Below are 205,256 nucleotides of genomic sequence, written 5' to 3'. Positions count from 1 at the left end.
TTTCAGGCAGGGTCTCTACCCACCCGCGGAGCAGCGCTTTCCAACACACCACACCCCTTCGCCCCCCCTCGCAGGGGGGGGGGCGAGGGTGCGGTCGCACCCTCGCCCGCCCGTCGACGCGGTGGGGCGAGGGTGCGGTCGCACCCTCGCCACGGTTCCCTCCTCACCCGGAGGCCTGGTCGCTGTCCTTCATCTCGCCCCAGCCGTGCCAGCGCTCGACCTCGATCCAGGCGCTCACGCGACCCCGGACCCGGTTCGGGTAGGGACGGCCGCCGTAGTGCGTGGAGAGGCGGTCGATGTCGGCGAGGTCCTTGGCCTCGTACGTCTCGGTCACGCGGCCGATGAGCGTGATGTGCGTGTACCAGTTGTCGCCGTCCAGGACGGTGAGGGTGACGCGGGGGTCGCGGCGCAGGTGCTTCAGCCGGACCCGGCCCTCGTCCAGGTTGATCAGGACACGGCCGTCCTCCCAGAGGTACCAGGTGGCGGCCGACACCGGTGTGCCGTCGGAGCGAAGAGTCGCCATCACACAGGGGTTGGGACGCCGGAGCAGTTCGACGGCCTCGGGCGGCAGCGGGGGCTTGGACACGAAGGGGTCCTCCTCGGGATCCTCGGGTTCAGGCGTTCTCGTCGAAGCTCGCATAGTAGGCGGCGGCCATGTCCTCGTCACCGTGCCCCTGGGCGGCGGCGCGTTCGAAGCGCTCGGCGCTCGCGGCGGCCACGTCCAGGCGGACTCCGCCCCGCTCACCGGCCTCGACGATCAGCCGGGCGTCCTTGGCGGCGGTGGAGACCGCGAACTGGGCCGGTGACAACCGGCCGTCCAGGACCATGCCCGCCTTGGCCCGCAGGTAGCCCATGTCGAGGGGGCCGCCGTCGATGGCGTCGAAGAAGCCCTGCGGGTCCACGCCGAGGGCCTTCGCGAGGGCGAGAACCTCGCCGGCCGCGTTGGTCACCGCGAGCACCCAGCTGTTGGCGACCAGCTTCAGCCGGGTCGCGCTGCCCTCGGCGCCGTCCTCGCCGGTCCACACCGTGCGGGCGCCGACCGCCTCGAAGACGGGAGTCACCGCCCCGCGGCCGTCGACCGGTCCGGCCGCGAGGACCAGCAGCTGACCGGCCTCGGCGGGCTGCCGGGTGCCGAGGACGGGCGCGTCGAAGAAGACCAGCCGGTGCTCGCGGGCGAAGGCCGCCAGCTCGGCGATCGCCTCGATGCCGACGGTGGTCGACTGCACCCAGGCGGCGCCCGGGCGGAGCCCCTCGGTGGCCTGGCGCATGACGTCCAGGGCCGCGGGGCCGTCGTACAGCATGGTCAGGACGACATCGGCGCCGCGCACGGCTTCGGCGGGGCTACCGGCGATCTCGACACCGTCGGCGGCCAGCGGCTGGGCCTTGCTCGCGCTGCGGTTCCAGGCGCGGACGGTGTGTCCGGCGCGGGCGAGGTTGCGGGCCATCGCGGCACCCATGATGCCGGTGCCCAGGACGCTCACGGTGAGCTTGTCGGTCATGACGTCAACTCCATGCGGGGATACGGATGTCTGTCAGGAACCGAGCTTGCCGGAAGCGGCGCGGATCGGCCCGTCCAGCCACGCCTGGCGGCCGTCGAGCCTCGGGTTCGGATGCTCCTGGGCCGACGCGGCGGCGGGCTTGCGGGCTACGTCCCGGTCGCGGCCCCCTGACAGACGGTCACCGCGTGGCTGGGAGGGGTTCCACCGTGACGAATCCCTGGGTGTTCACGGCCGGGAGCGGTGCGTTCGGGCCGTAGAGGAAGCCGGCGAGGGCCGGGGTGTCGAGGAGGAAGGGGAGCTCGGTGTCCAAGTACTCGGTGCCTGCGGTCAGTTGGTCGGCGGTCGGGGTCCAGTCGACGGGCATGGTGGTGCGCAGGACTCCGGTGACCATGCGGGTGCAGGTGACGTGGAACGCGGGCTGCTCCTGGTGGGCCCGGGTGACGCGTTCGAGGGTGGTGCGGTAGGCCGGGGTGTCGTAGAAGTCGGCGAACTCCGCGACTTGCAACCGGGCCGGGTCGATCCGCGTGGTGGCCACGGCGCGGGAGATCCGGTTGGCCGTCTGGCGTACGTCGCGGTGCGCACGGGCGCGGGCGTGCCGGGGTTCGTAGCCGCGGCCGAGGTAGGTGCAGGCGACGGTGTCCGGGCCGGGGTGGGCGATGAGAAGTAGCCGTTGCCGGCGCAGATCCCGAGGAAGACGTGGTGACCGGCGTCGACGAGGCCCGCGCAGCGCTCGGAGAAGGGGGTGGCGAGGAAGCCGTCCCCGCGGCGGGCCACGGTCGAGGGTGCCCAGGTCGTCGGGATCGCCCAGTCGTCCATCGCGGGTTCCCCCGTCTTCACATCGCCCGCGCGGGCGGTGCGCCGCTGGTTCTCCGGTCGCCGCTGTCGAGAGGAGAAGCAGCCGGCGGCACCGTAGGTTCGCCGCGCACCGCACCGCATCGCACCGGCGACTAGCCGAGCGGCTTCTCCAGGATCGCCTTGCGGTGGCTGAAGGTCTCGATGGAGTAGCGGCCGTGGTAGTTGCCCATGCCGCTCTCGCCGACCCCGCCGAACGGCAGGTCGGAGACGGTGAGATGGGCGAGGGGCAGGCCGTAGCCGAGGCCACCGGAGGAGGTCTCGTCGGCGATGCGGCGCCGGGTCGTGTCGGAGTCGGTGAACACGTACAGCGCGAGGGGCTTGTCCCGGTCGTTGATGAAGTCGATGGCCTCGTCGAGGCCGGGGACGGTGACGATCGGCAGGATCGGGCCGAAGATCTCCTCCTGCATCACCGGGGACTTGGGGTCCACGTCGGCGAGGACGGTGGGCGCGATGTACTTGCTCGTGCGGTCGCTCGTGCCGCCGACGACCGTGCGGCCCGAGTCCAGCAGTCCGGTGAGCCGGTCGAAGTGCCGTTCGTTGATGATGCGGCCGTACTCGCCGGAGTCGGCGGGGTCGCTGCCGTACAGCTTCTCGACGGCGCTCGCGAGCAGCGGCTCCAGGGCGGCCGCGGTGTCCGGGTCGGTCAGGACGTAGTCGGGGGCGACGCAGGTCTGCCCGGCGTTGAGGAACTTGCCGCGGGCCAGGCGGTCGGCGACGACGGTGAGGTCGGCGTCGCTGTCGACGAACGCCGGGGACTTGCCGCCCAGTTCGAGGGTGACCGGGGTCAGGTGCTCGGCGGCGGCGCGCAGGACGACACGGCCGACCGTGCCGTTGCCGGTGTAGAAGATGTGGTCGAAGCGCTCGGCCAGCAGGGCCGTGGTCTCCGGGATGCCGCCCTCGACGACGGCGACGGCGTCCGTGTCCAGATAGGCGGGAAGCAGCCGGGCCACGGCGGCGGAGGTGGCCGGGGCCAGCTCGCTGGGCTTGGCGACCACCGCGTTGCCGGCGGCGAGGGCGCCGACCACCGGGGCGAGCAGCAGCTGAGCCGGGTAGTTCCAGGGCGCGATGACGAGGACGACGCCGAGCGGGTCGTACTGCGTCCGGGCGCTCGCGTCGGCGCCGAGGTGGGCCGGGACCGGGGCGGACTCGGGGCGCAGCCAGTCGGCGAGGTGGTCGAGGGTGTGGTCGATCTCGCGGATCGTGAAGTCGATCTCGGTGCGGAAGGCCTCGGTGGAGCTCTTGCCCAGGTCGGCGTGGAGGGCGGCGGCCAGCTCCGTGCCCTTCTCCGTGAGCATCTCGCGCAGGCGGCGCAGCTGCGTCGTACGCCATTCGACGGGCTTGGTGCGGCCGCTGCGGAAGGTGGCGCGCAGTCGGGCGACGACGTCGGCGGGCTGCTCGGGGGCGGGGTGGTTCACGGTTGCCTCGCTGGGGTGCGCGGGCCTTGCGGCCTCGTCTCGACGGTCAGATGTATATTGCAACCTTTTCCCCTCCGGGCGCATTCCAGGCCACCGCCCATACTTCTCGTGAGGGGGGTCACAGCGCGCGGCGGCGGCGTTCGAGATACGTGCGCTCCGCCGGGTTCTCGGTGAGTTCCGCGGCCTTGGCGTAGGCGTCCGCGGCTTCCTTGTCGCGTCCGAGGCGGCGCAGCAGGTCGGCCCGGACGGCGTGCAGGACGTGGTAGCCGTCGAGGTCCAGCGCGTCCACCAGGACGAGGGCCCGGGCGGGTCCCTCGGTCTCGGCCACGGCGACCGCCCGGTTCAGGGCCACGACAGGGCTCGGCGCGACCGCCATGAGCTGGTCGTACAGCCGGCGGACCTGGTCCCAGTCGGTGGGCGCGTCGCTGTGGACGGCCTGGATGGCGGCCTGGATCTGGTACGGCCCCGGTTGGTTCCGGCGCAGACACCGCCGTACGAGCGACTGGCCCTCGGCGACGAGCGCGTGGTCCCAGCGGTCGGGGTCCTGCTCGGACAGCGGTACGCGTGCGCCGTCGGCGTCGGTGCGGGTGGCCCGGCGGGACTCGATGAGCAGCATCAGTGCGAGGAGCCCGGTGACCTCGGGCTCGTCCGGCATCAGCTCGGCGAGCAGACGGCCCAGGCGTACGGCTTCGGCGCACAGTTCGGGGGTGCCGCCGTAACCCTCGTTGAAGATGAGGTAGACGACGGCGAGCACTGCCTCGATCCGGTCGGGGAGGTCGGCGTCGCGGGGGACGCGGTAGGGGATGCGGGCGTCGCGGATCTTGGCCTTGGCGCGGACGAGGCGCTGGGCCATGGTCGGTTCGGGGACCAGGAAGGCGCGGGCGATCTGCGCGGTGGTGAGGCCGCCGAGCAGACGCAGGGTGAGGGCGACCCGGGCCTGCGGGGCGAGCGCGGGGTGGCAGCAGGTGAAGACGAGGCGGAGCCGTTCGTCGCGCACGGGGCCCTCCTCGGGCGGTGCGTCGGGGGCGTGCAGCAGGGCGGCCTCGGCCTGGCGGGTCTGCCTGGTGGACTCGCGGCGCAGCCGGTCGATCGCGCGGTTGCGGGCGGTGGTGATGATCCAGCCGGCCGGACCGGGCGGCACACCCGTCTCCGGCCAGCGCCGGAGAGCCGTGGTGAAGGCGTCCTGGACCGCTTCCTCGGCGAGGTCGATGTCGCCGAGGAAGCGGACGAGGACGGCGACCGCGCGGCCGTACTCCTCGCGGAAGACGCCCTCGATGTCCGGGGTCATCAGTCCGGTCATCAGTCCTCGGACTCGTGCTGGAAGGGGCGCACCTCGATGGGCAGGGTGGTGGCCAGGGCCGCCTTGCGCCCCCACTCCAGGGCCGCGTCCAGGTCGGGTGCCTTCACGATGCACAGGCCGCCGAGCTGTTCCTTGCCCTCGGCGTAGGGCCCGTCGGTGATCAGCACGTCGCCGTCGCGGGGCCGCAGCACGGTCGAGGAGTCGGGGCTGTGCAGTCCCCCGGCGAAGACCCAGGCACCGGCCTCGCGGAGCTCCTGGTGGAAGGTGTCGAGCCGCTTGCCGATCTCGGCCAGCACCTCGGGGGCGGGCACCTCGTCCCAGCCGGGCTGCATGACGTTGAGCAGGTAGTACTGCATGTCGTTCTCCTCCTGTGAGTCTGTCTCACCTCCTACACGAACGGCAGACCCCCGGATCGACACCGCGCGCGGCGGGATCGGGAGAATCTGCCCATGACCACCGCACCGCATCCGCTCCTCGCCACGGCCCGCGCCCTCGCCGACGGCCTCCTCGCCCCGCAAGCCGCCCGGGTCGACCAGGAGGGGGTGCCCGTGGGGCACCTCGACGCGATCGGACGCTCGGGGCTTCTCGGGGTGTGCGCGCCGAGGGAGTACGGCGGTGCGGGCGCCCCGGACGCGGTGGCGCGGGAGGTCCAGGAGATCCTCGCCGGGGCGTGCTGTTCCACCTGGTTCGTGCAGACGCAGCACCACTCGCCGGTGCGGATGCTCGCGCAGTCCGCCCTGCCGGCGCGGGAGCGGCTGCTCGGGCCGCTGGCGACCGGCGAGTTGCTGGCCGGGATCGCGTTCGCGCACGTCCGCGCGTTTCCGCGGGTGCCGGTGCGGGCGACGGCCGAGCGGGGCGGCTGGCGGTTCGACGGGAGGGTGCCCTGGTACACGGGCTGGGGTCTGAACGACGTGATGCTGCTGGCCGGGGTGAGCGAGGCGGACGAAGTAGTGATCGCGTTCACGGCTGCTCGCGAGCAGCCGGGACTGCGGGCGTCGGAGCCGATGCGGCTCGCGGCGCTCACCGCGGCCCGGACGGTCTCCCTGGAACTGGACGGCCTGTGGCTGCCCGAGGACGCCGTGGTGCTGCGCACCCCGCAGGAGAAGTTCGCGCTGGTGGACCAGCCGCGCAACACCAACGCCTCCCCCGCCGTCTTCGGCGTGACCTACGCGGCGCTCCACCTCCTGGAGGAGGCCGGGGAGTCGAGGACCGCGGGTGCCCTGCGCGGCCGTCTCGACGAGGTGCGCGGGCAGGTGTACGAGCTGGCCGAGCATCCCGTCCCGTACGAGCGCGTCCCGGAACGGCTGGCGCTCAAGATGCGGTCCTACGACCTGATGCGGACCGCCACGACCGCGGCCGTGGTGGCGGGGGGCGGCCGGGCCATGGACCTCGGCGGTACGGCCCAACGGCTGTTCCGGGAGGGGATGTTCCTCCTCGTGCAGGGGCAGACGGCCGAGGTGCGGCGGGCGCATCTGGACGCGCTCGCGGAGATCTAGCCGAGGAGGACCTCGATGAGTTCGGCGGGTGCGTCCTCCTGGACGAGGTGACCGGCGCCGGGGATGAGTTCGAGGCGCGCTCCCGGGATGCGGGTCACCAGTTCGCGCCCCTTGTCCGCAGGGATCCAGGTGTCGTCCTCGCCCCAGCACACCAGCGTCGGGATCGCGATCTCGCCGTACCGGTCCTGCACCTCGTCGGTGTGGCGCTGGTCGGCCTGGGCGATCTGGCGCTAGAAGGCGGCCTGGCCGGTGTCGCCGAGCCAGGGTTCGACGAGCCGGTCGTGGACGGCGGGGTGCAGGCCGGGGCTGCTGGCCGAGCTGACGTACTCGCGGACGAGGGCCCGGTGCAGGGCGGGCGGGAGTTGGTCGAAGACCTCGGAGTGCCCGCCGACGAGCCGGAAGAACGGTGTTCCCCAGGGGGCCAGTGCGACCGGGTCGACGAGGGTGAGCGAGTGGTAGCGGGCGCCGTGCAGCAGATGGGCCCGCAGGGACACGGCACCGCCGAAGTCGTGGGCCACGACCCGGGGCCGGTCCAGGTCCCAGTGCGCCAGGAGTTCGGTGAAGACCCTGCCCTGGGCCGCCAGGGAGACGTCCTGGCCGGCGGACTTCTCCGAGGCCCCGTAGCCGGGCATGTCCCACACGAACACGTGGTGGCGGCGGGAGAGGGCGCGGGCCACGGCACGCCACACGTACGAGGAGAAGGGCGTGCCGTGCAGGAGGACGACCGGGTCACGGCCGGGGTCTCCGAGGCTGTCCCAGCGGACCTCACCGGAGCTGCTGCGGAAGGTCCTGGTCAACGTCCAGTCGCCCACGGGCTGTTCCTCTCGACGGATGCGCAGGTCGAACCCGTGAGCGTACGTCGTGACGGCCCTAGCTCGCGAACGGTACCTGTGCCGAGGGCGCGGCCCGCTCCCCGGCCGGGTGCTGCCACAGTCCCTGCGCGGCGAGGCGCGGCAGGACGCCCTCGCCGAACCAGTAGGCCTCCTCCAGGTGCGGGTAGCCGGAGAGCACGAACTCGTCGATGCCCAGGGCGTGGTACTCCTTGATCCGCTCGGCGACCTCGACGTGGCTGCCGACCAGCGCGGTGCCCGCGCCGCCGCGCACCAGGCCGATGCCGGCCCACAGGTTGGGGTGGATCTCCAGGCCGTTCCGGTCGCCGCCGCCGTGCAGGGCGAGCATCCGCTGCTGCCCCTCCGACTCGCTGCGGGCGAGCCCGGCCTGCACCGACCTGACGGTCTCCGGGTCGAAGCCGTCGAGCAGCCGGTTCGCCTCGGCCCAGGCCTGCTCGGAGGTGTCCCGGGTGATGACGTGCAGCCGGATCCCGAAGCGCAGGGTGCGGCCCTCCTTGGCCGCGAGCCCCCGGATCCAGGCGATCTTCTCGGCGACCTGCGCGGGCGGCTCGCCCCAGGTGAGGTACACGTCGACGTACTTGGCGGCGACCTCCCCGGCGATGGGCGAGGACCCGCCGAAGTACACCTCGGGCACCGGGTCGGGCACGCGCGCCAGCTTCGCGTCCTCGACGTGCAGGTGCTCGCCGTGCAGGTCGACGGTCTTGCCCTCCCACAACCTCCGCACGACGTCCAGGAATTCGCCGGTACGACGGTAGCGGGCGTCCTTGTCGAGGAAGTCCCCGTAGGCCCGCTGCTCGTGGCTCTCCCCGCCGGTGACCACGTTGAGCAGGAGCCGGCCGCCGGTCTGCCGCTGGAAGGTGGAGGCCATCTGCGCGGCGAGGGTCGGCGAGACGAAGCCGGGCCGGAAGGCGACCAGGAACTTCAGCCGCTCGGTGTTCTGGCTGACCATCGCGGTGGTGAGCCACGCGTCCTCGCACCAGGCGCCGGTGGGCGTGAGCGCCCCCATGAAGCCCAGGTCCTCGGCCGCCCGGGCGATCTGGCTCAGGTAGGCGACCGTCGGCGGCCGGTCCCGTCCGGAGACGGTGGCGGGTGTGCCGTGACCACCGCCCACGACATGACGGCTGTCGCCGTTGGTCGGCAGGAACCAGTGGAAGGTGAGGGACATGGGGGTCTCCGATCGGGAAGGTCCGCTGTTCGCTACAGGAGGCCGTGCCGGGGCGGCCTGGTGCCGCTGAGCACGTACCTGCCGATGTGCTGGATCTTCCAGCGGGCCGGGTCGTGCAGGGTGTGGGTCCGGGCGTCTCGCCAATGCCGGTGCAGGTTCAGGGAGTTGAGGGCCGATCGGGTGCCGGCCACCTCGAAGAGGGCGCTCGCCACCTCCACCGCGGCCTGGGCCGCCTGCACCTTGGCGGCGGCGACCGCGATGGACGCCTCGGCCGCCGAGTCGTCGGTGAGGTCGGCCCGGGCGGCTTCCACGGCCCGGGCGGCCTCCCGCAGCAGGGCCTCGGACGCCCTTGTCTGCAGGGCCAGTTCGCCGAAGCGTTGGATCAGCAGCGGGTCCTCGGCGGCCGTGTCGACACCGCTCTCGAACCACGGGCGGCTCTTCGTCCGGACGAACTCCGCCGCCTCAGCGAGCGCACCCCCGGCGATCCCGGTGTCGATGGCGGCGTGCAGCAACTGGGCTACGGCTCCGTGGAGTTGGGGTCCTTCGAAGGTGAGGTGGTGGGGCAGGACCCGGTCGGCGGGGACTTCGACGCCGTCGAGACGGACGGTGCCGCTGGCCGTCGTACGCTGGCCGAGACCGTCCCAGTCGTCGATCACCGTGAGGCCGGGGGCGTCCGCGGGCACGTAGGCGACGTACAGCTTGTCGTCCTCGGCGCGGGCCAGCACGGGGATCCAGTCGGCGAACAGGGCGCCGGTGGAGTAGTGCTTGACGCCGTCGAGGCGGTACGAGCCGTCCGGCTGCGGGTGCAGTCGGGTGCGGATGTCCTGGACGTGCTTGGTTCCGGCCTCGGACTGCGCGTTGCCGAGGCGGCGCCCGGCGAGCAGTTCGGCGAAGAAGAACTTCCGCTGCTCCTCGGTGCCCTGACGGTGGATCACGTTGGCGTAGACGAAATGGCTCTGCGGGATCTGGGAGAGGCTCGCGTCGGCGGAGGCGAGCAGCCGGAAGATCTCGGCGAGGGTCGTTGCGCTCACATCCGCTCCCCCGTGCTCGGCGGGGACGGTGACGGCGAGCAGCCCGGAGGCGGAGAGCCGGTCCAACTCCTCGCGGGGCAGCCTGCGTTCGGCGTCCCGGGCCGAGGCGCCGGCGCGGAACTCCGCGGCGAGCGACGCGGCGACCGCCACGGCCTCCACGTCGTCGGCGATCACGTGGGCCGGCCCGTGGGCTGTCCTGTGGCCTGTCATGGGGGATCAGCCCGCCGCCGCCAGCACCGGCCGCCGTCCCAGCGCGGTCGAGAACTCGTCCACGACCAGGGTGAGCGCCTCGGTCGCGGTGGGCGCGATGCTCAGCGTGCCGTCGTCCTGCACGCTGATCTCCTTGTCCAGGGTGAACCAGCCCTGCACGATGTGGGCCGCGCCCATGGAGCTGAGGACCGGCCGCAGCGCGTAGTCGATGGCCAGGACATGGGCGGTGGAGCCGCCGGTGGCCAGGGGCAGCACGGTCTTGCCGGCGAGGGCGTACTGCGGGAGCAGGTCCAGCAGGGCCTTGAGGACTCCGGAGTACGAGGCCTTGTAGACGGGTGTGCCGACGACGACCCCGTCGGCCCGCGCGAACAGTTCGGTGGCCGCGACGATCGCCGGATGCTGGAAGTCGGCGCCGAGCAGCGCCTCGGCGGGGATGGTGCGCACGTCGAGGGGGATCACCTCGTGGCCCTGCGCGGTCAGGCGCCGGTCGAGGTGGCGCAGCAGCCGGTTGGTGCGGGAGGAGGCGGAGGGGCTGCCGGAGACGGACAGGACGGTGGCCATGGGGTCCTCTTTCGGGGCGGGGAGGCGGGGCGCCCCCGTTCAGGAGGGGGCGCCCCGGGGAAGCGGTCAGGAGTACCAGGTGGGTTCGGGCAGTTCGCCCTCGATGACCCAGCGGCCGACCTCGCGCCGCTTGTAGGCGACGGGGTCGTGGAGGGTGTGGGTGCGCACGTTGCGCCAGAAGCGGTCGAGGCCTTCGGCGGTGGCGGTGGAGCGGGCGCCGGTCACCTCGAAGATCCGGCTGGAGATCTCCAGGGCGACGTCGGTGGCGCGGGCCTTCACGGCGGCGACCCGCACCTCGAAGTCGCCGCGGGCCTGCTCGGTGACGGCGTCGGGGTCGTCGTGCAGTTTCTGGCCCTCGGCGGCGACGGCGTCGGCGAGGGCCTCGGCCGCCCAGAGCTTCGCGGTGAGGTCGCCGTAGCTGTCGATGACGTACGGCTCGTCGACCGCGCGCTCGAAGCCGCCGTGCAGCCAGGAGCGGGACTTCTCGCGGGTGTAGGTGGCGGCCGTCTCCAGCGCGCCGCCCGCGATGCCGAGGTAGAAGTTGACGAAGACCAGCTGGATGGTGGGGACGTTGAGGGTGTTGTAGACGCGCGGCTGGAACACCTTGTCGACGTATCCGGCCGCGCTCGACCACGGGCTGCGTACGCCGTCGATGGTGACGCCACCGCTCTCGGTCAGGCGCTGGCCGATGTTGTCCCAGTCGTCGTGGAAGGTCAGGCCCGCGGAGTCGGAGGGCACGATGGCGAAGATGTGCTGATCGGTGCCTTCCAGGACGCCTTCCAGGACGGTGACGTCGGAGACCTTGCTGCCGGTGGAGAACGACTTGCGGCCGGTGTAGACGAGGTCGTCGCCGTCCTCGGTCACGACGACGTCCTTGTCGCGCGGGTTGACCGCGCCGCCGAAGAACCAGCGGTTGCTGGACGCCTCCGCCTCCACGTGCTCCCACTGCTCGCGGGTGCCGACCAGGCGGACGGCCCAGAACCACAGGTAGTGGTAGCCGAGGAGCTGGCCGATGGAGCCGTCGGCCTTGGCGATCTCGCGGACGACCCGGTACGCGGTGGGCCAGTCCTGGCCTCCGCCGCCGTGCTCGGTGGGGCCGAGGAGGGTGACGAGGCCGGCGTCCTTGAGGAGCTGCACCTCGGCGTACGGGGTGGCGCCCGCCCGGTCCCGGGCGGCGGCGTCGGTGGCGAGGACGGCGGCGACCTCGGCGGCGCGGGCGATCCAGCCCTGCGCGGTCTCGGGGGCGGGGCGGTGCTGCCAGTCGGTGTTCGTGACGGTGCTCATCTCGGTGACCTCCTCAGACCTGGGCGGGGGTGGACTCGGGAAGCTGGGCCTCCAGCTCACGCACGAGCGGCAGTACGCGCTTGCCGAAGTACTCGACCTCCTCGTGGTAGTGCAGGAAGCCCAGCAGGAGGAGGTCGACTCCGAGGTTCTTGTAGGCGACGATCCGCTCGGCGATCTGCTCCGGCGTGCCGATGAGGCCGGTGCGGAAGCCGTCGTTGTACTGGACGAGGTCCTCGAAGGTGGAGTCCTGCCACATGCCCTTCTTGTCGCCGGTGGACTGTCCGGCCTGCTTCACGGCGGCACCGAATCCCTCGACGGCCTCGCTGTCGGCCTTGGCGACGATCTCGCGGAGGGTGTCGCGGGCCTCGGCCTCGGTGTCCCGGGCGATGAGGAAGCCGTTGAGGCCGAACTTCGGTGCGGTGCGCCCGACTTCGGCGGCGGCCTTGCGGACGTCGGTGAGCTGCTCGACCACCCCGTCGAAGTCCTTGCCGTTGGAGAAGTACCAGTCGGAGACCCGGCCGGCCATCTGACGTGCGGCGGTGGAGTTGCCGCCCTGGAAGATCTCCGGGTGCGGCCGCTCCTCGGTGTTGAGGGGCTTCGGCTTCAGGGAGAAGTCACGCAACCGGTAGAAGTCACCGGCGAGTTCGGCGTGGTCCTCCGTCCAGATCTTCCGCAGGGCGGTGATGAACTCCTCGGAGCGGCGGTAGCGCTCGTCGTGCTCCAGCCAGGGCTCGCCGAGGGCGGTGAACTCGCCCTTGAACCAGCCCGACACGACGTTCACGGCGAAGCGGCCCTTGGAGAGGTGGTCGGCGGTGGCGCCGAGCTTGGCGAGGACGCCGGGGTGCCACAGCCCGGGGTGAACGGCGGCGATGACCTTCAGGCGCTGGGTGGCGAGCAGCAGGGCGAGGCTGAAGCTGGTCGACTCGTGCTGGTACTCGGCGCCGTAGCTGGCCATGTAGCGGACCTGGCTGAGGGCGTACTCGAAGCCGTTGTTCTCGGCGAGGACGGCGAGTTCGCGGTTGTAGTCGTAGCCCCAGTCGGTGCGCTGCTCGATCTTGCTGGTGACGAGTCCCCCGCTGACATTGGGGACCCAGTAGGCGAATTTCACGGGCGCGGCAGGCATGCGTGACTCCTGTTGCGGAATGTTTTCGGGCACGCCGAATTCAAGGGGTGCGCGAGCGCACGGAATTCAGGCGTGGAAACTCTCGAAAGAGCTCTCGCTGGAACTCTCGAAAGAGGGGGAGGCGCGGCGGATCGGAGGGAGGTTGATCAGGCCGCGGCGCAACAGGAGGCGCTGGAGACGCGCGCGAGGTCGACATGGCGTCGCCGCGTGAGGTCCAGTCGCATCTTCATGCCGTCGATCGTGACAGCCGGTGGCGAGAGGCGTCAAGGAAAACCCGACCGGTCTCGTATCGCGGACCATTGAATTTCACGAACGTGTGACAGGGAAACCCTTGAACCGGGCGGGAAATGGCCCGCATTCTTCGGGGCATGCGGACGGAACAACTGGAATACATCGCCGCGGTGACCCGGCTCGGCTCACTGCGCCGGGCGGCGGAGGAACTGCGCCTGTCGCAGCCCGCGCTGAGCGAGACCGTGCGGAACCTTGAGCGCGAGCTCGGGGTGGACCTGCTGGAGCGCAAGCGGTCCGGGGCGACGATGAGCGCGGAGGGCCGGGAGCTGCTGCCGCACATCGTCGGCGTGCTGGAGGCGGTGGACCGGCTGCGGTCGGCGGCGGGGGAACAGCACCGCATCAGCCGTATGGTCCGCGTCGGCACGGTGAACGCGGCGACCGTGCCGCTGCTCATCCCGGCGGTCGAGGACTTCCGGGCCGCGCATCCGGTCACCCAGGTCGAGGTGGTCGGCGCCCAGCAGAGCGACATCCACCGGGCCCTGTCGGAGGGCGGATTCGATCTCGGGCTGGTCAATCATCTCGACGGCGACGACACCCCGGCCGGCTTCGAGTCGACACAGCTCCTGCACGGGCGGCCGGTGGTGTGCCTGCGCCCGGACAGTCCGCTGGCCGCGCGGACGTGTGTACCGGTGGACGATCTGCTCTCCCAGCCGTTGATCGCCATGCGCACCGGCTATGTCATGCACCGCTTCGTGCACCGGCTGCTGGACGGGCGTGACGCGTCCTTCGCGTACTCCACCGACGGGGCGGAGATGGGAAAGCTGATGGTGGCAGAGGGGCTGGGGGTGACTGTGCTTCCCGACTTCAGCGTGGTCGGGGATCCGCTGGAACGCCAGGGCACGGTCACCCACCGGCCGATCGAGGGCGACACGACCCGGGTGCTGCTGATGCTTCAGCGCCGCAGGGCCGAGTCCGTGCCGCGGGCGGCGCGGGACCTGCACGAGGTGTTCGTGCGCCGGGCCCGGCAGCTGGGCGGGACGCTGACCCTCTGAGGCCGGGTTTCAGTCCTCGTCGCGGCTCGGGACGACCACGAGGAACGCGTCGGACTGGATGTCCATCACCACGGTCGCAGGTTCACCCTGCGCACGCCTTTGCGCCGCGTACTCCTCTGCCGGCCACGATCCGCGCGGAGCTCCTGCAGGGAACCGCTCCAACACCTTCGCGCTCATAGCGGCAGACACCTCCAACATCGCTGACGAACCGTCTCGTACCAGTCCGCTTGCCCGGGATTCCGGCGCACATGTGCACGCCCCGGTGTTTTCCCTCCGGTCGCCTGGCCCGCTCCCGCATCCGAACGAGGTCCGGCGGGGGAAGTGATCACAGGGGGCGACAGGAAGGGCCGGCAAGCGATGCACGAGGACGACACGCGCGAGGGACCGCGCTGTCTGGTGACCGGTGCGACGGGATACATCGGCGGGCGTCTGGTTCCCGAGCTGCTCGACGCGGGGTACCGCGTACGGTGTCTGGCCCGTTCCCCCGACCGGCTGCGCGACCATCCCTGGGCCGGCCGGGCCGAGGTGGTGCGCGGTGACGTGACGGACGCCGCGTCCGTGGCCCGGGCCCTGGACGGGGTGGACGTGGCGTACTACCTGGTGCACGCGATGAGTTCCGGCAGCCATTTCGAGGACACCGACCGCAAGGCTGCCCGGATCTTCGCCGAGCAGGCCCGGATGGCGGGCGTGCGGCGGATCGTGCACCTCAGCGGCCTCACCCCGGCGGGGGTGCCCGAGGACGAGCTCTCCCCACACCTGCGTTCCCGCGCCGAGGTGGCCCGCATCCTGCTGGACTCCGGGGTCCCGACCACGGTCCTGCGGGCGGCCGTCGTCATCGGCTCGGGCTCGGCCTCCTTCGAGATGCTGCGGTACCTGACCGAACGCCTTCCCGTGATGATCACCCCGAGCTGGGTGCACACCCGCATCCAGCCGGTGGCGGTCCGCGATGTGCTGCGGGCCCTCGTCGGCAGCGCCCGTATGCCGTCGGACGTGAGCCGGGCCTTCGACCTCGGCGGGCCGGAGGTCCTCACCTACCGGCAGATGATGCTCAGATACGCGGCCGTCGCCGGGCTCCCCCGCAGGATCATCCTCCCGGTGCCGGTGCTCACCCCCGGGCTGTCCAGTCACTGGGTGGGCCTGGTGACGCCGGTGCCCGCCTCGATCGCCCGGCCGCTCACCGAGTCGCTGCGGCACGAGGTGGTCTGCCACGAGCACGACATCGCCCGCCACCTCGCCGGCCCGCCCGCCCCTGCGATCGGCTTCGACGACGCCGTACGACTGGCTCTGCAAAGGGTGCGGGAGGCGCGCGTCACCACCCGGTGGTCGTCGGCGTCCGTGCCAGGAGCCCCGAGCGATCCGCTGCCCACCGATCCCGACTGGGCCGGCGGAAGCCTCTACCGCGACGACCGGGAGTTGCGGGTCGACGCCCCGTCCGAGGCGCTGTGGCGGGTCGTCGAGGGCATCGGCGGTGAGAACGGCTGGTACTCCTTCCCCCTGGCGTGGGCGGTACGGGGCCTGCTGGACCGGCTGGTGGGCGGGGTCGGACTGCGCCGGGGGCGCCGGGACGCGGCACGGCTGCGGGTCGGCGACTCGCTGGACTTCTGGCGGGTGGAGGCCATCGAGCCCGGCCGGCTGCTGCGGCTGCGGGCCGAGATGCGGCTGCCGGGCCTTGCCTGGCTGGAGATGGGAGTCACGACCGGCGAGGACGGCGGCACCCGCTACCGGCAGCGTGCCCTGTTCCATCCGCACGGTCTGCTCGGCCACGCCTACTGGTGGAGCGTCTCGCCCTTCCACGCGGTCGTCTTCGGCGGCATGGCCCGCAACATCGCCCGGACCGCGGCGGTTTCGGCGGCCCGCGATCCGAAGCACGTCCCGGCCCCCTGACCTCCCGGCTCCCTTCCGCACCCCCGGAGTACGCACCATGAGCATCTCGGTCGTCCTGTTCACCTGCGACCTGCGTCTGCACGACCACCCTCCCCTCACGGCGGCGCTCGACGGCACCGAGCGGGTCGTCCCGCTCTTCGTGCGGGACCGGGCCGTGGACGCCGCCGGATTCGCCGCGCCCAACCGGCTGGCGTTCCTCGCCGACTGTCTGCGCGACCTCGACGCCGGTCTGCGCGAGCGGGGCGGCCGGCTGGTCGTGCGCTCCGGTGACCTCCTCGACCAGGTGCGCAAGGTCGCCGCCGAGGCGGACGCCGACGAGGTGCACATGGCGTCCGACGTCAGCGCGCACGCCCACCGGCGGGAGGAGCGGCTGCGCCGGGTCCTGGAGGCGGAGGGCGTGCGGCTGCACGTCCACGACACGGTGACCACGGCCGTCGCCCCCGGTGTGGTGGTCCCGGCCGTCTCGGACCACTTCGCCGTCTTCACGCCCTACTTCCGGCGCTGGTCCCAGGAGCGGCTGCGGGACCCGCTCACCGCCCCGCGGACCGTGCGGGTCCCCGACGGCGTGGTATCCGAACCGCTGCCGTCCCGGGACGGCCTGACCGGGCTCTCGGAAGGCCTCGCCGAGGGCGGTGAGACGCAGGGCCGCAAGCGGCTCGCCACCTGGCTGCGGGTCGGGCTCGCCGGGTACGAGGACCGTCACGAGGACCTGGCCGGCGACGCGACCTCCCGGCTCTCCCCGCACCTCCACTTCGGCACCCTCTCCCCCGTGGAGCTCGTCCACCGGGCGCGCCGGGCGGGCGGTCCGGGCGCGGAAGCCTTCGTACGGCAGCTCGCCTGGCGCGACTTCCACCGGCAGGTGCTCGCGGCCCGCCCTGCCGCGGCCGCCGCCGACTACCGCACGCAGCACGACAGTTGGCGCTCCGAGCGGACCGCCGGGGACGACATCGCGGCGTGGAAGGAGGGCCGCACCGGCTACCCGGTCGTCGACGCCGCGATGCGCCAGCTGCGACACGAAGGGTGGATGCACAACCGTGGCCGCCTGCTGACCGCGAGCTTCCTCACCAAGACGCTGTACGTGGACTGGCGGATCGGTGCCCGGCACTTCCTGGACCTGCTGGTGGACGGGGACCTCGCCAACAACCAGCTCAACTGGCAGTGGATGGCGGGCACGGGCACCGACACCCGCCCCAACCGGGTCCTCAACCCGGTCGCCCAGGCCAAGCGGTACGACCCGGACGGCACGTACGTCCGCCGCTGGGTGCCCGAACTGGCCGCACTGGCGGGGCCGTTGGTGCACGAGCCGTGGAAACTGCGAGGTCTGGACCGCGCCGCGCCGGACTACCCGGATCCGATCGTGGACCTGTCCGAGGGACTGGCCCGCTTCAAGCGGGCGCGCGGCCGAGACTGAGGCCGACGGGGCGCCGGAGACGGCCTGCACGCCACTGAGGTCAGCCGGATGTCGGAGGCGCTTCGGCCGTGTACAGGCGGGCCAGGGCGTCAAGGGCGTCCTCGAAGGCCGTCGGCCGCAGCATTCCCGGGGCGGAGCGGCCGAGCCAGCCGGACCCGCCCAGCATCACCACCGGCCTTCTGCGGGCGCCCTTCACCCCCCACTGGGCGTCGGCGATGTGCCGGGCCAGCGGCAGGCTCGCCGTGGAGCGGGCCTGCGCCCACAGGACGACGGCCGCCGGGCCGAGCCGGTCCACCGCGGCAGTCAGCGCCTCCGCGGGTACGGCGGCCCCCAACATCCTGGTGGGCACGCCCAGTTCACCCAGGCCGGCGTTGAGTGCCTCCAGTGCCAGTGTGTGCTGCTCACCGGGGACGCAGGCCAGCACGACCGGCCCGGGGCCGAGCGGGTCGCCCTGTCGGGCCGGGGGACGGGTGCGGCGGCGCAGCGCGGTGGACATGTGCCAGGACAGCAGGTGCTCGACCTCGACGTAACGGTCCCCGGACGAGGCCCACTTGCGGCCCACCGCGTGCAGCGTGGGCACCATCACCTCCTGCCAGGCGACGGCGAGGCCGTGGATCTCGACCGCCGCGGTCAACTGCTCCTCCACGGCGGGCGCGTCCAGGCGTACGGCTGCGCGGGCGAGACCACGGCACTCCTGGCGCACATCGCCCAGGGGGAGCGGGCCGGCCGCCCGGGACCGTGCGCCGGCCGCGGGATCCGGTGTCCTCGGCGCGACCGCGCCGCCGCCTTGCTCCTTGGCCGCGCGGGCCGCCTCGGCGGGCGGCACACCCGCGGCGGTGAGCCGGCACATCGCCTCCAGCACGGCGACGTCCCGCGGCGTCCAGCGGCGGTGCCTGCCGTCGGTGCGGACGACAGGGCCGATGCCGTAGCGGCGGTCCCAGGAGCGCAGCGTGGTGGGCGACACCCCCAGCCGCCGGGCGAGGGCACCTGTGGTGAGGCTGGTCCCACTCATGGAGCGACTATACGACGCAGAACCGACGCAAGTCCCTGACCTTGCTCAGCCACCGCACCGGCCGCGATCGGGCGCCAGAAGTCGAAGGAGACGAATCATGGCCTACCTCTCACACAGCCGAGGTGACATCGCGAACCACCCCGACGCTCCGGAAATGCGGGAACGCCAGGCCCGCATGCTCGGTCTGCTGGCGCTCGGATTCACCCAGCCCCCTGAGCGCATGTACGGCCTCAGCTGGGCCTGCTCCTGGGGCTGATGTGCACCGTCACGGCGGCGAAGAGCGCCCCCAGGCCGTAGCGGATCCCTCGGCACAGGAGACGGCACTCACCCCAGGCAGGCGCCGAGTTCACGCCGGTGACCCGCCACCCACTCCATCGCGGCCCGCACCTCGTCCACGGCTCCCTGCTCGCGCAGCCGGATCATGGCCCGCTCTCCCCGGAACGCGCCCGCCTCGATCCCCCGCAGGCACCGGTCCTGCCACCACAGCACCCTGTCCAGCAACCCGTCCCGCCGGTCGAGGCCGTAGGCATCACAGATCAGCCGGATACGGCGGGCGGTCTCCCCTACCTCCGCCACGTCCGGCCCCAGGTCGAGGTACTGCCAGCACACGTGGGCGAGGTCGTGCATCCGCTCGCCCGGAGCGGCAAGGTCCCAGTCGATGAACGCGGCGGGCCGCCCCGCGGCGTACACGGTGTTCTTCGGTGCGAGGTCGTTGTGGCAGACGACGTCACGGTCCCCGGCGAGCGCTGTCCCGTGGGTCAGGTCATGGAAGACGCGGACGAGTCGGGCAACCTCCGCGAGGGCCTCGTCGGTTCGGACCGCGGCGCGCTCGCGCGGGCTCACGGCGGCCCGCCCCTCGATATGACCGAAGGTCTCCCGGCCGAGTTCGTCGACGCCGAGGAACCGCGGCGCCCCCGGCCAGCCCGCCCTCTCGAACAGGGCGAGCAACTCCCGCACGAAGCAAGACCGTTCGGACGGCGGGCGCCGCACGGTGTCCCCGACCCGGACGACCAGGTTGACCGCGCCGCCGCCGAGCACCGACTCCTCCATCTCCGGCCGCCTCCCCGGGCATCGCACCCCTTTGGTGCGCTTTCCAAGGCTACGGCGTCCAGTGTCGCGCCGAGGGACGGAAGGGGCGAACGGGTCACTGCTCGACGATGGGCGCACGGTGATCGACATCGCGGCCGAGGTAGCAGCCCGGCCGGGATCAACTGACGTTCAGTGCCGTGTCGTCGATGACGAACGACGTCTGGAGCGTGGAGCCCTCCGTGCCGGTGAACTTGAGGGTGACGTTCTGGCCCGCGTAGGCCGCCAGGTTGAAACTGCGCTGGGTGTAGCCGGAGGCCGCGTTGAGGTTCGAGTACGTGGCCAGGGTGCTCAGTACCGTGCCCGAGTTGTTGAGGACCTGCACCTTGAGGGTGTCGTAGGCGGTGCTGGTGGAGGTCTCGGCGGTGTCGACGTGCAGGTAGAAGCTGAGCGTGGCCGTGGTGCACGCGGAGGGGACGGTCACCGACTGGGACAGGGTGTCGGTGCGCGCGGAGCCGTAGCCGTCGAGCCAGGCGTAGTAGGAGCCGGTGCGGGCGGACTCGCTGCCGGAGTTGGTGATCACACCGCTGCTCGCGGTCCAGGTCGAACTGCCCGACTCGAAGCCGTTGTTGCCCAGAAGCTGTGCCGACGTGCAGGTGGAACCGCCGCCGCCGTCCCCGCCGCCGCTGCCGCTTCCGCTCCCGCCGGACAGCCACTCGGTGGCGTTGAGGGCGAGGGCCGCGTTGGTGGCGCCGGAGTCGTTCCAGCCGTCGTAGAGGGTGTTGCCGGACTGGCCGGTGCCGTCGTCGATGGGTGAGCTGTCGCCCCAGAAGGCGACGCGTCCGCTGCCGAAGGTGCTCGTCGCGAAGAAGGCACCGGTGTTGCCGGAGTAACCGGTGCGGTAGAGCAGGCCCTTGACGTTCGCGTTGTCGGCGGGCTTGAGGGTGGCCGTGGTGCCGCTGGCGATGAGGCTCTTGGTGACCGTGCCGAAGGAGCCGTGCAGGACGGGGTTGCTGCTGTCGCTGATGGCCGACGGATAGTCGGAGCTGATGCTCAGGGAGTCGATGGAGAAGCCGAACGGGTCGGTGGAGTCGACGCTGTTGTTGCTCATCAGGTCGTTGAGGATCTCGAGCGCGTCCTCGCCGTCGTTGTTGCGGTCGGCGCCGGTGTGGTCGGAGATCATGAACAGCCCGCCGCCGTTCTTCACGAAGGTCATGATCGCCGTCTTCTCGGCGGTCGTGAACAGCGTGTTGGGTTCGGGCAGCACCAGGGTGTCGAAGTTCGACAGGTCGGTGGCGGAGGAGCCGCCGTAGGTGAGGGCGCTCGTCGCGGTCTTGAGGCTGTAGTCGCCGGTCTTCTGCAGGGCGACGCCCCAGGAGGAGAGGGCGCCGGTCCAGTCGGTCTCGGCGGAGGGCGAGGAGTCCTGCCCGAGGGGGTCGGGCTGGCTGGTGGAGACGATCCAGTCCGCGTTTCCGGCCGTCTCGGCGTGGGCGTTGTCGAAGAGGATCCGGTGCGGGGTGGCAGCGGCGGCGGGGGTGGCCTGTACGGCGACACCTGCGGCGAGGAGGGTGACTCCGGCGAGGACCGCGCCGAGTCTGTGGCGGGGAAGGGTGAGTCCGGGCATCCGGCATACCTCCGTGAGGAGTTGGGGAAGGGAGATGCGGGACGGGAACTACGCGCATAGACACACGATCGATTTGGACCGTACATGACATCCAAGGGGCTGCACAGAACCGTCCGGCGCTCCTGCCGAGGATTGACCGGGTGTTGACCGACGGTTGGGACACCACCTGACTGCCGACGCCGCCGGCGGGCATCCGGAGGGCATCGTTGCTCATCGGAAAAGGGGCGGAGATGGAAGTCAGCGGCATCATCAGTGCCATCGTGATCGGCATCGTCATCGGTGTCCTGGGCCGGCTCGTGGTGCCCGGCCGTCAGCGCATCGGAATTCTGTTGACCATCCTCGTCGGCATCGTGGCCGCACTGATCGGCTCGGCGATCGCCGCGGCCTTCGGCGTGGCCGACACCAACGGCGTCGACTGGGTCGAGTGGCTCATCCAGATCGCCCTCGCCGCGCTCGGAGTGGCGGCGCTGGACCGGTCGAAGGCGCGCCGCTGACGGCCTCACGGGACGAAGCAAGCGCCCCAGCACGTGCGAGAGTGCGGCGCGCCGGAGCCTCCGGCGCGCCGCCGTGCGTGTGGGTCCCCCGGCGGCAAATCCTGTTGCGGACGCCGGGGCCCGACGGCAGGCTTCAAGCGCCCGCCGCCCCTCCCTCGTGACGGAGACCCGCTTGTCCTTCGACATCATCCCGCTCGCCGATCCCCGGCCCACCCCCGCCAGTCGCCGTCTCGCCTGGCTGGCCGCCGGGGACGACGGTGTGCCGCTCGGGTCCGCCTTCCTGCGGCTGTGCACCAAGGAGGGGCAGGAGCACCTCGCCGAACTGCAGCTCGCGGTGCACGGCGCCGAGCGGCGGCAGGGCATCGGAACCCGGCTTCTGCAGGCCACCGTGGAAGCGGCGAAGGCGGAGCGACGGCGGTCGGTCGTCGCCCAGGCCGTACAGGGCTCCCCCGCCGATCTGTTCCTGCCCGCACGGGGCTTCAGGCAGGTCCTGGCGCTCACGTACGCCCGGCTCACGCTGGCCGACGTCGATCGTGCCGCGATCGACGCGCTCCTCGAACTGCCCCACCCCGGCTACCGATTGATCGAGTGGGAGGGCACCGTGCCCGACGCGCTGGCGCGGTCGTTCGCCGACTCGCGGCGGGCGATGGACGACATGCCGATGGAGGGCGCCGACTTCGGCAGGGTCGTCTGGGACGTGGAGCGCGTGGTCGCGGCCGCGGAGGCCGTCGCGCGGCGCGGCGAGCTGCTGCACACCGTCGCCGTCGTGGACGCGGCGGACGGAAGCGTGGTCGGGTTCTCCGAACTGGTCGTGCCCGGCGACGGGTTGGGCGACGGTCAGCACTACGGCACCGCTGTGCTCCCCGAACACCGCGGGCATGGCCTCGCCCGCTGGATGAAAGCGGCGGCCGTCCGCCACACCCTCGAACGGCACCCGGCGCTGTCCGGGCTGTGCACCGACACCGCGGACAGCAACAAGCCGATGCTCGCCGTCAACGACTCCCTCGGATACCTGCCGACCCACCGGGCCGTGGAGTACCAGCTCGACCTGTGATCACCGGATCGTGGCGGCCCGCAGTGCGGCCAGGCCCTCGCGGCCGGAGGGGTACACCGGCGTCCACCCCAGTTCCCGCTCGGCCTTGCGCGCCGAGACCCGCATGCTCGTCGAGAACATGGTGTGCGCGTACGACATCGGCCTGGTCAGCCACCGGGGCACGGACATCGGCTTCGGCAGCCCGAACTCCTCGGCCACGGACAGCAGATGGGCGCGGAAGCCCATGGGCGTGCGGTCCGCGATGTTGTACGCCTGTCCGGGGCGCCCGTGTTCGACCGCGGCGGCCACCGCGCGGGCGGCGTCGGTGAGTTCCACCCAGGGCAGGACCCGGCCGTGGTCGGCGGGGGCGGGCAGGCTGCGCCTGCGCAGCAGGGGCAGGAGGGCTTCGGTGCCGCCGGGGCCGTAGAAGAGGCCGAAGCGGAGTGCGATGCCCTCCAACCCGGCTGCCCCGAAAGTGAGTTCCTCCTTGGTGCGCATACCGGCGAGGTGCCGCTCCAGCTCCGGGTCGGTGCCGCGCGGGCCGAATTCGTCGTCCTCGGTGATCAGATGGTCGCCGAAGTCGCCGTAGCCGTATCCGAAGACCATCGACTCGGTGACGAAGCGGCGTGCTCCGGTGGCCCGGGCCGCCTCGATCAGGTGGGCGGTGCCCTGGATGCGCAGGGCGTCGGTGGCGTACATGTCGCGGTGGCGCATGGGCGCCTTGCGCAGGGCGGTCGCAGCGTGCACCACCGTGTCGAAGTGCTGTCCGTCCACCGCGCGCAGCAGGGCGTCGCGGTCCATGAGGTCGGCGCGGACGCCGTTGCCCGCGCTCCGGCCGAGTCCGGTGACCTTGTGACCCGCGTCGGTCAGGGCCCTGGCGATGTGGCGGCCGAGGACCCCGCTCGCCCCTGCGAGAAGGATGCTCTGGCTCTGGTTCGTCGTCATACCGGTGCGACGGATCGGGCGGGGCCGGATGTGACATCCCGGCCGCCGCCGGGCACTACGGCTGGTACACGTGCGGCTGCGTGATCGTCAGCGGGGTGAACCCGAGGCGTTCGAGGATGGGGCGGCTCGTGGCCATCGCGTCGACCTGGAGGTAGCGGTAGCCACGCTCCACGGCGGCGCGGGCGCGGTGGGCGACCAGGGCGCGGTAGATGCCGCGGCCGCGCCAGCCCTCCACGGTGCCGCCGCCCCACAGGCCGGCAAAACGGGTGCCGGGCACCAGCTCCATGCGGGCCGCGCTGACCGGCTCGTCACCGGCGAGCGCGACGGTCGCGATCACGGTGTCGGGGTCGTCCCGGAGCCGGGCCAGCAACTGGTGCCGCAGCCGGGAGCTGTCGGTGCCGAAGGCCTTCTCGTGCACGTCCGCCACGAGATCGACGCCCGCCCGGTCGGTGACCGGGAGGAAGCGGATCCCCTCGGGCGGTTCCGCGTCCAGGACGAGATCGGCGACCTCGGCGATCATCAGCGTCTCCTCTGGCTCGGGGGTGAACCCGGCCGCCCTGAGCCGCTCTCCCAGATCCACGGGCAGGTCGTGCCCGTACAGCTTCCACTCGAACTCCAGGCCGAGCCCGGTGTAGTACGCGATCTGCTCGGCGATCGCCTTGTCGACACTCGCCTCGTCCAGGTCGGACCAGACCACGCCGTTCCAGCCGTGCTCGGCGGCGACCTGGCGAACCACCCTGCCGACCCGCTCGACACGGGCACCGGGACCGTCCGGTTGGGCGCCTTCGCGCATGTTCCGGTCGAAGAGGGCGAGTACCGCAACATGATCCATGTGCCCACTTCATCACCCGGAGGCCCACGCGGCAATGGCGTTTAAGGCCGCACGTCCGCCGCGCGCACCGACGCCAGGTAGGCGCTGAGCCGGTCACGGTTGCGGGCCAGGCAGTCGATCCGGGCCTGGATGCGGTCGACGTGGGCCTCCAGGAGGGCGGCCGTCTCCGGTGTCAGGTGCTCGGGCGGCAGCAGGATCTCCTCCGGTCCCGACAGATACGGCAGGATCGTGCGGATCATCTCCGTGGTCAGGCCGGAGTCCAGCAGCCCGCGGATCTGCTGGACGTCCCGGACCGCCGCCTCGCCGAAAGCGCGGTAGCCGTTGTCGGCCCGCTCGGGGTGGAGCAAATCCTGTTCCTCGTAGTAGCGCAGCAGTCTGGTGGGGACTCCCGTACGGCGGGACAGTTCACCGATCCTCATGACGCGCTCCCGGGTCGCCCTTGCCTTCACACTGATGTGAAGGTCCGAGCATGGTCGCATGTCCACCATCTCCCCGGCCAAGGGCACGGCCCTGCCCGCGTCCGCTCCGCTGCCGTGGTCCGGGCTCCTCGCCCTGTCCACGGCCGCCTTCACCGCGGTGCTGACCGAGCTGCTGCCCGCGGGACTGCTGCCCCGCATGGCCCCGGCTCTGGGTGTCCCGGAGGCCCGGATCGGCTTCCTCGTCACCGGGTACGCGGCCGCGTCCTTCGCCGCCGCGATCCCGCTGACCGCACTGCTGCGCGGGCTGCCGCGCCGACGGGTGCTCGTCGGGGCGCTGCTCTGCTTCGCGGTGAGCAACGCGGTCGTGGCGCTGTCCTCGTCGTACCCCCTGACGTTCGCCGCCCGGCTGGTGGCCGGGTGCGCGGGCGGAACACTGTGGGCGATGCTCGCCGGGTACGCGGCACGGATGGTGCCGGCCGCGCGGCGCGGCCGGGCCATCGCGATCGTGCTCGCCGGGATCACTCTCGCTCTGTCCCTGGGCGTCCCGGCCGGCACGGCGCTGGCCGGGGCGGTGGGCTGGCGCACGGCGTTCGGGCTGCTGTCCGGGCTCGCGGTGCTGCTGGTGGGCTGGGTGCGGTGGCGGGTGCCCGGTTTCCCCGGCGAGGCGCGGCACACGCGCGTGCCACTGGTCCGGGTCGCCGCGCTGCCGGGCGTCCCGGCCGTCCTGTCCGTCACGCTGTTCCTCCTGGTGGGGCACCAGGTGATGTACACGTACGTCGCCCCGTTCGCGGCGCACGCCGGCTTCGGCCGTACGGGAGTGGTCCTGCTGGTGTTCGGGGCGGCGACGGTGGCGGGCATCTGGCTCACCGGGCTGCTGGTGGACCGGCATCCGCGGCCGACGCTCCTCGGGGCGCTGGGGCTGTGCGCGGCCGTGATGCTGGTGCTGGGGCTCGCCGCCGGGGTGCCGGGTGTACTGCTGGTCTCGGTTGCCGCGTGGGGCGTCGCCTTCGGGGGCGCGCCGACGCTGATCCAGACGGCGCTGGTCGACGCCTCGGGCCCGGAGCGCGCGGACGCGGCCACGTCGTTGCAGACCACGGTGTACAACGCCGGGATCGCGATGGGTTCGCTGACCGGCGGAATGGTCTTGGAGGGCCTGGGTGCGGGCGCCCTGCCCTGGACGGCTCTGCCGCTGGTGCTGGTCGCGCTCGGGGTGGTCGCCGTGGGCCGGCGAAACGCGTTTCCGCCGAAGCGGCGATGATCCTAGGCTCATGTCATGGTCGTGAAGGACATAGAACTGCCGTATCTGCGCCGCTGCGTCGAGCTGGCCGCCGAGGCGCTGGAGGCCGGGGACGAACCGTTCGGATCGGTCCTGGTGAGCGCCGCCGGTGAGATCCTGGCCGAGGACCACAACCGCGTGGCCTCCGGTGACCGCACCCGGCACCCCGAGTTCGAGCTGGCCCGCTGGTCGGCGGCGCACCTGACCCCCGGGGAGCGGGCTGCGGCCACCGTGTACACCTCCGGCGAGCACTGCCCTATGTGCGCCGCCGCGCACGCCTGGGTCGGCCTCGGGCGCATCGTGTACGTCGCCTCGTCCGCACAACTCGCCGAGTGGCTGGGCGAGTTGGGCGTGCCGGCGCCACCGGTGCGGACCCTGCCGGTCAACGAGGTGGCCCCTCAGGTGGTCGTCGAGGGCCCGGTGCCCGAGCTGACGGAGCGTGTACGGCTCCTGCACCGCCGGTTCCACCAGGGCTGACGCAGCGAGCCCAGCGAATCGCTCGTCGAACTTCTGGCACACCAGGCCCATGGGCATCACGCCGGCACAGGCCAGGGCGCATTCCATGATCCCTCTCGCCCGGAGGCGGGCCGCCGGAGGGCCCCTTATCGTGATCGGAGGGCGCCGATGGGCGTCCTTGGAGGCATGGATGCTCGCCAAGGTGACGAGGCGGCGATGCGCTCTGTCCGGAGCCGTGGGGCTGGTCCTGCTCGGCGCCGGACTGCCGGCCGTGGCCGCGGACGGCTCCGGACCGGACCTGTCGCCCTTCTACCGCCAGAAGATCAAGTGGTCGAAGTGCGTGGGCATGGAGACCCCCGACGACCTGCAGTGCGGAAAGGTCACTGTTCCCCTCGACTACGCGAAGCCCCGCGCGGGCACCCTCGACCTGGCACTCGCCCGCTACCGGTCCACGGCCGAGCACAAGCGGGGTTCGGTGCTGCTGAACTTCGGTGGCCCCGGCGGCGCCGGCGTGCCCGGACTCGCGGCCGGCGGTGACGACTTCATGGGCCTCACGGACGAGTACGACGTGGTGTCCTTCGATCCGCGCGGCGTGGGCAGGTCCTCGCCGGTCAGCTGCGGCGCCGGCACCGACGAGGCGCTTGCGGCCACCGACGACGAGACGGCCGTCGCCCAGGATCCGCGGACCGTGCTCGGGCGGTTGCGGAAGGCCGCCGCCCAGTGCGCCGAGCACTCCGGACCGGTGCTCCGCCACATCGGCACGGTGAACGCCTCCCGCGACCTGGACATCATGCGCCAGGCCGTCGGTGACAAGAAGCTCAACTATCTCGGCTTCTCCTACGGAAGCCGGCTCGGGGCGGTGTACGCGGCCCAGTTCCCGGACAAGGTGGGCCGGCTGGTGCTGGACGGTGTGGACACCCTCACCGAGCCGCTGTCCGAGCAGGGTGTGGCGGGCGCCGCGGGGCAGCAGACGGCGCTGGAGGACTTCGTCGACTGGTGCGTCAAGGACATCGGCTGTCCGTTCGGCACCGACGCGCGCGGCGCCCGGGAGCAGGTCGTACGACTGGTGGCGTCACTGGACGAGGACCCGGTGCCGACGGATTTCGGCCCCGCCTTCACCGGCCAGGACCTCGTGGGCGCCATCAGCCAGGCCCTCTACAGCGAGGATCTGTGGCCCTCACTGGAGCGGGCGCTCGCCGAACTGGTCGAGGACGGCGACACCACGGGAGTGCTCGCCTTCGCGGGCAGCGGCTCCGGTTTCCTCACCCGCGCCCGCCCGCCCTCCGACGACCCGACCCACAGCACCCTCTCCGACGTGGAGGACGTACCGCTCGACAATCTTCCGGCGGCTCTGATGGCGGTCAACTGCGCGGACGATCCCGACCGCCCCGGAGCCGACCGGATCACCAAGGATCTGCCCCGGCTGCGGGCCGCCTACGAGAAGGCGTCCCCGGTCTTCGGCCGCTACCGGCTCACCGAGTACCTCATGTGCTACGGCCGCCCGAAGGGCACCGACTTCATCCGCGAGAAGGTGCGTGACGTCGGCACGCCGAAGATGCTGCTCGTCGGCACCCGCGGCGACCCGGCGACGCCGTACCGCTGGGTCGTGGAGACCGCGAAGCGCCTCGGCGACTCGGCCGTGGTCCTCGACAACAAGGGCGAGGGCCACACCGGTTACGGCTCCTCCAAGTGCGTGCACCGCAAGGTCGACGACTTCCTGCTGTACGGCAGCCTGCCGCCGAACGGCAGCTCGTGCGGGGCCGAACGCGACGACTGAGGCGAACGGGAGACCGGGGGTCCGGGGGTCCGCCTCAGGACCCCCAGTACGCGAGCCGGTGCATGGCCGTCGCCGCCCCGGTGAAGCCGTCGTCGCCCAGCACCTCGCGCAGTTCCGCGTTGAAGCGGTCGATCTCCGGCTGGGCGGCGCGCAGGGCCTCGGCCCCTGTGCCGGTCAACTCCAGTACGACGGCCCGGTGTTCACTCGGGTGCGCTTCCTTGGCCACGAGACCCGCCGCCGTCAGCCGTCCGACCAGTCCGGTCACCGCCGACTCGCGCAGTCCGAGCGTGCGGGCGAGCCCCTGCTGGGTGATGCCCGGCTCGTCGCGCACGGCGAACAGGGCGCCCAGCTGGGCCGTGGTGACACCCGCGGCGGCCAGGCAGCGCCGGTCGGCGGCGGTGCGCAGGCGGTGTGCGGCCTGCTGGAGCAGGAAGTAGAGACGCTGGTCGTCGGGGTCGGACATGGGCCGATGTTGACAGACGCGCCCGGTCCGCGCCAGTCTCACTTCACTAGCGAAGTGAGGTGTGGGCATGCATCGGACCCTGGACTTGGAGCTCGCCCGGAAGGTTCTGGCGGCACAGCCCTTCAGCAGGCTGGTCGGCGCCCGGCTGACGGCCTTCGAGGAGGGAGAGGCGACCCTCGAGTTCGACATCCGCGGCGACCTGCTCCAGCAGCACGGCACCCTGCACGGCGGAGTGCTCGGCTACGCGGCGGACAACGCCCTCACGTTCGCGGCGGGCTCGGTGGCCGGCTCGGCGGTGACCACCGCCGGTTTCTCCATCGACTTCCTGCGACCTGCCCGCGGCGAGCTGCTGCGCGCCCGCGCCCGGGTCGTACGGGCCGGCCGTACCCGTGTGGTGTGCCGCTGCGACCTGAGCACCGTGGACGCCGGCGGCGCCGAGACCCTGTGCGCGGTGGCGCAGGGCTCGATCGCCGTCCTCGCACCGCTCACGGCGTGAGCCGTCGGGTGCCGACGCCGTATCAGCGAAATGCCCTGTACGCGCGATCAAGTTGCCCCGAATGCCTGATCGGCCGATCGGTCCTATGGTGCTGTTATGGAGCACGCACTCAGCCCTGCGACCCTCTCCGAACTGCGCCGTCCGCGCGCCTATCCGGCGGTGTCCGTGCTGACGCCGACCCACCGCCGTGAACCCGAGAACGCCCAGGATCCGGTCCGGCTGCGCAATGTGGTGGCCGAGGCCAAGAAGCAGCTGGAGGCCGATCCGGCGATCCCCAGGTTGCGGCGCATCGACGTCTCCCGGCAGCTCGACCAGGCCTTCGCCGAGATCGATCTGACGCACACCGCGGACGGACTGGTGATCTTCGCCGCGCCGGGTGAGCACCAGGTGTGGTCCCTGGCCCGTGCCGTGCCGGAGCGCGTGGTGCTCTCGGACACCTTCCTGACCCGCAACCTCGTCTCCGCACAGGCCTCCGAGCGGCCGTTCTGGGTGCTGTCGGTCTCCGCCGACCGCGCCACACTCTGGAACGGCGGTGTCGACCGGGTCGCCGAGCATCGCGCCGGCGGCTTCCCGCTGACCCGGACCCGCGAGAACTTCGACGCCGAGCGCCTGGAGCGGATCGGTGACCTGCCGAGCACCTACCGGGACGAAGACACGCGGCACTTCCTGCGGGACGCCGACTCGGTGATGACCAAGGTGCTGCGCGAGGACCCGCGCCCGCTGTACATCACCGGCGAGACCGCGGCGCTGTCCGCCCTGCACGAGGTCGGCGGCGTCACCAGGGACGCGGTGCACGTCCCGCACGGCGGGCTCGCGCACGGCACCCCGGAGGCGGTGTGGCAGGCGGTCCGGCCGCAGGTCGCCGAGGATGCCCGCAAGAGCACCGACGCGGTGACCCGCGAGCTCGAATCGGCGCGCGGACGGCGGGCGTTCGCGGCCGGCGTCGACGAGATCTGGCAGAGCGCCCGGGAGGGCCGACTGCGGCTGCTGGCCGTCGAGGAGAACTACCGGGTGACGGTCCGCGACGAGGACGGCGATCATCTGGTCCCGGCCGAGAGCGGCGACCTCGACGCCCGCGAGGACATCGTGGACGAGATCGTCGAACAGTGCCTGGACACCGGCGCCGACGTCCGCTTCGTACCGGACGGCACGCTGGGCGGCGCCGACGGCATCGCGGGTGTGCTGCGGTTCTGACGCACGGCTCACACGGTCCCGAAGAGTTCGCCGAGCCCCCGCTCGACGGCCTGGTCGAGGTCCTCCTGCCCGGCGCCGACCACCGCGTAGGTCCGCAGCAGGAAGCCGCGCAGGGCGGGCGTCGGGAACTGGAGGAGGGCGAGGCCGTACGGCGAGTGGAACTCCACGACCGTGGTGTCCCGGCCGCACGGCCAGATGTGCACGTCCCCGGCGCCGGCCGGTCCACTCAACCCCTCCTCCAGCAGGGCACGGGCGAAGGTCCAGGTCACCCCCTGCCCGTCCAGGGTGACCTCGGGCGGGAAGTCGACGCACACCGCAAGTGGATCGGTGGAGCCGTAGCGCAGGGTGGCAGGGATGGGCAGTTCCTGGTTCTCCGCGGTGATCAGGCGGGCAGGAGCGGGCTGCTGGAAGGTCGTGTCCATGTTCTTAGGAGCACGCAGACCCCCTTTGCATTACGCCTGAACGTGGGCGAATTATTGTGACCTGCATCACATGCGAGTGATCACACCGAGTCTCCTAGACTCTTTAGAACACAGGACCGTCGAACACATAAATGAACACCCGCCCAACCACCCCGGCGACGCATCAAGTCACGTACGTCACCTACGACTTGAGGCACCGAACGGCGTAGACAATACGTCCGGTACGACCGCTCCGTGAAGACTGTGGCATATGCCAGAAGCACCACCGGATCGTGTGTTGCCAAATCTCTTACAGCGCGTCGCGGCCTGTGCAACAGTCGTAACGGTCCTTCCGTCCCGCGTTGGTCGAACCGTCCCCGCATCGGAGTGCGTCATGTCGTCCCACCTCTCCGCGGACCGCCCCGCCGCCCAGCCCCCAGGACGCGGCTCGGTCGACGCGCTCATATCGCAGGCGCGGCGGCTCAAGGGCGACGTGGACGCCGTACGACGGGACGCACCGAGCGACGATTCGGACCCCGCGGAGCGCTGGCAGCGCGCGCTGTACGACCTCGCACTGCACCAACTCAACGACCTCGACGAGCACTTGGCGCAACTGCGGGACGGCCCGCCGCCCGTGCCCTCGGCACCCGCGGCACAGTCCGCAGCGCGAACCGCGCCGCCCGCTCCCCGGCGCGGCTCGTTGCTCAGCCGGGTCGGCAGCGCGGAGTGGAACCTGCTGACGGACGAGGCCAGTTGGTCCGGGGAGCTGTACGAGATCCTGGGCCGCGACCGCACCGCTCCCCCGCTCACCCTCGACGAGCTCCCTTCCCTGGTGCTCGACGAGGACCGGCCCAAGCTGACCGTTATGGTCACGGACTGTCTGGTCGACGGCCAACGCATAGACGGCGAGTTCCGTGTCGTGCGCCCGGACGGCGAGGTGCGCACCGTCCACATGATGGGCGAGCCCGTGCTCGCCGCCGACGGCAGCACCGCCTCGATGTGGGCGGTGCTGCGGGACGTCAGCGAACTGCGCCGCAGTGAACGGGTGGTGAGCGAGACCCGTGACTCGTTACAACGCCACCGGCAGCGCGCGCAGAGCGAACACCGGCTCGCGGTCGAGCTGCAGGAGGCCGTGCTGCCGCCGTGGCGTGGCTCCCTGCGGCTCCCGCACCGGGGCACCGAGACCCTGGACCTGGCCGCCCACTATCTCCCCTCGTCGTCCAGCGCCCTGATCGGCGGCGACTGGTATGACGCACTCGAACTGGCCGACGGGGAAACGCTGTTGAGCGTCGGGGACCTCACCGGGCACGGCGTTGCCGTGGCATCCGGCATGGCGACCCTGCTCGGCGCCGTGCGCGGCATGGCGATGGCGGGCACTCAGCCCGGCCCGCTGATGTCCCTGCTCAACCAGTTGCTCGACGCCACCGTGCAGCCGGCCCTCGGCAGCGCGGTCTGCTGCCGCTACCGCCCCGAGACCCGCACCCTGGTCTGGGCACAGGCCGGGCACCCCGCCCCACTGCTGTTCCGGGGCGGGACGGGGCGCAGGCTGGACTCCCCCGACGGCGTGCTCCTCGGCGCGACCTCCGGAGCCGTCTACGCGCAGGCCGAGGAGACCCTCGAACCGGGCGACCTGCTCCTGCTGCACACAGACGGACTGGTGCCCGGACGCGGCAACGCGGACGCCGTGAACCGACTCCTGGACCTCGCCCCCCGGTTCGGCGGGGCGCGCACCGCGCAGGACGGAGTGCGGATGGTCATGGAGGAGTTCGGTGAGACCGAGCGCGAGGACGACGCCTGCGTGCTCATCGCCAAGGTGACTTCATAGCAACCTCATGCCCGTGTGCTGTTGCCACCCCTTCCCTTCTGCTTCGGCAGCGCCAGCCTGATCTCCTCGCGCAGTTCGCTGATCTTGGGGTAGCTGGAGTACTCGGCGGTGAGCCGGTACATCTGGCGCAGCCGGTCCCAGGTGCGATGGGAGGAGTTGGAGCCCATCGACACCAGCGCCAACCGCGCGTACCGGTCGGCCTGTTCGGGGTCGTCGGCGATGAAGCAGGCCGAGGCCATCGACAGGAAGTCGAAGATCTTCGACCGCTGACGTCCGTCGACCCGCAGGGCGAGCGCCTTCTCCGCGTAGTGCTGGGCGAGCGCGGCCGCGCTCGGGTCGTGCTCGGCCAGGGTGCGGTAGGCCAGGGCCTGCATGCCGTACAGGTCCTCCTCCTTGAAGGTCTGCATCCAACTCGGCGGTGGCACGTCGCTCTTGTCGGAGACGAAGAGGTCCTCCGCCTGTCCCAGGGTGCGGCGCATGGCCTGGCCCTTGCCCATGGATGCCTGTGCCCAGGCCTCGATGGTGTAGAGCATCGCCTTGGTGCGGGGCAGCACCTCTTCGCCGGAGCCTGACCGGGCGAGCTTCATCAGGTCGAGCGCGTCGTCGGGCCGACCCAGGTGCACCATCTGGCGGGCCGCGCGGGAGAGCGCCTCGCCGGCCCGGGGCCGGTCACCGCCCTCTCGCGCGGCATGGGCCGCGATGACGAAGTACTTCTGGGCGGTGGGTTCGAGGCCGACGTCGTGGGACATCCAGCCCGCGAGGACGGCCAGGTTGGCGGCGACGCCCCACAGACGCCGCTGGAGATGGTCGGGGTGCCGGTAGGCGAGCATGCCACCCACCTCGTTGAGCTGGCCCACGACCGCCTTGCGCTGGAGGCCGCCGCCACGGGCCGCGTCCCAGGCCCGGAACACTTCGACGGAGCGCTCCAGCTCCTCGATCTCCTGCGACCCGATGGGGGCGGCCTCGTAACGGTCGAACCCGGCGGGGTCGGCGTGCAGAGGGTCGTCGAACTGGGGGGCATCGGCGGTGAGGGACGGATCGGTGTGCAGCCAGTCGTGCATGGCGCTGCTGAGTACGGATCCCGCGGTGAGCGCGGCACCCGCGCCCACCAAGCCGCGTCGGTTGAGCATGAGGTCCATTCCCGTGAATTCGGTGAGGACCGCGGCGGTTCGGTCGGGCGCCCACGGCATGCCGTCGGGATGTTCCGCGCTCCCGTCGCCCTGTCGTTTCCCCGTACGCCCGTGCCGGACCAGACCGAGGTCCTCAATGGTCACGACACGGCCGAGACGCTCGGTGAACAGAGCTGCCAGCACCCGCGGCACCGGATCGCGCGGGATCTCTCCCATGTCGATCCACCGCCGCACCCGCGAGGTGTCGGTCGAGAGCTGGGGATGGCCCATGGCCGCCGCCTGCCGGTTGACCAGCCTCGCGAGTTCACCCTTGGACCAGCCGGCCAGGCCGAACAGGTCCGAAAGTCGGGCGTTGGGTTGTCCGCTCACGTCAAGCCCCCAGGTTCTCGGCTGAGTTGACAGTAGCCCCGGGTCAGTTGCTCCGGGACTATTCGCCAGGGTTCGCCAGGGTGCGCCAGATGGTGTGCCACGGGGCATATGCGCTGAGGTAGGAACGCGCCACCCCGACCCGGACCGCACAGGGACATTCCCCAGGGTGCACCCGGTGGTCCGGATCGGGCGGCGCACTGCTTCTCCAGGCACAGCAGGCACACGAAGGGATCTGTCTCTCCCATGTACGCAGCATCGTCCTCCGTGTCCGCCCCGCCCAGGTCGCCGCATCTCCGCCCGGCGGGCGGTGGCCCCTACCTCGACCCCGCGCGGCCGACCGCCCCCGTACCGGGTACGGGCAGGGCACGACGCGTTCCGGGGCTCGGCACCCAACCGCTCAGCGGGAGACTCGACTTGTCCGGCCCCCAGGGCGCCCAGCTGCGCACGGCGATCGCGTCGGTGCACCGGATCTGCCCGGAGTTCGCCCCGGTGCAGGTGCTGCGCCGCAGCGGACGCTCCGTGCTCCTGGTCGGTACGACGGGACGCAGCACGGCCGTCGCCAAGTGTTTACTCGACCACTCCCCCGTATGGGCCGAGCGCATCCGGCACGAAATAGCCGCATACCGTTCGTTCGTCCGGCACCGGCCCCCGGTGCGCGTCCCGCGGCTGATCGCGGCGGACCCGGACAACTGCACCCTGGTCATCGAGCGGATGCCCGGCAGGGCGGCGGCGCTGCACCGGCATCCCGCGGAGTCCCCGCCCCGCGCGGACATCAGGGCGGCGCTCGGCGCGGTCTGCCGGCTCAACGCCTGGCGTCCGCCCGCGGGCACCTTCGACGCCCCGCTCGACTACGCGGCCCGCATCTCCCGCTACCACGAGCTGGGGCTGCTGACCGACCGCGACCTGGGCGACCTGCAAAAACTGCTGCACGGCATCGCGCACTCGGCGGGCCGGCAGGGCATGGGCCAGTTCTGCCACGGCGACGCACTGCTCTCGAACATCCTGCTCTCACCGGCCGGTCCAGTGCTGGTGGACTGGGAGCACGCGGGCTGGTATCTGCCGGGCTACGACCTGGCGACGCTGTGGTCGGTCCTCGGCGACGCCCCGGTGGCGCGTCGTCAGATCAGCCAGATCGCCCAGTCGGTGGGCCCTGCCTCGCGGGACGCGTTCCTGGTGAACCTGATGCTCGTGCTGACCCGTGAGATCCGTACCTACGAGACGGCCGTGCAGCGTTCGATGCACGACGCGACCCCGGCGGCATCGGGCCCCGCCCACCCGGGTGCCGCGCCGTCCGGCGAGACACAGCGGCTGCTGCTGAGGCGGCTGCACGACGACTGCCAGCTGGCCCGTCGGGCCGTGCGCGCGGCGGTCGGCACTCGCTGACGGGGACGACGGTCCGCAGTGCGCCCTGTGAAGCGGCGCGCTGCGGACCGTCGTATGTCCGCGGCGTCTTTCGCGAGTGGCGGTCAATGGTGTACGCCACTGACGCCCCGCAGGCCCGCGGGGCCTGCGCCACGAAACTCCCGTGAACCCGGATTGACATGGGAAATTCCCTGCATCTGGGCATGATTGACGGATCGTCGACAAGCCGGTAGCACTGACGCACGCCCGGCCCCGCTCGGCTCATCGCGCTCGATCGTCCCTGGAGGCTGCATTGCGAGGATCCGCCACCGACCCCAACAGAGCCACCCGGAGGGTGCTCGGCACGCTGGCCGGCACCGCCCTGCTGCTGCCCCTGCTCGGCGCGGCCCCGTCGTCGGCCGAGGACTCGGCGGCCGGCCTCCAGCGGGCCTTCGCCGCGGCGGCCGCCGAGTACCACGTGCCGCAGAGCGTCCTGCTGGGTGTCTCGTATCTCCAGTCCCGCTGGGACACGCACGCCGGCGCGCCGAGCGTGACGGGGGGCTACGGGCCGATGCACCTGACCGACGCCCACACCGCGCTCGCCTCGGCGCCGCACCACAGCGAGGGCACCGAGGACGCGCGCGGCGACAGCGCCCGCGCCGCCCTGCTGCCCGCCACGAAGATCACGGCGCCCACCGAGCTCCCCGCCCGCCTCGAAACCCTGCCGAAGGCCGCCGAGCTGACCGGCCGGAGCGCCGAGGACCTGCGCACCGACCCCGCGGCCAACGTCGCCGGCGGCGCCGCGCTGCTGGCCGCCGCCCAGCGGGACCTGGGCGAACCGCTGAGCCAGGACCCGGCCGACTGGTACGGCGCGGTGGCCCGCTTCTCCGGCGCGGACGACAGCGCGACCGCCGCGGCGTACGCGAACGACGTCTTCGACGTGCTGCGCACCGGCGAGGAACGCACCACGGACGCCGGCCAGCGGGTCGCGCTGGCCGCCCGCCCGAAGCTCGCCCCGGACACCGCGCAGCTGGCCCGGGCGGGCCTCAGGAAGCCCAAGTCGGGAAGCACCGAGTGCCCCAGGACAGTGTCCTGCGAGTGGATCCCGGCGCCGTACGAGGAGTTCGGGGACAACGACTACGGCAACCACGACCTGGGCGACCGTCCGGCCTCGCAGAGCATCAAGTACATCGTCATCCATGACACCGAGGGCACCTGGGAGGGCGTCCTCAATCTGGTGCAGGACCCGACCTATGTGTCGTGGAACTACACCCTGCGCTCGACCGATGGTCACATCGCCCAGCATGTGAAGGCGAAGGACGTGGCCTGGCACGCGGGCAACTGGTACATCAACGCCAAGTCGATCGGTCTGGAGCACGAGGGCTTCCTGGCCAATCCGGACGCCTGGTACACGGAGGCGATGTACCGGTCCTCGGCGCGGCTGGTGAAGTACCTCTCCGCGAAGTACGGCATCCCGCTGGACCGGCAGCACATCCTCGGCCACGACAACGTGCCCGGCCCGACGACCTCGACCGTCGCGGGCATGCACACCGACCCCGGCCCCTATTGGGACTGGCGGCATTACTTCGAGCTGCTGGGCCACCCGTTCAGGGCCACCGCCCCCAAGCAGGGCGGCCTGGTGACGATCCGCCCGGACTACGCCACCAACCAGCCGCGGTACACGGGTTGCGTCACCAAGGGCGAGCCCTGCGCGTCCCACGGTTCGAGCGAGGTGCGGCTCTACTCGGCCCCCGACGAGAACTCCGCCCTGATCACGGACATCGGTCTGGGCGGCAGGGCCCCGACGACCGACGTCAACGACCTGTCGTCACGGGTCTCGACCGGCCAGCAGTACGCGGTCGCCGGGCGCGACGGCGACTGGACGGCGATCTGGTACCTGGGCCAGAAGGCCTGGTTCAAGAACCCCAAGGGCGACCCGACGGCAGTGAGTGCCGCCGGTCTCGTCGTGACCCCCAAGGAGGGCGTCGACAGCGTCCCGGTGTACGGCCGCGCCTACCCCGAGGCCACCGCCTATCCGACAGGGGTGCCCGCGCAGGCGGTGTCGCCACTGCCGTACAAGGTGCTCAAGGGCCAGACGTACGTGATCGGTGACAAGGTGCCCGGCGAGTACTACTACGCGGTCACCTTCACGACGGACTCGCACAAGGTCGTGGTCGGCAAGGACCTGTACTACGAGATCCAGTACGGCCACCGGGTGGCGTTCGTGCGGGCGGCGGACGTCGACGTGAAGCCCTCGGTGCGGCGCTAGCGGGAAGGGGCGGGGGACTCCGTCCGGGACGGTGTCCCCCCACCTGCCGGCCGTCAGCCCTGCTGGAAGAGCTCCGCCGGCAGGGGCTTGAGGAGGGCGTACAGGTCGTCCGTGATCGGGCGGTCCCAGGCGGCGATGGTCACCTGGACGTTGTCGCTGCGGTCGAACTGGACGCAGGAGATCCGGCTCTCGGAGAGCTTGAGGCGGCGCACGATCAGGAGGTTGTCGCCCTGCATCACCGGCATGTCCTCGGTGTCGGTGACGGTCACCTCCTCGTCGTTCTCCAGCGCGAGCAGCAGCTGGGCCACCTCGAAGGGGACCTGCCCCTCGGGGACCTCGCGGGCCGGTGAGCCCTCGGGGAGGTTGCCGATGATCATCGCGGGGCCACGGCCGCCGAAGAGGTCGTAGCGAAGGAAGACGCCCTGGCAGGTGCCGTCGGGAGCGGGCAGGAGCCCCGCGCCGAGGTTGCCGGGCCAGTCGCCCGGGTCCATGGCCAGTACGTCGAAGTCTGGACCGGCGGGGGTTGCGCTGCGGCGGCGGAGGAACGACATGCGCCCATGGTAATGGGCAGTCACGTGGTCGTGCGGGCGCAGGTACGTGGGGGCCGGTCGCGAGGTTCCCGCACCCCCGCGCGGCACCGCTCACCGTTCGCGTGTTCGTACAGCACGTCGAGGCGGTGGCCACCGTGCCGATTCCGACGTCGAGGACGGCGAGCCCCTCACCATGAGGGCCGCCTGAAACCGAGCGTTTCGAACCGGCGGGCGTTCCGCGGGACATGGCGCAAGAAGCAGTGGCTGCTTCGGACCGATGCTCGCGGTTGCCGTGGGACCGTCCGGGACCGCAGCCGTTCTGCCTTCTTGAGCCGCCGCCTGCGACGTCACTGCTTCCGGTGACGCTCATGGTGGCGTGCCACCCGGGCGCGGTTGCCGCAGGAGGGCTTGCACCACTCCTGCCGCGGATGATCCTTCAGGAAGTAGCGCACGCAGCGCGGGGCATGGCAGGCGCGCAGCCGCCGCCGGTCGGCTCCGGCGAGAAACGCGATCGCGGCCTGCGCGAGCACGGCCGTGAGATCGGCTCCCCGGGGCGACGGCTGCCGGTGTACGACGGGTTCGGCGTCGTCGGTCCAGTGCAGGACGGGGACGGTCGGAGTGCGGGCGGCGGCCGCATTGAGGCGGGCGACGGCCTCGGGCACCGGCAGGAGGCGGGCCGCGTCGGCGGGGCTGGGCGCGTCGGGGCGCACGGCGCGGGCGAACAGGGCGCGGACGGCGGCCCTCAGGTCACGCACCGCGGCGAGGGTCTCCTCGTCGACGACGAGATCCGAGGCCTCCGGCAACGTCCCGGCATGTTCCCGGACCCAGGCGGTGAGACCCGCGAGGTCGCTCAGGTCGTCGGCGACACCGCCGTGTCCGTCGTGCCGGATGGTGAGGGCCAGGTCCAGGGCGAGACGGGTGTCGCTGGGGATCGTGTCCTGCATGCGGCTAATGCTAGATGTCGCAGCACCCATTAGTGCACAGTCATGGCGGTGCGTGATCCAGTGGGAAGGCCCGGGCGGCCGTCAGTCCTCCGGGAGGTCCTGCGGCTCCACCGCCCCGGGCGGTACCACCGCCACCGGGCTCGCGGCGTGCAACAGGACGGCCTGTGTGACGGACCCCATCAGGCGGGCCGGTGCCAGCAGGCGGCGCCGGTGCCGGCCGACCACGACCAGGTCGGCGCCCTGGGAGGTCGCGACCAGATGTCCGGCCGCGCCGCCTGCGGGCACGTACGGCTCGGCGACAACCCCGGGGTGGCGGGCGATGTGCGGGGCGAGGAAGCCCTCGGCGAGGGCGCGGGTCTCGTTCTCCACGGCATTCTGGTCGATCTTCGGCGGGATCATCTCGCCCAGTGCCGCCCAGCTCTGCAAGGGCCACTGGTAGGCGGAGACCACCTGGAGGCGGGCGCCGCGCAGACCGGCCTCGCCGAACGCGAAGTCGAGGGCGGCGTCGTCGGGGCTGTCGACGTGCAGGCCGACGACCACCCGCGGGCCCGGCCCGGTGGGCGCCTCGCCGTCGACCTCGCGCCCGGGGCGGGGCACCACGACCACGGGGCACTCGGCGTCACGGGCGGCGGCCATGCCGTTGGAGCCGAGCAACAGGCCGGCGAAACCACCCCGGCCACGGGAGCCGAGCACGAGGAGCTGGGCGGTGGAGCCCAGTTCAGGCAGCACGGCACCGGGTGCGCCCTCGACACCGAGGTACTCGGTCGGCGGCTGGTCGGGCCGGTCCCCCAGACGGGTCCGTACCCGGTCGAGGACGGGATCGTCGTCCGGGTCCGGCGCGCCGGCGACCAGGACGTCGGGCTGGGCCCAGACGGCGTACTGCCGTACATGCACCACCCGCAGCGGCGCTCCGCGCCGGCGGGCCGCGTCGAGCGCCCAGTCCAGGGCGCGCAGGCTGTCGTCCGAACCGTCGACCGCGGCGATCACCGGCAGGGTGCTCATGTGTTCCTCACTTCCGGAAGGACGACCCTCCCCTTCCTGGGGTCAGCCTCGCTCAGGCGTCGGCCCCGGGAAGGTGCTCAAGGTCGCGTGTCCGGAAAAAGGGCAGGAACACCGACTGCTCAGGTGAGGTCGAACTCTCCTTCCCGCGCCCCTGACACGAACGCGCCCCACTCCGCGGGGGTGAAGATCAAGGAAGGGCTCTCCGGGCGGCCGCTGTTGCGCATCGCGATGAACCCCTCGACGAAGGCGATCTGGACATCCCCCCGACCGCGGCTGCTCGAGTGCCAATCGGCGTTGCTCAGGTCCAGCTCCGGCTTCTCCCAGCCCATGAGCGGCTGCTGCTGGATGGTGGTCTCGGCCACGTCCGTGCTCCTCCCGATTGCGTCGTCCGCGGCCAGCCTAGCGATCGACCCGGACCGCCGACAGGCCACGTGAGGGGGACCTTTCAGGAGTCAATTCACGCATCGGGGGGCTCAGACCCCACGAGCCACATGGAGAAGAACTGGGATCCGCCGCCGTAGGCGTGCCCGAGCACCCTGCGGGCGCCCTCCACCTGGTGTTCCCCGGCCTGTCCGCGTGCCTGGAGGGCGGCTTCGGCGAAGCGGATCATGCCGGAGGCGCCGATCGGATTGGTGGAGAGCACTCCGCCCGACATGTTGACGGGCAGATCCCCGTCCAGTTCGGTGACCCCGGCCTCGGTGAGCTTCCAGCCCTCGCCCTCGTCGGCGAAGCCGAGGTTCTCCAGCCACATGGGTTCGTACCAGGAGAACGGCACGTACATCTCGACGGCGTCGATGTCCCGGCGCGGGTCGGCGATTCCGGCCTGCCGGTACACATCGGCCGCGCAGTCCTTGCCCGCCTGCGGCGACACGGCGTCCTTGCCGGCGAACAGTGTCGGCTCGCTGCGCATGGCGCCGCCCAGCATCCAGGCCGGCGGCCGCGGCGCCCGCGCGGCGCCCGCCCGGTCGGTGAGCACCATGGCGCAGGCGCCGTCCGAGGAGGGGCAGGTCTCGGAGTAGCGGATCGGGTCCCAGAGCATGGGTGAGGCCTGGACTTTCTCCAGGGTGATGTCGTGCTCGTGCAGATGCGCGTACGGGTTCTTGAGCGCGTTCCGGCGGTCCTTGTACGCCACCAGGGAGCCGACCGTGTCGGGCGCGCCGGTGCGCCGCATGTACGCGCGCACGTGCGGAGCGAAGAAGCCGCCCGCTCCGGCCAGCAGGGGCTGCTGGAAGGGGATCGGCAGGGACAGGCCCCACATGGCGTTGGACTCTGACTGCTTCTCGAAGGCGAGGGTCAGGACGGTGGAGTGCACCCTCGCCGCCACCAGGTTCGCGGCGACCAGGGCCGTGGAGCCGCCGACGCTGCCCGCCGTGTGCACGCGCAGCAGCGGCTTGCCGACCGCGCCGAGCGCGTCGGCCAGGTACAGCTCCGGCATCATGACGCCCTCGAAGAAGTCGGGCGCCTTGCCGATCACCACGGCGTCGATGTCGGCCCAGGTCAACTCGGCGTCGTCGAGCGCCCGTCGGGCCGCCTCCCGGACGAGCCCGGCGATCGACACGTCCCGGCGGGCCGCGACATGCTTGGTCTGGCCGATGCCTACGACGGCCACGGGCTCCTTGCTCATCGGGGATCCCCTTCGAGTACGGCGACCAGGTTCTGCTGGAGACAGGGCCCGGAGGTGGCGTGGGCCAGGGCGCGGTCGGACTCGCCCCGGTGGATACGGGCGGCGGCCTCGCCGATGCGGGCGAGTCCGGCGGCCATCATCGGATTGGCGGCGAGAGCTCCCCCGGAAGGGTTGATCCGGGTGGAGTCGTCGAGTCGCAGAGCCTTGCGCAGGACGACCTCCTGCGAGGTGAACGGCGCGTGCAACTCGGCGGTGTCCACGGGCCGTTCGAAGGCTCCGGCCCGCTCGGCCGCCAGGCGGGTGGAGGGCGAGTCGGTCAGGTCGCGGACGCCGAGCGAGTGCGCCTCGATGCGATGGTCGATCCCGCGGATCCAGGCGGGGCGCTCACACAGGTCCCTGGCCCGCTCCCCCGCCGCGAGGACCACGGCGGCGGCCCCGTCGCCGATGGGCGGGCAGTCTCCGGTGCGCAGCGGACGTACCAGGTAATCCCCTTGCGGCACAGGGCCCTTGAGCTGCGCGCGCGGGTTGTCGGTGCTGCGGCTGCGGGCGCCGATCGCGGCCAGTTCGCGCTCGTCCGTGTCGCCCGCGTCGATGAGCGCCTGGGCCTGCAGGGCGGCGAGAGCGACGGAGTCGGGCCACAGGGGGGCGACGTAGTACGGGTCCAGCTGCCGGGTGAGCACGTCGCGCAGGGAACCGGGCGAGGACTTGCCGTAGGAGTACACCAGCGCGGTGTCGGCGTCGCCGGACAGCAGCTTGGTCCATGCCTCGTACAGCGCCCAGGCCCCGTCCGTCTCGACGTGCGACTCGGAGATGGGCGGCCAGGCGCCGACCCCGTCGAGGGCGAGGGTGAAGGAGAAGGCGCGCCCCGCGAGGTAGTCGCAGGAACCCGAGCAGGTGAAGCCGATGTCGGCGGTCTTCAGACCGGTCTGCGCGATGACGTCGTGCAGGACCGGCATGAGCATCTCCACCTCGGACAGTTCCTCGGTGGAGCGCAGGGTGTCGGACTGGGCGAAGGCGACAACCGCGATGTCACGCGTCACAGCAGCTCCTTGTACGTCTCGTAGTCCGCGTCGGGTTCACCGGTGGGCCGGTAGTGGTCCGGGTAACGGCCGCCCTCGGTCCACACCGGCTCGACCCTCAGGCCCATGCGCACCTGGTCGTACGGGATGCCGCCGATCCGGCCGTGCAGCGCGAGGTCGGCGCCGTCGAGGGCGATGTGGGCGTAGACGTACGGCACGTCGATGTCGAGGTTCTTCGCCTTGATGTTGACGATGCAGAAGGTGGTCACTGTGCCGGCAGGACCCACTTCCACCTGTTCCGCCGTGGCCACACCACATGTGGGGCAGGCACCCCTGGGCGGGACGTACACCTTGCGGCAGGACGGGCAGCGCTCACCGACGGCCCGGCGCTCGGCGAGGGCGTTGATGTAGGCGGTCTGGGCGCGGCCCGGCGAGTAGGTGTAGTCGAGGCGGGCCTCGGCGACGATGCCGTGGACCGGGTCCTCGAACTCCCCGGCGTGGACGGTGACTTCGGAGTCGTCTCCGTCGTACGGCTCGAAGCACGCGATGTCGGTGATGGCACCGGTGCGTTCCTCGGCCCACCGGACCCGGACGCGCATGCCGGTGCGGACGGCGTCGGGGCCGGGGGCGTCGAGGGCGTGCAGCAGGGCGGTGTCGGCGCCGTCGAGCTTCACCAGGACCCAGGCGAAGGGCGTGTCCAGCGGCTGACCGCGACGCGGTTGGTGATTCCAGGCCCAGGTGGTGACGGTCCCGGTGATGCCGACGTGGACGAGATCGCGGATCTCCTCGGCGGTGACGGGGTCGTACTCGACGGGCGGGACCAGGGTGCGGCCGTCGCGGGTCTTCACACCGAGGATCACGCGTTCCCGCAGACCGGTCAGAAAGGCGCTCTGGACGGGGCTGAGAGAGCGGGTGAAGGGGAATTCGACGACCAGGGGGGCTTTGAGGACTTCGGGCATCGAGGGCGTGCCTCCTTCGAGGACGGACGCGCGCGGGTGGGCGGACGGTGGCTTGGCGGGCTCGGCGAGTCCAACGCCCCAGGGGCGCGGGGAACTGCGCGACCGGCCACCGACGGCCCGCAGTGTCCGACGCACCTGGGACGAAGGCTCACTCGCGCCGGTAAGCGGGCGGACGCTTCTCCGCGAAGGCGCGCGCACCCTCCTTCGCATCGGCCGTGTCGAAGATCGGCCACCCCCGCTTCAGCTCGGCGGCCAGCCCGGCGGTCTCGGTCATCTCGGCCGTCTCGTAGACCGAGGCCTTCACCGCCTCGACGGCCAACGGACCACAGTCGTTGATCAGTTCGGCGATCTCCAGGGCCTTGGCACGAGCCGTGCCGTCGGGGACGACATGGCCGATCAGCCCGATGTCGGCGGCTTCCCGTGCGGTGTACGGGCGTCCCGTGAGCAGCATCTCCAGCGCGTGCGTGCGCGGGATCTGACGTTGCAGCCGGACCGTGGAGCCGCCGATCGGGAACAGGCCGCGCCTGACCTCGAAGAGGCCGAAGGTCGCCGACTCCCCGGCGACCCGGATGTCGGTGCCCTGGAGCATCTCCGTGCCGCCCGCCACGCAGTACCCCTCGACGGCCGCGATCACCGGTTTGCGAGGGCGGTGATGGCGCAGCATCGCCTTCCAGTGCAGGTCCGGGTCGGCGGTCAGCCGCTCCCGGTACTGCTCGCCGCCGGTGCTCTTGCCCGCGAGGGCCTTGAGGTCCATGCCGGCGCAGAACGAGTCGCCCGCGCCGGTGAAGACCACCGAGCGGATCGAGTCGTCCGCGTCCGCCTCCAGCCAGCCGTCGTACAGGCCGACCAGCATCGGCAACGAGAGCGCGTTCTTCGCCTCGGGCCTGTTGAGCGTGAGCACCAGCGTGGCGCCCTCGCGCTGGATGTCGAGGTGTTCCGTGCCACCCATCGACCGTCTCCCCTCTGCCAGAACGAGAACAGGTTGCAGTAGGCGCCGATGCACTTCAAGGGTTTTCTGACAGACAGTCAGATTTCTTCGCGTGAGCCCTTCACAGTCACGCCGCCCTTTGCTCTGATGACCGGCGAACCGTCACAGAGCCAGGCCGGGACCAGTTCAGGAGGAACGGTGGAGTACAACCTTGCCGACCTGTTCGAGTCGGTCGTCGACGTGGTGCCGGACCGTGAGGCGCTCGCGTACATCGACATTCCCGGTACGGGCGGGGAGCGACGGCTGACGTACGCGGAACTGGACGCCGCGGCCAATCGCATCGGTCACCATCTGCTCGACAGCGGAGTACGGGCCGGTGAGCACGTCGGGCTGCACCTCTACAACGGGGTGGAGTACGTGCAGGCGCTGCTGGGCTGTCTGAAGGCGCGGGTCGTCCCGGTCAACGTCAACTACCGGTATGTCGAGGAAGAGTTGGTCTACCTCTACCGGGACGCGGATCTGGTGGGGCTGGTCTTCGACACCGAGTTCACCGACCGGGTGGCGGCCGCACTGCCGCACGCGGAACGGCTGCGGCACCTGGTACGGGTCGGGGAGGCGGAGCCGGGCGCGCTACCGGCGGTGGACTTCGCTGACGCCGAGGCTTCCGGGTCGTCCCAGCGCGGGTTCCCGGCGCGTTCGGCCGACGACCAGTTCATCATCTACACCGGCGGGACCACCGGGATGCCCAAAGGGGTGATGTGGCGCCAGGAGGACCTGTTCTTCTCCGGGCTGGGCGGCGGCGCACCGACCGGGGAGCCTGTCGAGCGGCCCGAGGAGCTCGCCGAGCGGGTCGCGGCGGGCGGGGCGGGGATCACCTTCTTCCCCACGCCCCCGCTGATGCACGGCACCTCGACGCTGACCGCTCTCATCGGCTTCAACTTCGGCCAACGGGTCGTGCTGCACCGCAAGTTCGTGCCCGAGGAGGTGTTGCGGACCGTCGAGCGGGAGAAGGTCAGCGCCATGTCGCTGGTGGGCGACGCGATGCTGCGGCCGCTCATCGACGCGCTGGAGGGTCCGATGAAGGGCACCGACATGTCGTCGGTGTTCAGTGTGTCCTCGTCCGGCGCGATCATGTCGGACACGGTGAGCCGGCAGTTCCGGGCGCTCGTGCCGAACGCCATGCTGCTCAACAACTTCGGCTCCTCCGAGTCCGGCTTCAACGGGACGGCGACGGAGGACTCCGGCCCCGAGCGCGGCTTCCGGGTCCGGGTCAACTCCCGCACCCAGGTGGTCGATCCGGCCACGCACGAGCCGGTGCCCGTGGGCGAGGTGGGCCGGGTGGCGCAGTGCGGCCATGTGCCGCTCGGCTACTACAACGACCCGCGGAAAACCGCCGAGACCTTCTTCGAGAAGGACGGCGAGCGGTGGGTGCTGCTCGGTGACATGGCCACCGTCGACGAGGAGGGGATCGTCACCGTCCTCGGGCGGGGCTCGCAGTGCATCAACACGGGCGGCGAGAAGGTGTACCCGGAGGAGGTCGAGCAGGCGCTCAAGGCGCATCCGGATGTGTACGACGCGCTCGTGGCCGGGGTGCCGGACGTGAAGTGGGGGCACCACGTGGCCGCCGTCGTGCAGTTGCGCCAGGGGGCGGTGCGGATGTCCCTGGATGATCTCCAGACGCACTGCCGGACGCGGCTCGCGGGGTACAAGGTGCCGCGCCAGCTGGTGATCGCGGAGTCCATCCGCCGGTCGCCGAGCGGCAAGGCGGACTACCGGTGGGCACAGAAGGTGGCGGTGGCGGCCACGGACGGATGACGGCCCCATCCCGGCCCCGTGCGATTGAACCGAACGTGACGTGCGACCGTACTGGTGATGGCAGGCTCGGTCAGCGGGCCCTGTTCGTCATGCCGTCGTGGCAGGACCGCACGCCACAGCAAGACCGCACGGAAGGACCACCGGGTGTCGCTCTTCACGCGCTCTCGTCAACTGCCGGACACCACTCGGGACGAGGCGGATGCGGACGGTGGGGGTGCGACGGGGGAAGAGGTGACGGAAGAGGTCGCAGAGGAGACCGGGACAGTCGAGAGAGGGACGGCCGAGAGCACTGAGGCCGCCGAGACCACTCGGGCCGCCGACACGTCCGAGGCCGGCGAGTCCCCGCGCCCCGGCTGGTTCGGCTGGCGCCGCCGCTACCCCCGTACGGCCCGTGGTGTGTCCGTGGGGACGAGCGTGCTGGCCGGACTTCTGGTGCTGCTCGTGCTGCTCTTTCCGAACCGGCTCGACCACATGAACCTCCGGTCGTTCTTCCGTCTCCCCGTCGAGGCGATCGTCATCGCGGCCGTCCTCCTCGTGGTGCCGCCGAAGGCACGCCGGATCGCGGCGGTCGCCTTCGGGGTGTTCCTCGGACTGTTCACCGTCCTGAAGTTCCTCGACATGGGCTTCTACCAGACCCTGGCCCGGCCGTTCGACCTGGTCTTCGACTGGATCATGCTGGGCAACGCGACGGACTGGCTCAGGGAGACGTTCGGCCGCACCGGCGAGATCCTCGCGGTGATCGGGGTGATCGTCCTTTTCCTCGCCCTGCTCGCACTGTGCACGTGGGCGATGGTCCGGCTGACGAACGTGATGTCCCGACACCGTTCGACGGCCGTCGGTACCACCCTCGTCCTCGGCACGGTGTGGGTCACCTGCTTCACGGTGGGCGTGCAGTTCGGCGGAGTCTCGGTCGCCACCAAGGGCAACACCGAGTTCCTCGCCAACCGTGTGCAGCACGTGCGCAACGGACTGGGCGACGCGAAGGTCTTCGAGAAGGAGTCCGCCGTCGACGCCTTCGCCGCGACCCCTCCCGACCAGCTCCTCACCGGGCTGCGCGGCAAGGACGTCCTCTTCACGTTCATCGAGAGCTACGGCCGGGTGGCGATCGACGACCCGGCGATGGCACCGGAGATGGACGCGACGCTCAAAAAGGGCGACGCGACGCTCAAGGCGGCCGGTTTCGCGTCCCGCAGCGGCTGGCTGAGGTCCCCCGTGACGGGCGCCGGCAGCTGGATGGCCCACTCGACGTTCCTGTCCGGTCTGTGGGTCAAGAACCAGCAGCGGTACCTGAACCTCACCTCCAGCGACCGGGCGACCCTCACCAGCTACTTCCAGAAGACCGGCGACTGGCGCACGGTCGGCATCGTGCCGGGTGTGCGCAAGTCCTGGCCCGAGGGCAAGTACTTCGGCCTCGACCACATCTACGACTCCACGCACCTCGGCTACAAGGGGCCCTACTTCAGCTGGACGCCGGTGCCGGACCAGTTCAGCCTGGAGGCGTTCCAGAAGCTGGAGCACGGCAAGAAGAACCGTGACCCGATCATGGCGGAGATCATCCTGGCGTCCAGTCACAACCCCTGGTCGCCGATCGCCCACACGATCGACTGGAACGACCTCGGTGACGGGTCCGTCTTCGAGCAGATCAAGAAGGAGGGCACGAACCCGACGGAGGTCTGGAAGAGCCAGGAGCGGGTGCGCACCGAGTACCGAAAGGCCATCCAGTACTCCGTGGACAGCCTGACCCAGTGGATGCAGCGCTACGGCGACGACAACACGGTCCTGGTCTTCCTCGGCGACCACCAGCCCGTCCCGACCGTCACCAAGGGCTCCACCAGCAGGGACGTGCCGATCACGATCGTGGCCAAGGACCCGAAGGTGCTGGACCGGGTCGACGACTGGAACTGGACGGACGGCCTCAAGCCCGCCGACGACGCGCCCGAGTGGGGCATGGACAAGTTCCGCGACCGCTTCATGACCGCGTTCGCGAAGTGACGCGCGGCGGCGCGTCCAGGAAGGGCACGACGGCGGTCACCTACCGGACGCCGGGGATCGCCTGAGGGATCGGCCTGGCGGAACCGCCCCCGCTCAGCAGCGTGGGCATGGTGATCCGCCCCATGTGGCCCCACCACACGGGGTCGGGGTCGTTGCGCTGGGCGTCGGTCGCCCGCAGCATGGCCCGGTCGAAGGGCGGGCCGGTGTCCGGGGCAGGACCTGCGTCGTACTGCGGCGAGCGGCTCGGCGATCTCGGCCCAGTCCCCGCCATTCGCACCCCGGCAGCGGCGCCCTGCGGCCCCCAGGACCGGTACGCGAGGCGGCTGTGCGCGCGGGAGTCTTGCTTCGGTGCTGATCGCCTGGATTACTAATCCCAGCACCTCGACCGAATGATCGGTCGTCCGTAATGATGGGGTCGGTGGAAGGGACGTTCCGATGGCGGATACGGCGGAGCTGCTGGACTCGGGCGAACGACTGGATGCCGGGGCGTTGCGGGCGGTGCAGCTGGAGCGGTTGCGGGCGTCGCTGCGGCACGCGTACGAGCATGTGCCGTTCTACCGGGAGTCCTTCGACCGGGCAGGTGTCCGACCGGACGACTGCCGGTCCCTGACCGATCTGGCCGGGTTCCCGTTCACCACCAAGGCCGACCTGCGCGAGAACTATCCGTACGGGATGTTCGCCGTGCCCCGGGACCATGTGCGCCGCATCCATGCCTCCAGCGGCACCACCGGACGCCCCACGGTCGTCGGCTACACCGAGAACGATCTCTCCCTGTGGGCCGACATGGTGGCGCGTTCCCTCCGGGCGGCCGGCGCGCGACCCGGAGACGTGGTGCATGTGGCATACGGCTACGGACTGTTCACCGGCGGGCTCGGCGCACACTACGGTGCCGAACGGCTCGGCTGTACGGTCGTCCCCGCGTCCGGTGGCATGACGGCACGCCAGGTCCAGCTCATCCAGGACCTGGCACCCCGGATCATCATGGTGACCCCGTCGTACATGCTCACGCTGCTCGACGAGTTCGAGCGACAGGGCGTCGATCCGCGGAGCACCTCCCTGCGGGTGGGCGTCTTCGGTGCCGAACCCTGGACCGAGGAGATGCGCCGGGAGATCGAGGAGCGGTTCGCGATCGACGCGGTGGACATATACGGGCTGTCCGAGGTGATCGGGCCGGGCGTGGCGCAGGAGTGCGTGCAGACCAAGGACGGGCTCCATGTGTGGGAGGACCATTTCTTCCCCGAGATCGTCGATCCGATCACCGGGGAGGTCCTGCCGGACGGCGAGCGGGGTGAGCTGGTGTTCACCTCGCTCACCAAGGAGGCCATGCCCGTCATCCGGTACCGGACCCGTGATCTGACCCGGCTGCTGCCGGGCACGGCCCGGGTGTTCCGGCGGATGGAGAAGGTCACCGGCCGCAGTGACGACATGGTGATCCTGCGCGGGGTGAACCTCTTCCCCACCCAGATCGAGGAAATCGTCCTGCGCACCCCGGGCGTCGCGCCCCACTTCCAGCTCCGGCTCACCCGCGAGGGCCGCCTGGACGCCCTCACCGTGCGCGCGGAGGCCCGGCCCGGCGCCACCCCCGAGACCCGCGAGGCCGCCGCGCGGGCCATCGCGACGGCCGTCAAGGACGGCATCGGGGTGTCGGTCGCCGTCGAGATCGTCGAACCGGAGTCCCTGGAGCGGTCCGTCGGAAAGATCCGCCGGACCGTCGACCTGCGCCCCCGCTAGCCCTTCACGCCCCTCACGCCCTTCACGACGAGAACCGGTCCCGCAGCTCCCGTTTCAGGATCTTTCCGCTCGCGTTCCTCGGCAGCTCGTCCACGAACAACACCCGCTTGGGCGCCTTGAAGTGGGGGAGCTTCTCCCGCGCGTGGTCGAGCAGTTCCGTCTCGGTGACCTCGCCGCGAGGGACGACCACCGCGGTGACGGCCTCGATCCACCGTTCGTCGGGCAGGCCGATCACGGCGACCTCGGCGACCGCGTCGTGCGTGTACAGCGCGTCCTCGACCTGGCGTGAGGCGACCAGCACCCCACCGGAGTTGATGACGTCCTTCACCCGGTCGACGATCGTGAAGTAGCCGTGCGCGTCCCGCACCGCGAGATCGCCGGAGTGGAACCAGCCGTCCCGGAAGGCCGCTTCGGTCTCCTCGGGCTTGTCCCAGTAGCCCTCGCACAACTGCGGCGACTTGTAGGCGATCTCGCCGGGCGTACCGTCCGGCACGTCCTTGCCGTTCTCGTCCACGACCCGCGCGTCGACGAACAGGACGGTGCGGCCGCAGGAGTCCATCCGCCCCTTGTGCTCGCCGGGCGCGAGGACGGTGGCGAGCGGGCCGATCTCGCTCTGGCCGAAGCAGTTGTAGAACGCCAGCTTCGGCAGCCGCTCGCGGAGTCGTTCCAGGACGGGCACCGGCATGATCGAGGCGCCGTAGTACGCCTTGCGCAGCCCGCTGAGATCGCGCGTGTCGAAGTCGGGGCGGTTGGCCAGGCCGATCCACACCGTGGGCGGGGCGAACAGGCTGTCCGCGCGGCCCTGTTCGATCAGGTCGAAGAGACGGTCGCCGTCGGGGGCGTCGAGGATGATGTTCGTCGCGCCGACCGCGAGGTACGGCAGCAGGAAGACGTGCATCTGGGCCGAGTGGTACAGCGGCAGCGAGTGCACGGGCCGGTCGCCCGCGCTGAGATCGCAGGCGGTGATCGCGCTCAGGTACTCGTGGACCAGGGCGCGGTGGGTCATCATCGCGCCCTTGGGCAGGGCCGTCGTCCCGGAGGTGTAGAGCAGCTGGACGAGGTCCTCGCTGCGCGGCTCGGGGCCGTCGTACGGCGGTGTCGCGGCGAGGCGTGTCAGCAGCGAGTCGGCGGAGTCCCGCAGCGGCAGCGTGCGTACACCGGCCGGCAGCCGTCCCGCGAGGTCGGGATCGGCGAGGACGAGGGTGCTGCCCGACTGGCCGACGATGTACGCGAGATCGTCACCGGTGAGGTTCTGGTTGACCGGCACATGCACCAGCCCCGCGCGGGCGCAGGCGAGGAAGGCGATCAGATACGCGTCCGAGTTGTGGCCGTAGGCACCGACCCGGTCACCGCGTGAGAGACCTTCACCGAGCAACACGCTCGCCGCACGCGACACCGCGTCGTCGAGCTCCTCGTACGTCCACGATCGCTCGCCGTACTCCACCGCGACGCGCGCCGGGGTGCGCCGGGCGGTGCGGCGCAGCACCCCGTCAACCGTACTGCCGTGTCCAGGCGTCATACGGGACAACCTACCGGTTGGTACGCTCAACCGCTCCTTCCCTCAACGACGTTGGGAGGCACGATGCGCACCCGCCCCAGACGCGCCGTCGTCGCGGCCGTGGCCCTGTTCGCCGCCGTCGGCACACTGCCCGCCGCAGCCGCGCAGGATCAGCGGCGCCAGGAACATCCGTCGCACGGCGGTCTGTCCGCCACCATCCGCTACACCGAGTACGGCATCCCGCACATCCTCGCGAAGAACTACGCCGATCTCGGCTTCGGCACCGGGTGGGCGCAGGCCGCCGACCAGGTGTGCACGCTCGCCGACGGATTCGTGACCGTGCGCGGCGAGCGTGCGCGTTTCTTCGGGGCGGACGCGGCGTCCGACTCGGCGCTCTCCTCCGCCACGAACAACCTCTCCAGCGACCTGTACTTCCGCGGGGTGCGGGAGGCGGGGACGGTGGAGAGACTGATGGCCGAACCGGCGCCGCTCGGTCCGAGCCGTGCGGTGAAGGACCTGATGCGGGGCTTCACCGCGGGCTACAACACCTGGCTGAGGAAGAACCGCATCACCGACCCGGCCTGCAAGGGCGCGGGCTGGGTGCGCCCGGTGACGGTCCAGGACGTCGCCGCGCGCAACTTCGCGCTGGCTGTCCTGGGCGGTCAGGGCCGGGCCGTGGACGGCATCACGGCCGCGCGGCCGCCCGCGTCCACCACCCCGACGGCCGGCACACCGGACGCCCGGGACACCGCCCGCGCGGCCCGGGACCTCTTCGCGGCCGACTCCGCCGACATGGGCTCCAACGCCGTCGCCTTCAGCGGGGCCACCACGGCGAACGGCCGCGGACTCCTCCTCGGCAACCCGCACTACCCCTGGCAGGGCGGCCGCCGCTTCTGGCAGTCGCAACAGACCATCCCCGGCGAACTGAACATCGCGGGCGGCTCACTGCTCGGCTCGGCGACGATCTCCATAGGCCACAACGCCCAGGTGGCCTGGAGCCACACGGTGGCCACCGGCATCACCCTCAACCTGCACCAGCTCACCCTGGACCCGGCCGACCCGACCACGTACCTGGTGGACGGCAAGCCGGAGCGGATGACCGAGCGCCGGGTGACCGTTGCCGTCAAGGACGGCGAGCCGGTGACGAAGACCCAGTGGTGGACGCGGTACGGCCCGGTCGTCACCTCGCTCGGGGCCGCGCTGCCGCTGCCCTGGACCGCCACGACGGCGTACGCCCTCAACGACCCGAACGCCACCAACCTGCGCGCCTCCGACACGGCCCTCGGCTTCGGCAAGGCCCGCAGTACGAGCGAGGTGCTGGGCGCGTTGCAGCGCACCCAGGGACTGCCGTGGGTCAACACGATCGCCGCCGACTCGCGCGGCCACACGCTGTTCACGCAGTCCCAGGTGCTGCCCCGGATCACCGACGAACTGGCCCAGCGCTGCTCCACTCCCCTGGGCAGGGTCACCTACCCGGCCTCGGGAGTGGCGATCCTCGACGGCTCCCGCGGCGACTGCGCCCTCGGCAGCGATCCGGACGCCGTACAGCCGGGGATCTTCGGGCCGGCGAAGATGCCGGTCCTCAAGGACGCGCCGTACGCGGAGAACTCCAACGACAGCGCCTGGCTGGCCAACGCCGAGCGGCCGATCACCGGGTACGAGCGGGTCTTCGGCACCGTGGGCACGCAGCGCTCGATGCGGACCCGTGGAGCCCTCCAGGACGTGTCCGCGATGGCCGCGCGGGGGCGGTTGACCGTACGGGACCTGCAGGCGCAGCAGTTCGCCAACCGGGTGACAGCGGGCGGTCTCGTGGCGGCGGACGCGGCGAAGGCATGTGCCGCGTTCCCCGGCGGTACGGCAACGGGCAGTGACGGCAGGGCTGTTGACGTCAGCGCGGCTTGTGGAGTGCTCGCGGCCTGGGACCGCACCGCGAACACCGACAGCCGGGGTGCGCTCCTCTTCGACCGGCTCTGGCGGAAGCTGCCCGTGGCCCAGTTGTGGAAGGTGCCCTTCTCGGCGACGGATCCGGTGAACACCCCCAACACCCTCAACACCGACTCACCCGCCTTCGCGACGGCCCTCGCGGACACGGTCACCGAACTCAGGGCGGCCGGCATCCCGCTGGACTCGCGGCTCGGGGAGCACCAGTTCGTCGTACGGAACGGCAAGCGCGTCGCCGTTCCGGGCGGCACCGAGTCGCTGGGGGTGTGGAACAAGGTCGAGCCGGTGTGGAACCCGGCGGGCGGCGGATACACGGAGGTGACCACCGGGTCCAGCTACATCCAGGCGGTGGGCTGGGACAGCGGCCGCTGCCCGGTGGCCCGCACCCTGCTGACGTACTCCCAGTCCTCGAACCCGAACTCGCCGCACTACAGCGACCAGACGCGGCTGTTCTCGGCGGAGCGGTGGGTGACGTCCCGGTTCTGCGAGAAGGACATCATGTCGTCGCCGGCGCTGCGGGTCGTGCGGGTGCGCTCATGAGGCTCACACCGGTCGCGGGCGCCCCTCCCAGTACGGTTCCCGCAGCCGCCGCTTGTACAGCTTGCCGTTGGGGTCCCGGGGCATCTCGGTGATGAAGTCGACGCTCTTCGGGCGCTTGTAGCCGGCGAGTTGGGCGGCGCAGTGGGCGAGGAGGTCTTCGGCCAGGTCCGGCCCGGGCGTGTGGCCCGGGGCCGGTTCCACCACGGCCTTGACCTCCTCGCCCCAGTCGTCGTGCGGGATGCCGAAGGCGGCGGCGTCGGCGACGGCGGGGTGCTGGAGCAGGACGGACTCGATCTCGGCGGGGTAGATGTTGACCCCGCCGGAGATGATCATGTCGATCTTGCGGTCACGGAGGAAGAGATAGCCGTCCTCGTCGAGGAGGCCCAGGTCTCCGACGGTGAAGAAGTCGCCTATGCGGTTCTTCTTCGTCTTGGCCTCGTCCTTGTGGTAGGCGAAGCCGCCGGTGTTCATCTTCAGGTACACGGTGCCGAGTTCGCCGGGCGCGAGCGGGTTGCCGTCGTCGTCGAAGATCGCGAGCTCGCTGATGGGCCAGGCCTTGCCGACCGTTCCCGGTTTCTTCAGCCAGTCCTCGGCGGTAGCGAAGGCCCCGCCGCCTTCGCTGGCCGCGTAGTACTCCTCCACGCAGGGCCCCCACCAGTCGAGCATCGCCCGCTTGACGTGGTCGGGGCAGGGGGCGGCGCCGTGGATGGCGTGCCGCATGGACGAGACGTCGTAGCGTGCCTGGACGTCCTCGGGCAGGGCCAGCAGGCGGTGGAACTGGGTCGGGACCATGTGGGTGTGGGTGCACCGGTGTGTGTCGATCAGCCGCAGCATCTCCTCCGGCGTCCACTTGTCCATCAGCACCAGTTGGTGCCCGATGTGCAGGGACGCGGCCGCGAACTGGAGGACGGCGGTGTGGTAGAGCGGCGAGCAGACGAGGTGGACGTTGTCGCCGAAGGGCCGGATCCCGAAGATGCCGAGGAAGCCTCCGAGGTACGCCTCCTCCGGCCGCTTGCCGGGCAGGGGCCGGCGGATTCCGCGCGGGCGGCCGGTCGTACCCGAGGTGTAGTTCATGACCCAGCCGAGTTCGCGGTCCGAGGGAGGTGACTCGGGTTGTCCGTCGAGGAGTTCGGCGTACGGCCGGAAGCCCTCGACCTCGCCGACGGCGTACCGGTGGCTCGCCGCCAGGCCCGCCTCGTCGGCCGCCTGTCGTGCCGCGTCGGCGAAGCGTTCGTGGGCGAGGAGGACCTTGGCGCCGGAGTCGGCGACGATCCAGGCGATCTCGGGGGCCACGAAGTGGTGGTTGATCGGGACCAGGTAGAAGCCGGCCTGGCTGGCGGCGAGGTGCGCCGTGAAAAACTCGGCGCTGTTGGGCAGGACGACGGCGAAGGCGTCACCACGTTCGAGTCCGGCGGCGCGCAGGCCGTGGACGAGCTGGTTGGCGGCGGCGTGCAGGCGGCCCGCGGTCCAGGGCGAGCCGTCGGGGGCGATGAGGACCGTACGGGAGGGATCCTGCGCGGCCTGCGCCCAGAAGCCCGCGGGAGGTGTGCTCGTCACTGGCCGCTCCTTCCGGCGATGCGGTTGATGCGATCGACGGCTTTCTCGAAGCCGCGGGTGAGGTCGTCGAAGACGGCCTGGACACTGCGTTCGCTGGTCATCCGGCCGACGATCTGGCCGACGGGTGTGCCCAGCAGTGGCTCCACCTCGTACTTCTGGATGCGGGACACCGCATCGGCGACCAGCAGGCCCTGCAGGGGCATCGGGAGGGTGCCGGGTCCGTCGGCGGAGTCCCAGGCGTCGGTCCATTCGGTACGGAGCTGGCGCGCGGGCTTGCCGGTCAGCGCGCGGGAGCGGACGGTGTCGCCGGAGCCGGCCGCGAGCAGCTTCTCGATGAGCCTGGGCGAGGGCAGTTCGGCCTCTGTGGTGGTCAGCCATATGGAGCCCAGCCACACACCTTGAGCCCCTAGTGCCAGTGCGGCCGCCACCTGCTGACCGCTGCCGATGCCGCCCGCCGCCAGCACGGGCAGCGGGTCCACGGCGTCGACGACCTCGGGCGTGAGGACCATGGAGGCGATGTCCCCGGTGTGTCCGCCGGCCTCGTAGCCTTGGGCGACCACGATGTCGATGCCGCCCTCCTTGTGCTTGACCGCGTGCCGGGCGCTGCCCGCGAGGGCGGCGACCAGGACGTCCTGGTCGTGTGCGCGGGCCACCACGTCGGCGGGCGGGGAGCCGAGGGCGTTGGCGAGCAGCCGGATCGGATAGTCGAAGGCGACGTCCAGCTGGTTGCGGGCGACCTGCTCCATCCAGCCCGTGATGCGCCACCCGGACACCTCGCCCTCGGCGAGTTCGGGCACGCCGTACTTGGCGAGGGTGTCCTTGACGAACTGCCGGTGCCCCTCCGGGATCATCGCCTCGACATCCGCCTCGGTCACCCCTTCGACCTTCTTGGCGGGCATGACGACGTCCAGGCCGTACGGCTTGCCGTCGACGTGGGCCTCGATCCAGTCGAGGTCCCGTTTGAGTTCGTCGGGCGCCGTGTAGCGGACCGCGCCGAGCACTCCGAAGCCACCGGCCCGGCTGATGGCCGCGGCGACGGCGGGGAACGGCGTGAAGCCGAAGACGGCGTGCTCGACTCCCAGTTTCTTGCTCAGCTCCGTCTGCATGGGCGCAGGATGCCGCAGACCTGCGGACGACGGAAGAGGTTTTCTGATGCTCCGTCAGATTCAGGTCGCGGAGCGGAGCCGTGCACGGGACGGGGCCGGGGACCGGCGGCTCAGCCAGGGATGTCCAGCCGCTGGGTGCCGACGACCGACAGCAGCCGTAGCGCCTCTTCGGACGGGGAGCCGGGTACCGCCGTGTAGATCACGACGCGTTGGTCGCGGTCGGCGATGTCCAGGACGTCACAGTTGACGGTGACCGGGCCGACCACGGGGTGGTCGAAGGTCTTGCAGAGGGTGGGGCGGGTCGTGACGTCGTGGGCGGCCCACAGCCGGGCGAACTCCTCGCTGCCGTCGAGGAGTTCGGCCACCAGGCCGCTCACCTCGGCGTCGTCAGGATAGCGGGCGGAGACGGCGCGCAGCTGCTGCACCGAGGCGACCGCGAACTCCTCCCTGTCCGACACCCCGTACAGGCGCCGTCCCTCCGGGTACGGGCCAAGGAAGGCGCGCCGGACGAGGTTGCGGTCGCGGCGGGAGAGGGCGGAGAAGTCCTCCATGAGGGCCGCCGCCAGGTCGTTCCAGGCGATGACCTCGTAGGTGGCCGACATGACGATCGCGGCGGCCTGCGGCAGCCGGTGCAACAGGTCGACGACGCTCTGGCGCACCTCACGGGAGGGACCGGGCCGCGGACCGGGCGGGGTGCCGGCCAGGTGGTGGAGGTGGTCGCGTTCGGCGTCCGACAGGCGCAGGGCGCGGGCCACCTGTGCCAGGACCTCCAGGGAGGGGCGGGGGCCGCGCGCCTGCTCCAGCCGGGTGTAGTACTCGGTGGAGATGTACGCCAGCTGCGCCACCTCCTCGCGGCGCAGGCCCGGGGTACGGCGGCGCGGTCCGGCGGGCAGCCCCACATCGGAGGGGGCGATGCGCTCGCGCCGGCTGCGCAGGAAGTCGGCCAGTTCTCGTCGGTCCACGTCCCCAGTGTGCGGGGGTCCCGGGTCGCCCAGCCAGGTACCACCTGTGCCTGGATAGGGATCACGGCCGGAGGAAGGCTCGTCGGCATGACCAACACCACGATCACTCCCCTGCTCGCCGACAAGGTCGCCTTCGTCACCGGTGCCGGACGCGGCATCGGCGCGGCGGCCGCACGGCTGTTCGCCCGGGAGGGCGCCCGCGTTGTGCTCGCCGCCCGCACCGAGACCCAGCTGAAGGCCGTGACCGAGGAGATCCGGGCGGCCGGCGGCACCGCCGACTACGTCCTGTGCGACCTCGCCGACCCGGCGAGCGTCCAGGCCGCCGTGGACCGGGCCGTCGAGTTGTACGGCAGGCTCGACGTCGCCTTCAACAACGGGGCGACGATCCAGCAGCCCGGGCCCATGGACCGACTTCCCGAAGCCGACTTCGACCATGTCCTCGCCGTCAACCTCAAGGGCCCTTGGCTGGCGATGAACGCCGAGGTCGCCGCGATCCGCGCCACCGCCGGAACCGGCGCGATCGTCAACAACTCCAGTGTCGGCAGCCTGATGGCCAACCCGTGGCTGCCCGTGTACGGGGCCGCAAAGCGGGCGGTCAACAGCCTCACCGCGTCGGCCGCCGCCACGTACGGCCCGGAGGGCATCCGGGTCAACGCCATCGCCCCCGGCACCACGCTGACGGAGATGATCGACGAGTGGGAGGCGAGCTCCCCGGGCATCGTCGAGCAGCTCGTCGCACAGACCCCGCTGGGCCGCGGTGCCGACCCGGCCGAGATCGCCGAGGCCGCGGCCTGGCTGCTGAGCGACCGGGCCTCGTACGTCACCGGCGTGGTGCTCCGCGTGGACGGCGGCAGCCAGGCCTGAGGGGTGGGCGCGGTGAGCGGGGCACGGCATCCGGCCTGAGGGCACACGCACTCGCCCGACGCATCGCAGCCGGGCCCAAAGGCAGACGCACGCTCCCAGGGCACGGCAGGCGGGCGCGAGCAGCGTGCGACAGCCGCGCCCGAAGCCAGGCGCACACGAACGGAACGCGGCAGCCGGCGCGAAGGCAGGCCACGCGGCCGTGCGTCAGTCGCCCAGTTCCTCCAGCACGGCCATCGCCGCGTTGTGCCCCGGCACCCCGCTCACCCCGCCGCCGCGCACCGCGCCCGCCCCGCACAGCAACACGTTCGCGTGCCGGGTCTCCACTCCCCACCGCCCGGTGCCCTCCTCGGCGTACGGCCAGGACAGATCCCGGTGGAAGATGTTGCCGCCGGGCAACCGCAGGTCCCGCTCCAGGTCGAGCGGGGTCTTCGCCTCGATGCAGGGCCGGCCGTCCGCGTCCGTGGCCAGGCAGTCGGCCAGCGGTTCGGCGAGGTGCGCGTCGAGCTGGGCAAGAGTCGACTTGAGGAGTTCCTCACGTACGGCGTCGTTGTCCCGGTCGAAGAGGCGGGCCGGGGTGTGCAGACCGAACAGGGTGAGCGTCTGGTAGCCCTGCTCGACGAGGTCCGGGCCGAGGATCGTGGGGTCCGTGAGGGAGTGGCAGTAGATCTCCGAGGGCGGGGCGGTGGGGAGCCGGCCGGCGGCGGCCTGGGCGTGGGCGGTGGCCAACTGCTGGTAGCCCTCGGCGATGTGGAAGGTCCCGGAGAACGCCTCGCGCGGGTCGACCTCGCTGTCGCGCAGCCGCGGGAGGCGCTTGAGGAGCATGTTGACCTTGAGCTGCGCGCCTTCGGCGGGGGCGGGCGGCCGGTCGCCGGTGAGGGCGGCGAGTTCCCGCGGTGAGGCGTTGACCAGGACGTGCCGGGCCGCGACGGTGCCCTCCGCCTCCCCGGTGCGGTACGTGATCTCCGCCGAGCCGCCGTCCGTGGAGATCCCCACGACCTCGTGGCCGGTGGCGAGGACCGCGCCGGCCTGCCGTGCCGCGGTCGCCAGGGCGTCGGTGAGGGCGCCCATGCCGCCGACGGGTACGTCCCAGGCACCGGTCCCGCCGCCGATCACGTGGTAGAGGAAGCAGCGGTTCTGCTTGAGGGAGGGATCGTGGGCGTCGGCGAAGGTGCCGATGAGCGCGTCGGTCAGCACCACACCGCGGACCAGGTCATCGGCGAAACGATCCTCCACGGCCACGCCGATCGGCTCCTCGAACAGGACCCGCCAGGCCTCCTCGTCGTCCACCCGTAGACGCAGTTCGTCCCGGGTGGGCAGCGGCTCGGTGAGGGTGGGGAAGACCCTCTGCGCGACGCGGCCCGTCATGTCGTAGAACCGCTGCCAGGCCTGGTACTCGCGTTCGCCGCCGGTGAGCTTGGCGAAGGCATCCCTGGTGCGGCGCTCGCCGCCGCCGACGAGCAGTCCGGTCGGCCTGCCGTCGCGTTCGACGGGGGTGTACGACGAGACGTTCCGGGTCCGGACCCGGAAGTCCAGGCCGAGGTCACGGACGATCTTCTTGGGCAGCAGGCTGACCAGGTACGAGTAGCGCGACAGCCGGGCGTCCACGCCCGTGAACGGCCGGGTGGAGACCGCGGCTCCCCCGGTGTTCCCGAGCCGTTCGAGGACCAGTACGGACCGCCCGGCGCGGGCCAGGTAGGCGGCGGCGACCAGGCCGTTGTGGCCGCCGCCCACGATGACGGCGTCGTAGGCGCGGTGGAGTCCCTCGCGTGCAGGCATGGTTCTTCGTAACACGTGATGATCTAGGTCGGCCAGAGGTGGGCGGCACCCGGCGGTGACGGTCACTGCATGCCCGAGGCCCGCTGCTGCCGCAGTACCGCCACTCTCCGGTAGAGGTCCACCGCCTCCGCGCCCCGGCCGAGCTGTTCCAGGCAGTGCGCCTCGTCGTTGCGGCTGGCGAGGGTGTCGGGGTGATCGGCGCCGAGAACGCGCTCGCGGGCGCCGGCCACCGTGCGGTACTCGGTGAGGGCGTCGGTCCAGCGGCCGAGCCAGCCGAGACCGACGGCGACCTCGCGGCGGCTGACCAGGGTGTCCGGGTGGTCGGGGCCGAGGACTCGCTCGCGGATCGCGCACACGTCCCGGGACTCGGCGAGGGCCTCTTCCCAGCGGCCGAGGCGGCCGAGGTTGACGCCCAGGCCGTGGCGGGCGCGCAGGGTCTCGGGGTGGGCGGGCCCGTGGACGCGGGTGCGGTCCTCGATCAGGTCGCGGTAGAGGCGGAGTGCGTCGGCGCTGCGGCCGAGGCGGCCGAGGCTGATGCCGACCTCGTAGCGGGCGGCGAGGGTGTCGGGGTGATCGGGGCCGAGGGCTTGGGCGCGGGCCTCGGCGACCTCGTGGTAGGTCTGCAGGGCTTCCGCCCAGCGGCCCAACTGGCCGAGCGCGTAGGCGACTTCGTAGCGGGTGACGAGGGTGTCGGGGTGGTGGGGGCCCAGCACCCGGGCGCGCGCGACGGCCACTTCGCACGCCATGCGGTAGGAGTCCTCCAAACGGCCGAGCCTGCTGAGGTTGAAGGCGAGGTTGTGACGACAGCGCAGGGTGTCGGGGTGGTCCGGGCCCATCCCGCGCTCGCGGGCGGCGAGCACCGAGGTGTAGACCTGGTGGGCGTCGAAGTGGCGGCCCAACTGGCCGAGGACGTACGCCATTTCCTGACGGACGGCGAGGGTGTCGGGGTGGTCGGCGCCCAGGGTGCGGGTCCTGGTCGCGGCCACGTGCTTGTACGCGCGCAGGGCGTCCGCGGCGCGGCCGGTGCGGCTGAGGGTGAAGGCGACCTCGTAGTGGCTGGCGAGGGTGTCGGGGTGGTCGGGGCCGAGCAGGTGCTCGCGTTCGGCGGCGACCGCGCGGTGCACCTCGCCGGCCTCCGCCCAGCGGCCCAGGCGCCCGAGGCTGAGTCCCGCGTTGTGCCGCCCGGCGAGTGCCGTGAGGGCCTGCGCGGAGGGCACGGACGGCACGTCCGGCACGGGTTCCTCGACGCGGCCGGTGGCGGGGCGGGCGATCCACTCGCCGGTGAGAGCGGCCCCGGCGTCCGGGGGTGTGGTGACGAGACCGGCGCCGGTGGCCTTGTGGCCGGTGGTCATACCCCGGGTCCAGGACGGCAGCCGGGTCTCGCGCGGGCGGGCGGGGTCGGGCCACTCCTGCGGGCGGAGGTCGGGCGGCTCCTGGGGCCGGAAATCGGGCCGCGGGGTGACCACGGTGGGCACGTACGCCGGTGTGGTGCGGCCCAGGGTGATCCGGCGGCCCAGCTCACGGGCGTCGCGCGGGCGCTGTTCGGGCTGTTTGGCCAGCAGGTCGAGGATGACCCTGTCGAGGTACGCGGGGAGTTCGGCGCGGTGGCTGCGCGGCGGCCGGGGCGGGGTGTCGCGGTGGCCGACGAGGATCGCCCACGCGTCCTCCAGGTCGAACGGCGGTGCCCCGGTGGCGATCTCGTACAGCACGCACCCCAGGGAGTACAGGTCGCTGCGCTCGTCGACCTCGGAACCCCCTATCTGCTCCGGCGACATGTAGTGCGGGGTGCCCATCGCGATGCCGGTGCCGGTCAGCCGGGAGGTGAAGTCGACGTCGTGGCCGAGCCGGGCGATGCCGAAGTCGCAGATCTTCACGGTGCCGTCGGTGAGGCGGACGATGTTCGCGGGCTTCAGGTCCCGGTGCACGATGCCCTGCTGATGGGTGTAGGCGAGGGCGGCGGCGACCTGCTCGGCGATCTCGATGACGTCGGCGACGGGCAGGGGGTGCTGTTTGTTGTCCTCCAGGAGCTGGCTGAGGTTGCGCCCCTCCAGGAGCTCCATCACCAGGTAGAGGACGCCGTCGGACTCGCCGAAGTCGTGGACGACGGTCACCCCCCGATGGCTGAGCGCGGCGGCCACCCGGGCCTCGCGCCGGAACCGCTCCCGCAGGACCCGGGTGAAGCTCTGGTCGTGCTGCCCGCCCAGCGGCTTGAGGCACTTCACGGCGACATGACGGCCCAGTGACTCGTCGCGGGCCCGCCACACCTCACCCATGCCCCCGCGCCCGATCAGATCGAGCAGCCGGTACCGCCCCTGGATGACCCTGCTGTCCCCCATCTGCTGCGACCGCCCCCGTCGAACTCGCCCCGCCACCCCTGGCCCGTCCAGTATGGCGACCTATCGTCCGAGTTTGTACGGGGCGGGGCGGGTGCCGGGGCCGAGCCGGTCCATGGCGCGCAGGATGTGCTTGGGCGGGAGTTGCCAGCGCAGACGTGCGGGAACGCAGCGCAGCAGGGTGCCGGTGGCGCGCAACTGGCGGGTGACAGTGGTGGGCTCAGGGGCTTTCCTGCCGTACAGCTCATGGGCGTACGGCGGCAGGGCGGCGTATGCCAGCTGCGCCACGCGCCGCCACAGCACCGCGCGCGCCGGGACGAGAAGGGGGTGCGTCGGCGGCCGGAGCAGGAAGTCGTCCACCTCGCGGGCCTCGGGAGTAGCCGCGAGTTCGGGGAGCGCCTTCTCGAAGTAGGCGGCCATCTCGACCTGGTCGGCCGGTACGGCGTCGGGGTCCAGGCCCACCAGGCGGGCGCTGACCCGGTGCTCGGATATGTAGCGGTCCGCCAGCTCGTCGGTGAGACGGAAGCCGGAGCGGCGGGCGACCTGGAGATAGGAGTCGATCTCGGCGCAGTGCACCCACAGCAGGAGCTCGGGTTCGTCGACGCCGTAGCGTTCACCGGTGTCGGGGTCGGTCGCCCCGAGCATGCCGTGGATCTTGCGGACCCGGGCGCCGGCCTTCTCCGCGGCCTCGGTGGTGCCGTAGGTCGTCGTGCCGACGAAGTTGGCGGTCCGCATCAGCCGGCCCCAGGCGTCGCGCCGGAAGTCGGAGTTCTGCGTGACGCCGCGCAGGGCGCGCGGGTGCAGGGCCTGGAGGTAGAGCGCGCGGATGCCGGCGACCCACATCATGGGGTCGCCGTGCAGCTGCCAGGTCACGGACGATGGACCGAACAACCCCGGATCAGCCGTCATGTCGGCAGTGTGACCACGATCGCCGGTCGGCACAAGGCAACGTCGGTGACCTGCGCTGCCGCCGACTGGCTTCAGCAGCCGGGTGCACCACCTCCAGAACGTCGTGCGTGCCGAGCACTTTGGCTTCAAGCAGCTCGGCAAGAAGCGCCTCGTCCGGCACGCCGCCCAGGAGCACGCGGCCGGGTCGCTCGGTTACGGATCTGTTCCGAACTCTTGACGACAGCCGTATGACTGCGTAGACATGACAGCGCAGACAGACCGCGTGGCCAGTCACTGGCGGGTCTGGCATCATCTGGCTCGTACATCCGGCCATCGGGAGACACCATGACGCGAGGAACGACACGGAGCGGCAACACCGCGGCTCCGCGCAGCGTGGATGTGGCCCGTCTGGCGGGGGTCTCGCAGAAGACGGTGTCGCGGGTCTTCAATGACGAGCAGTACGTCTCCGCCGATGTGCGCAGGCGCGTCCTCGAAGCCGCCGAAGAGCTCGGCTACCGGCGTAACAACGCCGCCCGGGCACTGGCCTCCGGACGCACTCGCTCCATCGGTGTGGTGACTCTGGGCACGGCCCTGTACGGACCCGCCACGCTGCTCATGGGCGTGGAGCGGGTCGTCCGGGACACGGGATACGCGCTGCACGTGGTCAACACGATGGAGGGCGACGCCTCGGGCGTGACCGGTGCCGTGAGTTCACTCCTCGATCAGGGCGTGGACGGCATCGTCATCTCCGAACCGATCGACGAAGCGGGTACCGAGGGAGACGCTTCCTTCCGCATCGACGTTCCGGTGCTCGTCCTTGGTGCGCCACTACCTCTCACCGCGCCCAGGGCGCTGACCGCCGGGGGCGGTGCCGACCTGATGGCACACTCCGCCGTCGAGCACCTGCTGGAACTCGGGCATCCGACAGTCCATCACCTGGCCGGTCCGCAGCGGTGGTACGCCGCCCGGGACCGCCTCGAGGGATGGCGGGCGGCGCTGACCGCGCACGGCAGGGCCGTACCGCCGGTCGTCGAGGGCGACTGGTCGGCCGCCTCCGGATACCGGGCGGGACGGGGACTGGCCGAAGACCCTGACGTCACCGCGGTGTTCGCCGCCAACGACGACATGGCGATCGGCCTGATCCGCGCACTGACGGAGGCCGGGCGCCGGGTGCCGGAGGACGTCAGCGTCGTCGGATTCGACGACATTCCGGTCGCCGCCTATGTGACTCCTCCGCTGACCACGGTGCGGCAGCCGTTCGACGCCGTGGCGCAGGAGGGACTCAAGCGTCTGGTGCATGCCATCGAGAACCCGGACGCGGATCCGTTACCCACGAGCGATCCACCCATCGATCTCATCGTCCGCTCCTCGACCGCGCCACCACCGAGCCGGACGACCCCGGCTCGTGGCCGGCGTACCGCCTCTCGTGCACTCGGGGGCGCGGACCGTCCGCCGCTCCCGAACGGAGGCCCGTCCACCCACCGCTGACCCGCACCGGTGAGCCCGGACATCAGCAAGTCCACGGCGGGCGCGTGACTTCAGTACAAGCCGCTGCTTCCGGTCACGCCCCGCCCCTTTCGACGCCTCCGCCGCACGATCGCCGCGGGGCCGTTCCAGAAACCAGCAGGCGCTGAGCCAGGTTCCCCCACCCTCTCTGCCTCTGGTTTCATCCCCTTCTTCTTCTTCGGCCGCCACCGCCACCTCCGCACACGGAAGACGCGCCGGCCCCGGTCCACGAGGACCCGCACCCGGCCCTGTCGGTGTCCGAGCCTCGGCAGGCGCGTCCGCGCCCCCTTCACCACACCTTCGTACGCCCTTGCCAGGCGTGCCGTCATCTTCGCCACCGGCGGGAGTTCACCATGCCCAGAAACACGTCCACATCCATGTCCGGCCGCTCCTCGATGAGCCGTCGACTGTTCCTCACCACGACAGGCGCCGTCTCGCTCGGCCTCACTCTCACCGCCTGCGGCGGCAGCGACTCGGGCGGCTCGTCCGGGTCCTCCAAGCCTGTCAGCCAGGCCGACATCGACAAGGCGATGAAGACGCCGACCGAGCTGACGTTCTGGACCTGGGTCCCGAACATCGACAAGGAAGTCGCCCTCTTCGAGGCCAAGTACCCGGCCATCAAGGTCAAGGTCGTCAACGCCGGCCAGGGCACTCCCCAGTACACCAAGTTGCGTACGGCTCTGAAGGCCGGCAGCGGCGCCCCGGACATGGTGCAGATCGAGTACCAGGCCATCCCGACCTTCACCATCACCGACAGCCTGCTCGACCTGCGGCCGTACGGTGCCTCCGCACTCAAGGAGAAGTTCGTCGACTGGACCTGGCAGCAGGTCAGCGGCAGCAAGGGCGAGGTGTGGGCGATCCCGCAGGACACCGGCCCGCTCGGCATGCTGTACCGCAAGGACATCTTCGACAAGCACGGCATCAAGGTCCCCACGACCTGGGACGAGTTCGCCGCCGCGGCCCGCAAGCTCCACAAGGCCGACCCCGATGTCTACCTGACCAACCTCGCGGCCAACCAGGTCGCCGCCTGGCACGGCCTGCTGTGGCAGGCGGGAGCCAAGCCGTACGTGGTGTCCGGCAGGAGTGACATCACCATCGGTGTCGACGACGCCGTCTCCAGGAAGCTCGGCGCGTACTGGGGCGGCCTGGCCCAGGAAGGGGTCGTCAGCACCGACCCCGACTTCACCGACGGCTGGTACGCCGGGTTCAACAAGGGCAAGTACGCCACCTGGATCACCGCCGCCTGGGGGCCGGCCTTCCTCTCCGGCTCCGCCAAGGCCACCTCCGGCAAGTGGCGCGCCGCCCCCCTCCCGCAGTGGGACACGTCGAAGCCGAGCTCGGGCAACTGGGGCGGCTCCACCACCGCCGTCCTCCGCTCCACCAAGAACCCCATCGCGGCCGCCCAGTTCGCACAGTTCCTCAACAGCGACCCGGCCAGCGCGAAGATGTTCGCCACCGAACAGTTCTTCTTCCCCGCCACCAAGGCCCTCCTCACGGACGCCACGTTCACCGGCGACGCGCCCGCCTTCTACGGCGGCCAGAAGGTCAACCAGGTCTTCGCCGACATCAGCTCCACGGTCAACTCCTCCTTCCAGTGGCCCCCGTTCCTCGACCAGGCGGCGACCGACTGGACCGAGACGGTCGGCAAGTCCCTCGCCGACAAGACCGACACGGTCCGCGCGCTCGGCACCTGGCAGACGCGACTCACCACCTACGCCAAGAGCCAGGGCTTCACCGTCGAGACGCCGTAACGGCCCGTCGGGTCCCGTGCGGTGGCGCGGGACCCGCCCCCACCGACACAGTCCCAATCCCTCAGAAAGGCCCGATGATGACTGCCACAACCGCGGCCTCCCCCAAGGGCAGGAGGCGAGACGGGTCGACACGCCTCGGGCGCGGCGGCAAGAGCCGTCAACGGACGGCAGGACCGCTGTTCGTCGCACCGTTCATGGTGCTGTTCCTGCTGCTCTTCCTCGCCCCGCTCGGCTACGCCGCCTATCTCAGCCTGTTCCAGGAACGCCTCATCGGCGGCACGACGTTCGTCGGGCTCGACAACTACGCCCAAGCCCTGAGCGATTCGCAGTTCCTGCACGGCATCGGACGGGTCGCCCTGTTCTTCGTCATCCAGGTCCCGGTGATGCTGCTGCTGGCGCTGGTGTTCGCCCTCGCCCTCGACAGCGGGCTGCTCCGGCTCGCCCGTGTCATCCGGCTGGGCATCTTCATCCCCTACGCCGTCCCGAGCGTGGTCGCCGCGCTCATGTGGGGCTATCTGTACGGACCGGACTTCGGCCCCTTCGCCCAGCTCAGCCGCAATCTCAGCCTGCCCGTTCCGCACTTCCTCAGCGACGGCTGGATGCTCGGCAGTCTCGCCAACATCGTGACCTGGGAGTTCGTCGGCTACAACATGATCATCCTGTACGCCGCCCTGCGCACCATCCCCGAGGAGCTGTACGAGGCCGCCGCGATGGACGGGGCCGGCGCCTGGCGGATCGCCTGGTCCATCAAGCTGCCGGCCCTGCGCCCCGCGCTGATGCTCACCCTGCTGTTCTCGGTGATCGGCAGCTTCCAGCTGTTCAACGAGCCGAAGCTGTTGATGACCATCGCCCCGGACGTGATCAGCAGCTCCTACACCGCCAACCTCTATGCCTACACGCTCGCCTTCACCGGCCAACAGGTCAACTACGCGGCCACGGTGTCCTTCCTCCTCGGCCTGGTCATCGTCATCGCCTCCTACGCCGTACTCCTGACCGCGAACCGCAGGAGGTCCGCATGACGACCATCACCCGCAGGGCCACGATTGCCGAGCCGTCGACGAAGCCGCCTTCCGCCGCGCCGCCTCGACGGGGATCCGCCTCCCGGCGCCGCAGCACTCCGCTGACGATCGCCATGCTGACGGTCCTGGCCTACTTCCTCCTGCCTCTGTTCTGGCTGCTGATCGCCTCGACCAAGAGCACCCAGGACCTGTTCAACAGCTTCGGCCTGTGGTTCTCGCACGCCCCGCAGCTGCTGACGAACGTCAGGCAGACCTTCACCCAGGACGACGGGGTCTTCGTCCACTGGCTGCTCAACACGGTCATGTACGCGGGCGTCAGCGCGGTCGGGGCCGCGCTGCTCGCGGCCGCCGGCGGGTACGGTTTCGCGAAGTTCCGCTTCCGCAGTGACCGGTTCTCCTTCAACCTGGTGCTCGGCGCCGTCATGGTCCCGGCCACCGCGCTGGCGATCCCGACCTATCTGCTGTTCGCCAAGGCCGGTCTGGTCAACACCCCGTGGGCGGTCATCCTGCCCTCGCTGGTCAACCCGTTCGGCCTGTACCTCATGCGCATCTACGCCCAGGACGCCGTCCCGGACAGCCTCCTGGAGGCGGCTCGAATCGACGGCGCCGGGGAGGCGCGGATCTTCGGCACGATCGTGCTGCGGCTGCTCGCGCCGGGTCTGGTCACTGTGCTGCTGTTCACGCTCGTGGCGACCTGGAACAACTACTTCCTGCCGCTGATCATGCTCAATGATCCAAATCTCTACCCCGTCACCGTCGGCCTCTCCTCCTGGGCGGCGCAGGCGCAGAACGGCGGGGCCGGTGCCAGCAGCGACATGCTCGCCCTGGTCGTGACCGGCTCCCTCATCTCGATCCTGCCCCTCGTCGTGGCCTTCCTGCTGCTCCAGCGGTACTGGCAGAGCGGCCTGGCCGCCGGCGGCGTCAAGCAGTAGGGCCCGCGGCCCTCGTACCACTCCCCGCATTTATCGGAGGTTCCCCCTCATGGCGGCTCTGCCTGCCCGCGTCCTGTTCGGCGCCGCGTACTACCACGAGTACACGCCCGCCTACGACCCCGAACTGCGGCCCGACGAACGGCTCAAGACCGACCTGGACCTGATGGCCGAGGCGAACTTCACCGTCATCAGGGTCGGCGAGTCGGTCTGGTCGACCTGGGAGCCGGACAACGGCCGCTTCGACCTCGACTGGCTCCAGCCCGTCCTCGACGGCGCCCACGAGCGCGGCATCTCCGTCATCGTCGGCACGCCGACCTACGCGGCTCCGCCGTGGCTGGCCCGCCAGTACCCGGAAATCACCGCCGAGTACGCCACCGGGCAGCGGCTGGGCTGGGGTGCACGCCAGGAGATCGACTTCACCCACCCCGCCTTCCGCTTCCACGCCGAGCGGGTCATCCGCAAGATGGTGGCCCGGTACGCCGACCACCCGGCGGTCATCGGCTGGCAGGTGGACAACGAGCCCGGCCTGCACCTCCTGCACAACCGCGGTGTCTTCGAGCGCTTCGTGGACCACCTGCGGGAGAAGTACGGGGACGTCGAGACCCTCAACCGCGAGTGGGGCCTGGTCTACTGGTCGCACCGCCTGTCCACGTGGGCCGACCTGTGGACCCCCGACGGCAACGAACAGCCCCAGTACGACGTCGCCTGGCGGGAGTTCCAGGCCCGGCAGGTCACCGAGTTCATCGGCTGGCAGGCCGACATCGTCCGTGAGTACGCCCGGTCCGGTCAGTTCGTCACCACCTGCATCTCCTACACCCGCCAAGGGGTGGAGGACGACGAGATGTCGGATCGCCTCGACATCGCCTCCGGCAACCCGTACTACGACATGCAGGACGGCCTCCTGCTGCCCGACCCCACGCCCGACGCCCACGAGCAGAAGTGGAAGACCACCGGCGTCTGGTCGATGTACCAGACCGCGGACTGGATGTTCTCCTCCCGCCAGGCGCCGTTCCTGGTCACCGAGACCAACGCCCAGAGCATCGGTTTCGCCTGGGACAACCGGCCCGGCTATGACGGTCAGTGGCGGCAGGCCGCATGGGCGCACGTCGCGCGCGGCGCCCGGATGATCGAGTACTGGCAGTGGCAGACCCTGCGCTTCGGCGCGGAGACCTACTGGGGTGGCGTCCTCCCGCACAGCGGCCGGCCCGGCCGCACGTATGCCGAAATCGCCCGTCTCGGCGCGGAGTTCGAGACGGCGGGGGAGCTCGTCGCCGGGCTCGAACCGGACTCCGACATCACGATGGTCTACTCGATGCCGAGCAAGTGGCTGATGCAGAAGTACCCGCCGCTCGCGACCCCTGACGGCGAACCGGACGCCGCCGCCTACCACCGCATCTTCGACCCCTTCTACCGCGGCGCCTTCGACGCGGGCCGCCAGGTCCGCATCGTCCACGCCCGGCAGCTGCACGAGCAGACGGCACCGGAGGAAGCCGCCCGCCGCCACCCCGTGCTGGTGGTACCGGCGCTGTACATCGCCGCCGACGCCGCCCTCGACTGGCTCGCCGCCTACGCCCACGCGGGCGGTCACCTGGTGCTCGGCCCGCGCACCGGCTACGCCGACCACGAGGCCCGGGCCCGTCACGAACCGGCCCCCGGGCGGCTGGTGGCAGCCGCTGGCGTCCAGTACGACGAGTTCGGCAACCTCGCGCGCGACATCCCGATCCGCGCCGTACCCGGTGCCCCGTTCCAGGTGCCCACGGGCGCCGCGGCCACTCAGTGGATCGAGTGCCTCACGGCCACCGACGCCGACGTCCTCGCCGTGTACGAGCACCCGCACTACGGCCGCTGGCCCGCGATCACCACCCGCGGCCACGGCGCGGGCCGCGTCACCACCGTCGGCACGGTGCCGAGCCGCGACCTCGCCCGGGCGCTGGCCGCATGGCTGGTCCCGGCCGCGAGCAGCGGGTGGCGCGACCTCCCGGCCTCGGTCACCGCGACCACCGGCACCTCACCCGACGGTCGCCGTGTCCACATCGTCCACAACTGGAGCTGGGAACCCGTGAGCGTCCCCACCCCGGCGGACCTCTCCGACGCCCTGACGGACACCCCCCTCTCGACGGGCACGGCGCTGGACCTCGGCGCCTGGGACGTACGCGTACTCGTCTCCACCGACGCCGACAGCGCGCCGACTCCCGGAGCAACCAACCAATCCTGATCCATCCCCTGAGGAGGGGCCATGCAGAGAAGAAGGCTTGGACGAGCCCTCGGAACCTTCGCGGCGACATCCGCGATCCTCGCGATACCCATGGTCAGCGCGCAGGCGTACAACCCGACAGGCGGAACCCTCTACCAGCTGGGCACCGAGCCGTGTCTGAAAGGGCGGGGCAACTGCGCGGTCTACCCGAAGTCGGCGCAGTTGCCGAGCGGACGTCTGGTCGCGTCCTTCGAGAAGTCCACCGTCGTGACGGCGACGGGCAGCGCCAACAAGCAGACGCTCCCCGTCTACAAGAGCGACGACCGCGGAACCACGTGGCAGCCGCTCTCGGAGGTCAAGGCTCCGGCATACCTCTCCAGCGACCCGCAGTACGCGAAGTACACGAGCAACTGGACGAACCCCTACCTGTACGTCCTTCCGCAGGACGTCGGGAACCTGAAGCAGGGCACGCTGCTGCTCGCGAGTGTCGTCTCGGGCGACGACTACTACTACAAGGAGCACAAGGCGGCCGACCCGAACTGGACGCCGACCAACGACGGCGACCGCAAGGACCTGGCGATCGCCCTGTACTCCAGCTCCGACGACGGCGTGACGTGGAAGGTCGAGAACGTCGTCGCCACCGGCGGCTGGCAGGGCGGCAGCGCGGGCGCGACCGGCCAGAACATCGCGGCCGCGAACACGAACCATCAGGTGGACCCGGTCTGGGAGCCGTACCTGATGGTCTACAAGGGCAAGCTCGTCTGCTACTACTCCGACGAGAACGACTACACCGGCTTCAACACGACCACCGGTGTCCCGACCCTCGATCCCGCCAACGACACGGCCACGGACTCGCAGGGCCAGATCCTGGCCCACAAGACCTGGGACGGCACCGGCGCCGCGTGGAGCGCCCCCGTCGTGGACATCGCGGGACTGACCCAGACCATGGCCGGCGGCAAGACGGAGATCGGCGGCGGGCGGCCGGGCATGGCGAACGTCGTCCGTACGACGGACGGCAAGTGGCTGCTGACCTTCGAGTACTGGGGCGGCGGAGTCAACACCAAGTACGTGCTCGCCGACGACCCGTTGAAGTTCTACACCGGCTCCGCCACCGGCACGGGCGTCACCACCCTGCCGATCGACACCGGCTCGCACGCCCTCGCGACGGGCGGCAGCCCGGTCCTCATCAGGCTGCCGGGTGGCCGCCTGGTCTACAACGCCGCCGGCAGCGGCAATGTCTGGGTCAACGACAGCGGACGCAGCGACGGCACCTGGAAGGAGTACCAGACGACCTCGCAGGCCGGCTACAGCCGCAACCTCCAGTACGTCGACGGCACCGGCCGCATCGTGATCCTCAACAACCAGGGGACCTCGACGCTCAAGTTCGCCGAGGTCGATCTCGGCCACACGGACGGCGCCTACTACCAACTGGTGAACCGCAAGACCGACCAGGTGATCGGCACCGGGAACAAGACCAACGACGCGAACATCGGCAACGCGGATGTTCCCGACGTCCGGCTGGAGGCCCCGGGCTCGGCGGGCAACGCGGACACCCAGTACTGGCACGTGACGACCGAGCCGAACGGCGGGGTGAGCCTGCTGAACAAGTCGGGCGGCCGGGCGGCGGCGATCTGGACCGGCAATGCCACGGCCGGCCAGAAGATCGGCCAGTGGGTCGACAACAGTGCCACCGGCAGCTGGAACCTCGTCAAGACCAGCGACGGGTTCTACAAGCTCCAGTCCGTCAAGAACACGAGCCTGTACCTGACCGGTGCGACTGCCGGGGCGCAGCTGACCTTGCAGACCGCGGCCACGGACGGCTCACAGGACTGGGAGCTCGTCCAGTAGCAGCACCTCGTTCGAAACCGGGGCCTGGCACCCGCTGCCAGGCCCCCATCCTCATTCACATGATCGAACATTGGCCGACATTTCGAACATTCAGTTCGGACGGTCCGTCTGTCGGACGGCGCCGTGGTGGCCGGTCACCTGCGCCCCTCCATCGGCGGTGTCAACCCACACCCATTCCACGGTCGGAGCCTTTCCGCGGGAGACCGTCAAATACTCGTCCCATTCACTATTCTCGCGTCACCGCATAACCGGATACAGATGGCCATCGAACCGTCACCAATACGGATTCCTCTTCCGCGAACCACGAGTGGTCGACTCCACGCCCCCAAACAACGTAATCCCCTTGTTTCGCCAGAAGAACGCTGCGCCCTGGGAAATCCACGCGAAACCTGCCACTGATGAGAACCAGGACGGCCGTTCGCTCTTCGCCTGTCACCCACTGCAACCGCCGGTCACCACGCGGATGAACGCCCCACTTGACCTCTACCGCAGTTGTGTGACGAGGATCATCGGTGTCCTTGAAATGGCCGAGAAGCCAGCCTCGATCCAACAGTGCATCATCGCCCGCATTCCCTACATATACGCTGTCATCCATAACATGGAATATATCAGCCTCAACCGCATCGAAATGTGCCTACAAAACAGGTCGACGAACGACGTAGGCGCGCTCGGACCAATTGGCGGGGACAGCCTGCCACCTGCGGATGAGTCGATGATGATTCGGCAGTTCTCGACCTTGTCCGAAGCCTCGACGAGCAAGCGGGTAGGCCGGGGTGGCGCCGGCGCGGTCGGTGATCTCGCGGGCCTGTGGTGCGCGCCCACGCGGTGGCGCTCAACAACGCGGACGCCTCCATGGCGGAGGGACCGATTCGGCAGAAGCCCCGCGCAGCAGGCTAACGCCGTACCCGCGGCATCCCCAGACCGATCCACGAGATGATCTCCCGCTGGATCTCGTTGTTGCCGCCGCCGAAGGTGAAGATCACCGCCGAGCGGTAGCCGCGTTCCAGTTCGCCGTGGAGGACGTCGCCCGCCGAGCCCTCCTTCAGCGCGCCGGCCGCCGCGACGATCTCCATGAGCCACGCGTAGGCGTCCCGGCGGGCCTCGGAGCCGTAGACCTTGACCGCGGAGGCGTCCTGCGGGGTGAGGGTGCCGTCCTCGACGGCGTTCACCATCCGCCAGTTGAGGAGTTTGAGCGCGTCGAGGCGGGTGTGGGTCTGGGCGAGGCGGCGGCGCACCCACGGCAGGTCGATGACGCGGCGGCCGTCGGCCAGCTTGGTCTCCATGGCCCAGCGCTGGACGTTCTGCAGGGCTCGGATCGCCATGGTGCCGTGGGCGGCGAGGGTGACGCGCTCGTGGTTGAGCTGGTTGGTGATCAGCCGCCAGCCCTGGTTCTCCTCGCCGACCCGGTGCGAGACGGGGACGCGGACGTTCTCGTAGTAGCTGGCCGTGGTGTCGTGCGAGGCGAGGGTGTTGATGACGGTGCACGAGTAGCCGGGGTCGGTGGTCGGCATCAGGAGCATGGTGATGCCCTTGTGCGGCGGGGCGTCGGGGTCGGTGCGCACGGCGAGCCAGACCCAGTCGGCGGTGTCGCCGTTGGTGGTCCAGATCTTGTGGCCGTTGACGATGTACTCGTCCCCGTCCCGTACCGCGCGGGTCTTCAGGGAGGCCAGGTCGGTGCCCGCGCCGGGCTCGCTGTAGCCGATCGCGAAGTCGATCTCACCGGAGAGGATGCGTGGCAGGAACCAGGACTTCTGCTCCTCGGTGCCGTACCGCATGATCGTCGGGCCTACGGTGTTGAGGGCCATCAGCGGCAGGGGTACGCCGGCCTGGGCGGCCTCGTCGAAGAAGATGAACTGTTCCATCGCGGTCAGGCCGCGGCCGCCGTACTCCTTGGGCCAGCCGACGCCGAGCCAGCCCTCCGTGCCCAGGCGCCGGATGGTGTCGCGGTAGAAGCGTTTCTGGGCGTCCCGGTCGGCGAAGCGGGCGTGTGCGTTGTTCGGGACCAGATCGGCGAAGTAGGTGCGCAGCTCGATGCGCAGCCGCTGCTGTTCGGGCGTGTGGTCGAGATGCACGGCGCCTCCAGGCTCCCAGGCCGGTCCTGACGGCGCACACGGTAGAACGTGTTCCAGAAATTGGGAACGGTCAGACGAGGGTCGCCATGAAGTCCGTGCACGCCTGGGCGCACTCTCGGCACGCCTTGGCGGCGTCCTCGTTGCCGACATGCCGGTCCAGGACCTGGGCGCACTCCAGACAGACCGACCTGCACCATTCCAACTGGACGCGGATGCCGGCCTCGTCGAGGTGGTTATCCTCGGACAGGACCCGGCAGGTCGCGTCGCACACCTCGGCGCACATGATGCCCTTGCGTCGGAGTAGTTCCTGTTCCTCGGTCCCGTCCGGATCGACCAGGCTCGCGCGCAGCGCACAGGCCCGTGCGCACTCGGTGCACGCCTGGGCACACGCGAAGCGGTCCTCCAGGAACCGGAAGAGCTCCTGCTGAGAAGTCGAAGTCGTCACAACAGGCGGGTAGCCGGGGTCCGGGCCGCCAAACCCGGAGTTCCCGGGGGTTTGCGTCCTCCGGGCGTCCTCCGGGCGTCCCCTGTGCGGGTCGATTCGCTCGCCGGACCAGGGGTACTCGCGTGGCATGAACCAAGCCCTGAACACCGAATGGATGGATCTGGCCGCGGGCCGGGGCGGCCTCGCGGCCGGAGTGATCGCCGCGGGTGTGGTGGTCGTGGCGGTGCTGATCGGCGCCTTCTGGCTGGGCGCCCGCGTCAAGCGCCGCGAGTCGCGTCCGCCGACTCCCGAGGAACAGCCGAGGCTGCCCGAGAGCGGGCCGGTCCGTGAGGTCAGGGAGCACCGGGAGCCCGACGAGGTGCCCAGGAGCGACACCCGCCTGACCCCGCACGAAATGCCCCAGCACGGCAACAGTCCGACCCGGACGGGTCCGGGGGGAGAACGTCCTCGCTGGGACGATGGCAGCAGCGGCTCGTTCGGCAGCGGCGGTCCGGGAGGCGGCTGACGTCCACGGCCATGGCTTGGACCATGGCACGCATCCGGCTTTGCCGTAATCGTCTCGTCCGGAACAGCGCTGGGGCTGTTGGAGGCGGGCGCCCGCTCACTCACCGAGCCGGGCGGCCGCCTCCAGCATCACCGCGTGCACGAAGGCCTGCGGGAGGTTGCCGCGCAGCTGACGCTGGGCGATGTCGAACTCCTCGGCGTACAGCCCCGAGGCCCCGCAGGCGCCCCGGTTGCGTTCGAACCAGCGATACGCCTCGACGGTCCGGCCCTGCTGGTGCTCGGCGAGCGCCATGACGAACCCGCACAGTACGAAAGCGCCCTCTGCCTCTTCCAGGGGGCGCTCGTCGTGGCGGAAACGGTAGAGGAAGTGGTCGTCCGCCAGTTCCCGACGGCACGCGGCGAGGGTGGCCCGGGTGCGCGGGTCGGCGGCGGGCAGGGCACCCCGTATGCCGGGCAGCAGCAGGGCGGCGTCCACGGACGGGTCGTCGGGCGTGCGCTGCCAGTGACCGTCGGGGTGGAGGCAGGTCCGCTCGACGGCGTCGAGGACCCCGAATCCCACCGCACCCCCTCCAGCCACGCCACACCCCCTGCCGGTCGGCATCGCCGCACTGACCGGCATCCCACCAACCGACCAAGCCGCCCTTTAAGGAACGAGCCCCACACCCCATCCCGTCAGCTCTCCGCGCCTCCCCTACTCCCATCGCTCCCCGACACCGCCGCGGCCACCTCGGCGAACGCCCCGCCGAGTACACGCCCCGCGCCGTCCGGCCCCCACGGGGGTGGGGCCGGCGCTTCAGCAGTCGGCGGCGGCTGCAGATCCATTCTCTTGACCGCCCCCCCTCGCACGGCATCCGTCCTTCGGCCAGGAAGCGGCGCCGAGCGCGGGGCGCCCCTCCACCGTTCGGCCGAGGGCACGGTGGATCTCCCGCGTCCGGCGCGCGCACGCCTGCTTCACGGACGTGCTCCCCGACCGCTTCGCCGTCGAGGCAGCCAACTACTGTTCAAGCCCCAGACGTTGACCCGCCTCCGGCACGACAGCAGAATGATCCCGCCCCTTTGAGAGCGCTCTCAGAACATCCCGGCTCGTACCGCCCGAGGAGACCCATGACCGGCAGCCCCCGCCCGCCCCTCAGCCGCCGCACGCTCATCGGGACCGGCCTCGGAGTCGCGGTCCTCGCCGCGACCGGCACCGGCACCGCGCAGGCGGCCCAGGGAACGTCCACGGCGCCCGGGGTCTCCGCGCCCCGCCGTGCGCAGGCCTTCCTGGCCGCCGCCATGGACGCCTACCCGGACCACGGCACCATCCGGCTCACCCAGAGCTACACGGACCAGGCGGGACTGTTCAGCACGGCGTTCACGTACGACAACGCCCTCGCGGTCCTGGCCCATCTCGCGTCTCCCGCGGGCGAGTCGCGGGCCGTGGCCCTCGGTGACGCGCTGTTGTACGCCCAGGCCCACGACCCCGTGTACGGCGACGGCCGGCTGCGGCAGGCCTACAACGTCGGGCCGTACACCTTCTACGACGGCTCCCCGCAGCCGGACGGGTTCGTCAGGGCGGACGGCACGGCCAACGTCGGTACGCAGTTCGGCTTCACCGGGACCGCCGTGGGCGACATGGCGTGGGCCGGCATCGCGCTGAGTGCCCTCGCCGGGCGCACCGGTGAGCGGCGCTTCCTCACCGGCGCGGTGCGGATCGGCGAGTGGATCGAGCGGGTGGGACGGACCGACGAGCCGCTCGGCGGCTACAAGTTCGGGGTCGACGGGGCCGATCAGAAGCTGCCGTTCACCTCGACCGAGCACAACACCGACCTGGTCGGCCTGTTCGGGCGGCTCGCCCGGCTGACCGGGGACAAGGTCTGGCGGGAGCGTCGCGCGCGTGCCAGGGCCTTCGTCGAGAAGATGTGGGAGCCGTCGGGGGGCTTCTTCTACACCGGCACCAACGACGGCGTGACGATCAACAAGTCCCCGATCCCGGAGGACACCCAGACCTGGACCCACCTCGCCCTCACCTCCCCGGCCCACTCCCGCTCCCTCGACTGGGCCGCGGCCGAGCTGGCCGTACGGGACACGGCCGACCGCCCCAACAGCACCGTTCCCGCCGGGCAGTCCTACGAGGGTGTCACCTTCAGCTCCGCGAGCCTGCTGGCGAACGAGGGTGCCCCCATCGCCGACGGCCAGCCCAGGCCGGACCGCAACGGCGTCTGGTTCGAGGGCACCGCCCACCTCGCGCTCGCGCTGCGGCACCGGGGACATGCCGGGGACGAGAAGCGCGCCCACCGCTTGCTCGGCTCGATCGAGCGCGCCCAGGACCACCTCGGCGAGGCCCAGACCGTCGGCGGCACGGCCCTCCCGGCCCGTTCCGGGGTCGTCTCGGCGAGCAGCCCGCTCGACACCGGATTCGGGTTCGGCTACTACCCCTACCGTCACACCGGCGCCACCGCCTGGTACCTCCTGGCCACGGCCCGCGCCAATCCGCTGCGGGGCTGACGCCTCCGCCCGCTCCGCACGGTCGACAGGAGGCGATCTTTGCTGCCCCATGGCAGGGAGATGACCGGATAACTGCTGATCCATGACCGGATAGCTGCCTACCTGCACTCATGATGGTCGGCGTAAGTAAGGCGTGCCTACGCTAACCAGCGTCCACGGCAGGCCGAGAGCGACTGTCATGGAGGGGCCCAGCACCCATGTGGGACGACGCGTTTCCGAGCTTCCTCATCGGACTGAGGGAGGGCCTGGAGGCCGGGCTGATCGTCTCCGTTCTCATCGCCACGCTGGTGCGCTCCGGTGCTCGGGCCCGGCTGCCGCAGGTGTGGACGGGGGTTCTGGCCGCGATCTCCCTCGCCCTGAGTTTCGGTGCCGTGCTGACCTTCACCGCCGCATCGCTGTCCGCCACCGCCCAGGAGGCGTTCGGCGGTGCGCTGAGCGTGGTGGCCGTCGGGTTCGTCACCGCGATGGTGTTCTGGATGCGCCGCTCGGCGCGGACGTTCTCCGGTGAGATCCGGGAGAAGGTCACCGGGGCACTGGGCATGGGCGCGGGCATGCTGATCGCGACCTCGTTCCTGGCGGTGGGCCGCGAGGGCCTGGAGACCGCGCTGTTCCTGTGGACCACGGCCCGCGCGGCCGGCGAGTCCGCGGGCCCCCTGACCGGTGCCGGTATCGGCCTGGTCCTCGCGGCGGGCCTGTGCTGGGGGCTGTACCGCCGTGTCCTGCACATCAACCTGACGAGGTTCTTCACCGCGACCGGCGCCGTCCTCATCGTGATCGCGGCGGGTGTGCTGGGCTACGGTCTGCGCGACCTCCAGGAGGGCGGAGCGCTCCCCGGCGGGACGTCGTACGCCGTCGATCTCGGCGGCAGCATCGACGCGGGAGCCTGGTACAGCACCCTCGTGCAGGGCGTGTTGAACCTGACGCCGACCATGACCTGGCTCCAGGTGGCCGGGTACGCCGGCTATCTCGTGGTCGTGATGCCGCAGTTCCTGCGCAGCTCGCCGGGTCGACCGACGGAACCGGCCCCGAAGGCGCGGGAGACCGAGCCGGCCCGTCCGGCGCCCGTGCGTCGCCGCCCCGTGTGGGTGATTCCGGTCGCGGTCGTCGCCGTGCCCGCCGCGCTGGCGGGAGGCGCGGTCACCCTCGGCGGGTCCCGTCCCGCCGGTGCCCAGACCGTGGCCGTGTCCGAGACGGACTGCGGCCACGGCTTCACCGCGCCGAAGCCCGGGCGCCGGACTTTCCGGATGCACAACACCGGCGACAAGACCTCCGAGGTGTACCTCATCGACCCGGGCACCGGCGCGGTCTACGGCGAGGTCGAAGGCCTCGCTCCCGGCACCACCCGCGATCTGACGGCAACCGTCGCGGGCGGCACGTACGCCTGGCGCTGTGTCCCCAGCAGCGGCAAGGCGGTCACCTCGCGCGCGGTACGGGTCACGGGCGGCGGTGGGTCCACGGCGGCGGTCGTCCCGGTCTCCGCCGCCGATCTGGCCGCGCCGCTCACGTCGTACAAGGCATACGTCGACCGGGGCCTGGCCACCCTCGTCACACAGACCGGACGGCTCAGCGACGACGTCGAGGCCGGCCGTCTCGGGGCAGCCCGCACCGACTGGCTGACTGCGCACCGCACCTACGCCTCGCTCGGCGCCGCCTACGGCACCTTCCAGGACTACGACCGGAAGATCGACGGCAGGCCCGACGGACTCCCCGGCGGGGTGCACGACAAGGACTTCTCCGGCTTCCACCGGATCGAGCACGGTCTGTGGCACGGCGAGTCGGCGCGTGAACTGGCCGTGCCCGCCCGGCAACTCGCCGCTGACGCCGCCGCGCTGCGCAAGGCGTTCCCCGCCCAGGACTTCGATCCCGGAGACCTGCCCCTGCGCGCCCACGAGATCCTGGAGAACACCCTCCAGTTCGAACTGACCGGCGACGCCGACCAGGGCAGCGGCACGGAACTCGCCACCGCCGACGCCAACCTCGCCGGCACCCGGGAACTCCTCTCCGTCCTGCGGCCGTTGCTGACCGACCGCGCCCCGCATCTGCCGCCCACCGTCGACACGGACATCGCCCGGCTGCAGAAGCTGCTCGACTCCGCGCACCCCGGCGGGAGTTGGACTCCGGTCGGCCGCCTCGACGGGAGCGCGCGGGCCCGGTTGGACGGGGCCACCGGGCAGCTTCTGGAGGATCTCGCGCCGGTGCCGGACCTGCTGGAGATCAGGAAGTCCGCGTGAAGAACAACGAGCAGCAGGGCCAGCACCCCGGAGGGAACCACCCCATGCCGTCGAGAGAAGCATCAGGCTGTCCCGCCGGGGCCGGCCGCCGCTCCTTCGTGCGAACGGCCCTCGGCGCCTCGGCCGCGGGCGCGGCACTGGCCGGCGGCGCCTTCGCCTTGAGCGCGAGCGGGGGCACGGCCGAAGCACAGGCCGCGGACGCCGCCGGCACCGCGAAGGTGCCCTTCCACGGCGTCCACCAGGCGGGCATCCTCACCCCCGCACCGGCCGCGGCCACCTTCGTCTCCTTCGACGTCATCGCCGACGACCGCGCGCAACTGGCCGAGCTGCTGCGGACGTTGACAGCTCGCGCCCGTTTCCTGACCGCGGGCGGCACCCCCGCCGACCTGGGCGTCGGCGCCCCGCCCTCCGACAACGGCATCCTCGGCCCGGACGTCACCGCCGACGCCCTCACCGTCACCGTGGGCGTCGGAGCCTCGCTGTTCGACGACCGCTACGGCCTGGCGAAGGCGAAGCCGCGCCGGCTCACCCCGATGCGGACCTTCCCCAACGACAACCTCGATCCGGCCGCATGCCACGGCGATCTGTCCCTTCAACTCTGCGCCGCCCGCCAGGACACGGTGCTGCACGCACTGCGCGACATCGCCAAGCACACCCGAGGCGCGATGCAGATCAAGTGGCGCATCGACGGCTTCCAGAACGTCCCCCGCCCCAGTGGCGCCCAGCGCAACCTCCTCGGCTTCAAGGACGGCATCGCCAACCCGGAGGTCACGTCGGCCCGCGAGATGAACCGGCTTGTATGGGTGGGCGACGGACAGGGCGAGCCGGCCTGGGCGCGCGGCGGCAGCTACCAGGTCATCCGTGTCATCCGGATGCTCGTCGAGTTCTGGGACCGGGTCTCGCTGACCGAGCAGGAGCAGATGTTCGGCCGCCGCAAGGACACCGGCGCCCCGCTCGACGGCGCCAAGGAGACCGACGTCCCGCAGTACGCCAAGGACCCGCACGGCACCGGCATCCCCCTCGACGCGCACATCCGCCTCGCCAACTCGCGCACCACCGCGACCGACAACTCACGTATTCTGCGCCGTGGTTACAACTACGACCGCGGCATCGACGACGTCGGCAACCTGGACATGGGCCTGGTCTTCTGCTGCTACCAGCAGGACGTGCGGCGCCAGTTCGAGGCCACCCAGACCCGTCTGATCGACGAACCGCTCGTCGACTACATCTCCCCCACGGGCGGTGGCTACTTCTTCGCGCTGCCGGGTGTCCGCGACGCCGCCGACTGGCTGGGGCGGGAACTGCTCACGCCGTGACGGCCACGCGGAACTCTCCGCTACGCCTGCGGCCGGCGGCCTCACGAGCGGACGTTGGCCCGGACCGCCTCTTCGATGGGTGTCGATCCCGAGTCGAGTTCGAGGATCTGCCGGCCGATCCGGGGTTCGTGGAGCAGTTCGGCGAGGGTGGCGGCGACGTCGTCGCGAGCGATCTGGCCGTGGAACTCCGCCGGCCCGAGGGAGACGGTGCCGGTTCCCGGGCCGTCGAGAAGGAGTGACGGACGGAGGATCAGCCAATCCAGATCACTGCGGCTGACTGCGATGTCCGCACCCTTCTTCACGGCGAAGTAGTACTCGACCTCGTCCGGGAGCTCGCGTTCCCGCCATGATTCCGGAAGCACCGACACCAGCACGAAGCGCTCCACCCCGGCGAGACGTGCCGCCTCGATCGCCTTGACGACCCCCTCACCGTCGACGGCTGTCGTGACCTCCCTGCTGCCGCCGTTCGATCCGGCACTGAAGACGATCACGTCGACGTCACCGAACGCTGTCGCGAGTTCCTCCACGGTCATGCCGGAGAGATCGCCCACTCGGGTGTGCACGCCCAGCGACGCGAGTTCGGCCTGCTGGTCCTCCCGGCGAACCAGTCCGTGGACGGCGTCTCCCCGAGAGAGCAGCTTCCGCGCGAGCAGACCACCGATGCCGCCGGTGATGCCGATGACGAAGACGTCCACCTCTGTTTCTCCGTTCTCTCGATGCAACTCGGGTGTTGTTCGTTGACGACCTTGGTTAACGACGATAACTTATCGCCGTTAACCAGGAGAGGAGTGGCCCGTGGTCGCACTTGAGGCCGATGACGTCTACGCGCTCGCGCCGTACGCCAAGACGCTCGGGGTCGAGTTCGAGGAAATGGCGGCAGCCGGCGTGCAGGCCCGACTGGCGCACGACCATTCCCTCTCCACGGTGGGCGGCGGCCTCCACGGAGGGGCGTTGATGGGGCTTGCCGACGTGTGTGCCGCCGTGTGCGCCGCACTCAACGGTCCAGCCGGCGCCGCACCGGCCACCGTCGAGTCGAGCACGCATTTTCTGCGGCCGGCACGCACGAGCGTCGTCGCGACAGCTCGTCCGTTGCGGCTGGGCCGCAACAGCGTCATCGAGGTCGACATTCGTGATGCCGAGGGCGAACTGTGCGTGCGGGTGACCCAGGTGGTCACCAGCGTCACACCGAAGACATCCTGATGCCCGGTCACGCACCCGTGTCCGTGACCGGTTCCCGGGTGCGCGCCGCCAAGGGGCAGGGCGGCCTGCTCCGGACCCAGCTTCTCGACATCGCCGATCAGCTGCTGGAAGACGGAGGCGCCGAGGCTGTGACGATTCGAGCGGTGGCGACCCGTGCGGGAGTCAGCCCGCCGGCCGTCTACCTCCACTTCGCCTCGAAGCGGGAACTCGTCCATGCGACGTGTCTGCGGGTGTGGAGCTCGCTGTTCATTGAGCTGGAAGCGGTGTCCCGGGACGTCCCGGACCCCGTGACGGCGCTGTACGAAACGTGTGTCGCCTACATCGCGTTCGGACTTCGTCATCCTGCCCAGTACCGACTGGTGATGTCCGGTGAGGCCACCGAGGCCAGCCGCCGGAACGAGGACGAGTGCTTCCGCTATTTCCGGGACAAGGTCGCGGCCTGTGCTGATGCCGGGGTTCCTGTGACGAGCAGGACCGAAACGGCCAGAGCGCTGTGTGCCGGCGTGCACGGGGCGGTTTCTCTCCTGATCCACCAGGAGCGTGACGCATGGCCTCCGGACAGCGAGCGCTACATCGGACGGGCGGCGTCGTCGGCCGTCCACGGCGCCCTTCTCACCGCGTCCCACATGATCAGACCCTCACTGGCCGGCGTGCCGCAGTCGGACTGAATGCGCCGGGACCGGTCGGCCGCAGACCGTCACCGGAACAGCGGAACCTCTCCCGGCGTGACCTCCGGTGCCGCAAGGTCGATACTGCCGAAAGCAGCACTCGCAGCCTGAATATCACCAGGAGATACCCATGAAGATGCTGATCAACGTTCCGGAGTCCGTGGTCGCGGACGCCCTGCGCGGTATGGCGGCCGCCCATCCGGAGTTGACCGTGGATGTCGAGAACCGGGTGATCGTACGGCGGGACGCCCCCGTTGCCGGGAAGGTCGCCCTGATCTCCGGCGGTGGCTCCGGGCACGAGCCGCTGCACGGCGGATTCGTCGGACCCGGCATGCTCTCCGCGGCCTGCCCGGGCGAGGTGTTCACCTCTCCGGTGCCCGATCAGATGGTGCGGGCGGCGGCCGCCGTGGACAGTGGGGCCGGCGTGCTGTTCATCGTGAAGAACTACACGGGTGACGTGCTCAACTTCGACATGGCGGCCGAGCTCGCCGAGGACGAGGGCATCCAGGTCGCGAAGGTCCTGGTCAACGATGACGTGGCGGTGACCGACAGCCTCTACACGGCAGGTCGGCGGGGCACCGGCGCCACGCTGTTCGTGGAGAAGATCGCGGGGGCCGCGGCGGAGGAGGGACAGTCGCTCGAGCGGGTGGAGGCGATAGCCCGGCAGGTCAACGAGAACTCCCGGAGTTTCGGCGTCGCGCTCAGCGCGTGCACCACGCCCGCCAAGGGCAGCCCCACCTTCGACCTGCCGGCCGGCGAGCTGGAACTGGGGGTCGGCATCCACGGCGAGCCCGGCCGGGAGCGGCGGGCGATGATGACCTCACGGGAGATCGCCGACTTCTCGGTGCACGCGATCCTGGACGACATGAGCCCGCGCAATCCCGTGCTCGTCCTGGTCAACGGCATGGGAGCCACCCCGCTCCTGGAGCTGTACGGCTTCAACGCCGAGGTGCAGCGGGTGCTCGCCGACCGCGGGGTCGCCGTCGCCCGCACCCTGGTCGGCAACTACGTCACCTCGCTCGACATGGCCGGCGCCTCGGTCACGCTGTGCCAGGTGGACGAGGAGCTGCTCCGCCTGTGGGACGCGCCGGTGCGGACGCCGGGGCTGCGCTGGGGAGTGTGAGCAGGAGATCAACGTACCGACCACGCAAGGAGATCCAGTGCTCGACGCCGACTTCTTCCGCCGTTGGATGACGGCGACCGCCGCCTCCGTGGACCGGGAGGCGGAGCACCTGACCGCCCTCGACTCCCCCATCGGTGACGCCGACCACGGCAGCAACCTCCAGCGCGGGTTCACCGCGGTGACCGCGACCCTGGAGAAGGAGGCCCCGGACACCCCGGGCGCGGTCCTCACCCTCGCCGGAAGCCGGTTGATCTCGACGGTCGGCGGTGCTTCGGGACCCCTGTACGGGACTCTGCTGCGGCGGACCGGCAAGGCGCTCGGGGACGCCGGCGAGGTCAGTGCCGAGCAGCTCGCCGAGGCGCTGCGGGCCGGGGTGGAGGCGGTCATGACGCTGGGCGGGGCCGCCCCGGGTGACAAGACCATGATCGACACGCTGGTGCCGGCCGTCGACGCGCTCGGCGCCGGTTTCGCCGCGGCGCGGACGGCCGCCGAGCAAGGGGCCCTGGCGACCACGCCGTTGCAGGCCCGCAAGGGCAGGGCGAGTTATCTCGGCGAGCGCAGCATCGGGCACCAGGACCCGGGCGCGACCTCGGCCGCCCTGCTGATCGCCGCGCTCGCGGAGGCCGCAGGTGAGTGACGCGAAGCTGGTCGGGATCGTTCTGGTGTCACACAGCGCGGAGGTCGCCGCGTCCGTGGCGGAACTGGCGAAGGCGCTCGCGGGCGGTGGCACGGAGGTACCCGTCGCCGCGGCCGGGGGCACCGAGGGCGGTGGGCTCGGTACAAGTGCGGAGCTGATCGCCGGTGCGGCCGCCGCCGTGGACCGGGGCGCCGGGGTCGCCGTTCTGACCGACCTCGGCAGTGCGGTGCTCACGGTCAAGGCGCTGCTGGCGGAGGGTGACGAACTCCCGGAGGGCACGCGGCTGGTGGACGCGCCGTTCGTCGAGGGAGCGGTGGCCGCGGTCGTCACGGCGGCCACCGGAGCGGACCTCGCGGCGGTGGAGGCGGCGGCCGCGGAGGCGTACAGCTACCGGAAGGTGTGACGCGGGGGGAGCGGCTTGTCCTGGACGAACTGCTTCGCGAGCCGCTCCCCCGTCGCGACGGCGGCGGCATGGTCCTCGATCGGTTTCACCTGCGTGTTCCTGAAGACGATGTAGGTGACGCCGGAGGGCGTGCCGCCGCCGCGCGGATCGGGGCGGATCCCGAGGGCCTTCGCGGTGGCGTAGGACGCCTCGCCGATGATCTGGCCGGGACCCACGTCCCCGACGACGGCGTACTGCACCCGGTCCCCGTACACGACGGCCGCGACCGCGCCGCCGCGTACCCCGTGCTCGCGGTAGTCCCAGATCTGGCTCGGCGCCGGCACCACGATGTACGGCAGGCTTTCGGCGCTCAGATAGCGGCCGTCGGACTGCTCGAAGGCGGTCGCGTCGGAGAACAGCGGGTCGGTGCGGCGGTTGCAGTGGCTGCCGGACCGGCCGTCGCAGTCGATGTCCATGTCGGCCTTCCAGAAGACGGCGTCCCTGGTGCCGCAGACCGGGATGGTCGCGGCCGTGCCGTCGTCACTGCGGTAACGGCCGTGTGAGACGGGCTCGCAGGTGCGCACCCTGGCCAGGAGGTCGGCGGCCAGGACCGCCCCCTCGCGCCGCACCACCGGCTCGGTCCGGGCGGCGGCGTGCTCGACGGCGGGGGACGTCGTCGGGGCGAGCAGCGCGGCGCTTGCCGCGGCCAGCGTCAGCGACTGGACACGCACGATAAGGGTCCCTCTCCTCGGCGGCATTGACGGGCACTCAGCCCAATCTGATGCCGCTTCAGCCGAGCGGCCACCGCAGAAGGGCCGGACGGGGCAGGGGCCGGGGGCCCGAGCCCTCGACGAACCCCGGCCTACCGGCCACCCGTACGGCGCGGGACAGCGACGACAGCGGCCCGCGCCACCGGCACGAACTCCGGTCACCTCGTGGTGAGTTCGGCCGTGAAGGCATTCAGCCTACGTAACTCTCCCGAGTCCGTCCCATACGGTCCGCCCTCTTGCTGCGGACAGCCACCCGGCGCCATATTGGTCCGGACCATTGCCGTGGTGTTCTCCCGGGAGGCAGAGCCGTGCGAGGCGTTCCCGTTCCCCTGTGCCTCTGCGCCGCGCTGGTCTTCGTCGCCTCCTGCGGGTGGGGCGGACCGGACGACGGCGAGAGCGGCAGGCTGCCCGCCGCCCCGGTGGGCGTCACGGCCGCCGCGGGCAGCGCGACCAGTGTGCACGTGATGTGGAACGCCGTCGGCGCGGGGATAGAGCGCTACGAGGTATATCGGGACACCACAAAGGTGGAGGAGGTGCCCGGTTCACAGCACATGGTGGATGTCGTCAGGCTCGAGCCCGCCACCCCGTACGCCTTCACCGTGCGGGCACGCGACACCGAGGGGCGACTCGGCCCGCCCAGCCGGGAGGTGCGGGCGACGACTCCGGCGGCCGCGGCGGCGGACCGCTCGGCCCCGACCCGCCCCGGCGAGCTGCGGGGCCGGACGGCGGGCAGCCGGGCCGTCCAGCTGAGCTGGGCCGCCTCGGCGGACGACCGGGACGTGGTGTCGTACGACATCTACCAGGGCAGCACGAAGATCCACAGTGTGGGCGGTGCCCAGACGGCGGCCGTGGTCACCGGGCTGCGTCCGGGCACCCGCTACGCCTTCACCGTCCGGGCCCGGGACGCGGCCGACAACCTCTCACCGGCCGGGGACACCGTCCGCCTGACCACTCCGGGCGGCGACGACGGCCGGGACACGGCACCGACGGACTTCCGTGCGACCACCCGGCGGGGGGACGGCGGCGCGTACTACCTCGACCTGTCCTGGCTGCCGCCCCGGACGGACGGTGTCGTCACGGAGTACCAGGTCCACCTGGACGGCCGGGCGGCCACCTCGCTCGTGTTCGGCGGGACGCCTCCGCGCGGGAGGACGACGTACAGCTTCTATCTGGGGCGCGAGGCCGGTGAGGGGCACCGGGTGCGGATCCGCGCGCGGCTGCCCGACGGCACCTGGGGCGGGCTGTCGGCGGAGCGGTCCGTGACGACGGGTGCCGCTGCTCCCCCCTGACGCCCGCCCCGCTCTCCCATGACGGCCGCTCACGTCTGCGCCGGACGGAGCAATCCGTCACCTGTCCGGCGCAGCAGCGCATGCGGGCCTGGCCGGGGGCACATTGGCTGTCCTTGAGGCAGCACGGGCTTCCCCCACCTCGGCGGCGCCACGGATGTTCCGCCGACCGTGCCGCCGGAGGGCAGTCCATGCGCACTGAACAGCTACTTCTCCGCTCCGGCCTGACCGTCGCGGCCGTCGCCGCGCTGCCGCTCGCCCTGACCGCCGGGCCGGCCGCCGCGGCATCGGGCATCTCCGTGAGCACCTCCGGATCCACGGTCTCCGTCACGACACCGGCCTGCTCCCGTACCGCGACCAACGGCGGCTGGGGCACCGCCTCGCTGCTCACCAGCAGCCAGGCGAACTTCAGCCAGGGCCGGCAGGTGGCCCTGTCGGGTACCACCTCCCTGCAGTCCGCGGCCTGGTCGAGCGTGAGCCCCGGGACGTACACCGTCATCGTGATGTGCGCCTACAACAACAGCACGGCGGGCACCCAGTCGATCATCGTCTCGGGGTCCGCCACGCCCACGATCTCGGCGACGGCCACGGCCTCCCCGTCCCGCGGTGTCATGGGCGGTCTCGGCGGCGCCACCGAGGACTACGGCACCCTGACGCTGGCGGCCGGCGGCGGCCTGGTGGCGGTCGGCGCGGTGGCCGCGGGGTGGTTCCTGCGCCGGCGCTCACGGCCGTACCGCCTCTGAACGCCTTCAGGGGGCCGGTCGCCTCCGAAAAGCCTTCAGGAGTCCGGGAGTTCGTCCAGCTCCCGCAGTGCCTCGGTGAGCCACTGCGTCCAGAAGGTCTCCAGCTCGATGCCCGCGCGCAGGACCAGGTGCTGAAGCCTGGCCTGCGCGCTGTCGTTGCCGGGTGGGAAGTCGCGCTTCTCGATCTCCCCGTACTCGGCCAACTGCCGCCGGTGCAGGTCGAGATGGCGGCGCAGGTCGGCCTCCAGACCCGCCGTGCCGACGACGGCGGCCGCGCGCAGCCGCAACAGCAGGGCGTCCCGGTGCGGCTTGGGGTCCTGCGCCGCGGCCGTCCAGCGTTCGAGTTCGGCGCGGCCCGCGGGCAGGACCTCGTAGCTCTTCTTCTGCCCGCGGGTCGGCTGGGCCGCGGGCAGGGCCCGGATGTACCCCTCGGCCTCCAGTTTTCCCAGCTCGCGATAGATCTGCTGGTGCGAGGCCGACCAGAAGTAGCCGATCGACCTGTCGAACCGGCGGGTCAGGTCCAGCCCCGCCGACGGCCTTTCGAGCAGTGCGGTGAGGATCGCGTGCGGGAGTGACATGGAGTCATCCTAGGGACGGCGCCGGTACGGGCCTCAGAGGGCGGCCGCGACCTCGGTGCCCTGCTTGATGGCCCGCTTGGCGTCCAGTTCGGCGGCCACGTCGGCGCCACCGATCAGGTGAGCGCTGCGGCCCGCGGCGACGAGCTCCTCGTACAGGCCCCGGCGCGGCTCCTGCCCGGTGCACAGCACGACGGTGTCGACCTCCAGGACCGTGCTCTCCTCACCGACGGTGACATGCAGTCCGGCGTCGTCGATACGGTCGTAGCGCACACCCGGGACCATGGTGACGCCCCGGTGCTTGAGCTCGGTGCGGTGGATCCAGCCGGTGGTCTTGCCGAGTCCGGCGCCGACCTTGCTGGTCTTGCGCTGGAGGAGGTGCACAGTGCGCGGCGGGGCGGGGCGTTCGGGGGCCGCGAGTCCGCCGGGTGCCGTGTAGTCCATGTCGACGCCCCACTGACGGAAGTACGTCTCGGGGTTCTCGTGCGCCTTGTCGCCGCCGTCGGTGAGGAACTCGGCGACGTCGAAGCCGATGCCTCCGGCGCCGAGGATCGCCACCCGGTCGCCGACTGGGGCGCCGTCCCGCAGGACGTCGAGGTAGCCGACCACGCTGGGGTGGTCGACGCCCGGGATGTCGGGGGTGCGCGGGGTGACACCGGTGGCCACGACGACCTCGTCGTAGGCATCCAAGTCGCCGGACGTCACAGGGGTGTTGAGCCGTACGTCCACGCCGTGGGCGTCGAGCTGGTGGCGGAAGTAGCGGATCGTCTCGTCGAACTCCTGCTTGCCGGGGACCTTGCGGGCGACGTTGAGCTGGCCGCCGATCTCGCTCGCGGCGTCGAACAGGGTGACCTCGTGGCCGCGTTCGGCTGCGGAGACAGCGCAGGCGAGCCCCGCCGGACCGGCTCCGACCACCGCCACCCGCTTGCGCAGCCGGGTCGGGGACAGCACCAGTTCGGTCTCGTGGCAGGCGCGCGGGTTGACCAGACAGGAGGTGATCTTCCCGCTGAAGGTGTGGTCGAGACAAGCCTGGTTGCAGCCGATGCAGGTGTTGATGGCATCGGGACGGCCCTCGGCGGCCTTGTTCACGAACTCCGGGTCGGCCAGCATCGGGCGGGCCATCGACACCATGTCCGCGTACCCGTCGGCGAGCAACTCCTCGGCCAGTTCGGGGGTGTTGATGCGGTTGGTGGTCACGAGCGGGATCGACACCTCGCCCATGAGCCGCTTCGTCACCCACGTGTAGGCGCCGCGCGGCACCGAGGTCGCGATGGTGGGGATGCGGGCCTCGTGCCAGCCGATGCCGGTGTTGATGATCGTGGCCCCGGCGGCCTCGACGGCCTTGGCGAGCGTCATCACCTCGTCGAGCGTCGAGCCGCCCGGGACGAGGTCCAGCATGGACAGCCGGTAGACGATGATGAAGTCCTCGCCGACGGCCTCGCGCACCCGCCGCACGATCTCCACGGGGAAGCGCATGCGGTTCTCGTACGAGCCGCCCCAGCGGTCGGTGCGGTGGTTGGTCTGCGCGGCGATGAACTCGTTGATGAGGTAGCCCTCGGAGCCCATGATCTCCACGCCGTCGTAGCCGGCCTGCCGGGCGAGGCGGGCGGCGCGGGCGTAGTCGTCGATGGTCCGCTCGACCTCGGCGTCGGTGAGTTCGCGGGGCGGGAAGGGGCTGATCGGCGCCTGGAGGGGGCTCGGGGCGACGAGGTCCCGGTGGTAGGCGTACCGCCCGAAGTGCAGGATCTGCATCGCGATCCGGCCGCCCTCGCGGTGCACGGCCTCGGTGATCTGCCGGTGCTGCTCGGCCTCCGCGTCGGTGGTGAGCTTGGCGCCGCCCTCGCCGGGCCGGCCCTCGTCGTTGGGCGCGATGCCGCCGGTGACGATCAGGCCCACTCCCCCGCGTGCCCGCTCCGCGTAGAAGGCGGCCATGCGCTCGAAGCCGCGCTCGGCCTCCTCCAGGCCCACGTGCATGGAGCCCATCAGGACGCGGTTGGGCAGCGTGGTGAAGCCCAGGTCGAGCGGGTTCAGCAGGTGCGGGTAACGGCTCATCGGGCCCCTCCGTCGCGGTCTCGTGCCTCTCTGTTGTAGAGGACCGCGACACCTTTGTGCAACTAGTTGCACAACCGGCCGGGGGTGATCCGAGCCACGTCGGCGGCTTCAGCTGTGCGTGTTCTTGCCGCTTGCCTCGTCGGACCTCTCGGTCCCGGCCGCGGCCAGGCTCCCCAGCAGCGCGAGCGCCTCCTCGGACGGGCTGCCGGGTTCGGCCTGGTAGACGACCAGCTGCTGTCCCGGGGCACTGTTGACGGTCAACGACTCATAGTCCAGGGTCAGTTCGCCGACCAGCGGATGCCGGAAGCGTTTGCTCTCACGGGTCTTGCGGCGGATGTCGTGGCGGGCCCAGAGCCTGAGGAACTCCCCGCTGCGCAGCGACAGTTCACCGACCGCGGCAACCAGTTGCGGGTCCTCGTGACCGGTTCCGGCGGCGGCCCGCAGCGCGGCCACGGTGTTCACCGCCACGGGCTCCCAGTCCGGATAGAACCCGCGCGCGTCCGGATCGAGGAAGACGAGCCGCAGCAGGTCGCCGCTGTGGGTGTGACCGGCGAACAGCGCCCCACCGAGGACGTTGTGGGCCAGCACGGTCAGGCAACGGTCCAGGACCACCGCCGGAGTGCGGTGCCAGCCCTCCATCATCCGCAGCAGCACGGGGTTCACCGGGTCGGGCCGCGGGCCGCCCCGGGAACGGTCGGCGACGGGACGGGCCAGCCCGTGCAGATGCTCGACGGCGTCCTCCTCCAGGCCCAGGACCCGTGCCAGCGCGTCGACCACCTGTGCCGAGGGGTTCCGCTCACGCCCCTGCTCCAGGCGCACGTAGTAGTCGGTGCTGACCCCGGCCAGCACCGCCACCTCTTCGCGGCGCAGGCCCGCCACCCGGCGCCGGCTTCCGGCAGGCAGCCCCGCGTCCTCGGGCCGGACGAGGGCGCGCCGGGCGCGCAGGAAGAGACCGAGCCTGTTGTCACTGTCCATGCCCTCGACCCTAGATCCGGGCGGGGGCCCACGGGAGTCCGCAAGGTGGCCGCGGTACTCCTACGATCCGTTCTCCTCGGGGCGATACGGCCTGGTCCTAGGCCGGGGCCGGTCCCACCGTTGACGGCATGACACACACCTGGAACCTCACCCACCGCGTCGCGGTCGTCACCGGTGCCACCAGCGGGATCGGCGCGGCCACGGCACGGCGCCTCGCCGCCGCCGGAGCGAGCGTCGCACTGCTGGGCCGCCGCGAGGACCGCCTCAAGACGCTGGCGGACGAGCTGCGCTCCTCGGCCGGCGGAGCGGTCCTGCCCGTCGCCGTGGACGTGACCGACGCCGAGGCCCTCTCGCGGGCGGCCGCCGCCGTTACCGGGACGCTCGGCACCGTCGACCTGGTCGTGGCCAACGCCGGCGTCATGCTGGGCGCCCCCTTCGAGCGCGCCGCGACCGACGAGTGGGACCGCATGATCGACGTCAACCTGCGCGGTCTGCTGCACACCTCCCGCGCCTTCACCGACGATCTCCTCGCGGCGGCCTCCCGCGGCGGCCCGGCGGACCTCGTCCACGTCGGTTCCGTGGGCGGGCATCTGCTCTTCCCCGACTGGTCCGTCTACTGCGCCACCAAGGCGGCCGTGGCCCATCTCACGCGCAATCTCCGCGCCGAGCTGGGCCCGCGCGGAGTGCGCGTGAAGAACATCGAGCCGGGGGTCACCACCACCGAACTGGGCGGGGACATGCGGGACGCCCCGACACGGGCGACCCTGTCCCGCCTGCGCACCGACGTGCAGCCCCTGCACGCGGACGACATCGCGGAGGCCGTCGCTTTCGCGACCGCGGCCCCGCCCAACGTCAACGTCGCGGAGATGGTGGTGGTACCGGTGCGGCAGGGCTGACCACGGGGTGGCCGGTCGCGCCCGATCGCGCGACCGGCCACCCCGTCGCCCTGGAGTACCGGCAGTCCGTCAACGGCTCTCGAGCCGCACGTGCAGCTCCCGCTCCTGGTCCCCCGACGCGGACGAAAGGTCCCGCACCGTGAACGTCGAGTCCAACGTCTTCCGAAGCTTGTCGATGGCCCAGTACCCGCCCTGCGCGTCGATCTCGACGGAGGACGACAACGGGGCGGGCGGCGGGCAGGAACGCGCCTCGGTCACCTCGAAGGTCCCCAGCCACACCATCGGCCGCGACTCATGAAGCTGCTGCGGCACCTCGTCGGCACCCCGGTCCGACTCGAAACACGCGGCCAGCGTGTCGAAGACGATCCGCGCGTCCTCCGCGCTGCCTCCACTGATCTCCAGGGAGACGGACTCCTCGTGCGCTTGCTCACGATCCATCGTGGTCGCTCCTCTCGTGGCGATGACCAGTCCGCCGGGTTCCCCGCGAGCCGCGCCACACCCCCAGAAAAGCACCACGTTTCCCGAAGCACTACCAGCGGCGGCGTCCGCGGGTCCACCGAGGCGGGCCCGGAACGCGGCGGTCAGGAAGGCGCCAGGACGGTTGTGCCACCGTCGCATCCGGCCACAGGGGCCCCGCCATCGGTGCCGGCCCCCATTCCGAGGAGGGCCGGCACCCGCCCGTCAGGGGCTCAACTCCTGGTGAAGCGGTACGTCTTGCTATCCGTCAGGACGCAGAAGCCGGGCGAGACGACGATCACACGCAGGGTTGCGGTACGGCGGTCGTAGTCGATGCCCTCCGCCTCGAACTCGCCCGAGCAGGAGCTCCTGAGGGGCAGCCGGCGCAGTGCCGTGACATGCCCGGAGACGTTCGCCGAGCCGGTCGAGGCGACGGACAGGTCGATCTGGAGGAGCGGCTTGGTGTAGCCGAAGAGCGTGCCCGCCGGGTCGTCGGAGGAGCACAGCAGCTGGGTGGCGCTCAGGAAGTCGCAGCCCTGTACGTCCCGGACGGCGTGGTCGAGGGTGACGGTGGCCGCCTGCGGAAGGTTCGCCGAGGGAGAGGTGCTCGCGTTGACGCCGGGCGTGGGGAAGACCAGCAGGCGGGTCATGGTGCCCCACTCACCGGACAGCATCCACTGTCCGTCGGGTGAGATCGCGGCCCAGGAGTTGTTGAGCGCCTCGCCGGGGCTGAGTGAGTGGACGTACTCGGACCAGGTGCCGTCGGGCGCCTGCACCCGGAACATCTTCGCGGTGCCGGAGTCGGCCTGGTAGGGCTCGATGTAGTGGCCGTCGTAGGAGGCGTCCGGGTCGCCCACGTGGTTCCAGCCGCGGCTGGAGACGCCGATGGGGATGGTGCCGATGCCGGTGTACCGGTTGGCGGATCCGGCGGGGACCTCGACCGAGGTGAGGCCCTGGCTCTCGGTGAGCGGGTTGGCCCGGTCGGAACCGGTCTCGGTCCAGGTGTCGGCCGCGGAGGCCGGCGGTGCGGCGGCCAGGAGGGCCGTCGCGGTGAGGGTGACGAGGGCGGCGAGGAGCGCGTGACAACGCTGTCTGGCGCGCAGGGGCATGGATGACTCCCGGGGCTCCTGGGGCGGGGTGCGGTGGGTCGGCGACAGTCTGACGTGCCCACGCCAGTCATGTACAGACCAATCGAATGAACGAGCGGCCTTCGTCACCCCGGCGCACTTCACCGGACGCGCGCCCCCGTGTTGAGAGATGGTGGAAGAACACGACCGCGTGGTCACGCAGACGGTTGAACGCGGTAGAACAAGGGGAGTCGGCACGGGGGTACGGCGTGCCGCGAGGACGGTCTAAGGCGGTTCGTGCAATGGGTGCAGCCGGAATACCCGCGTCAGAGGGTGGAGACCCCCCGCGCGGGGCGGTACGGCCGAGCGGGCTGCTCGACGAGTTGGGCATGGCCTCGGTGGTGCTGGACGCCCAGGGCCACATCGTGCTGTGGAGCCCGCAGGCCGAGGAACTGTTCGGCTACACCGCGCCGGAGGCGCTGGGGCAGTACGCGGCCCATCTGATGATCCACGAGCAGCACGCCGACCTGGTCGTCAAGCTGTTCGCCGACGTCATGGAGACCGGCCAGAGCTGGGCCGGCGCGTTCCCCATTCGGCGCAAGGACGGCTCCACCAAGCTGGTGGAGTTCCGCAACATGCGGCTGCTGGACGACCACGGTGACGTCTACGCGCTCGGGCTGTGCGCCGACCAGTCGACCGTGCGCCGCCTGGAGCGGGACGTGGCGCTGTCCGCCCGGATGGTCTCCCAGTCCCCGATCGGGCTGGCCGTGCTGGACACCGAGCTGCGGTACGTCTCGGTGAACCCGGCCCTGGAGCAGCTGAACGGTGTGCCGGCCGAGGAACATGTCGGCCGGAAGATCGGCGAGGTGCTGCCCCATCTCGACGTGGCCGCCTTCGAGGCCGCCGCCCGGGAGGTGCTGCGGACCGGCAAGCCGCTGGTCGACCAGCACACGATCGGCCGTACACCCGCGGATCCCGACACGGACCACGCCTGGTCGGTGTCGCTGTACCGCCTGGAGGACGCGCTGGGGACCGTCCTGGGCGTGGCGGGCTCGGTGCTGGACGTCACGGAGCAGCATCTGGCGACCGTGGAGGCCGAGACGGCCCGGCGCCGCCTCGCGCTCGTCGCCGACGCCTCCGCCCGCATCGGCACCACCCTCGACCTGGACCGCACCGCCCGGGAGCTGGCCGACGTGGCCGTGCCGGAGCTCGCGGACGTGGCGGCCGTGGACCTGCTGGAGGCGGTGGTGCAGGGCAGGCCGAGCACCCTGCGGCCCACCGAGCCCGCCGTGATGCGTCCCCTGGCCGTCGAGGCGGCCGGTGCCCCGGACGCCCTGGCCGCGGCCGATCCGCCCGGACAGGTCGCCCGGTACGCCCCCGAGCGCCTGGTCACCGAGTGCGTGCGCACGGGGAACCCGGTCCTGGTGGCTCAGGTCGGGCCCGAGGACCTCGTCCGCATCGCCCGCTCACCCGAGGCCGCCGCACAGCTGGCCAGGGCCGGCCTGCACTCCTATCTGGCCGTGCCGCTGATCGCGCGCGGCGAGGTGCTCGGCGCCCTCGACCTCAAGCGCATCCGCAACCCGGAGCCGTTCGGCGAGGACGACGTGCTGCTGGCTCGGGAGCTGGCGGCCCGCGCGGCGGTGCAGATCGACAACGCCCGCTGGTACCAGGACGCCCGCAACACCGCTCTGACCCTCCAGCGCAGTCTGCTGCCCAGCCACCCCTCCGTGACCGGCGGCCTGGAGGTCGCCTCCCGCTACCAGCCCGCGGGCGCCACCGCCGAGGTCGGCGGCGACTGGTTCGACGTGATCCCCCTGGACGAGGGCAAGACCGCGTTGGTCGTGGGCGATGTGATGGGCAGCGGAATCAACGCCGCCGCGACGATGGGCCGGCTGCGCACCGCGACGAACACCCTGGCCTCCCTCGACCTCGACCCGGCCAGGCTCCTCGAACACCTCGACCGGATCACCGAGGAGCTGGACCACTCCATCGCCACGTGCGTGTACGCCGTGTACGACCCGCGGCTCTCGCAGTGCCGGATCGCCAACGCCGGGCATCTGCCGCCGGTACGCCTGCGCCCCGGCCGTCCCCCCGAGCTGCTCGAACTCCCCACGGGGGCGCCGCTGGGCGTGGGCGGTGTCGCGTTCTCCACGACCACCGTCGACCTCGCACCCGGTGACCGGCTCGTGCTGTACACGGACGGTCTCGTCGAGACCCGCCAGCATCCGCTCGACGAGCGCCTGGACGCGCTCCTCGACCTGCTCGACACCCCCGACGGCCCGCTGGAGGACATCTGCGACCTGCTGCTGCGCACCCTGCACCAGCCGGACAACTCCGACGACGTGGCACTGCTGATCGCACGGGTGCAGACGCCTGCGACCTGAGTGCGCCCGGCACACGGGGCGGGGGGAATGCGCTCCGGTCGGCGTCCTGGCCGCCACCGGCACGATCGCCTGCGCCGGGCACCACGGTCCAGGTGACCGGCTGGCTCGACGGCGGCGGCACCAGGACCGCCGCCCGGGTCCTCATCGGAACCGGGGAGAACGACTGCCCCGACACGCCTTCCGGCCCGGGCGCCCGCCGTCACGGGGACCCGGCGGAAGAGGGCAGGGCGTCCTGACTCGCGTCGGGTACGGCGGTGGACCGCCGGGGCAGCAGGAGCGGGGTGGCCAGCAGCAGGAGGCCGGCCAGCGCGATCGCCTCACGGGTTCCGGTCAGCGTGGCCAGCAGGCCCCACAGCGCGGTCAGGGCCGCGGTGGTCAGCTTGCCCGTCACCGACCAGGCGGAGAGGGTGCGGACCACCCGGTCCGTCGGTGTCATCCGCAGCCGGTGGGTGGAGAACACCGGGTTGAAGACGGCACAGGAGGTGATCACCCCGAGCTCGACGCCCATCACGAGGAGCAGCCCGGCCGTACCGGGGCCGACGAAGGCCAGGCCGAGGGGCCAGCACGCGCGCAGGATGCCGGAGGTGATCAGGACACGGTGCTCTCCGAACCGGGTGACCAGAGGGAGTGCCATCCGTGAGCCGAGCAGGCCGCCGAGGCAGGGCACCGAGAACGCGAGGGCGTACTGCCAGGGGGCGAAGCCCAGCGGGCCCAGCATGAGGACGGTCAGCAGCGGCACCGGCACCATGATCAGGGCGTTGACGAGGACCGTGTTGAAGAACAGGGGGCGCAGGCTGGGGCCGGCGAGGATGTGACGCCAGCCCTCCAGAAGGGACCCCTTCGCCTCCCCGGCGGTGGGGACGGGCCGTGGCTCGCCTGCGCCGATCGCGCGGATCCCCAGGGCCGACAGCAGGTAGCTCACGCCGTCGGCCAGCAGGGTCGTCACGGGACCGAAGAGCCCGATGGCGGCCCCGCCGAGGGGAGGTCCGATCACGATGCTGGTCCAGTTCGTGGCCTCGAACCGGCCGTTGGCGACCAACAGGTCGTCCGGGCCGACAAGCGACTTGAGGAAGGCCCCGGAGGCGGCGGTGAACGTGATGTCGGCCGCCGCGACGACCACCGACACGGCCAGGAGCTGGACGTAGCCGAGCGCACCGAGCGCGTACGCGGCGGGCACGCTCAGCAGGGCGGCGAAGCGCACCAGGTCCATCGCGACCATCACCGGTCTCTTGCGGCGGAACTCCACCCAGGGCCCGAGCGGTACGGCCACCGCCGCCCCGACCGCGAGACCGGCGGCCGCCAGCGCGGACACCGCGGCGGGGCCGGCGTGCAGCACCAGGACGGCGATGAGGGGGAAGGCGCCGAACGACAGCGAGGTGCCGAACGCGCTGACCGCGTAGGCCGCCCACAGCCACCCGAACCGCCGCCCCAGCGACCGTCTCGCACCCACGCCCGAACCCCCCTCGCCGACAACTCCACGTTGACCGACGCCATCCAACCGAGTGCCGGGCCTGCCGATCAAACAACCACGGCACCGACCGGTCACAACCGCCGGTTGTGCGGTGCCGGACTAGGCTTCCGGCATGGATCTCGACGCCGTACGCACCTTCGTCGCCGTGGCGGACGCGGGGCGGTTCCAGGAGGCCGCCGACGGGCTGGCGGTCACCCAGCAGGCCGTGTCGAAGCGGGTCGCCGCGCTGGAGAAGGACCTCGGGGCGCGACTGTTCACCCGTACCCCGCGCGGCGCGCGGCTGACCATCGACGGACAGGCGTTCCTGCCGCACGCCCGCGAACTGCTCCGGGTCGCGGAACGGGCGGCCGCTTCGGTACGACCGGGCAGTCGAGCACTGCGCGTCGACGTGATCGGCCGCCGGCTCGCCCCCGCGGAGCTGCTGCGCGCCTTCCACCGCGCGCACCCCGGTGTCGAGCTGGACGTCGTCCCCCTCTTCAACGCCGACGCGGCGCTCGCCGCCCTCCGGTCCGGCACGATCGACGCCACGTTCCGCGCCGTCCCGCACTCCGCGGGGCAGCAGTCCACCGACGGCATCGAGTCCGTGCGGGTCTACGACGAACCGGTCCAACTGCTCACCGGCCCCGGCCACGCGTTCGCGGGAGCCCGCTCGGTGGAACTCTCCCGGCTGGCCGGGCACCGCATCTGGATGCCCGGCCTGGTCACCGGAACCGAGTGGGGCACCTACTACGACGACCTCGCCGCCGCCTTCGGCCTGACCATCGAGGTCACCGGCCCCGATTTCGGCACCGACCCCCTGCTCGACACCATCGCCGACTCCCCCACCCTCGCGACCCTGGTCGGCGAGCTGACCCGGCTGGTCTGGCTGTCCGACCAGGACCTGCGCCGTATCCCGGTCCACGGGCCGACGCCGGTCTACCCGCACTCCCTTCTCTGGCGCGCCGACAACCCGCACCCGGCGCTCGCCGCCCTCCGGTCCCATCTGCACGCCACACATCCCGACCCGCCGGATGTGGGGACGTGGGCTCCGAGCTGGGCCTAAGCCGTCCTGGTGCCGATCACGACATGGGCGTACAGCTCCTCCGAGACCGCCAGGCGGGGTGTCAGGCCGCTGTGGGTGAAGGCGTCGAGGGCGGCGGCGGACTGGCGTTCGCTGGTCTCCACGAGGAGGCAGCCGCCGGGGGCGAGCCATCGAGGGGCCTCGGCAGCGACCCGGCGCAGGATGTCCAGGCCGTCCGTGCCGCCGTCGAGGGCGACCAGGGGCTCGTGGTCACGGGCCTCGGTGGGGAGGAGGGCGACCTCGTCGGTGGGGACGTAGGGCACGTTGGCCGCGAGGATGTCGATACGGCCGCGCAGGTCGGCGGGGAGGGCCTCGAAGAGGTCGCCGGTGTGGACCCGGCCGCCCGCGTCGGCGGTGTTGCGCCGGGCACAGTCCACCGCGGCCGGGTCGATGTCGGCGGCGTGCAGTTCGATCGGGCCCAGCGCGGCGGTGAGCGCGGCGCCGACCGCACCCGAGCCGCAGCACAGGTCCACGACGACCGAGGCGTCCGGCACCCGGGCGAGGGCCTGGTCGACGAGGAACTCGGTGCGACGGCGCGGCACGAAGACGCCGGGCGCCACGGTGATGCGCAGTCCCCGGAACTCGGCCCAGCCGACGACGAGTTCGAGGGGGTGGCCGATGACCCTGCGGTCGACCATGTCGGCCAGTTCGGCCGGGGTGCGGGCGGCGGCGAGGATCAGCCGGGCCTCGTCCTCGGCGAAGACACAGCCCGCGGTGCGCAGGGCGGCGACGACGGAGTCGGCGGAGGTGTAGCGGGGAGAGAGTGAAGGCATGAAGCCGGGAGCCTTTCGAAAGCCGAAGGGCGCTCCCGCGGTCACCTGGGCCTAGCGGCGGTGATCCGCGCCGGTTCGAGGAGAGAGCACCCGATCTGACACAGCGTCGATGGGTCTCACCTCCTCGGTACCTCACGGCTGGGACCGCCCTCAGCCGGAGGGCCACCCTACCTCAGGGCGCGGGGAGTTGTACTCTGCAACCAGTACTGCGAGGGAGGTCCGGTGGAAGCTGCAACGGCCGTGGAGACGATCCAGCGCGAGATGACGGTCTTCGCGCGACGGGCCCGGGCCTCGGCGGGCCGCCTGCATCCCGAGCTGTCGCTGGTGTCGTACACACTCCTCGGGCATCTGGAGGAGCGCGACGGCTGCCGCGCCACCGACCTGGCCGCCCATTACGCCCTGGACAAGTCCACGGTGAGCCGCCAGGTCGCCGCTCTGGAGCGGGCCGGGCTGATCGAGCGGCGCCAGGACCCGGAGGATCACCGGGTCCAGGTGCTGCATCTGACCGAGGCCGGCCGGCGCATCCTGGCCCGGGTCACGGTGAGCCGCCGCGTGGCCGTCGGCGAGCGGCTCGCGGAGTGGTCGCAGGAGGACCTGGAGCGGTTCGCCGGGTACCTCGTGCGCTACAACGCCTGGCCCGGTCCGGAGGACGACGATGTCTAGGAGACCGCCTCCGGCAACCGCTCGGGAGCCCGTGCGGCGAGGAACGCGGTGGTACGCCGCAGCCGGAAGCCGAGGGACTCGTAGAGCCGGACGGCAGAGGTGTTCGCGGCGCTGGTGTGCAGGAAGGGCGTCTCACCGCGCTCTCGTATGCCGTGGGCGACGGCACGGATGAGCCGGGTCGCGAGGCCCTGGCCGCGGGCGGCGGGGTCGGTGCAGACCGCGCTGATCTCGGTCCAGCCCGGCAGATGCAGCCGCTCCCCTGCCATCGCGACGAGGGCGCCGTCCCGGCGTATGCCCAGGTAGGTGCCCATCTCGATGGTGCGGGGCAGGAAGGGTCCGGGCTGGGTGCGGGCGATCAGGTCGAGGATCTCGGGCACGTCGGCGGGGCCGAGGCGGACCGCCTCCGGGTCGGGCGCGGCGTCGAGACCGTCGTCGACCAACTGCACGCCCTCGATCTGGAAGGTGGTCTCCCAGCCCTCGGGCACCTGGCCCGCGTAGCCCGGCAGCGGCACCTCCGCGCCGGCACCCGCGAGCGCCGCGAGGTCGGCCCAGTCGCCGGCGTCGGGTTCGTCGGGCAGGGCGAGCCACGGCGAGACGTCGGTGGGGTAGCGCAGCACCCGGCCGCGCTTCTCGGCGAAGTGGGCGTGCGGGCCGGTCAGGGAGGCGAGGGCCGGGTTGTCGAGGACGTGCCGTGCGCCGGCGCTCATCGGGTGACCTCGATGACCGTCTTGCCGCGGGCGTGGCCTTCCTCGACGGTGCGCAGGGTGTCGCCCGCCCTGTCGAGGGGAAACGTCTCGGTGAGGTGCGGGTCCAGGTCCCCCTTGAGGACGAGCCGGGCGACCTTCTCCAGTACGGCCGCGTTGCGGGCCCGCCCCACCCGCGCGCCGCCCAGCCGCCGCACGTCCTCCTCCGGGGCGCCGGCGGTGATCAGCTTCGCCCGGTCGGTGAGCACCTCGGCGGCCTCGGCGAGCACCTGACCGCCCACCAGGTCGTAGACGGCGTCCGGTGCGCTCGCCCGGGCCCTCTCGGCCCAGCCGGGACCGGAAGCCACGTGCTCGGCGCCGAGCGACGCGACGAAGTCCTTCTTGCCCTCGCTCGCGACCCCGACGCCCCTCAGGCCGAGGGCGCGGGCGATCTGTACGGCCGCCGCGCCGACTCCCCCGCCCGCGCCGGTCACCAGCAGCGTGGCGCCCGAGGGCGGGTCGAGCTGGCGGACGCCGTCGTACGCGGTCGCGGCGGCGACGGGCAGGGTGGCGGCCACCGTGTGGGACAGCTCCGCGGGCTTGTGAGCGGCGATGGCGGCCGGCACCAGGGTGTATTCGGTGTAGCCGCCGGCCAGCGCGGTGCCGAAGACCGCGTCCCCGACGGCGAACCCCTCGACGCCGTCCCCGACCTCCTCGACGACCCCGGAGACCTCGTTGCCGAACACGACGGGGAAGACGCGCTCATCGCTCTCGCCGGGGCGCCGGTAGCCCGTGCGCTGCTTCCAGTCCACAGGGTTCACGCCCGCCGCGTGGACGGCCACCAGAAGCTGTCCGGGGCCGGGACCCGGCCGGTCCACGTCCACGAACGCCTCGGTCTCCGGTCCGCCGTACCGCGTGAAGACGTACGCCTTGGGCATCTGCTTCCTCACTCTCTCGCGCTGGAGTGCCGGGACACCGGCCCGGCACTCCAGCGCCAAAGAGTGGTGCGCGGCGGCTATTCCCGGTGCCGCACAGTGTTCATGCGGCCGCAACGATCGGGGCACTGACCTGGGACGGAGCACGCCGCGACGACAGCGTACGGTTGATGCATGAACGTCACCCGAGGCTTCACCGGACGCCCCCGCGTCCCGAACGGCGGGCTGCCACCCGGCCAGTACGACGCGGGCGACGACTGGCCCGTCCTGTCCGCGGAGGTCACGCCGGACCTGTCGCCGGCCGACTGGACGTTCCGGGTGGACGGACTGGTCGAACGACCCCACACCTGGGACTGGGACGAGGCGCACACGCTGCCCGCGTCGGCCTACGAGGGTGACATCCACTGTGTGACGAGCTGGTCGAAGTTCGGGGTGCGGTTCGCGGGTGTGTCACTGGACGCGTTCTTGGCTGTGGCGCGGCCACATGGGTCCGCCACCCATGCCGTCGCGTACTCGCACACCGGGTACACCACGAACCTGCCGCTCGCGGACCTGACCGGGGGGCGGGCCTGGATCGCGTGGGAGTACGACGGGAAGCCGCTGCCCGCCGAACACGGCGGCCCGGCGCGGCTGTTGGTGCCGCACCTGTACTTCTGGAAGAGCGCCAAGTGGGTCGCGGGACTCACGCTGCTCGACCACGACGAGCCGGGTTTCTGGGAGCAGAACGGCTATCACGCGCGGGGCAACCCGTGGGAGGAGCAGAGGTACTCCGGTGACTGAGGCACTCTCCTCCCCCGCCTTCGCTCCGGTCACGCGGTTCGCGGTGCCCGGGCGGATCGCCGTCAGCAACCGGGCCGCCTCCGAGTGGCAGACCGCCACACTCACCGAGGTCCGCCGCGAGACGCCCTTCGCGTCCACGTTCCGCTTCGCCGTGCCCGGGTGGCAGGGGCATCTGCCCGGCCAGCACCTGATGCTGCGGCTGACCGCCGAGGACGGCTACACGGCCCAGCGCCACTACTCGCTCGCGTCGCCGCCGGAGGACTCCGGGCACATCGAGCTGACCCTGGACCATGTCGAGGGCGGCGAGGTCTCGACCTGGTTCCACACGGTGGCCGAGCCCGGTGACAAGGTCGAGGTGCGGGGGCCGCTGAGCGGTTTCTTCGCCTGGCCCGGCGACCGGCCCGCGCTGCTGATCGGGGCCGGTTCCGGGGTCGTACCGCTGATGTCGATGGTGCGCCACCACCGGGCGCGCGGGCTGTCCGTGCCGCTGCGGCTGCTGGTGTCGGCACGCAGCCCCGAGGAGCTGATCTACGCGCGGGAGCTCGGTGCCGAGACGACCCCGGTGTTCACGCGGAGCGCCCCGGACGGGGTGCCCGTGGGACGTATGTCGGCCGCACATGTGGCGCCACTCCTGGCCGATCAGCCGGAAGCTGGGTGGGAGGCCTATGTGTGCGGTTCCAACGCGTTCGCCGAGCATGCCTCGCGGCTGCTGGTGGAGGCCGGTCAGCCGGTGGACCGTATCCGGATCGAGCGCTTCGGCTGACGGTGGTGCGCAGGCGCACCGGACGCATATGTGCGCCCCACCACACGTGAACGACGCGGATGGAGGGGTACTACATCTGTAGGCCCACTCGCAGGGGTGCGGGGTGCGGAGGTCGACATGCGAACCCGGGTGCGCGGCTGGCGCTGGCGGCGCAATCCGCTCAGGCGCCGGTCGGACGTCGTCGAGGCGTGGACGGTGCTGGCCGTCGCTGTACTGATGCTGGTTGCCGCGCCGCTGATCGGCGCGGTGGTGGGCTGGTGGGCGCATGACGACGCCCGCACGGTGGCGGCCGAGCAGCGCTCCGAACGCCATCGGGTCCGTGCGGAGGTCGTCGACAGGGTTCCGGACGCGCCGCCCACGGTCCAGGGCGGCCGGGAACGCTCCTACCGAGTGACCGTGCGCTGGACGGAGGCGGGCGGCGCCACGAAGACCGCCACGGCCCGGGTCCCGGCGGGTACCGACCGGGGCGACACGGTCGACGTGTGGTTCGACTCCCGGGGCCGGAGCGTGACCGCACCTCCGGACGAGACGGCGATCTGGCAGCACACCCTGGTGATGGGCGCCTGTGGCGCGGGCGGCTCGATCGCCGTGATCCTTCTCGGTCACTCGGTCGTCCGCGGTGTGGCGGACCGCCGGCGGCTCGTCGAGTGGGAACGCGACTGGGCTCTCACCGAGCCGCAGTGGACCCGCCGCCGGGCCTGACCACGAGGGTCCCGGGGCGCCCGCAAAAGCCTGGCGATTCGTCCGGCGACACACGTACGGTGTGATCATCCGGCCCTGTCCCTTCGCAAAGGCGGTCCTGCATGGCCCTGTTCGACCTCCCCATCGACGAATTGCGCGAGTACCGCAGCGACTCCACCGAACCCGAGGACTTCGACGCGTTCTGGTCCAAGACCCTTCAGGAGGCCCGCGAGCACGATCTGGACGCCCGCTTCGAACTCGTCGACACGGGCCTGTCCACCGTGAAGGTGTACGACGTGACGTTCGCCGGGTTCGGCGGCCACCCGGTCAAGGGCTGGTTCACGATCCCCGCCGAGGTCTCGGCGCCGGTCCCGGTGGTCGTGGAGTTCATCGGGTACGGCGGCGGCCGCGGTCTGCCCCACGAGCATCTGCTGTGGGCCTCCACGGGCCGTGCGCACTTCGTGATGGACACCCGCGGTCAGGGCAGTGCCTGGGGCGGCGGCGGTGGCACCGCCGACCCGGTGGCCGGTGCGCCCGCGTACCCGGGGTTCATGACCCGGGGCATCGACGCGCCCGAGAACTACTACTACCGCCGGGTGTTCACCGACGGGGTGCGTGCGGTGGAGGCGGCCCGTTCCCACCCGCTGACCGACCCGGCCCGCACGGTCGTCCTCGGCGGCAGCCAGGGCGGGGGCATCTCGATCGCGGTCGGCGGCCTGGTCCCGGACCTGGCGGCGGTCGCCCCGGACGTGCCGTTCCTGTGCGACTTCCCGCGCGCGGCGACGATCACGGACCGTCACCCGTACCGCGAGATCGGCCTCTACCTCAAGACGCACCGCGGCCGCTTCGAGGACGTCCTCGGCACCCTCGCCTACTTCGACGGCGTGCACTTCGCGAGCCGCGCCCGCACCCCGGCGCTCTTCTCGGCGGCCCTCGAGGACCTGACCTGCCCGCCCTCCACCGTCTTCGCGGCCTTCAACGCCTGGGCCCACGCCGACAAGGCGATCGAGGTCTACGACTTCAACGACCACGAGGGCGGCGGCCCGTATCAGGAGGCGGCGAAGCTGCGCTGGCTGCGCGCGTACGCCTGAGTCCTGCCGGGAACCTTCCCTCCGGCCCGACCAGTCGGTATGTTCTCGGGACCCGGATCGCAGTGTCGCGGTCCGGGCTTCCGGCGACGACGGAGGGTCCATGTCCGAGCACCGGCCGGCTGTCCACGGCCACTGCGACGAGCGCTTCGCGGCAGTGCGGGCGGCGTTCGAGGAGAACTTCCGGGACCGTGCCGAGCTGGGCGCCGCGGTGAGCGTCACGGTCGACGGCGAGACGGTCGTGGACCTGTGGGGCGGCTGGGCCGACGCGGCCCGCACCCGCCCCTGGGAGCGCGACACGCTCGTCAACGTGTGGTCGACGACGAAGGGCCCGACCGCCCTGTGCGCCCACCTCCTCGCCGACCGGGGTCTGCTCGACTTCGACGCCCCGGTGGCCGCCTACTGGCCGGAGTTCGCCGCCGCGGGCAAGGAGAAGGTTCTCGTGCGGCACCTGTTGTCGCACCGGGCCGGCCTTTCCGGACTGCGCGAACCCCACGCCCTCGCGGAGCTCTTCGACTGGGAACTGACGACACGGCGGCTCGCGGCCATGCAGCCCTGGTGGGAGCCGGGCACGGTGTCCGGGTACCACGCGTTCACGTACGGTTTCCTGGTAGGGGAGGTCGTCCGGCGGGTCTCGGGGCTGCTGCCGGGCGCCTTCCTCGAGCGGGAGGTGACGGGGCCGCTCGGCATCGACTTCACCATCGGCCTGCCGGAGAAGGAGGCGGACCGGGCAGCCGAGCTGGTGCATCCGCCGGTCGCGTCGACCGCCGAACAGGCCGCGGTCTTCGCCCAGTTGGCACCCGCGGCGATCGCCGCCCTGACCAACCCCTTCGCGGGCGCCGCGGAGGCGAACACGCCCGAGTGGCGGGCCGCCGAGATCCCCGCCGCGAACGGCCACGGCACCGCCCGGGCCGTCACCGCGCTCTACGGGATCTTCGCGGGCCGGGGCACCTTCGACGGCCGGCGCATCCTGTCCCCGGAGGCCGCCGAGCGGGTCCGCGAGAGCCAGGGCAGGTGCCGTGACCTGGTGCTCGGCGCGGGGCTGGACAGCGAGACGGAGCTCGGGCTCGGCCTGTGGCTCAGTGGGCCGAACGGCTCGTACGGGCCCAACCCCCGGGCCTTCGGGCACGACGGTTTCGGTGGGTCGTGCGGGCTGGCCGATCCCGAGGCGGGGGTCACGCTGGGCTATGTCATGAACCGGATGGGGCCGCACATCGCCGACGATCCACGGAAGATGACGCTGATCGAGGCGTTGTACAGCACCCTGTGACAGACGGCCGCCAGGGCAACCGCGGCGAGCGGCTAGAGGGGCCGCCTGGCCACGACCATCCGGACCCGCGGACTGCCGTCCCGGCGCACGCCGAACCCGGGCAGGGCGTGCAGCTCCACCCGAAGGCCGGCCCATTCCAGTTCCCGGCGTACGTCCCCGAGCCGGAAGGCCCGGTAGTACATGACGAACGGCGGTCGCCACAGGGCGTTGCGCACCCGCATCACGGCGTCGAAACCGAGGAGCATCCAGTAGGCGGGCGACGACGGCCGGGGTGGGGCGACGATCGGGAAGGCGAAGCAGCCGCCCGGGCGCAGGACTTCGCGGGCCTGGGCGAACAGGCCGGGCAGTTCGCTGGGCAGGAAGTGACCGAAGGCGCCGAAGCTCACGACGAGGTCGAAGGTGGCGGGGGCGAACGGCAGTGCGCGCGCGTCACCCCGCACCCAGGAGACGCGCGGCCCCCCGGACCGGTTCCGCTTCCGGGCCACGTCGAGCATCCCGGCGCTGAAGTCGATGCCGGTCACGCTCTCCCGGCACACCCGCGTCAGCACCCGGGCCCCGGCACCGGTGCCGCAGCACAGGTCGAGGCCCGCCTCGAAGGGGCCCATTCGGCGCAGCGCGGACGCGACGGCGTCCAGCACCGAGTCGGGCGTACGGAAGGGGGTGTGGTCGAACTTGGGGGCGAGCAGGTCGTAGCCGCGCTCGACGGAGGACAGCGCCTGGACGGCGAGTTCGCGGAGGCTGGGGCCTTCTGGGCTGAACATCCGGGTCAGCTTAGGGGAGCGCGGCGTTTCAGGACGCCGAGCGCGCGCTCGCACCAGCGGACGGTGGCCGTCTCCAGGTCGATGCCGCCCATGAGCGTGACGTAGGGGCCGATGCGGTCGGCCTCCGCGAGGTACCGCTCCTCGGTGCGGCCGTCGAGGAGCCGGTCACGGAGGCGCTCGTAGCGGGCGAGTTTGCCGCGCGCCCACGACATGCGCTCCTCGAGCAGCGCCCGGGTGACCTCGGGGTCGACGGTGTCCATGGCCTGGATCTTGATCAGGAACTCGTCGCGGAGGGCGGCCGGCCTGCGGGGCGGCTCGGCGGCGAACGCGCTCAGCTCGCCTCGGCCGGTCTCGGTCAGGGTGAACAGCCGCTTGTTGGGCCGGCGTTCCTGCTGTACCACCCGCGCCTCGATCAGCCCGTCCCGCGCCAGTCGTTCGAGCTCACGGTAGAGCTGCTGAGGGGTCGCGGGCCAGAAGTTCGCCAGCGAGACGTCGAAGGCCTTGGACAGTTCGTAGCCCGAGGCCTCGCCCTCCAGGAGGGCGGCCAGGACGGCGTACTTGAGCGACATGTGGACACGCTAGCAGCGGGTGATTAGTCTACTCCACACCTACTCAACAAATTGACTATGGAGGCGGCGTGCGAGCGTTCCGAGAAGCGGTCGAAGCGGGTGACCTCGGCGCTGTGGAGGCGTTGCTGGCCGAGGACGTGGTCTTCACGAGTCCGGTGGTGTTCAAGCCGTACGAGGGCAAGGCCATCACGGCGGCGATCCTGGGCACGGTCGTCAAGGTCTTCGAGGACTTCCGCTATGTGAGTGAGCTGAGCAGCGAGGACGGCCGTGACCACGCGTTGGTCTTCGCGACCCGGGTCGGCGAACGGGCGCTGGACGGCTGCGACTTCATCCACCTCGACGACGACGGCCTGATCGACAGGCTGATGGTGATGGTCCGTCCGCTGTCGGGCGCACAGGCCCTCGCGACGGCGATGGGCGCCCGGTTCGAGGAGGTCGCGAAGGAGGCGGAAGCGAGGGCCGCCGCCTCCTCCTGAATCCACGCACCCGGGGTCAGGGAGCTGCGCCGGGGCGATCATCCCCGCCGACAGGTCGATGTCCGCCCGCACAGGCCCGACGTCGCGAGCCTCGTCGCCAGGGCCTCGGCCACCCATCGTGCAGGTGGCGGCGCTGGAGCCGGCCCGACGGGGCAGCCGGACCGGCGTCGTCCGCCCCGGTCACCAGGGCTTCCAGTACCGGCGTTGGCGCGACGATCGCCTCCTACTCCGACCCGCACTCCGCGAGCCGCCTTTCGAGGAAGTGGCGCTCGGCGTCGTTCTCCACCAGCTCCAGGGCCCGCTCGTACGCCTGCGCCGCCTCGGTCGTACGGCCGCTGCGGCGCAGCAGGTCGGCGCGCGTGGCCGGGAGCAGGTGGTAGCCGCTCAGCTCGCCCTCCCGCTCCAGTTCCGCGACGAGGGCCAGCCCCGCCTCCGTGCCCTCGGCCATGCCGACGGCCACCGCGCGGTTGAGGCGGACCACGGGCGAGGGCACGAAGCGGAGCAGCTCGCCGTACAGGGCGGCGATGTCGGCCCAGTCGGTGTCCTCGGCCGTGGCGGCGGTGGTGTGGCAGGCGGCGATGGCGGCCTGGATCTGGTACGGCCCCGGCCGGCCCCGGCGCAACGCGGTCTCCAGCAGGGCGGCGCCCTCGTCGGCCTCGGCGCGGTCCCACGCGGTGCGGTCCTGGTCCTCCAGGGTCACCAGTTCGCCGTCCGCGTCCACCCGGGTCCCGCGACGGGCGTCGTGCAGGAGCAGCAGCGCGAGCAGGCCGAGGGCCTCGGGCTCGTCGGGCATGAGGCGGGCCAGGACCCGGGCCAGCCGGATCGCCTCCGCGCACAGGGTCCGGCGTACGAGATCGGCGCCCGAGGTGGCCGCGTACCCCTCGTTGAACAGCAGGTAGATCACGCCGAGCACGCCCGTCGTGCGCTCGGGCAGCAGGTGGGCGGGCGGCACGCGGTAGGGGATGCCGGCGTTGCGGATCTTCTTCTTGGCGCGCACCAGGCGCTGCGCCATGGTCGCCTCGGGGACGAGGAAGGCGCGGGCGATCTCCGGTGTGGTCAGTCCGGCGAGGGTGCGCAGCGTCAGGGCGACCCGGGCCTCGATGTGCAGCGCGGGGTGGCAGCAGGTGAAGATCAGCCGCAGCCGGTCGTCCTGGACACCGCTGTCGTCGTACGGCTCCCCGGGTGCCGTGAGCATGGCCGCCTCCCGTAGTTTGCGTGCTCCGACCGCCTCCCGGCGCAGTACGTCCATGGCCCGGTGGCGGGCTGTGGTGGTGAGCCAGGCGCCGGGGCGGCGCGGGACGCCGTCGCGCCGCCACCGGTCGAGGGCCTGGGCGAAGGCGTCCTGCGCGCACTCCTCGGCGAGGTCCCAGTCGCCGGTCACCCGGATCAGGGTGGCGACGACCTGGCCCCACTCCTCGCGGAAGGCGGCGGCGACCGCCTCTTCGGCCGTCACTCCCACACGGGCCGTACTTCCACGGAGCCGCCGCCGAGGGCCGCCGGATGCCGGGACGCGAGGGAGATCGCCTCGTCCAGGTCGGCGACCTCGATGATGTCGATGCCGGCGATGTACTCCTTGGACTCGATGAACGGGCCGTCGGTGAGCAGGACCTCGTCGCCCCGGACGCGCACGGTGGTGGCGTCGGAGGCGGGGCGCAGGCGGGCTCCGCCCTTGACGAGGTCGCGGCCGCGGACCTCCTCGATGTAGGAGGTGAAGCGGGCGTCCTCGGCGATCTCGGCGGGGCTGAGTTCCTCGCCGGCGACGGGGGTGCAGATCAGCAGGGCGTACTTCATGACGTGGCCTCCGTGACGTGCTCGTGGACGATCAGCCAGCGGGGGCCGATGTCGCGGTAGCCGGTGGTGACGCGCAGCAGTGTGTCGTCGCTGCGGACGAGGGCGTGGCCGAAGGCGATGCTCTCGTCGACGTGGACCCGGAAATCCAGGACCTCGCGGGTGGCCGGCCCGGTGGGCGTTTCGGCGAGGGCCTTGCGAAGAGCCTCGACACCCTTGTGGTGCCGGCCCTCCGTCGCGACCTCCGCGTCCTGCGCGTAGCAGGCGATCCTCCGCTCGGTGTCCCCCGTGCGCGCCGCCTCCGTCAGTTCGGCGTCGAGGCGGCGGATCTGCCCCTCGGCGTCCTCGTCCTCCCAGAACGGCCGTACCTCCATGGCACCGATGGTCGCCACGGGGTGCTTCGCGGCCGCCTCGACGGCCTCCTGAAGGCTGTCGCACTCCAGGATGTCGAAGCCGGCGACGTACTCCTTGGTCTCCGCGAAGGGGCCGTCGGTGCGCAGCACCTCGCCGCCGCGCACCCGCACGGTGACCGCGTCGGCGGGCTGGGCGAGCCGGTGCCCGTGCAGCCGTACGCGGCGGTCGCCGAGTTCCTCGACCCAGGGTTCGACGGGGGCCATGCCCGAGGCGTCGTTGGTGTCGTCGCCGCAGACGAGCAGCATGTACTTCATGGTTCCTCCCGGTCCTCATGAGCTTCCTACACCCGGCCGACGAACGGGACCGGACCGAATCGACACCTGCGCGCAGAAAAAAGTGGGCCGGATCTGCCGGGTGCGCGGTTGGATGGCGTCATGACGTCCGACGAGCAGGCGCGGCTGATGCGGGTCAACCAGGCCAACTGGGACGCCCGCACCCCCGTCCACCTCGCCAGCCGGTTCTACGGCCTCGACCAGGGCCTCGATCCCGAGCGCTGGTTCGCCGCCTTCGAGTGGGAGGACCTCGGCGAGCTCACCGGCCGTGATGTGCTCCACCTCCAGTGCCATCTCGGCACGGAGACCCTCGCCCTCGCCCGCCGCGGGGCCCGGGCGGTGGGCCTCGACTTCTCCGAGGCTTCCGTCGCGGCCGCTCAGGGGATCGCGGAGCGGGCGGGCGTGGACGTCGAGTACGTGCGGGCGAACGTGTACGACGCCGTCCAGGCGCTGGGAGGACGGCAGTTCGACGTCGTGTACACCGGGAAGGGCGCTCTGTGCTACCTCCCCGATCTGGACCGGTGGGCAGCGGTGATCGCCCGACTGCTGCGCCCGGGTGGCCTGTTGTACGTCGTCGAGTTCCATCCGCTGCTCAACTCGCTGGGCCCGAAGCCCGCGCCGGACGAGGGGCCTGAGTTGCTGCTGCGCCACGACTACCTGGGCGGCGACGGTCCCGTGCACCGGGACGCGACCCACACGTACACCGACGGCCCGGCTGTCGAGGGCGCCACGGCGAGCTACGAGTGGATGCACGGAATAGGAGAAGTCATCAATGCGTTGACGGGGGCGGGACTGAGGGTCCGGCACCTCCGCGAGAGCGACGAGTTGCCCTGGCCGCGTTGGCCGCAGATGGTGCGTACACCGTCCGGCTGGTGGCGCCTTCCCGCCCCGCGGATCCCGCTTCTGTACGGCCTTGCGGCCGACCACTGAGCCAGCCTGTGCTACTCTGCGGCTAGCACTTGTGCACGCCCCTTCTTGGGCGCCGGTGCCAGTTACCACTCCCCGCTGACAGTTGGGTCAGCTCTTCAGCACCACCTCGCGATCAGGGCTTCCGCAGCCGTACCCGAGGCGCTGTCTCCCGCCGCCGAAGGCGTCGTCCGCCTTCCTTCTCGCGGCTTCCCCCCTTCCTTCCGCATGTCCCATGCCTTCCGTCCTCGAAAGGACAGACCATCATGACCACCACTCTCGAACGCCCCCCGGTACAGCAGCAGCCCCCGGTCCGCGCCGTCACCGGCGTCCTCGACATCGACTCCGGCGGGAAGGGTCACCTGCGCGCCGCGAGCCTGCTGCCCTCGCCCTCCGACCTCCAGGTCTCCCCCGCACTGATCCGCAGGTTCAACCTGCGCAAGGGGGATGTCGTCGACGGGGTGCGCGGCACCCAGCGCGCCCTCACCGAGGTCGCCCGCGTCAACGGCGACGCCCCCGACCGCAACCGGCGGAACTTCCACGACCTCACACCACTGCACCCGCGCGAGCGGATCCGGCTCGAACACCCGGCGTCCGCCCTGACCGGGCGGGTCGCGGATCTGATCGCGCCCGTCGGCAAGGGGCAGCGCGGGCTGATCGTGGCCCCGCCCAAGACCGGCAAGACGGTCCTGCTCCAGCAGATCGCGGCGGCCGTCGCCGGCAACCACCCCGAGTGCCGCCTGATGGTGGTGCTGCTCGACGAACGCCCCGAGGAAGTCACCGACATGCGGCGCTCCGTGCGCGGTGAGGTGTACGCCTCGACGTTCGACCGCACGCCCAAGGAGCACATCGCGCTGGCCGAGCTGGTCATCGAGCGGGCCAAGCGGCTCGTCGAGGCCGGCGAGGACGTCGTGATCCTGCTCGACTCCCTGACCCGGCTGTGCCGGGCCCACAACAACGCCGCCCCCGGCAACGGCCGCACCCTCAGCGGCGGCGTGGACGCGACCACGCTGATCGGGCCGAAGAAGTTCTTCGGTGCCGCCCGGCTCGCCGAGGAGGGCGGCTCGCTCACCATCCTCGCCACCGCCCTGGTGGAGACCGGCTCGCGCGCCGACGACTTCTACTTCGAGGAGCTCAAGAGCACCGGCAACATGGAGCTCCGCCTGGACCGCGAACTCGCCAACCGCCGCGTCTTCCCGGCCGTCGCGATCAACCCTTCGGGCACCCGCCGCGAGGAACTCCTGCTGGGCCCGGCGGAGTTGACCGCCGTACGAGGGCTGCGGCGGGTTCTCCAGAACGGAGACGGCCAGGGCAACCTGGAGACGCTCCTTCAGCGGATGCGCGAGACCCCGGACAACGCGACCTTCCTGCGCCGCATCCAGCCGACCCTGCCCGCCGGCTGACGGACCATCCCCCGTCCGGGTGCTCACGGGCCCCGCACGGCCCGGGCAGCGCGATGTACGGCGGGTCCGTTCCTAGCTTTGCGGTATGACTATCGGTTTTCCTTCTCGGATGGCCGTCTCGGCCTGCGCCCTGTGCACGACGGGCCTGCTGGTGTTCGCCTCCGCTGCGGCGGCCGCCGACCCGGGCGCCGACCCCGGAGCTCCCGGCGCACCACCGGCCGCGGCCGCACCGCCCGCCCTGCTGTACCGACCCGGCATCCAGGTCCGGCCGCACCCGGGCGTGCCCCCGGTCCCGGAGGTGTCCGCGCTGTCGTGGGTGGTGGCCGACGCCCACACCGGGGAGATCCTCGCGGCGCACGACGCCCACCGCCGGCTGCCGCCGGCCAGCACGCTCAAGACCCTGTTCGCCCTGACCGTCCTGCCGGTGCTGCCCGGCGGCCTCCGGCACACGGTCCGCGAGGAGGAACTCGCCGGCATCGGGCCCGGCAGCAGTCTCGTCGGGGTCGCCGAAGGAGAGACCTACCAAGTGGCCGACCTGTGGCGCGGGGTCTTCCTCAACTCCGGCAACGACGCCGTGCACGTCCTGGCCGGGCTCAGCGGCGGCTGGAGCACGACAGCCGCCCGGATGCAGGCCAAGGCGCTCGCCCTGGGCGCCCGCGACACCCACGTCTACTCCCCCGACGGCTACGACGCCCCGGGCCAGGTCTCCTCGGCGTACGACCTCGCGGTGTTCGGCCGGGCGGGGCTGCGCAACGCGGACTTCGCGCGGTACTGCGGCACCGCCGAGGCGCAGTTCCCCGGCCGGGGCGGATGGCCGTACGGGATCCGGAACACCAACCGGCTGCTGACCGGTGCCGACGGGGTGGAGCCCTACGACGGGCTGATCGGCATCAAGAACGGCTACACGAGCCATGCCGGCAACACGCTCGTCGCCGCCGCCCGCCGGGGCGAGAGGACGCTCGTCGTGACGGTGATGAATCCTCAGTCGGGCGGTGGCCTCGCCGTCTACGAGGAGGCGCGCGTGCTGCTCGACTGGGGGTTCGGTGCGGCCGGACGGGTGGACCCGGTGGGCTCGCTGGACGCGCTGCGGGCTCGGCCCCGGCCGGGGCCCGAGGCCGCCGTGCCGGCCGCGGCGGCGGTCTCGCCGCAGGACGACGGGACCGGCCCCGGCTGGCTGGAGACCTGGGCCATCCTGGGCGCCGCCGGGCTCGGTGCGGGATCGATGGCCGTGGCGCTGCGGTCCCGGTTCGGGCGTTCGGCACGGCGCTGACCCGCCGGGAGCCACAGCAGCAGGCCGAGGGTGATCCAGGTGTAGGCGTTGCCGCCGAGGAAGCCGTCGACGCCCGACGGGTCGTCGAACCACAGCCACACGACGCTGGTGCACAGCACGGCGTACAGAGCGCCCGCGATCCGCGGATGCTCCGTGCGCACGAGGACGGCGAAGGCGGGCAGCAGCCACACCAGGTGGTGCACCCAGGTGATCGGGCTCACCAGACAGGCGGTCAGGCCGGTCAGCGCGAACGCGGCCGCCCAGTCCCCCGCCGCCACCGCCCGCCGGGCCCGTACGGCCCACACACCCAGGGTCAGCAGGACGGCCACCGCCCAGACCCCGCGGTCCGGTTCGCCGAGCCGGGCCAGAATGCCCTGCAACGACTGGTTGGAGACGTAGTCCAGCCGGCCCACCCTGGTCGTGTCCCACAGCGCGTCGGTCCAGTAGAAGCGCGAGGCGTCCGGCGCCACGAGGGCGGCGAAGCCCGTCGCGGTCAGGGCCACGACCGTGGCGACCGCCGCCGCGCGCCCGCGCCGGGCGAGCAGGAGCAAGCCGATGAAGAGGGCCGGCGTGAGCTTCACCGCGGCGGCCAGCCCGATGCCGACACCGGCCCAGCGTTCCCGGCCGGTGGCGAGCAGCCAGGCGTCGACGAGGACGAGGGCCAGCAGCACGAGGTTGACCTGGCCGAAACTGAAGGTGTCGCGCAGCGGTTCGAACAGCGCGAGCGCGCAGGCGCCCAGGACACAGCCGTACCAGCCGTGACGCCGCCAGGCCCGGCCGGTAAGCAGGCGCACGACCACGGCCAACGCCACCAGGTTGAGCAGCAGGCTCACCACGATCGCCGCGCGCAGGCCGAGCGCGGCCATCGGAAGCATGGCGACGGCCGCGAACGGCGGATAGGTGAAGCCGTACGTCGTCCCCGGCACCCGGTAGTCGTAGAGCCGTCCGCCGTGGTGGACCCAGGTGTCGACGGCTCCGTGGTAGACGCGCAGGTCGAACCAGTCGCGCAGGAGCGGCACGGTCGCGGTGAAGACGGTGACGGCGGTGGCGGCGGCGAGGACCAGCAGCAGCCGGCCGCGCTCCGTGGCCGGCGCCCTCATGCCGTACGTCCCGTGGCCGGGGCCTGGGCCGTCTGGTGGGCCTGGACCAGCACGACCAGGGCGAGTACGCCTCCGGAGACGGCGAGGACGAGTTGCCCGGTGTCGGCCGGGCCGCCGCTCGGGAGGGTGGCGAGCGCGAGCACACCCGTGACCGCGGCCACCCGGTGACGTACCGAGGCGCTGGGCGCGGCGGCCGCTATGAGGAACAGCCCCCACAGCGCGTACCAGGGCCGGATCGCCGGGCCGAGGGCGGCGAGGGTGGCCAGGCTCAGGCCGAGGGCGTAGACGGGTCGCGGACGCAGGCGCAGCCAGGTGTGGCCGATGACGGCGACGGCCGTGACGATGCCGAGCGCGTGCCAGAACGGGACGGCCAGCGGGGCCAGATCGCTGCCGAACCGTTCCAGCAGGGCTGCGGTGGCGCGGCCGAGGAGGCTGGTGAGGGCCCAGTTCCCGGACGACACAGGGGTGTTGAGGGCGCCGATCCAGCCGTAACCGGTGCCCGCGACGGCTGTCACGGCGACGGTGGTGGCGGCTGGCGAGACGACGGCCGTCACCACGGCTTTCGCGGGACGGTCGCCGGCCCGGACGCGCATGACGACGATCGCGGCGAGTCCCAGGACGGCAGGCGCTTTCACCAGGGCGGCGAGCGTCACGAGTACGGCGCCCAGGACCGGCCACCTGCCGAGGGCGGCGACCAGGCCGAGGCCGAGAAGCCCCAGCATGACGGCGTCGTTGTGGGCGCCGGCGACCAGGTGCAGCAGCACGAGCGGGTTGAGGGCGCCGAGCCAGAGCGCCGCGGCCGGGTCGGCACCGCTGTGGCGGGCCAGACGGGGCAGGACGGCCGCCATCAGGGCCACGCCGAGCAGGGCGACGAGCCGCATCCCGAGCAGACCGGCCGGGAGTTCACCCTGGGATGCCCTGGCCAGCGCGGAGGCCACGCCGAGGAAGACCGGGCCGTACGGGGCGGCCGTGTCGCGCCACATGGGGGCGACCTCGTCCGCGAGGGGGCCGCCGAGCAGGGCGGGGCCGTGGGCGTAGACGTCCATGTGGGCGTCGGCCATGGCGCCCTGGGCGAGGTAGCTGTAGACGTCCCGGCTGAACAGGGGCGGGGCGAGCAACAGCGGTACCGACCAGACGACGAGGACGGTCATGAGTTCGCGCGTGCCGGGCCGCGTCTCGGGGCTGCGCACCAGGCGGCCAAGGAGGAGCCAGGCCGCGATCAGCAGGACGACACCGAAGTAGGCACCGACCAGGCCCAGGGCCGCCTGCGGTGAGGCGGGGGTGAGGAGTTCGCGGACGGGGAGGGCTCCCGCGGTCTCACCACCCGCGGCGAGGAAGGCGGTGCCGACCAGACCGAGGATCCGGCAGCGGCGGAGATCGACGGGAACGTTGGCCAACACATCGGCAGCGTGTCAGTCGTGGGTGGCTGGAAGGCGACGGCGTGGCGACCGGGGTGTGACCGGTGCGTGGGCGGGTGCGGGATGCGCTCACCTCGTCTCAGAACACGGACAGGCCCGTCAGCGTCGTGAACCTGTCCAGGGCCGCCACCCCGGCCACGGAGTTGCCGCGCTCGTCCAGGCCCGGACTCCAGACGCACAGCGTGCAGCGGCCCGGCACCACCGCGATGATTCCGCCGCCCACTCCGCTCTTGCCGGGCAGGCCCACCCGGTAGGCGAAGTCGCCCGCCGCGTCGTACGTGCCGCAGGTCAGCATGATCGCGTTGATCTGTTTGGCCTGGCTGAGGGTGAGCAGGCGGCTGTCGTCGGCGCGGATTCCGTGGCGGGCCAGGAAGCTGGTGGCCAGGGCCAGGTCGGCACAGGACGCCCTGATCGAGCACTGACGGAAGTACTGGTCGAGCAGGACCGGGATCTCGTTGTCGATGTTGCCGTACGCGGCCATGAAGTGGGCCAGGGCGGCGTTGCGGTCGCCGTGGGCGGACTCGGAGGCGGCCACCTCGTCGTCGAAGTCCAGCGCCGGGTTGCCGCTCTCCTCGCGCAGGAAGGACAACAACTCGCCCGCCGCGTCTCCGGTACGGCTGTGGAGGCGGTCGGTGACGACGAGGGCGCCCGCGTTGATGAACGGGTTGCGCGGGATGCCGCTCTCGTACTCCAGCTGCACCAGGGAGTTGAAGGGGTTGCCGGAGGGTTCGCGGCCCACGTGCTCCCAGAGTGCGTCGCCCTCGCGGGCCAGGACGAGCGCGAGAGTGAAGACCTTGGTGATGGACTGCGTCGAGAACGGCTCGCGCCAGTCACCGACGCCGTACACCGTGCCGTCCAGCTCCGCGACGGCCATGCCGAAACTGCGTGGATCGCAGGCGGCGAGCGCCGGGATGTAGTCGGCGGGCCGGCCGCGGCCGGGGGTCCGTTCGATCTCGGCGGCGACGCGCTCCAGGACCGGTTGGAACTGCGAGGACATGAGCGTCATCATGCCGCACGCCTGTCGCGGGAGCGTCTCCGGGTCTCCGTGGTGCACCGGCCGTTCCAGGACGCGGCCTGGTCGCGGGTGCGGCAGCGGTAGCGGCAGGAGGCCAATCAGGCATGTCTTGAGCCGAACTCCGCGTGCTGGCCCGCCGGTCCCCGCCTCGCACGTCAGGGTGACAGTCTGCGGCCCCGTATGGGGTCCGCTCGGCCATCGAGCAGACAGGAGCGATGTTGCGCCAGCGGAACGAAGGCGACGGAGCCACCGGCTTGCAGCGGCCGGCCGACACGAAGAGCACCGGGGCGGTCGCCGGTCCGCTGCGGCTGAGTGCTGCGGCCGGCCTGTGCGCGACCGCGTTGCTGCTGGCCGGGTGCAGTGTGCCCGCCCCGTACACACCCCTGTTGGAGAACCCCAGGGACGGACGAACGTTCTACCTCAGTCCGCGGGGAGACGACGGAGACGACGGCCGGACACCGCAGACCGCCTGGCGCACGCTCTCGCGCGCCGACGCCGTGCGGTTCAAGCCGGGCGACCGGCTGCGGCTGAAGGCGGGGGCACGTTTTCCGGGCAGTCTGAGCATTGGTCAGGGGGATGCCGGAAACGCCCGCAAGCCTGTCGTGATCGAGTCCTACGGAGAGGGCCGCGCGACGATCGCGGCCCACGGCAGGCGCGCCGTCGAGGTGCACAACACGAGCGGCGTCGTCATCCGTGACCTGGTCCTCGTCGGCGACGCCGCGTCCTACGGATCGCACGAGGGCATCGCCCTGGTCAACGATCTGCCCGGCGGCCGGAAGCTGCCGTACGTCCGGGTCTCGGATGTCGAGGTGTCGGGCTTCCGCGACGGCCTCCGGCTGCACGGCGGCACCGGGGCATCCGGCTTCCGCGACGTGGTGATCAGTGACTGCGCACTGCATGACAACCAGGACGCCGGTCTCGTGGCGGACGGTCCGCCCTTCTCCGCGGACGCGCCCGCCTACGCGCACGACGAACTGACGGTGTCGAGGGTGACGACGTACCGGAATGTCGGAGACCCCCTCGCGGCCGACCGCAACACCGGCAGCGGCATCGTCCTCGGCAGTGTCCACCGTGGCACGGTGGAGCGGTCCGTCAGCCACGACAACGGGAGTCTGTCCTCACCGGACGCCGTCGAAGGTCCCGAGGGCATCTGGACGTACGACTCGTCGAGGATGACGCTGGAGAAGAACGTCTCCTACGGCAATCACACCGGTTCCATGGTGGACGGCGGCGGGTTCGGTCTCGACAACAACGTGTCCCACTCGCTGATGCAGTACAACCTCGCCTACGGGAACGACGGTTCGGGCTTCCTGGCGTACTCCGCCGCCCCGAACACGGCGCACAGGGACAACACGATCCGGTACAACATCAGCCACAACGACAGCCGCAAGCTCCCGCAATACGGCGGCATCGTGGCGTTGGGATCGCGGGTCGGCGACCTGTCGATCTACCAGAACACGGTGCTGACCCAGGCGAACGGCGCCGTCCGCGCTCCGGCTCTGCGGCTCGAACCCAACCTGCGCGGTGTCACCGTGCGCAACAACGTGTTCGTCACTGACGGCTCGCCCGTCGTCTCGGCGCAGGGTGCCTTCGACCCGTCGTCCGTGCTGATGCAGGGCAACGACTACCACGGTTCGCAGGGCTGGGCCTTGCTGTGGGGCGGGCGTGAGTACACCGACATGGCCACGTGGCGCCAGGAGACGGGTCAGGAGTCGCTGGGCGCGCAGGCCACCGGCAGTGAACGCGACCCGTGCCTCGCCCAGGTTCCGCTGCCCGCGGCCGGTCCGAACCTGCACGGCAGCGGCCCGACGCGCGGCGCACTCACGGGACGGTGCGCCGACACGTTGGCCGCTGCCGCCGTGGACCTGCGGTCCATGGGGGTCGACCCGGGACGGGTGGACTACTTCGGAGCGCCGCTGAGAGGATCCCCCGGCGTGGGAGCCGTGCAGAGCGGTCCGACCGCCTGAGGGATCGTCACCCGTACGGTGTCGCCCGGTCCTGGTGGCGGAACGTGGACCGGGCGGCCCAGAGCGCGGAAGTGCCAACCGGCCTCCCGCCAGACCGTCGCGTCCAGGGCGTTGCGCGCGTCGGCGATCCGCGGGGCCCGGACCACCCGGAACAGCTTCGCCGGGTCCAGAGCGCGGTACTCGCGCCACTCGGTCAGATGCAGCACCAGATCCGCGTCCCGGCACGCCTCCATGACGTCCAGGGAGTAGGACGGTCCGGGCAGTGCCACCCGCGCGTTGTCGATGCCCTCCGGATCGTGCACGCGGACGTCGGCGCCCTGGGCGACGATCTCGGCGGCGACGGCAAGCGCCGGCGAGTCCCGCACGTCGTCGCTGTCGGGTTTGAAGGTGGCGCCCAGCACCGCGACCCGCCGTCCGGCGAACTCACCGCCCAGGAGCTGCCGGGCCAGGTCGACGGTCCGCCGCCGCTGCCGCTGGTTGATCCGGTCGACCTGGCGCAGGAAGGACACGGCCTCCTCCACCTGCAGTTCCTCGGCACGGGCGAGGAACGCGCGGATGTCCTTGGGCAGACAGCCGCCGCCGAACCCGAGGCCCGCGGAGAGGTAGGCGCGCCCGATGCGGCCGTCGTGACCGAGGGCGTCGGCCAGGGTCACCACGTCGGCGCCCGAGGCGTCACACACCTCCGCCATGGCGTTGATGAAGGAGATCTTCGTCGCGAGGAAGGAGTTGGCGGCGACCTTCACCAGTTCCGCGGTGGCGGGATCGGTGCTGACGTAGGCGACACCGGCCCGCAGCATCGGTTCGTAGACCTCGCGCAGGGTTCGGTCGGCGTGGGGCGAGGTGACGCCCACGACCAGCCGGTCGGGGCGCAGGGTGTCCTGGACGGCGAAACCCTCGCGCAGGAACTCCGGGTTCCAGGCGACCTCGGCGTCGACGCCGGGGCGAACCTGTGAGGTCAGCCTGCGGGTGAGGGTCCGGGTGGTGCCCACCGGCACGGTCGATTTGCCGACGACGAGGCTGTCGCGGGTCAGGAGCGGTGCCAGACCGTCGACGACCGCCTCGACGTGGCGCAGGTCGGCGGCGAGGGAGTCGGCGCGTTGCGGTGTGCCGACGCACACGAAGTGCACGTCGGCGAAATCGGCGGCCTCCTGCAGGGAGGTGGTGAAACGCAGCCGCCCGGCACGGGTGTTCCTGATGAGGATCTCCGGCAGGCCGGGTTCGAAGAAAGGTGCCCGGCCTGCCGCGAGTGCCGCGATCTTCCCGCTGTCGGTGTCGACACCGAGGACGTCGTGTCCGATGTCGGCCATGCACGCGGCGTGCACTGCTCCGAGGTAGCCCGTACCGATGACGGTCAACCGCATGGGAGTACTCCTGTCTTGGGACGCCGAGTCGACGGGTCAGCGGGCGTAGCCGTGAGGGTTGAGCTCCTGGAACCGCCAGGCGTCACGGCACATGGCGGCGAGGTCACGCGTGGTGGTCCAGTCCCAGGCGTCGGACACCGCACTCGCGTCGGCGACGAGCTCCGCGACGTCGCCGGGTCTGCGGTCGACGACCTGGTAGGGAATGGCTCGGCCGCTTGCCTCGCCGAAGGCCGCGACCAGTTGCAGCACGGAGGTGCCGGTGCCCGTGCCCAGGTTGAACACCCGCATGCCGGTACGGTCGTCCAGGTGCTGAAGGGCCACCCGGTGTCCCTCGGCGACGTCCATGACGTGGATGTAGTCCCGCACTCCGGTGCCGTCCGGCGTGGGGTAGTCGTCCCCGAAGACGCTCAGCCGCTCCCGTCGGCCCACGGCGACCTGGGCGACGTACGGCATGACGTTGTTGGGGACGCCCTGCGGGTCCTCGCCGAGCAGCCCGCCGGGGTGGGCTCCGACCGGGTTGAAGTAGCGCAGCGCGAGCACCTTCATGTCCGTCAGGTGGGCGCAGACGTCCTCCAGGATCCGCTCGCACATCAGCTTGGTCCGGGCGTAGGGGTTCGTGGGCGCCACCGGGCTCTGCTCGGTCAGGGGTACGGTCCGCGCGTCGCCGTAAACGGAGCACGACGAGGAGAAGACCAGCCGTCGGACGGCGTGCTCGTGCATGACCGACAGCAGTGCGCAGGTGCCGCCCACGTTCGTGTCGTAGTACTCGACCGGCAGCGCCACCGACTCCCCGACCGCCTTGTGGGCCGCGAAATGGATGACTGCGTCCACCTGATGGGTGGTGAACACCTGCGCGAGAGCCGGGCGGTCGCGCACGTCGACCCGGTAGGCGGCGGTGAGTGGTCGGCCTGCGGTCTTGGCGATGCGCTCCAGGGCGCGGGGAGAGCTGTTGACGTGGTTGTCGACGACGACGACCTCGTAGCCGTGGGCGAGCAGTTCGACGCAGGTGTGGCTGCCGATGAAGCCGGCGCCACCGGTCACCAGGACGGTTTCGGGCATCGGGCACCTCGTTCTTCGTCACAGAGGAGGGGGACGTTGCGTGCGGGACGTGGGAGGGCCGCCCGCATCAGCCGGGGAGGAAGCCCCGCACGTAGGTCGGGAACAGCAGCAGCGCGAAACCCAGCGGCACGAGCGCGACGAGACCCGAGGCCAGCGGCAGGATCGCCGTCCGCAGCGCCCGGTGCGTGCCCACACCCGCGGACTTCGCGGTCTCACGGATGTGCAGCACGCTGACGGCGAGGGTCACCAGCGCGTAGGAAAGCGCCCCGAGCAGGCACAGGAACACATAGCCGATGGCGGGGCCGGTCAGCTGGCCGACCACGGCCGCAGCGGACAGGATGACGGTGATCAGCAGGTAGGGAAGCATCAGGCGCAGCGGCAACGGCTCAAGGCCGTCGCGGACTTTGGGCGTCACCTTGAAAACGACCTTCCTCGGCCGCAGTCGCTGCAGAACCGCGGCCGCCGCTCCCCAGGCCACCCACGGCCAGCGGGTCAGCCCGAACAGCCACCCCTCCCAGCTCAGCAGCGGCGCGTCGACGGGCCGCAGCAGGCCGCGTCTGCGCAGCAGCAGGGTGAGCAGGATCAGGAAGAACGACATGGCCCAGAAGTGCAGGAGGAAAGCGCCGTAGTTCACGCTGATCCACGGCTCGCCGGTGACCGCGGCGATCGGCGGCAGCAGCAGGCCGGCGGTGGTCGTCAGCGCGAGCAGCGGATAGTAGGAGAGGGCGAAGGCGAAGCGGATCCGCAGCCGGCCCGGCATCCGCCACAGATGCTTCGGGAGCATGCCCAGCAGCATGAACACCAGGCTCCGCGACCACTGGAACTCCTGTGTCACCATGGCGGCGAAGGTGATGGGGCCGTCGCCGTGCGCCTCCGCGTCGATGGCGAACGCCCCGTGCCAGCCCGCCGAGTTCAGCAGGAACGTGGTGGCGAAGTCCTCGGCCAGTTCGGGGCCGAGCCCGCCGATGTCCTTGAGGGCGCGGGTCCGTACGGCGTAGTGGGAGCCGATGCACAGCGGTGCCAGACCGTCGGAGTGGCCCAGTTGCATCGGTCCGTGGAAGGTGGCCTCGCGGTACAGCCGTCCGCGAGCCGACCACGAGGTGCGGGCGTTGGCGTCGCACACGCTGGGCGCCGCGACGTAACCGACAGCCGGATCGGCGAAGGGCCGGACCACTTCCCCCAAGTAGCGGGGGTGCGGTACGTGGTCGACGTCGAGCTGGGCGACCACGTCGTAGTCGGAGTAGCCCCAGTGGTCGTAGAAGTGCGCGAGGTTGCCCTCCTTGCACCGGGTGCGGCGGGGCCAGGCGTCGCGGTGGTACGACGCGGCACCGCGGCGGCAGGACACGCGCACGGCGTTGGCCTCGCACCAGTCGAGGATCTCCTGGCTCGGGTCCTCGTCGCACAGCCATACGTCGTAGGGGTGCGGGAATTGCTGGCGCAGCATCGCGCTCAGGGTGGTGCGGGCGACCGCCCAGGGCTCCGACGGTGCCCGGGTCACCACGAACGCGGTCCGCAGCCGGGGCACCTCGACGGCGGGGTCGAAGGTGCGCAGCCTCACCATCACGACGACGAAGTACAGCGGCAGCACGGACAGATACAGCAGGAGGGCGCTGTTCACCGCGAAGCCGACCAGGCCGAGCCGGTGTTCCGGACGCAGCCACCACTCCCAGAAGCAGACAAAGGCGGCCCACCAGCCCACCGCGAGCAGGGACACCTTCATCTGGTCGAGGCGCCCCAGCAGGGGCATGCAGGACGCGGGCCCTGGCGTGAGCCGTCTGCGCGGTTTGCCGAACACCGGTCCGTCGGCGGGCATGCCGACGACGTTGCCCGCCGAGAGAGTCCACAGGTGGGTCCTCAGCATCGCCTCGTCCGTGTGCACGGCACCCGGAGCACCGCCCAGGGCGGCGCCGGGCGTCCGGCCGTGATCCGTCTGGGTCACGACGCGGCAGCGACGGTCGCGCCGGCCCGGCCGGAGGCCGCCGTGACGACGCCGTCCTGCTGTCCGCCCCGGATCGCGGAGAGGGCGGCGGCGATGTCGTCCGGCCGGGAGGCGAACCACTCCACCGTTCGCCGCAGACCCTCCTCGATGCCGACCTCCGGGCTCCAGCCCAAGCGCTGCGCCGCTCGCGCGATCGCCGGCCGACGGCGGGTGGGGTCGTCGACGGGCAGCGAGTGGAACTGGATCTCTGCCGGTGATCCCGTGAGGTCGAGAACGAGTTCCGCCAGTTGCAGAACCGTCAGTTCGACAGGATTCCCGAGGTTGACCGGTCCGGGTTCGTCATGGTCGAGCATGGCGACGATTCCGCGCACCAGGTCATCGACATAACAGAAACTGCGGGTCTGCTTTCCGTCTCCGTAGACGGTCAACGGCTCCTGGGCGAGCGCCTGGACGACGAAGCTGGAGACGACCCGGCCGTCGTGCGGGCGCATGCGCGGACCATAGGTGTTGAAGATCCGCACGATTCCCGTGTTCGTTCCGCGGTTCGTCCGGTAGGCCTGGGTCAGTGCTTCGGAGAACCTTTTCGCCTCGTCGTAGACGCTGCGCGGGCCGATGGGGTTGACATGACCCCAGTACGTCTCGTCCTGAGGGTGTACCGCGGGGTCCCCGTACACCTCGCTCGTGGAGGCGAGGACGAAGCGGGCGGCGTGGCGTGCCGCCAGCCGCAGTGCGTTCTCCGTACCTCGGCTGCCCACGGCGAGCGTCTCCAGCGGACGGGCGAGGTAGTCGGGGGGCGAGGCGGGGCTGGCGAGATGGGCCACCGCGTCGACGGTGCCGGACACCTCCAGGGACACGCTGACGTCCCCGCGGACGAGTTCGAAAGCCGGGTCTGCGAGAAAAGGGGCGATGTTCGCCGGATCGCCCGTCGAGAAGTCGTCGAGGCACACGACGTGGTCGCCGCGCCGAAGGAGCGCTTCGCATAGATGCGAACCGAGAAAACCGCCGCCACCTGTCACGGCCACACGCATGAATTCTCCTGGACTCACCGAAGGGATCCATCGCTCCGCCCGGCGCAGAGTGTGCAGGACCTTTCACCAGGACAGGAGACGGCCTGATTTCGAAGGCCGCACAATTCACAATATGAGTGTTAATCGCACTTTCCCGCGAAGGGCGACACGGGCTGCGCCGATCAGCGGGTACGGCCCGAGCGGACGCTGTCTCTCGTTCTCGCCCCGCCACTCGGATGTGGCGGGGCACCGCCCCGGCGCAGTTCACTCCTGAGTGTGACGGCACCGCGTGTCGGTGCAGCGCGGCACCCCGGTGTCACGCGGCGGGAAGGGGCCACACCTCAGACCGCCCCTCCCGTGCCGCTGCCGGCGAGTACCTCGGGACGCAGGAGATCCGCCAGTCGCTCGGCGGGCAGCAGCCCCTTCTCGAGGACGAGTTCGGCCACGCCGCGACCGGTGGCGAGGGCCTCCTTGGCGATGTCCGTGGCGGCCGTGTAGCCGATGTGCGGGTTGAGGGCGGTGACCAGGCCGATGGAGTTCTCCACGCTCGCCCGCAGCGCCTCGGTGTTGGCGGTGATCCCCTCCACGCAGCGCTCGGCGAGTGTCAGGCAGGCCGCCCGCAGGTGCGTGACGGACTCCGAGAGGGAGTGCAGGATGATCGGCTCGAAGGCGTTGAGCTGGAGCTGTCCGGCCTCGGCGGCCATGGTGATGGTGACGTCGTTGCCGATCACCTCGAAGGCGACCTGGTTGACGACCTCGGGGATCACCGGGTTGACCTTGCCGGGCATGATCGACGAACCGGCCTGTACGGGCGGCAGGTTGATCTCACCGAGGCCGGCGCGCGGCCCGGAGGACAGCAGCCGCAGGTCGTTGCAGCTCTTCGACAGCTTCACGGCGATCCGCTTGAGCACGCCGGACATCTGGACGAACGCACCGCAGTCCTGGGTGGCCTCGACCAGGTTGGCGGCGGTGACCAGCGGCAGGCCGGTGATCTCGGCGAGGTTGCGGCGGGCGGACTCGGCGTATCCGGCGGGAGCATTGAGCCCTGTCCCGATGGCCGTGGCGCCCAGGTTGATCTCATGGATCAACTGGACGGCCTCGTCAAGACGGTGGCGGTCCTCGTCGATCATGACGACATAGGCCGAGAACTCTTGACCGAGCGTCATGGGCACCGCGTCCTGCAACTGTGTACGGCCCATCTTGAGCACATCGCGGAACTCGACGGCCTTACGGGCGAACGCGTCCTGCAGTACAGCCATCGCGTTGAGCAACCCACGCACGGCGAAGACCGTGGCCACCTTGACGGCGGTCGGGTAGACGTCATTGGTCGACTGGCCCAGGTTGACGTCCTCGTTGGGGTGCAGGAACGAGTACTGCCCCTTCTCGTGGCCCAGCAGTTCCAACGCCCGGTTCGCGATGACCTCGTTGGCGTTCATGTTGGTGGAGGTGCCGGCCCCGCCCTGGATCACGTCGACGACGAACTGCTCGTGCAGCTTGCCGTCCCGGATCTCCCGGCAGGCCTCGACGATCGCGGCGGCCTTCCTCGGCTCCAGCAGCCCGAGCTCCTCGTTGGCGAGCGCGGCGGCCTCCTTGACGGCGGCCAGGGCGTCGATGAGGTGCGGGTAGGCGGAGATCGGGGTGCCGGTGATGGGGAAGTTCTCGGTGGCACGCAGGGTGTGGACACCCCAGTAGGCATCGACGGGGACGTCGCGGTCGCCGAGGAGGTCGTGCTCACGGCGGATGACGGCGGCGGTCATGAGGGTACGGGTCCTTGTCTGCAGGGGTCAGGTGAGTTTTTCAGGGGCGCGGAGCTGTATCGATGTGCGGCTCCACCGCGTGGGCGCGACCAGCCACAGACGACCCGCAGCCGCCGAACGACAAGTGCGCCCGGGCCGCTGGGGCCCTTCTGATGGATCTCCGTGGAAGAAGGAGCGGCGTTCGGTGCGTGCGATCGGCGTGCGGCGTGGAGGGTCATGTGGCTCCGCCACGCCGTGCGGTGAGCGTGCGTGCCGGGCGTCGCGACGCCGCGGAGATCCCATCAGAAGGGCCCTAGGCGCAAGCCGACGCGGCAACCGGCTCCAGCGATCGAACGGGCCGCACACGCCCGACCTCGACACCTCCCCCGAGCAGCGCCTCCCCCTGGAACTCGGTGAGCAGGTCCGGCGAAACGCCGGCCCACGCCAACGCCGCCGCAGCGACCGGCACCCGCGCCCGATTCGCCCCGTCGGAGATCTTCACGGCGACAGCGCGCCCGTCCGGCAGCGCGGCGACCTGAACGCCCTCGAAGCCGTCCTTCGCGAGGAGCCCGGGTACGGCCTTCATCAGCGCGGCAACGTCCCGCCCCGCCCCGGAGGCCATCTCCGCGTGCTCCCGCATCGCGTCGGCGACCCGGGCCTCGGGCGTACCGGGAGCCGCCGAGGTGATCCGTGCGGCGGCCCGGGCGAGACCGTGCAGTGAGACGGAGAACAAGGGGGCACCGCAGCCGTCGACGGTCACCCGCGCGATCCGCTGCCCGCTCAGGTCCTCGACGATCTCGGCGATCGCCTGCTGGAGCGGATGCGAGGGGTCGAGGTAACCGTCGAGAGGCCAGTCGTTGAGCACGCATGTGTAGAGCATCGCCGCATGCTTGCCGGAGCAGTTCTGGGCGAGCCGCGAGGGTCCGCGGCCCTCCCGGATCCAGGTGTCCCGGACGGCCGGGCCGAACGGCATGTCCGGGACGTTGCGCAGGTCGTCCTCGGACACACCCGCGAGCTCCAGGATCCGCCGGGCTCCGGCGAGGTGGCGTTCCTCGCCGGAGTGGCTGGCCGCGGTGAGCGAGAGGAGCTCGCCGTCGAGCGGCAGCCCGGCCCGGACCATGGCGACGGCCTGGACCGGTTTGAGCGCGGACCGCGGATAGAACGCGGCCTCGATGTCGCCGAGTTGGAAGCGGACGTCCCCGTCGCCGTCGAGGACGACGACGGAACCGTAGTGGGTGCCCTCGATCAGCCCACCGCGGATGAGGTGGGCGACGGGAGCATGGAGGGGTTCACGGACCAGGGGTGCGGCCGCGACGGGACTGCTGTGCATCACTTCCTGCTTCTCCGGATGTCACGCGGGTCACGCGTGCGTGCCGGTCGGTTCGGGCTCGGATTGCGCGCGTGCGCTCACGCGCCGGTCGATTCGCTCTCGGTGGAGGTACGGGACACCCTGCCGCGGACCGCGAACCAGCCCGCGACCAGGGCGGCGACGATCAGCGGGAGGCACAGCACGGTGGTGCGGCCGGCGCCGCCGTCGGCGTACATGAGGACCAGGACGGAGGCGAGGAAGGCCAGCGTCACGAGTTCGGTCCAGGGGGATCCCGGCAGTCGGTAGCCGGGGCGGGTCAGGTCGCCCTTCTCGGTCTTCTGCCAGAAGAGCAGGTGACAGACCATGATCATGCCCCAGGTGGCGAGGATGCCGATGGCGGCGAAGTTCAGCACGATCTCGAACGCGTCGGCGGGGACCACGTAGTTGAGGCCGACACCGAGGACGCACATACCGCTGGTGAGCAGGATGCCGCCGTAGGGGACCTGGCTGCGGCTCATGACGCCGGTGAACTTCGGGGCGGAACCGGACATGGCCATGGAGCGCAGGATGCGCCCGGTGCTGTACAGGCCGGAGTTGAGGGAGGACATGGCCGCGGTGAGGACGACGAGGTTCATCACGCCGCCGGCCGCCGGGATGCCGATGTTGGACAGGACGGTCACGAAGGGGCTCTCGTCGCCCGTGTACTTGTTCCAGGGCAGCAGCATCGACAGCAGGAGGACCGAGCCGACGTAGAAGACGCCGACGCGCCACATGATCGAGTTGATCGCCTTGGGCATGATCTTCTCGGGGTTCTCGGTCTCGCCCGCGGCGACGCCGACGAGTTCGACGGAGGCGTAGGCGAAGACGACCCCCTGGATGATCAGCAGCATGGGCAGCAGGCCGTTGGGGAAGACGCCGCCGTTGTCGATGATCAGGGACGGGCCGGGGTGGTGGCCGTCGATCGGGTGCCGGGTGGCCAGCAGGAAGACGCCGATCAGCATGAACGCCACGAGCGCGCCCACCTTGATGATGGCGAACCAGAACTCCAGCTCGCCGAACATCCGCACCGAGATGAGGTTGACGGTGAGGACGACCGCGAGCGCGACGAGGGCGATCACCCACTGCGGGATGTCGGAGAACATGCCCCAGTAGTGCGTGTAGAGGGCGACGGCGGTGATGTCGGCGATGCCGGTGGTGGCCCAGTTGAGGAAGTACATCCAGCCGGCGACGTAGGCGCCCTTCTCGCCGAGGAACTCCCGGGCGTACGACACGAAGGCGCCGGAGGACGGTCGGTACAGGACGAGTTCGCCGAGGGCGCGGACGACGAGGAAGGCGAAGACTCCGCAGACCGCGTAGGCGATGAACAGGGAGGGGCCGGCGTCGGCGAGGCGGCCGCCGGCGCCCAGGAAGAGGCCGGTGCCGATCGCGCCGCCGATGGCGATCATGTTGACGTGCCGTGACTTGAGGGACTTGCTGTAGCCCTGGTCTCCGGCGTCGACATGGCCGGAACGTTTCTGCACGCCGTCGTGCAGGGACTGCTCGCTCACGCCTGGGACTCGCCTTCCGTGGGGGTGTCCGTGCCCGTGTTCGGGGAACGCACGATGTCGGTGAGGGTGGTCTCTACGCGGTCGAGGTGGTGGGACATGGCCTCCACCGCGTCGTGCTCGGAACCGTCGATCAGCGCCTCGACGATCGCGCGGTGCTCGCGGTTGGACTGCTCCCGGCGGCCGCCCAGCTCGTTGAGGAACGCCGACTGACGCGCCAGTGCGTCCCGGATCTCCTCGATGACCCGGCGGAACACCGGGTTCTGGGCGGCCTCGGCCACGGCGAGGTGGAAGAGGGTGTCCATCGCGACCCACGCCGTGGTGTCGGTCTCCCGTTCCATCCGGTCCAGGAGGTGGGCCAGGTGGTCCAGGTTCTCCGGGGTGCGGCGCAGGGCCGCGTACCCGGCGACCGGGATCTCGACGTGGCGGCGCACTTCCAGCAGGTCGCTGGCCGCGTAGTCGCCGAAGGTCGGGTCCTCCACCGCGCTGGCCACGACGAAGGTGCCCTTGCCGGTCTTGGAGACGGTCAGGCCCATGGTCTGCAGCGCCCTGAGGGCCTCGCGCAGGACGGGCCGGCTGATCTCCAGGGTGCGGCAGAGCTCCGCCTCGGAGGGGAGCTTGTCGCCGATGGCGTACTCCCCGCGCTCGATGGCGCCACGCAGATGCGCCAGCACCGCCTCCATGGCGCTGATGCGCCGCGGAGGCTGACTGGCTGTCCGGCTGTCTGACAGGTTCACGTGAGTGATACTCCGGGCGACGGGAGGGTGCTGTCAAGGGGGTGGCTGGAGGGGGCCCGGAGCCCGGGGGCGAGTCGCACCCCATGGCGGTCCGGTCGCCGCCCGGCCCCGCGACAGCCACCGCACCCCCGTCAGGGGCCACACCTCACTCCGTGGCAGTCGCCGCCCTGTGACCCGGAACGATCGTCACCCAGCCCTGGACGGTCCCCGCCCCGCACCGGGCATCCACCTCCGGCCCCGTGACGGCCACTGCCTCGGTCCCGCGACGGTCGTGCCCGCACCCCGCACCCAGTGACGGCCGCGCCCCCGCCTCGCAGCGTTCGGCACCCGGCCCCCGGCCGTCGCCGCCCCGCACCCCCAGCGCGCTCAGCTGTCGAGGGCACCCGTCGTCAGCAGGCCGAAGAGGAGCAGGCCCACGATGATGCGGTAGATCACGAAGGCGTTGAAGGAGTGCTTGGCCACGAACTTCAGCAGCCAGGCGATGGAGCCGTACGCGACGACGAAGGAGACGGCCGTGCCGACGGCGAGGGGGGCCGCGCCCACGCCCGCGCCCAGGGCGTCCTTGAGCTCGTAGATGCCGGCGCCGGTGAGGGCGGGGATGCCGAGGAAGAAGGAGAGGCGGGTGGCGGCCACGCGGTCGAGGTCCAGGATGAGTGCCGTGGACATGGTGGCGCCGGAGCGGGAGAAGCCGGGGAAGAGCAGTGCGAGGATCTGCGAACTGCCGACCAGCATCGCGTCCTTGAACGAGGTGTCGTCCTCACCGCGCTTGTGCCGGCCCATCTGGTCCGCCGCCCACATCACACCGCTGCCGACGATCAGTGACCCCGCGACCACCCACAGGGAGGCGAGCGGCCCCTCGATGAGCGGCTTGGCGGCGAGGCCGACGATGACGATCGGGACGGTCGCGGCGATCACCCACCAGGCGAACTTGTAGTCGTGGTGGTACCGCTCCTCCTTGTTGACCAACCCGCGCCCCCACGCGGAGACGATCCGCACGATGTCCTTGAAGAAGTACACGAGCACGGCGGCGATCGCGCCGACCTGGATGACGGCCGAGAACCCGACGACGGCGTCGTCGTCGACGGGGATGTTCATCAGCCCCTCGACGATCTTCAGATGACCGGTGGACGAAACGGGCAGGAACTCGGTCACCCCCTCGACGGCTCCGAGGACGACGGCCTGACCGACGCTGATGACGCTCATGGGATCCAGTTCTTCTCAGGGGAAGGCATGTGCGGAGGCCACAGTCTTACTACACGCGGGCAAGAACGGATTCCCTACGCCCACACCACGTCCGCCAGCGCCACCCCCGCGTACGCCGCCCCCAGCCCCGCCACCACGCTCGCCACCACGTTGGCGGCGGCATAGAAGCCTGCCCCGGTCTCCGTCAGCCGCAGCGTCTCGTACGAGAACGTCGAGTACGTCGTCAGCGCCCCGCACAGACCGGTGCCCAGCAACAGCTGGAGGTGGGGTCCGGCAGCCCCCGCCGTCACCGCGCCGGTGAGCAGGCCGAGGATCAGACAGCCCGTGACATTGACGGCGAAGGTGCCCCAGGGGAAGACCGAGTCGTGCCGTGACTGCACCGCGCGGTCGGTGAGATAGCGCAGCGGGGCACCGACCATGGCGCCCGCGACGACCAGCAGCCAGTTCACAACGACTTCTTACCCTTCGTGCCCGCTTTGCCCTGTATCCCGTCCGGGTGCCTGCCCTGGGTCTTGTCCTGGTTCGGGTCGCGGCCGACGTACCGGATCACCTCGCACGCTTCGAGGGTCACCAGGCCCTCGGTGACGAGCTCGTCGAGCTGCGGCAGGAACTCACGCACACGTGGCTCGGTGTCGACGATGACGACGGCCACCGGCAGGTCCTCGCTGAGGGAGAGCAGCCGGGAGGTGTGGATGCGGGAGGAGGCGCCGAAGCCCTCGACACCGCGGAAGACGCTGGCCCCGGCGAGACCGGCGGCGTGGGCGCGGTGCACGATCTCGGCGTAGAGGGGCTTGTGGTGCCAGGTGTCGTTCTCGCCGATGTGGACGGTCAGACGCAGGGCGTTGCCGGTCAGCCTTGTCATGGCTGCCTCCACTTCAGGACGCGGCGGGCCGCCGTGGACGCGAGCCACACCGCTGTGAGGGCCGCGAGCAGGGTGGCGGCGAGGTAGGCCAGGCCCGTGCCGGGCCGGCCGTGGTCGACGAGTTTCTGGATGTCGACGGCGTAGGTCGAGAAGGTGGTGAAGCCGCCGAGGACGCCGGTGCCGAAGAAGGGGCGGACCAGGCGGTGGGCGGCCCACACGTCGGTGATGACCACCATGAACACGCCGATGACGGCACAGCCGACGACGTTGGTCCAGAACGTCGCCCAGGGGAATCCGCCGGGCGGGGTGGGCCAGTACAGGGCGAGGGCGTACCGGGCCGTGGCGCCCAGGGCGCCGCCGAGCGCGACCACCGCGACAATGCGTGCCTGGCCCTGCAGGAGGGAGCGGCGTGGGGCTCTGGCGGGGGCGCGCACGCTCTCCGGGGCTGTCATCGTCGTGCTCTCCTACTCGCCGGGGCCCGGGCGTACGGGCACGTTCCCTCGCAAGTAGGGACCGTTGGCGGCGCCTTCGCCGCGGTTCGGGTACGGCGGGCCCCACCGCCGGTGTCGCGAGAGTGATCGCGACCGAGGACCAGGGTAACGCCGGGGCGCCGCCGGGGTCACTTCACGACGGTCGGCCCCCACAGGGCCTCGCAGACGCTGGTGACCATGCGGGAGCAGGCACCACCGGTGCGGCCGCTACCAGCCCTTCTCGAACATGCGGGCCACCTCGGCGATGCGCATCTCGTCGCGCCGGTAGTACGTGCGCCACCGGACTCTCCTGGTGCGCAGCAGGCCGATGTCCACGAGGAGGCCGAGGTGGGTCTGCGCGACCGAGCGGGGCACGCCGAGCTTGGCCGCTACCGCGTGTGCGGTGACTCCGTCCTGGGCGGGATCGCCGTGCCGCTGCGGCGGGAAGTGCGCGGCGGGATCCTTCAGCCACTCAAGGATGTCCAGGCGCCTGTGGTTGGCCGGAGTCCTCAGCATCTCGTCCCCTCCGCCCCTCCTTCTGCGTGTGTCCACTGTCCCGCAGGAGAAGCCGCCCTGTCCCGGAGTCGCCGAGCTTGTCCGAGATCGATCGAACTCCCCTGTGGTCAGAGGCCGTTCGCGCGTACTTGAGGCCGGCCTGAGGCCGTGAAGGGGGTCCGGAGGTGAGGCCCCCTCCGCCCGCGGCTCGTGGTCTCGCGGGCGGAGGGGAGTCGGTTCAGCCGTCGAGTCGTACGACCCGCACGGCACCCGCCGGGACGGCGAGTCGGCCCGCGGCGCGTTCACCGGTCAGCAGTTCGGTGCCCGCCGCGTCCAGGGGCACCTTGGCCTCCGACGCGGTGTGGTTGATCACGAAGACGTAGGAACCGGTCTCTCCGTTCCGCCGGACCACCTCGACGTCGTGGGGCAGGTCGGCGCGCGAGGGGAGCTGGGCGTCCTCGGCCGCCCATCCGAGCAGCGCGTCCAGGCCCTGGGCGGCCAGGCGCGTGGAGACGTACCAGGCGGTGCCCTCGCCGTGCCGGTGCCGGGTGACGGCGGGGTGGCCGGCGGCCAGGCCGTCGGCGTACGTCCACACGGTCTCGGCACCGCGCGGCACCACGAACTCGGTCCACACGTCGCCGGTGAGCTCGGAGCCGTCGGGGCCGGTGATGCGGACCAGCTGGTCCGGCAGCAGCGGCGAGAACTCCTCCACGGTCAGGCCCAGGACGTCCCTGAGCGCGCCCGGGTACGCGCCCGCGTGGACGGCGTCGTACTCGTCGACGATGCCGGAGAAGTACGACACGACGAGGGTGCCGCCGTTCGCGACGTACTCCTTGAGGTTGTGCCCCGCGGTCTCCGTCATCAGGTACAGGGCGGGGACTACGACAAGGGGATAAGCCGACAAGTCGGCTTCCGGGTGGACGAAGTCGACCGTCAGGTGGCGGTCGTAGAGGGCCTCGTAGAAGGCGTCGGCGCGCTCGCGGGCGTCGTGGTCCTCGCTGGGGCGCCAGTCGAGGTTCTGCGCCCACCAGGAGTGCCAGTCCCACAGGACGGCCACGTCCGCCTGAGTGCGAGTGCCGCGGATCGTGCTCAACGAGTCCAGAGAGGCGCCCAGTTCGACGACCTCGCGCCACACGCGTGTGTCGGTGCCGCCGTGCGGGACCATCGACGAGTGGAACTTCTCGGCGCCGCGCCGGGACTGGCGCCACTGGAAGAACATGGCGCCCTCGGAGCCGCGGGCCACGTGCGCCAGGGAGTTGCGGGCCATCTGGCCGGGGGCCTTGGCGGGGTTGCGGGGCTGCCAGTTGACGCCCGAGGTGGAGTGCTCGAGCAGGATCCAGGGAGCGCCGCCCGCGACCGAGCGGGTGAGGTCGGCGGCCATGGCGAGGTTGACGTGGGTGCGGCGGCCGTCGGTGATGAGGTAGTGGTCGTTGGTGACGATGTCCACCTCGCGGCCCCAGGCCCAGTAGTCGACGGAGTCGCACTGGCTGAGCGCGGTCATGAAGTTGGTGGTGACCGGGACGCCCGGGGAGAGCCGGTGCAGGATGTCCCGCTCCGCAACGAAGTTCTCGCGCATGGTGGCGTCGGCGAACCGCTTGTAGTCCAGCGCCTGGCCGGGGTTGCCCACGGTGGCCGCGGTGCGCGGCGGGTCGATCTGCTCAAGGCTCGTGTAGTGCTGGCCCCAGAAGGCGGTGCCCCAGGCCTCGTTGACGCCGTCGACCCCGCCGTACGTCGTCTCGAGCCAGCGGCGGAAGTGGGCGGCGCAGGACTCGCAGTAGCAGGCGGAGACGGGGACGCCGTACTCGTTGTGCACGTGCCACATCGCGAGGGCCGGATGGTCGGCGTAGCGCTCGGCGAGCCGGGTGGTGATGTTCGCGGCGGCCGCGCGGTAGGCGCTGTTGCTGTGGCAGATGGCGCCGCGGGAGCCGAACGCGAGGCGGGTGCCGTCGGCCGTGACGGGCAGCGCGTCGGGGTGGGCGCGGTAGAACCAGGCGGGCGGGACGACGGTGGGCGTGCCGAGGTCGACGCGGACGCCGTTCTCGTGCAGCAGACCGAGGATCCGGTCCAGCCAGCCGAAGTCGTACACACCCGGTTCCGGCTCCAGGAGCGCCCAGGAGAAGATCCCCACGCTGACCATGGTCACGCCGGCCTCGCGCATCAGCCGGACATCCTCGTCCCAGACACTCTCGGGCCACTGCTCCGGGTTGTAGTCCCCGCCGAAGGCAAGCCTGGTGAGGCCCCTGGGGGTGGTCTCCGGCATGACTCTCTCCCGTTTCGAGTAGGTGGGAACGTGCACACACGGCTCCTACAGCGCGCGCCCCAAGATAACCGCATAGAGGCAAAGCTTGCCAAGTGCCTTACGTGAGTCATTTCTGTGCACGATCCCAGCCTGTTCGCAGCCCCGGGAACCGTCCCGCCGTACGAACGCCCCTCCTCGCCCCGGAGAGCCTTAGAGTCTTGACCATGAACAATGCGGGGGGCCGGCGCAAGCCACCGACGATCCACGACGTGGCCCGCGAGGCCGGGGTCTCGCGGGGCACGGTCTCGCGTGTGCTCAACGGCGGACACTACGTCAGCCCTCCCGCGCTGGAGGCGGTGAACGCCGCCATCCGCAAGACGGGGTACGTCGTCAACCGGCACGCCCGCTCGCTGATCACCGGCCGCTCCGACTCGGTGGGCTTCCTGCTCACGGAGCCCCAGGAGCGGTTCTTCGAGGACCCCAACTTCAACGTGCTGCTGCGCGGCTGCACCCAGGCGCTGGCCGCGCACGACATCCCGCTGCTGCTGATGCTGGCGGGCACCGAGGACGAGCGGCGCCGGATCAAGCGGTTCATCACGGCGGGCCACCTCGACGGCGTCCTGCTGGTGACCAGCCACTCCGCCGACCCGGTGGCCGAGGAACTGCACAAGGCGGGAGTGCCCGTCGTGCAGTGCGGCAAGCCCATGAGGTCCGGTTCGAAGGTGAGCTACGTGGCGGCGGACGACCGCGACGGCGCCCGTGACATGGTGCGCCATCTGCTGTCGCTGGGCCGCCGCCGGATCGGCATCGTGACCGGGCCGCTGGACTCGCCCGGCGGGGTCGACCGTCTCGCCGGCTACAAGGAGGTGCTGACGGAGGCGGGTGTCGAGATCGAGGAGCGGCTCGTCGTCTCCGGTGACTACAGCCGGGCCGCCGGAGAGGCGGGCGCCGAACGGCTGCTGGCCCAGGCCCCGGACCTGGACGCCGTGTTCGTCGCCTCCGACCTCATGGCGCTCGGCGCCCTGACGGCCCTGCGCCGGGCGGGCCGCCGGATCCCCGAGGACGTGGCCGTGGGCGGCTTCGACGACTCCATCGCGGCCACGGAGGCCGTCCCTGCCCTCACCACGATCCGCCAGCCCTACGACCGCATCAGCGCCGAGATGGTGCGGGTGCTGCTGGCCCAGCTGGGCGGCGAGGATCCGGCGGCGGTGATCCTGCCCACGGAGCTGGTGCGACGCGAGTCGACGTGAGCCGGGGGTGAGGTCGGGCCGGGGCCCATCGGGAACATCGGCAGGGCTCACTGACAGCCGACCCCGCCCGCCGGCATGTTCATGCTGCTCGGCGACCCGGTCAGCGGCGCGGGCAGAGAGGCTGCCGGGCAACGGCGACGCGGGCAGCCCGAGGCACGGCGATCAGATCGGCACGCGCGAGCACGCTCTCACGGGTCGGACCGGGCGGGGGCGGTACGTCCCACGGGGGTGATACGTCCTACCAGGGCGACAACGGGGCGTGGCTCCGCCGGAACCCGGTAGGGCTCGGTCAGTTCGGGAAGCACCGGCGCCGGCGCAGTAGCCCTGCATGCTGCGGTTCGCGGGGACGGTGCGCAGGCGGCCGAGGAACACGTCGGTCGTTCCCTGTCGCCCGGTCATGGGCGCGCCGGCCGCACGACGGGCACGGAGGCCGCCGTACGACATTCCACGCTGCTCCGGCAGGTCGCCGCGGCCGTGACGTGAGTGACCGGTCAGGATCGGAGAAGCGCACCCGCCCTCCCCCGGCCTAGCGTGAAACCACCGACGCAGACCCGTCGGGGGGACATCACACGAGGAGCACACCATGACTGCCGGCCTCAAGACGATCATTTACCCCGTCAAGGACCTGGCCGCCGCGAAGGCCCTGTTCAGCGCGCTGCTGGGGGTGGAGCCGTATGCGGACGAGCCGTACTACGTCGGTTTCAAGGACGCGGGACAGGACGTCGGCCTCGACCCGAACGGGCACGCCAGGGGCATGACCGGCCCGGTGCCGTACTGGCACGTCGACGACATCCGGGCGACGCTCGCGGCGCTGGTGGCGGCCGGGGCCGAGACGCTGCAGGACGTCCAGGACGTCGGCGGCGGCAAGCTGATCGCCTTCGTCAAGGACGCGGACGGCAACCTGGTGGGGCTCACCCAGGACCCGCAGGCCTGAGACTTACTTGCATACGCAGTAGTTGCACAGGCAACAATGAGCGGATCGGTGTTACCGTGCATGTATGGCGGTGAACACGGTCTCGACCGGCCTCGAGCAGCGGTGGCGGGACATCCTGTCGGTGCACGCGCGCACGATGTGCGAGATCGACCGCGCGCTGCACCCCTACGGGCTGGGCGCGAGCGATTTCGAGGTGCTCGACATCCTCGCCACCGAGTCGCCCCGGGAGGGCGACCAGTGCCGGGTGCAGAACCTCGTCGGGCGGGTGCATCTGAGCCAGAGCGCGCTGTCCCGACTGATCGGCCGCCTGGAGAAGGACGGCCTGGTGGAGCGGTCGATGTGCGCGGAGGACCGGCGGGGCGTGTGGGTGTCCCTCACCCGCAAGGGCCGTGACCTGCACGCCGAGGTGCTGCCGCTGCAGCGTGGCGTGCTGGCGGAAATGCTCCACGACTAGCAGACCGTCCCCGCCGGGCGGCACGGTCTACGCCAGCGACTCCCGTACGGCGGCGAACGCGGCCTCGACGGTCGCCGGGTCCGCGCCCGGGCGGGCGAGCGCGCTCATGGGGATCGGGGTGACCTCGGGCAGGCCCTCGTACGGGGTCAGCCCGTCGGGCGCGGATCCGACGGCCGCCAGCAGCGCCACTCCCTGCCCGCTGCGGGCGATGTCCAGAACCCCCGCGAGATAGCCCGCGTCCCCGACGACCGCGGCGGGAACCCCGCGCGCGGCCAGCGTCGCGATCGCCCGCCGCAGGATCGCGCACGGGTCCTCGATGGCCACCAGCGGTACCGGCGCGGGAGCCTGCGGCGGCTCCCAGCCGGGCACGGCGTGGCAGGTCAGCGGGAGCCCGCCCACCCGGGTGCCCTCGGTCGCGGCGGCCTCGGTGACGTACACCGCGACATCGACGCTGCCGCGCTCCACGGCCTCCACGAGCCGGGCGGAGCGGTCGATGCGGAAGCGGACCCGGCAGCCGGGCGCACTTCCTGGACGGCGGCGGTCAGCCGGGGCAGGAACTGGTCGGCGGCGTGCTCGGTGGAGCCGATGGTCACGACGTCGCCCTCGGCGCCGAGGAGTGTGCGTACGGCCTCGTCGTGAACGGCGAGGATCCGGCGGGCCTGTTCGAGCAGCAGGCGCCCCTCGGGGGTGAAGCGGGTGCCGCGTCCCTCGCGCTCGACGACCTACCGGGTCGGCGGGCAGCAGGGCGACATCTTCGGCCTGTGGGGCGAGCCGCTGAAGTAGACGGCCGAGCAGATCGCCGCCGTGAACGCGGTCGCGGACGCGGCGGGGCGTCCCCGTCCCCGTCCCCGTATCGGGGTGTCGTTCCGCCCCATCATCGGGCCCACCGACGAGCTGGCCTGGGAGAAGGCGCACCGCACGCTCGGTGTGCTCAAGGACCGGGCCGCGAGCGCCGAGCCGCTGCGTCACTACCGCACCGCCGGCCGCCCGGACAACGTCGGTTCCCAGCGGCTGCTCGACATCGCCGAGCGGGGTGAGGTCCACGAACGCTGCCTGTGGACCGCGCCCGCGGTCGCCACCAACGCGGCCGGCGCCCCCACCGCACTGGTCGACTCCCCGGCGACGGTGGCGAAGGCCCTCCTCGACTACGTCGACATCGGCTGCGACCTGCTCTCGATCCGCAGCCACGACCCGCCCAACGACGCCATCGACTACGCCCGTCACGTCTGCGGGACGCTGACCGGGGAGCACGGGGTGGGGGTGCTCAAGCGGCAGTGGGTGGCCGAGGAACTCGGGCCCGCCGCGCACGCGTTGCAGCGGCGGATCAAGGAGGTGTTCGACCCGCGGGGCATTCTCAACCCCGGAAAGGCGTTGTAGTCCCGGCTTGGGGTCATGCTGGACACCAGACGCCGAAGACGCGGAGCGGGAAGGGAGTTGGGGACGCCGTGGCCGTGGGAGCAGACCTGGCGGCCGAGTTCAGCAGTTACTCGACGAACTCGCTGGACGAGGCGCACGACGCCATCGCGGCCCACTACTACGACCTGCGGCTCGAAGTCGTCGGTCACGCCTCGGAGTTCGCCACCCGGCTCAGTGTCGTGGAGCTCGGCGCGCTCACCGTCGGCGACATCCGGTTCGGCACCGAGATGCGGATGAGCTTCGGCGAGCCGGGCGTGTACCACGTCGCCGTCCCCTTCGGCGGCCGCTTCAGCCTCCAGGAGGGGCGCGGGGACGTGGGGTTCGCCGACAAGCGGCGGGCGCTGGTGTTCGATCCGGCGCGGGACATCCACATCGACGCCTGGTCCGCCGACTGCCAGGCACTCACGGTCAAGATCGACAAGGCGGCCGTGCTCCGGCAGTTGGAGGTCCTGCTGGGCCGGTCGGTCCGGCGCCCGCCGCGCTTCGGGCCATGCATGGACGTCTGGCGGGGGCCGGGCCTGAGCTGGGTGCGCCTCGCGCTGTGGAGTCTGCTGGAACGGGACGTCCCGCTCGGGCTGCTGAGCCATCCGATGATCCGTGGCCGTCTGGTGCAGACTCTGCTGGAGGGCATGCTGCTCGCCACCGACCACACCTTCCGCGCCGCGCTGGAGGCCCCTCCCCCACCGATGCGCCCGGCGTCGGTGAAGCGGGTCATGGACGCCGTGCAGGAGCTGCCCGCCGAGCCCTACGACGCGAACCGGCTCGCGGCCATCGCCCAGGTCAGCCTGCGCACCCTGCAGGAAGCTTTCCGCAGACATGTCGGCCTGTCGCCCATGGCGTACGTCCAGGAGGTGCGGCTCCAGCGTGTCCACCGGCAGCTGCGGGCGGCGGCGCCGGGGACGACGACCGTGACGGACGTGGCCCACGCGTGGGGGTTCGTCCATCTGGGCCGGTTCGCGCGGCGGTACCGGGAGCGCTTCGGGGAGTCACCCTCACAGACACTGCGCGCCGCGTGAGCCGGCACGCCCGCCACTCCGCCGCGTTTTGCGGACATGCGCCACGTTTTCCGGAGCGACGGCCTGCCGGATCGGCCCTATGGTCGGGTCACGGCGATCGCACGGCGCACGGGGATGAGCAGAGTCGGCGCCGCTCATCTCTGTTTCGCACGCGAGAACCACGGTGCGGCAGCGGGAGCAGGCCGCACCCCTGCGGGCCCGGCCGCTCCCTCTTTGTCGCACGTGGTGGCCGGGCCCCACTGTGTGGGGCCGGCGTGCGGCTCAGCCCTGGGGCCGCGCCAGCAGCGTGCGCACGCCCTCGGACGTGAGCGTCAGCGGGTGCGTGGAGCTGGCGTCGATCGACAGCGAGAGGTCGCCGTCCGGCCACTGCGCGGCGAGCGCGCCCAGCGGCACCAGACGGTAGCGGGAGACGAACGGAAGCAGTTCGGCCATCTCCGTCTCCGAGGTGAACACGGGCACCACGGGAGCGCCGTCCTGCTGCTCCAGCACGGGCAGCGCCACGGTCGTGTCCTCGTCCGCGGCGTCGTCGGGCACCGGGATGAGCACGTCACTGGTCGCGAGCGTGTCCAGCGCCGTCGCGTCCTCGGTGTTCTGCGTCAGCGCGTCCAGTGCCTGCTGGGCCGGTGTGGCGCTGTGGTCATTGGCAGGTGTGTCCATGGCAGATCCCCTGGTAGCGGCGGTCGTGCGGCCCCGCCCGCGGGCATGATCGCCCAGGGCGCGGTGCTGCTCGCGTACCCGAGGGTGCCGAGAGCATGCGTGCGGGACGTCAGGGAATCAGCGCGATGTGCTCCGAGGGCAGACCGAGGGTGTCGCATCCGACCCGCCGCACGAGGGGCTCGTACATGCCGGGTCCGACATGGGTCCAGTACGTGGCCGCGTCCCGAAAGTAGCGCTGCATCCGTTCGCCGTCGCGCGCGTGGCGGGAGCCGGCCGTGCGGAACAGGATGCCCTGGAGGACGTCCCAGGCCATGCGACCGGCGTTGAGGAACGTCAGGGCGAGCCGGTTGTCCTCGGCCGCGGTGAAGGGTGCCTCGCCGCTCACGTTGCGGCGGCAGGCCTCCATCCAGTCCTCGGCACTCTGCCTGAGGGCCGCCTCGGCCAGGTGGACCATGCCGAGGGCCTCGCCGAGGTGGCGCTGGTAGTCGGGCAGGTCCGCGCGGGTGCGCTCGGGTTCCAGGAGCAGGGGGCGGGCGGCGACGATCCGGGCGTACTCGTCGGCGGCGGCGTACGCGGTGCCGATCATGACCGCGGCCAGCTCGCCGTGGAAGAAGCTGGGCGCGCGTCCCGCGTACATCGGGTTGCCGTGCAGCTCGGAGCCGATGCTGCCGCCTTCCACCGGCAGGTCCAGCAGGCTCGTCTCGCGCGTGAAGTGTGCGGGGACACGGGCCTGTGCCATGCGGATGCTGTTGGATCCGGTGCCGCGCAGACCGAGGGAGCCGCGCCAGTCGTCGAGGACCGTCCACACCGAGCGCGGGGCGACGAACAGGACGGGCGGGCCGGGCGGGTCGCCGGGCTTCTCGGGGGCGCGCAGGGTCTGGCCGAGGTAGTGCGTGGAGTAGGGGGCGCCCGAGGAGTAGGGCCAGGTGCCGTCGAGGAGGACGTGGTCGGGGCCGTCGGGCTGGGCGACGCCCACCGGCGCGGCGGTGGAGGCGGCCCGGAAGTCGCCGTCCGTGCCGAAGAGTTCGTCCTGGGCCTTCTCGTCGAAGACCGTGCGGGCCTGGAGCACATGGGCGGCGGTCAGGGACAGGGCCCAGCCGGTGGAGGGGCAGCCGCGGGCGATCTCGACGACCACGCGGTAGAAGACGGGCAGGCCGAACTCGTGGCCGCCGTAGCGGCGCGGCTGGAGGATCCGGTAGAACCCCGCCCGCAGGAAGTCGTCGTGGGTGGCCTCGGGGTAGTGCGTGAGCCGCTCGGTCTCCGCCTGGCGGGCGAGCAGCGCGGGTCTGAGGGCCACGGCCCGTTCGATGATCTCCCGCTCGGTGGGGCCGGGTCGGGGAGCGGCTGTCACGGTGCCTCCTGACAGGTGGGGCTGTCCTTCCGTGCTGCGCTACGAGTGATTCAACACGGCCGAGTGCCGTCCGGTACCGACCGGATATCGCCAAGTGCCGTCAGGTTGGGATCAGTTGATCCACGGTGACGATCCGGATCAGCGGTCCGTACGCCGCCATCACGTCCAGCGCCCTGGCGTGCGAGTCGTCGTCGGCCCCGGCGCAGGCGTCGGACACCACCAAGGTCTCGACGCCCGCGTCGGCGGCGGCGAGGGCGGTGGACAGAACGCAGCAGTCGGTACTGACACCGGCCAGGACCAGACGGCCCTCGGGGCCGACACGGGCGGCGAGTTCGGGGGTCCACTTGCCGAAGGTGGTGGCGTCCATGATGTGCGGCGCCCGGTCCGCGAAGTCGTCGGTGAGGCGCCACAGCGGGGCGTGCGGCGGCTGCAGGGCGAAGGACCACCGCGCGTAGTAGGCCCGCCATGCGCCGGTCGGCTCGGCGGGGGCGACGAAGCGGGTGAACGTGACCCGTTCGGCGAAGGCCGGCAGCAGTCGTCGTACGCCTGCCGCCGCCTCGGCGTAACGAGGGGCGGCCCAGGGGCTGTCGGGCTCGGCGAAGACGCGCTGCATGTCGATGGCGGCGAGCAGCCCCGTCGTCATACGACGCCCTCCTGTGCGCGGACCCGCCCGCGGCCGAGGGCCAGGGTGCCGAGGAAGCCGACCGCGAGCGCGGCCAGCACGCCGAGGTTGGCGTAAGCCCAGGCGCCGGACGTGCCGCCCAGGCCGAACGGGTCGAGGAGATAGCCCTGCCAGTCCAGCCAGCTGGCGGCCGAGTTGGTGACCAGGCCCCAGCCGAGGGCGGTGGCGAGGAGCGTCAGGATCAGCGGGGTGGGCGGTACGTCACCGTAGCGGCCGCTCGGGCGGTAGAGGTCGGCGTCGTCGTAGTCACGGCGGCGCAGGCAGAGGTCGGCGAGCATGATGCCGCACCAGGCGGCGATGGGGACGCCGAGGGTGGTGAGGAAGCCCATGAACTGGCCGAGGAAGTCGTCGGCGAAGAACACGATGTAGATCGAGCCAGCGATCATCAGGACGCCGTCGACGAGGGCCGCCAGCGGGCGCGGGATCTTCAGGCCCGCCGAGAGCAGGGCGAGGCCGGAGGAGTAGATGTCGAGGACCGCGCCGCCGACCAGGCCGAGGACCGCGACGACGGCGAAGGGCACCAGGAACCAGGTGGGCAGGAGGGTGGTGAGCGCGCCGATCGGGTCGGCGGCAACGGCGTCGCTGAGCTTGGTGGACGATCCGGCCAGCAGCAGTCCGAAGACCAGCAGGAGCAGCGGGGCCACGGAAGCGCCGAAGGTGGTCCAGCCGACCACGCCCCGGCTCGACGAGGTCCGGGGCAGATAGCGGGAGTAGTCGGCGGCGGCGTTGACCCAGCCGAGGCCGAAGCCGGTCATCATGAAGACCAGTGCGCCGATGAAGTCCTGAGCGGAGCCCGCCGGAAGGGCGCTGACGGTGCTCCAGTGGATGTGGTCGGCGACCAGCCCGACGTAGACGACGGTCAGTACGCCCGTCACCACGGTGATCACGGTCTGGAGCCGCATGATCAGGTCGAAGCCCATCACCCCGCCGACGACCGTGAGGCCCGCGACCACGACCAGGGCGATCACCTGGGTCCCGGTGCCCCCGCCCCAGCCGAGCCGTCCGAAGACGGTCGCCGTGGCCAGGGTGGCGAGGGCGCACAGCACGGTCTCCCAGCCGACGGTCAGCACCCAGGAGACGACCGACGGGAGGCGGTTGCCGCGCACTCCGTAGGCGGCGCGGCTGAGCACCATCGTCGGGGCGGAGCCCCGCTTGCCGGCGACCGCGACGAACCCGCACAGCAGGAACGAGAAGACGATCCCGATCACGCCGGCGACCAGCGCCTGCCAGAAGGAGATCCCGAAGCCGAGCACGAACGAGCCGTAACTCAGGCCGAGGACGGACACGTTGGCGCCGAACCACGGCCAGAACAGCGTCCGCGGGGTGCCCTTGCGTTCGGCGTCACCGATCACGTCCAGCCCGTGCGTCTCCACCTGGAGCTGCCGGGCGGTGGATCTGCTGCTGGTGGATCCGTTGTCGGCGGATCTGTTGTCGGGGGATCCCGAGGAGTCCGTCATCGTCGACCTGCCTCTTCAGACGTGTTGGGGCGACGGTAGGCAGGGGGCGCGGGGGCGTCAATCACACGAGTCCGTATTGCCGGTGTCCGTCCCGCGCCGGTTCAGCGGTGCTTGACGCCGGCCTCGGCGCCCGGGGCGAGGGTCGGTTCGGTGACGGGGACGTCGCCGAGGGCCCGGTCGACGGCGGCGAGCAGGTCGTCGGAGAGTTCCACGCCGGAGGCGGCCGCGTTGGCGTGGACCTGGTCGGGCCGGGAGGCGCCGGTGATCGCGGAGGCGACCTCGCCGCGGCGCAGGACCCAGGCGAGCGCCAGGGTGGGCATGCTCAGCCCCGCTTCCTCGGCGATGGGCACGAGGCGCTGGACCGCTTCGAGGATGGCGTCGTTGTAGACCAGGTCCTTCGAGACCGCCATGTCGGCGGAGGCGAACCGGCTGCCCTCCGGCACCGGCTGCCCCGGCTTGTACTTGCCGGTGAGCACGCCCTGGGCCAGCGGCGACCACACGATCTGCGAGATGCCGTTGGCCGCGCACAGACCGAACACCTCGGCCTCGGGGGCCTGCCACAGCATGGAGTACTGCGGCTGGGAGGAGACGAACAGTTCGGGGCCGGCGAGGTCGATCGCCGCCTGGATCTGCTCCGGGGTCCACTCGCTGAAGCCGATGTAGCGGGCCTTGCCCTGTTCGACGACTTTCTGGAAGGCCTCGACGGTGTCCTCGATCGGCACGGTGGAGTCGAAGCGGTGCGCCTGGTAGAGGTCGACGTGGTCGGTCTTCAGGCGGCTGAGGGAGGCGTCGATCTGCTGGGCGATGTGGGCGGGGGACAGTCCCTGGTCGGCCGGGTCATCCGACATCGGAAAGTAGACCTTGGTGGCCAGGATGTAGGAGTCCCGGGGGTGGGCGGAGAGGATCTCGCCCCAGGCCGTCTCCGCGGCCCCCCGGCCGTAGGCGTTGGCGGTGTCGAAGAAGTTGATGCCCGCGTCGAACGCCGCCTCGGTGCAGGCGCGGGTCGCGTGCGCCTCGACGCCGCCGGAGTAGGTGAGCCAGGATCCGAGTGAGATCTCCGAGACGCTCAGGTCCGAACTGCCGAGTGTGCGGTACCGCATGGTTGTCGCTCCTTGTTCCGGGCCGGCCGCCGTCGATGACCATGCCAGGCTCTCACCGATCCGGTCGGCCTGTTTCACTCGGCGTCGAGCTGGTGATCGGACCAGACGTAGCTCTCGGGCAGCAGGTCGGTGATGCGCACGGTCCGGGTGCCGGCGTCCGTGCCGACGATGACCGCGATGTCGGGGAAGTAGTCGAGCAGGACCTGCCGGCAGCGGCCGCACGGGGGTACGACCCCGCGGTCGCGGTCTCCCACGGCGACGATCGTGTCCAGCTCGTAGGCGCCCTGGGCGGCCGCCGCGCCGATGAGGACCAGTTCGGCGCAGGGGCCTCCCGTGAAGTGGTAGGCGTTCACGGCGGTGACGATCCGGCCGTCCCGGACTCGGGCAGCGGCCGCCATGGTGTGGTTGTCGCCCCGGCACCGCGTGCGGGCGACGTGCGCCGCGGCCTGGACGAGTTCGTGGTCGACGGGGTCGGTCTGCGTGGTCAACTTCTCCTGCTTTCGTCGTGGGTCAGCCGACGTTGACCCGTGTGACGCGCGCCTGCAAGCGAATTAGGAGCGGCTGGAGAGCCGACCCCGCGCATGCCGCACGTGATCTTCGCGCCTACTCTTCCTCTGTTCGAAATACCCACGGACACGGCCAAGGCGGGGGACGACACATGGCTTATCGGCGCGCGGTGATACCCGCCCTGGTCGGCGGGCTGCTGATCACCCTGTTGTTGTGGTGGGCGGGAGCGAGCGCGCAGGCACTCCAACTGCGCGGCAGCACAAGCGTGTTCGACGTGGACTCGGTGAACGAACTCCGCCGCTGGCTCACACCCTGGTCGTACGACTCCTCGGCGGCCCTCGGCTCCGACGGGGCCGCGGCCACGGCCCAGGGCACCCGGTACGCCGATCTGTACAGCACCGGGATGCAGATCAGGTTCGTGGCCCTCTTCGCGTTCTTCCTGGCCGGCGCACTGCTCCTGCTCCGCAGGATCCCGCCCGTGCAGGGCCGTACGCCGGCCACGCTGCTCGCGCTGTGGGCCTGGGCGCCGGTGGCCGCGACCTCGGCCGTGACGGTCTCCGCGCCCTGGTTGATCGCGTCCCGGGGGCGCGGCGGCTACCGGGTCCTGCCGCAGCTGGCGGGGGTCATCGCGTCGAGCGGGCCGGTCGCGGTGTTCGCGGGCCTGGTGACCGCCCTGCTCACGGTGGTCGTGGCGCGTGTCACCGCCAAGGGCGCGGACCCGCTCCCCCGGCGCAGTGTGCCCCCGGGTGCCGCGCGCCTGTCCGCGAGCGTCGGAACGGCGGTGGTCGCGCTGTCGCTGGTGGTTCTGTCGTACGACTCGGTGGCGGCCCGGATCCAGACGACGTTCAGCGGCGCGGGCATCCTGTCCGAGCCCGGTGACCTGCTGCGTCAGTGGCTCCTGCTCGGCGCCTGGAGCGGCCCGGCGACCGCGTCGCCCGGCCGGTGGTTGCTGTACCGGGCCGCCGACGTGCTCCTGCTGGCGGTGGTGTGGTGGTCGCTGCGCCTGCTGCCCGGGCTGCTCACCCGGACCACCGCGCCGGCGATAGCGGTGGGAACGGTCTGCGCGACCGTGCTGGGCCTGTTCGCGAGCCAGGTCCTGCACATGGCGATCGACGACACCGCCGCCGTGTGGGGTCCCGTGCACATGCTCTCCCCGCTCGGCGGCGGCGTTCCCGCAGCCCTCACCTTCGGCCTCACGGCAGGACTGGCGGCCTTCGCGACCCTGCGGCTGACCGGGGACCCTGACCCCGCCCCCTCGCCCGTTGTTCCTGCCTGAGCCCGTCGGCAGCATGCCGTGATGCGCATCAACACCGCCTACGAAGGCGCCCTCGGCGACCACTTCGCCGACAACGCGACAGACGGCCCCTCCAACGCCCACACCGACCGGCCCGCCATGTTCGCCCTGGCCGGTGAGGTCACCGGGCTGCGCGTCCTCGACATCGGCTGCGGCGCCGGGCACTACATCACGGAACTGCGGGCCAGGGGCACGGCCGAGGTGGTCGGCGTCGAGGGCAGCGCGACCCTGTTGCGCCATGCCCGTGATCGCGTGGGCGACGACGACGCCGTCACCCTGCACCACCACGACCTGGAGGAACCCCTCGGCTTCCTGCCCACGACTCGTTCGACCTGGCGGTCCTGGCAGCCCTGGTCCACCATCACCTGGAGGCCCGTCGGGAGCTGCTGGCTGAAGTCCACCGCGTCCTGCGTCCCGGCGGGACCCTGCTGGTCTCCACGCTTCACCCGACCGCCGACTGGGTCTGGCACGGTGGCTCCTACTTCGACGAGGACCGTGTCGAGACGCGGTTCGGAGACAGCGGCACGACGCACTCGTACCGCCGTATGACGATGCAGACCTTCCTGGGCGAACTCCTCGACGCCGGGTTCGCCCTGGAGCGGTTCGTGGAGCCACGGGCCACGGAGGCGGCCCCCGCGTGGACGAGAGCCGCTACCTCAAGACCCACCGGACGCCGTTCTTCGTCGCCGTCCGCATGCGGAAGAACCCTCCCGTCCTCCCCCGCGCGGACGTTTCCTGATCAGCCTGACAGCGGCCGTGAGGATTCCGGGGGGCCGCCCGGCGCCGGGCAACTCACCACGGACGGTGCACGGCCACATCGAGCACCTGTTCCGCAAGACGGCCCCGCCTCCCCCGCCGGAGCCACGGTGCCCGCCCGGCCGCACGGGGCGACGTCCGCGTCAGGTCGTGGCCTCGCCGACCGTACCGTCCCGGTCCGCGGTGGGCTTGGTGGCGCGGACTATGGCCGAGTGCAGGCCGTCGGCGACCGGGTGGGTGGGGACGATCTCGACGCCGGTGAAGCCCGCGGCTTCCAGGCCCGCGCGGTACTCGGCGAAGGACAGGGCTCCCGCGATGCAGCCGACGTCGTCCCCGCGTCGTGCCCGCTGTGCGGCGGTGAGGGCGTCGTCGGCGACGACGTCGGAGACCCCGATGCGGCCGCCGGGCCTGAGCACGCGGAAGGTCTCCGCGAAGACGGCGGGCTTGTCGACGGACAGGTTGATCACACAGTTCGAGATCACGACGTCGACCGTGTTCGCGGGCAGCGGGATCGCCTCGATGGTGCCCTTGAGGAACTCCACGTTGGTGGCGCCCGCCTTCGCCGCGTTGGCCACGGCGAGGGCGAGCATCTCCTCGGTCATGTCCAGCCCGTACGCCCTGCCCGTCGGTCCGACGCGGCGGGCGGAGAGCAGGACGTCGATGCCGCCGCCGGACCCGAGATCGAGGACCCGTTCGCCCTCGCGCAGTTCGGCCACGGCGGTCGGGTTGCCGCAGCCGAGGGAGGCGGCGACGGCCTCGGCGGGCAGCGTGTCGCGCTCGTCCGCGCCGTACAGGGTCGAGCCGAAGTTCTCGTCGGCCTCGACCGGTTCGGGCCCGCAACCGGCGTTGCCTCCTTCGGTGACCTGGGCGGCCGCCGCCGCGTACCGTTGGCGGACGGTCTCGCGCAGATCGGTGGACTGCTCGCTCATGACCTCTCCTCCCCGCTGACTTCGTGGTCGCCGGATCAGCCGCCGTGCCGGGCGCCCTGGACATGGAAGTTGAAGTCGCCGTGGCCGAGCGTGCCGTACAGGCGCAGCCAGATCGGCAGGAGCATCTCCACGCCGCGGGCGCTGGTGATGTCGCCCAGGTCGATGACGCTCGCCTCGGGCCACCCGAAGGAGCCGAGCAGCGCGGTGACGGACTTCTTGGCGCCGGTGTCGTCGCCGCTGACGAACACGGTGTGCTCCCCCGGCACCCGGGACGGATCCACCATGACGAAACAGTTCATGGTGTTGAGGGTCTTGACGACCTTGGCCTCGGGGAATGCGCGCTGGATGCGTTCGCCGAGGCTGTCGGTGTTGACCGGGTCCAGCGTCGGCGGCATCCCGGCGGAGAAGTCCAGCGGGTTGGCGACATCGATCAGGATCTTGCCGCTCAGGTTGGCTGCGCCCGCCGACAGCAGTGCGGTGAGGCTCTGCCCGCCCGCCGTGGTGTTGACGACCGTCTCGCCGAACGCCGCGGCCGCCTCGAAGGTCTCCAGACGCACCTGGCCGTGGTCGGCGTGCCACTGGGCGAACGGCGGATTGCCCATGCCGTCGGGTTCGGTACGGGCGAGAGTGGACTCCGGATCGCGGGTGCCGATGACGACGTCGTGACCGAGGGAGGCGAGCTTGCCGGCGATCGTCCGGCCGACGATGCCGGTACCGAGGACTGCGTAACGCATACGAGTGGTCCTTCCGGGACTCGGGCGATCGGCCGCAGGGGCCGCGCCCATGACGAATCCGAGCCAGGTCGTTCGCTGCCGCGTGATGACGGTAGCTGTCCAGATGTCGGCACGATCCCCTCTATCGTGGAAAATCACATCATGATGGCTCGTGTCGAGGCAGGCTGCACATGAGGAATCCGCAGATCGACTACGCGGCGGTATTCCGGGCCCTGCCCGGCATGGTGGCGCTACTGACGCCCGAACTGGTGTACGTCGACGTCAACGACGACTTCGTACGCCTCACCGGTCGCGCCCGTGAGCAGCTGCTGGGCCGCTACATCTTCGACGTCTTCCCCGAGAACCCCCATGACCCGGCCGCGGCCGGGATGCGGGAGACACGGGAATCGATGCTGCGCGCGGTGACCACCGGCGAGCGCGACACCATGGCGGTGGTCCGCTACGACATCGAGGACCCCCAGCGTGTGGGCCACTGGCAGGAACACTTCTGGAGCCCGGTCAACGCCCCCGTCCTCGGCACCGACGGGAAGGTGACCCTCATCGTGCACCGGGTGGAGGAGGTCACCGAGCTCATCCGCGCCCACGGCGGACTGGGCGAAGGCGGCCGGGCCCGCGTGCTGGAGGCCGAGCTGTACACCCGGGCGAGGGAACTCCAGGAGGTGAACGAACGCCTGCGCAAGGCCCACGCCCGCGAACGCGAGGTCGCCCTGGCTCTTCAGGAGGCCATGCTGCCCGCCCCCAGGCCCGTGGGCCGCCATCAGGCCGCCGTCCGCTACCGGCCCGCCGTGGGCGCCCTCAACGTGTGCGGTGACTGGTACGACCTGGTCGACCTGCCGGGCGACCGGCTCGCCGTCGCCGTCGGTGACGTCGTGGGGCACGGTCTGGCGGCCGCCTGTGTCATGGGCCAGCTGCGCAGCGCGCTGAGCGCCGCCGCCCGCGTCGCCGACGGCCCGGCGCGGGCACTGGAGGCGCTCGGGCTGTACGCCCGCTCCGTGGACGGCGCCGAGTCGACCACGGCGGCCACGGCCTTCATCGACTGGGACGACCGCACCCTCACCTACAGCAGCGCCGGCCACCTGCCGCCCGCCCTGCTGCACCCGGACGGCACGGTGTCCTTCCTGGACCGGGCCACCGACCCGCCGCTCGGCGCCAGCCCCGAACACGCCACCCGTCCGGAGGCGGTCTCGCCCTTCGACGAGGGCGCCACGCTGGTCCTCTACACCGACGGTCTGATCGAGCGCCGCACCGAGGACATCGACGCCGGTCTGGCCCGTCTCACCGACGCGCTCACCCGCCACCGCCACGCCGGCCCCGAGGACCTGGCCGACGCACTCCTGACGGACCTGCTCCCGCCCACCGGCAACTCCGACGACACCGCTCTCGTCGTCATCCGCCTCTGAACGGACCCGCCGCGGCGCCTCGAGGTCGTAGGGGCCCTCAGTTCTCCGCGGGCATCACGCGGGTCACCTTGCCCTTGGGGGTCGCGTCCATATAGCCCGACTGGCTGTACTCGTTGCTCAGGTAGACGGCCATGCCGAGGGGGGTGTCGAACGTGTCATTGGGCTGTCTCACCAGCACGTAACGGGTGTTCGGGTTATCGACGTTGAGTTTCTTGCGGGCCTCGTCGAGGAGCCTGGGCACCTTGTTCCAGTCGAAGCCGTCGAGGTCGAAGGGCTGGTCGCCGCCGGACAGGGTTCCCTTGATGATGCCCTTCTCCACGCCCGTCCCCAGGCGGTAGGTGTAGGTGTCGTACTTGCTGTCGCTCCCGTTGACCATCATTTCGGCCGACGCGAAGTCGTCGTAGACGGTGAAGTCGCCGAACCTGTCCCGGCCGCTCTCCTGCTGCAACGCCTTGATGGCGGTGCGGATGCCGTCGGGGGTGAGCAGGGTCGTGGCCGTCGTGCCCGTCGTGTCCTTCGACTGCCGGGCTGCCGGGGCCGCGGCCGGCGAGCCGGTCGACTCCGGGGCCGAGGAGGCGAAGGACGAGGCGCCGGCGCCCGTGGTGCCGCCCGAACCGCCCGAGTCTCCCCCGGAGGGCAGCAGCCACCACATCAGGATCATGGCGCTCGCGACGGAGGTTCCCGCGACGCCGAGCAGGAAGCCCGGTCGGGGCCGGTTCCCGCGGCCCGCCCGGACGGGTGAGGTCACCGGCTGGCCCGTTCCGGCGGGGGCACCGACGAAAGGAGTCGTGGGCTGATGCCACGCGGTCCCCGGTCCGCCCCGCCCCGACTCGATCTCGGCCAGCCACCGGTCCAGCACGGCGGACGACGGCCGCGCCGCCGGATCCCGTACGAGCACGCTCATGAGTACGTCGCCCAGGGCACCGGACCGCACCGGTGGCGGCACGCTCTCGTTGAGGACCGCGGCGAGGGTGGCGAGGGTGCTGCCGCGGCGCAGCGGGTGGTGTCCCTCCACGGCGGTGTACAGCATCATCGCGAGCGACCACAGGTCGGAGGCGGCTCCGCCCTCGTGGCCGGAGATCCGCTCCGGTGCCATGAAGTCGGGGGTGCCGATGATGGATCCGGTGGCGGTGAGGCTGGTCGTCTCACGGATCGCGGCGATACCGAAGTCGGTGAGCACGGGGCGCCCGTCGGATCTCAGCAGGACGTTGGCGGGCTTGACGTCCCGGTGCTGGATGCCGGCGTCGTGCGCGGCGGCCAGCGCGGCCAGCACACCTCGGCCGATTCGTGCCGCCTCGGCCGGCGGCATCGGCCCCTGGGCGAGCCGGTCGGCGAGCGAGCCGCCGCTGACCAGCTCCATGACGATCCAGGGGTAGGTGCCCTCGCCGCCGTCGACTATGTGGTGGATGGTCACGACGTTGGGATGGTCGATCCGGGCCAGGGCCCGTGCCTCGCGCAGCACCCGTTCCCGCAGCATCCGCGCGCCGTCGGGGTCGTACTCGGCGAGGTCCCGGTCGGGCGGGCGGACCTCCTTGACCGCGACCATCCTGTGCAGCACCAGGTCCCTGGCCCGCCAGACCGTGCCCATCCCGCCGCCGCCGAGACGGGCCTCCAACTCGAAGCGCCCGTCGACGACTCGTCTGCCGGGGCCCTCGTCTGACTCACTCATGGGCGGGAGCTTAGTGGCCCCCACCGACACCGTTCGCCGCCTCCCCGATCACGACCGCGGAGCGCGGGAGGAGTCGGCGTTCGCGTGTTCCGGCTCGGGCGCATCCGCCCTCACGGGCCTGGCCGACGGCGGGTCAGACGGCGTACCGGAGCTCAGTGAGCCGGGTTGGCCTCGGCCGTCCGCTGCGCTGCCGCCGACTCTCCGGGCGCGGCCTGGACGGCCTGTGCGGTCTGCTCGGCGGGGGCGGCCGGGGCGGCGGTGCTCTGTGCGGTGCCGTCCTCCTTCATGGCCTTGGCCTCGCTCTTGAGGATGCGCATCGACTTGCCGAGCCCGCGGGCGGCCTCGGGCAGCTTCTTCGAGCCGAACAGCACGATGATCATGATCGCCACGATCAGCAGGTGCCAGGGCTCCAGTCCGTTGCGCAGCATGCCGCACGTCCCTTCTCGACGCTCATTGTTGCCAGCTTGCGCAACTGTACAACCACGGGCCCGGTCCCGGCCTCACTCGTCGGAGTCCTTCTTGTCGGTCGCCTCCGCGTACGCCTGTGCCGGTGTCATCGGCACCCCTTTGAGGGAGACCGTCTTGTAGGGGCTGACCTCGGCGCACTTCTTGGCCTCGTCGGCGGTCTGCGCGTGGGCGTTGGACACCGCGGCTTTGGTGTCGGTGGGCGCCGGGGAGGACGAACCGCCCGGAAACGTGCTGCCGCTCGTCCAATCCCCGCCGATCACCAGCGTCAGGCCGGTTCCGGTGCCCTCCTTGACGTGCGAGGTGGGCAGTCCGAGCGCCTTGGCCGCCGTCTGGGCCTCGGCCTTCTGGCCGGTGCCGTAGGTGAGGGTGGTGGTCGTCGCGGGGCTCGGCGCGTTGGCGGTGGTCGTGGCGGAGCTGAAACCCTGGCCGGTGAGCGCGTTGGCGATGTCGGAGGCGCGACCGGTGATCTCGGTGCCGTTCTCGACGGTCACGGCGATCTTGGAGGCCGGTACCGCCGTGGCCGTGGCCGTCGCGGCGGCCGCCACGGACTTCTTGCCGGAGCCGGTGGTCAGGGACTGGTCGTCGGCGATGCTTGAGAAGAGGGCCTTGGCCCCCGCGCCCACCACCACCCGGTTCGTGTCGTTCGGATCGGCGGCGGTCTGCATCGTGGTGAAGGTCATCCGCTTGGTGGGGACCTTGTTCACGTCGGCCGCGAGCCCGATCAGCTTCTTGACGCTGCCGAGACCGTCGTCCACGGTGAGCGCCTTGGTCGCGGCGTCGGCGAGGGCGTAGACCGCGGTGGGGTCGGTGAGCGTGCCCGCGCTCTTGAACTTCCGGATCATCGCGCTGAGGAAGATGTGCTGGGAGACCGTACGACCGAGGTCGCTGCCGTCCCCGAAACCGTGCCGGGAGCGGACGAACTCCAGGGCCGCCTCGCCCTTGAGGGTGTGGTCGCCCCGGGACAGTTTCAGGTGCGAGTAGGTGTCGTAAACGTTGTTGTTGACGCACACGGAGACACCGCCGACCGCGTCGGACATCTTGACCACGCTGGAGAAGTCGAGCTTGACGAAGTGGTCGATGGGGATGCCGGTGAGCTGGTGGATGGTGGCCACCTGGCAGGCGGGACCGTACCGGAGGGCGGTGTTGATCTGGCCGTAGTAGCCGGACGTGGACTGGCCGCCCCCACTGTCCTTGCAGGCCGGGACGTTGACCATGGTGTCGCGGGGGATGCTCATGACGGTGGCGTTGGAACGGTCGGCGGATATGTGCACCACCATCTGCACGTCCGCGTTGCCGTTGCCGCTCTGCACCCCGGTCTGGGAGCAGCCGCCGCCCAGCTTGCAGTCCGCCTTGCTGGTCCGGCCGTCCGAGCCCATGACCAGGATGTTGATCGGGGTACGACCGAACGCGTCGGCCTTCTCCGAGCCGCCCTTGCCGTCGAGCGAGACGCTGTTGATGTTGCCGTTGAGGTGCTGGTAGAACCACCAGCCGACCCCGGCCGTGCCCAGGACGAGGATCGCCAGACACATTCCGACGATCTTCAGCACCCGCCTACCGCGCCGTACCGGACGAGCCCGGCGACGCGACCGCTTGCCGCCCTGCGAGCGGGCCGCCTCCCGGGCCGCGGCACGGCCGCCGGGCAGAGGTGGCGCGCCGGCCTCGTCCTCCCGCTGCCCCGGCACCCGGCCGGTGCGGCTGCGCGTGGCCTGACCGCCCGGGCTGTCCCACCGGTCGCTCATCTACCACTCCCACGAAACGGTCGGGCCCCTCAGGCCGGGCCATGGAGTGGGCGGCCGGGCGTGCGCGGCGGTGTAAAACAGGCGGAGCGGGAAACTCGCCTAGGTTGCGTAGTTGCGCAATCTAACAAACCCCTGGCCCGGCCAGCACGGACACCGTCGCATTTCACGGGTGAGAGATCTCATGGCGGAAAGCGGCAACCTCCCAGGCACCTCAGCCTTCGCCCACGGATCTTGCCGCCTTCGCCCAGTTGGCACGCAGTTTGTCGAGGTAGGACTGGGCCTGGCTGCCGGGGGTGACGCCGCGCGCGAAGGCGAGCATGTTGCCCGCGCCGGTGTTGTAGCCGAGGGCCAGCAGCTCGTCCTCGCTGTACGGGGCGGACCAGGTGGCGGGCAGGGCGGCCGCCAGGTCGTGCAGGTACCAGGCCTCGGCCTCGATGGCGAGGTCCCGGTCGTCGGGCAGCTCCTCCCAGCTGCGGTGCGCGAACTCCCGGCCCTTCTTGACCTCGTCGAACGTGGCGCGGTGCATGTTGGCGATACCGAAGGCCGCGTCCGGCTTGAGCTTCTGCCAGGCCCGCTCCAGGGACGGGGCGTGCGGTTTGTACGCCTCGTTGTAGAGGATCGCCATCAGCAGCCGGACGTCGACACCGGTCTGCCGGGCACGGCTGCGGACCTGGGAGGCGTAGTCGGCGGGGTCGTACGGCGAAGAGGTTTTCGTGGAGGCCGAAGGCCCCGCCGACGAAGCGACCGAAGGCGGGGCCGAACGCGTGGTCGCGTCTGCCGTCGGGGTCGGTGTGGGGGTGTCCGTCGGGGCCGGAGCCGAGGAATCACCCTGCGAGGTGTTCGCCGCGCGCACGATGACGTACAGCGCGAGAGCGAGGACCACCACCGGGATCCAGCGCCGGCGCCTCGATACCCGGGCATCTTCCATGCCTCGCCCCCTCTCCCGCACCCTTCGTACAGGAGGCGGACTAAGAGCCGCGTGAGGCGGTGCTGTGAGCCCCGAGCGGTCCGGTACGGGCGGTGAGTTGGCCGACCATGACACGGACCACGGTCACGATGTCGGGGTCGTCGACGTAATAGACCTGCCTACGGCCCTCGCGGCGGGACCGCACCAGCCCCGCGAGCTTCAGCTTGGCGAGGTGCTGGCTGACCGCGGGGAGCGCGCCGCCGACCCGGTCGGCGAGGTGGGTGACGTCGCTCTCGCCCTGGGACAGCGCCCACATGATGTGCAGCCGGGCGGAGGAGGCGAGGAGTCCGAACACCGCGGCCGCCTCGGTCAGCACCTCGGCCAACGGATCCTCGAAGCCACCGGCGAGTGTCGCCACGGTCCCCTCCCCCTGCCCCGCCCCGGTCACTGTCGACGCACGTGTGCTCTCTCAGTGTAAGGGCCCTGGGCGTGGCCCACACGAACACCTCCACTTCATCGCTTGCGCAATGTAATAAGCATGTGAAAGAACATCGACGACTTGTCACCAGCACCCCACAAGCCTCTTTCCTCCCTGGCGCCGATCCATAAGCTTGCGCAATCAGGCAACTCAAGCGTCAAGGCCCCGGTGGATCTCGCCCGGCCGGACGCGACTGGAGGACTACCACGTGGGCATCATCGGCTGGATCATTCTGGGTCTGCTCGCCGGAGCCATCGCCAAGATCCTGCTGCCCGGCCGCGACCCGGGCGGCCTGATCGGCACCACCCTCATCGGGGTCGCGGGAGCGTTCGTCGGCGGCTGGCTCTCCGCGCGTCTCCTCGACCGCCCGGTGGAGGGCCACTTCTTCGACCTCTACACCTGGGGCGCGGCGATCGGCGGCTCCCTGGTGCTGCTGATCGGCTACCGCCTCCTGTTCGGCAACTCGCGCAACTGAACCGCGAGTTGCACTCGGTGCTCCGGCAGGGTCTACCGGTCCGGGTGGAGCCGCCGCTCACGGGCCCGCTCCCCGCTGTTCGCCCCGGATGCCCGGCGCACAGCCCAACTCACCGGCACACAGCGGCCGAAGCCCACGGTGACGACGGCGAGGAGGGCGAGCGTCCACCCGGCCGTGGTCACCGACGGGCTCAGTCCACGACCGGGCCGACGCGAATACGGCGACGGCGGACCGTGCGATTCCGTCGGCGGTGTGCCCCCGTTCGGCGGGCACTCGGGCGTCACCAACTACAGATGGGGTGACACCGCATGGAGATCTCAGGCGTGATCAGCGCGATTGTCATCGGCATCGTGATCGGTGTCCTCGGCCGACTGTGGTCCCCGGGCGCCAGCACATCGGCATGCTGTGGACGATCCTGATCGGCATCATCGCCGCCTTCATCGGCACGGGCATCGCGGCAGGGCTCGATGGCGCCGACACCAAGGGCGTCGACTGGATCGAATGGCTGATCCAGATCGCCGTGGCCGCGCTCGGGGTGGCCGCCCTCAGCAAGGTGAAGGTGCGCCACTGACGAGCCGCCCCCAGGGCGTGACCGTCAACTCGGCGTCGCCTGCCGGGTCGTGCCGACCGTGCAGACCCGGCAGGCTCGCCCCGGCGGCCCGGCGGCGCGTTCACCCGTCGAGCACGGCGCCGGCCTTGAGTCGGCCCCTCTCCCTGCCGGTGCTCTCGACGCGGAACAACTGGTGCTCGTCCTACGACAGGTCAGGGCGACCAACTCCGCCACCGCCTCACCCGGCCCTGTTCGAGGCCGGCGCGGCAGTGATGGGTGATCCTGGAGTCGCGTTCCCCCAGCCACTCAGCCATGTCCGTCACCCCGGGCTGCCAAGGCACACGGCCACTTCCTCGATTACATGGCGATATGTCCCTTGCCCCCCCCCGGCAAGGGACTAGCCCGCAGTCCGTGGGCCAACAGCCAACGTCCGGGAGGAAGACCGTCCTCACCGCGATCACCCTGCCTGGACTCGCGTCCGGTGAGACCACGGGGAGCGGGAAGGGCGATGGGTGTGGAGGACGAGCAGCGCCAGGGCGCCGGTCGCTGCGGACCAGGTGAGGGAGAGCAGGCCGTGGGACCAGGGAATGTGCGGGGTGAGGGCTGAGCTCAGCGCCAGCTGGTTCACGCCGTACAGAGGAAGCGCGGACACGCCTGCCACATTCATGAGTGTGTTGAAGACGGGGTTCTGCAGTCCGGTGTCGACCAGGCTGAGCATGATGATGAGGAAGAAGCCCTCCAACTCGCCGTGGACCAGAGAGCCGAGCAGAAGACCGATCCCGCCGTAGGCGAGGCCCGCGCCTGCAAGGGCCAGTCCCAGGGCGCCTGCGTGGCGCACGGGCAGGGAGATCCACAGCAGGATCGTGGTGTAGAAGGCCAGCAGGGCGGCGGTGAGGGCGACGGCAGCAAGTTTGGCCAGGAGCATCGGAAGCCGAGGGTAACCGGCCAGCAGCAGACGGCGGTCCATCTGCCGGGACTGAAAGGTCTCCGTGAAGGTGATGAAGCCGGCGACCATGGTGACGGCGCCCAGCGCGCTGGCCACCTGACCCACCTGACTGGCCGGGGCGGAGGCGGAGGCGCTGATGGCGGCCAGCCAGATGCGCACCAGTGCGTCGGAGGTGCACAGGCGTGCCACGGCGATCCAGAGCGGGATGAACGCCACCGCCAGTGCCAAGGCCAGCCGGTTGCGCAGATGGCCCAGCAGAGTGCAGCGCAGCAGTTCGGTGAATGCCGTCCAGGAGAGCCTCAACGGTCGATCTCCTCGAAGTGCAGACGCCCTTGGCGCAGATGAGCGATCGCGTCGAAGTGGTGCAGTTCGTGCAGCAGGTGCGACACCACGATGATCGAACGACCCTGATCACGCAGATGGGCGGCCAGGGTCCAGAACCGCTGATGGGTGTCCCAGTCAAAGCCCTGGTAGGGCTCGTCCAGGACCAGCAACTGCGGATCGTGCATGAGAGCGATCAGCAGGTTCAGCTTCTGTCGCGTTCCGCCACTGAGCTCGCCGACCTGCTGTCGTCGGCAGCCGGTCAGTGCCAGTAGTTCCATCAGCTCGTCGACGCGCTCCAGCGTCGGCAGCCGGTAGGCCATCTGGAACAACCGCAGATGCTGACCGACGGTGAACGCATCGTTCAGCACCGCTCGTTGCGGGCAGTACCCCACTGACCCGGCCCGTGTCACCGTTCCTCGGTCGGGTGCGAGGTGTCCTACGGCGATCTGCAGCAGAGTGCTCTTGCCCGCCCCGTTCTCACCGACGACTCCTACCAGCGTCCCGGCGGGCACATCGAGGTCGACGTCGCGCAGGACCTGTCTGCCGCCGTACTTCTTGCAGACTCGGCTGATCCGCAGCCGTGGCCGGTGGCGTGTCATTACCATCTACACATAAGCCCCTCGTAAGATCGGACAGGCGTAACGCATCGGCTCGCAGAGGGCCGCCACCGGCAGACCAACACCTACCTGCCTCATCCGGGTCCTGGCCGGTCAGCTGCGCTCGATGCGCACTGCTGCGCGGTTCAACGAGTCCTTACCTGTGGTGTAACGGCAGCCACCGCATCAGCATCGCCACTCCACAGGCTTTATGCCTCCCAGCAGGGCGTGACGTGAGGCGCCATCTGCCGTTGTAGAAGGCGATGCCCCCGACACCACAGCCAGACTTCCACGTGTCCACGATCGTGATCGGAGCCGGTCCCCACGGCCTCGCGGCTGCCGCGCTACTTCGCCGCGCCGGCGTGGCGACCGTGATCCTGGAACGGGCGGACCTGGTGGGAGCGAACTGGACGCAGCGGTATGACCATCTGAGTCTGCACACCACCCCCGGCGCGTCGAAACTCCCCGGCCTGCCGGTGCCCCGCCGGGCGGGCCCATGGGTGAGGCGGGACGACTATGTGCGATACCTGAAGGACTACGCCGCCCATCACCGACTCGACGTCCGGGTGAGCACCCCTGTGCAACGCATCGAACGGGCCGAGCCCGGTTCGGGAGCACAGTGGCTGGTCCACACCCCGGACGGTCCCGTGCCCACTGGCGCGGTCGTGGTGGCCACCGGCCGCTGTCATACCCCGAACCTCCCCCATTGGCCCGGGCGTTCGACCTTCACCGGCACGCTGCTGCACTCGGCCCACTACCGCTCTCCGGTCCCCTACCGCGGGCAGCACGTCCTGGTGGTCGGCGCCGGCAACAGCGGTACCGAGATCGCGAGCGTCCTGGCCGGGGCCGGAACCGATCGGGTACGGATCGCGGTCCGTACCCCACCCAACATCCTGCCCCGCTCCAGCGCCCGATGGCATGCGGTCGGCCGGCTGACGGAGGTCCTCCCGCTCGCGTGGCGCGACCGCACCTCCCTGCTCACGCAACGTCTCGCGGTGCCCGACCTGACCTCGCGGGGACTGCCACGGCCCCGCACAGGCCTGTACACCCGCCACGCCCGCGAAGGCGTCAACCCGGTGCTCGACCACGGCTTCGTGGACGCCGTCCGGTCCGGGCGGGTCGAGCCGGTCGCGGCCGTCCAGGCGTTCGACGGCCCCGACGTGTTACTGGCCGACGGCACCCGACTGCGACCCGACGCGGTCATCGCGGCCACCGGCTACCGGCCCGACCTCCACGACCTGGTCGGGTCCCTGGGCGTACTCGACGAAGCCGGGCAACCCCTCGTCGTAGGGGCACAGACCCATCCCGAAGCCCCGCACTTGTACTTCGCCGGATACACCAATCCCCTCACGGGTGTCCTTCGCCAGGCGGGCATCGAGGCGCGCGCCATCACCCGCGCACTTCGACGTGAGACGGCGCAGGCACCCGTTCTCACCGCCCAGGCCGGTGACCGTACAGCCGACACGCCCCGACAAGGGCATGCTCCGAGCTGACGGAGCGCGTTCGACCTCGATGCTTCAGCGCCATGAGGGCACGCCCGTGCCGTCCACCGGCGTGATCCGATCGTCCCGGGGCGACCACTGCGGACGCCCCGCTCCGTCGAGAAGAAGAGATCACGCAGGCAACGATCAACCCCTCCCGCTCTCCGGGTAACGTTCAAGGTATGAGTCATCCACACCCCGAACTGAAAGCCGCCCCGCCTCTTCCCGAAGGAGGGTTGCGGGTCATCGCCCTGGGCGGCCTGGGTGAGATCGGCCGCAACATGACCGTCTTCGAGCACGCGGGCAAGCTGCTCATCGTCGACTGCGGCGTGCTGTTCCCGGAGGAGACCCAGCCCGGCGTGGACGTCATCCTGCCGGACTTCACCTCGATCCGGGACCGGCTGGACGACATCGTCGCCGTGGTACTCACCCACGGCCACGAGGACCACATCGGCGGCGTGCCGTACCTGCTGCGCGAGCGGCGCGACATCCCCGTCGTCGGCTCCAAGCTGACGCTGGCGTTCCTGGAGGCCAAGCTCAAGGAACACGGCATCCGGCCCCGCACGGTGCGGGTACGGGAGGGCGACCGGCGTACCTTCGGGCCCTTCGACTGCGAGTTCGTCGCGGTCAACCACTCCATCCCGGACAGCCTCGCGGTCGCGATCCGCACCCGCGCCGGGATGGTGCTGCACACCGGCGACTTCAAAATGGACCAGTTCCCCCTCGACGACCGCATCACCGATCTGCGTGCCTTCGCCCGGCTGGGCGAGGAGGGCGTGGACCTCTTCCTCACCGACTCCACCAACGCCGAAGTACCTGGCTTCACCACCTCCGAGCGCGAGCTGAACCCGGCCATCGAGCAGGTGATGCGCACCGCGCCGCGCCGGGTCATCGTCTCCAGCTTCGCCAGCCATGTGCACCGCATCCAGCAGGTCCTCGACGCCGCCCACCAGCACGGCCGCAAGGTCGCCTTCGTCGGCCGCTCGATGGTCCGCAACATGGGCATCGCCCGAGACCTGGGCTATTTGAAGGTCCCCTCCGGTCTGGTCGTGAGCACGAAGGAGCTGGAGAAGCTCCCGGACCACAAGATCACTCTGATCTGCACCGGCTCCCAGGGCGAACCGATGGCCGCGCTGTCACGGATGGCCACCCGCGACCACCAGATCCGCATCGGCAAGGGCGACACCGTCCTGCTCGCCAGCTCCCTCATCCCCGGCAACGAGAACGCCATCTACCGGGTGATCAACGGGCTTACCCGGTGGGGCGCCCACGTGGTCCACAAGGGCAACGCCAAGGTGCACGTCTCCGGGCACGCCAGCGCCGGCGAACTCGTCTACTGCTACAACATCGTCAAACCCCGCAACGTCATGCCCGTGCACGGCGAATGGCGCCACCTGCGGGCCAACGGCGACCTCGCCATCCGTACCGGCATCGACCCCGACCGGGTCGTCATCGCCGAGGACGGTGTCGTCGTCGACCTCGTCGACGGCCGCGCCTCCATCACCGGCAAGGTCCCCGCCGGCAACGTCTACGTGGACGGCATGGAAGTCGGCGGCGCCACCGAAGCGTCCCTCAAGGACCGCCTCACCCTCGCCGAGGAAGGCGTGGTCACGGTGGTGGCGATCGTCGACGCGGACACCGGCGCCCTGGCCGAGGCTCCCGACTTCCTGGCCCGCGGCTTCGTCCACGACGAGACCACCTTCGAGCCGGTGATCCCCGTCATCGAGAAGACGTTGGCCACCGCTGCCGAGGAAGGCGTCGGGGACGCCCGTCAACTCGAACAGCTCGTTGCCCGCGCCGTGGGCAACTGGGCGTTTCGCACCCACCGCCGCAAGCCCCTCATCATCCCCGTCATCATCGACGCCTGAGCCACGGCCGGGCAGCACGGTCCCCGGTTCCGCTCGCGGTCTCGCTGGCATCGCAGCCGAGCACAGGAGTCGGCAGCAACCCTGGGAAGCCGGGGCGGCACCGAGCTTTTGGCGCCGCCCCCTCGCGCCGCCGGGAGAGAATCCCTGAGCGCCGGCGAGGCCAAAGAGTCACGGTGACCGTATGCGAGCCTGACGGAGACGGTGGGCCGCCCAGTCGCACTTTGGAGAACGGGCGTGGCCGCGGCAGGGCGATGACCTTGTCGGGGACACCGGCGGCGGAGGCCGCGGCGCCCGTGGAGTCACTCGACGTGGTCGCGCGCATGCTCAAGGAGCACCTCGGGGCTGCGGCGGTGTCGTTCCTCATCACCGACTTCACCGGCGGCTCGGTCGTACGGCTGGGGGCGGCGCGCAGCGTCGACACCGATGAACCCGCCCGGCGCATCCCGCTGCGAGGCACGCTGTACGACGATGTGATCCGCACCCGGCGGCCGAGCGTGGAGGACGAGGGTGAGGACGCGCTGGTGCGGATCGTCGCCCCGGTGACCAACCGCGGGGACGCCATCGGGCTCCTCGAACTGTTCCTACCCGCGGCGCCGGACGCGGAGGTGATGCGGGGGATCGGCGAGACCGCGCACGCCCTGGCGTACATCGTCATCGCCAACCGGTCCTACACCGACGTCCTGGTCAGCGTGCCTGTTTCTCCCAGCAGGCCGGCTACCGCGGCCCGGACCCGGGCTTCACTGGTCACGCTGGCGTCGACGGCATCAAGCCGTCGCCCGTCACTGCCACTACCTGAACGGGCGAGATCCAGGAGCCGTCGACTTCTGCCACGGTGAGGAACGGGACTGCTCGTACCGTCTGGGCTTCAACCTGGGCATCGAACTGACCCAACTCCTGGTCGTGGTCCTGCTGATGCCGTCCCTGCTGGTTCTGGCCCGCACGCGCTTCTACCCTGCCTTCCGCACCGCCGTGGCGGTCATCGGCCTGGTCTTGTCGGTGTCCTGGATGCTCGAACGCGCGGCCTTGACCTCCACCGACCCCTTCGAGAGCGTCCAGACCTGGCTGGTGGGACACCCGCTGTGGGTGGCGGTGACGGTCGTGGGACTGGCTGCCGCCGCCCATGGAGTCGGGGCACGAGCGCGTGAGACGGCGGCCGAGCAATGACTGACCGCCCGGGTGCAGCCCGCTACACCCCGGTTCGGACACGCGCTCCCTCGATTCCTTCACAAGGAGGATCATGCTCGGACGTCAGGGTTGCCGGATGACTCGCCGACTGGGATGCCGACGCCTTCCCCACTGCGCAGCACAGCGGGATGAGGACGGCGCAGCGGGCGGCTTCGGCGTTCTCCTCCTGGAGGCACTGCTCGTCTGCCGGCTGCCGGGCGCGCCCCGTTCGGCGTCGGCCGCCGGCTCGTCCTGGACGAAGGCGCCGGCGTCCGGTCGTACGCGCCGTCGGCGGCGGCAGCGAGCAGCCGCACGATGCGCGTTCACTCCGCGACTTCGGCCGGGCCTCGCTCATGCAGCAGGCTCCGGCCCGCCGGGGCGACGGCACGCAAGCCAGGTGACCCGACGGGCAAGGCCGTGCGGGTCACCTGTGAGCGAGGGAGGCGATCAGGCCCAGGAGCTGACCGCCGTGAAGGAACTGTCGGCGCGGAAGGTGGCGTTGTCCTGGTAGGCGTCGACGCGCAGTTCGTAGTTGTAGTGGCGGAGGTAGCGGCCGGGGTAGTTGTAGGACTCCAGGCTGACCGAGCCGGTGGCCGAACCCGGCCGGGCGCAGTAGGTGGCGTCCTTGTTGAAGAGCACTGTGCCGTTGCTCGCGTCGAAGCGGATCCGGAAGTCCTTGTGGCGCAGGTAGCGGCCGGAGGAGTCGCGGAACGAGTAGCAGTTGGAGTCGGCCAGGCCGGGGATGACGGTGAAGGTGGCGCTCTGCTTGACCGCGGCGGTGCTGGTGGAGGTCACCGGGTCGAGGTAGCCGAGGCTGTCGGTGCGGACGGTGGCGTAGCGGCCGGGGAAGTTGACGGACTGGAGTGAGCGGGTGGTGTTCACCGGCAGGGTGGTGCCGCCGGAGACCGGGGTGATGCTGCTCAGGGTGGGGACGACTTTCTTGATCAGGCCGTCGGAGTCGAACTCCATTTTGTCGATGGTGGTTTCGCGGTGGGTGCCGTCGCCGCCGGGGATGGCGAAGCGGTGGTAGGCGATGTACCAGTCGTCGGTGCCCGGTACCTGCACCACGGAGTGGTGGCCGGTGCCCTTGATGCCGAGGGAGAGGTCCTTCTCCAGGATCACGCCCCTCGTGGTCCAGGGACCGGTGGGCGAGGGACCGGTGGCGTAGGCGACCCGGTAGTTCTCGTCCCGGGTGTCGTTCTCCGACCACGTGAAGTAGTAGGTGCCCTTGCGCTTGACGACGAAGGAGCCCTCTCGGAAGCCGCTGGTGGTGATGTCGGTGACCTTCGAGGCGTCGAAGGAGACCATGTCGTCGCCCAGCGGGACGACGTACGCCCGGCCGTTGCCCCAGTAGAGATACGACTGGCCGTCGTCGTCGGTGAACACCGCCGGGTCGATCATCTGGCCGGTGAAGGCGCCGCGGGCGATCAGCGGCTTGCCGAGCGGGTCCGTGAACGGGCCGGTGGGCGAGTCGGATACCGCGACGCCGATGTTCGTGTCGGCGGAGTAGTAGAAGTAGTACTTCCCGTTCTTCGCGGTCATCGTCGGGGCCCAGGCCCGGGCGTCGGCCCAACTGACGTCGGGTCCGAGGTCGAGGATGACGCCGTGGTCCGTCCAGTGGACGAGGTCCTTGGACGAGTAGGCCTTGAACTGCGTACCGCTCCATCCCGCGAAGCCATCGGTGGTCGGGTAGAGGTAGTAGGTGTCGCCGAACCGGACGATGTTCGGGTCGGCGGTCAGCCCCGGCAGGACGGGGCTCCTCATGATGAGCGCCGACACGGTCCAGGTGCGCTTCTGGCCGTCGGAGCCGGTCACCTCGTACGTCACGGGCGCGGTGAAGTCGCGCGGCGTGCCGGAGGCCGGGCTGATCGAGGCGCCCTGGGCGAGGGTGAACTGCGGGGCGAGCGCGGTGAGGTCCGTGCCCTCCTTCACCGGCAGTGTGATCTTGCTGTTGGCGTCGTCGATGACGGCCGCGATCTTCAGCGAGGGGTGGGTGGCCGCGGCGATGCCCGTGGTGTTCCCGCTGACATCGAGGACCTCGCCGGGAGTCAGCGCGCGGTTGTAGACCCGGAAGTCGCGCATCTTGCCCTTGAAGAACTTGTCACCGCTGTAGAGCGACTTGCCGATGGAGTTGGCCGTGGTGATGCCGGACCCGATGGAGCCGGGGGTGAGGGTGAGCGACGTGTTGCGGGCCACCTCCACGCCGTCCTGGTAGAGGACGCCCGTCGTGCCGGTCTGGGTGTAGGTGACGTGCTTCCATACCGACCGCGGCAGCGCGGCGGAGGCCTGGGTGTTCTGCTCGGTGGAGAAGCCCCCGGAGGCGATGGCGGTCCGCAGCGAGTTGCCGGTGGCGAACAGATACCCGTTGCCGGCGCCGTTGCTGGTGTTGCCGAAGCCGTAGAGGAAGTACGGCGTGGCCTGGGCGGCGTCGATCTGCACGTCCATCGAGACGGTGATCGAGTTCATGCCGCTCATGATGTTGTCCGGGACCTTGATGTAGGTGTCGGAGCCGTTGAACGAGAGCCCTTCGCCGGCACCCGACCAGCCCGCAGTGCCGTTGACGGTGCCGTTCCGGCCGTTGCCCGAGGCGTCCACCGCCACGGTGCCCGAGGAGGCGTCGAGTTTGTACCAGAGAGCCAGGCCGTCGGTGATCTCCGCCGCCCGGGCGGGGGCCGCCGGGCCGACGACGGCCGCCAGGAGCGAGGCGGCGGCCACGGCGGCCAGAGCGCCCGGCAGGAATCTTCGGCGGCTCTGAGGTCTGACGCTGCGCATGGGTTCACTTCCCCTGAAGAAGACGGCTTGCGAACAAAGCCCGATATGACGAACGATTTCTTCCGGCTCGACGACTCGCCGCGCCTGCGGGACTCCTGACACGTTCGCCCGCCGGACGGTACGAGAGGTCTTCACCGTCGTTCGCTCTCGCTCACGAGGGCACTCGTGGTGGGGATGCCGGCGCCTTCCCCGTCGGCGGGTGGGCGGCGGGTGGGAGGTGGCCCCGTGAGGGCGCCGGCATTCCTGTTGGCGCGGGTCAGCTCGTCACGCGGAAGGTGGCGTCGCTTCGCCCCGTCGTGGTGGTGATGGGGTCGAGCTTGAGTTCGTACGCGTAGTGGCGGATGTAGCGGTCGGGGTAGTTGTAGGACTGGAACGACGACCATGTGGAGTCGGCGAGTCCGGCGACCTGGCGGAAGCTGGCGTCCGCGGCGAACCCGGCGGTGCCGTCGTTGTAGACGAGCTGGAAGTCGAACGCGGAGTGCCGCAGGAAGTACCCGGGGAAGTTCACCGACTCGAAGGAGACGGTGCCGGTGCCCGCCAGGCCGGTCCTCATCCGGAACTGGGAGTCCGGGCTGGTGCTGACGTTCTGGTCGATGCGCACGTCGAAGTTGGTGTGCCGCACGTACCGGTCCTGGAAGTTGAACGACTGGAGCCGGTTGGCCGTCGTGTTGGGCCAGCGTGCGAGGACGCGGCTCTCCTCGGCGGCCGTCAGGTTCATGATCCAGCCGTGGCGCTTCTTGGTGCCGCCCATGTTGTAGCTCGTCGACGCCTGCTTCTGGTAGGCGGCCGGGTTGGACGGGTCGCTCGTCAGAACCGGCATGTAACCGCCGCCGGTGGCGTACTGGTCGAGGTAGAGGGCCCACTGGTTACTGCCGTTGAACTTCATCCACATCGGGCCCTCGACCTGGGAGCCGCTGAGGCCGACGCCGGAGAGGTCGCCGAGGGTCGTCCACGTGCCCAGGATCGAGTTGCTGCCTTCGAGCGTGATCTGGCCGTCGCCGGAGGCCCGTACGTAGCGGTAGTTGCCGACACCGGACGGCACCTCGATGATCTGGGTGTCGATGATGCCCTGGGTGCCGGGGCGGTCGATGTAGACCTGCGGGGTGGTGATGGTGCGGAAGTCCGTCGTGTGGGCGGAGTAGATGCGGTGCTTCGTCACGCCGTTCAGCGGCGCGTTCGTCGCCCAGTACAGGACGTAGTCATTGCTCGCCGGGTCCCAGATCGCCTCGGGCGCCCACGCGTCACCGGCGCCGGGGATCGCGTCGGCGACGTTCAGGAGGCGCGGCTGCGACCAGGTGACCAGGTCGGTGGACTCCCACACCACCAGGTTGCGGCTGCCGCTGGTCTGGGCGTCACCCCATCCCTGCCCGCAACCGATGCACAGGTCGGTCGCGACGATCCAGTACTTGCTGCCGTCAGGCGATCTCACGAATGCGGGGTCGCGCACCCCCTTCGTCCCGACCGTGGAGCGCAGGACCATGCCGCCGCCGTTGAGGTCGTTCCAGTGCAGACCGTCCGTGCTGTGCGAGAGGTACATCTGCTGATTGGTCGACCCCTCACCGGTGAAGTGCACCATGAGGTAGCCCGGGTCGGCGGCAGCGGCCTGCTGGGCTGTGGTCAGCGTCTGGGAGGTGAGGAGCAGGCCGACGGCGGCCAATACCGCCGCCAGCCGTGCGAGAAGAGCGCGCATGTACGTTCTCCGGTCTTTCTGCGGGTGCCCTGATCGGGCGAAGGTGGGGCAGAGGGGAAAGCTCACGGTCGCTGTGCCTGCGGGACAGGACCTGCTGACGCGTGACGCGGAACGTCGCGTGGGGCCCGGTAACGGCCGAGGAACCGGGGTCATCGCCCGGGCGGGGCGGCGACCGCGGACAGCGCAGCGGCGGGCTGGGGGACGACTGAAGCGAACAGGGCCGGCACAGGAGCCGCGAGAGTGAACCAGTAACGGGTGCGGTACAAGGACGTCCCCTTTGACGGCCAGCGGGTTCGACATTTCGAACGCCGTGCGTAACTTCGACAGGAAGATAAGTTTCGGCCAAGACCACGTCAATGGAAGTGGCCAAATCTGCTGACAAATATCCTGTGGGCGCACCTGGGGCCACGGCGCTCAGGCCCGGAAAGGGCCCTGTTCGCCCTTCACCCGAGCCCGCGAGCCCAGGAAGTGTGCGGGCTGCCGTCGGGCCCCCGCATGGGCGGGACCTTCGACGTTGCCGTCGCCGGTTGCCGACCGTCGATGGCGAGTCCCGTGGAGCGGTTGACGACGGGTGGGCGCCTCTCAAGCAGCCGCAAGACGGCGACCGGGTGGTAGCGGTCGGGCGTGAGCTGCGCGATCGCCATCGTTCCCGCTCCGTGCTACTGATACGACCCCGGGGCGGCGGGCCGTAGGCGTGCGGCCCTTCGAAGCGCTGGTTGTTGATCGAGGCCCCAACCCGGAGATACGGCACATACTGGCCAGTTTGTGCCACCGCCGACCCCCTACCGCCCCCCTCCGGAGTCTGCCGTCCTCAGGACGTCACGTTCGGCGCCCGGGCCGGGTCCGCCGACGGGTCGGTCCGCCTGGAGTCGTGCGACTCAGGTGCCCGGACCGAGGGCCTTCCATCACTGCGCTTGACCTCGTCGGCGCCCCGGATCCGATCCGTCGGCCGGTCGCCGCCAGCACAGCATCGGCGGGGGTCCCGTGACGGTTTGGTGGGCGTTCAGGTGGGTCTGGGTCACCGTGTTGCCCTGCCGGTCGACGAGAGGGCCTTGGGGCTGACCTTTCTGTGCTTGGCCGGGTGGGTGAGCCTGAGGTGCCGCTTGCCGTTCGCACCGGTGTGCCCGCTGGCGTTCTTCCAGGGGTGGCCGCCGTCGTGACCGGACGGCGCACTTGGCGGCTGCCGGGCCCTGACCTCGATCGGGACGGTGAGGCGGGTGCCCGCCTTCGCCATGCAGCTGAGGCTGAGCCGGGGTGTGAGGCGGCCACGGACGACGGCAGCCGGGCGAGCGTGATACCGGGAACCCTCGGTCCGCGCCACCGGCCGGACAGCGTGGCCGAGGGTCCGGCCGACGCATGGACGACGCCCGCATCTGTCGGACACCCGCACTGGACGACGTCCCGATCCGCGCTTCGAGCCCAGCCCGCTCACGCCACGACGACGGCACCCCGCGCAGGCGCCAAGGGCGTGCGCGGGGCTGGGCCGGCGGGTGGCGGTCAGCTTACGCCTTGCCCTTGCTGACCACCCACTTGCCGTGGACCCAGTTGCCGACCGTCTCGTAGCCGGAGCGGAACGAGCCGAGCCAGTTCAGGGTCAGGTTCGCCTCCGCCGTGGACAGTACGGGGGGTGTAGCTGCTCGCCTCGTCCGCCGGTTCGCCCGTGGTGTTCGTGGCGACGTACGGGAAGGGGTACGTGGGTCGGGTCGCGGTGGTCTTGCCGGTGCTGTCGACCGATGTGGTGAGGAGGCTGTCGGGGGCCTGGTTGTCGGTGACCCAGTCGACGATCGCCGTCAGCGCGTCCAGCTTGTCCGGTCCCTGTCCACCGCCGCAGTGCGCGACACCCGGAAGCAGGAACAGCCGGGCGAAGCTGCTGGTGGCCGCCGCGCCGCCCATGACCTTCTGCACCGCCTTGTAGTACGCCATCGTGCCCACAGCCGGGATGTGCTGGTCGCCCAGACCGTGCCAGAGGATCAGCTTGCCGCCGGCCTTCTTGAACGCGGTCAGGTCAGGGTCGGTGGCGTCATACATGCCTTCGTTCGACTGCATGATCTTCTTGAAGTAGGCCGACGTGAACTTGACGTCCCTGTAAGTCAGTTCGGGGTGCGGCTCGTCGAAGACCTGGTAGCGGATGGTCTCCCGGACGAAGCTCATGTCGCCGGTGGTACCGGTCGCCGTCGTGGGCACGATGATCCCGGCCCAGTTCAGTTCCGAACCGCGCAACTGGTAGCCCGGGTAGAGGAGTTCGCCGTGCTCGTCGGTCGGACCGCTGTAGATGCGGCGCAAGGTGGTGACCTGGTCGGCGGTGAGGCAGAAGTCGGAGGCGGTGGAGGCCTGTCCTGCCTCGCACTTGATGCTCGCCGGGTCCCAGTCGCAGGCCAGGGGGTCGGCGACAATCCCGTCGGCGGGGGCGTCGCAGCCCTTGAGGACGACCGCGTGGAGTGGGGCGAGGTCGGCCGTGGTGATGGTCGCCGGGCCGCCGTTCAGAAAGACGGACTGGGCAGTCCAGGCGTGCGAGAAGGTGTTCAGCGCCGTGAAGTTGTTGGCGGGAGCCCCGGCAACAATGCCGTCGAAGTCGGTCGGGTAGCGCTGGGCCTCGGTCAGGGCCTGGTGGCCGCCCTGCGAGCAGCCGTCGAAGTAGGAGTGGGTGGGGGGCCGGCCGTAGTACTGCTTGACGAGGACCTTGGCGACCTGGGCGAGCAGGTGGTCGGACTTGTAGCCGAAGTCGGCGCGCAGGGTGGGGTCGGTGGAGAACAGGCCGCCGCCCTGGTAGTGGCCCTCGTCGCTGGAGCCGACCGCGAAGGCGCCGTCGGTCAGCGGGACGCAGCCGTACGACGCGGCGGCGTTGCCCGTGTTGACGTTGCCGCACAGGCCGCCGCAGCCGAGCTGCAGATAGTCGGCCTGCCAGCCGGTCTGCGGCAGGCGCAGCTGGAAGTGGATCTGCGGGGCGATCACGCCCTGCACATTGCAGTACGCCCAGTTCCCGAGCGTGTTGTCGGCTCCGGCCACCTCCGCGGCCGAGGTGATCTCGAACGGCACACCGGGCACGGCGGCCGCGAGGTCCAGGGACGCCACCTGGGAGCAGGGAACGGCCGGCGCTGTACCGGACGTGGTGCTACTCGCCGCGCGGGCATCGACCGCTTCGACGGCCTGCGCAGCACCCGGGGAACCGGGGGCGAGCGCTGCGCTCCCACCGGTCACGAGGGCGAGCACGGTGGCCACAACGGCGGGAAGGGTGGCGGTTCTCCTGCGACACCAACGGGTGAATACGGGCATGCCTGGTCTCCGTTCCAACTCGGTGCGTGTGGGGGGCAATTGCGGCGCCTGTGCCGGGGTGCACTGCGCGGTCCGTCAGTACTCCGTGGCCTGGGAAAGCAGGTAGGCCTTGGGGAAGGCGAGCTGCGCCTCGCTGTCGGCGTGGGATCGGCGCGAAGCCGTCGCCGAGTTCCATCGACAGCGGCTTGCCGGTGCGCAGGGCGGCCCGTCGGAAGGGCGCGGCCGTTGGGGTTTCAGGTGGCGGCGAAACGGGCGGCGTACGAGGACGTGGTGTCGGCGATCTCGTGGTCCTGGTCCGTCCAGGGCCGGTCGGTGCCGTACAGGCTCCCGAAGAGGTAGTACTTCTCCGCCTCGCAGTAGGCACCCGCGCCGTCCGCCGACTCGATCGGGTTGGTGGTGTCCGTGCCCCGGGGCGCGTGCGTACCCCGGTAGTTGTAGGCCGGGCTGCGGTAGTACCTGGAGTGCGTCGCCGACCAGCGCCTGACGCGCCTCGGCTTCGCGCCGGCCCTCGGCAGCACCGGCTGAGTCCGGCACGTGGGTCGACCGCACCTGCGGACCGGCCCGCTTTCTCACGGAATTGACCGGCTCACTTCTTCTTCTGCTCGAAGAGCCAGTCCCGGATTCCTTCGATGGTGTAGGCGGCCCGCCAGGTGCAGACGTGGTTGTCGACGGAGTTCTCCGTCAGGCCGGGCCAGACCACCGTGCCCTTCTTCAGCGCCACGAAGTTGACCGGGGTGTTCCTGGCCCGCATCCGGGCGGCGTACGGAGCGAACTCACCCGGTGTCAGCTGGCCGTCCCAGACCGCGCGGCTGATCCTCGCGCCCGCCTTCTCGATGGTGTCCATGATGCCGGTCATGCCGGGATAGGCCTGCTCGTCACCCTCGGACACCACGGCCCAGATCTTCTGCTTGGCCAGCGGCTTGACCTGGGAGAGGTCGTCCCACTGGCCGGCCACGAGGAAGGAAGCGGCGAAGAGGTCGGGATAGGTGAAGTCGAGTGCGATCGACGTGATCGTTCCGCCGGACTGGCCGGTGGTGTACAGCCGCTTCTTGTCGATGCTGTACTTGCCGGCCAGCGAGTCGATGAGCCCCTTGATGGTCTTCAGGGCCGGTGCGTTGCCGTCGCTGCCCTCGTCGTCCTCGCCGGTGAACTGCGGTGCGAGGACGAAGCAATCGTGCTTGGCCTGCTCCGACGGAGTGGCCCAGATGACGGCCCCGAGCCCCTGGGCCAGCGTGATGAGCGGATTCGTGCTGGCCGTGCCCCCGTCGTGCATGAACAGCACCATGGGATACGACCTGGACTTGTTGTAGTCCTTGGGCACGAACAGGTTGTACTGCAGGGACCTGCCGGTGTCGGCGTCCGTGTACTTCAGCTGCTGGAAGTCGTCGACGATCAGGTTGTCGACCTTGCTCGTCGTCATCGCCGTGCTGTTCGCGGCGTACGCGTCGCCGCCGGTGGTGGTCACCGTGCCGACCTGGGTCACCTCGGCCGACGCCGTCTTCAGCGTGGGACTCTTCATGCCTCCACCTCCGCCCGGGCCACCGGTCGGAGAGCCCGACGGCGAGACGGTCGCGGACGACGACGGCGAAGCCGAGGCGGAGGCGGTGGGCTGCTGCGAGGAGGACGACGAACCGGAGAAGCCGTCCTCGTACAGGCGGGCCGCCTCGTCCAGGGGCGAGAGCTCGATGATGACGTAGCGACCGTTGGTCCCGTGTCCCGCCTTCGCCGCGGCGGTGTTGGCGTAGACGTTGGTCACGGTCCTGTCGGTGACCTTGAACGTGGCCGGCGACAGCTTCGACGCGTCGATTTCCGTGTCGTACTCGAGGGTCACGGCGGTGAGCTTCTGCCCGTCCCCGAACACCTCGGTGATGGCTGTGCCCTCGACGATGTGCCCGGAGCTTGCGGCCAGTTGTGTCCCGGTGACGCTGGTGCTCGCCGAGCCGGAGGAAACCCCGGCCACGGCGGGAACGGCGCTTGCGGCGACGATTCCGGCAAGGAGACTTCGGCGTTTCACTGATCTTTCTCCCTTTCATATGCCGACCCGCACTCCTGCGCAGTGATGGAGACCCTAGGGTCGCTCCAAAGAATCGTCAACAATATCGTCAACTAACTAGGGGACTCACAGAGACAGAGAGGCTCCGCCACCCACAGAAACGCGGGCGAACCGGTCGAGTCCGCCCCAGGCCGGGCGGGCATCCCTGATGGCCGACTTGGGCTCGCAACGCCGACAGCGGGATCACCCCGGGCAACGCCTCCCTGCTCGGCGGCGGAGATGGTGCCGAAAGAGCGCCCTCCCCTTCAACCACCCATCCGCTCACCAAGCGCCCGGTCGACCACTTCAAGGTGTTCTACGGCCCCGGCTGCACCCGATCTGCCATCGTCGACATGGAGGAACTCGCCCCCCGAAGACGCGAGCGCACCGCGATCCACGGAGCCACAGCCGCCGACTGCTCGACTCTCGGCTCTCCTGACGAGTTGCTCGGCCGGTGAGCGACGAGGACGGTCGACGGTCCCCCTCCGTACGATCACCCGGCGGCCCACTCCCGGATGAGCCGCACCGTGCGCTCGGGCTGCTCCCGCGCACTCGGAAGTTCTCCTGTGCACCGGGCGGGACGTCGCTGTGAGCCGCCCATGAGGTCATATGGGCCCCCATGAAACGAGCAGGATTGTTGGCATCATCGTCAACAATTCTTTACGTTCGCAGTAGCGGATCGCTCGGTCCGCGACCATCCGTGAGCACCGGCGGGACACTTCCGGAGAGGACATCAAGTTGAAGCACAAGGCAATGAAGCGTAGGTCGGTCGTTCTGGGGATCGGTGCGACCGCCGGTGTCGCGGCGGTCGGCGGCATCGCCGTCAGCGCGCAGGCGTCGAGCGAGACCGCCTCCGACTCGTCGTCCTCCTCGTCCTCCTCGGACGGCCTGGTCTTCGATCCGGACGGCTACACCGAGATCACGACAACTCTCAAGGACACCGGCGGCACCGCGCACGACGTGACCTACCACTTCTGGAAGGCCATCACGTACGTCTCCAAGCCGGTCGACGAGAAGTATCAGAGTCTGATCGTCAGCGTGCCCGTCGAGATCGACGGCAAGGCCGTGGACGCCTCGAACGCGCCCATCGTCCTGTCCAACGTCATCGCCGGTTACGTCGAGTCCTCCGTGGCGGCGGCCACCGGCATCGGTGGGGCGGCGATGGGCGGAACGCCCCCCACGGGTGGCGGCGGCCCGTCCGCGTCTCCGACGGCATCCGCCTCCGCGACGGCCTCCCCGGCCCCGCCCAGCGGCGGCGGGGCGGCCGCCATGCCGCAGATGGCGCTCCTGGCCGGCTACGTCGTCGTCGAGCCCGGCGCCCGAGGCCGCACGACGACGAACTCCGCCGGCGAGTACTACGGCACGGCACCGGCGGCGATCATCGACCTCAAGGCGGCCGTGCGGTATCTGCGCGCCAACAAGGGCCGCATCCCCGGCGACACCGACCGGATCGTCTCCGCCGGCGTGAGCGCGGGCGGCGCCCTGTCCTCCCTGCTCGGCGCCTCCGGCGACAGCCCGCTCTACGACAAGCTCCTCGAGGAGATCGGCGCCGCCGACGCCTCCGACGCGATCTTCGCCACCGGTGCCTGGTGCCCGATCACCGACCTGGAGCACGCCGACGGCGCCTACGAGTGGAACTGGGGCACCAACGTCACCCAGTCCACCGGCAAGGTCGTCGACCAGACGGTGTCCAAGGATCTTCAGTCGCAGTTCGCCGAGTACCAGGCGAAGTTGAAGCTGCGCGGCCTGAAGGGCTCGGGCTTCGCCACGCTCACGGCCCGCAACTACGACGACTACCTGCTCAAGCAGTACCTGGAGCCCTCGGCCACCACCTACCTCACCGCCCTGTCGGACTCCGACCGCGAGACCTACCTGGCGAAGAACACCTTCATCACCTGGGCGAACGGCAAGGCGACCTTCACCTGGGCCGACTTCCTCACCCACGTCGGCGCCCGCAAGAAGACCACCCCGGCATTCGACGCCTTCGACCTGTCGGCGGGCGAGAACAACGAGTTCGGCGCGGGTACCACAAAGGCCCGCCATTTCACGGCGTACGGCGCCAAGAACGACACCACGGGCCTGACCACCAAGCGTGTCGCGAGCGACATCCCCGCCAAGCTCGACCTGATGAACCCGATGTACCACCTCGTGGAGAAGGCCAACCCGAAGCGGACCAAACATTGGTGGATCCGCCTCGGCACCAACGACACCGACACCTCGCACGTCATCTCCGCGAACCTGGCGGCGGCCGCGGCGACCCTCGGCGACGACGTCAACCACCTCTACTACTGGGACCAGGGCCACGGCGCCAACATCGACCTGCCCGACTTCGTGGCCTGGATCGCCAAGGTCACCGGCTACAGGAGCGCAAAGAAGTAGCACCGACACCAACAGCCGCCCGCCCGGGCCGGTCGGGGCTCGGGCGGGCGGATCCGCGCGTGGCGCCAGGTCTCAGACCAGAGGCCACAGCGCGGCGGTGAGAACGAAGCCGGCGCAGCCCATGACGGTCGTCAGGACCGTCCAGGTGCGCAGGCCCGCCGCCACGTCGAGACCGGCGAGCTTGGTGAACATCCAGAACCCGGCGTCGTTGATGTGGGACAGGGCCAGGGCGCCCGCGCCCATCGCCAGGGCGACCAGCGACAGCTGACCCGTCGACAGATCGGCGCGCTGGAGCAGCGGGGTGAGGATGCCGGCGGTCGTGATGAGGGCGACGGTCGCCGACCCCTGGGCCGCGCGCAGGGCGAGCGCGGTCAGGAAGCCGAGCACCAGCACGGGCAGCCCGGTGCGGTCCAGGACGTCGGCGATCGCGTCACCGATGCCGCTGGCGACCAGGACCTTGCCGAAGACACCGCCTGCTCCGGCGACGAGGATGACCATCGCGACGGGCGGCAGCGCGGCCCATGACCTCGGCGATGTGCGCGCGGTTCCAGCCACGGCGGGCGCCCAGGAACCAGCCGCACAGGGCGACGTCGATGAGCAGGGCCACCATCGGGGCACCGAGGACGGTCAGGACGGCGCGCAGGGTGGAACCCTCCGCGAGCGCGTTCTGGCCGACGGTGCCAAGGAGGATCAGCAGGATCGGGGTGACGATCAGCGCCAGGACCATGCCGAAGGACGGCGGGCGGACGTCGGTCTCCGAGGGTGCGGGCTTGGTGAGTACGGCGGTGGCGTGGCCGCCCTCGTAACCGGTGTCCTCGGCGGCCGCGGCCTCGTGAAGGGCGCGGACGACCTCGCGGTTGCGGGCGGCGGCGTCCTCGGGCGACAGGCTGCGGGTGTTGGTGAGGACGAAGAAGGCGGCGCTGTCCTGGCGCAGCGCCCAGCGCAGGTCGTCCGCCGTCCAGGAGGTCAGGACCGGGACGTCGGCGACCGTCTGGGTGCCGGTCGGGTCGTCGTCGAGGACGACGAGACGGGGGCCACCGGATAGGCGGGCGGCCACCTCGGCGGCACTCACCTCGCGGACGGGCGGGAGTCCTTCCAGCACCGCGGCCTCGCTGACGGGTCCCGTCTGGGCATGGAGGGGTAGGGACATGGCGAGTTCCTGGTCTCTAACGGAGAGTTTGGGGAGGGTCGGGGGGCGTCAGTCGAGGTCGCGCTTGATCACATGGGTGCGCAGGTCGTCGGCGGTCTGGTTCATGTGGCCGTCCATGGCGACCCGGGCGGCCTCGGGGCTGCCGGACTCCAGCGCGGCGAGCACCGCCTCGTGGTGCGCGATGGCGTTCGTACGGATCTCCGGGACGGCCGATGTCTCCCGGCGCCCCTCGACGAGCAGAGGTCCGAACGGCTCGAAGAGCAGCGGGACGAACAGATTGCCCGTCGACCGCATCACCGTGTCGTGGAAGTCGATGTCGGCCTGCACGAACTGCTCGGTGTCGCCCGCGTCGGCGGCCTCCCGCATGACCGCCAGGTGCTGGCGCAGCACATCCAGGTCTTCGTCGGTGCGGCGGGAGGCGGCCAGCTCGCACGCACCGTTCCCGATGAGCCGCCGTGCCTCGATCAGCCGCTCCGACAGGGCGCCGCTCGAGGTCCGCGAGGCCGCCCGCACCACCGGCTCCAGCGCGGTCCACCGATCCGGCGGGTTGACGTAGGTGCCCCGGCCGCGCACCACTCGGACGACGTTTTGCGCACGCAGCTGCTTGACCGCCTCGCGCACGGTCAGGCGGCTGACCCCGCCCTGCTGCGAGAGCTCTCCCTCGGGCGGGAGGGCGGAGTCCGGCGGGTACTGGCCGTCGATGATCGCGGTGAGCAACTGCTCGGCCAGGTCATCGGAGAGCGACATGACAGGAACCTCTTCGTTCGGCGATCACATCTGACGTCAGACATCTGATGTCTATGCGTCGGAAACGATGACCCGGAGGCAGGACTCGTCAAGACCTCCGTCGGAAACGATCGAGGGATCATGGAGGCCGCTGCCACCCAGCCGCCGAGGCCCCCGCATCGCGCCTCGTCGACACGACGCCGAGCGCACCCGTCCACTCCCCTCTACCGGCCAGGGCCGCCTCGCGGTCAGCGCATCCGCGGTCAAGGTTGTCCAGCTAATCAACGCACAAGTTCTGCCGCCATTGCGGCCCTGAGGAATAAGGCAATGGTGGTGGCGCAGACTGGGCACCGGCGGCTGCCCGGGCAATCCCGTACGTCGCGCGCCAAGCTGCATTCTGACCTGGACTTACGCACTCGCCCTGGACCAACTGGACGCCCGTGGATGGTTCCTACGACATGTGCCATGAAATACCACCCACGCGGGCGACACCCGTAACGCGTCACCCTTCCTGCTGTCCATAGTCACCTCCACTCATACGCAGGCCATGACAGCCAAAATCCAGCTATACACGGACCAACCGATCCGTAAGGCCACCAAATACACCATCACCGCAGCTCAGGGGCTCACAAGCGCTGTACTCCAGCCGACGAAGAATCTGCTGGAAGGAACGCGCACCGCGCCCAGGCGCAGCGCCTTGGCCGTGCTCACGGCGGCAGAGCGGCAAGGCCGGGCTGGGCCTCTCAACCCGGTCAGTACCACACAACGACTGTGAGTCGATCGCCCAGATGCCCGAGTTCAACAGAGCGTAGTCAGCGCCACACCGGCCCCGAACCGCGTGTCCGTGAGTCGGCATGGTGGCCACACGTAGCCGACCCTCGATCTATGGTGCCCCGCCACATGTGCGCCTGACCTGCGAATTCCTACGGTATGGCAACACGAAAACGTCCCCGCCAACCGCTTGGAAGTGGTACCGATGTCCTCCCCTTCGACCGCTCCCCCAGCCCCGAACACCCCTTCCAGTCTCAAGCGCATCGTCGCGGCCAGCCTCATCGGCACCACCATCGAGTGGTACGACTTCTTCCTCTACGGCTCCGCGGCCGCCCTCGTCTTCAACAAGCTGTTCTTTCCCGACTCCGACCCGCTCGTCGGCACGCTGCTCTCCTTCCTGACGTACGCCGTCGGATTCGCCGCCCGGCCGCTCGGCGCCCTGGTGTTCGGGCACTACGGTGACCGGCTCGGACGCAAGAAGCTGCTGGTCCTGAGTCTGCTGCTGATGGGCGGGGCGACCTTCGCGATCGGGCTGCTGCCGACCCACGCGACCGTCGGCGCGGCCGCTCCCGTGCTGCTGACCGTGCTGCGCCTGGTCCAGGGCTTCGCGCTCGGCGGAGAGTGGGGCGGCGCCGTCCTGCTCGTGTCCGAGCACGGGGACGCCCGGCGGCGCGGCTTCTGGGCCTCGTGGCCGCAGACCGGCGCGCCGGCCGGGCAACTCCTCGCCACGGGAGTGCTGTCCCTGCTGACCGCCGTTCTGTCGGACGCCGCGTTCGGCAGCTGGGGCTGGCGCATTCCCTTCCTGCTCTCCGGCGTCCTGGTGGTCGTCGGTCTGTGGATCCGGCTGTCCGTCGATGAATCCCCCGTGTTCAAGCGGGCGTTGGCACAGGCGGAGGCCCGCAAGGCGGCGCGGGACGGCGCGGTCGAGAAGCTGCCGGTCGTCTCCGTGCTGCGCCACCACTGGCGCGATGTGCTGGTCGCGATGGGTGCGCGCATGGCGGAGAACATCAGCTACTACGTCATCACCGCGTTCATCCTCGTCTACGCCACCACGTCGGCCGGTGTCTCCAAGCAGACCGCCCTCAACTCGGTGCTCATCGCCTCGGCCGTGCACTTCGCGGTGATCCCCGCCTGGGGTGCCCTCTCGGACCGCGTCGGCCGGCGCCCGGTGTACCTGTTCGGCGCGGTCGGCGTCGGGCTGTGGATGTTCCCGTTCTTCCGGCTCGTCGACACCGGCGGCTTCGGCAACCTGATCCTCGCGGTGACCGTCGGCCTCGTCCTGCACGGCGCCATGTACGCGCCCCAGGCGGCCTTCTTCTCAGAGATGTTCGCCACCCGGATGCGGTACTCCGGTGCCTCCATCGGCGCCCAGTTCGCCTCCGTAGCGGCAGGCGCCCCGGCCCCGCTCATCGCCACCGCGCTGCTCTCCGACTACGGCAGCTCCACCCCCATCGCCCTCTACGTCATCGCCGCGGCCGTTCTGACGGTCATAGCGGTGGGTGTCGCCAAGGAGACCCGCCACCGGGACCTGGCCGACGTCGAGCCGGACGCCGAACCGGAGCCGGCGGCCACCTCCCACGCGGCGGACGCCCGGACCGTCTGAACCCCGCCCCGGGCCCGGTCGGCCCCCGTACGCCCGGGCGTGCGGGGGTCAGGGGCGTGTCGGCGCCGACAACAGGTGCAGCCGCAGCGCGAGTTGGATCTCCAACGCGCGCGCGGGACTCTGCCAGTCCTCGCCGAGCAGACGTCCCACGCGCTCCAGGCGCTGGGCGACGGTGTTCACATGGACGTGCAGCTCGTCCTTGGTGCGGGCCGGGCTCATCCCGCACGCGAAGTAGGCATCCAGGGTGCGCAGCAGATCGGTGCCCCGCCGGTCGTCGTAGGCGACCACCTGGCCGATGGTGCGGTCCACGAAGCCGGCGATGTCCCGGTCACCGGCCAGGAGCAGACCGAGGAACCCGAAGTCCTCGGCGGCGGCGCCGTCTCCCGCGCGGCCCAGAAGCCGCAGCGCGTCGAGGCAGCGCCGGCCCTCCTCGTAGGCGGCGGCCACGGCGTCCAGGTGGACGGAGAGGCCGCGGACCGGGGCCGAGGCACCGACGGTCACCGCCTCGTGGACGGCTGTTCCGAGGTGCCCGGCGGTGCGGCGGGCGAGTTCGGTGGCCGTGTCCCCGGTGGTGAGGGGCAGCAGCAGGACGGTGCCGCCGTCGCGGGCGGCGGCCAGGCCGTGCCGGGTGGCGGCGAGGTGGGAGGCCGCGGACCACAGGCGCCTGCGGGCGGCCGCCTCCTCGTCGGCGTCGGCCGCGGGGCCGTCGAGACGGGCGGCCAGCACGACGTGGGTGGCGTCCAGGTCGGCGTCCAGCCGGGCGGCCCGTTCGCGCAGCAGACGGGGGTCGCGGTCGCGGGCGTCGAGCAGGTCGTCCAGGAGCTCGCCACGGACCCGCTGTTCGGCCTCGGCGGCGGTACGCCTGGCCAGCAGGAGCAGCGAGGTGACCATCGCGGCGCGCTCCAGGGTGCGCTGGTCCACGGGGTCGAGCCCGGGGTGGCCGCGCAGTACCAGCGCGCCGAGCAGTTCCCCGCCGGCGGCGACGGCGGCGATCCAGTCGTCGCCCTGCTGTACGGCGTGGCCTTCGGCCCGGGACGCCTCCAGTGCCGCCTGGGCGGGTGCGATCTCGGCGAACTCGACCGTGCCGCCGAGGATTTCGGAGACGGCCGCCGCCACATCGTGCACCCCGCCACCGCGCAGCACCAGTTCGGCGAGCCGGTCGTGGACGTCGGAGGCGCGCTCGATGACACCGCTGTGATCCCGGATGATCTCGTTGGCCCGCTCCAGTTCGGTCAGGGCCGAGCGGGTCTCGGTGAGCAGGTTCGCGGTGTCGATGGCGGCGGCGGCCAGCGCGGCGAAGGAGCCGAGGAGCGCGATCTGCTCCCGCTCGAAGACCCGGGCACGCCGGTCCGCCGCGAACAGCACGCCGATGACGTGGTGCCCCAGGGTCAGCGGCACGCCGAGGATGGCGACCAGGCCCTCGTCCCGTACGCCCGCGTCGATGGTGAGGGTGTGCTGGAAGCGGTCGTCCTTGAAGTAGTCGTCGGTGACGTACGGGCGGGCGGTCTGGGCGACCAGTCCGCCGAGCCCCTCGCCCATCCCGAGCCGCAGTTGCTGGAAGCGGGCGGCGACCGAGCCCTCGGTGACCCGCATGTAGGTGTCGCCGCGCACCGGGTCGTTCAGGCTGAGGTAGGCCACGTCAGTGCCGAGCAGGGACCGGGCGCGCTGCACGATGGCCCGCAGCACCGCGTCCAGGTCCCGGAGCCCGGCCAGGTCGTGGGCGGTCTCGAACAGGGCGGACAGCTCGGCCTCCCGCCGCCTTCGGCCCTCCAGCTCGGAGCGCACGCGCAGAGCGACCGCCTTGGCCGCTTCGAGCGCGGCGATCCGCTCGGCCGGCCTTCCCTCGGCGCGGGCGATCAGCACCGGCTGCTCGTAGGCGTCGGCGGACGCGCCCCTGGCCAGCAGTTCGAGGAAGGGTGCCTCGGCACTGCCGGCGGGGCGCTCGACGGACTGCGCGTGATCGCTGGACATGCCCACAGGATTGCTCATCGCACGCTCACTCCGTCAGGCCTGTGGAAAACCCCGGGCCGGGTGCTGTGCGGTCGGATGCCGGTCAGTGCGCGGTCCAGCCGCCGTCGAGGACGAGCGACGTGCCGGTGACGAAGGACGCCTGCGGACCGCACAGGTAGGCCACGGCCTCGGCGACCTCCTCCGGCTCGATGAGCCGCTTGAGCGCACTGTCCTGGAGCAGCACCTCGGACACCACCCGCTCCTCGGGGATGCCGTGCGCCCGGGCCTGGTCGGTGATCTGCCGCTCGACCAGTGGGGTGCGCACATAGGCGGGGTTCACACAGTTCGAGGTCACTCCGTGGGGGGCGCCTTCGAGGGCGGCCGTCTTGGACAGGCCCTCCAGACCGTGTTTGGCCGCCACGTAGGCCGCCTTGTAGGGCGAGGCGCGCAGACCGTGCACGGAGGACACGTTGACGATCCGCCCCCAGCCCTGCCCGTACATGTGCGGCAGGGCGCCGCGGATGAGTCGGAACGGTGCCTCCAGCATCACGGTGAGCACCGTGTGGAACACCTCGGGCGGGAACTCCTCGATGGGGCGCACCAGTTGGAGGCCGGCGTTGTTGACGAGGACGTCGGTGCCCGCGGCGGCGTGCTCGGCGGCGTCCAGGTCTGTGAGGTCGAGGACTTGTGCTTCGACGGTGCCCGCCAGCCCCGCGGACTGCTCGGTGAGCGCGTCCAGGCCGGCTGCGTCCCGGTCGACGGCTCTCACCTTGGCCCCGGCCGCCGCGAGCCGCAGCGCACAGGCGCGGCCGATGCCGCCGGCTGCGCCGGTGACGAGGGCGGTGCGGCCGCCGAGGTCGAGCGTGGGGGCGTGGGGGCCCGGGAGGGCGCTGCTGGCGGTCATGGTCCGACTCTAGGCAGCGCCCGCCGCGCACCACATGTGGTCACACCCCATACTTCACTCGGAACTCGTAGCGTCGAACCATGTGGGTGCGTCGGTCAGTGCCTGCTTGATCCGCTGCAGCCCGAACTCGTTCAGTTCCGGCAGGGCGTCCACCGCGAACCACCCCACCTCCAGCGACTCGTCGTCGTTGACCCGCGCCTCGCCGCCCACGGCCCGGCAACGGAACGAGATGTCCATGTACTGGCAGATGTCGCCGTTGTCGTAGGTCACGGGCTTGAGCGCCTGGACCACGATCACCCGCTCGACGACGCAGTGCACGCCCGTCTCCTCCTCGACCTCCCGCACGGCACAGGCCGCGGGCTGCTCCCCCGGTTCCGGGATGCCGCCGATCAACGACCACTTGCGGGTGTCCGAGCGGCGGTTGAGCAGCACTCTGCCCTCGTCGTCGAGGACGACGGCGCTGACGCCGGGGAGCCAGAGGAGGTCGTGACCGATGGACGTGCGAAGGGTGCGGATGAAGTCAGGGGTAGCCATGCGCCGACCCTAACCGCGCTCGCCGACACCCAGGTGATCTTCCGGACGGCGCAGGACCGGCGTACGGTCACACGCTCTCGGCGCGACGCCCGCGCAGCCCCGAGCCGATCGCCCAGCCGAGCCCGCCCGCGGCGACCAGGACCAGGGCCATCTCGGGCAGGATGCCGAGCCGGGTCGCCGGGGTCTGCGAGGACCTCAGCGGCACCTTCTGCACCAGCGAGGCGGCCACGAACATGCCGGTCTTCTGGGTGATCCGGCCGTCCGGCATGATGATCGCGCTGACGCCGCTGGTCACCGGCACGGTGACGGTCCGGCTGTGCTCCACGGCACGCACCCGGGACATGGCGAGCTGCTGGTAGGTCATCTCGCTGCGGTCGAAGGTCGCGTTGTTGCTCGGCACCGAGATCAGCTGCGCGCCGTCGGTCACCTCGGAGCGCACGGCCCAGTCGAACGCGGCCTCGTAGCAGGTGACCAGGCCGACCTTGGCGTTGGCCATCCGGAAGACGCCCGGCTCGGTGCCCCGGCTGAAGTCCTGGCGGACCATGGAGGTCCAGTTCTTGTTGATCGCGCCGACGAGGGAACGCAGCGGGAGGTACTCGCCGAACGGCTGGATCTGCCGCTTGTCGTAGGTGTCGGTGGGGCCCTCGACCGGGTCCCACAGGATCTGCTCGTTGTAGAGCTTGCCGTCCCGCTCGACGACGCCGCCGACGGAGATCGGGGCGTCGATGGCCTTGGCCGCCTGCTCGATGACGACGGCCGCCTCCGCGTCGGTGAAGGGGTCGACGTCGGAGGAGTTCTCCGGCCACAGCACGATGTCGGGCTTCGCGATCTTGCCGGCCTTCACCTCGGCGGCCAGCCGCTCGGTCTCGCGCGCGTGGTACTCGAGCACGGCCCGCCGCTGGGCGTTGAACTCCAGCCCGGCGCGCGGCACGTTGCCCTGGATGGCCGCGACGGTCACGGTGCCGTCCTCGGCCTTGTCGCTCACCAGCGTCCGGGCCGCGAGCGCCCCGAGCACCGGTACGGCCACGCTCAGCAGGGCCACGGCCGCGGCGGGACGCCGTACGGCGCCGATGCCCCGCCGCTCCACCACCAGGCGGACGATCTCGTAGAGGCCGAAGCCGCACAGGACGACGGCGAAGCCCAGCACGGGCGTGCCACCCAGCGCGGCGAGCGGCAGGAAGACGCCGTCGGCCTGGCCGAACGCGATCTTTCCCCAGGGGAAGCCGTGGAACGGCGCACGCGCGCGTGCCGCTTCTCCGGCGATCCACACGGCAGCCGCCCACACCGGCGCACCGGGCAGCTTCGAGACGGCGGCGATGCCCACGCCGACCAGCGCGACGAAGATCGCCTCGATCGCCACCAGCGCGAGCCAGGGCCCGGGACCCACCTCGACGCCGGTCCACACCAGCAGCGGCAGCAGGAAGCCCAGGCCGAAGAGATAGCCGAGACCGAAGGCCGCCTTCCAGCCACGGCCGCGCAGCACCCAGCCGAAGACGGCGAAGGCGGGCAGGGCCAGCCACCACAGGGGGCGGGGCGGGAAACTGACGTAGAGCAGCACTCCGGAGAGTGCCGCGGCGGCGGCCGGGACGAGACGGCGGAGCCGGAGGGCCCAGCGGGAGACGGTCGCGGACTGCGGTTCCAGCCTGTCCGACTCGTCCACGGAAGTTGCGGTGACGGTCACTCCGGGAGTGTACGGCGGTTGACCTCGGCGTCCACAGCGCGGTCCGCCGGCCGGCCGTGGCGCCGCCCGCACGCCTGGGCCGCGTAGTTCCCGCACAACTCGTCCACAAATCACCCCTCAGCCGTTACGGTGTGCCGGAGTCCCTGTCGTACGGGCCGGCAGCGTCCGGGCGGCGGGGGCCACAGGTCGGGGGACCGGGGTTTCGGGGGGCGGGGTGGGTTCCACGGGGATCACGTCTGTGGCCGGTTCCGAGGAGGACGGCGACAGACGAAACGTTTCCGATGTGGTGGGCGTACTGGTGCTCGGCGCCTGTGCCGCCTGGTCGCTGATCACCGCGGCCGCGCACGACGGGCGTCCGGAGGGCGTGCTGCTCGCCCTGCTGGCCGTCGCCGCGGGGTATGCGGCCGGCCGGATCTCGGGGGCGCTGCTGCCGGTCGCCGCCCCGTGCGCCGCCGCGGTGACCGGACTGGGCCTGACGGTGGGACTCCCCCGTCTCACGCCCGGACCGGACATCGTCGGTCCACTGGGGCACGCGGGCGCCACGGCCGCCCTGCTGACGCTCGCCACCGGTGCCGCGTGCTGCGCCGCCTGGACCACCGGCTCTTCTGCCCTGCGGCTCCTGCTGCGGCTGCTGGCCGCCGGCATCGCGATGGTCTCGGCCGCCCTGGGTTCGGCGTCCGGCCTGGCCACCTGCATCGCGGTGCTGTTGTGCTCGCTCGCCGCGGGCCGGATGCGCCACCGCGGTCCGGGCATCGTCGGCCTCGCCCTGGCCGCGACCGCGGTGACCGGCCTGACCTGGGCGGTGGCCGGCAACGCGGTACCGGAAGGGCTCGCCGATGCCCTGCGCGGCCGGCTCACCCCGCACCGGATCGGCCTGTGGCACGACGCCCTCCACCTGGCCCGGGAGAACACCGCCCTCGGGGTGGGGCCAGGCCGCTTCGGGGAGCTGAGCACCACGGCGGCCCAGTCCCTGCTGCCCGACGGGAAACCGCACTCGGCTCCGCTTCAGATCGCCGCCGAGCAGGGGGTGACCGGGGTACTGCTGCTGGCGGCGGCCTTCTGCTGGCTGCTGTACGCGCTGTGGCGCTCTCCCCGTCCCACGCCGGTCGTTCTCACGGCGGGCGCGGCCCTGACGGCGCTGGCGGCGATCGCCGCGGTCGGCAACGCGCTGAGCTTCACGATGGTGTCGGTGGGCGTCGGATTTCTGGCGGGCCTGACGACGGCCCACCCGCTCATCGACGAACCGGCCGGGAAGTGACCGATCGGCCCGCTCTCAGCGGCTCGGACCCGTCGCCCGGGGCCGCAGCCGGTCGCGGATGATGCGTACGGCGGCCTCGGCGTCGTCGACGGTCACGGTGAAGGTGTGCCCGTCCCACAGCTGAAGGACCACGCCCTCGCCACGGCGTACGACGACGGCGGTGCCCTTCTCGGGGCGCCAGCGGTAGCCCCAGCCGCCCCACTGCCGCGGAGTGACGTGCGGGATGAACTCGGCTCCGGCGACATGGTCCAGCGGGATCCGGCGGCGCGGCACCCCGATGTGGCCGCAGCGCACCTCCAGGGAGTCCATGTCGACCTTGAGGGCGACATGGACGAAGGCGAGCGTGAGGAAGAGGACCAGCAGCCCGGCCGCGATGCAGCCGACCACGGACATGACGAGCGGGGCGGCCCCCGAGGTCCACGTCGAGTCGACGGCGAGCTCGACGCCGAGCGCCAGGATCGCGGCGCCCCCGAGCGCCAGCAGCCACTGGATCCGGTTGGAGGCGCGGCCGGTCCAGACCTCGGTGTGGTGCGAGGTGTGCTCGCCCTGGGGGTGGTCCCTCATGCCTACGAGGTTACTCAGGTTTCGCCGCGCTGGTACCTCGTCGCACAGAGTGACTGCTCCGGGCGGGCTTTCCGGCCGCCGGCAGGTGGTCAGCGGGCGGGGGTGGCGGTCCGCAGGAGCCGGCCCTCCGCGTAGGCCAGGGCGGGTGCGGGCAGGGCGGCGCCCTCGCGTCCGCTGAGCAGCACCGTGAGAGTGCCGGTGGCGGCTGCCTCGGGCGCGGGCTGCTCACCGATCCGGCGCAGCGCCTGGGCGGCGACCGCTCCGGCGGAGCCGTGCAGGACGAGCGGCGGACGGCCGGGGCGCTGCACGGCGGCACGGATGCGCTCGGCGACCAGTTCGTAGTGCGTGCAGCCCAGGACGACGGTCGTCACGTCCGCGGGGGTCAGGGCGGCGGCCGCGGCCACGGCGGCGTCGACGGCCGCCTCGTCGGCGTGCTCCACCGCCTCGGCGAGGCCGTGGCAGGGCACCTCGGTGACCGGCACCCCGTCGGCGAACTCCTCGATGAGACCGCGCTGGTAGGGGCTGCCGGTGGTGGCGGGGGTCGCCCAGATGGCGAAGGGACCGCCGGCCGCCGCCGCGGGCTTGATCGCGGGAACGGTGCCGATGACCGGCAGATCCGGTTCGAGACGGGCGCGCAGGGCGGTCAGGGCGTGCACGGTGGCGGTGTTGCAGCCGATGATCAGGGCCTCGGGACCATGGGCGGCGGCGGCCTCGGCGAGGGTCAGGGCGCGCCCGATGATGTCGTCCGGTGTGCGGGGACCCCATGGCATGCCGTCGGGGTCGAGGGAGAGCACGAGATCGGCGTCGGGGCGCAGTCGCCGTACCGCGGCGGTGGCCGCCAGCAGACCGATTCCGGAGTCCAAGAGCGCGATCTTCACCCGGCCACGATAGACGATGAGCCCTTGGGGGCCGGTTGCGTGGGGCAGACTGCGGGCGTGAGCGCCCTCGCGTGGACCGCCGTCGTATCCCTCGCTGCCTGGCTGTGGCTGCTGCTCTGCCAGGGCTCCTTCTGGCGTACGGACATAAGGCTCCCGCCGCAGCGCGATCCCGAGACCTGGCCGTCCGTGGCTGTGGTGGTGCCGGCCCGCGACGAGGCCGAGGTGCTGCCCGTGAGCCTGCCCTCTCTCCTGGCCCAGGACTATCCGGGGCGGGCGGAGATCTTCCTCGTCGACGACGGCAGCACGGACGGCACCGGAGAGCTGGCCCGCGAACTGGCGCGCCGGTCCGGCGGACTGCCGCTGACCGTGTCCTCACCGGGTGAGCCGCCGGCGGGATGGACGGGCAAGCTGTGGGCCGTAGGCCATGGCATCGCTCTGGCACGCGCGCGTGGGCCCGAGTACCTGCTGCTGACGGACGCCGACATCGCCCATGAGGCGGACAGCCTGCGGCGGCTGGTCGCCGCCGCGCACGCCGGTGGGTTCGACGTCGTCTCGCAGATGGCCCGGCTGCGGGTGGAGAGCCTGTGGGAGCGGCTCGTGGTGCCGGCGTTCGTCTACTTCTTCGCGCAGCTGTATCCGTTCCGCCGGATCGGCAGGAGGGGCACGCGGACGGCGGCCGCGGCGGGCGGCTGCGTCCTGCTGCGCGCCGACACGGCCGAGCGGGCGCGGATCCCGGACGCCATCCGGCACGCCGTCATCGACGACGTGGCCCTCGCGCGGGCCGTCAAGGGCGGCGGCGGCCACATCTGGCTGGGCCTCGCCGAGCGGGTGGACAGCGTGCGCCCCTATCCCCGGCTGCACGACCTGTGGCGGATGGTGTCGCGCAGCGCGTACGCCCAGCTCCGCCACAACCCCCTGGTGCTGCTGGGAACGGTGGCCGGGCTGACGCTGGTCTATCTGGTGCCGCCCGTCGCCGTCCTCGCCGGCCTGGCGACGGGCAGTGCGGCGACCGTGCTGCCGGCTGCTGCCGCGTGGCTGGTCATGACGGGGACGTACGTCCCGATGCTCCGCTACTACCGGCAGCCGCTGTGGCTCGCTCCCCTGCTGCCGTTCACCGCGTTCCTCTATCTCCTGATGACGGTCGACTCGGCGGTGCAGCACTACCGGGGTCGTGGCGCGGCCTGGAAGGGCCGCACCTACGCGCGCCCGGACGCCGTCGTCGGTGAGGAGCGCTGAGGTCTCACTTGCGGCCCGGGGTCCAGTTCATGCCCCAGCCGTAGACGTGGTCCACCGTCCGCTGCGGGCTCACTCCGCGCTCGGGCACCAGATAGCGGGCCTCGCGCTGGACGACCAGGTCGTCGCCGGTGTTGGTGATCAGGGCCAGGGCGCACACCGTCGAGGGCACCGTGCACTCGTCGAGGGAGAAGTCGATCGGGGCGCCGTACTGCGGCTGGAGGGTGACCGTGGCGTGCAGGTCGGCGAAGGAGCGCGCGCCCTCGTAGATGGTCACGAAGACGAGGATGCGCCGGAAGTCGCGCTTGTGGTCGAGGTTCACGGTGAGGTTCTCACCGCTCGCCAGCGCACCGGTGCGGTCGTCGCCGTCGAGGTGGATGTAGGGCGGCTGGTGCAGGGCTCCATAGGCGTTGCCGAGCGCCTGTACGACCCCCTTGCGGCCGTCGGCGAGTTCGTACAGGGCGCACAGGTCGAGGTCGAGGTCGGCGTGCATGGCCGCCGCCCGGCCGCGCTTGCCGCTCCAGCCCGAAAACTGTTTGTGCACCTGCCAGTTGAGGTTTACACGCATCGCGCCCGAGGTGCCGCCCTGTTTGGCGAGGGAGACGGAGGGAGCCGACTTGGTCAGCGTGACTTTGGAGAGGCGGACCGGTTGCGAGGAGGGGGCGGGCGGTGGCGTCACCGGTGCCGTCTGCTGGGGCTCGTCCACGGTGATGCCGAAGTCCGTTGCGAGACCTTCCAGTCCGCTGTCGTAGCCCTGACCGACGGCACGGAATTTCCACGCGCCCTGACGGCGATAGAACTCCCCGAGTACGAAAGCGGTTTCTACTGTCGCGCCCGTGCTCTCGAACCGCGCCGCCACAGTGCCCTGCGTGGCATCTCGCACCTCGATGTAAAGATCAGGGATTTGAGCGAAGGTCCCGCCGTCCGCGGAAGCGGCGAGCACGACGGTCTCCACCGACGGCTCCACGCGCGCGAGATCGACGAGCAGCGTGTCGGTCACCCGGCCGCCGTCGGTGCGTTTGCCCTCGTGGCGGACGGCTCCTGAGGAGTGCTGCGGCTGGTTGTAGAAGACGAAGTCGGCGTCGGAACGGACCTTCGCGCCGACGAGCAGCAGGGCCGAGGCATCCGCGGTGGGGACCCCCGGCCCGGTACGCCAGCCCAATTCGACGCGCAGTGCCGTCGTGGGCACCGGAGCGTTCGAGCCTTTCGGCATTGACATGTCTGCCCCCATCAGGTGTCGGCAGGCCAGGACGCGCCCCGGCGGTCCTTCGAGTTCTATCCGCCCAACCTATTCCCCCGGGACAGCGAACTCCCATCCCGCGCACAGGAAGATCACCCGCCAACCCTCGGTAACCCCTCCGGAACTCGGCCTTTACACGGATGAGACCCGGATTGGCGTCCTTTTTTGCCGAGTTCGCTCGCATTGGGGGTCCCACGTCACTGCCGACACGGAAAACAACCCTCTTATCGGTCTCCCCAACCAGCACATCGTGGGCTTAACTTATGTGCCATGACCTCCCCCCGCTCCACTTATGGCGGCGGCTACTACTCCGCCTCCTTCCCGGACACTCCGATCTACGACTCGCTCGTGGCCGAGCGGGGCACCCCGCAGATCGCCCCGATCCGGGTCCCGGCCGCCTACGACGTCCCGGCAAGCCACCTGCCCGCGCTGCCGTCCGCGCTGCCCGCTCTTCCCGCTGGCACCTCCTATTCGGGTCCGTCCTACTCCTCCTACGGCTACCCGCAGGCGCAGCAGCCGTCTCCGCTGCAGCAGGCGCCCGGGGCGTACATCCCGCAGCAGGCCGCCGCGCCTCGCGGTTATCCCGGGCCGCAGCAGCAGCCGCGTCCGGCCGGCCCCGGCATGGGCACGGGCTACGAGGCGATGCGCCCCGCGGCTCCCCGACCCGCTCCGGCGGCTCCCTACCAGGACCCGTACAACAACCAGCAGTACCGCGGGTACTGATTCCCCTCCCGGGCTGTCGGTGCCGCCTGGCACGATGGCCTCATGGGGAATGCGCAGCTGTTGTCGATACATGTCCATCCGGTCAAGGCGTTCCGGGGTCTGGCACTCCGGGAGGCCGAGGTGGAGCCCTGGGGGCTGGCCGGTGACCGGCGCTGGGCGCTGGTAGACGACGGGGGAAAGGTCGTCACCCAACGACAGCAGCCGCGCCTCGCGCAGGCCGCCGCCGAGCTGATGCCCGGCGGCGGCGTTGTTCTGTCCGCGCCCGGTCTGGATCCGCTGACCGTGCCGGTCCCCGAGCCGGGCGAGACCGTCACGCTGGACATCTTCGGGGACAAGGTGGAGGGGGTGCCCGCCGCCGACGCGGACGCGGACGAGTGGTGCAGCGAGTACCTCGGTGCCCGGACCCGCCTGGTCCACCTGGACGACCCCGCCACCCGCCGCCCGGTCGAGCCCGAGTACGCGCTGCCGGGCGAGACCGTCACCTTCGCCGACGGATACCCGCTGCTGCTGACCTCCGCGGCCTCCCTCGACGCCCTCAACTCCCTGATCTCCGAAGGCCGGCACGCGGCCGAGGGCCCCCTGCCCATGAACCGTTTCCGGCCGAACGTGGTCGTGAGCGGCACCGACGCCTGGGCCGAGGACGACTGGTCGCTCATCGCCATCGGGGACGTCACCTTCCGGGTGGCCAAGATGTGCGGGCGGTGCGTGGTGACCACCACCGACCAGGACCGGGCCGTCCGCGGCAAGGAGCCGTTGCACAGCCTGGGCCGGCACCGCCGCTTCGGCGGCAAGCTCGTCTTCGGGCAGAACCTGGTGCCCCGCTCCCGTGGCACGATCCGGGTCGGTGACCCGGTGACGATTCTCGACCAGTGAGCGAGCAGCACGGGAACACCGCCCGGGGGCATGCACGTTGGGGCTTTCGTGAGGAGTTCATGAGAGGCCCGGCCGCAGGTGATTTCGCTCTCTCTTCGGCCGGTCCCGCGCGTGAACGACTCCGTCGGGGGTTATCACGGAGCGGGAAGGGGGTGCGGACGGTGCGAGCGATCAGTGGACTGTGGCGTTGGCGGCGCAACCCGCTGCGCCGCGGGACCGACCTGGCCGAGGCCTGGGCCGGCCTCCTGGCCCTGCTGCTGATCCTGGTCGTAGCACCGGTGATCGGCTCCGTCACCGGGGGCGCGGCCCAGAGAGCGCTGCAGCAATCGGTCCGTGAGCAGCAGGATTCCCGTCGGCTGGTGACGGCGACCGTGATCCGCAGGCTGGAGCGTTCGCCGCTGGACGCCGACCCCGAGGCCGCCTCGGGGCGGGAGGTGCGCAGCCGAGTGGTGGCCGGCTGGACCGCGCCGGACGGCACCGCGCACCGGGGCACGGTGATGGCCGCCCTCCAGACCCCGCACCGCGGCGACCACTTCGGCATGTGGACGGACCTGCACGGTCGCGCGGCGGCCCGGCCGCTGGACTCCGCCACCGCCACCACCCACGCCGTCCTCGCGGGCACCGGGGCGGCCCTGCTGACCGCGGGCCTGGTCGAGTGCGCCAGACGGCTCGCCGTCTGGCGCATGGTCCGTCGCCGGTACGCCCGTTGGGACCAGGCATGGGAGCGCGCGGGCCCGGACTGGGGCCGGACCGGCACCGGCAGCTGACCGCCTCACGGCTCTGGTCAACCCACCACCCGCGCGCACGCTACGGTGGACCGGCCGAGGTTCCTCGGCAGCACAAACCCGCGTACGACGAGGTGGGGGCACAGCAACGCCATGGCACAGGGCACGGTCCAGGTGACGCACACCGGTACATCGCGGTGGCGGCGCCGCACGGGTGAGTACGCGTCACTCGCCGCTGCCCTGGAGGCCGCGGCGGACGGGGACGTCCTCACCGTCGCGCCCGGCACCTACCGGGAGAACCTCGTCGTGCAGCGGGCGGTGACCCTGCGCGGCCCCGAGGGTTCGCCCGGTTCCGTGCGCATCGCGCCCCTGGACGGGGTGCCGTTGACCGTGCGTTCCTCCGCCGTGGTGCAGGACCTGCACGTGGAGGGCCAGGACGCGGCCGCGCCCGCCCTGCTCGTCGAGGAGGGCACACCGGAGCTCACCGACATCCGGATCGTCACGCGGTCCGCGGCCGGCATAGAGGTACGCGGCGGCGCGCGCCCGACCGTACGGCGCTGCACCGTCGACAACCCGGCCGGCATCGGCATCGCCGTACTGGACGGCGCGGGCGGGGTGTTCGAGGAGTGCGAGATCGTGGCGGCCGGCCAGTCCGGTGTCTCGGTGCGCGGCGGCGCCCACCCCCGCCTGGAGCGCTGCCGGGTCCACCACACCTCGGGCGCGGGACTGACGGCGACCGGCGAGAACTCCGCGCTGGAGGCTGTGGGTTGTGAGGTCTACGAGGTCCGCGGCAGCGGGGTCCAGATCACCGGCCGGGCCACCGCGCACCTCACCGACTGCGATGTGCACCGCACCACCGGCGACGGCGTCACCCTCGACACCGACGCGGTGCTGACCCTGGCCGACTGCCGTATCCACGACATCCCGGAGAACGCGGTCGACCTGCGCTCCCGCTCGGTGCTCACCCTGACCCGCACGACGGTCCGTCAGTTCGGGCGCAACGGCCTGTCGGTGTGGGATCCGGGCACGCGCGTGGACGCCAACCAGTGCGAGATCTTCGACAGCACCGGCGACTATCCGGCCGTCTGGATCAGCGACGGCGCCACCGCCGTACTGGACTCCTGCCGGGTGCACGACGTGCCGGACGCCCTGTTCGTCCTCGACCGCGGCTCCCGCGCGGACGTCGTCGACAGTGACATCTCCCAGGTCCGCAACACGGCCGTGTCCGTGAGCGACGGCGCCACCGCGCAGCTCGACGACTGCCGGATCCGGGACGCGGCGACCGGCGCCTGGTTCCGTGACCACGGCAGCGGCGGCACCCTCAACAACTGCACCGTGGACGCCACCCAGACCGGCGTGATCGTCACCAAGGGCGCCGACCCGACCATCGAGCGCTGCACGGTCGACTCCCCCGCCGAGGCGGGCTTCTATGTGTCGGCGGACGGCCGCGGCAGCTTCCTGAACTGCCGGGTGACGGGCAGCGGCGGCTACGGCTTCCATGTCATAGACGGCTGCCGTACGACCCTCAAGAAGTGCCGCACGGAGCGCTGCGCGCGCGGCGGCTACGAGTTCGCCGACGCCCCCGACGCGGCGGCCGGATCGGGCCCCGTCGTCGAGGACTGCACGAGCGACGAGAGCGGGGGCCCGACCCCGCCCGCGGCGCGCGAGACGGCCGTACTGACGGACTCCCCCTCCCCTGGACTGCTGATCCCCGGGCAGCGGGTCACCGAGCAGGAGCCGCCGGCCGTCGCTGCCGAGCCGGAGAAGCCCTCGCGCACCTCGAAGGCCGTTCTCGGTGAGCTCGACGCCCTGGTGGGCCTGGACAGCGTCAAGCGCGAGGTCCGGGCGCTCACCGACATGATCGAGGTGGGCCGGCGGCGCCAGGAGGCGGGCCTCAAGGCGGCGTCCGTCAAGCGCCACCTGGTCTTCACCGGCTCCCCCGGCACCGGCAAGACGACGGTCGCCCGGCTCTACGGCGAGATCCTCGCCTCCCTCGGTGTCCTGGAGAAGGGGCATCTCGTCGAGGTGTCCCGCGTCGACCTGGTCGGCGAGCACATCGGTTCCACTGCGATCCGCACCCAGGAGGCCTTCGACAAGGCGCGCGGCGGAGTGCTGTTCATCGACGAGGCGTACGCGCTGTCGCCGGAGGACTCGGGCCGGGACTTCGGCAAGGAGGCCATCGACACGCTGGTGAAGCTGATGGAGGACCACCGGGACGCGGTCGTGGTGATCGTCGCGGGCTACACCGCCGAGATGGAGCGGTTCCTGTCGGTCAACCCGGGTGTGGCCTCCCGTTTCTCACGGACCATCACCTTCAGCGACTACAACCCCGAGGAACTCCTCCGCATCGTGGAGCAGCAGGCCGAGGAGCACGAGTACCGGCTGGCACCGGGCGCTCCGGAGGCTCTGCTGAAGTACTTCACCGTGCTGCCCAAGGGGCCCGCCTTCGGCAACGGCCGTACCGCGCGCCAGACCTTCGAGGCGATGGTGGAACGGCACGCGAGCCGGGTCGCCCAGGTGGACGACCCGACCACGGACGATCTGACCCTGCTCTACGCCGAGGACCTGCCCGAGTCCTCCTGAGACCGCGGTACCGGCACGTCCGGCTGGAGCCGGCCCAGCAGTCTCGCCCGCTCCTCGGCGAAGACCGGGTCGGCCTGGTAGTCGGAGTGGCCGAGGATCGGGGCGGGCAGCGGGTGCAGATCGGTGCGGCCGTAGGCGAGCGGGTCCTTGAGGGGCTCCCGGTCCACCTCGGGGCCGCAGTCGCCGGGCAGCCGGACGGGGCCGCCGATGGGGTCGGTGAGCCGGTAGAGGTTGCGCCAGCAGTCCACGTCGTGGTGCAGGGCGGTGAGCGCGGCCGGACCGAAATGGGCCGGGAACCAGCGGCCGTAGAGGCGCTCCAGCGGGGAGCCGTAGGTCAGCAGGCCGACGCGTTTGCGGACCGCAGGCTCCAGCTGCCAGGCCGCGGCGGCCGCCAGGACACTGCCCTGGGAGTGGCCGGAGATGACCAGCCGGCCGCGCGTGGCCCGGGTCCAGGTCGCGATCCGCCAGGTCAGGTCCGGTACCGCGCGCTCGGCGTAGCAGGGCGGGGCGAAGGGGTGGGCGGCGCGCGGCCAGAAGGTGCCCACGTCCCAGAGGATGCCGATGGTCCGGCGCGCGGAGGGGTCCTTGTAGGCGCGGCGGCCCCACGTGACGAACAGGATGAAGCCGAGGCCGATCAGCCAGGAGCCGAGGGCCTGCGCGGTGTCGGCGGCGCCCTGAACGAAGACGTACGCCCCTTCGGCGGCCTGTGCCGGTGTCCTGCGGGAGGTCAGGGCGCCGACGAGGGCCCCGGCTCCCAGGAGCAGAGTGCTGGCCGATGTCACTCCGAGCAGGCGCGGTCCCCGGTCCGTCAGCGCCGCCATCGCGCGGGTGCGGGCGATACGGCGGGTGCGTGCCGCGTCCTTGGGCTCGGCGGGGTACTCGCTCTCGACCGTGCCCAGTTGGGCCCGTCCGGAGCGCCAGGTGCGCCGGCCGAGCCAGGCGCAGTGCGCCAGCAGCACGAGAAGGACCAGCGGGATCACGGACGCCTGCCAGGTCAGCAGGACCGGCGGGCCGGGGATGGTGGCGCCGGTGCCGTCCAGCCAGTCCGACACGCGCTGCGAGACGCCGCCGGACATCACGCCGCCCAGCGCGCAGGCCAGTGTCGCCACGGCGGGTCCGGCGAGCCCGCGCATGGCGGCGCGCGGGTCGGGATGCGTGCGGTACAGCAGGTGGGCGACCGCGGCCAGGGCGACCACCAGCAGACCCTGCACGAAGGCGATGCCGCCGAAGGTGGCGTCCCCCGACAGCCGGCCGTGCGACTGCCACCCCGGCCGCTCCCACCCGGCGTACACCGCGGCGAGGGCGAGCAGGAGGAGCGCGGCGAGCGGCAGGCGCCGTACGAGACGCTCGTCGAGCTGCCGGTCGAGATACCTCTCGCTGCGTCCTCGGCGGCACACCACCCAGATGACGGCGACCCCGGCGGCGACGAGGCCGGCCAGCAGGAGCCGGCCCAGCGTGTCGAGGAGTGCGGGGCCGCCGGGTTCGCGGTCGAAGCGGGCCGCCGTGGAGCTGACGGCGGCGGCGATCGTCAGCAGGCCCGCGGCGGTGTGCGCGGCGCGCAGGCGGGCGACCAGGCGGCGGCCGTACCAGAAGCCGGGCCGGCTGAGCGCGGTGCGGCCGTGGTTCTCCTCGGGCTCGCCCCCGCGGGACATGGGCTGCTGGGACTCGTAGGCGCTCCAGGTGCGGTGGGACAGGTACCAGAGCAGGCCGGTCAGCGCGGCCGGGACCAGGGCCGCGAGGGCGAGGCGGCGACCGGGCCTGCTCCACCAGCCGGCCTGCGACACGTCGGGCGACAGGAAGCCCAGCCAGGTGTGCGACTCGGCGCACGCGCGTGTGCCCGCGCACTGCCAGGCCGCGAGGTCCAGGGCGACCTCGCAGGCGGCGGCGACCAGCAGAACGGTCAGAGTCAGGCCCGCGAGCCGGACCAGGAGGCCGTACAGGCGCACGGTCCGTTTGCGGCCGCGTGCGGTGGGGCGCATCCAGTGGGCGAGGTTGACCACCATGAACGGCAGTAACAGCAGCCACAGGGCGCGGGTGCCGTTGCCGGAGGTGAGGTTGCACCAGACGTACGCCTCGGGCACCGGGCCGGTGCGGGCGTCGCGCGGTCTCCGCTCGGCGTCGACGTCGTCGGCGCGCCGGAAGACGGCCGCGATGCCGTCGCCGGTGATCCGCACCGTGCGCGGATCGTCGAGCATTCTCTCCGGCGTGGTGCCGCCCACCCCGTGGACCAGGAGTTCCAGGGCGGTTCCGGATGCTTCGGGCCGGGCGGGCGAGCCGTCCGCGCCCTTGGTCGGGACACGTTCCACTGTCTTTGCACTTCCCCCGTGACGCGCTGTCGGCATCTGTCCGTGCGGGAACAAGGATCTCCCGTTCGGCGCGTCGCGCACACCACTCGTCACGGAATCTCCCCGATCCGGGCGACAGCCGGAGCCCGGGTGTCACCCCGGTGGCAGGAGTGAGACGGGGCGGTCGGTGGCGCTGCGGGTGGGGGCCCGTGCGAGTATGGGACGTCCCGCGCACCAGGGACGGGCAAAATGTGCTTGTGGGAGAGGGTGCGCAGGGCGTGTCGGACAGCCGCAGGCGAAAGGACCGGAGCGTACGTGAGTGAGAATCAGAACCTCCTCGCGGAGCAGCGGCGCGCCCTGATCCTGGACGAGGTCCGGCGCCGAGGCGGGGTGCGCGTCAACGAGCTGACCCGCAAGCTCGGCGTGTCGGACATGACCGTACGGCGCGATCTCGACGCGCTGGCCCGCCAGGGTGTGCTGGAGAAGGTGCACGGCGGCGCGGTCCCGGTGGTGGAGGCGAGCACCCACGAGCCGGGCTTCGAGGCGAAGTCGGGTCTGGAGCTGACCGCCAAGGAGGACATCGCGCGGTCTGCGGCGGAGCTGGTCGCCCCGGGCACCGCGATCGCTCTGTCGGGCGGTACGACGACGTACGCGCTGGCGCACCATCTGCTCGACGTGCCGGATCTGACCGTCGTGACCAACTCGGTGCGGGTGGCCGACGTCTTCCACGCGGCGCAGCGCACCACCGGCCCCCGTCAGGGCGCGGCGACCGTCGTGCTGACCGGCGGTGTGCGCACCCCCTCCGACTCACTGGTGGGCCCGGTGGCCGACCAGGCGATCGGGGCGCTCCACTTCGACGTGCTCTTCCTCGGTGTGCACGGCATATCGGTCGAGGCCGGCCTGTCGACGCCGAACCTCGCGGAGGCCGAGACCAACCGGCGTCTGGTGCAGTCGGCCCGGCGGGTCGTGGTGGTCGCCGACCACACCAAGTGGGGCACGGTGGGCCTGAGTTCGTTCGCCTCGCTGGAGCAGGTCGACACGCTGGTGACGGACGCGGGGCTGCCGGCGTCGGCGCGCGCGGAGATCTCGGAGCATCTGCGGCGGCTGGTCGTGGCGGGCGACTCCGTTGACGGTACAGACATCTGACGGAGCGCCAGCTAGGGTGACCCTTCCCGTTCACACCTGAGGGGGTTGTCCATGGCTCACCAACTGCGCGAGGTGGGGCTCGACTTCATCGCGACCGCACCCGTACGGCTGGTGTTCGTACAGCAGATGTCGGCTCCGCCGGAGGCGGTCCACCGGGCGCTCGCCGAGGACGTACCGGGCTGGGAGGAATGGTTCTCCGCGGTGACACTGGCCCGCTCGACCGGGGACGGGTCGACCCGGGAGCTCCACCTCAGGGGCGGCGGGCGCTTCCAGGAGACCGTCCTCGCGGCGAAGGCCCCCGAGCTGTACGCCTACCGCGTCGACGTGGCCAACGCTCCCGGTGCCCGTGCTATCGCCGAGGAGTGGCGGCTCACTCCCGCCGGGGCGGGCACCCATGTGCGCTGGACCTTCGCCGTCGACGGCACTGCGGTATTCCGCCTGGTCGCGAAGCTGGGACGGGCCGGGCTGGGGCGGGCCTTCCGGGACGCGGTCCGGACGCTGGACCGGCGGCTCGGAGTGCAGGGCTCCTAGCCGGGATGCAGGCTGCTAGCCGGGGTGCAGGCTGCTAGCCGGGGTGCAGGTCGGGCCGCCTTCTGCGGCTTGTCGACGAGACCAGGCCCTTCGGGTCCAGCTTGCCGTGCCGGTGCCGGCGAGGGTCGTACAGCTTCTGTCCGCTAGGGGCCGGCGGGAGCGACCTGGCCGGGCCAGACCCCCGTCTCCAGCAGTGCGGCGATCGCCGCCGTGTACGGCTCGATGTCCAGACCCTGCTCGGCCAGCCACGCGTCCGAGTAGTACTTGTCCAGGTACCGGTCGCCGGGGTCGCAGAGAAGGGTGACGACGCTCCCCCGGCGGCCCTCGGCCACCATCTCGGCGACGATCTTCAGCGCGCTCCACAGTCCGGTGCCCGTCGAGCCGCCCGCCCGGCGCCCGATGGCACGATCCAGTGCGCGCACGGCGGCGACACTGGCCGCGTCCGGGACCTTCATCATGCGGTCGATCGCTCCGGGCACGAAGCTCGGCTCCATGCGCGGCCGGCCGATGCCCTCGATGCGCGAGCCGCAGTCGCACGTGACGTCCGGATCGCCGGTGCTCCAGCCCTCGAAGAAACAGGAGTTCTCCGGATCGGCCACACAGATACGGGTGTCGTGCTGCATGTAGTGGACGTACCGGGCGAGGGTCGCCGAGGTGCCGCCGGTGCCGGCCGTGGCGACGATCCACGCCGGCTCCGGGAAACGCTCCAACTCCATTTGTCTGAAGATGGATTCGGCGATGTTGTTGTTGCCGCGCCAGTCCGTGGCCCGTTCCGCGTAGGTGAACTGGTCCATGTAGTGGCCGCCCCTCTCCACCGCGAGGCGGGCGGACTCCTCGTACATGGTGCGCGGGTCGTCCACGAAGTGGCACCGGCCGCCGTGGAACTCGATCAGGCGGATCTTCTCGGCGCTCGTCGTGCGCGGCATGACCGCGATGAAGGGCACGCCGATCAGTTTCGCGAAGTACGCCTCGGACACAGCGGTGGAGCCGCTGGACGCCTCGATCACCGGGCGGCCCGGCCTGATCCAGCCATTGCACAGACCGTAGAGGAACAGCGAGCGGGCGAGCCGGTGCTTGAGGCTGCCCGTGGGGTGGGTCGACTCGTCCTTGAGGTACAGGTCGATGCCCCACCTCTCCGGGAGCGGGAAGCGCAGAAGGTGCGTGTCGGCCGAGCGGTTGGCGTCGGCCTGGACCTTGCGGACGGCTTCTTTCAGCCAGCCGCGGTAGGCGGTGTCACTGTGGTCGACGTCGAGGGTGTCGCCGGTCCGGGTCTGCTGAGGGGTGCTCACGGCGGGGCTCCTAACACTGCGCGCCGACGGCGCGTCGCGCGGCGGATGTCTCGATCATAGACACCTTCCGCACGCTTCTCACCTGCATAAACACACCTTTGAGCACCCCAAAGACAGCCTGGGGTCGCAGCGGAGCGAGGCGGCGGGGGCGCATTCGAACGAGTGCTCCGGGCGCCCCCGGCGAGATGTCATGCGCACTGGTGCTCGACGCCCGTGGCGGGCAGACTGCACCGGGCGGGACGGACGTCTCGAACGGGGGCGCGCACACTGGGTCACGACAGAAGCCGGCTCTCGGCCCACACGGGAGCAGGAGCCGGCACACCGACGCGCACAAGGGGGCGGGGCGGCATGGCGGAGCCGGAGTTCACGGCTATGGGCGTGCGGATCGGGAAGAGGTTGCGCTCGCTCACCCGGGCCGGCCAGGTCCGGATCAACGACGGCAGGCTGGAACTGCTCACCAGTTACGGCAGCGAGATCGACAGCGCGCCGGTACAGGCGGTGCGCGCTTCCAAGCCCTGGTTCGCCGCGGACGACCGGGCTCTCGCGGACCTCAACGGCAACCGGTATCTGCTGACCCTGGGCGAGAAGGATCCCGCGCCGGGCGAGCCCGGGCCGCCCGCGGCACGCCGGTTCATCGAGGCCGTACGCAGGGCTGCGGGGCGTAGCGACTAGGTCACCGCGAGTTGCGAAGTCGCACCTCCTGCGTCACGCTGGTCTCACATCACTCTGGGTTTACCGGCGATCACGCTGCACACCAGCCCGCCGGGCACGACGGCAGGCGGCCGTTTCACGCAGGCACCTGCCGGATCGATCCGAACTCCGTGTTCTTCCGGACCTCACGTCGGGGAGTCGCAGCCGTGATCAGTCACCCAAGCAGGCATTGCACTGTGGAGCTTCAGGCTCTGCCGGCGCGGATCGGCCAGGTCCGCAGAATCCTTTCCGCACAGTTGCGCTACTGGCATCTGGATCCCCTCATAGACCGGGCCGTGCTCGGTGTGACGGAGCTGTTGACCAACGTCCACCGCCATGCCCAGCCCGACAAGACGTGCACCGTGAAGATCGAGCTGCTGCTCGACCGGCTCATGGTCTCGGTGCACGACCACGACCCGCGTCTGCCGGTCGTGGCCGACATCAAGGACACCGAGCCGCTCGCCACGTGCGGGCGAGGGCTCGCGATGGTCGCCGCGGTCAGCGAGAGCTGGGGCGTACGGCCGGACGGCGAGTCGGGGAAGTTCGTGTGGTTCACACTCCCGACGCCCTCCGCCGCACGGCCACCGCGTCGCACCGTCCTCGACAAGTCCGCGCTCAGGTTCGCCGAGGTGCGGGTCGACGGCCGCAGGCCCGAACACACTCCCGCCCGGTCGGCCGTTGCCGGCTGACCGGGCGGTGACGCCTTCTCCTTCCGCTCGTGCGCCCGCGGGGCGCGCCCCTCCCGGGCTCCCGCGGCCGACGCGGCCGCTCAGTGACCGTCGGCGGGCTTTTACCGGCCTCACTCGGTGGCGATCGCCCGCAGTACGTCGAGACGGGCGGCACGTTGGGCCGGGCGCAGGCCCGCGAGGGCTCCCGCGGCGACGCCCACCAGGGCGACCACCGCGAGTTGCAGCGGTGGCATCGCGAAGGCGAAGGTGCTGTCGCTCGTCCCGTCCGAGGCCCTGACCAGGACCCAGCCCAGGAAGGCGCCGAGGGTGAGTCCGCCGACCGTGCCGAAGGCGGCGACCAGGACGGACTCCCAGCGGACCATGGCGCGCAGCTGGGAACGGGTCTGGCCCACGGCCCTCAGCAGGCCCAGTTCGCGGGTGCGCTCGTGGATCGCCAGGGTCAGTGTGTTGGCGATGCCCAGCAGTGCGATGAGGACCGCGAGGGCGAGCAGCGCGTAGACCAGGGTCAGCATCATGTCTATGCCGCCGGCCGAGGACTGCGCGTACTCGTCGCGGGTCTGCACCTCGGGATGGCCGTACCGTGCCGCCACCTTCTCCACCGCCGCCTTGCCCGCGCCGGCGCTCACGCCGTCCTTGAAGGAGACCGCGACGAGCGTGTCGGAGTCCTGCGTGCGGTGCGGGGCCCAGGCCGCGCGGGTGATGACGTAGTCTCCCGCCAGCTCGGACCGTCCGTAGACCGCGCGGACCGTGAACATGTCCTTCTTGCCATCCGTGAAGGTGAGTCGGGCCTTGTCGCCGGTCGTGAGGCCCTGCTTCCGCGCCTCCGACTCGGTGATGGCGATGCCGTCGGTGCCGAGCTCGCGCAGGGAGCCCCGCACGGTGCCGAGGTCGAAGGTGCGCTCCAGGGCGAGCGGATCGGTGACGGTCAACGCCCGTCCCTGTCCGTCGACTTCGGCGACACCGCGCCCGAGACCCACGGCCGTGTCCACCTCGGGCAGTTGCTGGACGGCTCCGGCGAGCCGCGGGCTCAGTCCGCTGCCGCCCGCGCCGAACGACGGTGTGCTGACGGCGACATCGCCCGCGAAGGACCGGGACACGGTCTGGTCCATGGTGGCCTTCAGGGACGCCCCGAACACCGTGAACAGTGAGACCACGGCCACGCCGATCATCAGCGCACCGGCGGTCGCGGCCGTCCTCTTGGGGCTGCGCAGGGCGTTGCGCCGGGCGAGGGAGCCGGTGACACCGCGGAGCCGGTCGAGGGGACCGCCGAGCACATGTACGGCGGTCGTGGAGGCGACCGGGCCGAGGACCACGAACGCGACGAGCGCCAGAAGGGCTCCGGTGCCCGCGAGCCAGAGGGACGGTGACACCAGGACGCCGGTGAGGGTGACGGCCATGGCCAGTGCGGCCAGGCCGGATCCGGTGACGGCACGGACGCGGGAGGTGCCCGACCGGTCGACGGCCGTCTCGCGCAGTGCGGCGAGAGGTGCGGTGCGGCCGGCGCGTACGGCGGGCAGCAGCGCGGAGCCCAGGCAGACCACGACGCCGACCGCGAGCGGCAGCAGCATCGACAGCGCGCTGACCACCAAGGCGCCCTCGGGGAAAGGGAATCCGATCGCCGGGAACAGTGCCTGGAGGCCGGCGGCGATTCCGATGCCGCCCGCGAGGCCCGCGGCGGAGGCGGTGACCGCCACGACGCTCGCCTCGGTGAGGGTCG

The 205,256-nt window shown here is 71.2% G+C and carries 181 protein-coding genes and 7 pseudogenes (1 of these 188 running past the window's edge); 77 read left to right on the top strand and 111 right to left on the bottom strand.

Annotation, left to right across the window (positions count from 1 at the left end):
* Window positions 1–163: 163 nt before the first annotated feature.
* From ACZ39I_RS20065 to ACZ39I_RS20040, 6 genes are all read right to left on the bottom strand, one after another.
* A complete protein-coding gene (locus ACZ39I_RS20065; protein ID WP_467245685.1) occupies window positions 164–586 on the bottom strand; it encodes a PPOX class F420-dependent oxidoreductase in 423 nt (140 codons plus the stop codon).
* A 28-nt stretch (window positions 587–614) separates the two neighbouring features.
* Window positions 615–1,499 carry an NAD(P)-dependent oxidoreductase gene (locus ACZ39I_RS20060; RefSeq protein WP_467245684.1) on the bottom strand — a complete coding sequence of 295 codons (885 nt, stop codon included), beginning with the start codon at window positions 1,497–1,499 and terminating at the stop codon, window positions 615–617.
* A gap of 178 nt (window positions 1,500–1,677) precedes the next feature.
* Window positions 1,678–2,430, bottom strand: a complete 753-nt coding sequence (locus ACZ39I_RS20055) for a tRNA-dependent cyclodipeptide synthase (RefSeq protein ID WP_467245683.1) — start codon at window positions 2,428–2,430, stop codon at window positions 1,678–1,680.
* A 16-nt stretch (window positions 2,431–2,446) separates the two neighbouring features.
* Window positions 2,447–3,769: an aldehyde dehydrogenase family protein gene (locus ACZ39I_RS20050; RefSeq protein WP_467245682.1), complete on the bottom strand. Its 1,323-nt coding sequence runs from the start codon at window positions 3,767–3,769 to the stop codon at window positions 2,447–2,449.
* Window positions 3,770–3,887: 118 nt separating this feature from the next.
* Complete coding sequence (locus ACZ39I_RS20045) at window positions 3,888–5,057, bottom strand: RNA polymerase sigma factor (protein WP_467245713.1); 1,170 nt, start codon at window positions 5,055–5,057, stop codon at window positions 3,888–3,890.
* Window positions 5,058–5,068: 11 nt separating this feature from the next.
* Window positions 5,069–5,425, bottom strand: coding sequence for a YciI family protein (locus ACZ39I_RS20040; protein ID WP_352386024.1), 357 nt, complete (start codon window positions 5,423–5,425; stop codon window positions 5,069–5,071).
* Window positions 5,426–5,518: 93 nt separating this feature from the next.
* On the opposite strand from ACZ39I_RS20040, the gene ACZ39I_RS20035 reads away from it, so the two are divergent.
* The gene (locus ACZ39I_RS20035; RefSeq protein WP_467245681.1) at window positions 5,519–6,565 is read left to right on the top strand and encodes an acyl-CoA dehydrogenase family protein; all 1,047 of its coding nucleotides are present in this window, start codon (window positions 5,519–5,521) and stop codon (window positions 6,563–6,565) included.
* Here ACZ39I_RS20035 and ACZ39I_RS20030 read toward each other — a convergent pair.
* From ACZ39I_RS20030 to ACZ39I_RS20000, 7 genes and pseudogenes are all read right to left on the bottom strand, one after another.
* Window positions 6,562–7,377: pseudogene (locus ACZ39I_RS20030) on the bottom strand (alpha/beta fold hydrolase). The gene ACZ39I_RS20035 and the pseudogene ACZ39I_RS20030 overlap by 4 nt on opposite strands.
* A gap of 58 nt (window positions 7,378–7,435) precedes the next feature.
* The gene (locus ACZ39I_RS20025; RefSeq protein WP_467245680.1) at window positions 7,436–8,581 is read right to left on the bottom strand and encodes an LLM class flavin-dependent oxidoreductase; all 1,146 of its coding nucleotides are present in this window, start codon (window positions 8,579–8,581) and stop codon (window positions 7,436–7,438) included.
* 32 nt (window positions 8,582–8,613) lie between these two features.
* Entirely contained in the window at window positions 8,614–9,822 is a 1,209-nt protein-coding gene (locus ACZ39I_RS20020; protein WP_467245679.1) for an SfnB family sulfur acquisition oxidoreductase, read from the bottom strand.
* Window positions 9,823–9,828: 6 nt separating this feature from the next.
* Complete coding sequence (ssuE, locus tag ACZ39I_RS20015; protein WP_467245678.1) at window positions 9,829–10,383, bottom strand: NADPH-dependent FMN reductase; 555 nt, start codon at window positions 10,381–10,383, stop codon at window positions 9,829–9,831.
* Between the two features lie 66 nt (window positions 10,384–10,449).
* Window positions 10,450–11,667 carry an acyl-CoA dehydrogenase family protein gene (locus ACZ39I_RS20010; RefSeq protein ID WP_467245677.1) on the bottom strand — a complete coding sequence of 406 codons (1,218 nt, stop codon included), beginning with the start codon at window positions 11,665–11,667 and terminating at the stop codon, window positions 10,450–10,452.
* 13 nt (window positions 11,668–11,680) lie between these two features.
* Window positions 11,681–12,790, bottom strand: a complete 1,110-nt coding sequence (sfnG, locus tag ACZ39I_RS20005; protein WP_467245676.1) for a dimethylsulfone monooxygenase SfnG — start codon at window positions 12,788–12,790, stop codon at window positions 11,681–11,683.
* A 146-nt stretch (window positions 12,791–12,936) separates the two neighbouring features.
* A complete protein-coding gene (locus ACZ39I_RS20000; RefSeq protein ID WP_350786652.1) occupies window positions 12,937–13,014 on the bottom strand; it encodes a putative leader peptide in 78 nt (25 codons plus the stop codon).
* Window positions 13,015–13,158: 144 nt separating this feature from the next.
* On the opposite strand from ACZ39I_RS20000, the gene ACZ39I_RS19995 reads away from it, so the two are divergent.
* The gene (locus ACZ39I_RS19995) at window positions 13,159–14,073 is read left to right on the top strand and encodes a LysR family transcriptional regulator (RefSeq protein WP_467245675.1); all 915 of its coding nucleotides are present in this window, start codon (window positions 13,159–13,161) and stop codon (window positions 14,071–14,073) included.
* A 9-nt stretch (window positions 14,074–14,082) separates the two neighbouring features.
* Here the strand turns inward: ACZ39I_RS19995 and ACZ39I_RS19990 are convergent, their stop codons facing one another.
* Window positions 14,083–14,271, bottom strand: a complete 189-nt coding sequence (locus ACZ39I_RS19990; protein ID WP_352386039.1) for a hypothetical protein — start codon at window positions 14,269–14,271, stop codon at window positions 14,083–14,085.
* Window positions 14,272–14,430: 159 nt separating this feature from the next.
* On the opposite strand from ACZ39I_RS19990, the gene ACZ39I_RS19985 reads away from it, so the two are divergent.
* Complete coding sequence (locus ACZ39I_RS19985) at window positions 14,431–15,957, top strand: SDR family oxidoreductase (RefSeq protein WP_467245674.1); 1,527 nt, start codon at window positions 14,431–14,433, stop codon at window positions 15,955–15,957.
* 37 nt (window positions 15,958–15,994) lie between these two features.
* Window positions 15,995–17,368, top strand: a complete 1,374-nt coding sequence (locus ACZ39I_RS19980; RefSeq protein WP_467245672.1) for a cryptochrome/photolyase family protein — start codon at window positions 15,995–15,997, stop codon at window positions 17,366–17,368.
* Window positions 17,369–17,408: 40 nt separating this feature from the next.
* Here ACZ39I_RS19980 and ACZ39I_RS19975 read toward each other — a convergent pair whose 3' ends face one another.
* Window positions 17,409–18,380, bottom strand: a complete 972-nt coding sequence (locus ACZ39I_RS19975; protein ID WP_467245671.1) for a MerR family transcriptional regulator — start codon at window positions 18,378–18,380, stop codon at window positions 17,409–17,411.
* Window positions 18,381–18,477: 97 nt separating this feature from the next.
* Here ACZ39I_RS19975 and ACZ39I_RS19970 point away from each other — a divergent pair, with 97 nt between their 5' ends.
* The gene (locus ACZ39I_RS19970; RefSeq protein ID WP_467245715.1) at window positions 18,478–18,636 is read left to right on the top strand and encodes a hypothetical protein; all 159 of its coding nucleotides are present in this window, start codon (window positions 18,478–18,480) and stop codon (window positions 18,634–18,636) included.
* 68 nt (window positions 18,637–18,704) lie between these two features.
* On the opposite strand, the gene ACZ39I_RS19965 is transcribed toward ACZ39I_RS19970, so the two are convergent.
* Both ACZ39I_RS19965 and ACZ39I_RS19960 read right to left on the bottom strand, forming a co-directional pair.
* On the bottom strand, window positions 18,705–19,430 hold the full coding sequence (locus ACZ39I_RS19965) for a phosphotransferase family protein (RefSeq protein ID WP_467245669.1): 726 nt from the start codon (window positions 19,428–19,430) through the stop codon (window positions 18,705–18,707).
* Between the two features lie 157 nt (window positions 19,431–19,587).
* Window positions 19,588–21,030, bottom strand: coding sequence for a hydrolase (locus tag ACZ39I_RS19960; protein ID WP_467245667.1), 1,443 nt, complete (start codon window positions 21,028–21,030; stop codon window positions 19,588–19,590).
* 230 nt (window positions 21,031–21,260) lie between these two features.
* Between ACZ39I_RS19960 and ACZ39I_RS19955 the strand changes: the two genes are divergently transcribed.
* Together ACZ39I_RS19955 and ACZ39I_RS19950 are read left to right on the top strand one after the other, a co-directional pair.
* Complete coding sequence (locus tag ACZ39I_RS19955; RefSeq protein ID WP_352386050.1) at window positions 21,261–21,524, top strand: GlsB/YeaQ/YmgE family stress response membrane protein; 264 nt, start codon at window positions 21,261–21,263, stop codon at window positions 21,522–21,524.
* 172 nt (window positions 21,525–21,696) lie between these two features.
* Complete coding sequence (locus tag ACZ39I_RS19950; protein ID WP_467245666.1) at window positions 21,697–22,578, top strand: GNAT family N-acetyltransferase; 882 nt, start codon at window positions 21,697–21,699, stop codon at window positions 22,576–22,578.
* On the opposite strand, the gene ACZ39I_RS19945 is transcribed toward ACZ39I_RS19950, so the two are convergent.
* Genes ACZ39I_RS19945 through ACZ39I_RS19935 form a run of 3 tightly spaced genes read right to left on the bottom strand, consistent with a single transcriptional unit; the run spans window position 22,579 to window position 24,753 of the window.
* Window positions 22,579–23,502 carry an NAD-dependent epimerase/dehydratase family protein gene (locus tag ACZ39I_RS19945; protein ID WP_467245665.1) on the bottom strand — a complete coding sequence of 308 codons (924 nt, stop codon included), beginning with the start codon at window positions 23,500–23,502 and terminating at the stop codon, window positions 22,579–22,581.
* Between the two features lie 55 nt (window positions 23,503–23,557).
* Complete coding sequence (locus ACZ39I_RS19940; protein ID WP_467245664.1) at window positions 23,558–24,334, bottom strand: GNAT family N-acetyltransferase; 777 nt, start codon at window positions 24,332–24,334, stop codon at window positions 23,558–23,560.
* 41 nt (window positions 24,335–24,375) lie between these two features.
* Window positions 24,376–24,753: a MerR family transcriptional regulator gene (locus tag ACZ39I_RS19935; protein ID WP_451475404.1), complete on the bottom strand. Its 378-nt coding sequence runs from the start codon at window positions 24,751–24,753 to the stop codon at window positions 24,376–24,378.
* 58 nt (window positions 24,754–24,811) lie between these two features.
* Here ACZ39I_RS19935 and ACZ39I_RS19930 point away from each other — a divergent pair, with 58 nt between their 5' ends.
* From ACZ39I_RS19930 to ACZ39I_RS19920, 3 genes are all read left to right on the top strand, one after another.
* Window positions 24,812–26,011 carry an MFS transporter gene (locus ACZ39I_RS19930; protein ID WP_467245663.1) on the top strand — a complete coding sequence of 400 codons (1,200 nt, stop codon included), beginning with the start codon at window positions 24,812–24,814 and terminating at the stop codon, window positions 26,009–26,011.
* A gap of 15 nt (window positions 26,012–26,026) precedes the next feature.
* Window positions 26,027–26,506, top strand: coding sequence for a nucleoside deaminase (locus ACZ39I_RS19925; RefSeq protein WP_467245662.1), 480 nt, complete (start codon window positions 26,027–26,029; stop codon window positions 26,504–26,506).
* Window positions 26,507–26,675: 169 nt separating this feature from the next.
* Entirely contained in the window at window positions 26,676–28,262 is a 1,587-nt protein-coding gene (locus tag ACZ39I_RS19920; protein ID WP_467245661.1) for an alpha/beta hydrolase, read from the top strand.
* 34 nt (window positions 28,263–28,296) lie between these two features.
* Here the strand turns inward: ACZ39I_RS19920 and ACZ39I_RS19915 are convergent, their stop codons facing one another.
* Window positions 28,297–28,725, bottom strand: coding sequence for a MarR family winged helix-turn-helix transcriptional regulator (locus ACZ39I_RS19915; RefSeq protein ID WP_467245660.1), 429 nt, complete (start codon window positions 28,723–28,725; stop codon window positions 28,297–28,299).
* Window positions 28,726–28,792: 67 nt separating this feature from the next.
* On the opposite strand from ACZ39I_RS19915, the gene ACZ39I_RS19910 reads away from it, so the two are divergent.
* Together ACZ39I_RS19910 and ACZ39I_RS19905 are read left to right on the top strand one after the other, a co-directional pair.
* A complete protein-coding gene (locus ACZ39I_RS19910) occupies window positions 28,793–29,221 on the top strand; it encodes a PaaI family thioesterase (RefSeq protein WP_393601562.1) in 429 nt (142 codons plus the stop codon).
* A gap of 96 nt (window positions 29,222–29,317) precedes the next feature.
* Window positions 29,318–30,415, top strand: coding sequence for a baeRF3 domain-containing protein (locus ACZ39I_RS19905; protein ID WP_467245659.1), 1,098 nt, complete (start codon window positions 29,318–29,320; stop codon window positions 30,413–30,415).
* Between the two features lie 8 nt (window positions 30,416–30,423).
* On the opposite strand, the gene ACZ39I_RS19900 is transcribed toward ACZ39I_RS19905, so the two are convergent.
* Complete coding sequence (locus tag ACZ39I_RS19900) at window positions 30,424–30,837, bottom strand: SsgA family sporulation/cell division regulator (RefSeq protein WP_467245658.1); 414 nt, start codon at window positions 30,835–30,837, stop codon at window positions 30,424–30,426.
* A 373-nt stretch (window positions 30,838–31,210) separates the two neighbouring features.
* On the opposite strand from ACZ39I_RS19900, the gene ACZ39I_RS19895 reads away from it, so the two are divergent.
* Entirely contained in the window at window positions 31,211–32,641 is a 1,431-nt protein-coding gene (locus tag ACZ39I_RS19895; protein ID WP_467245657.1) for a PP2C family protein-serine/threonine phosphatase, read from the top strand.
* Window positions 32,642–32,646: 5 nt separating this feature from the next.
* Here ACZ39I_RS19895 and ACZ39I_RS19890 read toward each other — a convergent pair whose 3' ends face one another.
* A complete protein-coding gene (locus tag ACZ39I_RS19890; protein WP_467245656.1) occupies window positions 32,647–34,140 on the bottom strand; it encodes a DNA-binding protein NsdB in 1,494 nt (497 codons plus the stop codon).
* A gap of 243 nt (window positions 34,141–34,383) precedes the next feature.
* On the opposite strand from ACZ39I_RS19890, the gene ACZ39I_RS19885 reads away from it, so the two are divergent.
* Window positions 34,384–35,523, top strand: a complete 1,140-nt coding sequence (locus ACZ39I_RS19885) for an aminoglycoside phosphotransferase family protein (protein WP_467245655.1) — start codon at window positions 34,384–34,386, stop codon at window positions 35,521–35,523.
* 271 nt (window positions 35,524–35,794) lie between these two features.
* Complete coding sequence (locus ACZ39I_RS19880) at window positions 35,795–37,750, top strand: N-acetylmuramoyl-L-alanine amidase (RefSeq protein WP_467245654.1); 1,956 nt, start codon at window positions 35,795–35,797, stop codon at window positions 37,748–37,750.
* 53 nt (window positions 37,751–37,803) lie between these two features.
* On the opposite strand, the gene ACZ39I_RS19875 is transcribed toward ACZ39I_RS19880, so the two are convergent.
* The 8 genes from ACZ39I_RS19875 to ACZ39I_RS19840 form a co-directional block, all read right to left on the bottom strand.
* Window positions 37,804–38,301, bottom strand: a complete 498-nt coding sequence (locus ACZ39I_RS19875; protein WP_389991904.1) for a hypothetical protein — start codon at window positions 38,299–38,301, stop codon at window positions 37,804–37,806.
* Between the two features lie 326 nt (window positions 38,302–38,627).
* Window positions 38,628–39,224 (bottom strand): CGNR zinc finger domain-containing protein, encoded by a 597-nt coding sequence (locus tag ACZ39I_RS19870; RefSeq protein WP_467245653.1) that lies wholly within the window; start codon window positions 39,222–39,224, stop codon window positions 38,628–38,630.
* 81 nt (window positions 39,225–39,305) lie between these two features.
* Complete coding sequence (locus tag ACZ39I_RS19865; protein ID WP_467245652.1) at window positions 39,306–40,226, bottom strand: universal stress protein; 921 nt, start codon at window positions 40,224–40,226, stop codon at window positions 39,306–39,308.
* A gap of 119 nt (window positions 40,227–40,345) precedes the next feature.
* Window positions 40,346–40,588 (bottom strand): DUF397 domain-containing protein, encoded by a 243-nt coding sequence (locus ACZ39I_RS19860; protein ID WP_028807758.1) that lies wholly within the window; start codon window positions 40,586–40,588, stop codon window positions 40,346–40,348.
* A 95-nt stretch (window positions 40,589–40,683) separates the two neighbouring features.
* A complete protein-coding gene (locus tag ACZ39I_RS19855) occupies window positions 40,684–41,850 on the bottom strand; it encodes a thiolase domain-containing protein (protein WP_467245651.1) in 1,167 nt (388 codons plus the stop codon).
* Entirely contained in the window at window positions 41,847–42,890 is a 1,044-nt protein-coding gene (locus ACZ39I_RS19850; RefSeq protein ID WP_467245650.1) for a thiolase domain-containing protein, read from the bottom strand. Before ACZ39I_RS19850 ends, ACZ39I_RS19855 begins: the two co-directional genes overlap by 4 nt.
* A complete protein-coding gene (locus tag ACZ39I_RS19845; protein ID WP_467245649.1) occupies window positions 42,887–43,828 on the bottom strand; it encodes a Zn-ribbon domain-containing OB-fold protein in 942 nt (313 codons plus the stop codon). The genes ACZ39I_RS19850 and ACZ39I_RS19845 overlap by 4 nt, the downstream gene beginning before the upstream one ends.
* A gap of 148 nt (window positions 43,829–43,976) precedes the next feature.
* Window positions 43,977–44,777, bottom strand: a complete 801-nt coding sequence (locus ACZ39I_RS19840; protein WP_467245648.1) for a crotonase/enoyl-CoA hydratase family protein — start codon at window positions 44,775–44,777, stop codon at window positions 43,977–43,979.
* 177 nt (window positions 44,778–44,954) lie between these two features.
* Between ACZ39I_RS19840 and ACZ39I_RS19835 the strand changes: the two genes are divergently transcribed.
* Window positions 44,955–46,571: an acyl-CoA synthetase gene (locus ACZ39I_RS19835; protein WP_467245647.1), complete on the top strand. Its 1,617-nt coding sequence runs from the start codon at window positions 44,955–44,957 to the stop codon at window positions 46,569–46,571.
* A 144-nt stretch (window positions 46,572–46,715) separates the two neighbouring features.
* Complete coding sequence (locus ACZ39I_RS19830; protein WP_467245646.1) at window positions 46,716–48,563, top strand: LTA synthase family protein; 1,848 nt, start codon at window positions 46,716–46,718, stop codon at window positions 48,561–48,563.
* A 40-nt stretch (window positions 48,564–48,603) separates the two neighbouring features.
* Here the strand turns inward: ACZ39I_RS19830 and ACZ39I_RS19825 are convergent, their stop codons facing one another.
* Window positions 48,604–48,744: a hypothetical protein gene (locus ACZ39I_RS19825; protein WP_467245645.1), complete on the bottom strand. Its 141-nt coding sequence runs from the start codon at window positions 48,742–48,744 to the stop codon at window positions 48,604–48,606.
* Window positions 48,745–48,998: 254 nt separating this feature from the next.
* On the opposite strand from ACZ39I_RS19825, the gene paaK reads away from it, so the two are divergent.
* Window positions 48,999–50,294 carry a phenylacetate--CoA ligase PaaK gene (gene paaK, locus ACZ39I_RS19820; RefSeq protein ID WP_467245644.1) on the top strand — a complete coding sequence of 432 codons (1,296 nt, stop codon included), beginning with the start codon at window positions 48,999–49,001 and terminating at the stop codon, window positions 50,292–50,294.
* Between the two features lie 22 nt (window positions 50,295–50,316).
* Here the strand turns inward: paaK and ACZ39I_RS19815 are convergent, their stop codons facing one another.
* Window positions 50,317–51,813: an acyl-CoA synthetase gene (locus ACZ39I_RS19815; RefSeq protein ID WP_467245643.1), complete on the bottom strand. Its 1,497-nt coding sequence runs from the start codon at window positions 51,811–51,813 to the stop codon at window positions 50,317–50,319.
* 63 nt (window positions 51,814–51,876) lie between these two features.
* On the opposite strand from ACZ39I_RS19815, the gene ACZ39I_RS19810 reads away from it, so the two are divergent.
* A complete protein-coding gene (locus ACZ39I_RS19810) occupies window positions 51,877–54,273 on the top strand; it encodes a penicillin acylase family protein (RefSeq protein ID WP_467245642.1) in 2,397 nt (798 codons plus the stop codon).
* A 3-nt stretch (window positions 54,274–54,276) separates the two neighbouring features.
* On the opposite strand, the gene ACZ39I_RS19805 is transcribed toward ACZ39I_RS19810, so the two are convergent.
* The 3 genes from ACZ39I_RS19805 to ACZ39I_RS19795 all read right to left on the bottom strand — a co-directional run bounded on the left by ACZ39I_RS19805 (window position 54,277) and on the right by ACZ39I_RS19795 (window position 57,898).
* Complete coding sequence (locus tag ACZ39I_RS19805) at window positions 54,277–55,830, bottom strand: acyl-CoA synthetase (protein ID WP_467245641.1); 1,554 nt, start codon at window positions 55,828–55,830, stop codon at window positions 54,277–54,279.
* Entirely contained in the window at window positions 55,827–56,936 is a 1,110-nt protein-coding gene (locus ACZ39I_RS19800) for an NAD(P)H-dependent flavin oxidoreductase (RefSeq protein ID WP_451475427.1), read from the bottom strand. Before ACZ39I_RS19800 ends, ACZ39I_RS19805 begins: the two co-directional genes overlap by 4 nt.
* 110 nt (window positions 56,937–57,046) lie before the next feature.
* Complete coding sequence (locus tag ACZ39I_RS19795) at window positions 57,047–57,898, bottom strand: helix-turn-helix transcriptional regulator (RefSeq protein WP_467245640.1); 852 nt, start codon at window positions 57,896–57,898, stop codon at window positions 57,047–57,049.
* An 87-nt stretch (window positions 57,899–57,985) separates the two neighbouring features.
* Here ACZ39I_RS19795 and ACZ39I_RS19790 point away from each other — a divergent pair, with 87 nt between their 5' ends.
* Complete coding sequence (locus ACZ39I_RS19790; protein WP_467245639.1) at window positions 57,986–58,762, top strand: SDR family NAD(P)-dependent oxidoreductase; 777 nt, start codon at window positions 57,986–57,988, stop codon at window positions 58,760–58,762.
* Window positions 58,763–58,966: 204 nt separating this feature from the next.
* Here the strand turns inward: ACZ39I_RS19790 and ACZ39I_RS19785 are convergent, their stop codons facing one another.
* From ACZ39I_RS19785 to ACZ39I_RS19775, 3 genes are all read right to left on the bottom strand, one after another.
* A complete protein-coding gene (locus tag ACZ39I_RS19785; protein ID WP_467245638.1) occupies window positions 58,967–60,538 on the bottom strand; it encodes a phytoene desaturase family protein in 1,572 nt (523 codons plus the stop codon).
* Between the two features lie 62 nt (window positions 60,539–60,600).
* Window positions 60,601–62,874, bottom strand: a complete 2,274-nt coding sequence (locus ACZ39I_RS19780; protein WP_467245637.1) for a serine/threonine-protein kinase — start codon at window positions 62,872–62,874, stop codon at window positions 60,601–60,603.
* Between the two features lie 60 nt (window positions 62,875–62,934).
* On the bottom strand, window positions 62,935–63,780 hold the full coding sequence (locus tag ACZ39I_RS19775) for an oxygenase MpaB family protein (RefSeq protein ID WP_467245636.1): 846 nt from the start codon (window positions 63,778–63,780) through the stop codon (window positions 62,935–62,937).
* A 324-nt stretch (window positions 63,781–64,104) separates the two neighbouring features.
* Here ACZ39I_RS19775 and ACZ39I_RS19770 point away from each other — a divergent pair, with 324 nt between their 5' ends.
* The 6 genes from ACZ39I_RS19770 to ACZ39I_RS19745 all read left to right on the top strand — a co-directional run bounded on the left by ACZ39I_RS19770 (window position 64,105) and on the right by ACZ39I_RS19745 (window position 73,009).
* A complete protein-coding gene (locus ACZ39I_RS19770) occupies window positions 64,105–65,247 on the top strand; it encodes a LacI family DNA-binding transcriptional regulator (protein ID WP_467245635.1) in 1,143 nt (380 codons plus the stop codon).
* Window positions 65,248–65,618: 371 nt separating this feature from the next.
* The gene (locus ACZ39I_RS19765) at window positions 65,619–67,016 is read left to right on the top strand and encodes an ABC transporter substrate-binding protein (RefSeq protein WP_467245634.1); all 1,398 of its coding nucleotides are present in this window, start codon (window positions 65,619–65,621) and stop codon (window positions 67,014–67,016) included.
* 74 nt (window positions 67,017–67,090) lie between these two features.
* Window positions 67,091–68,035, top strand: coding sequence for a carbohydrate ABC transporter permease (locus tag ACZ39I_RS19760; protein WP_467245633.1), 945 nt, complete (start codon window positions 67,091–67,093; stop codon window positions 68,033–68,035).
* Complete coding sequence (locus ACZ39I_RS19755) at window positions 68,032–68,967, top strand: carbohydrate ABC transporter permease (protein ID WP_467245632.1); 936 nt, start codon at window positions 68,032–68,034, stop codon at window positions 68,965–68,967. The genes ACZ39I_RS19760 and ACZ39I_RS19755 overlap by 4 nt, the downstream gene beginning before the upstream one ends.
* Before the next feature lie 49 nt (window positions 68,968–69,016).
* Entirely contained in the window at window positions 69,017–71,182 is a 2,166-nt protein-coding gene (locus ACZ39I_RS19750; RefSeq protein WP_467245631.1) for a beta-galactosidase, read from the top strand.
* Between the two features lie 21 nt (window positions 71,183–71,203).
* On the top strand, window positions 71,204–73,009 hold the full coding sequence (locus tag ACZ39I_RS19745) for an RICIN domain-containing protein (protein ID WP_467245630.1): 1,806 nt from the start codon (window positions 71,204–71,206) through the stop codon (window positions 73,007–73,009).
* A 226-nt stretch (window positions 73,010–73,235) separates the two neighbouring features.
* On the opposite strand, the gene ACZ39I_RS19740 is transcribed toward ACZ39I_RS19745, so the two are convergent.
* From ACZ39I_RS19740 to ACZ39I_RS19730, 3 genes are all read right to left on the bottom strand, one after another.
* Entirely contained in the window at window positions 73,236–73,604 is a 369-nt protein-coding gene (locus ACZ39I_RS19740) for a cupin domain-containing protein (RefSeq protein WP_467245629.1), read from the bottom strand.
* Between the two features lie 298 nt (window positions 73,605–73,902).
* The gene (locus ACZ39I_RS19735) at window positions 73,903–75,081 is read right to left on the bottom strand and encodes an acyl-CoA dehydrogenase family protein (RefSeq protein ID WP_467245628.1); all 1,179 of its coding nucleotides are present in this window, start codon (window positions 75,079–75,081) and stop codon (window positions 73,903–73,905) included.
* Between the two features lie 70 nt (window positions 75,082–75,151).
* Complete coding sequence (locus ACZ39I_RS19730; RefSeq protein WP_467245627.1) at window positions 75,152–75,526, bottom strand: four-helix bundle copper-binding protein; 375 nt, start codon at window positions 75,524–75,526, stop codon at window positions 75,152–75,154.
* Window positions 75,527–75,653: 127 nt separating this feature from the next.
* Here ACZ39I_RS19730 and ACZ39I_RS19725 point away from each other — a divergent pair, with 127 nt between their 5' ends.
* Complete coding sequence (locus ACZ39I_RS19725; RefSeq protein ID WP_467245626.1) at window positions 75,654–76,031, top strand: DUF6479 family protein; 378 nt, start codon at window positions 75,654–75,656, stop codon at window positions 76,029–76,031.
* Between the two features lie 96 nt (window positions 76,032–76,127).
* On the opposite strand, the pseudogene ACZ39I_RS19720 reads toward ACZ39I_RS19725, so the two are convergent.
* Window positions 76,128–76,577 (bottom strand): annotated as a pseudogene (locus tag ACZ39I_RS19720) (glycoside hydrolase family 15 protein); the annotation flags it as partial.
* 557 nt (window positions 76,578–77,134) lie between these two features.
* Between ACZ39I_RS19720 and ACZ39I_RS19715 the strand changes: the two are divergent.
* The 3 genes from ACZ39I_RS19715 (at window position 77,135) to efeB (ending at window position 82,064) form a co-directional block, all read left to right on the top strand.
* The gene (locus tag ACZ39I_RS19715; RefSeq protein ID WP_467245625.1) at window positions 77,135–78,517 is read left to right on the top strand and encodes a Tat pathway signal sequence domain protein; all 1,383 of its coding nucleotides are present in this window, start codon (window positions 77,135–77,137) and stop codon (window positions 78,515–78,517) included.
* A 197-nt stretch (window positions 78,518–78,714) separates the two neighbouring features.
* Window positions 78,715–80,748 carry an iron uptake transporter permease EfeU gene (gene efeU, locus ACZ39I_RS19710; RefSeq protein WP_467245624.1) on the top strand — a complete coding sequence of 678 codons (2,034 nt, stop codon included), beginning with the start codon at window positions 78,715–78,717 and terminating at the stop codon, window positions 80,746–80,748.
* Window positions 80,749–80,792: 44 nt separating this feature from the next.
* Window positions 80,793–82,064 carry an iron uptake transporter deferrochelatase/peroxidase subunit gene (gene efeB / locus ACZ39I_RS19705; protein ID WP_467245712.1) on the top strand — a complete coding sequence of 424 codons (1,272 nt, stop codon included), beginning with the start codon at window positions 80,793–80,795 and terminating at the stop codon, window positions 82,062–82,064.
* Window positions 82,065–82,105: 41 nt separating this feature from the next.
* Here the strand turns inward: efeB and ACZ39I_RS19700 are convergent, their stop codons facing one another.
* Window positions 82,106–82,759: an NAD(P)H-binding protein gene (locus tag ACZ39I_RS19700; protein WP_467245623.1), complete on the bottom strand. Its 654-nt coding sequence runs from the start codon at window positions 82,757–82,759 to the stop codon at window positions 82,106–82,108.
* A 100-nt stretch (window positions 82,760–82,859) separates the two neighbouring features.
* Between ACZ39I_RS19700 and ACZ39I_RS19695 the strand changes: the two genes are divergently transcribed.
* The 5 genes from ACZ39I_RS19695 to ACZ39I_RS19675 all read left to right on the top strand — a co-directional run bounded on the left by ACZ39I_RS19695 (window position 82,860) and on the right by ACZ39I_RS19675 (window position 86,095).
* Window positions 82,860–83,264 (top strand): PaaI family thioesterase, encoded by a 405-nt coding sequence (locus ACZ39I_RS19695; protein WP_467245622.1) that lies wholly within the window; start codon window positions 82,860–82,862, stop codon window positions 83,262–83,264.
* Entirely contained in the window at window positions 83,264–83,932 is a 669-nt protein-coding gene (locus ACZ39I_RS19690) for a TetR/AcrR family transcriptional regulator (RefSeq protein ID WP_467245621.1), read from the top strand. Before ACZ39I_RS19695 ends, ACZ39I_RS19690 begins: the two co-directional genes overlap by 1 nt.
* A gap of 130 nt (window positions 83,933–84,062) precedes the next feature.
* Entirely contained in the window at window positions 84,063–85,055 is a 993-nt protein-coding gene (dhaK, locus tag ACZ39I_RS19685; protein WP_352386144.1) for a dihydroxyacetone kinase subunit DhaK, read from the top strand.
* 37 nt (window positions 85,056–85,092) lie between these two features.
* Window positions 85,093–85,692 carry a dihydroxyacetone kinase subunit DhaL gene (gene dhaL, locus ACZ39I_RS19680; protein WP_467245620.1) on the top strand — a complete coding sequence of 200 codons (600 nt, stop codon included), beginning with the start codon at window positions 85,093–85,095 and terminating at the stop codon, window positions 85,690–85,692.
* Window positions 85,685–86,095: a PTS-dependent dihydroxyacetone kinase phosphotransferase subunit DhaM gene (locus ACZ39I_RS19675; protein WP_467245619.1), complete on the top strand. Its 411-nt coding sequence runs from the start codon at window positions 85,685–85,687 to the stop codon at window positions 86,093–86,095. The genes dhaL and ACZ39I_RS19675 overlap by 8 nt, the downstream gene beginning before the upstream one ends.
* Here the strand turns inward: ACZ39I_RS19675 and ACZ39I_RS19670 are convergent.
* Complete coding sequence (locus tag ACZ39I_RS19670; protein ID WP_467245618.1) at window positions 86,080–86,805, bottom strand: glycoside hydrolase family 75 protein; 726 nt, start codon at window positions 86,803–86,805, stop codon at window positions 86,080–86,082. The two genes, ACZ39I_RS19675 and ACZ39I_RS19670, sit on opposite strands and share 16 nt — an antisense overlap.
* A 347-nt stretch (window positions 86,806–87,152) precedes the next feature.
* On the opposite strand from ACZ39I_RS19670, the gene ACZ39I_RS19665 reads away from it, so the two are divergent.
* The gene (locus ACZ39I_RS19665) at window positions 87,153–88,133 is read left to right on the top strand and encodes a fibronectin type III domain-containing protein (RefSeq protein ID WP_467245617.1); all 981 of its coding nucleotides are present in this window, start codon (window positions 87,153–87,155) and stop codon (window positions 88,131–88,133) included.
* 188 nt (window positions 88,134–88,321) lie between these two features.
* Window positions 88,322–88,873 (top strand): hypothetical protein, encoded by a 552-nt coding sequence (locus ACZ39I_RS19660; protein ID WP_467245615.1) that lies wholly within the window; start codon window positions 88,322–88,324, stop codon window positions 88,871–88,873.
* Between the two features lie 35 nt (window positions 88,874–88,908).
* On the opposite strand, the gene ACZ39I_RS19655 is transcribed toward ACZ39I_RS19660, so the two are convergent.
* The 3 genes from ACZ39I_RS19655 to ACZ39I_RS19645 all read right to left on the bottom strand — a co-directional run bounded on the left by ACZ39I_RS19655 (window position 88,909) and on the right by ACZ39I_RS19645 (window position 92,475).
* Window positions 88,909–89,451: a PadR family transcriptional regulator gene (locus ACZ39I_RS19655; RefSeq protein ID WP_467245614.1), complete on the bottom strand. Its 543-nt coding sequence runs from the start codon at window positions 89,449–89,451 to the stop codon at window positions 88,909–88,911.
* Between the two features lie 33 nt (window positions 89,452–89,484).
* Window positions 89,485–91,500, bottom strand: a complete 2,016-nt coding sequence (locus ACZ39I_RS19650) for an FAD-dependent oxidoreductase (RefSeq protein WP_467245613.1) — start codon at window positions 91,498–91,500, stop codon at window positions 89,485–89,487.
* A 108-nt stretch (window positions 91,501–91,608) separates the two neighbouring features.
* Complete coding sequence (locus tag ACZ39I_RS19645; RefSeq protein ID WP_467245612.1) at window positions 91,609–92,475, bottom strand: helix-turn-helix transcriptional regulator; 867 nt, start codon at window positions 92,473–92,475, stop codon at window positions 91,609–91,611.
* A 128-nt stretch (window positions 92,476–92,603) separates the two neighbouring features.
* On the opposite strand from ACZ39I_RS19645, the gene ACZ39I_RS19640 reads away from it, so the two are divergent.
* A complete protein-coding gene (locus tag ACZ39I_RS19640; protein WP_467245611.1) occupies window positions 92,604–93,371 on the top strand; it encodes an SDR family oxidoreductase in 768 nt (255 codons plus the stop codon).
* 69 nt (window positions 93,372–93,440) lie between these two features.
* Here ACZ39I_RS19640 and ACZ39I_RS19635 read toward each other — a convergent pair whose 3' ends face one another.
* Together ACZ39I_RS19635 and ACZ39I_RS19630 are read right to left on the bottom strand one after the other, a co-directional pair.
* Entirely contained in the window at window positions 93,441–93,809 is a 369-nt protein-coding gene (locus ACZ39I_RS19635; RefSeq protein WP_467245610.1) for a hypothetical protein, read from the bottom strand.
* Between the two features lie 251 nt (window positions 93,810–94,060).
* Window positions 94,061–94,936, bottom strand: coding sequence for a hypothetical protein (locus ACZ39I_RS19630; RefSeq protein WP_467245609.1), 876 nt, complete (start codon window positions 94,934–94,936; stop codon window positions 94,061–94,063).
* Between the two features lie 260 nt (window positions 94,937–95,196).
* Between ACZ39I_RS19630 and ACZ39I_RS19625 the strand changes: the two genes are divergently transcribed.
* On the top strand, window positions 95,197–97,278 hold the full coding sequence (locus tag ACZ39I_RS19625; protein ID WP_467245608.1) for a SpoIIE family protein phosphatase: 2,082 nt from the start codon (window positions 95,197–95,199) through the stop codon (window positions 97,276–97,278).
* Window positions 97,279–97,477: 199 nt separating this feature from the next.
* Here the strand turns inward: ACZ39I_RS19625 and ACZ39I_RS19620 are convergent, their stop codons facing one another.
* The gene (locus tag ACZ39I_RS19620; protein WP_467245607.1) at window positions 97,478–98,728 is read right to left on the bottom strand and encodes an MFS transporter; all 1,251 of its coding nucleotides are present in this window, start codon (window positions 98,726–98,728) and stop codon (window positions 97,478–97,480) included.
* Window positions 98,729–98,861: 133 nt separating this feature from the next.
* Here ACZ39I_RS19620 and ACZ39I_RS19615 point away from each other — a divergent pair, with 133 nt between their 5' ends.
* Window positions 98,862–99,791, top strand: a complete 930-nt coding sequence (locus ACZ39I_RS19615) for a LysR family transcriptional regulator (RefSeq protein WP_467245606.1) — start codon at window positions 98,862–98,864, stop codon at window positions 99,789–99,791.
* Here ACZ39I_RS19615 and ACZ39I_RS19610 read toward each other — a convergent pair.
* The gene (locus tag ACZ39I_RS19610; RefSeq protein ID WP_467245605.1) at window positions 99,788–100,582 is read right to left on the bottom strand and encodes a putative protein N(5)-glutamine methyltransferase; all 795 of its coding nucleotides are present in this window, start codon (window positions 100,580–100,582) and stop codon (window positions 99,788–99,790) included. The genes ACZ39I_RS19615 and ACZ39I_RS19610 overlap by 4 nt on opposite strands.
* A gap of 222 nt (window positions 100,583–100,804) precedes the next feature.
* Between ACZ39I_RS19610 and ACZ39I_RS19605 the strand changes: the two genes are divergently transcribed.
* The gene (locus ACZ39I_RS19605; protein ID WP_467245604.1) at window positions 100,805–101,245 is read left to right on the top strand and encodes a MarR family winged helix-turn-helix transcriptional regulator; all 441 of its coding nucleotides are present in this window, start codon (window positions 100,805–100,807) and stop codon (window positions 101,243–101,245) included.
* Here the strand turns inward: ACZ39I_RS19605 and ACZ39I_RS19600 are convergent.
* Both ACZ39I_RS19600 and ACZ39I_RS19595 read right to left on the bottom strand, forming a co-directional pair.
* A complete protein-coding gene (locus ACZ39I_RS19600; protein WP_467245603.1) occupies window positions 101,242–101,952 on the bottom strand; it encodes a GNAT family N-acetyltransferase in 711 nt (236 codons plus the stop codon). The two genes, ACZ39I_RS19605 and ACZ39I_RS19600, sit on opposite strands and share 4 nt — an antisense overlap.
* Window positions 101,949–102,866, bottom strand: a complete 918-nt coding sequence (locus ACZ39I_RS19595) for an NADP-dependent oxidoreductase (RefSeq protein WP_467245602.1) — start codon at window positions 102,864–102,866, stop codon at window positions 101,949–101,951. The genes ACZ39I_RS19600 and ACZ39I_RS19595 overlap by 4 nt, the downstream gene beginning before the upstream one ends.
* Before the next feature lie 171 nt (window positions 102,867–103,037).
* On the opposite strand from ACZ39I_RS19595, the gene ACZ39I_RS19590 reads away from it, so the two are divergent.
* The 5 genes from ACZ39I_RS19590 to ACZ39I_RS19570 all read left to right on the top strand — a co-directional run bounded on the left by ACZ39I_RS19590 (window position 103,038) and on the right by ACZ39I_RS19570 (window position 107,445).
* The gene (locus tag ACZ39I_RS19590) at window positions 103,038–103,643 is read left to right on the top strand and encodes a sulfite oxidase-like oxidoreductase (protein ID WP_352386179.1); all 606 of its coding nucleotides are present in this window, start codon (window positions 103,038–103,040) and stop codon (window positions 103,641–103,643) included.
* Complete coding sequence (locus ACZ39I_RS19585) at window positions 103,636–104,406, top strand: ferredoxin reductase (protein ID WP_467245601.1); 771 nt, start codon at window positions 103,636–103,638, stop codon at window positions 104,404–104,406. The genes ACZ39I_RS19590 and ACZ39I_RS19585 overlap by 8 nt, the downstream gene beginning before the upstream one ends.
* A gap of 117 nt (window positions 104,407–104,523) precedes the next feature.
* Complete coding sequence (locus tag ACZ39I_RS19580; RefSeq protein WP_467245600.1) at window positions 104,524–105,108, top strand: Rv1733c family protein; 585 nt, start codon at window positions 104,524–104,526, stop codon at window positions 105,106–105,108.
* A 101-nt stretch (window positions 105,109–105,209) separates the two neighbouring features.
* Window positions 105,210–106,178 (top strand): acetylxylan esterase, encoded by a 969-nt coding sequence (locus ACZ39I_RS19575; RefSeq protein WP_451474998.1) that lies wholly within the window; start codon window positions 105,210–105,212, stop codon window positions 106,176–106,178.
* A 100-nt stretch (window positions 106,179–106,278) separates the two neighbouring features.
* The gene (locus tag ACZ39I_RS19570) at window positions 106,279–107,445 is read left to right on the top strand and encodes a serine hydrolase domain-containing protein (RefSeq protein ID WP_467245599.1); all 1,167 of its coding nucleotides are present in this window, start codon (window positions 106,279–106,281) and stop codon (window positions 107,443–107,445) included.
* A gap of 32 nt (window positions 107,446–107,477) precedes the next feature.
* Here ACZ39I_RS19570 and ACZ39I_RS19565 read toward each other — a convergent pair whose 3' ends face one another.
* Together ACZ39I_RS19565 and ACZ39I_RS19560 are read right to left on the bottom strand one after the other, a co-directional pair.
* Entirely contained in the window at window positions 107,478–108,206 is a 729-nt protein-coding gene (locus ACZ39I_RS19565) for a class I SAM-dependent methyltransferase (RefSeq protein ID WP_467245598.1), read from the bottom strand.
* 5 nt (window positions 108,207–108,211) lie between these two features.
* Window positions 108,212–108,775 (bottom strand): PadR family transcriptional regulator, encoded by a 564-nt coding sequence (locus ACZ39I_RS19560; RefSeq protein ID WP_467245597.1) that lies wholly within the window; start codon window positions 108,773–108,775, stop codon window positions 108,212–108,214.
* Between the two features lie 68 nt (window positions 108,776–108,843).
* On the opposite strand from ACZ39I_RS19560, the gene ACZ39I_RS19555 reads away from it, so the two are divergent.
* Window positions 108,844–109,251, top strand: coding sequence for a nuclear transport factor 2 family protein (locus tag ACZ39I_RS19555; RefSeq protein WP_467245596.1), 408 nt, complete (start codon window positions 108,844–108,846; stop codon window positions 109,249–109,251).
* Window positions 109,252–109,474: 223 nt separating this feature from the next.
* Here the strand turns inward: ACZ39I_RS19555 and ACZ39I_RS19550 are convergent, their stop codons facing one another.
* Genes ACZ39I_RS19550 through ACZ39I_RS19540 form a run of 3 tightly spaced genes read right to left on the bottom strand, consistent with a single transcriptional unit; the run spans window position 109,475 to window position 111,707 of the window.
* A complete protein-coding gene (locus ACZ39I_RS19550) occupies window positions 109,475–110,704 on the bottom strand; it encodes an RNA polymerase sigma factor (RefSeq protein ID WP_467245595.1) in 1,230 nt (409 codons plus the stop codon).
* Window positions 110,701–111,042, bottom strand: a complete 342-nt coding sequence (locus ACZ39I_RS19545; protein ID WP_467245594.1) for a YciI family protein — start codon at window positions 111,040–111,042, stop codon at window positions 110,701–110,703. Before ACZ39I_RS19545 ends, ACZ39I_RS19550 begins: the two co-directional genes overlap by 4 nt.
* Window positions 111,039–111,707 (bottom strand): YciI family protein, encoded by a 669-nt coding sequence (locus ACZ39I_RS19540; protein WP_467245593.1) that lies wholly within the window; start codon window positions 111,705–111,707, stop codon window positions 111,039–111,041. Before ACZ39I_RS19540 ends, ACZ39I_RS19545 begins: the two co-directional genes overlap by 4 nt.
* Window positions 111,708–111,827: 120 nt before the next feature.
* On the opposite strand from ACZ39I_RS19540, the gene ACZ39I_RS19535 reads away from it, so the two are divergent.
* The 3 genes and pseudogenes from ACZ39I_RS19535 to ACZ39I_RS19525 form a co-directional block, all read left to right on the top strand.
* A complete protein-coding gene (locus ACZ39I_RS19535) occupies window positions 111,828–112,655 on the top strand; it encodes a class I SAM-dependent methyltransferase (protein WP_467245592.1) in 828 nt (275 codons plus the stop codon).
* Between the two features lie 242 nt (window positions 112,656–112,897).
* Window positions 112,898–114,034 (top strand): transcription termination factor Rho, encoded by a 1,137-nt coding sequence (gene rho, locus ACZ39I_RS19530; RefSeq protein ID WP_467245591.1) that lies wholly within the window; start codon window positions 112,898–112,900, stop codon window positions 114,032–114,034.
* Window positions 114,035–114,119: 85 nt separating this feature from the next.
* Window positions 114,120–115,004: pseudogene (locus tag ACZ39I_RS19525) on the top strand (D-alanyl-D-alanine carboxypeptidase family protein); the annotation flags it as partial.
* Between the two features lie 35 nt (window positions 115,005–115,039).
* Here ACZ39I_RS19525 and ACZ39I_RS19520 read toward each other — a convergent pair.
* From ACZ39I_RS19520 to ACZ39I_RS19510, 3 genes are all read right to left on the bottom strand, one after another.
* Window positions 115,040–116,404, bottom strand: a complete 1,365-nt coding sequence (locus tag ACZ39I_RS19520) for a glycosyltransferase 87 family protein (protein WP_467245590.1) — start codon at window positions 116,402–116,404, stop codon at window positions 115,040–115,042.
* Window positions 116,401–117,804 carry a polyprenol phosphomannose-dependent alpha 1,6 mannosyltransferase MptB gene (gene mptB, locus ACZ39I_RS19515; RefSeq protein ID WP_467245589.1) on the bottom strand — a complete coding sequence of 468 codons (1,404 nt, stop codon included), beginning with the start codon at window positions 117,802–117,804 and terminating at the stop codon, window positions 116,401–116,403. The genes ACZ39I_RS19520 and mptB overlap by 4 nt, the downstream gene beginning before the upstream one ends.
* A gap of 97 nt (window positions 117,805–117,901) precedes the next feature.
* Window positions 117,902–118,831 (bottom strand): glutaminase, encoded by a 930-nt coding sequence (locus ACZ39I_RS19510; protein ID WP_467245588.1) that lies wholly within the window; start codon window positions 118,829–118,831, stop codon window positions 117,902–117,904.
* Window positions 118,832–119,091: 260 nt separating this feature from the next.
* Here ACZ39I_RS19510 and ACZ39I_RS19505 point away from each other — a divergent pair, with 260 nt between their 5' ends.
* Window positions 119,092–120,804 (top strand): right-handed parallel beta-helix repeat-containing protein, encoded by a 1,713-nt coding sequence (locus ACZ39I_RS19505; RefSeq protein ID WP_467245586.1) that lies wholly within the window; start codon window positions 119,092–119,094, stop codon window positions 120,802–120,804.
* Here the strand turns inward: ACZ39I_RS19505 and ACZ39I_RS19500 are convergent.
* The 14 genes from ACZ39I_RS19500 to ACZ39I_RS19435 all read right to left on the bottom strand — a co-directional run bounded on the left by ACZ39I_RS19500 (window position 120,738) and on the right by ACZ39I_RS19435 (window position 136,786).
* Complete coding sequence (locus tag ACZ39I_RS19500; protein WP_467245585.1) at window positions 120,738–122,165, bottom strand: UDP-glucose dehydrogenase family protein; 1,428 nt, start codon at window positions 122,163–122,165, stop codon at window positions 120,738–120,740. The genes ACZ39I_RS19505 and ACZ39I_RS19500 overlap by 67 nt on opposite strands.
* A 36-nt stretch (window positions 122,166–122,201) precedes the next feature.
* A complete protein-coding gene (gene galE, locus ACZ39I_RS19495) occupies window positions 122,202–123,224 on the bottom strand; it encodes a UDP-glucose 4-epimerase GalE (RefSeq protein WP_467245584.1) in 1,023 nt (340 codons plus the stop codon).
* Between the two features lie 67 nt (window positions 123,225–123,291).
* On the bottom strand, window positions 123,292–125,163 hold the full coding sequence (locus tag ACZ39I_RS19490) for a glycosyltransferase (protein ID WP_467245583.1): 1,872 nt from the start codon (window positions 125,161–125,163) through the stop codon (window positions 123,292–123,294).
* A complete protein-coding gene (locus ACZ39I_RS19485) occupies window positions 125,160–126,191 on the bottom strand; it encodes an NAD-dependent epimerase/dehydratase family protein (protein WP_467245582.1) in 1,032 nt (343 codons plus the stop codon). The genes ACZ39I_RS19490 and ACZ39I_RS19485 overlap by 4 nt, the downstream gene beginning before the upstream one ends.
* 320 nt (window positions 126,192–126,511) lie before the next feature.
* Complete coding sequence (gene aspA, locus ACZ39I_RS19480; protein WP_467245581.1) at window positions 126,512–127,927, bottom strand: aspartate ammonia-lyase; 1,416 nt, start codon at window positions 127,925–127,927, stop codon at window positions 126,512–126,514.
* A 292-nt stretch (window positions 127,928–128,219) separates the two neighbouring features.
* The gene (locus ACZ39I_RS19475; RefSeq protein ID WP_467245580.1) at window positions 128,220–129,236 is read right to left on the bottom strand and encodes an asparaginase; all 1,017 of its coding nucleotides are present in this window, start codon (window positions 129,234–129,236) and stop codon (window positions 128,220–128,222) included.
* Window positions 129,237–129,313: 77 nt separating this feature from the next.
* Window positions 129,314–130,762, bottom strand: coding sequence for an amino acid permease (locus tag ACZ39I_RS19470; protein ID WP_467245579.1), 1,449 nt, complete (start codon window positions 130,760–130,762; stop codon window positions 129,314–129,316).
* A complete protein-coding gene (locus tag ACZ39I_RS19465) occupies window positions 130,759–131,442 on the bottom strand; it encodes a FadR/GntR family transcriptional regulator (protein ID WP_467245710.1) in 684 nt (227 codons plus the stop codon). The genes ACZ39I_RS19470 and ACZ39I_RS19465 overlap by 4 nt, the downstream gene beginning before the upstream one ends.
* Window positions 131,443–131,862: 420 nt before the next feature.
* Complete coding sequence (locus tag ACZ39I_RS19460; protein WP_467245578.1) at window positions 131,863–132,699, bottom strand: undecaprenyl-diphosphate phosphatase; 837 nt, start codon at window positions 132,697–132,699, stop codon at window positions 131,863–131,865.
* A 74-nt stretch (window positions 132,700–132,773) separates the two neighbouring features.
* Window positions 132,774–133,148, bottom strand: a complete 375-nt coding sequence (gene crcB / locus ACZ39I_RS19455) for a fluoride efflux transporter CrcB (protein ID WP_467245577.1) — start codon at window positions 133,146–133,148, stop codon at window positions 132,774–132,776.
* Window positions 133,145–133,561: a DUF190 domain-containing protein gene (locus tag ACZ39I_RS19450; RefSeq protein ID WP_467245576.1), complete on the bottom strand. Its 417-nt coding sequence runs from the start codon at window positions 133,559–133,561 to the stop codon at window positions 133,145–133,147. The genes crcB (ACZ39I_RS19455) and ACZ39I_RS19450 overlap by 4 nt, the downstream gene beginning before the upstream one ends.
* Entirely contained in the window at window positions 133,558–134,013 is a 456-nt protein-coding gene (gene crcB, locus ACZ39I_RS19445) for a fluoride efflux transporter CrcB (protein WP_467245575.1), read from the bottom strand. Before crcB (ACZ39I_RS19445) ends, ACZ39I_RS19450 begins: the two co-directional genes overlap by 4 nt.
* A gap of 246 nt (window positions 134,014–134,259) precedes the next feature.
* Window positions 134,260–134,547 (bottom strand): ArsR/SmtB family transcription factor, encoded by a 288-nt coding sequence (locus ACZ39I_RS19440; RefSeq protein ID WP_467245574.1) that lies wholly within the window; start codon window positions 134,545–134,547, stop codon window positions 134,260–134,262.
* A gap of 217 nt (window positions 134,548–134,764) precedes the next feature.
* The gene (locus ACZ39I_RS19435) at window positions 134,765–136,786 is read right to left on the bottom strand and encodes a beta-galactosidase (RefSeq protein WP_467245573.1); all 2,022 of its coding nucleotides are present in this window, start codon (window positions 136,784–136,786) and stop codon (window positions 134,765–134,767) included.
* Between the two features lie 197 nt (window positions 136,787–136,983).
* Here ACZ39I_RS19435 and ACZ39I_RS19430 point away from each other — a divergent pair, with 197 nt between their 5' ends.
* The 3 genes from ACZ39I_RS19430 (at window position 136,984) to ACZ39I_RS19420 (ending at window position 139,403) form a co-directional block, all read left to right on the top strand.
* The gene (locus ACZ39I_RS19430; protein ID WP_467245572.1) at window positions 136,984–138,015 is read left to right on the top strand and encodes a LacI family DNA-binding transcriptional regulator; all 1,032 of its coding nucleotides are present in this window, start codon (window positions 136,984–136,986) and stop codon (window positions 138,013–138,015) included.
* Between the two features lie 583 nt (window positions 138,016–138,598).
* The gene (locus ACZ39I_RS19425) at window positions 138,599–138,949 is read left to right on the top strand and encodes a VOC family protein (RefSeq protein ID WP_467245571.1); all 351 of its coding nucleotides are present in this window, start codon (window positions 138,599–138,601) and stop codon (window positions 138,947–138,949) included.
* Between the two features lie 64 nt (window positions 138,950–139,013).
* Complete coding sequence (locus tag ACZ39I_RS19420; RefSeq protein WP_352386224.1) at window positions 139,014–139,403, top strand: MarR family winged helix-turn-helix transcriptional regulator; 390 nt, start codon at window positions 139,014–139,016, stop codon at window positions 139,401–139,403.
* A 27-nt stretch (window positions 139,404–139,430) separates the two neighbouring features.
* On the opposite strand, the gene ACZ39I_RS19415 is transcribed toward ACZ39I_RS19420, so the two are convergent.
* A complete protein-coding gene (locus tag ACZ39I_RS19415; RefSeq protein ID WP_467245570.1) occupies window positions 139,431–139,868 on the bottom strand; it encodes a type 2 periplasmic-binding domain-containing protein in 438 nt (145 codons plus the stop codon).
* 330 nt (window positions 139,869–140,198) lie between these two features.
* Between ACZ39I_RS19415 and ACZ39I_RS19410 the strand changes: the two genes are divergently transcribed.
* Together ACZ39I_RS19410 and ACZ39I_RS19405 are read left to right on the top strand one after the other, a co-directional pair.
* Window positions 140,199–140,780: an LLM class flavin-dependent oxidoreductase gene (locus ACZ39I_RS19410; RefSeq protein WP_467245709.1), complete on the top strand. Its 582-nt coding sequence runs from the start codon at window positions 140,199–140,201 to the stop codon at window positions 140,778–140,780.
* A 68-nt stretch (window positions 140,781–140,848) separates the two neighbouring features.
* The gene (locus tag ACZ39I_RS19405) at window positions 140,849–141,835 is read left to right on the top strand and encodes an AraC family transcriptional regulator (RefSeq protein WP_467245569.1); all 987 of its coding nucleotides are present in this window, start codon (window positions 140,849–140,851) and stop codon (window positions 141,833–141,835) included.
* 261 nt (window positions 141,836–142,096) lie between these two features.
* Here ACZ39I_RS19405 and ACZ39I_RS19400 read toward each other — a convergent pair whose 3' ends face one another.
* The 6 genes from ACZ39I_RS19400 to ACZ39I_RS19375 form a co-directional block, all read right to left on the bottom strand.
* Window positions 142,097–142,492, bottom strand: coding sequence for an SseB family protein (locus tag ACZ39I_RS19400; RefSeq protein ID WP_467245568.1), 396 nt, complete (start codon window positions 142,490–142,492; stop codon window positions 142,097–142,099).
* Between the two features lie 109 nt (window positions 142,493–142,601).
* Window positions 142,602–143,843 (bottom strand): acyl-CoA dehydrogenase family protein, encoded by a 1,242-nt coding sequence (locus ACZ39I_RS19395; RefSeq protein ID WP_467245567.1) that lies wholly within the window; start codon window positions 143,841–143,843, stop codon window positions 142,602–142,604.
* A 100-nt stretch (window positions 143,844–143,943) separates the two neighbouring features.
* The gene (locus ACZ39I_RS19390) at window positions 143,944–144,486 is read right to left on the bottom strand and encodes a cysteine hydrolase family protein (RefSeq protein ID WP_467245566.1); all 543 of its coding nucleotides are present in this window, start codon (window positions 144,484–144,486) and stop codon (window positions 143,944–143,946) included.
* Window positions 144,483–145,982 carry a purine-cytosine permease family protein gene (locus ACZ39I_RS19385; RefSeq protein WP_467245565.1) on the bottom strand — a complete coding sequence of 500 codons (1,500 nt, stop codon included), beginning with the start codon at window positions 145,980–145,982 and terminating at the stop codon, window positions 144,483–144,485. Before ACZ39I_RS19385 ends, ACZ39I_RS19390 begins: the two co-directional genes overlap by 4 nt.
* A 101-nt stretch (window positions 145,983–146,083) precedes the next feature.
* On the bottom strand, window positions 146,084–147,082 hold the full coding sequence (locus ACZ39I_RS19380; protein ID WP_467245564.1) for an aldo/keto reductase family protein: 999 nt from the start codon (window positions 147,080–147,082) through the stop codon (window positions 146,084–146,086).
* Between the two features lie 74 nt (window positions 147,083–147,156).
* Complete coding sequence (locus ACZ39I_RS19375) at window positions 147,157–147,570, bottom strand: cytidine deaminase family protein (protein ID WP_467245562.1); 414 nt, start codon at window positions 147,568–147,570, stop codon at window positions 147,157–147,159.
* A 170-nt stretch (window positions 147,571–147,740) separates the two neighbouring features.
* Between ACZ39I_RS19375 and ACZ39I_RS19370 the strand changes: the two genes are divergently transcribed.
* Both ACZ39I_RS19370 and ACZ39I_RS19365 read left to right on the top strand, forming a co-directional pair.
* Window positions 147,741–148,865, top strand: coding sequence for a hypothetical protein (locus tag ACZ39I_RS19370; RefSeq protein WP_467245561.1), 1,125 nt, complete (start codon window positions 147,741–147,743; stop codon window positions 148,863–148,865).
* A gap of 21 nt (window positions 148,866–148,886) precedes the next feature.
* A pseudogene (locus ACZ39I_RS19365) lies at window positions 148,887–149,129 on the top strand (class I SAM-dependent methyltransferase); the annotation flags it as partial.
* A gap of 653 nt (window positions 149,130–149,782) precedes the next feature.
* Here ACZ39I_RS19365 and arsM read toward each other — a convergent pair.
* The gene (gene arsM, locus ACZ39I_RS19360) at window positions 149,783–150,568 is read right to left on the bottom strand and encodes an arsenite methyltransferase (protein WP_467245560.1); all 786 of its coding nucleotides are present in this window, start codon (window positions 150,566–150,568) and stop codon (window positions 149,783–149,785) included.
* Between the two features lie 35 nt (window positions 150,569–150,603).
* The gene (locus ACZ39I_RS19355) at window positions 150,604–151,302 is read right to left on the bottom strand and encodes an NADPH-dependent F420 reductase (RefSeq protein WP_467245559.1); all 699 of its coding nucleotides are present in this window, start codon (window positions 151,300–151,302) and stop codon (window positions 150,604–150,606) included.
* A gap of 170 nt (window positions 151,303–151,472) precedes the next feature.
* On the opposite strand from ACZ39I_RS19355, the gene ACZ39I_RS19350 reads away from it, so the two are divergent.
* Window positions 151,473–152,702, top strand: coding sequence for a PP2C family protein-serine/threonine phosphatase (locus tag ACZ39I_RS19350; RefSeq protein WP_467245558.1), 1,230 nt, complete (start codon window positions 151,473–151,475; stop codon window positions 152,700–152,702).
* Between the two features lie 37 nt (window positions 152,703–152,739).
* Here ACZ39I_RS19350 and ACZ39I_RS19345 read toward each other — a convergent pair whose 3' ends face one another.
* From ACZ39I_RS19345 to ACZ39I_RS19325, 5 genes are all read right to left on the bottom strand, one after another.
* A complete protein-coding gene (locus ACZ39I_RS19345) occupies window positions 152,740–154,371 on the bottom strand; it encodes a serine/threonine-protein kinase (RefSeq protein ID WP_467245557.1) in 1,632 nt (543 codons plus the stop codon).
* A 152-nt stretch (window positions 154,372–154,523) separates the two neighbouring features.
* Window positions 154,524–154,799, bottom strand: a complete 276-nt coding sequence (gene tatA / locus ACZ39I_RS19340; protein ID WP_467245556.1) for a Sec-independent protein translocase subunit TatA — start codon at window positions 154,797–154,799, stop codon at window positions 154,524–154,526.
* A 72-nt stretch (window positions 154,800–154,871) separates the two neighbouring features.
* Window positions 154,872–156,578 (bottom strand): LCP family protein, encoded by a 1,707-nt coding sequence (locus ACZ39I_RS19335; protein WP_467245555.1) that lies wholly within the window; start codon window positions 156,576–156,578, stop codon window positions 154,872–154,874.
* Window positions 156,579–156,789: 211 nt separating this feature from the next.
* A complete protein-coding gene (locus ACZ39I_RS19330) occupies window positions 156,790–157,506 on the bottom strand; it encodes a transglycosylase SLT domain-containing protein (protein WP_467245554.1) in 717 nt (238 codons plus the stop codon).
* A gap of 40 nt (window positions 157,507–157,546) precedes the next feature.
* Complete coding sequence (locus tag ACZ39I_RS19325; RefSeq protein WP_467245553.1) at window positions 157,547–157,903, bottom strand: ArsR/SmtB family transcription factor; 357 nt, start codon at window positions 157,901–157,903, stop codon at window positions 157,547–157,549.
* Window positions 157,904–158,171: 268 nt separating this feature from the next.
* Here ACZ39I_RS19325 and ACZ39I_RS19320 point away from each other — a divergent pair, with 268 nt between their 5' ends.
* Entirely contained in the window at window positions 158,172–158,438 is a 267-nt protein-coding gene (locus tag ACZ39I_RS19320) for a GlsB/YeaQ/YmgE family stress response membrane protein (RefSeq protein ID WP_467245552.1), read from the top strand.
* Between the two features lie 32 nt (window positions 158,439–158,470).
* Here the strand turns inward: ACZ39I_RS19320 and ACZ39I_RS19315 are convergent, their stop codons facing one another.
* Window positions 158,471–158,620: a hypothetical protein gene (locus ACZ39I_RS19315; protein ID WP_467245551.1), complete on the bottom strand. Its 150-nt coding sequence runs from the start codon at window positions 158,618–158,620 to the stop codon at window positions 158,471–158,473.
* A 126-nt stretch (window positions 158,621–158,746) separates the two neighbouring features.
* Here ACZ39I_RS19315 and ACZ39I_RS19310 point away from each other — a divergent pair.
* A pseudogene (locus ACZ39I_RS19310) lies at window positions 158,747–159,009 on the top strand (GlsB/YeaQ/YmgE family stress response membrane protein).
* 436 nt (window positions 159,010–159,445) lie between these two features.
* Here ACZ39I_RS19310 and ACZ39I_RS19305 read toward each other — a convergent pair.
* Entirely contained in the window at window positions 159,446–160,237 is a 792-nt protein-coding gene (locus tag ACZ39I_RS19305) for a hypothetical protein (protein WP_467245550.1), read from the bottom strand.
* On the bottom strand, window positions 160,234–160,857 hold the full coding sequence (locus tag ACZ39I_RS19300; protein ID WP_467245708.1) for an ABC transporter ATP-binding protein: 624 nt from the start codon (window positions 160,855–160,857) through the stop codon (window positions 160,234–160,236). The genes ACZ39I_RS19305 and ACZ39I_RS19300 overlap by 4 nt, the downstream gene beginning before the upstream one ends.
* A 290-nt stretch (window positions 160,858–161,147) precedes the next feature.
* Between ACZ39I_RS19300 and ACZ39I_RS19295 the strand changes: the two genes are divergently transcribed.
* The 4 genes from ACZ39I_RS19295 (at window position 161,148) to ACZ39I_RS19280 (ending at window position 165,367) form a co-directional block, all read left to right on the top strand.
* Complete coding sequence (locus ACZ39I_RS19295) at window positions 161,148–162,347, top strand: flavin-containing monooxygenase (RefSeq protein ID WP_467245549.1); 1,200 nt, start codon at window positions 161,148–161,150, stop codon at window positions 162,345–162,347.
* A gap of 170 nt (window positions 162,348–162,517) precedes the next feature.
* A complete protein-coding gene (locus tag ACZ39I_RS19290; protein WP_352386281.1) occupies window positions 162,518–164,203 on the top strand; it encodes a ribonuclease J in 1,686 nt (561 codons plus the stop codon).
* A 293-nt stretch (window positions 164,204–164,496) separates the two neighbouring features.
* Window positions 164,497–165,039: a hypothetical protein gene (locus ACZ39I_RS19285; RefSeq protein ID WP_467245548.1), complete on the top strand. Its 543-nt coding sequence runs from the start codon at window positions 164,497–164,499 to the stop codon at window positions 165,037–165,039.
* A gap of 64 nt (window positions 165,040–165,103) precedes the next feature.
* The gene (locus tag ACZ39I_RS19280; RefSeq protein WP_467245546.1) at window positions 165,104–165,367 is read left to right on the top strand and encodes a hypothetical protein; all 264 of its coding nucleotides are present in this window, start codon (window positions 165,104–165,106) and stop codon (window positions 165,365–165,367) included.
* 447 nt (window positions 165,368–165,814) lie between these two features.
* Here ACZ39I_RS19280 and ACZ39I_RS19275 read toward each other — a convergent pair.
* The 6 genes and pseudogenes from ACZ39I_RS19275 to ACZ39I_RS19250 all read right to left on the bottom strand — a co-directional run.
* A pseudogene (locus tag ACZ39I_RS19275) lies at window positions 165,815–168,103 on the bottom strand (family 43 glycosylhydrolase); the annotation flags it as partial.
* A gap of 292 nt (window positions 168,104–168,395) precedes the next feature.
* Entirely contained in the window at window positions 168,396–169,829 is a 1,434-nt protein-coding gene (locus ACZ39I_RS19270) for a glycoside hydrolase family 43 protein (protein ID WP_467245545.1), read from the bottom strand.
* A 1,018-nt stretch (window positions 169,830–170,847) separates the two neighbouring features.
* Window positions 170,848–171,063 carry a hypothetical protein gene (locus ACZ39I_RS19265; protein ID WP_467245544.1) on the bottom strand — a complete coding sequence of 72 codons (216 nt, stop codon included), beginning with the start codon at window positions 171,061–171,063 and terminating at the stop codon, window positions 170,848–170,850.
* A 263-nt stretch (window positions 171,064–171,326) separates the two neighbouring features.
* Window positions 171,327–172,901: a tannase/feruloyl esterase family alpha/beta hydrolase gene (locus ACZ39I_RS19260; protein WP_467245542.1), complete on the bottom strand. Its 1,575-nt coding sequence runs from the start codon at window positions 172,899–172,901 to the stop codon at window positions 171,327–171,329.
* A gap of 434 nt (window positions 172,902–173,335) precedes the next feature.
* A complete protein-coding gene (locus ACZ39I_RS19255) occupies window positions 173,336–173,620 on the bottom strand; it encodes a hypothetical protein (RefSeq protein WP_467245541.1) in 285 nt (94 codons plus the stop codon).
* 68 nt (window positions 173,621–173,688) lie between these two features.
* Window positions 173,689–175,116: a hypothetical protein gene (locus ACZ39I_RS19250; RefSeq protein WP_467245540.1), complete on the bottom strand. Its 1,428-nt coding sequence runs from the start codon at window positions 175,114–175,116 to the stop codon at window positions 173,689–173,691.
* Window positions 175,117–175,887: 771 nt separating this feature from the next.
* On the opposite strand from ACZ39I_RS19250, the gene ACZ39I_RS19245 reads away from it, so the two are divergent.
* Window positions 175,888–177,513, top strand: a complete 1,626-nt coding sequence (locus tag ACZ39I_RS19245; RefSeq protein WP_467245539.1) for a subtype B tannase — start codon at window positions 175,888–175,890, stop codon at window positions 177,511–177,513.
* Window positions 177,514–177,585: 72 nt separating this feature from the next.
* Here the strand turns inward: ACZ39I_RS19245 and ACZ39I_RS19240 are convergent.
* Window positions 177,586–178,663: pseudogene (locus ACZ39I_RS19240) on the bottom strand (GntT/GntP/DsdX family permease).
* Window positions 178,664–178,711: 48 nt separating this feature from the next.
* Window positions 178,712–179,410, bottom strand: a complete 699-nt coding sequence (locus tag ACZ39I_RS19235; protein ID WP_467245538.1) for a FadR/GntR family transcriptional regulator — start codon at window positions 179,408–179,410, stop codon at window positions 178,712–178,714.
* Between the two features lie 955 nt (window positions 179,411–180,365).
* Here ACZ39I_RS19235 and ACZ39I_RS19230 point away from each other — a divergent pair.
* Window positions 180,366–181,763 (top strand): MFS transporter, encoded by a 1,398-nt coding sequence (locus tag ACZ39I_RS19230; protein ID WP_467245537.1) that lies wholly within the window; start codon window positions 180,366–180,368, stop codon window positions 181,761–181,763.
* Window positions 181,764–181,811: 48 nt separating this feature from the next.
* Here the strand turns inward: ACZ39I_RS19230 and ACZ39I_RS19225 are convergent, their stop codons facing one another.
* From ACZ39I_RS19225 to lnt, 4 genes are all read right to left on the bottom strand, one after another.
* A complete protein-coding gene (locus tag ACZ39I_RS19225) occupies window positions 181,812–183,734 on the bottom strand; it encodes a helix-turn-helix domain-containing protein (RefSeq protein ID WP_467245536.1) in 1,923 nt (640 codons plus the stop codon).
* Between the two features lie 82 nt (window positions 183,735–183,816).
* The gene (locus ACZ39I_RS19220) at window positions 183,817–184,617 is read right to left on the bottom strand and encodes a 3-hydroxybutyrate dehydrogenase (RefSeq protein WP_467245535.1); all 801 of its coding nucleotides are present in this window, start codon (window positions 184,615–184,617) and stop codon (window positions 183,817–183,819) included.
* Between the two features lie 54 nt (window positions 184,618–184,671).
* A complete protein-coding gene (locus ACZ39I_RS19215) occupies window positions 184,672–185,151 on the bottom strand; it encodes an NUDIX hydrolase (protein WP_467245534.1) in 480 nt (159 codons plus the stop codon).
* A gap of 67 nt (window positions 185,152–185,218) precedes the next feature.
* A complete protein-coding gene (gene lnt / locus ACZ39I_RS19210) occupies window positions 185,219–186,832 on the bottom strand; it encodes an apolipoprotein N-acyltransferase (protein WP_467245533.1) in 1,614 nt (537 codons plus the stop codon).
* A 238-nt stretch (window positions 186,833–187,070) separates the two neighbouring features.
* Between lnt and ACZ39I_RS19205 the strand changes: the two genes are divergently transcribed.
* Window positions 187,071–188,090 (top strand): O-antigen ligase family protein, encoded by a 1,020-nt coding sequence (locus ACZ39I_RS19205; RefSeq protein ID WP_467245532.1) that lies wholly within the window; start codon window positions 187,071–187,073, stop codon window positions 188,088–188,090.
* Between the two features lie 15 nt (window positions 188,091–188,105).
* On the opposite strand, the gene ACZ39I_RS19200 is transcribed toward ACZ39I_RS19205, so the two are convergent.
* Both ACZ39I_RS19200 and ACZ39I_RS19195 read right to left on the bottom strand, forming a co-directional pair.
* The gene (locus ACZ39I_RS19200) at window positions 188,106–188,654 is read right to left on the bottom strand and encodes a hypothetical protein (protein WP_467245531.1); all 549 of its coding nucleotides are present in this window, start codon (window positions 188,652–188,654) and stop codon (window positions 188,106–188,108) included.
* 89 nt (window positions 188,655–188,743) lie between these two features.
* Window positions 188,744–189,532, bottom strand: a complete 789-nt coding sequence (locus tag ACZ39I_RS19195) for a glutamate racemase (RefSeq protein ID WP_467245530.1) — start codon at window positions 189,530–189,532, stop codon at window positions 188,744–188,746.
* 39 nt (window positions 189,533–189,571) lie between these two features.
* Here ACZ39I_RS19195 and ACZ39I_RS19190 point away from each other — a divergent pair, with 39 nt between their 5' ends.
* Window positions 189,572–190,768: a glycosyltransferase gene (locus ACZ39I_RS19190; protein ID WP_467245529.1), complete on the top strand. Its 1,197-nt coding sequence runs from the start codon at window positions 189,572–189,574 to the stop codon at window positions 190,766–190,768.
* Between the two features lie 4 nt (window positions 190,769–190,772).
* Here ACZ39I_RS19190 and ACZ39I_RS19185 read toward each other — a convergent pair whose 3' ends face one another.
* On the bottom strand, window positions 190,773–191,978 hold the full coding sequence (locus ACZ39I_RS19185) for a TerD family protein (protein WP_467245707.1): 1,206 nt from the start codon (window positions 191,976–191,978) through the stop codon (window positions 190,773–190,775).
* Window positions 191,979–192,275: 297 nt separating this feature from the next.
* Here ACZ39I_RS19185 and ACZ39I_RS19180 point away from each other — a divergent pair, with 297 nt between their 5' ends.
* The 4 genes from ACZ39I_RS19180 to ACZ39I_RS19165 all read left to right on the top strand — a co-directional run bounded on the left by ACZ39I_RS19180 (window position 192,276) and on the right by ACZ39I_RS19165 (window position 196,909).
* Window positions 192,276–192,728, top strand: a complete 453-nt coding sequence (locus ACZ39I_RS19180; protein ID WP_467245528.1) for a DUF6643 family protein — start codon at window positions 192,276–192,278, stop codon at window positions 192,726–192,728.
* Between the two features lie 42 nt (window positions 192,729–192,770).
* Window positions 192,771–193,601 carry an MOSC domain-containing protein gene (locus ACZ39I_RS19175; protein WP_467245527.1) on the top strand — a complete coding sequence of 277 codons (831 nt, stop codon included), beginning with the start codon at window positions 192,771–192,773 and terminating at the stop codon, window positions 193,599–193,601.
* Between the two features lie 161 nt (window positions 193,602–193,762).
* On the top strand, window positions 193,763–194,368 hold the full coding sequence (locus tag ACZ39I_RS19170; protein WP_467245526.1) for an Rv1733c family protein: 606 nt from the start codon (window positions 193,763–193,765) through the stop codon (window positions 194,366–194,368).
* Between the two features lie 111 nt (window positions 194,369–194,479).
* On the top strand, window positions 194,480–196,909 hold the full coding sequence (locus ACZ39I_RS19165; protein WP_467245525.1) for a right-handed parallel beta-helix repeat-containing protein: 2,430 nt from the start codon (window positions 194,480–194,482) through the stop codon (window positions 196,907–196,909).
* On the opposite strand, the gene ACZ39I_RS19160 is transcribed toward ACZ39I_RS19165, so the two are convergent.
* Window positions 196,879–199,251: a hypothetical protein gene (locus ACZ39I_RS19160; protein ID WP_467245524.1), complete on the bottom strand. Its 2,373-nt coding sequence runs from the start codon at window positions 199,249–199,251 to the stop codon at window positions 196,879–196,881. The two genes, ACZ39I_RS19165 and ACZ39I_RS19160, sit on opposite strands and share 31 nt — an antisense overlap.
* Before the next feature lie 258 nt (window positions 199,252–199,509).
* Here ACZ39I_RS19160 and ACZ39I_RS19155 point away from each other — a divergent pair, with 258 nt between their 5' ends.
* Together ACZ39I_RS19155 and ACZ39I_RS19150 are read left to right on the top strand one after the other, a co-directional pair.
* A complete protein-coding gene (locus tag ACZ39I_RS19155) occupies window positions 199,510–200,340 on the top strand; it encodes a DeoR/GlpR family DNA-binding transcription regulator (RefSeq protein ID WP_352386317.1) in 831 nt (276 codons plus the stop codon).
* A 51-nt stretch (window positions 200,341–200,391) separates the two neighbouring features.
* Window positions 200,392–200,871 carry an SRPBCC family protein gene (locus ACZ39I_RS19150; RefSeq protein WP_467245523.1) on the top strand — a complete coding sequence of 160 codons (480 nt, stop codon included), beginning with the start codon at window positions 200,392–200,394 and terminating at the stop codon, window positions 200,869–200,871.
* A gap of 143 nt (window positions 200,872–201,014) precedes the next feature.
* On the opposite strand, the gene cds1 is transcribed toward ACZ39I_RS19150, so the two are convergent.
* Window positions 201,015–202,160 (bottom strand): L-cysteine desulfhydrase Cds1, encoded by a 1,146-nt coding sequence (gene cds1 / locus ACZ39I_RS19145; protein WP_467245522.1) that lies wholly within the window; start codon window positions 202,158–202,160, stop codon window positions 201,015–201,017.
* 348 nt (window positions 202,161–202,508) lie between these two features.
* Here cds1 and ACZ39I_RS19140 point away from each other — a divergent pair, with 348 nt between their 5' ends.
* Both ACZ39I_RS19140 and ACZ39I_RS19135 read left to right on the top strand, forming a co-directional pair.
* Complete coding sequence (locus ACZ39I_RS19140; RefSeq protein WP_352386322.1) at window positions 202,509–202,832, top strand: hypothetical protein; 324 nt, start codon at window positions 202,509–202,511, stop codon at window positions 202,830–202,832.
* A 185-nt stretch (window positions 202,833–203,017) separates the two neighbouring features.
* On the top strand, window positions 203,018–203,539 hold the full coding sequence (locus ACZ39I_RS19135) for an ATP-binding protein (RefSeq protein ID WP_467245521.1): 522 nt from the start codon (window positions 203,018–203,020) through the stop codon (window positions 203,537–203,539).
* A 110-nt stretch (window positions 203,540–203,649) separates the two neighbouring features.
* On the opposite strand, the gene ACZ39I_RS19130 is transcribed toward ACZ39I_RS19135, so the two are convergent.
* Window positions 203,650–205,256, bottom strand: the 3' portion of a protein-coding gene (locus tag ACZ39I_RS19130; protein WP_467245706.1) for an ABC transporter permease. 955 nt of this gene lie beyond the right edge of the window; the window shows 1,607 of its 2,562 coding nt (coding positions 956–2,562); the start codon falls outside the window, past its right edge; its stop codon occupies window positions 203,650–203,652.

This window comes from Streptomyces sp. NPDC024687 (genome assembly GCF_055559055.1).
The sequence above is the reverse complement of the archived record's forward strand: the minus strand, read 5'-3'. Positions and strand labels throughout refer to the sequence as shown.

Bases quoted from the DNA above. Each gene is read 5' to 3' on its own strand.
- ACZ39I_RS20060 (WP_467245684.1), bottom strand. From the start codon at position 1,499: ATGACCGACAAGCTCACCGTGAGCGTCCTGGGCACCGGCATCATGGGT.
- ACZ39I_RS20045 (WP_467245713.1), bottom strand. From the start codon at position 5,057: ATGACCCCGGACATCGAGGGCGTCTTCCGCGAGGAGTACGGCCGCGCG.
- ACZ39I_RS20040 (WP_352386024.1), bottom strand. From the start codon at position 5,425: ATGCAGTACTACCTGCTCAACGTCATGCAGCCCGGCTGGGACGAGGTG.
- ACZ39I_RS20035 (WP_467245681.1), top strand. From the start codon at position 5,519: ATGACCACCGCACCGCATCCGCTCCTCGCCACGGCCCGCGCCCTCGCC.
- ACZ39I_RS20025 (WP_467245680.1), bottom strand. From the start codon at position 8,581: ATGTCCCTCACCTTCCACTGGTTCCTGCCGACCAACGGCGACAGCCGT.
- ACZ39I_RS20020 (WP_467245679.1), bottom strand. From the start codon at position 9,822: ATGACAGGCCACAGGACAGCCCACGGGCCGGCCCACGTGATCGCCGAC.
- ssuE (WP_467245678.1), bottom strand. From the start codon at position 10,383: ATGGCCACCGTCCTGTCCGTCTCCGGCAGCCCCTCCGCCTCCTCCCGC.
- ACZ39I_RS20010 (WP_467245677.1), bottom strand. From the start codon at position 11,667: ATGAGCACCGTCACGAACACCGACTGGCAGCACCGCCCCGCCCCCGAG.
- sfnG (WP_467245676.1), bottom strand. From the start codon at position 12,790: ATGCCTGCCGCGCCCGTGAAATTCGCCTACTGGGTCCCCAATGTCAGC.
- ACZ39I_RS20000 (WP_350786652.1), bottom strand. From the start codon at position 13,014: ATGCGACTGGACCTCACGCGGCGACGCCATGTCGACCTCGCGCGCGTC.
- ACZ39I_RS19995 (WP_467245675.1), top strand. From the start codon at position 13,159: ATGCGGACGGAACAACTGGAATACATCGCCGCGGTGACCCGGCTCGGC.
- ACZ39I_RS19990 (WP_352386039.1), bottom strand. From the start codon at position 14,271: ATGTTGGAGGTGTCTGCCGCTATGAGCGCGAAGGTGTTGGAGCGGTTC.
- ACZ39I_RS19985 (WP_467245674.1), top strand. From the start codon at position 14,431: ATGCACGAGGACGACACGCGCGAGGGACCGCGCTGTCTGGTGACCGGT.
- ACZ39I_RS19980 (WP_467245672.1), top strand. From the start codon at position 15,995: ATGAGCATCTCGGTCGTCCTGTTCACCTGCGACCTGCGTCTGCACGAC.
- ACZ39I_RS19975 (WP_467245671.1), bottom strand. From the start codon at position 18,380: ATGAGTGGGACCAGCCTCACCACAGGTGCCCTCGCCCGGCGGCTGGGG.
- ACZ39I_RS19970 (WP_467245715.1), top strand. From the start codon at position 18,478: ATGGCCTACCTCTCACACAGCCGAGGTGACATCGCGAACCACCCCGAC.
- ACZ39I_RS19965 (WP_467245669.1), bottom strand. From the start codon at position 19,430: ATGGAGGAGTCGGTGCTCGGCGGCGGCGCGGTCAACCTGGTCGTCCGG.
- ACZ39I_RS19960 (WP_467245667.1), bottom strand. From the start codon at position 21,030: ATGCCCGGACTCACCCTTCCCCGCCACAGACTCGGCGCGGTCCTCGCC.
- ACZ39I_RS19955 (WP_352386050.1), top strand. From the start codon at position 21,261: ATGGAAGTCAGCGGCATCATCAGTGCCATCGTGATCGGCATCGTCATC.
- ACZ39I_RS19945 (WP_467245665.1), bottom strand. From the start codon at position 23,502: ATGACGACGAACCAGAGCCAGAGCATCCTTCTCGCAGGGGCGAGCGGG.
- ACZ39I_RS19940 (WP_467245664.1), bottom strand. From the start codon at position 24,334: ATGGATCATGTTGCGGTACTCGCCCTCTTCGACCGGAACATGCGCGAA.
- ACZ39I_RS19935 (WP_451475404.1), bottom strand. From the start codon at position 24,753: ATGAGGATCGGTGAACTGTCCCGCCGTACGGGAGTCCCCACCAGACTG.
- ACZ39I_RS19930 (WP_467245663.1), top strand. From the start codon at position 24,812: ATGTCCACCATCTCCCCGGCCAAGGGCACGGCCCTGCCCGCGTCCGCT.
- ACZ39I_RS19925 (WP_467245662.1), top strand. From the start codon at position 26,027: ATGGTCGTGAAGGACATAGAACTGCCGTATCTGCGCCGCTGCGTCGAG.
- ACZ39I_RS19920 (WP_467245661.1), top strand. From the start codon at position 26,676: ATGCTCGCCAAGGTGACGAGGCGGCGATGCGCTCTGTCCGGAGCCGTG.
- ACZ39I_RS19915 (WP_467245660.1), bottom strand. From the start codon at position 28,725: ATGTCCGACCCCGACGACCAGCGTCTCTACTTCCTGCTCCAGCAGGCC.
- ACZ39I_RS19910 (WP_393601562.1), top strand. From the start codon at position 28,793: ATGCATCGGACCCTGGACTTGGAGCTCGCCCGGAAGGTTCTGGCGGCA.
- ACZ39I_RS19905 (WP_467245659.1), top strand. From the start codon at position 29,318: ATGGAGCACGCACTCAGCCCTGCGACCCTCTCCGAACTGCGCCGTCCG.
- ACZ39I_RS19900 (WP_467245658.1), bottom strand. From the start codon at position 30,837: ATGGACACGACCTTCCAGCAGCCCGCTCCTGCCCGCCTGATCACCGCG.
- ACZ39I_RS19895 (WP_467245657.1), top strand. From the start codon at position 31,211: ATGTCGTCCCACCTCTCCGCGGACCGCCCCGCCGCCCAGCCCCCAGGA.
- ACZ39I_RS19885 (WP_467245655.1), top strand. From the start codon at position 34,384: ATGTACGCAGCATCGTCCTCCGTGTCCGCCCCGCCCAGGTCGCCGCAT.
- ACZ39I_RS19875 (WP_389991904.1), bottom strand. From the start codon at position 38,301: ATGTCGTTCCTCCGCCGCCGCAGCGCAACCCCCGCCGGTCCAGACTTC.
- ACZ39I_RS19870 (WP_467245653.1), bottom strand. From the start codon at position 39,224: ATGCAGGACACGATCCCCAGCGACACCCGTCTCGCCCTGGACCTGGCC.
- ACZ39I_RS19865 (WP_467245652.1), bottom strand. From the start codon at position 40,226: ATGAGCACCCTGCCGGTGATCGCCGCGGTCGACGGTTCGGACGACAGC.
- ACZ39I_RS19855 (WP_467245651.1), bottom strand. From the start codon at position 41,850: ATGAGCAAGGAGCCCGTGGCCGTCGTAGGCATCGGCCAGACCAAGCAT.
- ACZ39I_RS19845 (WP_467245649.1), bottom strand. From the start codon at position 43,828: ATGCCCGAAGTCCTCAAAGCCCCCCTGGTCGTCGAATTCCCCTTCACC.
- ACZ39I_RS19840 (WP_467245648.1), bottom strand. From the start codon at position 44,777: ATGGGTGGCACGGAACACCTCGACATCCAGCGCGAGGGCGCCACGCTG.
- ACZ39I_RS19825 (WP_467245645.1), bottom strand. From the start codon at position 48,744: ATGCTGCGGGCGACCGACGCCCAGCGCAACGACCCCGACCCCGTGTGG.
- paaK (WP_467245644.1), top strand. From the start codon at position 48,999: ATGGCGGATACGGCGGAGCTGCTGGACTCGGGCGAACGACTGGATGCC.
- ACZ39I_RS19815 (WP_467245643.1), bottom strand. From the start codon at position 51,813: ATGACGCCTGGACACGGCAGTACGGTTGACGGGGTGCTGCGCCGCACC.
- ACZ39I_RS19810 (WP_467245642.1), top strand. From the start codon at position 51,877: ATGCGCACCCGCCCCAGACGCGCCGTCGTCGCGGCCGTGGCCCTGTTC.
- ACZ39I_RS19800 (WP_451475427.1), bottom strand. From the start codon at position 56,936: ATGCAGACGGAGCTGAGCAAGAAACTGGGAGTCGAGCACGCCGTCTTC.
- ACZ39I_RS19790 (WP_467245639.1), top strand. From the start codon at position 57,986: ATGACCAACACCACGATCACTCCCCTGCTCGCCGACAAGGTCGCCTTC.
- ACZ39I_RS19785 (WP_467245638.1), bottom strand. From the start codon at position 60,538: ATGCCTGCACGCGAGGGACTCCACCGCGCCTACGACGCCGTCATCGTG.
- ACZ39I_RS19780 (WP_467245637.1), bottom strand. From the start codon at position 62,874: ATGGGGGACAGCAGGGTCATCCAGGGGCGGTACCGGCTGCTCGATCTG.
- ACZ39I_RS19775 (WP_467245636.1), bottom strand. From the start codon at position 63,780: ATGACGGCTGATCCGGGGTTGTTCGGTCCATCGTCCGTGACCTGGCAG.
- ACZ39I_RS19770 (WP_467245635.1), top strand. From the start codon at position 64,105: ATGACGCGAGGAACGACACGGAGCGGCAACACCGCGGCTCCGCGCAGC.
- ACZ39I_RS19765 (WP_467245634.1), top strand. From the start codon at position 65,619: ATGCCCAGAAACACGTCCACATCCATGTCCGGCCGCTCCTCGATGAGC.
- ACZ39I_RS19760 (WP_467245633.1), top strand. From the start codon at position 67,091: ATGATGACTGCCACAACCGCGGCCTCCCCCAAGGGCAGGAGGCGAGAC.
- ACZ39I_RS19755 (WP_467245632.1), top strand. From the start codon at position 68,032: ATGACGACCATCACCCGCAGGGCCACGATTGCCGAGCCGTCGACGAAG.
- ACZ39I_RS19750 (WP_467245631.1), top strand. From the start codon at position 69,017: ATGGCGGCTCTGCCTGCCCGCGTCCTGTTCGGCGCCGCGTACTACCAC.
- ACZ39I_RS19745 (WP_467245630.1), top strand. From the start codon at position 71,204: ATGCAGAGAAGAAGGCTTGGACGAGCCCTCGGAACCTTCGCGGCGACA.
- ACZ39I_RS19740 (WP_467245629.1), bottom strand. From the start codon at position 73,604: ATGGATGACAGCGTATATGTAGGGAATGCGGGCGATGATGCACTGTTG.
- ACZ39I_RS19725 (WP_467245626.1), top strand. From the start codon at position 75,654: ATGAACCAAGCCCTGAACACCGAATGGATGGATCTGGCCGCGGGCCGG.
- ACZ39I_RS19715 (WP_467245625.1), top strand. From the start codon at position 77,135: ATGACCGGCAGCCCCCGCCCGCCCCTCAGCCGCCGCACGCTCATCGGG.
- efeU (WP_467245624.1), top strand. From the start codon at position 78,715: ATGTGGGACGACGCGTTTCCGAGCTTCCTCATCGGACTGAGGGAGGGC.
- efeB (WP_467245712.1), top strand. From the start codon at position 80,793: ATGCCGTCGAGAGAAGCATCAGGCTGTCCCGCCGGGGCCGGCCGCCGC.
- ACZ39I_RS19690 (WP_467245621.1), top strand. From the start codon at position 83,264: ATGCCCGGTCACGCACCCGTGTCCGTGACCGGTTCCCGGGTGCGCGCC.
- dhaK (WP_352386144.1), top strand. From the start codon at position 84,063: ATGAAGATGCTGATCAACGTTCCGGAGTCCGTGGTCGCGGACGCCCTG.
- ACZ39I_RS19660 (WP_467245615.1), top strand. From the start codon at position 88,322: ATGCGCACTGAACAGCTACTTCTCCGCTCCGGCCTGACCGTCGCGGCC.
- ACZ39I_RS19655 (WP_467245614.1), bottom strand. From the start codon at position 89,451: ATGTCACTCCCGCACGCGATCCTCACCGCACTGCTCGAAAGGCCGTCG.
- ACZ39I_RS19650 (WP_467245613.1), bottom strand. From the start codon at position 91,500: ATGAGCCGTTACCCGCACCTGCTGAACCCGCTCGACCTGGGCTTCACC.
- ACZ39I_RS19645 (WP_467245612.1), bottom strand. From the start codon at position 92,475: ATGGACAGTGACAACAGGCTCGGTCTCTTCCTGCGCGCCCGGCGCGCC.
- ACZ39I_RS19640 (WP_467245611.1), top strand. From the start codon at position 92,604: ATGACACACACCTGGAACCTCACCCACCGCGTCGCGGTCGTCACCGGT.
- ACZ39I_RS19635 (WP_467245610.1), bottom strand. From the start codon at position 93,809: ATGGATCGTGAGCAAGCGCACGAGGAGTCCGTCTCCCTGGAGATCAGT.
- ACZ39I_RS19630 (WP_467245609.1), bottom strand. From the start codon at position 94,936: ATGCCCCTGCGCGCCAGACAGCGTTGTCACGCGCTCCTCGCCGCCCTC.
- ACZ39I_RS19625 (WP_467245608.1), top strand. From the start codon at position 95,197: ATGGGTGCAGCCGGAATACCCGCGTCAGAGGGTGGAGACCCCCCGCGC.
- ACZ39I_RS19615 (WP_467245606.1), top strand. From the start codon at position 98,862: ATGGATCTCGACGCCGTACGCACCTTCGTCGCCGTGGCGGACGCGGGG.
- ACZ39I_RS19610 (WP_467245605.1), bottom strand. From the start codon at position 100,582: ATGCCTTCACTCTCTCCCCGCTACACCTCCGCCGACTCCGTCGTCGCC.
- ACZ39I_RS19600 (WP_467245603.1), bottom strand. From the start codon at position 101,952: ATGAGCGCCGGCGCACGGCACGTCCTCGACAACCCGGCCCTCGCCTCC.
- ACZ39I_RS19595 (WP_467245602.1), bottom strand. From the start codon at position 102,866: ATGCCCAAGGCGTACGTCTTCACGCGGTACGGCGGACCGGAGACCGAG.
- ACZ39I_RS19590 (WP_352386179.1), top strand. From the start codon at position 103,038: ATGAACGTCACCCGAGGCTTCACCGGACGCCCCCGCGTCCCGAACGGC.
- ACZ39I_RS19580 (WP_467245600.1), top strand. From the start codon at position 104,524: ATGCGAACCCGGGTGCGCGGCTGGCGCTGGCGGCGCAATCCGCTCAGG.
- ACZ39I_RS19575 (WP_451474998.1), top strand. From the start codon at position 105,210: ATGGCCCTGTTCGACCTCCCCATCGACGAATTGCGCGAGTACCGCAGC.
- ACZ39I_RS19570 (WP_467245599.1), top strand. From the start codon at position 106,279: ATGTCCGAGCACCGGCCGGCTGTCCACGGCCACTGCGACGAGCGCTTC.
- ACZ39I_RS19565 (WP_467245598.1), bottom strand. From the start codon at position 108,206: ATGTTCAGCCCAGAAGGCCCCAGCCTCCGCGAACTCGCCGTCCAGGCG.
- ACZ39I_RS19560 (WP_467245597.1), bottom strand. From the start codon at position 108,775: ATGTCGCTCAAGTACGCCGTCCTGGCCGCCCTCCTGGAGGGCGAGGCC.
- ACZ39I_RS19545 (WP_467245594.1), bottom strand. From the start codon at position 111,042: ATGAAGTACGCCCTGCTGATCTGCACCCCCGTCGCCGGCGAGGAACTC.
- ACZ39I_RS19540 (WP_467245593.1), bottom strand. From the start codon at position 111,707: ATGAAGTACATGCTGCTCGTCTGCGGCGACGACACCAACGACGCCTCG.
- ACZ39I_RS19535 (WP_467245592.1), top strand. From the start codon at position 111,828: ATGACGTCCGACGAGCAGGCGCGGCTGATGCGGGTCAACCAGGCCAAC.
- rho (WP_467245591.1), top strand. From the start codon at position 112,898: ATGACCACCACTCTCGAACGCCCCCCGGTACAGCAGCAGCCCCCGGTC.
- ACZ39I_RS19520 (WP_467245590.1), bottom strand. From the start codon at position 116,404: ATGAGGGCGCCGGCCACGGAGCGCGGCCGGCTGCTGCTGGTCCTCGCC.
- ACZ39I_RS19510 (WP_467245588.1), bottom strand. From the start codon at position 118,831: ATGATGACGCTCATGTCCTCGCAGTTCCAACCGGTCCTGGAGCGCGTC.
- ACZ39I_RS19500 (WP_467245585.1), bottom strand. From the start codon at position 122,165: ATGCGGTTGACCGTCATCGGTACGGGCTACCTCGGAGCAGTGCACGCC.
- galE (WP_467245584.1), bottom strand. From the start codon at position 123,224: ATGCCCGAAACCGTCCTGGTGACCGGTGGCGCCGGCTTCATCGGCAGC.
- ACZ39I_RS19485 (WP_467245582.1), bottom strand. From the start codon at position 126,191: ATGCGTGTGGCCGTGACAGGTGGCGGCGGTTTTCTCGGTTCGCATCTA.
- aspA (WP_467245581.1), bottom strand. From the start codon at position 127,927: ATGACCGCCGCCGTCATCCGCCGTGAGCACGACCTCCTCGGCGACCGC.
- ACZ39I_RS19475 (WP_467245580.1), bottom strand. From the start codon at position 129,236: ATGCACAGCAGTCCCGTCGCGGCCGCACCCCTGGTCCGTGAACCCCTC.
- ACZ39I_RS19465 (WP_467245710.1), bottom strand. From the start codon at position 131,442: ATGGAGGCGGTGCTGGCGCATCTGCGTGGCGCCATCGAGCGCGGGGAG.
- ACZ39I_RS19460 (WP_467245578.1), bottom strand. From the start codon at position 132,699: ATGAGCGTCATCAGCGTCGGTCAGGCCGTCGTCCTCGGAGCCGTCGAG.
- ACZ39I_RS19450 (WP_467245576.1), bottom strand. From the start codon at position 133,561: ATGACAAGGCTGACCGGCAACGCCCTGCGTCTGACCGTCCACATCGGC.
- crcB (WP_467245575.1), bottom strand. From the start codon at position 134,013: ATGACAGCCCCGGAGAGCGTGCGCGCCCCCGCCAGAGCCCCACGCCGC.
- ACZ39I_RS19440 (WP_467245574.1), bottom strand. From the start codon at position 134,547: ATGCTGAGGACTCCGGCCAACCACAGGCGCCTGGACATCCTTGAGTGG.
- ACZ39I_RS19435 (WP_467245573.1), bottom strand. From the start codon at position 136,786: ATGCCGGAGACCACCCCCAGGGGCCTCACCAGGCTTGCCTTCGGCGGG.
- ACZ39I_RS19425 (WP_467245571.1), top strand. From the start codon at position 138,599: ATGACTGCCGGCCTCAAGACGATCATTTACCCCGTCAAGGACCTGGCC.
- ACZ39I_RS19420 (WP_352386224.1), top strand. From the start codon at position 139,014: ATGGCGGTGAACACGGTCTCGACCGGCCTCGAGCAGCGGTGGCGGGAC.
- ACZ39I_RS19400 (WP_467245568.1), bottom strand. From the start codon at position 142,492: ATGGACACACCTGCCAATGACCACAGCGCCACACCGGCCCAGCAGGCA.
- ACZ39I_RS19390 (WP_467245566.1), bottom strand. From the start codon at position 144,486: ATGACGACGGGGCTGCTCGCCGCCATCGACATGCAGCGCGTCTTCGCC.
- ACZ39I_RS19385 (WP_467245565.1), bottom strand. From the start codon at position 145,982: ATGACGGACTCCTCGGGATCCCCCGACAACAGATCCGCCGACAACGGA.
- ACZ39I_RS19380 (WP_467245564.1), bottom strand. From the start codon at position 147,082: ATGCGGTACCGCACACTCGGCAGTTCGGACCTGAGCGTCTCGGAGATC.
- ACZ39I_RS19370 (WP_467245561.1), top strand. From the start codon at position 147,741: ATGGCTTATCGGCGCGCGGTGATACCCGCCCTGGTCGGCGGGCTGCTG.
- arsM (WP_467245560.1), bottom strand. From the start codon at position 150,568: ATGAGCGAGCAGTCCACCGATCTGCGCGAGACCGTCCGCCAACGGTAC.
- ACZ39I_RS19355 (WP_467245559.1), bottom strand. From the start codon at position 151,302: ATGCGTTACGCAGTCCTCGGTACCGGCATCGTCGGCCGGACGATCGCC.
- ACZ39I_RS19350 (WP_467245558.1), top strand. From the start codon at position 151,473: ATGAGGAATCCGCAGATCGACTACGCGGCGGTATTCCGGGCCCTGCCC.
- ACZ39I_RS19345 (WP_467245557.1), bottom strand. From the start codon at position 154,371: ATGAGTGAGTCAGACGAGGGCCCCGGCAGACGAGTCGTCGACGGGCGC.
- tatA (WP_467245556.1), bottom strand. From the start codon at position 154,799: ATGCTGCGCAACGGACTGGAGCCCTGGCACCTGCTGATCGTGGCGATC.
- ACZ39I_RS19335 (WP_467245555.1), bottom strand. From the start codon at position 156,578: ATGAGCGACCGGTGGGACAGCCCGGGCGGTCAGGCCACGCGCAGCCGC.
- ACZ39I_RS19330 (WP_467245554.1), bottom strand. From the start codon at position 157,506: ATGGAAGATGCCCGGGTATCGAGGCGCCGGCGCTGGATCCCGGTGGTG.
- ACZ39I_RS19300 (WP_467245708.1), bottom strand. From the start codon at position 160,857: ATGACACGCCACCGGCCACGGCTGCGGATCAGCCGAGTCTGCAAGAAG.
- ACZ39I_RS19290 (WP_352386281.1), top strand. From the start codon at position 162,518: ATGAGTCATCCACACCCCGAACTGAAAGCCGCCCCGCCTCTTCCCGAA.
- ACZ39I_RS19270 (WP_467245545.1), bottom strand. From the start codon at position 169,829: ATGCGCGCTCTTCTCGCACGGCTGGCGGCGGTATTGGCCGCCGTCGGC.
- ACZ39I_RS19265 (WP_467245544.1), bottom strand. From the start codon at position 171,063: ATGGCGAAGGCGGGCACCCGCCTCACCGTCCCGATCGAGGTCAGGGCC.
- ACZ39I_RS19245 (WP_467245539.1), top strand. From the start codon at position 175,888: ATGAAGCGTAGGTCGGTCGTTCTGGGGATCGGTGCGACCGCCGGTGTC.
- ACZ39I_RS19235 (WP_467245538.1), bottom strand. From the start codon at position 179,410: ATGTCGCTCTCCGATGACCTGGCCGAGCAGTTGCTCACCGCGATCATC.
- ACZ39I_RS19230 (WP_467245537.1), top strand. From the start codon at position 180,366: ATGTCCTCCCCTTCGACCGCTCCCCCAGCCCCGAACACCCCTTCCAGT.
- ACZ39I_RS19225 (WP_467245536.1), bottom strand. From the start codon at position 183,734: ATGTCCAGCGATCACGCGCAGTCCGTCGAGCGCCCCGCCGGCAGTGCC.
- ACZ39I_RS19220 (WP_467245535.1), bottom strand. From the start codon at position 184,617: ATGACCGCCAGCAGCGCCCTCCCGGGCCCCCACGCCCCCACGCTCGAC.
- ACZ39I_RS19215 (WP_467245534.1), bottom strand. From the start codon at position 185,151: ATGGCTACCCCTGACTTCATCCGCACCCTTCGCACGTCCATCGGTCAC.
- ACZ39I_RS19200 (WP_467245531.1), bottom strand. From the start codon at position 188,654: ATGAGGGACCACCCCCAGGGCGAGCACACCTCGCACCACACCGAGGTC.
- ACZ39I_RS19185 (WP_467245707.1), bottom strand. From the start codon at position 191,978: ATGCCGAAAGGCTCGAACGCTCCGGTGCCCACGACGGCACTGCGCGTC.
- ACZ39I_RS19180 (WP_467245528.1), top strand. From the start codon at position 192,276: ATGACCTCCCCCCGCTCCACTTATGGCGGCGGCTACTACTCCGCCTCC.
- ACZ39I_RS19175 (WP_467245527.1), top strand. From the start codon at position 192,771: ATGGGGAATGCGCAGCTGTTGTCGATACATGTCCATCCGGTCAAGGCG.
- ACZ39I_RS19165 (WP_467245525.1), top strand. From the start codon at position 194,480: ATGGCACAGGGCACGGTCCAGGTGACGCACACCGGTACATCGCGGTGG.
- ACZ39I_RS19160 (WP_467245524.1), bottom strand. From the start codon at position 199,251: ATGCCGACAGCGCGTCACGGGGGAAGTGCAAAGACAGTGGAACGTGTC.
- ACZ39I_RS19150 (WP_467245523.1), top strand. From the start codon at position 200,392: ATGGCTCACCAACTGCGCGAGGTGGGGCTCGACTTCATCGCGACCGCA.
- ACZ39I_RS19140 (WP_352386322.1), top strand. From the start codon at position 202,509: ATGGCGGAGCCGGAGTTCACGGCTATGGGCGTGCGGATCGGGAAGAGG.